The following is a 171,961-nucleotide window of genomic DNA, read 5'->3' as shown; positions in this document are numbered from 1 at the left end:
TACTTATTTCTCTGATATTGATTTTGCCTCGTTAAATTCCTTGTTTTTGAAGGGGACTATAAAAAGTTTTTTTTAGACGACTTGGGATATATGTATCTGAAAATAAGAATTATAGGCTTTGTTTACTAAATACTCCTTTTTTTAATCTATTGATCTAATATTTGTAAACGATAACATTTTAACAGTATATTTAAATCCAAATTAAATAATATTACTATATTTGACCGCGAAATAACAAGAGTTCTATAGAGACTATGGCATTACATAAAAAAAGAACAAAACTAAATTCTAGTTTCGATAAACTTTTGGTATGGTCAAAATATTCAATGTGACAATGTTTAAATGCATTTGATAAATACTATTTGAAGTGTATTTTTCTTGTGGTTAGAAAGACTTAATTATTTAATTGTAAAATTTAGCTTATGTTGACAAATTCGAAACTGGTTAAGACCTTAGTGCTGGCTACTGTATTTGGTACAGTGGGGACTATTGAGGCATCAGTGATTCCGACCTCACTAGGTGCTACGATCACACAACAGAAGAGCAAAGTTGCAGGTTTTGTTGAAGACGAAATGGGACCGGTAGCAGGTGCTTCTATCTCTATCAAGGGGACTTCCAACGGTACTATTACCGATATGGATGGTAAATTTGAGTTGGACGGTGTACAAAAAGGGAATGTTCTTGTCATTTCATTTGTCGGATTACAGACACAGGAAATTACATGGAACGGACAAAGTTCGATAAAAGTAAAATTGCTTAGCGACACACAGGATCTTGATGAGGTTGTAGTTGTTGCGTATGGTACGACGAAGAAGTCTTCTTTTACAGGTTCTGCATCTGTTGTTAAGTCTGATCAATTGGAAAAGATTTCTGCAACTAGTTTTACAGAAGCTTTGCAAGGTATGAGTGCCGGTGTAAATGTTTCTAATAATGAAGGTAACCCGGGTGGCGAAACTCGTATCCAAATCCGTGGTATCAGTTCTATGTCAGGTAAGACAACTCCGTTATATGTGGTGGATGGTATGCCTTATGACGGTAGTATAAATTCTATTTCACCTTCAGACATTGAGTCAATGACTGTTTTGAAGGATGCTGCTGCTTCTTCACTGTACGGTTCACGTGCAGCAAACGGAGTCGTGGTTATTACAACTAAAAAGGGTAAAGTCGGTAAGCCGGTTATAAATTTCCGTGGTGCCTGGGGTACTTCCGACAATGCGGTAGCCAATCCTAAAAAGGCAGATCCCTACCAGCAATTAACCAATTTGTGGCGTGGTATTTATAATGACAAACACTATGTAGAAGGTCTGGATGCAAAGACGGCCGGTGATTATGCTTCTGCTAATCTATTGGCACGTGCTGTCAATCCGCGTGTAAACTCAAAGGGAGAAACTGTATATGTCACTCCGTTTAAATGGACAGGCGATGCTTCCAATTATGTTTTACATGACGGTGAAGGTAATTGCTGGACTAACCCGGACCTGGAAATGGTGTGGGATGAAAGCGATTATGACTGGTATGGTGCTTTGTTCTCACGAAAATTGCGTCAGGATTACGGTATTGATGTCAGCGGTGCTACACAAGATGGCAAAACCAATTATTTCACTTCTTTATCTTATTTGAATGATAAGGGATATGCTAATAACCAATATTATAAACGTTATTCATTCCGTGCCAGTGTCACTACCGAGCTGACAAACTGGTTGAATATGGGTGGAAGCCTGGCTTATAGTTATTCACGTCAGAATATCTCCGGTGCGACTCGTGCTACGGTATATTCTAACACATTAAACTCTCCTTGGTTGCGTAACGAAGATAATACTGCTTGGTATACTTCTCAGAAGACCGGAAAGCGTATCTATGATTTTGGTGAAAATTCAATGAATTTCTTTGGAATCCATTGTTTGGCTAATTCTGGTGACTATTGGAATAATCCCAACGATGATGATTTCAATAATAAAGAAGGTGGCATGTTGACAGCCCACTATTTTGCAGGTCTGAATCTGCCCTTCGATATAAAATTCAAGACGAATGTAAACCTGGATGATATTACGGAAACGCAATATCAATATGGTTCGGCTGTTCACGGACAAGGACAACAGCAGCCGTACGGTGTTACGGTGCTTACAAATGGAGGTTGGGCTTCCCGTACTAATTACAAGACTCAGTCTGTAACCTGGAATAACTTGCTGACCTGGAATAAATCTTTTGGTGAACATAATCTGGATCTTATGTTAGGTCATGAGTTTTATCACTATAACCAACAGTATGACTATAGTTATGGTGAAGGCATCATGCAGATAGGTCAATTTGAAACGGCTTCAACAACTAGCAACTGGGAAATTAACTCCTGGCGCAATCGTTATTCTTTGCTGTCGTTCTTTGGTAAGGCGGATTATAATTTCCAGAACAAATATTACTTGTCGGCTTCTTTTCGTCGTGACGGATCTTCCCGTTTCAGCAAAGAGAGCCGCTGGGGTAACTTCTTCTCTGTAGGTGCATCCTGGAGAATCTCTAAAGAAGAATTTATGGAAAATACAAGCAGTTGGCTGGATAACCTCTCTCTTCGTGGTAGCTATGGTACGTCGGGTAATGATAAGTTATATCCTCGTAATGCAGGTAACGGACAGGCTGGAGATGAAATACTGTATGCTTACCAGGCTTATTATACAAAAGAAAATCTGTTTGGTGCAGCTGGTTACAAGCCGATGACTATTGCCACTCCAAACCTGAAGTGGGAACGAAACGAACAATATAACATTGCAGTAGACTTTTCTTTCCTGAATCGTCTGAGTGGAACAATCGAATATTATTCACGCAGTTCAAAAGATTTGTTGTATTATCGTGACCTGCCGTTGTCGGCACAGGTTGGGGATGCTGCCGGTTACAATACGAACTTAGGTAATGTCCGTAACAGTGGTTTTGAAATTACTTTAAGTGCTGCCGCTATTAAGAATAAGGAGTTCCAGTGGAATATCGACTTAAACTTCTCTACTTTGGACAATGAAGTAACTTATTTGCCTGGTGGTGCTTACACTTATGCAAACCGTGGTGCAACCTATAAACTGGAAGAAGGACATTCATTGTATGAATTCTACATGCCGAAACATGCCGGCGTAAATCCGGACAATGGTAATCGTCTTTATCTGATCAAGGATGGTAATGGCGGATGGAAAACAACTGAAAACTATTCGGATGTGACCATGAATGATTACCAATGGTGCGGATCAGCTATCCCGACTGCTTTCGGATCTATTACCAATACATTTAATTATAAAGGATTTGACTTGTCATTCATGTTCTATGCTTCGTTTGGAGCTACTATGTACGATTATACCTGGTTGGAACGTACAGCAGGTTTGGATGGCGTAGGTATGATTCAGGACCTGGTGGAAGGAAAACGTTGGGAAAAACCGGGTGATCAGGCTGAGTTCTCCCGTCTGTCTTCCGCAAATGCCAGCTTGAATGTGAAACGTACGGATTTCTTCTTGTTCAATAACGACTTCCTGCGTTTGAGAAACGTTACATTGGGCTATACGATTCCGAAAATGTTGACTCAGAAACTGGGTATTGCCAATGCCCGTGTTTACCTGACAGGTGACAATCTGTGTACATTCGGACCGGCTGCTAAACGTCACAGCGAACCGGAAACCGGTGTGTTAGGTAACAACTACAATGGTAATACCGAAACCGATAATGGTGTTCAGGGATCAAGAAGAGTTTATATGGCAGGTATTCAGGTAACATTTTAATTAAGTCGAAGTATGAAAAGATTATATAGAACATTTAAATTTACAGCAATTGCTTTATTGGCGATCTCTCTGAGCAATTGTACGGGGGAGTTGACTACCAATTCATCAACGGATGTAGATGAATCGACCATCCTGTCCAGTACGACGGGATTGAATATGTCGTTGACCGGTACTTATAAATATTTATTATTAGGTGAATCCGGTGCCGGCAGTCAGAACGATGCTTGTTATGCCGGTGTTACCGGGCTGTGCATGGGATATGATTTGCTGGGTGCAGATATCCTGAGTACAAAAAATTACGGTGGTTCGGTAGAAGATCACTATCGTTTTAGCGAAGGTCGTACGCAATCTGCGGGTGACTATGCAAAACGTATCTGGACAAATATGTATAAGATTATCAACCAGGTAAATGTCATTATAGATGCACTTCCCGAAGCAACAGGTACTGAAGAGGAGAAAGCTGAATTGAAAGGACAGTGCCTGGCCATGCGTGGTATCGCTTATTTCAATCTGCTTTTGAATTACCAGCAGACTTATGCTATTGCTAAAGATAAACGTGGTGTTATTCTTCGTTTGTCTTCTGAGGATCCTGATTCCATGCCTTTTTCTACTGTAGAGCAAGGTTATCAGCAGGTGATCAAGGATCTTAAAGAAGCAGAATCTTTGTTGGCTTCTTTTGAACGTATTGAAGAATGGCGTGTGAATGCTGAAGTTGCTGCCGGTTATCTGGCTCGTGTATATCAGGTGATGGGTGACTGGAATAATGCACTGACGGAAGCAAAGAAGTTGTATGACAATCATTCTTCATTGATGACCAAAACGGAATGGTGCAGTGGATTTGATAATCTAATCTCAGACGGATGTAAGGAAGTTATCTGGGGAATTAAGTTTACAAACTTATCTAATATTAGTTCCAATACAGAGTTTAACTATTGGTATAATCAGGATCCGAGTTATGGTGAAGGTATGACCGATGGTCCGATTTATAGCTTCATCAACTTATTTGTTGATTCCAGGTATGTACAATTGTTTGACGATACTGATTTCCGTGGCAGTAAATGTACTAAAACAGAAGGTGTGACAGATGCAGATGTGAAACCCGTTATGTTCTGGCATCGTACTGCTAATGGTAATGAGGAAACAAGAGCTAAATGGGCATATAACAAATTCAAATATTATGGTGATGCCAATGGTTCTCCTCAGGGACATACCTATCCTGAATTTTGCTACATGCGTAGTGCTGAAATGTTATTGATCATGGCGGAAGCTGAAGCTAACCTGAACAACCTGGGAGCAGCTTTGTCTCATCTGAATACGTTGCAAAACGCTCGTGAAGTGGCTAAACCGACCACGGCAGCTGATAAAGATGCACTTTTGGAAGCTATTTATGTAGAACGTCGTAAGGAATTATTAGGAGAAGGTGTTACAGGTATGTATGATTTGATGCGTTTGCAGAAACCGCTTTATCGTTATGCTGCAACCACGGAAGATCCGGCAGGCCATTTCTCTTTGGGCTTGAATTTCCTGGATAACTATAATCCGACCGATAAAGCTCCTTACGGTTATTTGCCGTCTAATGATTACCGCTTCCTGTATCAGATTCCACAATTGGAATTTACACAGAATACTGTTATCAGTGAATCTGAACAGAATCCGTTCAAGGGAAATTAATTTGTAAATTATAGTAAGTAAAGACGAGAGGCGTGTCCGCGATGGATATGCCTCTTTTTTTATACTACTTATTTTCTTGTAAAGGAGCGATGAACTGAATATCTTTGTAAAATTCAAATCATTAATAACTTAAAATAATACCATGAACAAGATCAATCTTTTCTTTCTCTTTTTATTATTGGCTACTCTTCCGGTCTTTTCACAGGATGACATCCAAATCACCCATGCCCCTTATCTGCAAAATTTGGGTGAGAATGAAGTGACAATCGTCTGGACGGTCAATAAACCATCGGTAGGTTGGGTGGAACTGGCACCGGATGACGGGACACATTTTTATCAGACGGAGCGTCCGAAGTTCTTCAATGCAAAGAACGGAATAAAGCAGACATCTACCGTTCATGCGGTTCATCTGAAAGGATTGAAGGCGGGTACACGTTATCGGTATCGGGTATATTCACAGGAAGTCCTGAGCCATGTCGGTTGGCGGGTGATATATGGGAATGTGGCTGCCACCTCTGTTTACGGGAAACAACCATTAGAGTTTCAAACCAGTGATCATAGCAGGCAAACGGTGAACTTTGCGATGGTCAATGATATTCACGGCAAGAGTGATCTTTTGGAAAAGCTTGTATCACATTGTGACCTGAAAACAACCGATATGTTCCTGTTCAATGGAGATATGGTATCTATCTTCAATAGTGAAAAAGAAATATTCGAAGGCTTTATGGATAAGGCAACAGAACTTTTTGCTTCTGAAATACCGATGTATTATACCCGTGGTAATCATGAAACACGCGGATCTTTCGCTACGGCTTTCCAGGATTATTTTTCTCCCAAGCAGGAACATATCTATTATATGTTTCGCCAGGGACCTGTCTGTTTCGTTATTTTGGATAGTGGTGAAGATAAGCCGGATTCGGACTTGGAGTATGCCGGAATAACTGTCTATGACCAATATCGTACGGAACAGGCTGAATGGTTGAAAGGCGTACTTGAAAGCAAAGAATATAAGGAAGCACCATTCAAAGTGGTTGTTTGTCATATTCCTCCTTTTGGCGGATGGCATGGCAATGAGGAAGTGGCTGAAAAGTTTATGCCATTACTGAATAATGCAGGTGTCGATATTATGCTTTGTGCTCATCTTCACCGTTATATACGGAATGACGCGAAAGAGGGCGTTCGGTTTCCAATTATTGTAAATTCCAATAATACCATATTGAAGGCTGAAGCTGATTCCAGGGCGTTGAACATAAAAATACTGGATACGGAAGGAAAGGAGATCGACAAGCTGACGATAACCAAATGACGGTACATTTTATCATTCTTGAACTAATGAATTATAGATTCAATTGTATTTCCTCTTTCAGTTTATAAGAAAAAGCGTATAAAAAATATCGTTTTATATTTGGTGGTTTGGAAAAAGGCTGTATCTTTGCAGCGTTAAATAAGAAAAGACAATGAAACAGAACATAGCAAATAGTCTCATTATTTCTCTAAACATTATTCTACTCTGGGAACGGGATAGGAAGTGAGACTGTACGTGCTTTTCTGATGCATGAAGATATTAAAGAGCCTTTCTCACTTCCTTGTGAGAAGGGCTTTTTTTATGGATACAAACAAGAATATAAACAAATTTAAGAGTATAAGATTATGTCAGACAGATTATTTATTTTCGACACCACGTTGAGAGATGGTGAACAAGTTCCGGGTTGCCAGTTAAACAGTATTGAAAAGATTCAGGTAGCTAGAGCACTCGAAGAGCTGGGCGTGGATGTGATTGAAGCCGGTTTCCCTGTATCGAGCCCGGGCGACTTCAATAGTGTGGTTGAGATATCGAAAGCTGTCACCTGGCCAACTATCTGTGCGTTGACCCGTGCTGTCGAGAAAGATATCGATGTTGCCGCCGAAGCATTGAAGTTCGCTAAACGCGGACGTATCCATACAGGTATCGGAACTTCCGATTATCATATCCGTTATAAATTTAACTCTAATCAAGACGAGATCCTGGAGCGTGCCATCGCTGCTACTAAATATGCAAAGAGATATGTAGAAGATATCGAGTTTTATTGTGAAGATGCCGGACGTACTGATAACGCCTATTTGGCGCGTGTGGTTGAAGCCGTAATCAAAGCCGGAGCGACAGTGGTCAATATCCCTGATACAACCGGTTATTGCCTGCCGGACGAATACGGAGCGAAGATCAAATATCTGATGGAACATGTGGACGGCATACAGAATGCGATTATCTCTACACACTGTCATAATGACCTGGGTATGGCAACAGCCAATACCGTGCAAGGTGTCCTGAATGGAGCACGCCAGGTGGAAGTAACTATCAATGGTATCGGTGAACGTGCCGGTAACACTTCACTGGAAGAAGTAGCCATGATCTTCCGCAGCCACAAAGAACGTGGAATCGAAACCAATATCAATACCACAAAAATCTACGGTATCAGCCGTACGGTTTCCAGCCTGATGAATATGCCGATCCAGCCGAATAAAGCCATTGTCGGACGCAATGCGTTCGCTCACTCTTCCGGTATCCACCAGGACGGTGTATTGAAGAATCGTGAAAGCTATGAGATCATCGACCCGAAAGATGTAGGTATCGACGATAACGCCATCGTGCTGACTGCCCGTAGCGGACGTGCTGCCCTGAAACATCGTCTGAGTGTATTAGGTGTGGAACTGAGCCAGGAAAAGCTGGATAAGGTATATGGAGAGTTCCTGAAACTGGCCGACCGTAAGAAAGATATCAACGACGATGATGTATTGATGCTGGCAGGAAAAGACCGTACAGCTACACATCGCATCAAACTGGATTACCTGCAAGTGACTTCCGGTGTCGGTTTACAGTCTGTTGCCAGCGTGTGTCTGGACATCGCAGGCGAAAAATTCGAGGCAGCCGCTTCCGGTAACGGTCCGGTAGACGCTGCTATCAAAGCGGTCAAATCTATTATCCATCGCACGATGACCATCCAGGAGTTTCTCATTCAGGCTATTAATAAAGGTAGCGACGACATGGGTAAGGTACACATGCAGGTGGAATACGATGGAAATAACTATTACGGTTTTGCAGCCAACACCGATATTATCGCAGCTTCGGTAGAAGCCTTTATCGATGCAATCAATAAGTTCGTAAAATAACATAATACATAATTAGCAATGAGCAAGACATTATTTGAGAAGATTTGGGAGAAACATGTGGTGGACACACTGCCCGACGGAACGATCCAGTTTTATATCGACCGTCTGTTCTGCCATGAAGTAACCAGTCCGCAGGCATTTGCGGGGTTACGTGCCCGTGGTCTGAAACCATTCCGTCCGGAACAGATTACTTGTATGCCGGACCATAATATTCCGACATTGCATCAGGAGAAACCGATCGAAGACCCTGTGTCTAAGAACCAGGTAGATACGTTAGAAAAGAATGCCAAGGATTTCAATCTGACTTATTACGGATTACAACATCCGAAGAACGGTATCATCCATGTGGTAGGTCCGGAAACAGGTCTGACACAGCCGGGCATGACGATTGTTTGTGGCGACTCCCACACTTCTACCCACGGCGCTATGGGTGCCATCGCTTTCGGTATCGGTACCAGCGAGGTGGAAATGACATTGGCTACTCAGTGTATTATGCAGCGTAAGCCGAAAACGATGCGCATCACCATCGACGGAAAACGTAAACCGGGCGTGACGGCAAAGGATTTTGCTCTTTATATCATCAGTAAAATGACAACAGGAGGTGCAACGGGTTATTTCGTTGAATATGCCGGCGAAGCCATCCGCAATACAACGATGGAAGAGCGTCTTACCATCTGTAACCTGTCTATTGAAATGGGTGCCCGTGGCGGTATGATTGCTCCGGATCAGGTGACTTTCGATTATCTGAAAGACCGTGAATTTGCACCCCGTGCCGAAGCGTGGGAAAAGAAACTGGCTGAATGGCGTGAATTATACAGCGATCCGGATGCTCAGTTCGATAAAGAGATCGTGTTCCATGCGGAAGACATCGATCCGATGGTGACTTACGGAACCAACCCGGGCATGGGCATGGGCATCCGTGAAAGCATCCCGACTATGGAAAGCGTAGACGAGGCTGGTCGCATCTCTTATAAAAAATCGCTTGACTATATGGGCTTTACTGCCGGTGAACCGGTATTAGGCAAGAAAATAGATTACGTATTCCTGGGAAGTTGTACGAATGGACGTATCGAGGATTTCCGTGCTTTCGCCTCTTTGGTGAAAGGGAAGAAGAAGGCCGACGATGTGATTGTATGGCTGGTTCCCGGTAGCTGGCAGGTAGAACGTCAGATTCGTGCGGAAGGTATCGATAAGGTTCTGACAGAAGCCGGTTTTGAATTGCGTCAGCCGGGCTGTTCGGCTTGTCTGGCCATGAATGAAGACAAGGTACCGGCCGGTAAATATGCCGTATCTACCTCAAACCGTAACTTCGAAGGTCGTCAGGGACCCGGTGCACGTACCATCCTGGCCGGTCCGTTGGTGGCAGCAGCAGCAGCAGTAACGGGAAAGATCACCGATCCGAGAGATTTAATGTAATAAGATTACGAACTGAAAAATCAAAAGAACGAAATGAAAGAAAAATTCACGATAGTAACATCCACCTGTGTACCTCTTCCTCTGGAAAATGTAGACACAGACCAGATCATCCCGGCCCGCTTCCTGAAAGCTACCACACGCGAGGGCTTCGGCGATAATCTTTTCCGCGACTGGCGTTATGACAAGGCGGGCAACCCTAATCCGGACTTTGTACTGAATCAGAATACGTATAAAGGCGAGATCCTGGTAGCCGGAAAGAACTTCGGTAGCGGTTCGAGCCGCGAGCACGCTGCCTGGGCGATTGCGGGATATGGTTTCCGTGCGGTTGTCAGCAGTTTCTTCGCCGATATTTTCAAGAACAACTCGATGAACAACGGGCTTGTTCCGGTTGTTGTTTCTCCTGAGTTCCTGGCAGAGATATTCGCATCTGTCGAGGCTGATCCGAAGGCGACGCTGACGATCGATCTCCCTTCGCAGACGATAACCAACAACGCAACCGGTAAAAGCGAATCCTTTGACATCAACGCATATAAGAAAGACTGTCTGGTAAACGGTCTTGACGATATCGATTACCTCTTGGCTAATAAAGAAAAAATAGAAACATTTGAAGCTAATCGATTGTAAATGGCACACAGATGACACAGATTAAACAGATGGGCACAGATTATTTATTTAAAGAAGAAACGGAAGGGATTATACGTGCGTTTTATGACGTATATAACTCGTTAGGATTCGGCTTTCTGGAGCGAGTGTATCAGAATGCACTTTATTTCGAGTTATGTCATCGTGGATATACTTGTGCGGTTCAACAGCGTATAAATGTGTATTACCGAGGTAATCTTGTCGGAGAATATTTTGCCGATATAATAGTAAATGGGCATATCATTTTGGAACTGAAAGCTACTGAAAGTTTAAATGATGAGCATGAGCTACAACTACTTAATTATTTGAAAGCAACAGAGATTGAAGTCGGTTTATTATTAAACTTTGGTAAACACCCTCAAGTAAAGCGTAAGATTTTTACAAACAATAATAAAGAAAATCTGTGCTCATCTGTTCAATCTGTGTCATCTGCGTGCCATAATGAAGCAAATAATAAATAAACAGAATATGGTAGAAATAATGGATACAACCCTTCGGGACGGGGAACAGACATCGGGTGTCTCCTTTGCGGCTCATGAAAAACTCAGCATCGCACAAATGTTGTTGAGCGATTTGGGAGTGAACCGTGTAGAGGTAGCCTCGGCACGTGTATCGGACGGAGAGTTCGAAGCCGTGAAGCGTGTGGCTGCCTGGGCCGAACGTACCGGAAATCTGCATAAGCTCGAAGTCTTGGGTTTTGTAGATGGCGACGCCTCGCTCAACTGGATCGAATCGGCCGGTTGTCGCGTGGTAAACCTACTCTGTAAAGGTTCGTATAAACACGTAACCGAACAACTCCGCAAATTGCCTGAACAGCATATTGCAGATATCCGTTCTGTTGTATCGCTGGCTACCGAAAAAGGTATTGATGTAAATATTTATCTGGAAGACTGGTCGAACGGGATCAAGAATTCTCCCGATTATGTATTCCTCTTGGTCGATGCGTTGAAAGACCTTCCCATCCGCCGTTTTATGCTGCCTGATACATTGGGTATTCTGAATCCCGGAAATACATACGATTTCTGTAAGCAGATGGTGGATCGTTATCCTGACCTGCATTTTGATTTCCATGCCCATAACGATTACGACCTGGCTGTGGCTAATGTCTACTCGGCTGTGCGGGCGGGAATACACGGTATACATACCACTATCAACGGCTTGGGGGAACGGGCAGGAAACGCACCGCTCAGCAGTGTGATCGCTGTAATAAAAGATCAACTGGGAGGGGATACTCCTGTCAGAGAAGAAAAAATCAATGCCGCGAGCCGTCTGGTAGAAACCTATTCCGGCATTCATATTGCCCCGAACCGTCCGATCATCGGAGAGCATGTCTTTACACAATGCGCCGGTGTACATGCGGATGGCGACAGCAAAAATAATCTGTATTGCAACGACCTGATCCCCGAACGTTTCGGACGTGTACGCGAATATGCACTCGGAAAAACATCCGGTAAAGCCAATATCCGTATGAACCTGGAATCGCTCGGAATAGACGTCGACGATGAATCCATGCGTAAGATCACCGAGCGCATCATCGAGTTAGGTGATAAGAAAGAAATGGTAACAACAGAAGATCTGCCTTATATCATCAGTGATGTCCTTCACCATGATACGATGACAGACCAACGTATCCGTATATTAAATTATTCATTATCTTTGGCACAGGGACTGAGGCCTGTAGCTACGCTGAAAATAGAGATCGACGGTGAAGCCTACGAAGAATCAGCTTCCGGCGACGGACAGTACGACGCTTTTGTACGTGCCCTTCGCCGAATCTATTCAGACCTCGGCCGTCCGTTCCCGATGTTGACGAACTATTCCGTATCCATTCCCCCCGGCGGTCGTACCGACGCATTCGTGCAGACGATCATCAGCTGGAATTATGCCGGAGTAGATTTCAAGACCCGCGGCCTCGATGCCGACCAGACGGAAGCCGCTATCAAGGCAACGCTGAAGATGCTGAATAAGATCGAACAATAAAAATAGGAGGTATTAGTTATGAACAAAAGATTGACCATTGCGCTGGTAGCGCACGATAACCGTAAAGCAGACATGGTAGAATGGGCTGTACACAATGCAGAATTCCTTTCTCATCATCATTTGGTATGTACCGGAACGACCGGTGGACTGATACGCAACGCTTTCGACGAGAAAGGCGTAGGTGCTGAAATTACTTGTATGCATTCCGGTCCGTTGGGCGGAGATGCCGAAATAGCAGCAATGGTAGTACGCAAGGAAGTGGATCTGGCGATCTTTCTGATCGACGACCTAAATCCGCAGCCTCACGAAGCCGACATCCAGATGTTGCTTCGCCAGTGCCGTGTTCATAACGTGCCCATCGCTTGTAACCGTTACAGTGCCGACCTGATGATTACGAGCACTCTGTGGGATGACGACAGTTATGTCCCCACGGAACCCAAATATGTGCTATTTAAAAGAGACTAAAAGAACAATTATTTATATGAAATTAAACATCGCAGTCCTTCCCGGCGACGGTATCGGTCCCGAGATTGTAGAACAAGGCATGAAAGCCGTAAAAGCTATATGTGAGAAATATGGCCATGAATTAAGTTACAAACATGCTTTAGTGGGAGCCGTTGCCATCGATGAAACAGGCAACCCGTATCCGGACGAAACGCACGAACTCTGTATGCAGAGCGACGCCGTTTATTTTGGTGCGATCGGTTCTCCGAAATACGATAATAACCCGTCTGCCAAGGTTCGTCCCGAACAGGGATTGCTGGGTATGCGTAAGAAACTGGGACTTTTTGCCAATATCCGTCCGGTGACGACATTCCCTTCGTTATTGCATAAGTCGCCACTTCGTGCCGAATTGATCGAAGGAGCAGACTTTATGTGTATCCGCGAATTGACAGGAGGTATGTATTTCGGTCGTCCGCAAGGTAGAAGCGAAGATGGAAATACGGCTTACGATACTTGCGTGTATACCCGCGAAGAGATCGAACGTATTGTCCGTCTGGCTTACCAGTATGCACAAAAACGCCGTAAGAAAGTAACCGTTGTCGATAAGGCGAACGTATTGGCAACTTCCCGACTATGGCGTCAGGTTGCACAGGAAATTGAAAAAGAATATCCGGATGTGGAAACCGAATATATGTTCGTGGACAATGCGGCGATGCGCCTGGTTCAGTGGCCGAAGAGCTTCGATGTGATGGTGACGGAAAACATGTTCGGTGATATCCTGACAGATGAAGCGTCTGTGATTACAGGTTCACTCGGAATGTTGCCTTCGGCCTCTATCGGTGTACATACTTCTGTATTCGAACCGATCCACGGTTCTTATCCGCAAGCTGCCGGAAAGAATATCGCAAACCCGTTGGCTACTATCCTGAGTGCCGCCCTGATGTTCGAATATGCTTTCAACCTGATGGAAGAAGGTGCTTTGATCCGCGAAGCAGTTGCCGCCTCTATGGAAGCAAACGTGGTAACGGAAGATATCGCAGAAAACGGCAAGGCTTACAAGACCAGCGAAGTAGGGGATTGGATTGCTGAATATATTGCAAAGAAATAACTGATTACAACATCCGGTGGGGCAAAACATCTTTCGTTCCATCGGATGTTTCGTTTGGTATGCTTTTATTGCTCCAGGTTTCAGTTACCTTATGCCGCATCTTTATTTATCTCCATAATGATTTTTTGCTGAAACAACTGTAACAGTTATTTTCTCTTCTTCTATGGTATAGATCAAACGATTAAATTTGTCAATCCTTCTGCTCCAAAAACCGGACAGATTACCTTTTAGAGCTTCAACCTGTCCCGTTCCTGTGGTGGGGTGTTCTCTTAATTCTAGGAGCAATCTTTCAATTTTGGTTATTACAGCCTTATTCCCTGATTTTTTAAGTTCAGCTATGTCTTGTATGGCTTTTGGTTCAAATACGATAATATATGCCATTTCATAGACTGTTTATGAAGTTTGTAATATCTTCTGTAGATTGTAAAACTACGGTAGATTTAACTTTTCCCTCTTTGTGCGCTTTTACCCGTTTTTCCACTTCGGCCATATTCTCTGGATCATCAAACCACGGGTCACCGCTTGGACTCGGATTGGTTGAAACTTCTACACTCAGGGAATTTGCTTTGGTTTCCAAAATGTTTTCTATGAAAGCCTTTACGCTTTTACCCTGTGAAGCAGCCATAATGGACAGCTTTTTCAAAGTGTCCACAGATAAATCTATATTTTTCCTTTTCTTTTCAATTGCCATTGTTGCTATAATCTTTCGTATTTTCCACAAAGGTATAAAATATACATCATATACACAATGTATATATATTGGGTGGCTGAATATATCGTGAAGATATAGGTCGTAACCAATTGGAGCTGATATAAAAAGCCGGAATTAAGGAATGCAGGTTACGCGTTCTTTAATTCCGGCTTTTGACTTTTCCGGGTGATGATCATTCAATCACCGGGCGATCGTCTTCCCTTTCTTCTCCGGGAAGATATGCGGTTTCAGCACTGACTTGTTGGAGGAAGCCAAAGTCTTCTTCGGTGTGGAGTTGTTTTACATTAAGCGTGTTTATTTTCTTCATGATATTGGTTTGTCTGCGTTACACCTTTAGCAAGCCAATTACTTTCTACTATAAACAGGCTCTTAGTAAAACGGCATTTAACCGTTCATCGTTCACCTTTTGTGCAATTTCCTTTGATAATTAAAGGATGATGGGTGAATGGTCGGGGTGAACGGTTTCGTAAAAAGGTGAACGGTTGGCATAAACCATTCACCTCTGCCTTTTTAAGGCTCTTTATGTTTAGCATGTATGTTATTGATCACTACGTGGAAAGTCCGGACTGACTAAGCCGGATGTCATAATCTTATAGCTTAGCGACCTCCGTCGTTAAGCTTGTTGAGCGACGTCGCAAACCTTAACGACCTTGGTCACAAAGCTTGACGATGGTGGTGTACGGATTTGTAAGTCGTAACTACCGGGTTAGTTGGTAGTAGGTTTGATGGTAAAAGATACCGTGTGCAAAGATAGTTTTGGGCTGCCGGATAGGACAACTATTTTATAAGAAGGTGAACGGTTTAGAGGCAACCGTTCACCCTTTTACGAAACCGTTCACCCAACTGTTCACCTGTAAGCCGGTAATAATCAAAGGGCGACTGTGAAAGGTGAATGGTTGAAAGGTATATTGCTCAAATTTGCTAGTATGGGATAATTATAGCAACCAGGAGCCCCGTCGGGGCGAGCCGATGTTGAAGGAGTACACCCCTCTTCAAATATCGTTTAAAGAGGGGGGAAACTTTAGTGATAAATTCAAAACAGTTTCTTAAGAAACGGTTTGTTTATTTCGTCATCTTCATCAACTCGTCGACAACAGCCTGGTCGTATCCCATCTCCTGTGCTTTCAGGAAATCCTGTGCGGCAGATTCCTTTTCATATTGGGCGAGCTTCACTTTGCCGCGCAATATATATAAGGAAGCACTGGGCGTACTTTCTACAAAAACCTTGTTGATATCCGCCATAGCGCGGGCATTCTTACCCATCATAAAGTAAACGTCGGCACGGCCTTCGTACAAAACCCAGTCGCGCGGCATCTGGCTGATCAGGTAATTGAAAATCTTTTCGCTTTCTTCGTAGTTGCCACGCATCTTTTCCAGGATGGCATGTCCCAGACGGGCGCGTACCGACTTTTCGTTGATCTCCATGATCTTGTCGAAATCCTGTTCCGCCCACATATAGTTCTTTTTTTGGATATAGATCAGTCCGCGGCAGTAAAGAGCCTCTTCGTTTGTCGGTTCAACGATCAGCAACGCATTGTAGTCGTTCAGTGCTTTCTCCGTTTCACCCAGTTCGGAATAGAGGGAAGCCCGGTTTTCCAGGATCGTCGGGTTGTTGGGGCGCCCGCTAAGTGCAGCCGTATAAGACAGCAGGGCATCTTCCAGTTTCCCCTGGCGGCGTTGTATGCTGCCCAGGTTGGTGAGCAACGCATAATTCATCGGGTTACCCGGCTCCTTGCGCATGGCTGACCGCAAACTTTCTTCGGCCGACACCAGGTCTTTCTTTTCCAGGAAATCGTAACTTTTGTCGATCAATTCTTCATATGACTGAGCGAAAACATGGGCTGTTGCCAGCATGAAAGTGATGAATATCAGTAGTAATCTCATTCTGTTGTTTTTATCTGTTATTTGATCGCCGCAAAGCTACGCAAATATCTTCTTTCGCCGACGGATTAAAAAAACTTTATACCTTTGCCACACTTTATAATACTTTTAGCGGCTTTGGTTGTTATAAGATAAAAGTGTTTAACTTAAAATGATAGATTTATGATATTATTAGATGTGTTGGCTTCCAGTCCGCGACTGGAAAAAATGATCAATTCCCTGGTCGAGCAGGGGAGCCATTTAGGCTGGACGATTATTAAGGCGATCCTTGTATTTATTGTGGGACGGTTCGTTATCCAAATGATTAACAAGCTGGTTCGCCGTATATTGACAAAGCGTGATTTTGATCCTTCGGTGAAAACATTTGTGGGAAGTCTGGTGAATGTCACTTTGATGATCCTGTTGATCATCTCCGTTGTGGGAGCACTGGGCGTACAGACCACATCGTTTGCAGCCTTGCTTGCCTCTGCCGGTGTGGCTGTCGGTATGGCATTGAGCGGAAACCTGTCGAACTTCGCCGGTGGTCTGATCATCCTGTTGTTCAAGCCTTATAAAGTAGGCGACTATATCGAGTCGCAGGGTGTCGGTGGTACGGTACGGGAAATTCAGATATTCCATACTATCCTGCTTACGGCTGACAATAAAAATATTTATATCCCGAACGGTTCCCTGAGCAGCGGAGTCGTTACGAATATCGGGAGAGAACCGACACGCCGTGTGGAGTGGACGTTCGGTGTGGAATACGGCAGCGATTACGAGCTAGTGAAACGTGTTATCGAATCCGTTTTGGCACAGGATGCACGCATTCTGAATGAACCGGCTCCTTTCATAGCCCTGAGCGCTTTGGCAGACAGCAGTGTCAATGTTGTCGTTCGTGCATGGGTGAAAAGTCCGGACTACTGGGGCGTTTACTTCGATACGAATAAGGCTATCTATGCCACATTCAATGCCCAGGGGATTGGATTCCCGTTTCCGCAACTTACGGTGCATCAGGCTAAAGACTGATTTTGTCCTTAAAAGAAATCTTTTTGTTCAATAACCGACAGGGTTCGTCTGCCGGATGATAAACAGTTAAAAAGTTGGATAAAAAGATTTATCTTTGTCTATCAATTTGAAAAAAAGAAACAACAGAGAATGTTTTTAAGGTAAAAATAGTAAGAACTTTATTTCATTACTTTAGTATTAATTTATTGATTATAAACAATGAAAAAGGCTCGTCGTTAATGGCGAGCCTTTTTTCTTATGAATTGAGACGGTCTACCGTCTTGACACCTTTTACAGCCTTGATCTTTTTGACCAGCTGGTTCAGTGAATTGGTATCCCTGACGAGTACCGCAAAATTACCCTGGAATATCCCGTCCACCGAATCGATATTCAAGGAGCGAAGCGTCACGTTGCTTTCTTTCCCGATAACGGACGTAATATTGGTAACGATCGTAATATCGTCGCGCCCGATCACCCGCAGGGTAACGACATAGCCGTTATCTCCCTTTCCGCTCCATTTGGCACGGATGATGCGGTAACCGAAGCGGCTGAACATCTCCTGCGCGTTCGGACAATCCAGACGGTGTATCTTGATTCCTTGCGTGGATACAAAACCGAACACATCGTCTCCGTAGATCGGGTTACAGCATTTCGCCAGTTTATATTCTATACCGGTCAGGTTTTTATCGATAACGAGCACGTCCTTGTTGGTAGAGATTTCTTCTACTTCGGTCGTCGTGATATATTCCCCCGCACTGCGTACTTCCGAACGCTCGTTGGCTTCGGTCTCTTTCCGGACATATTCCTGATATTCGTCGATTACGTTGTTCGGGTCGAGACGCTCTTCCGCCAGCTCTATGTAGAAGTCGGTAACGGTTTTGAATCCTTTCTTTTTGATGTAACGCATCAGGTGCGCTTCCTCCATCTCGATCTTCCGGTTTTTGAAGCGGCGCTGGAGCATCTCTTTGGCAAAGTCGACAGCCTTTGCCGTCTCTTCGCGCAATGCCTGCTTGATCTTTACACGGGCCTTGGAAGTAACGACAATATTCAGCCAGTCACGCTTGGGGCTCTGTGAAGGAGAGGTGACGATCGAAACAGTGTCTCCGTTATGAAGTACATATTTAATAGGTACGTTCTTCTCGTTTACTTTGGCCGACACACATTTGCTGCCCAGCTTCGAGTGGATGGCAAAGGCAAAGTCGAGCACAGTAGCTCCTTTGGCTAGTTTGATCAGTTCGCCGGTAGGGGTGAAGACATATATCTCATCTTTATACAGGTCCATCTTGAAGTCCTGCATCAGGTCCATCGGATTCTTTTCCTTCTCTTCGAGGGCGGCACGGACGGTATTCAGAAATTCGTCCAGTCCGCTTTCTGCCTTTACGCCTTTGTATTTCCAGTGGGCGGCGAGACCGCGTTCGGCTATCTCGTCCATCCGGCGGGTACGGATCTGCACTTCTACCCATTTGTTCTGCGGCCCCATGACCGTGATATGCAGACTCTCGTATCCGTTCGTTTTCGGAATGGATATCCAGTCTTTCATACGGTTGGGATTCGGCTGGTACATATCGGTGATGATCGAGTAGACCTGCCAGCATTCCGAGCGTTCTTTTTCCAGCGGCGTATCCAGTACGACACGGATGGCGAACAAGTCGTATATGCCTTCGAACTCGATCTTCTGCTTCTTCAGCTTATTATTAATGGAATGGATCGACTTGGTACGTCCTTTGATATCGAAATGCAGCCCGGCTTCCTTCAGCTTCTTTTCGATAGGCGCAATAAATTGGGCGATATAAAGGTCGCGCGAACGTTTTGTCTCGTTCAGCTTCCGCTTGATGAAATCATATTGTTTTCGGTCAGTATATTTCAAGGACAAGTCTTCCAGTTCGCTCTTGATCTTATACAAACCGAGCCGATGGGCGAGCGGTGCATACAGGTAAGAGGCTTCCGTCGCCAACCGCAGGCGGTCGTCTTCCTTCAGTTGTTTACCCAGGCGCATCAGACAGAGACGATCGGCAATCATGATCAGGATGACTCTTACATCTTCTGCGAACGAAAAGAGCAGATGGTGGAAGTTTTCGGAATTGACAGCCGTATTGCGTGCATAGAGGTCGGACGTTTTCAGCAGGCGGTGGATGATCAGGGTTACGTCTGCGTCGAATGTCTTTTCCACCTCTTCCATGGTGATCGCTTTTTTCAGAACCGGACGATAGAGCAGGAGGGCAATGACGGAAGTCCGTTTCAAGCCGATTTCCGTGGTAGCTATCAGAGCGGTGTTTATATTACGGATCAGTCCGTTGATGCCATTCTTGTCTCTCCCGTAACAGTCGAGTGCGACAACGCGTTGCATCAATTCTCTCATTTTCCGTATGTCCTCTTTCTGCAAAAAGGAGTAGAGGCTGCGTACTAATTGTCTGTATTTCGAAAAGAAATCTTTTCTCTCTTCTTCTGTAAAGAAAGGTTGTATATCCATAGTTGCGTCTTCTTTTTACTGCCCATTTTAGGACAGGCCGTAAAACTTACCGTAAAAGTATCTTTTTTCTTGGAATATCAATACGATTCTAATGGTATTTTTATACATTTGCGAGAAGCATACGCAGAAAGCACTATGTTACAAGACAAAGAATACTAATTTTAAAAGATATACTATGTTAAACGCAAACGATTTAAAGCAACTGGCTGACAAAGGCATCAGCGAACAGCAGATTGAAGAACAACTGGCTTGTTTCGTCAAAGGTTTCCCTTATTTGGAAATAGCAGCTTCAGCATCAGTAGAAAAAGGAATCAGGGTTATATCGCAGGAAGACCAGGCAACCTATATGGGTGCATGGCATACTTACCTGGCTAAAAATAAACGGATCTTGAAGTTCGTTCCCGCCTCGGGGGCTGCCAGCCGTATGTTTAAGAATCTCTACGAGTTCTTGTCGGCTCCGTACGATGTGCCGGCCAACGATTTTGAAAAGAAGTTTTTCAATGAGATAACGCACTTCGCCTTTTATGATGCATTGAATGCTGTTTGCCTGGCAAACGAAGACAAAGACATCCCTGCTTTGGTCGCTGCCGGCAATTACAAGGCTGTCGTTGCCAACCTGCTGGAAGAAAAAGGCTTGAACTACGGGCAATTGCCTAAAGGCTTGCTGCAGTTCCACCGTGCCGGCGATTGTGTACGTACGGCGATGGAAGAACATTTGGCTGAAGGTGCCATGTATGCCAAGAACAATGCCGGCGAGGTCAATATTCATTTTACTGTCTCTCCGGAGCACAAGGCTTTGTTTGAAAAGCTGGTATTGGAAAAGAAACCGGCGTATGAAGAGAAATTCTCTGTCGGCTACGATATCTCTTTCAGTGTTCAGAAACCGAGTACCGATACGGTTGCTGCCGATATGGAGAATAATCCTTTCCGTGACAAGAACGATAAACTGTTGTTCCGTCCCGGCGGTCATGGTGCGTTGATCGAGAACCTGAATGATGTGGATGCCGATGTGGTATTCGTGAAGAATATCGACAATGTCGTTCCCGACAGTTTCAAATGTTCGACGGTTATTTTCAAAAAGGTGATAGCCGGTGTATTGGTTACTTTACAGGATCGTATCTTTAATTATCTGAATCTGATCGAAACTGGCAAGTATACACACGATCAGGTAGAAGAAATGATTCATTTCCTGCAGGACGACCTGTGCATCAAGAATCCGGACACCAAGCTGTTGGAAGATGCCGAACTGATCCTTTATATTAAGAATAAATTGCTGCGCCCGTTGCGCGTATGCGGTATGGTGAAGAATGTCGGTGAACCGGGCGGCGGTCCGTTCCTGGCTCAGAATCCGGACGGAACGGTCTCTTTGCAGATCCTGGAAAGCTCACAGATCGACCTGAAAGATCCGGCAAAGAAAGCGATGTTCGAACAGGGTACACACTTCAATCCGGTTGATTTGGTTTGTGCATTGAAGAACCATAAAGGCGAAAAATATAATCTGCCTGATTATGTGGATAAAAATACTGGCTTTATCTCTTACAAGAGTAAGGACGGACGCGAACTAAAAGCCTTGGAGCTTCCCGGTTTGTGGAATGGCGCAATGAGCGATTGGAATACGGTGTTTGTAGAAGTTCCTATCGAGACTTTCAACCCGGTAAAGACTGTTAACGACCTCTTACGTTCTGAACATCAGTAACGACACAGGTCGATAAGTAAATGAACGTATAGAAGAGGCAGGTCCGGTTTTTGGACCTGCCTTTTTTGTTATAAAAATATAATATTGAGCACTATTCCAAAAAAGGAAAGTAAATTTGCATCTGTTTTTGAGTATGAGAAAAGTAAAGATTATTCACCCAAAAAGGAACAAAATGAAACTGACGCGTTTATTAAGCTGTCTATTTTTATGTATAATAGGGATGTCATGTATCCAGGATGAAGCGCAGAATGCGGAAGCGGATATTGAAGATTGCATAGTCCCTGCCGATATATTACGTCGCGATCCTATTATTACAAATGATAAGGTAACATTAATGGTTAAGGCAGATACCGATTTGTCCAAACAATCCCCTGAGTTTACATTGACACCGGGTGCAACGATCTCGCCTGCCAGTGGAACAACCCGTGATTTCAGCGAACCACAATATTATACGGTCACATCAGAAGATGGAAACTGGAAGAAGCGTTACGAAGTAACTTATATCGTGACAGGTATCGGTACTGAATATAATTTTGAAAATGTAAAACATGCAGGTACTGCCGGTTATGATGTCTTTTATGAAACGGACAAGAACGGTAATACCATCATGGACTGGGCAAGCGGTAATCCGGGGTTTGCTCTGACAGATATGAATGCCAAACGTGATACCTTCCCGACACTTTCATCCTCTAATGGATATAAAGGTAATTGTGTGAAGTTGGTAACTCGTTCGACAGGTGATTTTGGATCACGATTGGGAATGCCTATTGCTGCCGGTAACTTGTTTATGGGAACATTCGATATCCTTAGTGCTGTGACAAATGCCTTGAAGGCTACCAAGTTCGGTATGCCGTTCGAGTATGTTCCGACTTATCTGACCGGCTATTATAAATATAAGGCAGGTCCGGAGTTCTCCGAATCGGGAAAGATCGTTTCCGGTAAAAAGGATATGTTCGATATCTATGCCATCTTCTACGAAACAACTGATAATGTGAAGATGCTGGACGGAACCAATAAGTTCACCCATCCGAACCTGATCTCCATCGCACGTATCGAAGACCCGAAAGAGACGGATGAATGGACACAGTTCTATCTGCCGTTCAAGACCCAGCCGGGTAAAACGATCGACAGAGATAAACTGAAAGCCGGAAAGTATAACGTGGCTATTGTATTTTCTTCCAGCGTGGAAGGCGACTTGTTTAATGGAGCAGTCGGCAGTACATTATATATAGATGAAGTTGAACTGATCCATTCTTTGGAAGAATAAATAGAAAGCAGTATGAAAAAACAATTAATCATAAGTATCCTGGGTTTATTACTCCTGACTTCGAACAGTCTGTTTGCCCAGAAAGACCGGAATGCCGGGATCGTTAATTCTTATTTGGTTGGATTGGAATATGAAGTAAAGGCAGGCTTGGGTATCGGTGGTACAGCCCCGCTGCCATTGCCGAAGGAGATACGTTCAATCGACAGTTACAAACCGGGATTGCAGATCGCTATCGAGGGGAATGTGACGAAATGGCTTAACCCGGCGCGTACCTGGGGGCTGATGCTTGCCTTGCGTTTGGAAACCAAAGGTATGAAAACGGATGCCCGCGTAAAGAATTACAGCATGGAGATCATCGGTGATGCCGGCGAGCGTATGAAAGGATTTTGGACGGGACAGGTGAAGACGAAAGTGAATAACTCTTATCTGACTGTTCCTGTTCTGGCTGCCTGGAAAGTTTCCCCGCGTTGGAAATTAAATGTAGGGCCGTACGTGTCTTACCGTATGGAGGGGGATTTCACGGGTGATGTATACGACGGTTATCTGCGTGAACTCGATCCGACGGGCAACAAGGTTATATTCGATAATGGTAAAAGTGCTCCTTACGATTTTTCCAAAGACCTGCGCCGTTTCCAGTGGGGTATGCAGTTGGGAGGGGAGTGGAAAGCATTCAAGCATCTGAATGTATATGCCGATCTGACCTGGGGTATAAATGATATTTTCAAGAAAGATTTCGATACGATTACTTTTGCCATGTATCCTATCTATTTGAATGTAGGTTTTGGTTATGCATTCTAATAGAATACACCATCATAGAGGCGGGAATATTTGATCGAATATTCCCGCTTTTTTTTATGATTTATAATAAATTCCATACATTTGCGGTATTAGATTTTAAGACCAATTTAATTTAATACCATGAAAGAAAATGAGAAGAAAGGAATCTCCCGTAGAGAGTTCCTCGGTTTGTCCGCATTGGGACTAGCCAGTTTTACAATCCTTCCCAGCTGGTCGATCAACGGCATTCGTATTGCGCCAAGCGACCGTGTAGTACTCGGTTTTATCGGATTGGGTCAGCAGGGACTATCCGATTTTACCAGTTTTTCCAATTGTCCGGGCGTGCAGGTGGCTGCCGGTTGCGATGTAGATTCCATGAAGCGTGAACGTTTTGCCCGCAGGATCATGGCATGGCAGAAGAAACAGGGCGTAGCGCAGCGTTGCGATAGTTATGAATTTTATGAAGATATGCTGGAACGCAAGGATATCGATGCTATCGAGGTGGCAACCCCCGACCACTGGCATGCGCTGACAACGATCCATGCCTGCCAGGCAGGAAAAGATGTGTATTGCCAAAAGCCGTTGGCTTATACCATTGCGGAAGGACTGGCGATGGTGAAAGCCGTTCGTGACAACAAACGGGTGTTGCAGGTGGGCAGCCAGCAGCGTTCGAGTGAAGAATTTCAGAAAGCGATCGAACTGGTCCGCAATGGCGCAATCGGTCATATCGAGAGAATATACGCCCGTGTCGGTGCGCCTCCCAAACCATTGGATTTGCCGGAAATGCCTGTTCCCGGCAATCTGAATTTCAATCAGTGGATGGGACCGTTGAACGATCCGAAAGTTCATTATCATCCCGACCTTTGTCCTCCTATCTCGCTTGATCCGGAACAGAACGAACAGTTATGGGGTGCGTGGCGCTGGTATCAGGAGACGGGTAACGGCTATACGGCGGACTGGGGTGCCCATATGTTCGATATTGCCCAGGCGGCTATCGGTATGGATGGTTCCGGGCCGGTTGAGTTCGCGCCGGCTGGCTATAACGGACAGAAGTATGCTTCAATGAAATATGCGAATGGCATTGTAATGACCGAACAGCCTTATCGCGAGGATAACGAGAACGCGCAAGGATTGCAATTTATCGGTGATAAGGGTTGGCTGAAAGTGGCACGCGGTTATATCGAATGCTCTGATCCGTCGCTGTTGAAGACTAAAAAGAAAGAAGTGGGCAAGGGGGAATATGAAGTGAGCTCTCCTCATATGCAGAACTTTATCGATTGCGTCCGTTCGCGTGAGAATCCGATTGCACCGGTGGAAGTGGGCTGTAGTACCAATACCTTGTGCTGTCTGGCGAATATTTCCCGCGAACTGAATCGTCCGGTGAAATGGAATCCTGCCACATTAAGCTTCGTCGACGATAAAGAAGCTGCAGCACACCGTTTATACTGGTACCAGTATCGCAATCCTTATACGTTGCCGTATTGGAAATGAATTTAGCAAGATATGAACTATCTATCCAGTTTGTATTAAGGAACACAGATGACGCAGACGAGCGCAGATAAACGCAGATAATATATTGTTTTAAAGAAAATAAAAAGTCTGCGAGCATCTGCGTATTCTGTGTCATCTGCGTTCCCTAATACGATCTGAATAGGTTCAAATTTGATAAATATTGAATCTACCCTTTTCCTGCCTCTGCATTATTTCGGTATTGCGATGGGGGCATTCCTTTGATCTGTTTGAACATCGTGCTGAAATGACGGGGGTATTCAAATCCTACGGCTTCGGATATTTCTGTGATATTCATCGTTGAATGGAGCAATAACAGTGAAGCCTTTTCAATACGGATCATATTGATATAATCATTTACTCCCATATTGGTCAGCGCCTTTAGTTTGGCATAAAGCGGCGTGCGGCTCATTCCCATTTGAGTAGTCAGGAACTTGACATCCAGTTCACGGGAAGATATATTGTCATGGATCAGCTTATTCAGTTTCAGCATGAATTCTTCATCCAGGTTATTGGTCTGTGCCGGGATCGCTTCCGCCAGATGCAGATGGCTCTCTTTGTATTTCTGTTTGATCGCCTCCCTGTTCTTTAGCTGGTTGACGATAATAGCCAGCAACAGTTCCATATCGAACGGCTTGGCAAGGTAAGCATCAGCCCCGAGTTTGTATCCCAGCGTCGTACTGTCGAGGTCACCTCTTGCCGTGAGCAGTATCACCGGAATATGGCTGGTCGCCATGTCTTCCTTGATCCTTTTGCATAACTCATATCCGTTCATCTTCGGCATCATGATGTCGCTGACGATGATATCCGGATGCTTTTGGTTGATTATTTCGAGCGCTTCCTCTCCATCGCCGGCTACATAGATGTTTTTGAAAGAATCGAGCAATGCTTCTTTCAGGAAAGAACTTAATTCCTTTTTGTCCTCTACGATGATGATGGAATAATTATTGGTAGAGAACGTTTCGGACTCGGATGATGTTTCAGCGGGGGACCATATATCCTGAAGGCTCTCTTCGTCTGTCTGTTCCTCGCTAGTTCCGTCTATCGGAAGTTCAAAGAAGAAAGTCGCACCTCCGTCGGCATTGTTCATTGCTCCGATGCTTCCGTTATGCTTCTCTATCAATAGCTTGGCAAAAGAGAGACCGATACCGCTTCCTGATTGCTCATGATTCCCCTGATAGTAGCGTGTGAAAAGTTTGTTCGCATCCAGATTACCCAGACCGATACCCTGGTCGGCCACACTGATACGGGCTTTGCCGTCTTCCAGTTTGCTGGTAATCGTGATTGTCGTATCGGGCGAACTGAACTTCAAGGCATTCATCAGAAGATTGGATAAGACGGTGGTACATTTGGCTCCGTCGAATGTGACCTGATGAATATTCTCGTCCAGTCGGTATTCTATCCGGATATGGCGTGCTTCCAGTTCACTTTCAAAATCTTTCGCAACGGAAATGATCCATTCGTTGAGCTGGTGAGGTGTCTTGTGCAAAGCCGTCTTTGTCTCTTTCAGGCTATTCATGTCCAGTACCATATTGATGGTATTTCGCATATCCAGCACCTGTTTGTATATGCCGGACAATTGTCCTTTCATGTTTTCCGGATCGTTCCACCCTTTTTTGTCGAGTATTCTTTTCAACGGGGCATAGATCAGCGTGAGCGGCGTGCGAAGTTCATGGCTTATATTAATAAGGAAGTGCACTTTCTCTTCATTGATCCTGCTGGCATGTTCTTTCATTTGCCACTGCATTTTTCTGTTTCTGCGCCGGCGTGATACGTGGTCGAACCAAAAGAGCATCAGGGTCAGCAGAATAATAAAAAGGACAAAAACATAAGGACGCTGATACCAGGGTGGAGTGACTGTGATATGAAGCACTTCGGTCGGTTCACTCCATTCCCCGCTTTTTGAGTTACAGGAAACCAGGATGGAGTAATCACCGGGTGCCAGCATGCGTAGGGAAAGGATATGATTGTATGTTTCAGTATATTGATTATCCGTACCGTTGATCATGTAACGGTATAGTTTGTTCCTGAACACATCTTTCTCCATAGAGATTACTTTTATTTCTATCGAGCTGTGTGTATGAGGAATGGTTATCCGGTTATTTCCACTGGATTCCAACTGGTCGATACATGAATTACCGTTCAGCAGGACATCCATCAGCCTTATTTCCGGTAAAGGTTCTTCTTTGGTAGATATGTTTTTATTGATACGAAGCAATCCGGAAGCTCCTCCCAGATAGATGTAGTCGGAAATGGAAGAGACTTGATATTTATAAATAAACTCATTCGTGGTATAGCCGTCCGACTCTCCCCAGGATGCAAACCGTTTCTTTTTCAGGTCGTACGAGAATAACATATTACGCGCACCGATCCAAAGTCTGTCCTGATCGTCCAACAGCAAGGTAGAGACACTGTTGAAGAGTTTGGTCTCGATCTTGGTGAATACCCTGGTCTTTGAATCGAAATAGCCGAAGCCATATTCCGTCCCGATCCAAAAGATACCGTTTTTATCGCGGGCAACCGCCTTGATGGCTTCATGTTCCCCTATGCTGAGAAGCGTATATAAGGTATCGTTGCCATGGTGAGCCTCATACAGTTTATTGCTTTGAATGATAAAAGCCGATTGGTCGTCGGTACAAACCATCTTCATCGGCCCGGTGGCTAACCTGCCTCCGTCGATTTTGAGGAACGAGTATTTGCCTGTCCGGTGATTATGGGTGATGGCGTTTTTACCGAGGTAATAAGACCACTCGTCTGTGATCCGGTAAGCCATCGAAGCATTGCCGCTATGGAACTGGTCGATTGTGGTAGCTTCGTTGATGACATAGAAAGGACGGCTATAGCGTCCTGTTTCTTTGTTGAATAGGTAAAGACCTTTTGTATAGAGTGATACAAGTAATTCGGAATCGGAATAATCGGTAATGGATACGATTTTATCCCCGTAAGTAGCCGGATAGTGTTTGAACGTATCGGTGTAGGGATTGTACTGGTTAATACCGCCTCCGTCCGTGCCCAGCCATAAACGTCCTTTCTTGTCTTCGTGGATACTGCTGACCGATATATCACTCAGTCCGTTGGTGTTGTTACGGGGTACATCTTTATATGTTTTCATGAAAACCTCCTTGATGCCGATCATGCCGCCCCGTACGGTACCTACCCAGATATTTTCCTGTTTGTCTTTATAAATACATTTGACGGAGTTTACCGGCAGAGTACTCATGTCTCCCGGCGTATGCATGATAGCGGTAATATCGGAAGGATGATCCATATCCATGATATTGATGCCTCCTCCGTCGGTCGTGATCCAAAGTTTATTGTTTATCTCCATGAAATCGAGGACCAGGTTCGTGTTTAGTTTGGAGTTTTCCGCATGGATATCGTAAAGTTTTTTTCCGTTTGGGGCGTAGCAGACAAAACCTTTGTTATAGGTAGAGAGATAAAGTCTTTTCTTGCTGTCCAGGTAAGCCGCGTTCAAATTTTTCTGAACCGGATAGTTTGTGTCGGATATCTGTCCGGAAACCGGATTATATCTGAGGACTCCTTTACTAATGGAAATAAGGAGTAATTCTTCTTTATCCCAGCGTTTTATATAATGGGGAGAAAAATTGGAGGAATCTTTCGATAGAATCTGTCTTTTACTGAATGTCTTCTTTTTATAATCATAAGAGAATAGTCCGTCGTTGGTTGTAAACAGGATGGAGCCGGAAAGCGGATAAAATGAGTTCGACAGGATTGGTTTGCCTTCGAATAATAGGGGGCGAAACGAGTCACTGCTTTTATCGTATAGGGTCAATCCGTTATTGGTCGAAATCCATATATTGTTGACAGAATCTTCTGCAATGAAATAGATGGTATTTCCGGGTAGAGAGTTTGGATTGTCCTTTTCATGGTAATAACTTTTCATATCATACCGGTCGAAACAGTTCAGACCGGAAGCAGTGCCGATCCATATTAATCCTTTGTTATCAGCCAGGATACAATGGACGGTAGTTTGCGACAGTCCTTTGTCGAGACCCAACTGCTGGAAATAGTAGCTGGGATTGGCCCCCCGTCCATAACCGATGCAGGTGAAAAACAAGAACAAAATGTATAATATCCTAAAAATAGAGTTGTTTCCCATCGTATTCCATTCTAATATCCGCAAATGTACTAAAACATGTCCAAAGATGAAAGTATTCGGCATAATCAGAACTTTAGGATGGTTTTTGACATGAAAAGTACATTTGTTGACACCGGAGCAGGACGGAAAATGCAACTTTGCCTTTGCAATTATTAACTAATGAAGGCCGCTAATGGAGTGAGTTATGAGTTGAGTTATTTTTGGAGTGGAATGACCACTATTCTTTATTTGTCTTGAGAACTTTATTTTATTATCATTTAAAATTAGATTTTATGAAAAAATCCCTTGTAACATTGTTACTGATGTTATTCTGTTGTGCAGTTTATGCGCAGCAAAATGTGAGTGGTGTTGTTATCGAAGAGGCAACATCGGAACCCTTGGCCGGGGCCGCCATTCAGGTGAAAGATTCACAGAGTGGTACGATTGCAGATGCGGAAGGTCGCTTCACGCTTTCTGTATCGCCCGGACAAACGTTACTGATATCCTATATCGGTATGATTCCCCAGGAAATTCTGGTGAAAGGAAATATGACTAGTTTAACTATTAAAATGCTTAGTGACGCAGTGGATATAAACGAAGTAGTAGTGGTAGGCTATGGTGTACAGAAGAAAGTGAATCTGACCGGTTCGGTTTCTTCGGTGAAAGGCGAGGCGCTGGAGCTTCGTCCGGTAGCTGATGCTGTGCAGAGTCTGCAGGGAATGGTGCCGGGGTTGCTGGTTAGCAATTCCAGTGGCGGTCGTCCCGGAGGTACCGGTACTTTGACATTGCGTGGACAAGGAAACCTTGACAATAACGCTGCACCTTATATCTTGGTGGACGGTGTGGAAATGAGCCTTTCGGATGTGAACCCCAGCGATATTGAAAACATATCGGTATTGAAGGATGCGGCGGCTTGTGCTATCTACGGTGCGCGTGCAGCTTACGGGGTGATCCTGGTGACTACCAAGAAAGGGGAAGAAGGTAAAATGCGTATCAATTACCAGGGAACGGTAGGTTGGAGTTCGCCGACAGTATTGCCGGATATGGTTAATTCGTACGATTTTGCTCAATACTGGAATGCGGGTGTTACAAATGCAGGTTCACCACGTTTGTACAGTGACGAGAAACTAGGTCTGCTGCAACAGTATATTAATGATCCGAGCAGCGTAAATCCATGGTTCGAACTGCCTGCCAACGCTAATATGAACCCGGCTTTCGAAAACTCGGAGTCAGGAGTAGGTAATGTGAACTATTTTGATCTGCATTATAAGAACTGGGCTTTCAAGCAGAATCATAACATCAGCCTGAGCGGTGGCGGTAAAGCGGCACAATATTATATCTCAGGAGGATATTATTCGGAAGACGGTATCCTTCGTTATGCCGACATGGATTATAAACGTTATAACTTTGCGGCTAATATCACTTCACAGCTGACCAGCTGGATGAAGTTGAAAGTAAATTCCAAATTCATGCACTCCGACCAGAATACCCCGTTCGGTGACGGCGGTATTAGCGAAGGTTTCTATCATTCGCTGGCACGTTTCCGCCCGACGGTTTCGCCGATCGACCCGAACGGAAACTTTACGGAGCTGACAATGATCCCGTACCTGCAGAGCGGTACTTATACGAATACACAGCGTGATAATATGAACCTTACCGCCGGTCTGGAAATCCAGCCGATGAAGAACTGGTTTATCTTCTTCGACTATACGTATAAAATGGGTAACAAGGAATATGAAGCCCTGAACGTCAGCCCGCTTATTTATGGAGCCGACGGTGTGAGTACTTCTAAAGGGGTACGCTCGGAGTTAGGTATGTCGCCTGATGGTAAATTTACCCGCAGCTATGACCGCTCACGTTATCAGTCGATCAATTTGTACACAAATTACCTTTTCAGCATTGCTGAAAAGCATAACTTTACTGTAATGGCTGGTTTCCAGGAAGAAGATTATGACTATAGCCTGATGAAGAACTCCATTACAGGATTATATTCAACCAGCAACCCGAACGTGGGAATGGGAACAGGCGACAAGACCGTTGTCGATACTCGTAACGGCTGGGCTACCCGTGGTTTCTTCGGACGTATCAATTATGATTACGATGGTCGTTACCTGGTTGAAGTGAACGGTCGTTACGACGGTTCTTCCCGTTTCGCTTCCGGCAACCGCTGGGGATTCTTCCCTTCCGTATCGCTGGGATGGAATATCACGCGTGAAGAGTTTATGAGCTCTGTTACAGATGTGTTGTCTAACCTGAAACTACGTGGTTCTTATGGTTTGCTGGGTAATCAGGCAGGTGCTGCCCTCTATACTTTTGCGGCAACCATGTCTTTGAACAACGGTTTAGGTAATTATATCTTCTCCGACGGACGCCATATCTTTACAAAAGCGCCGGGTGTAGTAAATCCGAATACAACCTGGGAGAAAGTGGAAAGTAAGAATATCGGTATCGATTTCGGTTTCTTAGGAAACTCTTTGACCGGTACGTTCGACATTTTCCAGCGCGATACGAAAGATATGTTAGGCCCTGGTGTCGACTTCCCTGATTTCTTCGGAGCCGATGCTCCTAAAACAAATAATGCACGTATGCGTAACCGGGGGTGGGAGTTGGCTTTGAATTATCGCGGACAAATCAACGGTGATATTCTATATACTATCGGCGGTTCAATCTCCGATGCCACTTCAGAAGTGACCGAATATGCTAACCCGACCGGAACGAACCCGAATGACAATTGGTATACAGGTAAGAAAGTGGGTGAAATCTGGGGTTATCGTGCCGACGGTCTGATACAGACACAGGAAGAAGCCGACGCTTATAATGAGAAATATGATATGTCGTTTATCAGCGGACGTCCCTGGACACCGGGCGATGTGAAGTATCGCGACCTGAATGGCGACAATAAAGTTAACAAAGGAACCAACACATTGGATGATATGGGCGATATGACGGTGATCGGTAATACGACCCCGCGTTATCAATATACAGTGAACGGTTCTATCAGTTGGAAGGGCATAAGCCTGAGCATGATGTTCCAGGGTGTAGGCAAACGTGACTGGAATCCGGGAACAGGTGCTTATTTCTGGGGAAGCGGTCCGTATGCACAGGTAACTGTGTTCAAGGAACATCTGGATTACTGGAGTGAATCGAATCCGGGTGCTTACTATCCGAAGCCCTATATCCATACGGCAGGTGGCGTTGTACCGTTCCGTGATAAAACGATGACGACCAGCGATCGGTATATTCAGAGCGGTGCGTATTGCCGTCTGAAAAACCTGACAGTAAGCTATGACCTTCCTGCAATCTGGACGAACAAAGTCGGTTTGCAGAAGGCGCAGGTATTCTTCTCCGGTGAGAACTTATTGACTTTTACAAAGTTGAAAGGCATGTATGATCCGGAAGCGATCTATACAAAGAATGATTATACCAGTGAAGGTGGTAAGAACTATCCGATGAACCGGGTAATATCTGTGGGTTTAGTTGTTAACTTATAATTTAGAGATCTTATGAAAAAAAGAAATATATTTTTAGGCTTGATCCTGGCTTTCAGCCTTACATCTTGCTTTGATTTAGATAAAATGCCGGAAGGTGTGCTTTCTACTGCACAGCCTTTCAACAGTACCGGCGAAATGAGAAACTACCTGGATCAGTTCTACCAGACAGGTGCAGCTTATGGTAGCGGCCTGCGTGCGCAGGATTTCGGTGCCGGTGGAGGTGGTAATATTGCCGGGTATGATACACACAGTGATAATATGTCGTCCAGCTCGGTAAGTTCCCGTCTGGCCGGGGAGACCACATTGAGCGGAGCTTCCAAGTTGTCGAACTATACAGGTATCCGTAATCTGAACTTTTTACTTAATAACTTAGGTAACTGCGCAGAAGAGGGAACCTCGGAGTATAACCAGTATGTAGGTGAAGCCTACTATTTCCGTGCCTGGTATTATTATCAGATGTTTGTGAATTATGGTCCCCTGACATGGGTCAGCACGCCGCTCGATCCGGACGAAGGTGCCATGCAACTTCCCCGCGACAGTCGTACGGTCGTAGCCGACAGTATCCTGGCGGATCTGGATAAGGCGATCTTTTATCTGAACGAACAGAATAACAGTGGCTCGATGCGTGTGCACAGAGACGTAGCCCGTGCCCTGAAGAGCGAAGTCGCCTTGTTTGAAGGAACCTGGGAGAAATATCACAAAGCAAAGGGGGATAAGTTTTATGATCCTTCGGTAACGGACGAAAAGATAAAGAGTTATTTCACACAAGCCATAGCTGCTGCCAAAGAGGTGATGGATCGTGGTGTATGGAAGATTTATACAACCGGAAATACGACGAACGATTACCGTCAGATGTTCCAGACAACAGATTTATCCGGTAACCCGGAAGTCCTCTGGTTTAAGATGTATGACGGCGACCAGATCGGAAACAACGTGAACCGTTACCTGAACCAGGGTGGCGGAGGTGTCGGCGTGACAGCTTCATTGGTAGACGATTACCTGACTATCGACGGAAAGCCTTTTGTGGGTAATGCACTGATAGAATCTAAGAAGGTATTCGGAAACGAACTATTGCCAACCGTTCGCGACCCGCGTCTGGTACAAACCATTTGTGCACCGGGACAGCAACTTCGTCCGGACGATGCACCTCCATATTACGTGGTTCCGCCGCTGATCGGTTCCTCTGCCTATAACCAGAACATGACCGGTTATTCTTTATTGAAGCATGTGCAGATCGATTATACCGGTAGTCTGGATGCAGAATTTAAGGGGGCAACGCCTGCTATTCAGTTCCGTTATGCCGATATCCTGTTAAATTACGCAGAAGCGATGGCTGAATTGGATGGAGCTGCCAATTCTCAAAATATTATCGTAGCTTTGCAACCGTTGCGTGACCGTGTTGGTATGCCTGCCGTTGACTTTGATCGGGAATATAATCAGGAATCCGATTATCCTTTCCGTCATTTGAATAAATATATTCAGGCTGTGCGCCGTGAACGCCGTATTGAAAAAGCTTGTGAAGGCCGTCGTCTGGAAGATATCCTGCGTTGGGCTGCTGCCGATGAACTGATTGTCGGTAAGTGGGCGAAAGGTGCTCTTTTTGTAGGAAGCAACTTGCAGAATCATCCGGAGTTTGATGGTAAGCTGGTGTATGACCAGCCTTCCGGAAATAATCTTTATCTGACAGGAAAGCCGGGTGATGCTTTACGTTATGTAGTGCCCAGCAATCCGGCCGGTTACGAGCAAGGATGGAAGTTTAATGTCGGTCGCGACTATCTGTTACCTATTCAACCTCGTATGCTGTCGCTGACAGGAGGTAAATGGGAACAGAACCCAGGGTGGTAAACTCATTTATATAAGCAAGATATATGAAAAACGTTAGATCTACAGTATTATTTTCTTTAACAGGAGCAGCGATGTTGGCATCGCTGCCCTCCTGCAAGGAGAAAGAGGAGAACAAAAAGCCGATGAACATCCTCTACATCATGTGTGATGACCATTCGTACCAAACGATTAGTGCGTACGATAACCGGTTCATCGAGACACCTAATATTGACCGTATCGCCAAAGAAGGGGTCCGTTTTACCAACAGCTTTGTTGCCAACTCGTTAAGCGGCCCGAGCCGTGCTTGTTTGCTGACCGGTAAGCATAGCCATAAAAATGGCTTTACCGACAACACACATACTTTCGACGGTGCACAGCAGACGTTCCCTAAACTGTTGAAACAAGCTGGTTACCAGACTGCTGTCGTAGGTAAATGGCACCTTACTTCCGATCCGACCGGATTTGACTATTGGAATATCCTGACCGGACAGGGAGACTATTACAATCCGTATTTCATCGACAACGGTGAGAAGAAACAAATTGAAGGATACGCCACCAATATAACGACCGATCTGGCAATCGACTGGCTGGATCAAAAGAGGGATAAGGAGAAACCGTTCTGCCTGCTCCTGCATCACAAGGCTCCGCACCGTACCTGGATGCCCGATACTTGCGACCTGGAGTTGTATAAGGACGTTGTTTTTCCTATTCCGGAAACATTCTATGACAAGTATGAAGGCAGAATCGCTGCTTCCCAACAGGAAATGAGCATCATCAAGGATATGGATCTTGTCTATGACCTGAAGCTGGCCGACAAAGAGAATGAGATCCATTCTAATCCGGGACTGGAAAAGGCCGGCCGTGCAATGTACAACAAGCTCAATGCTGAACAAAAGGCTGCCTGGGATAAACATTACGATCCTATCATCAAGGAGTTCAAGGAAAAGAAACTTTCCGGTAAAGCGTTGGCAGAGTGGAAATACCAGCAGTATATGCTCGACTATATTCGTGTGATCCATTCTGTAGATCGCAATGTGGGCCGCGTACTGGATTACCTGGAAAAGAACGACATGCTGGATAATACGATCATTGTTTATACTTCAGATCAGGGCTTCTATATGGGTGAACATGGCTGGTTCGACAAACGTTTCATGTATGAAGAATCTTTCCGTACACCGATGCTGGTTCGCTATCCGGGTGGAATAAAGGGTGATATACCTGAAATGGTTCAGAATATCGACCATGCTGCTACTTTCCTGGAACTGGCCGGTGCTCCGATACCGGAAGATATCCAGGGCGATTCTTATCTGCCGTTGCTGAAAGGCGAACATCCGAAAGACTGGCGTACCTCTTTGTATTACCATTATTACGAATTCCCTGCGGAACATATGGTAAAACGTCATTACGGAGTACGTACGGATCGTTATAAGTTAATGCATTTCTACGACGATATCGATGTATGGGAATTGTATGATCTGCAAAACGACCCGATGGAGATGAATAACCTCTATAACAAACCGGGTACGGAAGAAGTAACCAAGCAGTTGATGGACGAACTTCACAAGCTGCAGAAACAATACGACGACCCGATCGAATCGGAACTGGCAAAGAAGAGCTGATTTTATAACTGTAAAATAAATGTGAGAGGATGTCCCTGAGTGGGCATCCTCTTTTTGTTTTCTTATCTATTATCGGATTAAATACAAAAAAAGAGGCTCACTTTATCAGTGAACCTCTGCATGTGTGCTTTTCCGTGGAGCATATCGGACTCGAACCGATCACCTTCAGACTGCCAGTCTGACGCTCTAGCCAGATGAGCTAATGCCCCGGGTTTGGTTTTCGAGTGCAAATATAGAGGTTTTCCTGATATATTCGCTATCTTTGTGTAAGAAATTTGGAGAAAAAGAATATGATCGTTTATAATACAACATTCAATATAGAGAATGATATCCTTACCGAGTGCATAGAATATCTGAAAAAGAGTTATATACCTCGTGCTGCAGCCAGCGGATTTTTAAGAACACCTTACTTACGCCGTATCTTACAGGATGAGACTGAGGATGCGAGCAGTTACTCGGTGCAGTTCCATGTAAAGAATCCGGAGACACTGGAATACTGGATGCAATCGGAAGGCCGTGCCCTGCAACAGGAGTTGATTACACGTTTCGGAACCAAGATCGTTGGGTTCAGTACCTTACTGGAAGAAATAGACTGGGAGAATGATTAAAGACCGTGTTATATTAGGTATAGACCCCGGAACGATCGTGATGGGATACGGTGTCCTGAAGATCGAAGGGAATAAACCTAAACTTGAGGCTATGGGCGTACTGCAACTGAACAAGTACGAAGATCATTACCTGCGCTTAAAGAAGATATTCGAACGTGTACTGGCGCTTATCGACCAATATCATCCTGACGAATTGGCAATCGAGGCGCCGTTCTTCGGAAAGAATGTGCAGAGTATGCTGAAGCTGGGAAGAGCACAAGGCGTTGCCATGGCGGCAGCTTTGGAACGGGAAATCCCGATCTTCGAATACGCACCGTTGAAGATCAAAATGTCTATTACCGGTAACGGGAATGCAGCGAAAGAACAGGTGGCAGGAATGCTACAACGTTTCCTGCATATTCCCGAAGAGTCGATGTTACCCCAATTGGATGCGACCGACGGATTGGCAGCCGCTGTATGTCATTATTTCCAGACGAATAATCCTATCTCGGAGAAGAAGTATACCGGCTGGAAAGACTTTATGGCAAAAAATCCCGGTAAGGTGAGGAAATAAAAAACTCCGGTCCCTGTTAAACCAAGGATCGGAGTTTCTTTATTATGGAAAGAAATTATCTTTTGCCAAGCTTATGATCCAAAAGAATTGCATGATGTTCTCCATACATTTTCAGTTGGTCTACAATTGCCTTTGCCGATGATTCTTCTTCTACCTGTTCGCGAACGAAACCATATAAGAAGTCTTTGGCAGCATGATCGTTGTCGGCTTCGGCGATGTCAACCATCTTGTCGATCAACTCTGATACATGCACTTCGTGTTTGTAGACATGTTCGAATACTTCCAGCGGAGTACCCCATGCAGTCGGAACGACATTAATCTGATTTATAGTGATGTCACCCCCGCGGTCGATAGCGAAATCGATCATCTTGTGGGCATGTTCCATTTCTTCTTCTGCCTGTTTTCTCATCCAGTGCGCACAGCCGTTCAAGCCTGCTTTCTGGAAATAGATTGACATTGACAGGTACAGGTTTGAAGACCACATTTCTGCTTCTACCTGTTCATTGAAAGCTTTTGATAAGTTCCTACTTAAGATCATAATGTTTACTTTTATTGAGTTGTATTTGTATAAAAGTAATTACAAAAAGTGTGCCATACTTTATTATACAATACCTTGCGCCATCATAGCTTTGGCAACTTTCATGAAGCCGGCAATGTTGGCACCTTTCACATAGTTCACATAATTGCCGTCCTTACCGTGAGCAAGGCATTGCTCGTGGATAGCACCCATGATCTGATGCAGTCTGGCATCCACTTCTTCGGCAGTCCAGGAGATATGCATGGCATTCTGCGTCATTTCAAGTCCGGAAGTAGCTACACCGCCAGCGTTAACGGCTTTACCCGGAGCAAACAACTGTTTGTGTTCGATGAACAGATCGACTGCTTCCGCTGTACATCCCATATTGGAGACTTCAGCAACGCATAAGGTCTTGTTCTCGATCAGCTTGCGGGCATCGTCGGCATCCAGCTCATTCTGGGTAGCGCAAGGAAGGGCAATATCCACTTTCTGTTCCCAAGGCTTCTTGCCGGGATAGAAAGTGGCGTTAGGATATTCGTCGGCATAAGGTGCCACGATATCGTTGCCGCTGTTACGCAATTCCAGCATGTACTCGATCTTATCGCCCGAGATACCGTCCGGATCATACACATATCCGTCCGGACCGGAGATCGTTACGACTTTAGCACCCAGTTCGGTAGCTTTCTTTGTCGCTCCCCAAGCCACATTTCCAAAACCGGAAACGGCTACTGTTTTTCCTTTTATATCGATTCCATGTGTTTCGAGCATCTGATGTACGAAATAGAGAGCACCATAGCCGGTAGCTTCCGGACGAAGGATAGAACCTCCGAACTCCATGCCTTTGCCGGTGAAAGTACCAGTATTTTCACGAGCCAGTTTCTTGTACATTCCATACATATAACCTACCTCGCGTCCACCTACGCCGATATCACCTGCCGGAACGTCACGATCCGGACCCAGGTTACGCCACAGTTCCATAATGAAAGCCTGGCAGAAACGCATGATCTCTGCATCGCTCTTTCCACGGGGAGCAAAGTCTGAACCGCCTTTACCGCCACCCATCGGCAGGGTTGTCAGTGCATTTTTGAATGTTTGTTCAAATCCCAGGAACTTAAGGATAGAAAGGTTTACAGACGGATGGAAACGGATTCCTCCTTTATACGGGCCGATCGCATTATTAAATTGTACGCGGTATCCTAAATTGACTTGTACTTCACCTTTGTCGTCTACCCAGGGTACACGGAAAGTAAAAATACGTTCCGGTTCTACCAGCCGTTCGATGATCTTGGCTTTCTCGAATTCTGGATGCTGGTTATAAACTTCTTCTATTGATAAAAGAACTTCTTTCACGGCTTGCAAGTACTCTTTTTCGCCCGGGTGCTTTGCTTCCAGTGCAGATAAAATAACTTCTGTCTTCATAGCGTTTCTTGCTTTTTTAGGAATAACAATGTGTAGGCAAATGTAGCGAATTCTATGGACTGACCAAGGGTTTTGCTTTCTTTTTGATAGTGAATTATATGTTTTTGATGCATGTATTCGGACTGGTATTTCTTTTGTGCTTTCCGACTAATGTTCATGTGCTTACATTCTAGTGTGCGGATAAGCATATTTTAATATTCGAATCATGACTTTTTTTACTTTTGAGCATGCTCGAATTTAATTTTTAGCATGGACGAAATTAATTTTGAGCTAGCCTCAAATTAATTTCAAGCTTGCCGGAAAGTATAAAAGTAAGGGAGTTAAATATTAAAATGTAAGCAGGAAAATGATAGAATATAGGGAGAAAAATGCCAATAGGCGGCATCCCAAGTGATTTTTTCCTTACATTTGGGCGCAATAATTCTATGAAATCGTTATGAGCGGAATACCGGACTTTCAGAACCTTGTGTTTAAAGACACATCATTCGCCAATCTAATGAATAAGCGTATATATAATGTACTGCTTATTGCCACGAAATACGATGCCTTCATGTTGGAGGACGACGGACGGGTGGATGAACAGATATTTAATGAATATACTTCACTCAGTCTTCGTTATCCTCCCCGTTTTACCCAGGTGACGACGGAAGAGGAGGCGCTTGCCGAATTGAAAGATCGTAATTTTGAATTGATCATCTGTATGCCGAATATGGATAACCGTGATATTTTTGCGGCGGCAAAGGAAATCAAGATACATTATCCGAATATCCCTATCGTGGTGCTGACTCCTTTTTCGAAGGAGGTTTCCAAGCGTATCGCCAATGAAGATTTGAGCGCGATCGACTACGTGTTCAGCTGGCTGGGCAATGCCGAACTGTTGCTGGCTATTATTAAACTGATTGAAGACAAGTGGAATGCACCGGATGATACGGCAAGTGTCGGCGTACAGATTATCTTGCTGGTGGAAGACTCCATACGCTTCTATTCTTCTGCTTTGCCACATTTATATAAGTTTGTACTGGAGCAGAGCCAGATGTTTGCTAAAGAGGCGTTGAACGGTCACCAGCAGACGCTCCGTATGCGCGGTCGTCCAAAAATCAAGCTGGCGCGAACTTATGAAGAGGCCGTTCGTATTTTTGACCAGTATCGGGACAATATGCTCGGTATTGTGTCGGATATGAGTTTTATGCACAATGGGGTGAAAGATCCTTATGCCGGGTATAAGTTCGGGCAGTATGTTCGTAAGACAGGGCTGATTATTCCTTTCGTGCTTGAGTCTTCTGAATCGAGTAATAAGGTATATGCGAAGGAGCTGGGAGCGTCGTTTATCGACAAGAACTCCAAGAGTTACCCACAGGACCTGCGTAAGAAGATTATGCAGCGTTTTGGTTTCGGCGATTTCGTGATACTTAATCCGCAGACGAAGGAAGAGATTATGCGTATCAAGGATTTGAAGGACTTGCAGAGGAAAGTGTATCAGATTCCGGACGATTCACTGGTTTATCATCTTTCGCGTAATCATTTCTCCCGTTTCTTCTATTCGCGTGCCATGTTCCCGCCGGCTGAGATTCTGAAGCGAGTCGATGTGAGCGATTATAAAGATATGGATGAGGCGCGCAAGCTGATTTTCGACCTGATCGTGCAGTATCGCCGGATGAAGAACTCCGGAGTGGTGGCTATCTATCAGAAGGATCGTTTCGACGAGTACAGTAACTTTGCCCGTATCGGCGACGGTTCGCTGGGAGGAAAGGGTAGAGGTCTTGCCTTTATGGGGGCGATGGTCAAACGCTATCCGAAGTTGGAGACGGAGAACTTCAATACGAATATCCCGAAGACAGTGGTGATCTGTACCGATATCTTCGATGAGTTTATGGAGACGAACGAGCTTCTGCCTGTTGCGCTGGGCGATGCGGATGACGATACGATTCTGAAATACTTCCTTCGTGCCAGTCTGCCCGCCAGTCTGATCGATGACCTGATGGCTTTCTTCGATGTGGTGAAAAGCCCGATAGCCGTCCGTTCGTCCAGTCTGCTGGAGGATTCGCATTACCAGCCGTTCGCCGGAATTTATTCTACCTATATGGTTCCGCGGCTGGAAGATAAATATGAAATGCTTCGCCTGCTGAGCGATGCGATCAAGGCGGTGTATGCTTCTGTCTTTTACAGGGACAGCAAGGCGTATATGACTGCCACGTCCAACCTGATCGACCAGGAGAAGATGGCGATCGTTCTGCAGGAAGTAGTCGGCAACCGTTACAACGATCATTTCTATCCGACCATTTCCGGTGTGGCGCGTTCACTTAATTTCTATCCGATCGGCAACGAGACGGCGGAAGACGGTATTGCCAATATCGCTTTGGGCTTGGGTAAATATATTGTGGACGGCGGTCAGACATTGCGTTTCTCTCCGCGCCATCCGCACAGTATCCTGCAGATGAGTTCGATGGATTTCGCGCTTCGTGAGACGCAAACCCGCTTCTATGCGCTCGATCTGGAGAACCTGGCACAGCAGTTCTCTATCGATGATTCTTTTAACCTCCTGCGTCTGAGCCTGAAAGATGCGGATGCGGACGGCTCTTTAAAATATATCGTATCAACCTACGACCCGTATGATCAGATTATCCGTGACGGTTATTATCCCGGAGGACGGAAGATATTGTCTTTTGTCAATATCCTGCAGCACGATGTATTCCCGCTGGCTAGGACGCTGGATGAGTTGCTTCGTATCGGTCAGGAAGAGATGGGTCGTCCGGTCGAGATAGAGTTTGCCGTAAATGTCGATCCTGCCAATCACGACAAGGCTACTTTCTATCTGCTTCAGATCCGCCCGATCGTCGATAACAAAGAGATCATGGATGAGGACTTGACGGAGGTTGAAAATGAGGAAACGATTCTTTCTTCAACCAGCGTGTTGGGGCATGGCATCGTGACGGATGTACAGGATATTATCTATGTGAAGAGCGGTGCATTCAATTCTTCAAACAATCAGTTGATTGCTTATGAGATAGAGAAGCTGAACCGTCGTTTCACGGAAGAGGAGAAGAACTATGTCTTGGTTGGTCCCGGACGTTGGGGCAGCAGCGACTCCTGGCTGGGTATTCCGGTAAAATGGCCGCATATCAGCAATGCTCGTGTGATAGTGGAATGTGGCCTGGAGAACTATCGTGTCGACCCGAGCCAGGGAACGCATTTCTTTCAGAACCTGACCTCCTTCGGTGTCGGTTACTTCACAATCAATCCGTTCAAAGGCGACGGCTGGTTCGATGAGGCGTATCTGAATGCTTTACCGGCTGTTGAGGATACGGAATATCTGCGCCATGTTCGTTTCGACAAACCGATCGTCATAAAGATGGATGGAAAGAAGAGTTTGGGAGTGGTGCTGAAGCCGGAATAAGATAGTATATAACAAAAAAAGTCCTCTCATGCATCAAGCAGAGAGGACTTTTTTGTTTTATGACGCAATGGCGTATCAGTCTTTCTTCTTGATAAAGTCCGAAGGATAATTCACCTTGTTGATGATCTCGTTATCTTTCAGCCGGATCCAGGTCTTGAAACCTTTTTCTCCTTCTGTCATTTCGATCACACGGGCACCGTTGGTCAGATTGTTATAAACCGTGTCGCCACCGGTATAACGGCCGTAAGCCAATAAGATACCTTTCCAGTAAACGGCATAATCGTCATCATGGTCGTGACCGACAAATACGCCTTCGATGTCTCCCATTTCTTTCATGGAAGCAAACAGGCCGGAGTTCAGTTGTGGTGCACAAGCCTTTTCCTTACGTGTTCCTACCATTATAGCAGTTTCGTCAGATGCAGCCTGATTGTATTCCGGTAAAGCGATGTGGAAGAATGCCAATGAAGGAACCGGCGTTCCACCGTTTTGCTTTGTGAATTTAGTGCTGTTGTCGCGATACCATTGAATCTGGTCGAACTTGATGTAATCGTATCCGCCGATCCCTTCGATCTGTGAATACGAATGAGAGTCCATACAATAAAGTACGGCTGCATCTTTATTTCCATTCGACGATTTGATCGGCAGGATGTAGTTGCTGGCTCCGGATACACCTTTTACTGAGTCGGTCAGGTTATAAGGGATTGTCCGGATAATATCGAACAGCTGCGCACGTGTCAGTCCTTGCTCGTTATCATGGTTACCGAATGTCATACCGAAAGGTATTTTGCGTTGGGCTGCCAGGTTGAGTATGGTGCGCATACCTTCTTCGGCAGGTTTTCCGTAGATAACATCACCGGTGAAGAGTACTAGATCCGGCTTTTCTGCATCCAATACCTCATTAATCCTTTCAACAGAGATTGCCGATTTCGGATTGTTATGGATATAATGTACGTCCGTAAATTGTACGATCTTGAATTTTCCGTCTTTATTGAATTTCAGTGACGGTTGCTGGGCGTTACCGTTCAGTAAGCCGCCCAACAGGAATAACATGCTAAATAATATCTGTTTCATCATTTATTTATTTAAATACCGGCATCGGACGTCCGATCCAAACTTGCGGTTGTTTCAGGTTGAAGATTTCAGCAACGGTAGAAGCGCAGTCGAACTGCATCATGCTGATGTCATCGAAGCAATATTCTTTTTTGATATTTTTACCGGCGATGATAAAAGGAGTCTCCATTTCCTGCATAGTCTTGCCGCCATGTCCTTTGTTGATGCCACCGTGATCGGCTGTGATGATGAAAATCGTATCATCGTACATGCCGGCTTTCTTTACTGCGTCGACAATCTGGCCGATATAACCGTCCAACTCTTTGATTTTAGCATAGTAAGCGGGAGTGTCGTGTCCGTCGGCATGTCCTACATGGTCCGGATTATCAAAAGCGATCATTGTAAGGGTCGGCTTTTTCTCGGTGATGTATTTAACGGCCATTTCGCATAATACGGTCGGTTGTTTGTTATAGTCGGGACCTTGTGCATGATAGCTCATAGACAGGGTATCGACAAGATATTTGATACCGTCCCAGTCGTAAAGACAACCGATCTCCGCATCCGGCTGAGCGTCGCGAAGCAATTGGAAAACTGTCGGGAAAATGCCGTGTTTATTTAGTTCGCGTGAAGGCAGTTCTGGTGTTTTTGATCCCCATTCTGTGTATCCGTGGATCTCTGGGCCCGCACCCATGAACATAGAGGCCCAGTTCACAGCACTGGAAGATGGCAGTACGGAACGTTTCTTCAACGTATAAGAACCGTCTTTCATAAATTGTTTAGTGACGGGCATCTCCGCTTTTTCTACACTGTAAGCTCCCCAGCCGTCAAGGCCGATCCAGACTACGTGTTTTGCTTTTGGTTTGGCGGCAAAAGCCGAACTAACGGTGAAAATGGTTAAAACCAGAAAAAGTAATAAGTTTCTTTTTTTCATGATATGTGTTTAATTTTGTATTAGTACATCAAAGGTATGTAAAATAGGTACGAATATCTAATTATCATAGCTTCTTTTATCATTATTTTATAGTAATATCGAATTGGTCGTACGACTCGGTTCTCCAGGATTTATCGGCTGTTGTCGGCGAAATAGCGAAAAGTGGGGAGAACGTTTTTATCTTAATTGTCTGACCATCCGGCATAAATTCCATGATACGCAACCAGCCGTCGCCACCGTTGCCATGCCAGAAACCGTCGGCCGTCTGGGCGTTGAACATCATCTGTGGAATCTCTTTGCCGGCAGCATTTTTATCCACACGGAAAGAAACATTGTCCTTGAAAGGAGCTATCTCGCATTCATGGCCGCAGATCACCATACAGATGTTGGAAGAGGGATATACGAGTTTCTGCCAAATGGCTTCCCCGTAATTAGCCGGAGATACTTTGTAGTTCTCTTTTATGTGGCGTTTGCCGTTCCAGGCGAGATAAGAGTGGGTTAGGAGAATAACTTTGTGATCTTTATACCTCGGCTTTTCGGTGATAGTCTTTGCCCATTCGATGGCTTCGTCGCGTGGTGCGAACTCCAGGGAGATAACCAGTATTTTGCCCCAGGTCTTCGTGTCGAATTCGTATGCTGCATTTTCAAGCGTAGGGATATCCTGATAGTTGTTTCCCACTTCTACCAGTGATTTTCTCCAGCAGGAGTTTCTTTCCGATGGGAAATAGGCTGGGAAACGGCATAAGCGGTTTTCCGACTTTTCGTATCCGTAGTCATGATTGCCGGTACAGATGACGTAAGGCAATTTATTATCCAACCGGGCAAAAGCCTGCGAGGCCGCTTTCCATTGTTCTTCGCTGGTCTGGTTGCCGTTCACGCCGTCCGGTATACGGATTTCGTTCTGTTCAACCAGGTCGCCGGTACATAGGACGGCTTCGATATTTAATCTTTCTTTGTTGTTGGCTGTCCATGCGGTCATCAGTTCGAACAACGGCTGGTTGACATCGAACTTGATGTAGCTTTGGGGATCGGGCAACAAGATCATGGAGAATGACTGGTCGTCCGTTAATTTAGGTTGTACAGGCTGTACCTGTGCATTCATTGTCATCAGATTCAGTAAGGCGATGACGGATAAGAATAATCTTTTTTTCATGTGTATTTAGTTTAATGTATTATTTGTCGGAAGGAGGCGTCAGTTCAAATGTAGTCAGGACTGCTGCATGGTCGGAAGCCCATACGTCGTCTATCTCCGGTGTTGTTTTTATGATTTTGGAAGAGACAGCGCGGATATTGTTCCCTTTATAATAAAGGAAGTCGATCCGACTAACTTGCAGATGACCGTAAATAACAGCAAAGGTTCCTTCCGGACGAGTCACTTCATCCGGGTTTATTTCTCTGAAGCTGTCCTTATACCCTTCTTCCTGCATATATAAGGAGATAGGAAAAGGAACAGGACCGTAGCCAAAATGGATAGGGGCTGCCTTTTGGGTCCAGTCCAGATGGCTGCAGGAATTGAAATCGCCTCCTATGATAATAGGCATATCATCTTCTGTCAGGTAGGGCTTTGTATCTTTTTCCAGAATGTATTTCATGTCCTCCAATCCCCGGGCGGCATCTTCTGCAACCCATGTTGAGGTATTATGTCCGATACAAGGATAGTTACAGGAATATTCCGGTTGATAAGCATAACGCAGCCAGCAGGCATTGACTAACAATGGACGGTTTCCGGGCAGTGTTAATTTAACAGGATTGGAATTGAATGTTTTTTTTGTCGGTATCTCTGTTATAGGATATCGGCTGAAAAGAACGAGATTGTCTTGTAGTGACGGTGTCTGCATATAATATCCCAATGAATCCTGAATACGTTTCTGACTGCCATACCCCTCTTGCATAGTGATAATATCAGCATTTGTCGCTTTCACAAGATCGATGATGCGTGCCTGACCGTCATCTCCGACATGATTGCCTCCATGCCAGATATTCCATTGCAGGACTTTTATAATACCGGGGTTGTTTTTACTACTTTCACTGATCCTTTTATCAATGTTTCTTTCGCCTGTTTCCGGTATATAAGTTGTTTCTCCCAGCTTGAAAGAAGGAACGGATATTTTGATCTTATTGCCGACATGGGCCTTTTCCGTTATGTCTGCTGTAACTAACAGGTAATTGATGCCGGGTGTTAATGTCAAAGCACCTTGCTCATCTTTGAATACCATTCTTTTTTTAGGGGTTTCTCCCTGGCCGAATAGCTCTGTTTTAATACCTGACCGGGCTGTTTTCCCCGTATGATAAATATGTATCTGAGATAAGTCCGATAATGCGGTTACATCGGACAAATCAAGTTCTAGCTCAGTTAAGCGTAATGGTTTTTGATCTCCGGTTACGGCAATTCTAAGTTTAAGAATCTGGTCATCAAAACTTCCCTGATCCACATCCCATTCGCTGTCTATCACAACAGCATTGAATAATTCTTGTTGCTTAACGGGTTGAATGAATTTAGGATTGTCATTGACCATCGTATATGCCATGGGACTGGATCCTTTATATTGATTTCTTCCGTTTCGGATATGGTATGCCTGGTCTCCTTTACCCACCCAGTTGGTTGAAACATCTTTTATACCATCGTCAAAGTTGTAATATGCAACCAGTGTTTTAAATTGAGGATGATTAGGTTCTAAGGGTTTGCCCATCCATTCTTTCAGTGTTTCTGTCGGTATGGCTGAGTTCCAGATACGAACTTCATCCAGTAGTCCTCCGAAAGTGGTCGGTTCACCTTCATTTACTCCCAATGCTCCGGGTAGAACCGACATGGCTGTTGTTTTACTGTCGACAATTTTTCCGTCCAGAAAAAGGCGGGTGGTAACGCCATCGCAGCTTACTGCTACATGGTGCCATTGATCATCCAATATCTCTTCCGACCATAGATCGGGCCAAGTGCTATGAAGCCTTCCTTTTTCAATGACCAACGGCAGATAATCCGCCCTGTTTGTCAGGCTATATTCGCCACCTCCAAAAATGACTTCCAGGTCTTTCCATGAATTATCATCACCTTTGATCCACGCTTCAAGGGTCCATGAGCCAGTCAGGAAACCGATGCCGGTACGGACGTTATTGTCTTTTCCATCCAGGTGAAGGGCTAGATTACGGGGAGTAGATTGTGCAACAGATGTGATCCATGTAGAATAAAGGAAGAATAGGATAAATAAATATTTCATGATACTTAGAATAATGTGTTTTATACCCTCAAAGGTAACTGTTTTGTGTGAAAAAGGGATGGGATTTCTCCCATCCCTTAATAATATTTTATAATATAAGGTTAATATAGTTCGTGTCGTTTATTTTAAGTCGAATGTGACCAGTACCGCTTTGTGGTCAGTAGGCCATATTCCTGCCGGGAGGATGAATTTGTCTTTACTATCCTCTTCCACACGTTTTCCCCGCAAAATAGATTTGGAGGGACCGACGATCGAAGCACCTTTCACTTTTAATCGTTTGTCAGGAATGAAATAGATGAAATCGATCCTGTCCCTTTCGTCGGCATCCGGAGCCCACGATAATTTCTCAGTTCCAACTCCTGTATTGTCAGAGGGAAATGTGAATCCCGGATGGGTGACAGGGTCGGGATAAATCTCACGGAAAGCATCTTTAAAACCGTTCTCTGTTAATAGAACGGAACAATCCCAACGGATCACAGTTCCGTTATGGTCCCGTATATCCTTTGTGTTTTCCATCCAGTCCAGGTGCGACGGTTCATTGAAGTCACCTCCTAAAAGAACGAGGTTGCCTTTCGCCTTTTCTTTCATCGCATCAACGATTACCCCTTCGATTGCCTCATCTCGCAACGATTCTTTATTCGCTTTTTGAATTTCATCGTTATTAAGAATAGGTTTGTCGAGTTTCTTCCAGGTTGTTCCGCTATAACCTCTCGGCAGGTAACAGGCATAATGGGTATAATCCAGATGGGCCGAATAGACGACAACTGTCTTATTTCCGATCTGTATTGTCGCTTTCAGTACCGAACCGGCATCGTTCTTTAACGGATAATTCGGATGTTGGTCTGTAATCTTATATTTAGAAAGTATGCCGACATCCAGTGTGCTGCTTTCTCCATAATATTCTTCACCTCTTTCCTTGATCGCTTGAAGGATGCGGGGGATAAATTGTTTCCCGTCATAGTTTCTCACTTCACTGAGTAGTACAATATCGGGTTTAAGGCGGACCACCTCGTTGGCGATGGCATCGAATCCGCCCTGTACCATGGTCCCTTCCTGCCAGATATTCATTTGCAGGACAGAGATCTGTCTCCCTTTACCATAAGAGCTTATGGTAAAGGTGAACAGGATCAATGTTAATAAATAGTATCTTATATTCATTCCGTTTCTTCAATTATTGTAGAATCCACATCGCTTTATTTATATCGTCCACACCGTTAAACTGACGCTTTACGGCTTCATCAACATTCTCTTTGTTAAAGCTGTATTCTGTCATCGGATACATCCAACGCAAAGGAATCGTGTTCTTGTTTGTATTCAGATTCGTATTCGGATCTATCGGTAATACCGGATAACCGGTACGGCGGTAGTCGTAGTACGCATCATACGGATGCTGGAGGAAGGAAGCCAGGTATTTCTGGGTCAATACTTTTTTGATGTTATCCTCTTTATCACTTCCTAGCTGAATAGCAGGCGATTGCAGATAGTCGCTTATTACTTCAGGAGTCAGCTTTCTGCCATAATGGTATTTTACATCGTCCGGAGTTTTGTCGACTATGAAGTTCATGCTGGCTTCAATACCTTTTTTATAATAAACAGAGGCATCTCCGGAAATCCATCCGCGTAAAGCAGCTTCTGCCAGATTGAAATTTTGTTCCGCGTATCCGATCCTGATGAGAGGTTCTCCACTAGGAAGGTCGGTATAGCGGGCATTTAATCCGGAGAATTTACCTTTGGAATAATCGCTTTTAATGTTTTCGAACGGCAGGGCGGGATTGATACCGATGTAAGCATCCCACTCGGAAGCATCGATACCCTCGTCTGTTTTTACTTTGGCTGGTTTTGCATAATAGAACAGGCGGTAATCTTTATATTCTTTAAACACATCGATGATTGTGCTGGACATAATGGAATAGCCGGCATGTTTGGTTTGTGTGTTATGGAATGGATATACTTGATTTGCTTTATCGGCATAAACCAACTGGAAATTGTCATCATTCGACTCCATCAATGTAGCTGATGAAACAAGGCGGGCAAAGCGTTCTTTCACTTTCAGGTCGGGATCAGATTCCTTTTTGGATAAATTGATCAGTACTTTCAGGCGGAAAGCGGTGATCGTTTTTTTCCACTTGTCTGTGTTCCCTTTCAGGATAGGATCTCCCTCGAAATTATTTGCCAGGGAGAACGATTCGTAGGCTTTATCCAAGTCGTCAAGGATAGATAGCATCACCTCTTTCTGAGTGTCATATTTGGGTTTGATGTTATCTACTTCGCCCTGCAATGCTTCCGAGTAAGGAATATCTCCTACTTCCAGTGAGAAGTAAAACAGCTTGTATGCTTTCATGAAATAGGCAAGTCCCTGATAAGCATCTTTTTGATCATCGGATGCCTGTTCGACCATTTTAGCGCAGTTTGTCAGCACTTTGTAATCGGTAAAATCAGTGCGTTCGAACCAGTTATACTGATAACTTTCCATCCCTTCGCCCCAAGCCAGTTGTTTGCTGAGGAAATTATCGTATACAAAGTTTTTACTTCCTCCTGTTTTAGTGATATTGAGCAATAACTTGGTTGCCAACAGTGCCGGTGTCGCATTATTTGCAGCATTCGGATTGGTGTTGATATCGTCAAAATTGTTACAGGATGTCAGAAAGACATGGAGTAAAAATAAACAGATAATATATTGATTTAATTTTTTCATCTTCAATCTTTTTTAAAAGTCTAATTTAACATTGAATCCAAGATAACGCATAGAGGGGGAGTTCAGTTTTTCTTCTCCTCTGTCGGGGTCAGAGTATTTAAACTCTTTCGTCCAAAGGAAGAGGTTCTGTCCTACGAATCCGATAGTAGCTCCTTTCATTCCGGCTTTTCCGCAGATATTTTTGGGTAAAGTGTATGAAAGCGATAAGTTACGCAGTTTAAAGAATGTCTGATCAAAGATATTCTGAGTTCTTAGCGAACCGATATACGGGTTATAATTTAATGTATAGGTTTCGTAGGAAACCTCTTTGTTATTAGGGGCAAATACGCGGTCGTCGCGGGTGATGTTACCATTAGAGTCATAATCAACACTTCCGGATACGATCATTACACCAGGACCGATATAATTTTTCTTACCGTTTACCACCTCGTCGTAACGCCATTTGTTGTCAGACTTAATATGTGCTCCCGAATTCCAAAGTGCCTGGTCGGTAACAGAGTGAGCCTTGCCGCCGACACGTCCGTCGAAGGTCACATTCAGCGTGAATCCTTTGTAGTGTACTGTATTGGAAAAGCCCCATATCCAGTCTGGATTTGAATAGCCTACAACTGATTTGTATTTGCTCAGTACCGGGTATCCGGCTTCGTGAATGATATTTCCCTGCGGATCGCGTTCATAATCGTATACATCATCTATCCAGTCCCAGCGTTCTCCGGCTTTTACCCACGGGTACTGAGAAGAATATACCGGATCCACTTTGGCATAATAGTATCGGTCCATAGACCAGTTGAATGTTGAGTTCCATTCAAAATCTTTTGTTTTGATGATGTCACCCGATAGAGTGATTTCCCCGCCTTTTCTGACTTGCTCTTCTTCAATATTGATCAATGTTTTTTCAAATCCGCTGGTCGGACTGATCTTGGCTTCGCTTGTCAGGTTATAGTATAATGTATTATAATAGGTTGCATCTACTCTTAACCTGTTCTGGAATAAGCTGAAAGCTGTACCGATTTCGTAAGAACGGGAAGCAGAGGGTTTCACTGTTGTTCCTCTCAACATTTCCGGATAATAAGCGGAATTTAATCCGTCCCATACATTTGTTTCGACAGTGTAGGTATTGTTTGTATCATAAATATCCAGGTCCTTTTTGGTTTGTGTCCACGATCCTCTTACTTTCCAGAAATTGATCTGTTCCGGCATAGGAATGAATTGTGATAATACGACACTTCCTGATACGGACGGATAGAAATAAGAACGTGTATCTTTATTCAGGGTCGACGACCAGTCGTTACGGGCTGTCACGTCGACGAATACCGTACTTTTCCAGGATGCAGATGCTTTTCCATAAATACTGTTTACTTGTTTTCTCTTATATTCGCTACTCACCTTGATCGGATCTACACTTGCCTTTAATGAGTAAAAACCTGGAATTGTCAGTCCGTTCTGTGTTTCATTCAATACATTATCATTTTGAAGATAATAGATTGTTCCACCGACGAAACCATCTACAGCAAAATCTCCGAAAGTATGATTGGCTGATAATATAGCGTCATTGTTTATACTGAAACCTCCCAATCTTTTTAATCCGTAATATCCTTTCTTGCTCCATCCTCCTAGAGCGCTGATTGGATTTTGCCACTCTTTCTTTTCTGAATAAGAGTCGATACCGGACCGAATAGATAATTTTAACCAGGAGGTGAAATCGTATGTGGCAGACATAAAGCCATTAACAATGTCATAGTAACTGGATTGCGTGATTTCGTTGGCGATAAAATAAGGATTGTCATACCAATTCTTATCCATCCAGTTTTGTTGTACATCTTTTTTTACCCAATAGTTCTTATAATCCCGGATGTCGTATTCTGCCCCCGACCAAACCAATAGATTATAAAGAAAGCCACCTCCGCCATAGCCGGCACCCATATCTGTCGGAACCAGACGTTTGTTATAGGTAATTCCTCCTTCGAATGAAAAATCATTCCATTTCATATCTCCTGCAACGGAATAAGTGATCTTATTCATTTTAGAGTTCGGATACTGACCTTTGTTGTATACATGGGTAAAAGAGGCTCTGACACTTCCGTATTTTCCTTTTTGGGTAATGCTGATATTGTTGTTTGTCACTAAACTCAATTCGGTGAAGTTCTTCAGATTATTTTTCCCTTTTGAGACAAGCGGCTGCTCTTCCCATTGGTAAGTATAAGGATTATATTGTTCTGCCGTACGTCCTATATCCAGTTTATCTCCCCATACGTAATCGCCTACACCATAGGTACTACCACCTCCGGAGCTATAAGATGTCTGTACTTTCGGTAATTTTAAATAACCGGCATTGAACATTGTGTTACTGTTGACACTGATATTTAATCCTTCTTCTTTTCCTCTTTTAGTTGTGACCATCACTGCACCGTGTCCGCCTCTGGCTCCATAGAGGGCTGAAGCTGTGGCCCCTTTCAATACGTCCACCGATTCAATATCGTCAGAAGCGATATCACTTAATTCCATATTGTTATAAGGCACTCCATCGATTACTAATAAAGGCTCTTCACCTCTTAAAAGAAGTTTGGGTGCTTGATTGAATTCTGTACTGTTTTGTACATTCAGACCTGCGATCCTTCCGGTTAAAGCAGTTCCTACATCAACTGATTTTACTGTATTCAGACTTTCTCCGCTGACTTTCTGCACGGCATATCCTAATGCCTTTTCTTCTCGTTTGATGCCTAAAGCCGTAACAACTATTTCCTGTAGGTTCTGTGAATCTTCTTCAAGCTGAATATTGAAAACAGAGTTACTTCCTACCTGTATATCTTTGGTGACGTATCCGATATAGGAAATGACTAATATCGCTTTATTGGGTACAGACAAACTGAATTTTCCGTCTATATCCGTGATAGTTCCGTTGGTAGACCCTTTCTCTATCACATTAGCCCCGATGATCGGTTCTCCTTTAGAATCAGTTATTGTCCCTGAGATATTTTTAATCGATTGTTGTATGGTTGCTTCACTAAGCACTTCTTTGTGAGATAGGATAATACTTTTCTCCAAAACTTTATAACTGATATCCGTTCCGTTGAATAATTGTTCCAATACATTGAAGACATTCTTCTTGTTGCTTTTAATGGAAACGACACGGTTGGTATTTACCTGTTTGTTGTTGTAGAAGAAATGGAATTCAGATTGTTTTTCAATTTCGTCCAAGACCTCTTGTACTGTCTTGTTATTAACGTTCAGAGTTAATGTTGCAGATTGACTGTAACTGTCGGAGGCATATGCCAGTCCGATGCATACAAATAACATTATTGCGGTGAGTCTCATACATAATGGTATTTTTTTCAGGATAATAAACGATGAATTCACCATCCTGAAGTGTTGGATGCTAAAATAATTTGTCATAGATTTGTAAGTGATTTTAGAGTTAAAAAAATTCATTTGCTGGCAGCTTGTCGCCAAACAAGCTAACAGTAGGTTTTCATACGGGGAAATACGCCAATATTTTCCCGTATGTTTTGTTTAGGGAGGTTCGAATGTTTTCATTTTAGTACTTGAATTTAGGTTGTTCATACTTCTGTGATTTTAATAGAGTTCAACAATAGTTTTTTCTGATATTTTATCTGTTCCTGTTTCAGGGTCGACAAACTTATATTGAATACCCGATGATAAACGGAAATGTTCAAGTATAAGATGAAGATGTTGTCCGTCAAAAGTTCCGGTAAACGAGTTTTCATACAGTAGGTCATTCTTTACGATGAACTCGGTATTAAATCGTTTATTCAATATTTTCAACGCTTCTTCAAAAGTCGTGTTCCTGAAGATAACCAAGCCGTCTTTCCAGGCTGTTAGTGTGGGAAGATAAGGTTTGTTCTGGCTAATGCCTTTTGTTTTCGAATTATAGGAGATTTCTTCATTGGGTTTCATGATCAGCGTCTCTTCCGTGTTATCCTTATTGGGGAATGAGAGTCTGACGGAACCGGAGACTAAAGTAGTGATCACCTTGTTGCTTTCTTTGTAAGCCTCCATATTGAACTCAGTACCTAAAACCTCGGCTTTCAGGTTAAATGGTGTGTTGACGATGAATCGCTTCGACTTATCTTTTTGTATGGAGAAATAAGCTTCTCCTTCCAGTTCAACGCTCCGTGTATCTCCTGTGAACTTTTGCGGATGCTTCAGATAAGAGCGGGAGTTAAGCCACACTTTACTTCCGTCAGGAAGATTAACGGCTGCGACCATACCCGGATTCGTTCTGATTTCGATGAATTCGACCGGATCTTGTTTAGTTGCAAAGTAGAGCGTGCTGATCAATAAAGGTATAACGAGAATAGCGGCGATCCGTTGCAGCCAGAAAATGAACGAATGCTTATTATTCCCTTTTCTGTTAATCCTCTCCTTCACTTCTCCCAATGCCAGGGTAGAGTCTACCGATTTAATAGTATTGAGCGTATCCGTGGCAAAATAGATATACTCGATATCTCGTGCCATCTTTTTATTTTCCTCTGATTCTTGTATCCAGGACTCGACTTCTTGCTTTTGGGCAGGTGCGAGTGTTCCGGAAAAATAGTCCAGAAGATGTTGTTCATCTATATGTTTTTGTGTATCCATTTTGTCTCTTTTATAATTAAGACTAACGAGCGGAGAAACCTCCTAAACGAAAATGCACTTTTTTATAATAAATTTTTCTATTTGTTTGGTTTTGCTAAAAACTTAATCGGGTTGTAATAGGTCAATAGGTTTAAAAATACTATTTTTGCACGGATACATACATAAGTCTTACAGGAATTAACATACCATTATATGCTTTCGACAACACTCACGGATAATACAAATGACGAGGTTCTTTTTCAAAGAATCCAGGCGGGTGATGTGAAGGCTTTTGATGTATTGTTTATGCGTTACTATCCTTTATTATGTGCGTATGCCAAACGGTTTGTCGATTTTAATGACGGGCAGGAGATCGTGCAGGATGTCATGGTTTGGTTTTGGGAGAACAGCTCTATGCAGGTGATAGAAACGTCACCCAAAAACTATTTGTTCAAAGCTGTAAAGAACAGATGCCTGACATTGATCAACCGGAACGAACTGAAACAGCGGATAGTCGAAACCCTGTCCGTGAATATGCAGGCTCAGTATGAAGATCCCGATTTTTACGTAGTGGAAGAACTCGCGAGGAATATTGAAGCAGCTTTGTCCCGTTTGCCGGAAAGCTATCGGGAAGCGTTTGAAATGAACCGATTTCAGAATCTGACGTATAATGAGATTTCAGAAAAACTGAATGTCTCTTCTAAAACAGTCGATTACCGCATTCAGCAAGCCCTGAAACTTCTCCGTGTCGAACTGAAAGACTATCTGCCGTTATTGATGGCCTTAGTCAGAATTGTCTGACAACTTTTCCGTCTAAAGCCACCCTTTCCTTATAAATTTTTCATCCATTCTTCCGCTTTAGCCAGCGCATCAGGTTTCCCTATGTCCAATAACCGCAGGTTCTCAGCTGCATATGCATGGATATTGGTCTTGGCACAGATCGAAAGATAGAAATTAATGATCGGAAATTTACCTGTCCATTCTTCCATCCAGTCGAATATCTGAGGCGATAGCACGTGGATACCGCTGAAAGCATATTCATTATATTGATTAGGATCGAAATCGGGATAGTAAGATTTAACTTCGCCGGTTTCGTGGTTACGCCAGCCGCATAATCGGTTCTCTTTATTGAACAGGAGATAACGCGATGTATTGCGCTTGCTGACCAGCAGGGTGGCAAGCGGGTTGGTTTCCAGATGGCAATCGTATAACTTTTTCAAGTCGACGTTCGACATTATATCCACGTTGTGTACCAGGAAAGGTTCATTTCCCTGAAGGAATTTGGCTGCCTTTTTTATTCCGCCTCCGGTGTCGAGCAGATAATCCCGTTCATCAGAAATATGGATCTGAACGCCGAAATTATTATTTGCGGCGAGGAAGTCGATGATCTGGTCTCCCAGGTGGTGGACGTTGATAACGATTTGATGAAACCCTGCATCCTTCAGTCTCAGGATCACATGCTCCAACATTGGTCTTCCATTTATTGGTATCAATGCTTTTGGTGTATTGTCAGTCATCGGTTTGAGGCGGGACCCCATACCGGCTGCAAAAATCATAGCTTTCATAATATTGCGTCAAAGATTTGTTCTATATTTTGTTCCCTGTGGGTCAGGTCTACTTTTACTCCGAACTGGGCATGCAGATGCTCTGCCAGGTGTTGTGCCGAATAGACGGAACGGTGCTGTCCGCCGGTACAACCAAAGGCGATCATCAGGTTCGTGAAACCACGGTCCAGATAACGCTTCACCGAAGCATCGACAATGGTGTATACGTGTTCGAGGAACTGCGTGATCTCTCCGTCTTCTTCCAGAAAACGGATCACCGGCTCGTCCAGTCCTGTAAAATGATTATATCGTTCATATTTACCGGGGTTATTGATCGCCCGGCAGTCGAATACGAAGCCACCGCCGTTTCCGCTCGGATCGTTCGGTATACCTTTTTTATAGGCGAAGCTGACGATCTTGACTTCCAGCATCCGCTTTTGTATATCGTCCCTGAATTGTGTCAGTCCGGTCAGTTCTCTCAGGACGGAGCACAGATATGGATATTCCGGATAGTCGTTCTTCAGCAACTGCCGCAGGTTGTTGATGGCAAACGGTACACTTTGGATAAAATGCGGTTTCTTTTCAAAGTATCCTCTGAAGCCGTAAGCACCCAAAACCTGCAAGGTACGGAATAACACAAAATGACGTAGCTGACGGAAGAAATGTTCTTCGTCCACGTCGGTATATTTTTGTAATGCCTGCAAATAATCGGCAAGCAGTTCGTTTCTCAAATCTTCCGGATAATTGGCTTTGGCCTGCCAGAGGAAAGAGGCGACATCGTAGTAAACGGGCCCTTTCCGTCCTCCCTGGAAATCGATAAACCAGGGTTCACCGTCTTTGATCATGACGTTACGCGACTGGAAATCCCGGTAAAGGAAAGTGGGAGAGGTGTCCTGCAATAAGACATCGCTCATTTTCAGAAAATCATCTTCCAGGCGGTCTTCCTGAAACTCCATGCCTGTCGCTTTCAGGAAACAGTATTTAAAGTAATTCAAATCCCAGAGGATGGAACGCTCGTTGAATTCCGGTTGCGGGTAACAAATGCTGTAGTCGAATCCATCGGCTCCGGCATACTGGATAGAAGGAAGCTGCGTGATTGTCTTATGCAGCAAACGACGTTCTTCTTCATCAAATACACAGCTTTTGCGACCTTTTTCTATGGCGTTGAAAAGCATGGTGTCACCCAGATCTTCTTGCAGGTAGAAGGAATAATCGTCCGAATGGAAATGAACTTCCGGTACGTTAATGCCTTTTCCTTTGAAAAATCCCGACATATAAATAAAAGCCTTGTTCTCTTCCTGAGAAGAGCCACTGACTCCGATCAATGTTTTCGGACCTGATATTCTGAAATACCGGCGGTTAGAGCCGGATGAAGGAAGTTCGGTAATATCTTCGGCCTGCGAACCGGTGTATTCGTAGTAGAGTCTGTTTAATTCTTCTGTTACCATATTTTTTGAATTACGGCACTAAGGTAAGCCTTTTTATTGGGGAAAGGAAACCTTTGTTAGCTTTTTAAGGTAGTTAAAAGTGTTTCACCCTAATGAAACAAATGTTTCTTCCTGATGAAACAAGTGTTTCTCCTAGGTGAAACACTTTTGAGTTAACCATGTCTACGAAAGACAGTTTTGGGTTGACTGTTGGGAGTCTATTATATAAAGGTGGTTGACTAAGTTTATGCTTTAGCCATAAAAAGGTTGTCTTTTCTCTTTGTGTTCGTATAAACGGCGCTTTAATAGCGATTGAAACATGTTGGCATTAAAACAGGTAGTTTTGTACAATATACGTGAATATAAGTATCTTTAGTGTTTGTTATAACTCTTACAAATTGAAAAAAACATATCTTTGTAGCTAGTATTAATTATATGTATAAACCAAAAAGGAATAATATATGAATAAAAAATCTACTCTATTAGCCGCTGCTTTGATGGCGGTAAGTTCGTTGACGGTAAGTGCGGCAGAAGGAGACCAAGTCGATTCTAAGGGTTGGACTTCAGGTAATTACTATCGCTTGACGACAAGTGATGCAAACAAAGAATACTATCTGTCTTTATGTGGATATAAGGCAGACTCTGTTGTATTTATCAAAAAAGAAGATTTGGGAACTTCCAAACTTGCTATTGACTCTGCTCTGTGGGAGATTACAAAAGTAAGAACAGAAACAAGTGGTGATATCATATATCAGTTTAAAAACAAAAAGACAAAGGCTCTTTTATCTTTTGCTAAATCAAGCGAAGCTAAGCCGGTATTGGCAGAAGGTGTTTCTGAATGGAGCTTCAAAGATGGTAAAATCAGTGCTCATTGGGACGACCAGTCAATGGTTTTGCAAAAAGGTGACGAAGGTATTGTTTTTAATGAAACAAAGGAAACTACATTGGTTGTTAAAGCTCCAGCGACTGCGTATGCATTGAAGGCTGCAGAACTTGGCGAAAGCTTTAGCACCTTCCGTCTTTCTTTCGGAAGCGAATATGAAGGAGATATTTTCTCCGGAAAAGATTTGATTGCGAAGGATGTGACGGATAAGGATAAAAACACTTTTGTTACATTACAGGTGAAAGGCGACGAGTCTTTCGAAGGCGGTATCGCAAAGTATTTAGGTGTTGATACGCTTAAAACTGATATAACCAGTGCTACAGGTGCATATGGTGCTCAGTTTAAACTGGATTCAACCTACGCAAAGTCAGCTTTGCATACAGTGGGTAATGCAGAATTTCAACAGTTTAAGTTCTTGGTGGACTTAAAGAATGATTCTTTGGCAATGTTTGTTTATCGTGCACCAGAGGTTAATAAGAAGCCTTTAGTGTCTTCTAATGATTTAGCGCGTGTTGTATTCGCTCAGGTGGGTAATAAGAAGGTATTGACTGTGTCTGAAAGGAAATCAACAAATGATAATGATCCGAAAAACGGCGAAGCTCCTTTTATCTCTGTAGCAAAAGGAACTCCTGCTCAAATCGCATCAGGTACAGGAGTTTACTTCCTGAAGAGTGCAAGTGAAGGTGTTAATGGTGGTAAATATCTTACAGGAGATGGCCAAGATTTGGTAGCGATGACCGGCACTCCGTCTGTCAACCATCCGGAAGGACAGTGGTATATTAAAGAAGACAATGGTATGTATAGCATTGTAGACCGTAAGAGTAATACATCTTTATTGCTGAAAGGTGAAGTTTTCGCCGTTCAGGGAATGGAAAATACTTATACATTCGGTGGTAATGCAGACTCTATTATTGTGATACCGCAGGAAGTGGATTTCGACAACAAGTTCCTGGGGTCTGCTAACTTCACAAAAGATGATATTGCCAATAAGGGTTATGTATTGAATTTGACTCCTGCCGGTGCTGAAACAAGCAATACGTATGCTATGACTGCCGATTCAATTCTCCAGATTAAAGCGGGTGATGCGAAAGAAGCTGTTATCTTCAAACTGGTTGCTGTTGATACTACAGACGCAGGAGGTGCTAAGGCATTAGGTGATGAAATTAATATCGTTACCTATAAACTGAAATCACAATTCAGCGATAAATATATGGCTTATGACACAAAGGCAAAGAGCATGAAGATTTCTGATTTCACGAAGGCTACTGAATTCCATTTCAATACAGATGTTGATGGTGGTAAGTATAATTTGGAAGTCGTGGAAGGTGATGCTAAAGGTAAGTTTGTAACAGCTGATTATTCTTCTTCTAATATAGTATTGACGGAAACTCCGGCATACTTCAATTTTGTCGAAGTAGATGCTCCTGAATACGGTACGTTTGAAACAGGTCATAAACGTTTTACTTCAGATGCAAAATCGTTGACGATGAATACGTTAAACCTGTTTGCTGAGTTGAAGTCGGAAGGGCAAGAAATCTTGAAATCAACGTATGAAAAAGATAATTTCAGTTTGAAGTTGATCAAATCGGAGGCATCAACAGCTGAAATGCCGTTGTATTTCATTACAACTGTAATGGCTAACGAGGCTGCTAAGGCAGAAGCAGTACAGACACGCTACTACATGGTTCCCGGTCGTGATTCTTCATTGGTTGATACAAAGGATAATTATCGTGTACATTTCATTGCAAATGATACGATTGAGACGATGAAGGAAAGCAAGAAGAATCCAGCTCTGTGGGCTTTGAAAGTAACAGAAAGCGGAAATTATCGTTTGGAAAGTTATCAAGAAATGAACCGTGACATTACACAAGAAGTGAAACCAATGTATTTGGGAGTGGCTGATAATGTAGTTGTTATGTCAACGACAGGTGTGGAGTTCTCTTTAGCAGATGCTCCATCTCCTGTAGCCAACGAATCTATCGAAGCTCCGACTACTATCAAAGTGATCGGTGGTAATGGTGAATTCCAGATCCGTAATGCTGGTGGCAAGAAAGTTACCTTGTCTAACATTTTGGGACAGACAATCGGTTCTCGCTTTATCTCATCTGATAATGAATCTGTTCAGACAGCTAGAGGCGTTGTGATCGTTTCAGTAGAAGGTGACAAAGCTTATAAAGTGATTGTGAAGTAAAAAAATCGAAAGATAGATATCAAATAAAAAACCGGTTCTCATGATTGTGGGAACCGGTTTTTTTATGGTACAAAGAAAAAGATTTTTATTCTTCCGTCTTACTCTCCAGTTTGCTTTTCAAATAAGCGATCCGTTTGGTTGACTTCTCTTTTTCTTTCTGAAGATTTTCCAGGTCGCTTAACACCGTAGCCAGTTCGAAAGTAGCGGCAATAGCCTTTTTGTCTCCGTCTGCAATATAGATTGTATAGGGCTTGCCTCCTGTGTAGTCAACTTTAATACGTTCTTTTATATTAGTTGAAATAAACTTGGCGGCATCAATACCTTTTTCACCTTTGTAAGTCACAACCTCTGTTGTTTTCCCCAGGTCTTTAAAGCGATAATTCACTCCGCCGTCATACGAGATAGAAGCAGTTTCGGCAAACTGACCGTCTTTGGTACTGACTTTGATGCCGGTATGATTGATCGGTGCACCGCCATAGAAAACGCTGGCAAGATAAATCTCACCTTTTTCATTCACCCCGCTACGGATATAACAACGCTGTACGTTCCGTTCCACCGTTTGTTGTTTCCAGATATAATTACCTATCTCTTCATAGACACTGTCTTTTTCAAAAACGAATCCTTTTTTCAGACCTTCTGCCTCTTCCGCTTTGATAGGGATCAGACTGTCGCAAAAAGCGATATTCCTTTCCGCTTCTTTTACCTCCACAAGCCGCATAAGTGAAAGCCCCTCTTTTAAGACTTTGAATTCTTTCGGATAGAGTGCGCGGATACTGTCTATTTCACTCTTTGCCGCGAAGAGCTCATTCCGTTCATACATGCTTTGAGCATTGCTCAACCGAGCCCGTGCTTCCTTTTCCGCATTGTTGCAGGCTGCCAGTGTTACGGCGGCAAGTGCAATACATATTGCTGACTTCTTCATGTTGTTTATCTTATTCGTTCTGTCTGCAAAGATATATTTTTTATCTTTGCAGTCTCAACGAGCGAGATAAATAAAGCGAATGTATATAGATCAGGAAGATATTTTAAATCATATATCGGCAAAGCCGTTCCGCATCATATCTGAGGCTGCAGACGAATTAGGTGTTGAAGCTTACGTGATTGGCGGTTACGTCAGGGATATTTTTTTATACCGTCCTTCAAAAGATATTGATGTCGTTGCAGTAGGCTGCGGAATAGAATTAGCAAAAGCAGTAGCTAACAAGTTAGGCAAAAAGACACATCTGTCCGTGTTTAAGAACTTCGGGACGGCACAGGTAAAATCCGGTGACCTGGAGATTGAGTTTGTCGGTGCACGGAAAGAATCGTACAGCCATGACAGCCGGAAACCGATCGTGGAAGACGGTACGCTGGAAGACGATCAGAACCGGCGCGACTTTACGATCAATGCCTTGGCTTTGTGTCTGAACAAGGACCGTTACGGAGAATTGGTCGATCCTTTCGGAGGTTTGGACGATATGGATAATCTGATTATCCGTACGCCTCTCGATCCGGATATAACCTTCAGCGACGATCCGTTGCGTATGATGCGTGCAGTCCGTTTTGCATCTCAACTAGGCTTCTTTATCCATCCCGACACGTTCGATGCGATCGAGCGTAACAAGGAGCGGATCTCCATCATTTCTAAGGAGCGGATTGTGGATGAACTGAATAAGATTGTCCTTTCCCCAAAACCTTCCATCGGTTTTGAGTTGTTGGATAAAAGCGGTTTACTGCCTCTTATTTTCCCGGAACTCTGTGCATTGAAAGGTGCTGAGACAAAAGAAGGCATCGGTCATAAGGATAACTTTGCCCATACATTGATGGTATTGGACCGTCTGAGTAAGACGACGGATAATCTGTGGCTCCGTTGGAGTGCCATTTTCCATGATATCGGCAAACCCGCAACCAAGCGTTTCGACCCTCGTCTAGGTTGGATATTCCACAACCATAACTTTATCGGTGAGCGTATGCTGCCGGGAATTTTTCGCCGCATGAAGTTGCCGATGAACGAAAAGATGAAGTACGTACAGAAGATGGTGACACTCCACATGCGTCCGATCGCCCTGGCAGACGACGAAGTGACCGACTCGGCCATCCGTCGTTTACTATTCGATGCCGGTGACGATATCGACGATCTGATGAAGCTCTGTGAGGCAGATATCACTAGTAAGAATCCGGAAAAAGTCCGCCGCTTCCTGAATAACTTCCGTCTGGTCCGTGAAAAGTTGGCTGATATCGAGGAGAAAGACCGGGTTCGTAATTTCCAACCCCCTGTTTCCGGTGAGGAAATCATGGAGACATTTGCCCTTCCTCCTTCACAACCCGTAGGAGTGTTGAAAGAAGCCATAAAGAATGCCATCCTGGATGGAGTGATTCCTAATGAGCACGAAGCCGCCTATCAGTTTATGTTGCAGCGGGCAGAAAAGATGGGACTAAAGCCTGTGAAGTAACGAAATAAATCCTATCTTTAGGGTCTCAATTCGTAATTGTAAAATTAATATTATCATGAAAAACAGAAAATTAAGAATGGGCATGGTAGGCGGCGGAAGTGACGCTTTTATCGGTGCGATCCATCGTCGTGCTGCCTTTATGGACAATCAGATTGAATTAGTTTGCGGATGTTTCAGCGTAGACCCTGAAATATCTAAAAGTTCCGGACTTTCTTATTTCTTGCCGGAAGACCGTATTTACAGTACTTATCAGGAAATGTTCGAACACGAAATGACTTTGCCGGAAGGCGAACGGATGGATTTTGTGACCATCGTAACACCTAACCGCTGGCATTTCGAACCCGCTATGATGGCTTTGGAAAGAGGATTCCATGTGGTAGTGGATAAACCGATGACCTTCTCATTGGAAGAAGCCAAACAACTTCAGAAAAAGGTGGAAGAGACTGGGCTGATCCTGGCGCTTACGCATGTGTACTCCGCTTATCCGGCAGTAAAAGAAGCGAAAGCCCGTATTGCCCGAGGGGATCTGGGTACGCTTCGCCGTGTATATGTGGAATATCTGCAGGGGTGGCTTTCCGACCGTATCGAACTGCAGGGCGGAAATAATGCCGGATGGCGTACAGACCCGAAACGCTCAGGGAAAGCAGGCTGTATCGGTGATATAGGTACGCACGCCTGGCATCTGAGTGAATATATAACCGGTCTGAAAGTACAGGAAGTTTGTGCCGACCTGAATGCGTTTGTTCCCGGTCGTCCGATCGATGACGACGGTGCCGCTTTCCTTCGTTATGAAAACGGGGTAGTCGGAACGCTTACCGCCTCACAGATTGCTGCCGGAGAAGAAAACAACATCCGTATCCGCATTTACGGTGATAAAGGCGGTTTGGAATGGCAGCAGCAGGAACCGAATACTTTATATGCAAAATGGTCGAATAAACCGACCGAAGTGATTCGTATGGGAAACAACGGTTTCATCGGTGATACGGCTAAGATGAATACCCGTACTCCGGGAGGTCATCCGGAAGGCTTTATCGAAGCTTTTGCCAATATTTACCGGAATTTTGCCCATACCGTAATGAGTGTCAAGAAAGGTGAAACTCCCTGTGAGGAATGCCTGGACTTTCCGACTGTTTATGACGGCGTGAGAGGAATGCAATTCATTGAAACGATGGTGGAAGCCGGATACAATGAAAATGTGAAATGGCAGAAGTGGGTAGATTGATTACCGCACATTAGTAAATCAAAGATAGAAATGAAATTAAAAATGTTAGTTTGCTGTTGTTCCTTGATCGGAATGACAGCATTCGCTCAAAAGAATGAGTGGAGAGATCCGAACGTGAATGCGGTGAACCGTGCCCCGATGCATGCGAACTACTTTGCGTTCGAAACAGCAGATGCAGCGTTAAAGGGATGTAAAGAATCATCAGCCAATTTTATGACTTTGAACGGAACCTGGAAATTTAACTGGGTGAAAGATGCCGATGCACGTCCTACTGATTTTTACCAGGTCGGTTTCAATGACAAAGGATGGGCGAATATGCCTGTACCCGGTATTTGGGAACTGAATGGTTTCGGCGATCCTATTTATGTGAATGTAGGATATGCCTGGCGGAACCAGTTCAAGAATAACCCACCTGAAATACCTGTAGAAAACAATCATGTCGGTTCTTATCGTAAAGAAATAGTTATTCCGGCAGACTGGAAAGGTAAGGAGATTTTTGCTCATTTCGGTTCGGTGACTTCCAATATGTATCTTTGGGTGAACGGCCAGTATGTCGGTTACAGCGAAGACAGCAAACTCGAAGCTGAGTTCGATTTGACAAAATACCTGAAACCGGGCAAGAACCTGATCGCGTTCCAGACTTTCCGCTGGTGTGACGGCACGTATCTGGAAGACCAGGATTTCCTGCGTCTGTCAGGTGTCGGTCGCGACTGCTATCTGTATGCACGCAATCCCAAATATATTCAGGATATCCGTGTGACTCCGGATTTGGATGCCCAGTATAAGGATGCGACATTGAATGTGAGCCTGAACCTGAAAGGTAGCGGGACGGTAGACTTGAAATTGTTGGACAAACAAGGCAATCCGGTTGCTACGGCTTCCTTAAAGGGATCGGGTAAAGTATCGACAGACATCGCTGTTGCCAATCCGTTAAAATGGACGGCTGAAACACCGAACCTCTATACATTGGTGGCCACTTTGAAAGATGGTAATAAGGAACTGGAAGTTATTCCGGTAAAGGTCGGTTTCCGTAAGATCGAACTGAAGAACAGTCAGATACTGGTAAACGGTCAGCCGGTATTGTTCAAAGGAGCAGACCGTCATGAAATGGATCCGGACGGAGGTTATGTCGTATCCCGCGAACGTATGCTGCAGGATATCAGAATAATGAAAGAGTACAACCTCAATGCGGTTCGTACCTGTCACTATCCGGATGCGAATTTGTGGTATGACCTGTGCAACGAATACGGTATCTATGTCGTTGCCGAAGCGAATGTGGAATCTCACGGTATGGGATATGGCGAAGAAACACTGGCTAAGAATCCGTTATATGCAAAAGCACATATGGAGCGTAACCAGCGTAATGTACAGCGTGGTTTCAACCATCCGTCCATCATCTTTTGGTCGTTAGGTAATGAAGCTGGTTTCGGACCGAACTTCGAAGCATGCTACACCTGGATCAAAAATGAAGACAAGAGCCGTGCCGTTCAGTACGAACAGGCCGGAACGAATGAATTTACCGATATCTACTGCCCGATGTATTTGGATTATAAAAGATGTGAAGACTATTGCAACGGTAATGTCGATAAACCGCTTATCCAGTGTGAATATGCACATGCAATGGGTAATTCACAGGGTGGATTTAAAGAATATTGGGATCTTGTCCGTAAGTATCCGAAGTATCAGGGTGGTTTCATTTGGGACTTTGTGGATCAGTCTTTGCGTTGGAAGAATGACAAAGGTGTTGAATTTTATGGCTATGGCGGTGACTTTAACCGTTATGATGCAACCGATAACAACTTCCTCGATAATGGTTTGATCAGTCCGGATCGTAAACCGAATCCGCATATGCATGAAGTAGGCTATATCTATCAGTCTATTTGGGTAACTCCTTCCGACCTGGCAAACGGTGTCGTGAATGTGTATAATGAGAACTTCTTCCGTAATCTCGACGGTTATTATGCTGAATGGGAACTGTTGGCTGAGGGTGAAGTGATACAGACCGGTATGATCAAGGATCTGGATGTCGCTCCGCAGCAGACTAAATCTGTAAAGTTGAATTATAGTACGGAAGGTATATGTAAATGTAAGGAATTACTGCTGAATGTGGCTTTCAAACTGAAGAAAGCGGAAACGATGCTTCCTGCCGGACATACGGTTGCCAAGAATCAGCTGGTGGTTCGTCCGTACAAAGCTCCTGAATTGAAACTGGCTAATGTGGAGAAGACCAATATTGCTACTGTCATTCCGACAATCAAAGAGAACGATTATAATTACCTGATCGTTTCCGGCGAGAACTTCCTGATCGAATTTAATAAGCATGACGGATTCCTTTGCAAATACGATGTGAAAGGACTGGCTTTGATCGATGAAGGCGGAAAGCTGACACCGAACTTCTGGCGTGCACCGACCGATAACGATATGGGTGCCGGTTTGCAGAAAAAATATGCTGCCTGGAAAGAACCGGGTCTGAAGCTGACTTCACTGACGAATAAGATCGAGAACGGTCAGGCTGTAGTAAATGCTGAATATACGATGGAAGCCGTATCGGCTAAATTGTCTATATCCTATACTATAAATAATGAAGGTGCGGTAAAAGTATCACAGAAGATGGTGGCCGACAAGTCAGCCAAGGTTTCCGATATGTTCCGTTTCGGTATGCAGATGCAGATGCCGGAAGAGATGTCGCTGATCAAGTACTATGGACGTGGTCCGTGGGAGAATTATTCAGACCGTAACAACGTAACTGACCTGGGTAAATTCTGCCAGACAGTCGATGAACAGTTCTATTCTTATATCCGTCCGCAGGAAACCGGTACAAAGACAGATATCCGCTGGTGGAAACAGACGAATAAGGGAGGTAATGGTTTGATGTTCGTCGCCGAGGCTCCGTTCTCTGCTTCCGCATTGAATTATTCGATCGAATCGCTGGACGACGGTGTACAGAAAGATCAGAGACATTCAGAGCTGGTCCCGAAAGTAGACTATACAAATCTTTGTATAGATAAAGCGCAAATGGGATTAGGTTGTGTGAACAGTTGGGGTACATTGCCACTGGAGAAATATCGTTTACCTTATGGTGATTATGAATTTACTTTCATTATGACACCTGTTCAATCCAATCTCTAGGAGTCTGAAAATAATTAAAAAAAGCATAATCAGTTTACTTATTACGTTAAATCAACTGGTTATGCTTTCTTTATATTAAGTAAAATGCTACTTTTATTGCCGATTTTTAAATCTAATTCTTAGACTAAGTGTAATTTAGAATACCATAAAAACAGATGGCTACTAACAAAAATTCTAATCGATATTCATCAGACCAAAAGAAGAAGAGTTTTTTTAAAGGAAAGACCTTTATGCTTCTTCTAGGGGGGATATGTGGTGCCGGGGTAATGATCCTGGCTTATAATACGTCCGTCTATTTCTCTTCAGACGAGTCGTGTATGATGTGCCATGTGCATCCGCATGTGGAAAGTAGTTGGAAATTATCCAAGCACGTAAATAACGGAAGCGGTGTGAAAGTTCATTGTGTGGACTGCCACCTTCCGCCTAAACACGATACCTGGAACCATTATACGGCAAAAGCTAAGCTGGGCCTGAAAGATGTCTGGTCTTTTATGACGAAAGACAGCGCCGATTTTGACTGGAACGTAAAGTCGGAATTGGAACATGCCGTTAAGTATATCCCGAACGAATCATGTAAAGAGTGTCACCAGAACTTGTTTCCGGAAGGAATCACAAACGATGGTATCACTGCACACCTTTATTATGATGAGAATGAAAAGAAACTGGACCTGCAGTGTATCAGCTGTCATCTGGATGCCGGACACTACAACCCGAATTACAACCATTCGAAGTTGACGGGTATACCTGGACTGGCCGGCTCTGCTGCTATCGATACCAGTCTGTATTTTAAAGAACCGACACAGGTTACAAGCTTCACGGACTATGTAGAACAGATACCCGGAACTCCGGTATCATTCAAGATGGTTGCTGTTCCGGGCGGTTCGTTCAAAATGGGTAGTACCAGCAAGGAACCGTTCCATGAACCGGACGAGGCTCCTGTCCGTACGGTGACAGTCAGCCCGTTCTTTATGGCTGAGGTGGAAGTTACCTGGGACCAGTACTGGTCGTTCTATGGTAATACGATGAGTGAAGGACGTACTCCTCCCGAAACTGTATATGCAAACAACAGCAATCCGGATGTAGATGCTATTTCCGGTCCTACACCACCGTTCGGATTCCCCGATCAGGGATGGGGTGGTGGCGACCGTCCGGCTATTACGATGACACATTATGCAGCAGAAACATTCTGCCAGTGGTTGTCGAAGAAGACCGGCAAGAAATATCGTCTGCCGACCGAAGCTGAGTGGGAATATGCAGCCCGTGGCGGTACGGAAACTCCTTACTTCTTCAGCGGTAGCCCGAAGGACTTCTCCGACCAGGGATTCTGGCGTAAGTTCTTTGACGCAAAGACCGACAGCATCAGCTCGTTCGTTATCTACAGTAAGAACAGTAAGAACAAGACACAGGAACCGGAACTGGTGAAAGCCAATCCGTTCGGATTAAAGAATATGTTGGGTAATGTCATGGAATATTGTGCAGACAAGTATGATCCTGAAGCTTATGGCAAAGGGGGCGAATCTGTAACAGATCCGTTGGTAACCGAAGGAACAGAGTGGGTAGTACGCGGAGGTAACTATACATCCGATGCTGCAGACTTGCGTTCGGCAGCCCGCGACTATACCAAACATGAAGCGTGGTTAAAGACCGACCCGCAGCAACCTAAAAGTATCTGGTGGTACTCTGATATACGTGGTATTGGTTTCCGCGTGGTTTGCGAGCCGGATTCATCAATGAAGTAGACTAGTGTAAATAATATCAATTCTTTAAATTTTGCTATATCATGAAAAAGGAAAACAGTATCAGTAGAAGATCATTTTTAAAGAGCTCCGCTATGGCCGGTGCACTGGGTGCAATTGGAACAGGTGGCGCAGCAGGTGTGGTTTTAACCTCATGTAGCAGTGGAGAAAAAGCAAATGCTTTGAAACCGCTGAAAGAACCGGGTACTTATTATATCCCGGAACTGCCCGACCTGGCAACAGACGGACAAGAACTGAAAGCTGGTGTTATCGGTTGCGGCGGACGTGGTTCCGGTGCTGCTTTCAATTTCCTGAATGCTGCGAATGGCGTAACTATCGTTGCGTTGGGCGATACATTCAAAGAAAGAATCGACGGACTGGCTGATAAACTGAAAAAAGATAAGAATATAGATATTCCGGAAGACAAGCGTTTTGTCGGTCTGGATGCTTATAAGCAGGTAATAGACAGTGGGGTAGATGTGGTGATCATTGCAACTCCTCCTGTATTCCGCCCGGTACATTTCCAGTATGCGACAGAAAAGGGAAAACATTCATTCCTGGAAAAACCGATCTGTGTGGATCCGGTTGGTTATCGTACGATCATGGCTACTGCCAAACAGGCGGAAGCTAAGAATCTTCGCGTGATCACTGGTACACAGCGTCATCACCAGCGTCCTTATGTAGAGTCTTACAAGAAGATCATGGAAGGTATGATCGGTGAGATCACAGGCGGTACGGTTTACTGGAATCAGAATATGTTGTGGTTCCGCGAGCGTCAAAAAGAATGGAACGATTGCGAATATATGATCAAAGACTGGGTGAACTGGAAATGGTTATCCGGTGACCATATCGTAGAACAGCATGTACATAATATCGATGTATTTACCTGGTTCAGTGGCTTGAAGCCGGTAAAAGCTGTCGGCTTCGGTTCTCGTCAGCGTCGTATTACCGGTGATCAGTATGATAACTTCAGCATCGATTTCACGATGGAGAACGGTATCCATTTGCATAGTATGTGTCGCCAAGTAGACGGTTGTGCCAACAATGTCAGCGAATTTATCCAAGGAACGAAAGGCTCATGGAACAGTGCAACGATGGAGATCAAAGACCTTGCCGGCAATGTGATTTGGAAATATGACTACGAAGCAGAGAAAGCCAACTTCAAGCAGAACGACCCGTATACACTGGAACACGTAAACTGGATCAACAGCATCCGTGGCAACAAACCGCTTCAGCAGGCTACTGAAACAGCCGTATCGAACATGGCTGCTATCATGGGACGTGAATCTGCTTATACGGGAGCTGAAACGACATGGGATGCCATGACTGCTTCTCCGCTGGATTATACTCCGAAAGACCTCAATCTGGGTAAGATGGATATGAGTTCATTCACAGTTCCGGTACCGGGTAAACCTCGTGATACAAAATAAGTAACGATATGTCATTGAATAGAAGAAACTTTTTAAAAACAACATTATCCGGTGCTGCAGTAGCTGCTGTCAGTACCGGTGCGTTGGCTTCTTGTGCCGGTAAGGCTTCTTCGGATGAACAATGTCCGGAGACAAAGTCCTGCTGCAACACAAAAGCAAAACTGAACATCTCTTTCCAGGAAGGTATTGCGCCGGGTGAAAACCTGAACCAGAAGCTGGACTATATGGAGAAGCTGGGTGTGGTCGGTTTCGAACCGGGCGGACGCGGACTGAAAGACCGGGTGAAAGAGATCAAAGAGGCTCTGAACGGTCGTGATATCAAGGTCAGTGCTATTTGTGCCGGCTTTGAAGGATTTATCCTTTCTACCGATCCTGCTATTCGTAAGAAATGTATGGATACAATGAAGGAGATCATCACCGCAGCCGGCGAGCTGGGGTCGACAGGTGTTATCATCGTTCCGGCGTTCAACGGGCAGGTCCCCGCGCTTCCTCATAACCAGGAAACCCGTGACTTCCTGTGCGAACAGTTTACGGAGATGGGTAATCATGCTGCACAGAACGGAACGACCGTGATTTTTGAACCTCTGAACCGCAAAGAATGTTTCTATATGCGTCAGGTGGCCGATGCAGCTTCCATATGCCGTGATATCAACAATCCGGGTGTACGTTGCATGGGGGACTTCTGGCATATGACCTGGGAGGAAACGTCCGATATGGGAGCGTTCCTTTCAGCGGGTGACTATCTGCAGCACGTGCACGTGGCAAGCCGTAAACGTCGCAGCATGCCGGGTGAAGACGGTGAGGCGGATAATTATGTAGACGGCTTCAAAGGTTTGAAGATGTTAGGTTATGATAAATACGTAAGTTTCGAATGCGGATGCCAGGGTGATCGCAACATTGTTGTCCCTGCCGCAGTAGAACTCTTGCGCAAACAATGGGAAGAAGCATAAACTATGCCTTTAGTATATCCAAATATGCAAATGAGTGAGGTGGTGGAGGAACATCCCTCACTCATTCCTGTAATCAACCGGTTTGGTATCCGCCTCGGATTGGGGGATAAATCGGTGAAAACGATCTGTGAAGAATATCAGCTGGATACGGATTTCCTGCTGACGGTAATAAACACGTTCCTGAACGAGGAATATTTCCCGGAAAGGAAGTTGCAGACCTTCCATACTTCGCAGATCATCGATTACCTGACCAAGACCAACCAATATTATTTACGTTATCAACTGCCGAACATAGAGCGGCATCTGACTTCTTTTATCTCTATGAGTACCCCGGGAAACAATACGTTGAATCTGATCGGCAAATTCTTCTCTTCTTTTAAGGAAGAGTTGACGGCGCGTATCGAGAAAGACGACACGGTTTGGTTCCCTTATTGCCAGGCATTAAGTGAGAAGATCAACGGTTGTCAGGCTTCCGGCGAAACGGGAGTGCTTCAACTTGGCGGTGAGCAGCGGCTGGAAGATCCTATCGAGGCGTTGTTGTCCGATCTGAAAGGCATAATGGTTAAACACCTGTCGGGTGATTACAATGAGAATTTATGTTATGCCGTGATCTTCGGCATCAGCAGCCTTGAAAAAGACATCAAACAACATAATCGTATCCGTTACCGTATTCTGACTCCGATGGTATCAGCCATGGAGAAACTGTGTAAATAATCCGTATTGATGCATAGAACCAAGCAAATAGCAATCATTTTATCCGATACTTTGCAGAGCATTGGTCTTCAGAGCTTGCTTACCGACTATTTCCCTCCTGTGGAAGTGTGTTGGTTTCCTACGTTCGATGCTTTCAATGTTGACGGTTGCAACGATACGTTCGATTACTATTTTACCTCACCTGAAACACAGGTAATGAATGGTGATTTTTTCCTGCCTCGCCGTAGTAAAACGGTTGTGTTAATCAATGGGGGAGAAGGTGACGGTGGTATCTCTACCACGAACCATATCACGGTAAAAGCCTCCCAGGAGATAATCATCGAGCAGTTACAGCAATTGCTAGCCAACGATAACTCCGCCAATCTATCTGGAGATACGAACAAAGACCTTTCTACCCGTGAAACCGATGTCCTCCAATTGATCGTAAAAGGTATCACCAACAAGGAAATAGCGGATAAATTAAGCATCAGCTTGAACACGGTCCTCACTCACCGAAAGAATATCACTACTAAATTAGGTATCAAAACCGTTTCCGGCCTGACTTTTTATGCCATCATGAATGGGATCATCTCAGGGGATGATATAGAATTGTAGAATAGCATTATAGTGCTGAATTGTTTGGCATGGTAGTGTTAAAATCACTACATGTAGTGATTGATTGTCTTCTATCTTTCCTGTTTCTTTGCAATTGAAAAATACTAATAGTTCGAGTACAATGAAACAACGCTGTCTGTGTGTGCTGGTTGTCAGCTCTCTTTTTGGTTTACAAGCTATGAAGGCTGATGAAATAAAAGTGAATGTCAATGAAAACGATACCATCAAAACGTATAATATCGATGAGGTGGTGGTGACTTCTTCCACGAAAGAAACGAATGATTTACGCTTATTGCCCAGTTCTGTTTCCATCATTTCCCCCCAGGCTATTTCCGGACGGCAGATCGATGCGTTGAAAGATATCAGTTCCTTTGTCCCTAACCTGTATATGCCGGATTACGGTTCGAAGATGACTTCGGCTATTTATATCCGTGGTATCGGTGCACGAAGCAGCGGACAATCGATCGGACTTTATGTGGATAATGTGCCGTATCTCGATAAGAGCACATTTGATTTCGAACTGAACGATATCCAGCGTATGGAGGTGTTGCGTGGTCCGCAGGGAACATTGTACGGACGTAATGCGATGGGAGGAATCGTGAATATCTATACGCTTTCACCTTTAAATTACCAGGGGACGAAACTGTCCTTGTCCGGTGGAAATTATGGCGCATTCAAGGCAAAGGGAGCCCATTACCGGAAGTTGAGCGACAATGTAGGCATTTCCCTTAGTGGTTATTACGATCGGAATGACGGATTCTTCGTCAATGAATATAGTGATACACGGGCCGATAAAGAAGAATCGGCAGGCGGTCGTTTCAAGCTGGACTGGTTGATCAAACCGAACCTGAAAGCGCAATATACATTCAATTACGACTATGTCAATCAGCGGGCGTTTCCTTACGGATTATATGATAAGGCAACGGGGACGGTTGCTCCGATCCGCATCAACGATCCCAGTTCTTATGAACGGAATATGCTGAATAATAGTCTTTATCTGGAATGGAAAACGGATAATATCCTACTTTCTTCTACTACTGCCTACCAGTATCTGAAGGATGATATGAAGATGGACCAGGACTATACAGAGAAGTCGGTCTTCACACTGAACCAAAAGCAGAAACAATATGCCTGGAGTGAAGAAGTGGCGATCCGTTCCAACCATAAGAAGAACTATCAGTGGAGTTTCGGGGCGTATGGCTTTTATAATAGTCTGAATACGGACGGGCCGGTTATCTTTAAGGAGGATGGCTTAAAGGATATCTTGCAGGATGCATTTGACAAGATGATCGGTAATAACCCGAATGCTCCTAAATTGACTGTGTATGGAGACGATAAGAATCAAATCTATTTCCCCGGTTATTTTAAAACGCCTACATTCGGCTTTGCCGCTTTTCATCAGTCTACTTATAATAACTTGTTCGTAGACGGACTTTCTATTACAGCTGGTATCCGTTTGGATTATGAAAAAGCGAAGCTGGATTATGATTCGGCTGTCGACAGTATGAAGATTGGGGTGTCGATGATGGGGAGGCCGCTGGGGACTTATCCGATGGAAGCACATTTGAAAGATAAGACATCACAGGACTTTTTACAGGTTTTGCCGAAGGTCTCCTTGCGTTACCAGTGCAGCCCGGGAACTTTTACTTACGTGTCTGTAGCAAAAGGGTACAAAACGGGCGGCTATAATGTGCAAATGTTCGGTGACCTGGTGCAGGAATATGCAAAATATGACCTGATGAAGAAGTTCATGCCTGCTGAAGCAGAAAAAAATAAACCGTCGGATGTAGAGTCGGTAGCTTCCTATAAACCTGAACATAGCTGGAACTACGAATTAGGCGTCCGCAGCGAATTGATTAAAAACCGGCTGAATGCAGAGTTGACATTTTTCTATATGGATATACAGGATATCCAGTTGACAACCTTTGCGGAGAATGGCAGTGGCCGTATGATCACCAACGGAGGAAAAGCGGACAGCTATGGTGTGGAAGTAAGCCTTCGCAGCCTGATTGCCGAGGGATTGACTGCCGATCTGAATTATGGTTTTACCCGTGCTACATTCCGTGATTATCTGGCTATCGACAGGGAAAGCAAGCTGGAGGTAAATTACAAGGATAACTTTGTCCCTTATACTCCGCGTCATACCGTAAGCCTGGGATTACAATATACGAAGTTGCTACGTAATTGCTGGTTGGATCAGTTTACTGTTTCTGCACAGTGCGCCGGAGCCGGGAAGATTTTTTGGACGGAAAAGAATGATATCAGCCAGGACTTTTATGCCGTGTTGAACGCCAAGGCTGGTGTACGTAAAGGGGCAGTCAATCTGAATGTATGGAGTCGTAATATAACAAATACGGATTATCAAGCATTTTATTTCGAATCATTCAACAATTCATTCATACAAAAAGGCAAACCGTTCCAGATCGGGGCAGAGGTTGCAGTAACTTTCTAAATGGATACTATGATTCAAAATTTATCAGAATTGAACCTATTCAGATCGTATTAGGGAACGCAGATGACGCAGAATACGCAGATGCTCGCAGACTTTTTATTTTCTTTAAAACAATATATTATCTGCGTTTATCTGCGCTCGTCTGCGCCATCTGTGTTCCTTAATACAAACTGGATATATAGTTCAACTTTTATACTGGATCGTTGTTAATTTATTTATTATCAATAACTTGTATAATGTGGTCGACCAGAGAGCCCAAATCTCGTTTAAAACGAGTGAAAACTTGTTTAAAACGAGCTTACAGTCCGTTTAAAACGAAAAAAATCTCGTTTTAAACGAAGTGAGGGTTCGTTTTAAATGAGTTTTTGGGGAATCTAAAAATAATTTATATGAAGATATTACTTTTATTCTGTTGTTTGTCTCTTTCTGTTCTATCTGTACAAGCAGACGACCAGGATACAACGAAAGTCCGTCAGGTCGATCTGAACGAGGTGGTAGTCCGGTCATTTAAACAAAACAGAGACTTACGTTTGGAGCCGCTATCGGCCTCGTCTGTTACCGGTACGGCTATACAGAATAAGAATATCACAGGTATCAAGGAGTTCAGCTCATTCATTCCCAACCTGTTTATGCCTGATTACGGTTCAAAATTGACTTCTCCTGTTTATATTCGGGGGATCGGTTCGAAGATTAATGCGCCTTCCGTCGGACTTTATGTGGATGGTATCCCTTATTTTGAAAAGTCGGCATTCGATTTTGACTTTGCTGAAATAGACCGCGTAGAAGTATTGCGCGGCCCGCAGGGAACCCTGTACGGACGTAATACCATGGGAGGAATTATTAATGTATATACCAAATCTCCCTTGAAATATCAGGGGATGAATGCCTCTGTCTCTAACGGTACGTACGGTGCCCGCGATTATGCTCTTTCCCGTTATGCGAAGATAGGGGAGAAATTCGGTTATTCCCTTTCTGCCAATTATAACAGGAGTGACGGCTATTTCACGAATTTGTTTACCGACAAAAGAGCAGACGACCAGAAAAGCGGTTCCGGACGTATCCGGCTGGAATGGCAACCGACGGAGCAGTGGTCGCTCGGCTTGATGAGTTCTTACGATTATTCCAAGCAGGGAGGGTATCCGTATGCTGTCTGCGATTCGCTGACACATCGGCCCGGTGATGTGAATTATAATGACTATAGCTTTTATAAACGGGCCATGTCGACAACCGGTCTGACTGCTGAGTATAAAGGAACCGGCTATAGCCTGAGCAGCAAAACTGCCTTTCAGTATCTGTCGGACCATCAGGGTATCGACCAGGACTTCTCTCCGGCAAGCGTTTATTTTGCTAAGCAGGACCAGAAGCAGAAGATGTTTTCAGAGGAATTCAATCTGAAATCGACAACGACCCACCGGTATAAGTGGTTGTTTGGAGCTTTCGGTTTTTGGCAGGGTATTGACAATACCGTGATACTGGATTATCTGGCACAGAAATACACGACCCGCAAAATCTATGATACGCCGACTTACGGCTTTGCCCTGTACCATCAGTCCACTTTCGATGATCTCCTGTTCGACGGTCTCTCTGCTACTTTCGGTATACGGTATGATTACGAACGTGCATCTACCGATTTTATCGGTTTTAAAGAAACTGAAGAGAAAACAGAACAATTGGATGCCTTTTACAGTAAACTGAAATTCAGCCAGGTGACACCTAAGTTTGCGTTACAGTACCTGTTCCCGTCTTCGGGGATCCTCTATGCCACAGTGACGAAAGGGTATAAAACCGGTGGGTTCAATACCTCTTTCGAGCGTGAGGAGGATCGTTCTTTCCGACCGGAAACGAGCTGGAACTATGAGGTGGGCGGCAAGCATCCTTTTTTGGATAACCGGCTGCGTGCCGATATCGCCTTCTTTTGGATCGACTGGAAGAATCAACAGATCAGTCAGACACTTCCTTCCGGTCGCGGTTCCATGTTGACCAATGCCGGTCGGAGTGAGAGCAAAGGGGTAGAGGTCAGCCTGCAGGGGAATCCGGTGAACGGGTTGATGGTGCAGGTGAATTATGGTTTTACCCATGCTACTTTTAAAGACTATGTCGACGAGAAGAAGAAGATCGATTATTCGGGCAACTATCTCCCGATGGTGCCGTCGCATACATTTGCAGTCGGTGCCGATTATACGATTCCGACACCTTGTTCCCATATCGACCGTATCATGATCAGTACAAATTTTACCGGTGTGGGAGAGATCCATTGGAAAGAAGATAATAAAGTTACTCAATCTTTTTACGGACAATTGAACGGAAAGGTGTCAATAACCAAAGGATTCGCTACCTTTGCAATTTGGGCTAAGAATATCACCAATACACAATATACCGCCTTTTATTTTGAATCGGGAGGAAAAGGACTGGCACAGTCGGGACGTCCGTTTACGATTGGCGGTAGTGTGGCAATAGCACTTTGATATGATACAAAAAAATAAAGCGTTCAACCTCGGAACCTTTTTCTGCCTGTATATTGCGCAGACCATTCCGATGAGTTTCTTCTCCACCGTCATCCCGGTCATGATGCGGCAGGAGAATTTTTCCTTGTCCGCCATCGGGCTATTACAACTGATCAAGCTGCCCTGGATATTGAAATTCCTGTGGTCGCCGATGGTAGACCGTCATGCCCGGACAACGGGCGATTATAAACGGTGGATTTTCTCTTCCGAACTGATCTATGCCGTCCTGATCTTTGCTGTTGCCTTTCTTGATTTCAAGACAGACTTTTATACGATTATCGCCTTGATTATCGTGTCGTTTATCGCTTCAGCCACACAGGATATAGCGACCGATGCGCTGGCGGTTCTTTCTTTTAGCCGGAAGGATAAAAGCCTGGTGAACAGTATGCAGTCGATGGGCAGTTTTGGTGGTTCGATGATCGGTGGCGGTGTGTTACTGCTCTTGTTCAAACAATTGGGATGGAATAGTCTGTTGCCGTGTGTGGCCCTGTTCGTGATAGTTGCTTTGCTCCCGTTGCTGTTCAATCGAGGTCTGGAGATTGCCCCCAAAGATACACACGAACGGGCGAAGAAAGCGGATGTCTTCTATTTCTTCGCCCAAAAGAATATATGGAAACAGATCGGTTTCCTGTTCCTTTATTATTCAGGACTGATCGGCACGCTGGCGATGTTGAAGCCTTATTTGGTCGACCTGGGATATTCGATGAAAGAGATCGGGGTGATGAGCGGGGTGATCGGTACCTCCTTCGGTTTTGTATTTTCTTTTATCGGAGGTTTTATTGTACGCCGGATCGGACGGCATTGGGCGCGTATCCTGTTTTCCGTCTTTGTATTGCTTGCCACACTCTACTTCCTGGGGCTTTCTTATGTGACTCCGACGCTCGGAATGTTGTACATGGGGATTGCCTTGCTTTGGGGAAGCTACGGGATGGCTACCATTGTGGTATATACTACCGCTATGGATTGCGTGCGCCCCGGACGGGAAGGTACTGACTTTACGGTACAGACTGTGATCACCCATCTGAGCGGAATGCTGATGGCCATCTTGAGCGGGAAAATAGCCGATCATACCGGCTATCACGGACTGTTTTTCTTTGAAGTCAGCCTGGCCCTCTTGTCACTTGTTTATATATTGATCGTGTTTAGAAAAGAGAAAGAAACAGCATAGTTATGATACAAAACTTATTACAAAAATACAATGTGCCGGTTCCGAGGTATACCAGCTATCCGCCGGCCAATTATTTTACGGATACATTTACAAATACAGATTATGAAGCTGCCATAGAAGCCTCCAATACTGCCAGTCCCGGACATATCTCTTTCTATGTACATATTCCTTTCTGCCGTCATCTTTGTCATTATTGCGGATGCAATTCGTTTGCGATGATGAACCGGAGTGTGGTGGAACGTTATATAGAAGCCCTACATGTGGAGATCGATAAAGTGAAAGAACGGCTGGCTCCGGGACGAAAAATATCCCAGATACATTATGGCGGAGGAAGCCCTACGGCCATACCGGTATATGTTTTGAAAGAACTGAACGACCATCTGTTGGCCGGTTTTGAAACGATCGATCAGCCGGAAATAGCCGTGGAATGCCATCCCGGATACCTGGATGAAGAATATTGGCAGTACCTGACCGAAGCCGGTTTCAACCGCTTTAGCCTGGGTGTTCAGGATTTCAATGAAAAGGTATTGAAGACAGTAAACCGTCGTCCGGCTTTACTGCCGGTTGAAATGATCTTCCGGATCCTTCGCAGCAAAGGAGCACGTATCAATATGGATTTTATTTACGGATTGCCTTTCCAGACAGCCGAAAGCTTTTCCGAAACCATTACCCGGGCAGCCGTTTTACAGCCGGATCGTTTGGTTACTTTTTCTTATGCGCATGTCCCCTGGGTCAACCGGCAACAGCTGATCCTGGAAAAAGCCGGCCTTCCCGCCAGTGAGGAAAAGAGCCGTATGTTTGAAGCTGCGAAAGAAATATTGGGCGGTACCGGTTATAAAACCATCGGTCTGGATCATTTTGTACTTGAAAACGACGAATTGTATACCGCCCGGCAAAACGGACAGCTGCACCGTAACTTTCAGGGCTATTGTACCCGTCGTACGACAGGGCAGGTGTATGCTTTCGGTGTGACGGGCATAAGCCAACTGAGTTCCGCTTATACGCAGAACAGTAAAGATATTCACCGATATATCGAACAGATCGAAGACGGTTCGTTTGCCATAGCAAAAGGATATACATTAAGCCGCGACGAACAGATCACCCGCGAAGCGATCGAAACGCTGATGTGTAACTATACATTGAACTGGCAGGATGTGGCTACCCGCCTGTCTTGCCCTGTTGATGAGGTAAAAGCGGCAACAGCTTATGATGAAAAACGTATGCGGGAGTTTGCCGGGGACGGTTTGATCGAATATGACGATGATCATATCCGCATGACTTCCGAAGGCGCTCTTTTTGTTCGTAACGTGGCGGCATCGCTGGATAAACTGATGCTTCATTCTAATAAATCATTTTCTAAACCAGTCTGATATGGAACAGCATACTACGGATATTCTGATCATCGGAGCCGGCCTGACCGGTCTGACTACTGCCTTTCATCTGGTACGGGGTGGAAAACAAGTACATATTTTGGAGTGCAACGACCGGATAGGAGGACAGATACATACGTTTCGGGAAGACGGTTTTATCTTTGAAAGCGGTCCTAATACGGGAGTCGTTTCTTATCCGGAGGTGGCGGAGTTGTTTTCTGCTCTGTCTCCGGCCTGTGAGCTGGAGACGGCACACGAGGAAGCCAAGCGTCGCTTGATCTGGAAAGGAGATTCTTTTCGTGCTTTACCTTCAGGCTTGTTCAGTGCCGTGACGACTCCTTTATTTACGTTGGGCGACAAGTTCCGTATCCTGGGAGAACCGTTTCGTGCCAAAGGTACGAATCCGGACGAGTCGGTAGGGGAGTTGGCTGCCCGGCGTTTGGGGAAGTCTTTCCTGAACTATGCGGTCGATCCGTTCTTATCCGGAGTGTATGCCGGGGATCCGCTGAAGCTGGTAACCCGTTATGCTTTGCCTAAATTATACAATCTGGAACAACAATACGGAGGATTTATCAAAGGAACGATTGCCAAAGCCCGGCAACCTAAAACGGACCGCGCCCGGTTGGCTACGAAAAAGGTCTTTTCGGCAGTCGGTGGTTTGGAGAATCTGGTAAAGGCAATGGAAGAATCCATCGACCGCCGGAATATCACGGTATCGGCTTCCGGTGTTACGATTCGTCCGTCGGAGAATGGCTGGCAGGCTACTTACAGGACTTCGGAAGGAGAGCAGACCCTCCATGCCAATAAGGTGGTAACGACCTGTGGTGCTTATACATTACCAGAGCTATTGCCGTTTGTTCCCCGGGAAGATATGGATAAGATCAGTAACCTGCAGTATGCTCCGGTTGTACAGGTCAGTGTCGGTGTTCGCAATACGGGACAGTTGCATTTTAATGCTTTCGGAGGGCTGGTTCCCTCCTGTGAGAAGCGGGATGTGCTGGGGATTCTTTTCCCGGCAGCTTGTTTTGATAACCGTGCACCGAAAGAAGGGGCTCTCTTTTCTTTCTTTATCGGCGGTGTTAAACGATCAGAACTGACCGGTTTGACTGATGACGAGTTGAAAGGGCTCGTTACACACGAATTTCATGCCATGTTGAAGTTTCCGATCGGGATGCAACCGGATATGATCCGTATTTTCCGTCATGCACATGCCATTCCGCAATATGAATTAAGTAGTGGTGAACGTTTTGCCACGATCGATAAGTTGCAAACACGCTATCCCGGCTTGATCCTGGCAGGCAATATCAAAGGCGGTATCGGTATGGCGGATCGCATCCGGCAGGCAACAGGTATCGCGGAAAACTTGCTCATGTAAGTCAAATTCACTTTCTTTGCAAAAAGACAAGCTCATGGATGATATGGAAAAGATGGTCGAGATTGCACGGTTTCAATACCCGGCCGAGGCACAAACGTTGATAGCGTTGCTCAAATCGGAAGGGATCGAGTGTTATCTGCGAAACGAATACACGAGTCAGTTATATGCCTGCTATGTGGATGTCGGTGGTGCCCGTGTGGAGATACTGGAAAGCGATGTGCCTGAAGCTTTGGAGGTTATGAAAGCCGGTGGGTATGATATCCCGGAGGAAGATGAAGAAGCAGAGCAGATACAGGTCGTCGCCGGTTGGGCTCGTCATATCCCTTTTCTACGTAATTATACGCTGGAAAAGCAAATTGTCATCTTATTTGGTATTATAGCTGTATTTTTGGTATTATTGATCTTTTTGGGATCACAACTTTCGTCTAACTAAACAAATGTAACCAATGGCCCGTAGAAAGATAACAAATAGTCAGGCGGTATGTCTCACCCTTTTATGGGGTGTTTTGGCCTACATGCTGCTAGTTTACAGTGAAGAGATCACATTTGATGTGATTTTTGCTTTGGTAGCATCCGCTATCATTGTGTTCGTTCCTGTCTATAAAAATATAAAACGTAGAAATGAATGACATTTCGTCGTAATTGCTTCTTTAAAATGTCTAAATGATATTTTTTTATCATTTTTTCTTTCAAATATTTGCTGGTTTGAAAAAATGGCTTACCTTTGCGACGTTCTTGAATGAAGGACGTTAAATAGCAAATTGGTATAACATTCTAAATAAACAGTTCTTATGAAGGCAAATGAAGTTTTAGACAACTTAAAAAGAAGATTTCCTAACGAACCCGAGTATCATCAGGCAGTTGCTGAAGTTTTAGGCACCATTGAAGAGGCCTATAACGAACATCCTGAATTTGAAAAAAGCAACCTGATCGAGCGTCTCTGTATTCCTGATCGTATTTTCTCATTCCGTGTAACATGGGTGGACGATAAAGGACAGGTACAGACAAACATGGGGTATCGTATCCAGCATAACAACGTGATCGGTCCGTACAAAGGCGGTATCCGTTTCCATGCTTCGGTAAATCAGTCTATCCTTAAGTTTCTGGCTTTCGAACAGACTTTCAAGAACTCTCTGACTACACTGCCGATGGGTGGTGGTAAAGGTGGTGCCGACTTCAGCCCGCGCGGCAAGTCAAACGCTGAGATCATGCGTTTCTGCCAGGCATTCGTAATGGAATTGTGGCGCCATATTGGTCCTGACACAGATGTTCCTGCCGGTGATATCGGTGTTGGTGGACGTGAAGTGGCTTATATGTATGGTATGTACAAAAAGCTGGCTCGCGAAAACACAGGTACATTCACTGGTAAAGGTATCGAATTTGGTGGTTCACTGATCCGTCCGGAAGCAACTGGTTACGGTAACGTTTACTTCCTGCTGGAAATGCTGAATACTCGTAATATCGATATCAAAGGTAAAGTGGTAGCCGTGTCTGGTTCAGGTAATGTTGCTCAGTATACAGTTGAAAAGCTGATCGAACTGGGAGCTAAGCCGGTTACAATGTCTGACTCCGACGGTTACATCTATGATCCGGACGGCATCGACCGTGAAAAACTGGATTATATCATGGAACTGAAGAATCTGTACCGCGGACGTATTCGTGAATATGCAGAAAAATATGGTTGTAAATATGTACAGGGTGGCCGTCCTTGGGGTGAAAAATGCGATATTGCCATGCCGAGTGCTACTCAGAACGAATTGAATGGCGATGATGCCAAGACTTTACTGGCAAACGGATGTTTTGCTGTATCGGAAGGTGCAAACATGCCTTCTACTCCGGAAGCGATCGATGCATTCCTGGAATCTAAGATCCTGTATGCTCCGGGTAAGGCAGCTAACGCTGGTGGGGTTTCTGTATCGGGTCTGGAAATGACTCAGAATGCCATGAAGCTGAGCTGGACAAGAGAAGAAGTAGACGAAAAACTGAAAGGTATCATGAAGTCTATCCACGAACAGTGTGTGAAATACGGAACACAGGCCGACGGTACTGTAAACTATGTGAAGGGTGCAAACGTTGCCGGCTTCATGAAGGTTGCAAAAGCAATGATGGCTCAAGGTATCCTATAAAACCGATATTTGGAATTTATTAATAAGGAGTTGTTTGCCAAATAAACATTCTGTGGTTATTTGGTCATGTAAAAAAGGGAACCGGAAGGTTCCCTTTTTTGTTTGTATTGCCTGCTGGTTACTGATTACTTTTTAAATGCAGCAGGTAGATTGAGTACATTGTTAACCTTGCGTGTCGAAGGACTGACATCGACCATCACATCGCCGCGTGGGTCGCGTGACGAGGCAGCTACGACAAACTTATATCTACCGCCATCGGTTACCCAGGCGCAGGCATCTTCGTCGAACGAAGCCAGGTCGTCTGTATGAACAGCGAGTGTTATTACCTGACTTTCTCCGGGTTGTAACATCTTGGTTTTACCGAATGCTTTGAGCTCGTGAACAGGTTTGTCCAATTTCCCGGCAGGAGCCTCTACATAGAGTTGAACCGCTTCTTTTCCGGCAACTTTCCCCGTGTTCTTTATCGTTACTTCAACGATTACTTTTCCATTGTCCTGTTTCACCGAAGGCTTACCATATTCAAAAGTCGTGTAGCTCAAACCGTAGCCGAAAGGATAGCTCACCTGCAGGTTCCGGGTGTCGAACCAGCGGTAACCGACATAGATACCTTCGTCATAGATGGTATAGTCTACATTTTTGGTTTCGTGGGTTAGTCCCGTCTTAACCGACCAGCGGCGGTCGATCTTCTGGTCGATCGGGAAATTCAACGAGCTCCAGTGGTCACTCAAAGTTACCGGAAAGGTCATAGGAAGCTTGCCGGAAGGATTGGCGTGGCCGGTAAGGATATCGGCAACGGAGTTTCCTCCTTCTTGCCCGGCTTGCCATGACAGCAGGATCGCGTCGGGCATCTCTTTCCAGCTTTGAGTCTCGATCACACCGCCAACATTGAGTACGACAACGACCTTCTTATTGGCCTCGTGGAAGATACGGGTAACGTTTTTCACTAATTCCCGTTCAGTGTCCGACAAGAAGAAGTCGGAAGAAACACGATCGATATATTCGCCGGAGATACGGCCGAACGTGATGATAGCCATGTCATTGTTCTTTGCGGCATACTTGATGATAGCTGTATCCATCGGCATCTCGTTGATACGCATTTGTTCCCCTTGCTCTTGAGGTCTGTTGTAAGCCTGATAGATCGCTTTGATATTATCGTCGACAACGATCTGTTGATTTTTCAATCCGTCCAGCAGCGACACTACATAAGGACGATTGATATCGCCCGAACCCGTACCGCCCGAGAAAAAATTATAAGAAACAGCGCCGAACAATGCAATGTTCTTATCTTTCGGAGACAAGGGAAGAGCCTGCTTTTCATTCTTCAAAAGAACCATACCCTCGGTGGCCGACTGCCGGGTAACGGTGGCATGAGCTTTCATGTCGGGATTATTGGAATATTTATAACCTTTGAAACGGGGAGTTCTGACCACCAACTCCAGGATGCGCCTGACATTGCGGTCGACTACGGCTTCATCGAGCGTACCGTTTTTTACTCCTTCTATGATGTGGGCTGCCTGTTCTTTTGTGCCCGGTTCGATCATATCGTTTCCGGCAATCATTTGGGCTGCTCCGTCGGCTCCTCCCCACCAGTCGGTCATCACCGTACCTTTATATCCCCATTCGTCACGAAGTATAGTTGTGATCAACTCCGGGCTTTCCGAGGCATATACATCGTTGATACGATTATACGAACTCATGATGGTCCAGGGCTGGCTCTCCTTGACTACGATCTCGAAGGCTTTCAGGTAGATCTCACGCAGTGCCCGGGGCGAGACGATAGCATTGTTGTTCATACGGTTGGTCTCCTGGTTGTTGACAGCAAAATGTTTTACAGAAGTTCCTATGTCGTTGCTTTGTACCCCGTCTACATAGGCTACAGCCATCTTTCCCGCCAGCAATGGATCTTCACTGAAATATTCGAAGTTACGACCGCACAACGGATGGCGATGAATGTTGATGGCAGGAGCCAACAGCACGTCTACCCCATATTCCTTCGCTTCGTTGCCGATCACTTCCCCTACATTCCTGACCAGGTCGACATCCCAGGTTGAAGACAGTAAAGTCTCGATAGGGAAGTGGGTACAGAAATAATTTTCCTCCCCTTCGACCGGCAAAATGCCACAACCGGCAGGTCCGTCCGAAAGAACCACACAAGGGATTCCGACACGGGGAACCGGGTTAATGCGTCCGGCAGCACCGGGAACAACTTTCCAGGACTCTTTAATATGAGGTGCCGCATTTTCATCCTGATGATACATACGGGCTCCGACGATCAGGTCTGCTTTCTCTTCGATGGTCATCGCTTTGATAACCGCGTCGATATTGTTTACTTTCAATTTGGGAACCTTGGCACTAACGGAAACAGAAGCAACCATAGCTGCTGCCGTAAAACCTATTAGTTTCATTTTTATTTTCGTCATACGATATAGTTATGATTATTTTTATCTCTGATTGATCATTCTCTCTTGTCAATGGCATTGAAACCACTCGCCCCAACCCATGACCAGATAATCTTTGCTGATCTGTTCCATTTTTTGGAAGGTCAGCCAAAAAGCTTCCCGATGGTCGATCGTATGTCCCATCTCATTTTCATGTCCGGTAACGACCAACCTGGGATTGAATCCGTCGACCAGATCGCTCATCCGATGCGTCCAGCAGTTTACGATCAATATATCCGGTTGAGGAATATCCTTTTTAATGTTGACAATCCATTCCATATCCTCCTTATTATATTGATCCCCGATATGGGCGACTGTCTTCTTTTCATCCGTCGTTACCACATAAATATTGTTCATCAACTTATCCTGGTAACCGGGGAATATTTTCACCCGGATATTTTTGTTTTTATCCAGTTTCATCTTCTTATCGATCATTTTGTCGGAACGTTCATGTTGTATACCCTTTTTATCCGGTAATATATTTGTCGGTGCGACAACCGGCTTTCCTGCTTTCAGGAACATTTCGACGACTACCGGGTCGACATGATCGCCATGATTATGAGTAAGGAACAAAACATCGCAATGGTCGACAATTTGTTGAATCAATGCGTCAGAGATCAGATTCTTTCCTTTGCAGGCTCCCCTGACAACATCAAATGCCAGGGTGACCGAACCGGTACGGGCAACAAAGCCGTCATTATAGATTTTATAAACTTTCATCCCTTGCTTTACCGGATTGGAAAGATCAGCAATGACCTTATTAATCCGTGAGTCGATGAAACCATAGAGTGGTTCGCTATCGTCATATCTGGTCTCATGAAGCATGGCATCCAGATTATAAAGAGCCAGTTTCCTGATCATCGGCGCACCCGGCACCGGAGGATTTTCCGTTAATGCCTGATCGATCAGACCGAACATCCGGAAGGCCTGTTTATTCAGATATACTTCCGAATTACCCCAAAAGGCACTCTTTTCTATGGCGTTCTTTTCCTGAGCGTTCAGACCTTCGGGTATTAATAGAGAGGCACAGAAACCTCCCATGCATAATAGTGTACAGAATATCTTTTTCATATCGTAATTAGTTATTAAGTAAAACGTTATTCTTGCTTGTGACTGAGTGTATCGGATTTTGTCAATACAGCAAACCTGCCGATTCCTACCGACATATCCGACTGCGATTGATTGAGGCAGCGAATATAACGGATGCGTGGCTCATGGATAGGAATAGTATCCATCCGGTCAGCCCCTGCTTTCAGGAATGTGAACCACACCTTTCCATCGATAGAACCCTGGAAAGCACGTCCTTTGGATTTACTTTTACGTAAATCATAGACCAATGCAACCGGTTGCTTGCTTTTCTCTACCCGGAAGCCGAAGTATTCCCCGGGAGCTATTGTCACCAATGGAAAATGAGGGGTTAAACCCACTACATCGTCTTCGCAATAACAGGATAATTCGCCCATCTCTTTTGAACCGGCCAGAACTTCAGGCACCTCTTTCGGTTTTTCGTCTGTCAGCAATGAGTTTTCTACATATTGCAGCATCTGACGGATAAAAGGTAATAAAACCTGTGAACCGCTTCTGATGCCATCCTGCTCTCCCCGGCGATAAGGCCGGCTGAATACAGCAATCGTATTCAAGGCTTCTTTTACCTCTTTATACGCTTTCCGGCATCCTTCCGTATCGTGCTTGTCTGCTAAATCCAACATTTTCATTGTCGCTATGCCGGCCACTCCGACATTGCCGGTTTGTGTCAGCCAGGGATCGATTTCTTTTATCAGTTGCTTATTCGTTGCACTGCTTTTGATGATACCCGGTGCTTTTTTTATCTGCATAAACAAGTCTGTAATCTCGAAAGCCTCTTTTTTCAGATACTTTCCGGCAGATAACGATTGTTCGAACCGGTTGATCAGATCGCTCGAATTGAAAGATTCTTCCCTGCAAAACATCCATGTGTTGGGACCGATATCCGCATTGTGCTCACAGAAAAGACGGAATGCATCGGGTGCTTCAGGTACGAGAGACTCACACGCCGTATTCCAGCTCTGTTTCGGATCGAACCGATCCATATTCCAGGTAAATTGAGAAACGCTCCAAAGAGCGACTTTGCTTGCTTCGGCAAACTCCATCGGGTTCGATACGAATGCATACATGTCGGAAGCCGTGTTTTTATCCAGTCCATACACCGGTCCCATCAATAAATGAGCCAGGCAATAATCATTTACCGGGAAGTTCCACCAGACATAGCAAGGCCGTTTGATCCGCTTGTTTACCCATTCGAGTCCTTCATGCGTAATATCGCTTACCACTTTGTCGCCAGTCCACATGATATGGATAAAAGGGTCTAGCTGTTCGCCCAGTATATCCAGGTAATCCGTCTTTGCCCAGTCTTTATTATATTCGGTCGGGCAGAGTATCAGTTGCCGGATATCTCCTTTCCTGTCGACAAATTCCTGTTTCAGATAATTCATAAAGGCGGCCTGCCTGGCTGCATCCGTTCCGTCGCCTTCGATATCATCGAAAAAGACGGCAAATGCCCGGACTCCTAGATCGTACATACTCTCCAGCTTCTTTATCGCAGCTTGCCGGTCCGTATCATTCCATCGGATATCTATGCCGGGATGCAATGCCCAAACAAAATCGACCTTATTCCTTTTAGCTTCAGCCAATAACTCGCGGATATTCTTTGCCTGATCTTCCGGATAGGGGATACGCCAATAGGGTGAACGATGGTAGGGATCGTCCTTAGGTCCGAAAATGTAAGTATTCATCTTCATCCGTCCATAAAAACGCAACTGTTCCACCCGGTTCTCAAAAGACCACGGAGTACCATAAAAGCCTTCGACAACACCTCTGAAAACAATGTCCGGATAATCCCATATCGTACAAACAGGGAGTTTCTTTTCGTCTTTGATTAACTGGGACAATGTTTGTGCGGCATAAAAGAGAGAACGGTCGTCACAGATTCCGATCCGTATCCCTTTTTCAGTCACATTCAGCGTATAAGCGCCCGAACGTTGCATTTCACTCTCTGCCTTTTCCAACTGCCGAATGGTAATTGTCTGTTTCGCCTGCTCTGTTATCAGGAAGGATTGTTTCAGTAGACTCACGGCATCCGTATCCGGAAGGTTGATCCCTTCCAGCCGATAACCGGTCTTGGGTATCTTTATCCAATCGCCCGACAGCTCCAACTTCTGGGGAATCGGATAGATATTTACTTTTTCTTGTCCACTTCTTCCGGTACATCCGCCAAACAATAAACCGCTTAGCAAAGTGACAAGTAACTTTGTTCTTATTATTCCATCCATATTTCTCAAATTAGAAAGTAAAACAGGCCTGGTTTTTATTACACAGGCCTGTTTCATCATGTGCCTATGATCCAATTACCAATCCGTGTTTTGAGTCAGGTTCGGGTTACGTTCCATTTCAACAAACGGTATCGGCCAGATTTCGTGACGCGATTGATAAGCTCGTTCATACATCAGGTCGCCGAGAATATCGGTTGCATTCCTTACTGTCGATTGAAGGATACCCCAGCGTCGGAGATCCCAGTAACGTTGACCTTCGCCAGCCAGTTCGCGGGCCCGTTCATCGCGAATACGTTGTGTCATCTCGTCTTTGCTGTTGACTGCCATCCAGGTAGGACCGGAGTTCAATCCCGGCATATCGACACGGGCACGTATTTTATTGACTTCAGCGATGGCTTTTGCTGTCTCGCCATTTTCGTTGTAAGCTTCGGCAAGCATCAGAATAACATCGCCGAGACGGAGCAACGGAAACTCGTAAGGAGTACGGCTGTATTCCCCCCAGTAGCCATCCAGGTTACCCGTAGGAATCCATTTACGCCAGAAGTAAGAGTTCCAACCTTCGGAGTTACGGATGAAAGATTGTGCTTCCATGGGGGCACCGCCTTTTGTCGGGTCTACGATTACAAACTGCTTATCCCTGGGATTGGAACCGGCATCCGTACCCAAGTAATGGGAGAACGGAGTGATCACATTCCAGCACAGGCGTGGATCACGGTTGTTGTAGGCGGCGGAAACCTTTGCCGTATCGCAGTCCAGAGTGCTGGTAATCTCCGTACTGGCATCGTTTATAGCTACAGCCAGGCATTTACGGCGAAATTCCGAATTGCCGTTATTGAAACCGGGAAATACTTCATCCCAGTTGAATTTCTGACCATCAGGCTTTTCATACAAATCGACCAGTTTGGTTGAAGGTACGACGCAGTTGCTGGCAATCAAACGCATGGTTGCTTTGTTCCCAAAATAACCGACTATATTCAATGCATATCCGGCAACGTTACCGTCGATAGACTGTATAGCGAAAATCATCTCATTGCTGCGTGCGCCATTATAGAGACGGAACAGGTTCTCGTAATTAGAATGCAAAGCATAGCCGTAGTTATTGCTTTTGTTGTACACGATCTCTTCAAAGTCTGTAATGGCTTTAGCCCATTCTTTGTTGAAAAGGTACACCTTGCCACGAAGTGCATAGGCGGCCCCTTTGGTGACACGTCCGTAATCGCTGCTTGCCCAACTGACAGGCAGTTTTGCGATGGCATCGGTCAAATCGTCGATCACATGTTGACGAATTTCTTCCGCAGAACTGCGCGGGCTGGTTACAGTCGCAAATTCTTCTTCGATAATACAGCTCTCATCGTAGTAAGGAACTCCTCCCCAGCAGTTAAGCATACGGAAGTAAGCCATGGCACGGAAGAATTTGGCTTCGCCGACTATCTGGTCGATCATGGTTTTATCGATGTCCATTGTGGAGACATTGCGAATTACCGTATTCGAACGGTGAACCAATTCATACAGATATTGCCAGTGGTTTTGTACGGCACCGCTGGTCGATGCAAACGATGTCCCGCGCGAAATATCGGCAAAAGGACTGGTTCCGTCAGCCAGGTCGGTACACATATCGAATGCGAACTCCAGGCCGAAACACCAGGTCTGCATCATTGCCTGATATAGGCCGACAGCAGCTTGCTTGGCATGAGCTTCTGTTTTCCAGAATGTGACGCTCGACAACTGATCCGGACGAGTATAGTCCAGGCTTTCACAACTGCTGAGCAAAAGGGCTGAACCTAAAAAAACGGAAATTATATTTTTAGCTTTCATCGTTTTCTGATTTTAGAATGAAACATTAAGACCGATAGAATATTGGCGAATTGCCGGATAACCAACTGTCGCTGCAATTTCAGGATCCAGACCAGGAAAACTGGTTATGGTGAACAGATTGTCTATACTAGTGTAAATCTTCAAATTATTAACAAAGAACTTCTGAGAAATATTTTGAGGTATAGTATAGCCTAACTGAATATTTTTACAACGAAGATAGGCTGCATTGTGAATGAATGCATCACTGGCTGTATTATTTTTATTGTTCGCACTATTACGTAATATCGGATATTTGGAGTTATAAGGATTTTCTGTAGTCCAAGCATTGTCTGTTATGTCTTTAATGAGAGATTGTCCCATAACAGTAGTGAAACGGAAAGCTTGATTGTTGTAATAAGCTTTATAATCTCCTACCCCTTGAAGAAGCATACTGAAATCGAAATTATTCCAGCTTAGACTCAGATTTGCACCGTAGGTTAGTCTCGGGCTATCGCCGTGACCGAATTCAACACGATCGTCTGCATTTAGGTTCCCATCGCCATTAGCATCGGCAAATAAGAAGTCGCCTAGCTCAGGACGTTGATAAGTAGCAAAATAGTTTGGATTTTTGTCAACTAGTGATTGTACGTAGTCCAAGTCGGATTGGTCACGGACAATACGGTCTACTTTAAGTACATAGTATTGATTTATAGGTTTACCCTCTTGAATTTTATTAACACCACTGATAGAAGCAACATCTCCTTGGAATTTTGTAACTTTATTGCTGACAAATCCCATGTTAAAACCAACTGAGTAGGCTACTTTATCTATTTGATCAGTCCAGTTAATTTCAAAATCAATACCACGGTTATTTACCTCACCGGCATTTTGGTTAGGAACGGCTGCCGTTCCATGTTCTAAAGGCACTGGTAGTGAAATCAGAATACCTTTCGTATCTCTATTAAACCATTCAAAAGAGCCGTTTAATCTGTTTTTGAAGAAACCATAGTCGATACCAACATTTGTTACATAGGTACTTTCCCAGGTTAGTAAGTTGTTAGATAATGTAGTTTGTGAAAGACCGCCTGTAACGGCATTTCCCAATACATAATTCGTTGCTGCATATAGGGACTGATACATATAATTGTTAGATGCAGCATTGTTTCCTAACGAACCATAGGAAAGACGAAGTTTTAAAGAACTCAGCCAATCCTGATAATCTTCCATGAATTTTTCTTGAGAGATACGCCAACCGGCAGAGACGGACGGGAAGTATCCCCAACGTTTGTTAGGTGCGAATCGGGAAGAACCGTCGGCACGTAAATTGGCTTCCAGCATATATTTGTCGTCCCATACAAGATTTATACGACCGAAATAAGATCTCATAGCCCATTCGTTGTAATTCCCTGTGATACGTCCAAGGGTAGAGGCAGCATCAAGAGCTGTCAGTGATTCGTCGACAAGGTCATATTTCAAATAGTAGTCGTTATCGTATTTATTATATTCTTGACTGGCTCCTGCCATAACGGATGCATCGAGTTTATCTACCTTAAATTCGTAACGAGCAGTTATATCTGATGCCCGGAAATCATTACGATAGTTGTATCTTCTAATGTAGGTACGAACAACTCCGGCACGTAATAAAACTGGTCCGTCTGCTGTAAAACGATATAGGTCACGATCTGTCAAATGATGTTCTATTCGACGGTCCCAAGCATTATAGGTATATGAAGCGTCAATAGTTAAACCTTTAACGGGTGTAATGCGACCATACATTTTGGCTACAGTACGACGAGATATCGTAGGAAAGTCATCTTTGTAGAACCACATACGGCGATAAGGATTGTTGTTGCTGACATTTTCTTCCTCTGGGTTCTGAATACCCCCATACAAACCTGTTTCAGGATCGTAAAGAGTCATTCCTGGTACGGTAGCAAAAGCGCCACCTCCCCAAATAACATCACCACCACTGCCTGCTGTATCGGCGGAAGGATTATTATAGTCTACATAGCCGTATGCGTTAGCTCCCACTGTTAACCATGGTTTAATATTGACATCTACGTTGGCACGCATTTGGTAACGTTTATAGTTCGAGTGATAAATCATACCAGGATTGTTGATATATCCGAAAGAAAGGTTATAACGAACTGTTTGAGTTCCTCCATTTGCTGTGATGTTGTGATTTTGAACTATAGAAGGATTACTGTAGATGTGATCTTGCCAATCAGTGTTAGGGTATATGGTAGGATTTTTACCTCCATCATTGCGCCATTCATCAATTTTACCCTGTGAGAAACGAGGTGCCTGTCCATTAGCTATTAAACCTGCATTTTGAATTTCCATGAAATCGGCATAATCGGTAACAAGATTTAATCGTTTAGCCACTTTTTCAAAGGAAACATTACCACTGTAAGTGATTCTGGCAGAACCTTCTGTTCCTTTTTTTGTGGTAATCAGAATAACTCCATTTGCAGCACGAGATCCGTAAATTGCAGAAGATGCAGCATCTTTCAGAATGGATATAGATTCAATATCTTGTGGGTTAATATCACTGATATTAGCTCCTGCCATACCATCGATAACAACGAGAGGATCTGAGTTATTTAAAGTCCCTTGGCCACGAATACGAATAGTTGGACTTTCCAACCCAGGTATACTGCCTCCAGTGTTGGAAACGGACAGGCCTGCTGCCAAACCAGCTAATGCGTTAGTCGCATTTGTGATAGGACGACTGTCGAAAGCATCCACTTTGACTGAAGAAACGGCACCGGTCATATTGACTTTCTTTTGTGTACCGTAGCCGACAACGACTACTTCATCCAGCAATTCGTTATCCTCACTTAAAGTAATTGTCAGTTTTTCAAGCGCTTTCACTTCCTGACTTTTGTAACCTATGTATGAGAACAGGAGAGTAGCTCCTTTCGGAACATTCGGCAGGTCGAAGTGACCGTCGATATCCGTTACGGTTCCGATCGTTGCTCCTTTTACGACCACGTTCACTCCGACAAGCGGCATGCCTGTGTGATCTGTCACAGTGCCTCGCACGACAATGGCGTCTTGCGCAGTAACAGGTGACGACATCAGACCTGTCGACTTTTCATTTTTTACAATTACTTGCCTGCCTTTGATAACATAAGAAAAACCATTTGAAGAGAAGACTTCTTTTATAATATCTTCAATGGATTTGTCCGAAATATTGACATTGACCCTTTTCCCAAGATCTACGGCTTCTTCATATATAAACACGTAGTTACTATTTTTCTCTAAATATGAAAAAACTTCTTTCAATGTTTTGTTCTGCATCTGAACAGTCAATATTTCCCCGGAGATTTCTGAGGGATTTGATGCATGGGTAATTAACGCAGGAAATGATATTAAAGATATCAATAAACATGCTAATTTTATGTAATTAATCTTTTTTCGATTAATTGCTGTGATATTTTCCATACCTTTGTATATTAATCTTTTAAACAACTAAGGATTATTTCTCAAAATAGATCGGATAATTGCGCCAACAGTGTCCGATCTTTTTTTATTTATACTTTTTACTTCTTCATAGGCAAATCTGTTATTCGTTAATACTCTTTTTCTTTCTTCTCCCTATTCGTGAAAATGATATCCTCCGCCATTTATTTTTTCGACGTTCAATGAGGCTGAAACTTTTACGATTTCCAGTACTTCATCGATGGATTCACAGAGGTCGAGTTTACCGGAAAGTTTCCGGTCGGCTATATTCTTATCATACCAAACAGGCACTCCATAATAGCGGGATAGATTGTCCAAAACCTTTGAAACGGTTTCCAGTTCTAAAAGCATGACATTATCTTTCCAGCAGATATATTTTGTTACATTCACTTTCTCTTTTTTCATTATACCATCTTTCCAGTTAGCCATCTGGGAAGGATTTAAAATCATTTTCTCTTTTGCAGATGAGTTTACCTCTACGCGTCCGTTTACTAATACGACTGAAATATCATCTGCTTCATAGGCTGTTACATTAAAAACAGTACCCAGCACCTTTACATCCAATCCTTTTGTTTTCACTATAAAAGGTACTTTCGGATTATGTGCCACTTCCAGAAACACTTCTCCCTCTACTGCTATTTCCCGTTTGTCATCATTGAAAACCGATGGATAAATGACATGACTGGCTGCATTTACATACATTTTTGTTCCGTCCGATAGCGTTATGTGGGTGCGTTTTCCTTTGGGAACAATTATGTGGTTCAGATTATTTGCTCCGGTTGCCTGATCTTCTGCAATTTCCGGGGATTGGTTATTTACGGTTACGCCACCTTCCTTGTCATAATTGACATAGGCTTCGTTCTCTAACGTAACTTGTTGATTCTTGGAAAGGACCAGGTATATCTGATTTAAACTATCGATAGGTGCAACTTTTTCCAGCTCAGTAAGAAAAGAGGGCTCTTCCTGTGGTTGGTTATTATATGGAATGGAAATAAAGAAAAGAATGGCTATCGATGCAGCAACAGATAATCCGGCAAGAACATATCGAAGGGTTTTCTTTTTATCCTTTTCTATGGACCCGGCAGATGACAATTCTTTCACGTTTGCCCACGCTTCCTCTATTTCCATATCGGGAACCTGTTCGTGTTTCTTGACCAGTGAAATGAATTGCTTCATCTCGTTGTCGAACTCTGTCTTTGGTATTTTGTTTTTAGCCATACGAGCAGTGCTTTTTATATTAATTACAATTAGCCTGCTCCGATGGTACTCAATCAAACTGCGATTTAACACTTAAGTGGCTGTGTTTAACGTTTATTGTTGAATAGCCGTTAATATGGAGTGTGTTATTTATCATTCAAGGAAGGATCGGAGAGAAGTAAATCTCTTAATTTAGCAATCGATCTGAAAAGAAGATTTTTGCTGGACTGATAATTGATATTCAGCAGGTTGGCTATTTCATCATGAGTTAACTCCCTGATATAATAGAGGTACAGGATCTCCTGTTGTTTGGAAGACAGCTTTCTGAAGGCTGCACTTATAAGTTCATTCCGGGGTGACAGATCTTCTTCATCTAAAAATTGATCTGATCTGACGGTTAGGATCTCATCGGGACAACAGACCAGTTTGCCGTTACGGATTTGTTCGGATTTCAATTCGTTATACAAGGCATACCGGAAAGCTTTCAGCAAATAACAACGTACGGAAGCTGTTTCTGATAAGCTTGAGTAGTTGCACATTAGTTTAACGAAGAAATTTTGCAGGCAATTCTTTACGAGATCGGTATCTTTCGAATATATCTTCCCGTAATTATATAATATGGGATAATATCTCCTGTATAAAACTTCAAAAGCTTTACGATCTCCTTTAAGACAAAGGTTCCATATTATTTCATCCGTTTTTTGATACATTCTCCTGGGTTATTTCAATTACACTCGCTGTAAAATGCCGCAAATATAGCTATTACTCCTTTTCCTGGATATTACATTCCGATTAACTATTAACTACAAAATACTACAAATGTAATCATATATTTGATATATTTTCTTTCATGTTTAGATTATAATAAAGTCACTGTATATCACTTTACAATGACGACGTTATTAATATTTTGAATACAAAAAGAAGCGGGTCACTGTCTACACTTCGTTAGGTATCGCCAGAAACCCATAGCACACGTAGACAAGCAACCCGCTAGATATAGCAGGGACTTGTGCCTTGTGTGCTGTCAAAACTGGCGATTTTAACGAAAGTAAGGCACTTCCTAATTTTCTAAGATGTATTTGTTCTATCGAACATTACAAAAATAGGCATATTTCTTCACTTTAGATAAAAATGGGCATTAATATTATGTCATGAAAGACAAGGAAGATAAGATAATCATAAAAAATACCCAGGAATACGTTGAGTACCGTAAACCTGGGTAATATATTTTGAATAGAAAAAATCAGTCTCTTTTTTATTCTACGTATAAGACCAATCCTTTCAGATATTCTCCTTCCGGATGGTAGATATTGACCGGATGATCGGCCGGCTGCGTCAATTGATGCAGGATACGTACGCTACGTCCTGATTGTGCGGCAGCGCTGAACACTGCCAGGCGGAAATTCTCTTTGCTGACTACCTGTGAACAAGAGAAGGTAAACAGGATACCTCCCGGTTTGATCTTTTCAAAAGCGATCGCATTCAGTTTGCGATATCCTTGCAAAGCGTTGCGCAATACATTCTTATGTTTGGCAAATGCAGGAGGATCGAGAATGATGAGGTCGTAATTGCTTCCCATCTTTTCCAGGTATTTGAAGGCATCTTCAGCAAATGCTTTATGACGCAGATCTCCCGGGAAATTCAGTTCCACATTTTTATTCGTCAGCGAAATCGCTTTGGCTGAACTATCAACCGAGTGAACCACTTCGGCACCGCCACGCATGGCATAGAAAGAAAAACCACCCGTGTAGCAAAACATATTCAATACCGAATGACCTTTTGCATACTTTTCCAGTAACGAACGATTTTCACGCTGGTCTACAAAGAAACCTGTCTTTTGTCCTTTCTGCCAGTCTACGCAGAATTTCAAACCGTTCTCTGTGGCAATATCTTCTACCTCTCCGCCATATAAATAGCCATCTTCACTTCCGAGATTGGCTTTGTAGGGAAGAGTTGCTTCCGATTTGTAATAGATATTTTGTAAATTTTCTCCCAGCACAGTTTTTAATGCTTCGGCAATATCATGACGTGCATAATGCATACCAACCGAATGAGCCTGCATAACGGCTGTATGAGCATATATGTCGATCACCAGACCGGGAAGGTTGTCTCCTTCACCATGAATCAGACGATAGGTATCATTGTTTTCCACTTCTGCCAGTTCCAGTTCTTTACGGAGCGTGTAGGCAACACGAATACGTTCTTCCCAGAAATTCGCGTCGATCGAGATCTGCTTAAATGATAAAACACGCACGGCAATACTGCCGATCTGATAGTGGCCGATAGCCAGGAAGCGCTGATTTGTTCCATACACTTCTACCAGGTCACCCTCTTCCGGGTTACCTTCAATGCTTTGGATAGCTCCGGAGAATACCCACGGATGAAAGCGAAGCAACGACTCTTCCTTTTTCGGTTTGAGAAAAACTTTACAGTAACTCATTTATTTATCTTGATTCAATTGGTTGTATATTTTCAGGCAGGCCCAGGCGTCGAGGGCTGCATATTTCTTTTGTTGTTCGGTCAGAACATCGGCTTCCCAGTTGCTCAGGCGTTGCCCTTTCGATATTTTTTTATCAAAAAGGATGGCATATATCTTTTGGAGACTGGCATCCTCAATACCGAACTGTCCGACATAATTTTGTAAATCCAGGAAGTTGGCCGGTTTGATATCCGTTCTTTTGCGCATGGCTCCAAAGTCATCGCGCAGGGAAAGACCGATTTTCAGTATTTTGTCATTCACAAGAAAATCTTCCAGCGACTGTGGAATACCGATCCGGTTCAGCCGGAAAAGGAAGCAGGCCTCATCTGTAGAGATCTGCATCAATGAAATTTTATAGCGTGTCCCTTTTTTAAAACTGGGACGTGTTTCCGTATCGAAACCTACCGCTTCGAATCCGGATAAATAGCTGACAGCCTTATCCGTGTCTTTCTCTGTGTCGATCACGATAATCCGTCCTAAAAATTCTTCTATTTCAAGAAGAGATATTTCTTCTTTTGTTATTGTGTGTGTATATTGTGTCATCATTCCTCGTTCGTTTCAAAAATTTCATCATCACTGTAACGGGCAGCGTGGAGTGCCTTCAATGCGTTAAGGAGTTGTTGTCCCCAGAACTCCTGGAAGTTAGTACGGCATAAGGCAATAGACTGAAGCATGACTTCTTCGTTTCCTTGACGGAAAAGTGAAACGAAATTTCCGGTATCCTGATAGACATCGGCGATATTTTCGGAGATAAAAGCGGCGATAGGCGTATCACTGTACTGCATGTCCGGATGAAAGGTTTCCAGATAAGAATCCTTTTCTCCCAGCAATCCAGCAATCCGGGTACGGACAGACTCGTACATGTCTTCCGTAACGGTCAGTTCCGGTTCATCATCTTCGTCCGGCTCGACATCCGGCAAAAGTGTTGCTTTCAGATAAAGTAACGGCAATAGTTTGACAGCTTTGTCCACAAAGTCGAAAAGGCCTTTTTCTCCGGCTGTTTCAACAAATGTACAAAACTCCAATGCTACAGTTACAAACTCCAGCGTATTACGTTCGTATATGGGGTTGTTTTCTTTTTCCATGTTACTTCTTATGGTGTACCTAAGATTTCTAACCTGCAAAAGTAACAAATATATTGCGATAATTAGAATTATTAATTCTTAATTAAGGTCTTTCCGCTTACTTTACAAAAGTTTCAAATATATCGTAAACCGATCTTATTTAGAATAGAGTTGAAAAAATAACGGATGACGGGAATAATTCAAGCCTTTCTATTGTATATTTGTAACGAATCAAATCAGCGGCTGATAATTATGAACCGTATGGTTGATGATTATGAGCCAATCGGTCGATAATTATGAACCATACGGTCGACGGTTATCAACCGCTGATTACCTGCCGTACTAATTCGAATTAGTATGGCATATAAGTAACACTAGTACGTAATCTAATAAATAATACTATGTCAATAAAATTCAAAGTTTATTCTACCCCCAAGCCAAACAGCCGTTCAGGAGCTAAATTAACCCATGCCCGTGCGATCAGCCGGGGAACTTATGATCTGAAAAGAGTTTGCGATCTGATAAGCGAACGTTCTGCCGTATCGTCTGCCGAAGTGAAAAGTGTCCTGGATTCGTTTGCCTGGGTGATCGAGCTGGCTTTGGAGGATGGTTGTCATGTAGAGCTGGATGATCTGGGGTATTTCTCACCGTCGTTGAAAACTGTGCCGAGTAAGAAGGATGCAGACAAAAATACGGCTTACGTAGACGGGATCAACTACCGCTGTTCCACATCTTTGCGTAAGAAGTTACGACAGATCGATCTGGAGCTGGTAAAAGAAAAAAAGAAGCCGGGTGACTGGAGTACAAGAAAAACAGAACTGGTGAAATACATGGAACGTTGGGAAAGTATCACGCCCCGAACCTATGCTGAGGCATTCGGATGCAGTCGTTATCGTGCCAATCTCGACTTGCAACGATTCGTGGAAGAAGGTGTGTTGGCAAAGGTCGGCTACCGGAATAAGGTGATGTATTTGCTGGCAGCGGATGAAACAGGGGGCTGTAATAATAAGTAATTTTTGATATCCTCAAGGTGTGAATATTAAGAAGTTTAGATAGAGTATTATATTTAACTAGTATGGAATATCCTCAATCTTATTCGTTAGGAAATGGTAGCTTGTGGCAGAATGTGAAATCTAAATGGAATAACATGCCTGTACCGATATCCTGCAGCTTGTATTTGTTGAAAGAAAATCGTTTTTATATTGATATTAGTGTTAATGAGCTAATTGATGTTGTGTTTACTATGTTTCCGGCTTATGGCTATTTTTCAAAAAAAGGTAAGTTGTATTATCTGAAAGACATTTCAAGTGGAGCAGAGCTTGTGTTAGAAGAAATAAAACATTCGAATTTGTTAGTGAAGAAGGGTTTTTGCTTTATGGAAAATGAGCTTTTTCATAAAGATGAATATATTTACGATTCGGATGAAGGTGCCCTAAATTTTGATGAAGATGTAGTGAAGAGTAAAAATAGAGAAATTGATTTTAAAGAAAATAAGAAGCCGGAACCTGTACCTTTACAATTGGGTGTGTATAGGAATGGAGATATTTCTTTATTTTTAGAAGTCGGTTTTCATTATAAGATTCTTTTTTCTAGTGAGAGTCCTTTATGTTTGCTTTCAGAAGGAAAATGGGAAAAAGAGGGAAATGTGCTGAAGTTATATACGCCTTCGTTGGATTATACGTTTTTAGCCTTGATCAGTAGTTCTGGAAAATTGAAAATGATTCGTTTCCCCAATTGTGGTTATCCGGACTGGGTATATGAATTAACAATGGAATATCCTTTTATTATGAGGTAAAAAAGAGGTATCTGGTAATCTCTGATTTTAAATGTTTGATCTATTGAAAAATAAAAGATGTGGATGTTGTTTTAATGTTTTTCTTTATGTAGTTTTACGATTGAAAGAAATTCCGGATTAAACACCTTAAAAAGATCAGCTTATGAAAATCCCTATTTTTGTTTATTGCCTAATTCCATTGATGTCGCTGTTATCCTGTACGAAGCAAAAGGAGACTATTTATACGGTTGATTTCTCTTCCCGAGACTTTCCTCAAAAGAGTGTTGATCTCGATGAATATGTCGATTCCTGGAGAAAAGTGATTCTGGAAACAGATTCGCTTTGTTTGGTTGATAAGGCTACTCATTTTTATCCATGTAAAGAATATATCATTGTCTATTCGCCCAATAAAATTATGATGTTTGATTATGATGGTAAGTTTATAAAGAATGTTGCTCAGGGAGGTAACGGTCCGGGTGAAATTAACTATTTATCAGATTGTGTGGTTGATGAAGAAAACCAAATCTTATATTATCTTGAAATATTTGATACAGAGAATATACACTCTATATCATTGAAGGACGGATCAATCGGTGTTGTTCCAATAGCAGTCCGGAAGATGCTAAAATCTTTTGTATTTAATACGAATGGTATAACGTGTTTTCCGTATGTAGGTAATAAAAGCCAGTCTTGTTATACTCAGGATTTGATGGGCAATTTACTTGACACGGCATCTTTAAAGATAGAAGAACCTGATGGCCCTTTTGTTCAATCACCAATCAATCTGTATTTTTTGAATGATGACATACTCTATCAGGGATTATATGAAGATACTGTTTATAATGTGACGACACATCTGCCTGTATTTGTTTTTTCAAAAGGAAAGAAGAGGGTGGACGATGTCAATAAGAAAGATATCCAAGAGAATCAAATTTTCTTTAATACCCTGTTCTCTTCAGGGAATAACTGTATGCTTACAAGAGTTGAATATGTGTTGAAAGCAACGGATGCAGAAGGACAACTTTTGGAAATGATTCCGGATGAATACCGGTATTACCTTTATAATCATGAACTGAAAGATGTGAACGAAATTACCGGATGTACATTTTCTCCAACAAATAAGAAATATATTGGGGATCAGTTGCCCGATCTTTTATCTCATATCTCTTCTTTAAATCCACAAAAAGTAGTATTGACATTTCCTGCGGAAGAATTGGGCGGAGGGTTTGATGATAATCCGATTTTATTTGTCGGTGATTTAAAAAAATGATAAATATATAACTGTGTGGGTAGGGATTGTCTGATTGTAAACAAAAAACGAAGGCTTTATGAAAAAGAATAGATTGTTCCGTGTTTTTCTGCTATGTCTTTTAGTATTGCATACTGTTTCTTTCCGGACTGTAGCCCAGTCTTATGAGCAAATGTGGGAACAGGTAGAGGTGATGGAACAGAAACAACTGCCGAAATCAGCCGTTGGAGAAGTTCAGAAAATCTATGATCGTGCCAGCCGGGAAAAGAATGTTCCTCAATTGATGAAAGCCTGGTTGACGAAAGCCTCTTTACATATCGATGTAACGCCGGACAGTCTACCCGGCGAGTTAGACCGGTTGAAAAAATGGGCTATCGAAGAAACGGATCCGGTACATCAAGCCGTACTGAATAATCTGTTGGGGTATTATATATTGGACACAGGAAAAAGAGATGAATCGGCAATCGACAGTGCTATTTCTTATTTTCGTCTTTCTCTCCAAAATCCGGAGATACTGGCAACGCAACCGGCCGGGAACTATCGTCCTATGACGGTAAGTGCGAAACTGAGTGAAACATATTATAACGATAACATGTTTCAATTGCTTGCCAGTCAGGCTATCACACGGTTGAAAGGATATTGGATCGTTGATCCGGCGTTGAGGACAAAAATAGAAACAGAAGTTCTTGCCATCCATGACCGTTTAATATCCTATTATAAGCAACAGGGAATGAGAGATGCCCTGTTGTTGTCGTTACTGGATAAGTTATATATGGAAGGGTATGATGTCGGTCGGGGAGGAGTGGGTGAAAAGCTGAGATTGACACAGGAGCGTGTTGTCGATTTGCTGAAACAGTGGACTGTCGAGTTTGCGGATTCTCCGGTTTGTGGTGAAGTGTATAACCAGTTGGCTGTACGCTATGATGCGATGGGTGATTATGTAGCCAAACTACAAGCGGCGCAAACAGGGTTAGAGAAATATCCCCAATCGCCTTCCTGTCGTGACTTAAAAGAGCAGGTTGCTGAGGTACTGACACCTCGTTTCAATGCAGATATTCCTTTTGCCTATCCCGGAATGGATGTTGATTTTAAGATTCATTATCGGAATCTGTCGGGTTTTACTGTTGAACTCTACCGGATGGATTTGACGCCGACAAGTAGTGTATTGGCAGGTGGAGAAATTCATTCTTCAGTTGTAAAAAAGTATGGCAGGTTAGTGGATAGCCGTCATTATCAGTTAGCCGAAACTCCTGATTACAAGGAAACGGATACATTGGTACATTACAGGTTTCCGACGGAAGGTATTTATGTCGTTAAGTCTATCCCGGACGGTAATCCGGCATATACTGCTTACGGAAGAGCTTATGTTTCCACCCTCCAGGCGGTTTTATTGGATTTGCCCGATGGGAAACAGGAAATAACAGTCGTCGATAAACTGACCGGGCATCCGGTGGTTGGTACGGAAGTTGCTTATTATCGTGTGGATCAGGGAGGAGGTTTCCGGTTGATTGAAACACATCCGACCAATAATAAAGGGTGCGTGACACTGGTTCCTCCAAAAGAAGAGAACTGGTTGGGTATCAATGTGCGCAAACCGGAAGCCGATTATATGGAAATTACTTATGCGGAACGTTCTGTTCATAGATATAATGGAAATACCAAGCCGGGAGAACAGAAAAAGATATCTCTTTTTACGGATCGTGCTCTTTATCGTCCCGGTCAGATAGTCTATGTGGCAGGATGGGTCTACGGACAACAAGGAGACTCGACCTATGTGCTTCCGGCAACGGAAAGTGAAGTTATTCTGCGTGATGCGAACAGACAGGAAATAGGCAAACTGAATTTGACAACGGACAGTCTAGGTTCATTTTCCGGAAACTTTGTATTACCGGAAACCGCTCGGCCTGGGGAGTTTGAACTGGCGGTGAAAGATGGAGACAGCCGTTATATTCGGGTGGATGAATATAAACGCCCCACTTTTGATGTAATTTTTCATCCGTATCGCTCCTCTTATCAAATGGGGGATACATTATTAGTAACGGGGGAGGTTAAAACCTTTGCCGGTGTGCCAGTAGGAGAATGTGAGCTGAGCTACAAAACGGTTCGTTCACAAAATGAGTTTTGGCGTATTTCCGGTAGTGAGACGATATTGGAGACCGGAAAACTTTTGACAAATGCTGATGGAAGTTTTGAATTACCTGTTTTTCTGCGTAAACCGGATGATTTCAATACGAATGATCCCGGACGTTATTATACTTTTAACGTGACGGCCCAGGTGATTAATAAAGTCGGTGAAATGGAAAGTAATTCTCTCTCTTTGCCTGTAGGCTTACAATCGTTGGCTTTGCGTATCCGTGGATTACGTTCCAAAGTGGCACGGGAGAAGCGTGACTCCATGGAAATCCTTGCTACGAATCTGAGTGGCCAGCTTGTAAAAAGCCAGACGGTCTGTGTGGTTTATTCTTTGGATGAGGCTGGGAGAAAAAGAGATGAAGTTTGGCGAGATACCATTGAAACCCAGCGAATGTTTGTCCCCCACGAGCTATTGAAACTTCCTGCTGCTAATTACCGAATGGAAGTTGCTGCAATGGATGAACAGGGTAGATTGTGCTCGGCGAGTCAGGACTTTGTCCTCTTTTCACTGTCTGATCGTCGACTTCCGATCGCTTCGCCGGAATGGTTTTATCAAGATGGGACAACATTCTATGGAGAACAACCTGTAAACTTGTATGTTGGAACCAGTGAGAAAGATGTCTGTCTGTTTTACGATGTATTTTGTGGAAAAAAACGTATCCATTCGGAAAGGATGACACTGTCTGATGAAATCCGTCCGTTTTCTTATGTGTATAAGCCTGAGTATGGTGATGGTATTACTGTTAATTTCGCTTTTATGCGTAAGGGTGTTTTTTATTCCAAGCAAGTAAAAATAACCCGGCCTTGTCCGAAGAAGGAACTCAAACTGCAATGGAAAACATTTCGTGATAAGTTGCTGCCGGGAGGAAAAGAAACCTGGGAACTCCGGATAATGTCACCGGCCAAGAAAGCAGCGGATGCCTGTTTGCTGGCGACTCTTTATGATGCATCGCTCGATAAGCTGTATCTCAATGACTGGGACTTCAGATTGAATTATCCTCGTTTTACGCCTGACATACGGCATAATATGATTGTTCATGGCCATTCGATCTGGATGTATAGCAGTTTCCCTTATTCTGCCAGTTCTGCACATGGTTTTAGCTGGAATGACTTTAGTTATATGCGTGTTCCTCTATGGCGTGTTCCGTATGCCGGTCTTAGTTTCAAGGAAAAAGTAACAAGCCGGATGAAGAAGGCTACAAACGTTGAGATTGCAGATGAAATCTCGGTGGATAATGGTTTTGATTTTGGGGACGGAACTTCTGTGATGGCTATAGCTGAATCTTCATCTCCTCTTGAATTGGACGATGGTTCTCCGTATGTTCCCCTCCGTGAGAACTTTGTAGAAACTGCATTTTTCTATCCTTCTCTTCGGACGGATACGAATGGAGTTGTCAGTATCGCGTTTACGCTTCCGGAAACGCTGACTGAATGGAAATTTATGGGGCTTGCTCATACATCTACTATGGATTATGGTTTTATAACCGCTAAAGCGAAAGCTGTTAAGTCATTTATGGTGGAAACAAATATGCCGCGTTTTATCCGGGTGAATGATGAGGCGGTTATCAGTACGACAATTACCAATATCTCGGAAAAAACGGCTCAGGGGATTATCCGGATGGAATTGATAGTTCCGGAGACCCGCGAAGTCATATCGACTCAAAAGCGGACGTTCAATGTTGATGCCCATCGTACAATGGCAGTTTCGTTCGATGTGAAAGGGGATGATAAATATTCGGCTTATATTTGTCGGATTGTTGCCGAGACTGATGGGTTCAGTGATGGAGAGCAACATCTTCTTCCGGTTTTGTCAGATAAACAGTGGATGACAGATGCTATATCCGTCCAGTTGAATGGAACGGATAATAAAACGGTTGCATTGGACGGTTTGTATAACGACGATAGTAAAACGGCAATTCGTAAGCAACTGACAGTCGAGTTGACAGCTAATCCGGAATGGTATGCCGTACAAGCTCTTCCGGTGATTGCTGAGGCGGATAACGATGATGCTTTATCGTGGGCAACCGCTTTTTATGCCAATTCTTTGTCTGATGTGATTCTCAATACCAATGCTGATAATAAGACGGCTGTTTCCCGTTTACGTGAATTGCAGTTACCTGACGGATCATGGAGCTGGTATAAAGGTATGCGAGGAAATGATCATGTTACCTACCAAATAGCGGAGATGTTTGCCCGACTGCAAGCGATGAATATATCTGTAGAACCTGTGAAAGATATGTATGATAAAGCTTTGGACTATTTAGCTGATCGCTGGATGACTACTTACAGGCAAATGATAGCAGAGGAAAAGAAAGGAAAAAAGGATTTGATGCCGGACGGACAATCCATCAATTATTTATACATCTGTGCACTGGATAAACAAGCTGCTTCCCAAATTGAAAAAAAGGCCTGTTCGTACATGATCGATAAACTTGAATCCGGGAAATCTGATTATACGATTTACGAGAAAGCCCGTGTAGCTCTCATACTATATGAGGCTGATAAACAAGCAAAGGCAAAAGAACTGGTACGCTCTATAAAAGAATATACTGTGACTACAGATGAAATGGGACGTTATTTCGATACATCTAAAGCAACCTATTCCTGGAACAGTTACCGTATTCCTACACAGGTCGCTGCAATCGAGGCCATATCCCGCATAGACTATGATTCCGTCATGATAAATGAAATGAAGCAATGGCTGTTGAAACAGAAACAGGTGCAAGTATGGGAGACATCTGTTGCTACTGCCGATGCGGTGTATGCTTTTCTTTCCGGCAGTAAAAAAAGCATATCCGGAAACAGTCGTGTAAAAGCAAAAATAGCAGAGAAGGAAGTGGTGACTCCTAACGATACGTTGGGGTATGCCAGTCATACGTTTTTCGGAAAAGAAGCAGAAGTTCGGGAGATAGAGATCTGTCGTTCCGGTGCAGGTATGGGATGGGCCGCTGTATATGCACAATATATGGAAGATATGGGAAAGGTTCGGAAGGCAAAAGGAAATGGTTTAAAAATAACCCGCACTTATAGTAAGAATGGAAAGACTGTTTCTCCGAAAACAGAGTTGCATGTAGGAGATGAATTAACGGTACAGCTTACGGTGAAGGCTGACCGAGACATGGATTTTATACATATCACGGATTCCCGTGCCGCCTCTATGGAGCCTAAAGAGAAATTATCCGGTTATGTTTTTTCCGATAATATCAGTTATTATCAAGTGATAAAAGATTCTTCTATCGAGTTTTTTATAGATAAGTTTCGTAAAGGCACTGTTCAGTTAGAATATAAGATCTATCTGGATCGTCCGGGAGTTTATCAGACCGGAATAACGACTGTACGATCTGTGTATGCTCCTGAGTTTACAGGGTATTCAGGAAGCACGGTTATTGATGTACAAGAATAGTTTAATACAAAATTTGACTGCTATATGATGAAAAACAAACTTTTTTATTATTTAATAGCAATTGCATGCTTGGGGTGCCAGCATAAGGAAGGGAATAAGGAGCAGATATCTTATTTACTCAAACAGGATACTGTAAATAAGTCCTCTGTCGCAATGGTTCCGGATGAGAGTTCCTTTGAAATGAGATTATATGCAGAAGTTCTCCCTGTAACAGAGGATAGAGTGTATTTTACAATATATAATCATTCGGACAGAGAAGCTGTCTTCGGTGATGATGTGAAGATTGAGTATTATGATACAATCACTTCTACTTGGGTGAATACTTATCCGGAGAATGCTGTTTACACCTTGATGGCTCATCCTGTACCTTCTCATGGATATTGTGATGGCAACGCTTTTCTATATAAGCATGAACCAGGAAAGTATCGGATTGTAAAGACAATAGATAAGGCAAACCAATCTTATTTGGTTATCGGTAATTTTTCTCTTTCCAATACGCATGAGATTGCTCAAATATATAAGGAGCCGGATTGGGGCCCCGTTCAATATAAGGATGGTTATGAGGCATTGGATATGTTTATTAAAAGAAATACATATTATCCTGCTGCATTAAAAGGATCCGGCTTGAAAGCGGTAGTGGTTTGTGAATTAACTATTGACACATTGGGACGAATACAAAAAACTAAAATATTGAGTAAAAAAACGAACCTTCTCTTTGAAGAACAAGCAATAAAGTTAGTTGGAAAAATTCCGGGAAAATGGCAGCCCGCTTGTGATAGTCATGGTCGTTACCTGGACAAATATGGAGTTTTTGTGAGATTTGATGAAGGCAGTAAGTAGATTTTAATTCGTGATCTTATTTTGTTTTATCCATCAAATGAGTACTTTTACGCATATTATTGAGCAAACCTGTACAGTATAAGGGAGATTGAGGAATGGATTTCGAGAACTTTTATATAACATGGTATTCACGTGTCAAGCACTTTGCACGTGACTATGTCCTTTCTGAAGAAGAAGCGGAGAACATTACACAAGATGTTTTTCTGGATTTCTATCAAAAGAGAGAATCGCTTGATTTCCATATAAATGTGATTGCCTATTTGTTTACATCAGTGAAGAACAGGTGTATTGATTATTTGCGGCGTAAACTTTTGGAACAGGAAGCCACCTCAAAGATGCAGGAGGATTTTGATTTGTCTTTCCGCATGAAGTTCGATTCTTTGGAAGCTTTCGATGTAGAGGGACTTTCGGAGGACAATATAAAGGATATAATAGAAAAAGCACTTAATACACTGCCTGAACGATGTCGGGAAATATTTATATTGAGTAAATTGGAAGGGAAAAAGCAGAAAGAGATAGCAGAAGAATTGAATGTATCTGTCAAAACCATTGAAGCACAGATGACTATTGCCTATAAAAAGTTAAGAGAAGAATTGAAAAACCATTTACCCCTGTTGCTGTTTATTTTATTTTCTTGTGAAAATTGAGAAAATAGAAAAATAATCAGATTTCTTTAGGGGAATTATTTTTTCTGTTCGTTTACTATATAAAGAACGTAAAGAATGGATGAAAGAATCATAAAATATTGTCAGGGACTATTGTCGAAACAGGAACAGGACCTGCTTTTGAAGGAAGCCTATGATAATCCGGAACTGAAAGCTCAGATAATAGATTATCAGCACTTACATAGTTTGTTGGAATTGGTTCCCGAAAAAGCCGATGTCCGGCAGGGATATAAGGAATATGGCAACTTTAAAAGACTTGTGAATTCTCAGAAGAGAAAAGTTTGGCTGGTTTCATTGAGCCGTTATGCTGCCGTTATAGTGATTGCCTTTGTATCTGCATGGATGCTGGCATCTTACTATTTGTCGGGAAAGATATCAGATGAACAGGAGCTGATTGCTTTTCAACAGGAACTGCTAGTCCCTGCCGGACAACGTGCAGAACTGACATTGCCTGACGGAACGAGAGTCTGGTTGAATGCAGGCTCCAAATTATCCTATCCTTCATTTTTTGAGAAAGAGCGAAAGGTCTTTTTATCGGGAGAAGGATTCTTTAATGTAGCCAAAAATGAAAAAGTCCCTTTCATCGTATCAACCCGAACAATTGATGTAAAAGCTTTGGGAACCCAGTTTAATGTGTTCAGTTATCCTACAAGCGATTATACCAGTGTTTATCTTCAAGAAGGAAAAGTAAAAGCCTACTTCCCGTCTTCAGAAACGGAAGGTGTTGTGTTGTCTCCGGAACAATATTTGATACAAGAGGGCAAACAATTCAAACTTTCCACAATGGATCCGGACGATTTGTTATGGCGTGAAGGTATCTATACTTTCAAAAGACAGAAGCTGGGAAGTATAATAGAAAAGCTGGAATTGTATTACGATGTGAAGATAATTGTGAAAGATCCGGAAATATTGAATTATGAATATGTCGGGAAATTCCGTCAACGGGATGGGGTGATGGAGATTCTCTCTCTGATTCAACGAATACATAAGTTTAAGATTAAAAAGAATGATGATTTGAATCAGATAGTATTGAGCAAGTAAAAACAGATTATTAACCTTTAAATGTAGTATGTATGGGGCCATGAAAGATTAAAAAAAATCGGCAGATATTGGCGTATCCACCGATTTTGTGAAAAGTAAAACCATTTGTGTTCAGAAAATTAGTATTTACTTAACAAAACAAAGATATGAAAATAAATCCTTTGTTAACGCATCTCTTGTGTCTAAAAAAATATCAAAAGGCATTCAGAATTATGAAACTATCTTTTTTTATCCTGTTTGTATTTGTGTGCCAGCTGTTTGCTTTGAATACTGATGCACAGAATGTTACCATCGAGTTGAAATCGAATAAGCTTTCGATAGAAGAACTGTTTAAGGAAATAGAGAAACAGACAGATTATCTTGTCGTATATAGTACGAGCGGTGTCCGTTCGAATTTCGATTTGTCATTAACGAAAAAGAAAGCACAGGTTGCTGATTTACTGAATGAGGCATTGAACGGACATGGCTTGAAATATGAGTTTGTCAATAATTACATTATATTGTCAAAGCAGGAAGAGTCTATTGTACAGCAAAATAAAGTGAAGATCGAAGGCGTTGTTTTTGATCCTACGGGAGAACCTATCATTGGTGCCAATGTAGTGGAAAAGGGAACAATGAATGGTATTATTACAGATATAGACGGAAAATTCTTTTTGGAAGTTACTCCCAATGCAATTTTAGTGGTTTCTTATATTGGTTATAAGACTGAGGAAGTAGTTGTTGCTAATAAACAAAACTTGTCAATAACATTGAAAGAAGATTCAGAAACCTTGGAGGAAGTTGTGGTTGTCGGTTATGGAACACAAAAGAAGGTGAACCTGACAGGGGCTGTTTCACAGGTAACTTCCAAGGTGTTGGAAAATCGGCCGATTACGAATTTGGGACAGGGCCTTCAAGGTGTAGTTCCTAATTTGAATATATCTTTTAATGGAGGTGATCCTAATGCGGAAGCAACTATGAACATTCGTGGTTTGGCTTCAATCAGTGGAGAGGGAAGTTCTCCGTTGGTGATGGTTGATGGAGTTCAGATGAATATGAATATGGTCAATCCGGAGGATGTGGAAAGCGTATCGGTTTTGAAGGATGCTTCTTCTGCGGCGATTTATGGTGCACGTGGTGCGTTTGGTGTCATTTTGATTACAACTAAAAAAGGGAAGACTGATCGTAAGCCGGTTATTGAGTATTCTGGTAGTATTCAATTAAATACACATACCTATTTACCAGATATGTTGAGCGCTCCTGATTATATGGATGCAATGAATGAATCTTCATTTAACAATACAGGAAAAGATAAATACTCAGCAGAACAGGTTCAGTGGGTGAAAGATTATTATAATGACCCTGTTAATAATCCTGTTTACCATATGATGGAGAATGGTAAAATATTTTGGAACTCGAATAATAATAACTATAAGCAGATGCTTCAAAAATGGGCTCCTACTCATAAACATACTGTAAATATTAGTGGAGGAAGTAAGGCTATTCGTTTTTATGCTTCTGCTGGTTATATGAATCAAGAAGGGATGTTTAAGGATGCGACTGATATATTCAAAAGATATAATTTTCTAAGTAATATTTCTGCTGATTTAACTCCGACAGTTCGTGTTGGTTTCAAGGCAGCTTATACACATACTGTTTATGATGCTCCTCATGCGTATTCCACAAAAGGTACTAATTGGTGGGAGCAAATGACTCGTGGTGAACCGCAGATATTATTCCCTATTACAACACCTGAAGATTCTCCTGTTGGGGGAGGTGTTCCGACTGAGCACTTTTATAATTTCTTGACTAGCGGTTCTAGAAATGTAACTAACAATGATTTAACTCTATTAATGGGTAATGTGGAATGGGATGTTGTGAAAGGTTTGAAATTAAAGGGAGACTTTAGTTATAGAGCAACTAATGACAGAAAAAAAGATATACAAAAGGAATTTGATTATATACGTGATTCCTGGACTACACAGAATAGCGCAACTTTCCCTTCTTCTATTCTTGCTCAAAACGCACGAAGCAATTATTTTGCAGCAAATATATATGGAGAATATATGACTTCGATTAATGATAAACACAATATTACAGTATTGGCTGGTTTTAATCAGGAGTGGGAAACTTATCGAAAGGATTATACTCAAAAAGAAGAACTGGTTTCCAGTGATATTCCTTCTGTCAGTTTAGGTACAGGCAAAGTTACGACAAAAGATGAAGAATATAGTTGGGCTATTCGTGGTGTGTTTATGCGTCTGAAATATGATTATATGAATAAATATTTGTTTGAGATGAATGGTCGTTATGATGGTACTTCTAAATTTCCTCATAATTCTCGCTACGGTTTCTTCCCTTCATTTTCTGTAGGATGGCGTATTTCTTCAGAAGCCTTTATGGAATCTACGCACTCTTGGCTGAATGATTTGAAAGTGAGAGCTAATTATGGTAGTTTGGGAAACCAGAATGTTAATGGCTATTATCCTTATATCTCAACTTTTGGGGTAACACAGCAAACTTCTTTTATAATCAATGGCTCTTTACCTATTTCTGTGGCTGCTCCTGGATTGGTTTCTCCGGATTTGACTTGGGAAACTGTAAAGTCCTTAAACTTGGGTGTTGATGTAACTGTATTAAATCGTTTGAGTGCAAGTTTTGATTGGTTTAATAGAAAAACGATTAATATGTTGACTGAGGGAGATAAGCTTCCTTCCATTTTGGGAACGGATGTTCCTAGACGAAATAATGCAGATATGAAAACTTATGGTTGGGAACTGTCTGTTAATTGGCGTGATCAGTTGGCTAATGGTTTTTCTTATGATTTGGGTTTAATTTTGTCTGATTATCAAAGTGAAATCACGAAATTTGATAATAACCCAAGTAAGTTGTATGATAATTACTATGTAGGAAAAAAGATCGGTGAGATTTGGGGATATGAAACTGTCGGAATCTTTCAGTCGAAAGAAGAGGTGGCAGCAGCTGCCAACCAAAGTAAATTGGGAAATGGAGATAAGTGGGGGCCTGGTGATACACACTATGCGGATCTGAATGGTGATAAGGTAATAGACTGGGGTGATAAAACGGTAGATAATCCGGGTGATACAAAGGTGATTGGAAATACGACACCACGTTATCAATTTGGTATAACAGCTAATCTTGCGTGGAAAGGTTTTGATTGTAATATTTTTATTCAAGGTATTGGAAAACGTGATTTTTTCCCGATAGGTAATTATTTTTGGGGACATATTAATAATGCGAATGCAGTTGGTACCTATGAAGTATATAAAAATGCATGGAGAGAAGATAATCCGGGAGCATTTTATCCTATGTGGAAAGCTTCTTCGATGAGTTATAATGTGAGAACACAGACTCGTTATTTGCAAAGTGGTGCTTACGCTCGTTTGAAAAACTTTACAATTGGATATACAATTCCTTCATCGATTACTCAAAAAATCAGATTGAATAAAGTTCGTGTTTACTTTTCAGGTCAGAACTTGTTTGAAATTACTAATATGAGAGGAAATTTTGATCCGGAACTTATTGGTAATGTAGATGATAAAAATTCAAGTTCAGAAGTGGGTAAAGTGGGTGAGTTCTATCCACTACAACGTTCAATGTTATTCGGTTTACAGTTATCATTATAATTTAGAGCAATATGAAATCAATTAAAATATTACTGGCAGGTAGCATCATGTTAGCAACATTGGTTGCTTGTAATGATGATTTTATGGATCGTTTTCCTACAACTGATATTAGTGATCAGAACTTTTGGCATTCGGCACGGGATATGGAGTTGTATTGTAATGGCTTATATACATATATAAAAGGACACGGCACGGGACATGAAAGAAGTCCATTGTTATCAGGCGATAATCAGAGTGATAATATGGCTCCTCAAGACTATGACAAAGTCGCTGCCGGAGAACATATAGTACCGGAGAGTTCTAATGAAACTGAGTGGAATTGGACCTTTATTCGGAAATGTAATTATTTTTTGGCTCGCTATCAACAAGCTGAGATTAGCCAGGAGGAAAAAGATCGTTATGCAGCTGAGGTTTATTTCTTTAAAGCTTGGGATTATTTTGAAAAAGTGAAGCGATATGGAGATGTGCCTTGGTTGATGAAAGATTTGACAACGGAGTCGGAAGAGTTGTTTGGGACAAGGACCCCGCGGGTGGAAGTCGTGGATTCGGTATTGGCATGTATTGACTGGGCAATAGATAAATTACCTACTAAGAAAAATGCAGTTTCTGGCCGTATTAATCGGGATGTTGCATTGATATTGAAAGCAAGAATTTGCTTACATGAAGGTACATTTCGTAAATATCATCAAATAGATAATCCGAATAAATTTTTGAAAGAAGCAGTCAATGCAAGTCAGATATTAATGCAAGATGGAAATTATCGGATTTATAATACTGGAAATCCGGAATTGGATTATCGAACACTTTTCTGTACCTTAGACTTGAAAGATAATCAGGAAATGATTTATTATAAGGTGTATGAAGAAGGGTTATTAGGTAATAGAACAAGTAACCTACTGGAAGGTGGGGAATCTACTTTAGGTTTTAGTGTGGCCAAATCGTTGGTTGATGCTTATCTTTGTGAATGCGGGAAACCCATATCTCTTTGTAAAGAACATTTTCTAGGACATGATAGTATTCAAGCAGAAATGTTGCATCGTGATCCTCGTTTGTGTCAGACTATTTGTTATCCAGGGCAAGATTTACAGCGTGATACGAAAATTCCTGCTATTCCTGGGTCGAATATTTCTACTTCAAATATTCCTACCGGTTATCAAATAATAAAATACTGGGTAGACGATCCTGCAGAATATCTGCGCTATCAGAATGGTATTTTGGATGCTCCTATATTCCGTTATGCAGAGGCTTTATTGATTTATGCGGAGGCAAAGGCTGAATTAGGTGAATGTACACAATCAGATTTGGATATTTCAGTGAATTTGTTGCGTAAACGTGCGGGAATGCCGGATATGGTTATTGATCAATTGGTGAAAGACCCGATGTCTGATTTTCCTTCTTTGCCGGTACTGATAGACGAGATTAGAAGGGAGAGGCGTGTAGAATTTGCTTTGGAAAATATGCGATATGATGATTTGATGAGATGGAAAGCGGGTAAATTGTTGGAAAAGACGGTTCGTGGAATGAAATTTGTTCAGTCTCAGTATCCCTCAGTCGTCATTGGTAAACATATTGATGTGGATAGTGAAGGATTTATTCTGCCATATTGGAATATTTTGCCGAATGGACGTAAATTTGATGAATCTAAACATTACTACTTCCCGCTTCCGACAGAAGAACTGGTTATTAATGAAAATTTAAAACAAAATCCAGGTTGGTAATCAATTATGAGAAAGATTCTTTATTCTGTAGCCGCTTTGGCTACATTGAGTTGCTCGGCGTGGGCAAAGGGAAAAGAGGCAAAGAATGTGCTGTTTATCCTTGTCGATGATATGCAGAAGACCTGCATTCATGCCTATGGCAATAGTCAGGTCGTATCACCTAATATTGACAATATAGTCAATCAAGGTATTTCCTTTACGCATACCTATACGAACGGTTCGTTGGGAGGAGCCTTATCTATGCCTAGTCGTGCCATGATTATGACAGGTCGAGGCGTCTATGAAGTGAGTGGTGATGGAGCTGTGATTCCGGAACAACATGTCACATTGCCGGAGTTATTGCGTTCGAATGGATACGAAACATTTGCTACCGGAAAATGGCATGCTGACCGATTGGCTTTTAATCGTTCATTCGCCCAGGGAGAAAACATCTTTTTCGGAGGAATGCATTCATATAAAACGAATGGGCATGTCGCTCCCCGTTTGAACCATTATGACCCGGAAGGAAAATACGACAAACCTTTTGTTGGAGATAAATTCTCTTCCGAGATGTTTGCCGATGCCGCTGTTGATTTTCTGAATAAAAGAAAGAAGAATGACAAACCATTCTTTGCCTTTGTCGCTTTTACTTCGCCGCACGATCCGCGTATGAAGCATCCGGAATATGGACATCACTATAATCCGGAAGACGTGGAATTGCCCGTTAATTTCCTGCCACAGCATCCGTTTGATAATGGAGAATTAAAAATCCGTGATGAGGTCTTATTACCTTTCCCCCGGACAGAAGCTATGATGAAGAAGGATTTGGCTGACTATTATGGCATGATTAGCGAAGTCGATACACAAATCGGTCGTATTATGAATACCTTGCGGGAAAAAGGAGAGTTGGAAAATACGATTATTGTCTTTGCTTCCGATAATGGTTTGGCTGTCGGTCGTCATGGGCTTTTGGGTAAGCAGAATTTATATGAACATAGTATCAGTGTCCCCATGGCAATGATTATCCCTGGTATGGAGAAAGGAACGAGTAAGGACGTCGATTGTTATTTGTATGATATTTATCCTACGCTTTGCGATTTGCTGCATATTCAGCCAGCACCATCTGTTACAGGAAAATCGCTGCTTCCGGTTCTGCATGGAGCAACCAAGCATAGAGATCAGTTGTTCCTTGCCTATAATAGTTTCCAGAGAGCTTTGGTGAAGGATGGCTGGAAATATATCATTTATAACGTGGATGGTGTCATTACGGAACAGTTGTTCAACCTGCAGACTGACCCGGACGAGATGGTAAACCTGGCTACAGATGCAAAGTACGATTTCAAAAAACAGGCTTATAAGCGTATTTTGAAAGAAGAGATGAAAAAGAATAACGACTTCTGTAATCTGGATTTGCATTACTGGATGGGAAGACCGGGAAAGATGTCCTGGGATGAAGCTTCTAAATTGTATGTTTATTGAACTGATCCCTGATTAGAAGTTGAGAAAATAAGAGGTTGCGTCATTTTTTTGGGCGTAACCTCTCTTTTTTATTTTAAGGTTGCCCGAAAGAAACCAATCGGGAATAAAATATTTTTTACGTGGCAGTTTGGAGATAATCTTGTATATTTGCAAGTTATAAAAAAGATATACCGGATATATTCGGATATCGGTTAACGAGGATTTTATATGGCAAAGAAAGCAACTACAACAAAACAAAATAGTAACAACGGACCGGGTAAATTCGCGATGATGAAAATGTTTTTCACCAATGAACGTACCCGCTTCATCACCGGATTGGTAATCGCAATTATAACTATTTATATCGGATTAGCATTGATTTCCTTCTTCTTTACAGGAGGTGCCGATCAGAGTAAAATAGAAAACGTCCCGTTAACGGATCTGCTGACGAACAGAGGGTCGGTCGAGAACTGGACCGGAGTGAGGGGGGCCGTCCTGGCGGACCTGCTGATGAACCGCTGGTTCGGGATCTCTTCTTTTATGATCCTGTTCTTTTTGGGATCGGTTGGAGCTAAACTCATGAACTTGCGCCGCGTATCGCTGTTAAAGCGATTCTTGTTTTGTGCAGCCATGCTGATTTGGGGATCTATGTTTTTTGCTTTTGTGTTTATCTCCGGATATGAAGATACATTCATTTATCTGGGTGGACAGCATGGATATTACCTGTCGGAGATGATGATTACAAATGTCGGTATTCCCGGAACTATATTGCTGTTAGCCGGGGTCTTTCTGATCATCGCTATATTTTCCAGTAAGAGAACGATCCCGTTCCTGCAAAGTGTACTTTCATTCGGGTGGCTGAAGAACCGTTTGAAGAGAGACAAGACGGAAGAACCGGAGGAGACGGACGAAGCTGAAGACAGTGGAGAAGATACCGTTGAAGAAAATATATCCGAACGGGTGACCGGGGAACAACCGGACGAGAAACCGGAAACAGAAGATTTTGTTTTCGATACGGAAAAAGAAATAGAGACAGCCCGTCACGAAGAAAGCAAGCCGAAAACAGAAACTTATTCAAACATCTCCAATGACGAAGCCTTTGAGGTGACAGTGCCCCAGGAGGAAGAAGCATATGAAGCTCCGAATGCAGAAAATCAGCCGGATGATCCGGAAGACCTCCCTGGCGATCTTCGCTTTACAGTCGAGGTTCCGACCGGTGACGACGAAGTGTATGATGCCTCTGCTTTGGGCGATTACGACCCGAAACTGGATTTGTCCAACTTCCGCAATCCGCCGATCGAGCTGTTGAAGAAATATGATGTAAGCGATCATCAGGTCGATATGGACGAACAGATGGCGAACCAGAAACGAATCAAACAGACATTGGAAAGTTTCGGTATCAGTATTGCCTCTATTAAAGCGACTGTTGGTCCGACTATTACGTTGTACGAAGTAATTCCGGATACAGGTGTCCGTATCTCGAAGATCAAGAACTTGGAAGACGATATTGCCCTGAACCTGTCGGCTTTGGGTATCCGTATCATAGCCCCGATGCCGGGTAAAGGAACGATCGGTATCGAGGTGCCGAACAAAGACCCGCAGATCGTATCCATGCAGTCGGTGGTCGCTTCACGTAAATTCCAGGAGTCCAAATATGACCTGCCGGTCGTTTTGGGAAAGACCATTACGAATGAGATTTTCATGTTCGACCTCTGTAAGATGCCTCACCTGCTGGTGGCGGGTGCTACCGGACAGGGTAAATCAGTCGGCTTGAATGCTGTGATCACTTCTTTGTTATATAAAAAGCATCCGTCGGAACTGAAGTTTGTACTGGTCGATCCGAAGATGGTGGAATTTGGTATCTATTCCGATCTGGAACGTCATTATCTGGCGAAACTGCCCGATGCCGACAAAGCCGTTATTACCGATTGTACCAAGGTGATCATGACGCTTAATTCCGTTTGTAAGGAAATGGACGACCGTTATGAATTGCTGATGAAAGCCCATGTGCGTAACATCAAGGAATATAATGCCAAGTTCGTTTCCCGTCATCTGAATCCGGAAAAAGGACATAAGTTCATGCCGTTCATCGTAGTGATCATCGATGAGTTCGGTGACCTGATCATGCAGGCCGGTAAAGAAATCGAAACGCCGATTGCCCGTATCGCACAGAAAGCGCGTGCTGTCGGTATTCATATGATCATTGCCACGCAGCGTCCGTCTACCAATATCATTACCGGTATTATCAAGGCAAACTTCCCGGCTCGTATGGCATTCCGTGTGATGCAGATGGTCGACTCGCGTACGATCCTCGATGCTCCGGGAGCCAACCAGTTGATCGGTCGTGGTGACTTGCTGTTCTCGCAGGGCGGAGATACCAATCGTGTGCAATGTGCCTTTGTCGATACGCCGGAAGTGGAACAGATCGTCAACAATATATCAGCCCAGGCTGGATACGCGACAGCCTTCCTGTTGCCTGAATATGTGGGCGAAGGCGGTGAAGACAAAGCTCCGGGAGCAGTCGATCTGTCCGATCGTGACCCGTTGTTCGATGAGGCAGCCCGTCTGATCGTAATCCAGCAGCAGGGATCGACATCGCTGATCCAGCGTAAGTTCGCTATCGGTTATAACCGTGCAGGCCGTCTGATGGACCAGTTGGAAGCTGCCGGTATCGTCGGACCGTTTGAAGGAAGTAAAGCTCGTCAGGTATTGATCCAGGATGAATATAACCTGGAACAGTTGCTGAATTCGTTGAAATAAGATCTCTATTACCTCTTAATAAAGTAGACTCCTATGAAAAGAGAACAAAAGATAAAGATATGGAGAGCGATTGCTCTTTTCGGATTGTTGGCTTGCCTTCTTTTCGGTATCCGGATAACAAGCCGGGCACAGAATGCCGTTTCCATTTTGAATAAGGCTGCCGGTGCTTACGAGAACTCGAATGGGATTTCTGCCTCCTTTACATTGAATACCCGTTCGGATGTTCAGAAGGTCTCCGAGAGTTTCGAAGGAGCGATCCATATGAAAGGAGACAAATTTACATTGGTTACTCCGGATATGACTACCTGGTTCGACGGAACGACTCAATGGTCTTATGTGGAACGTAACGAAGAAGTCAATGTCAGTACGCCGACGGGCGAAGAACTGCAATTTACCAATCCGGCTCTGTTGTTGCGAATGTATAAGAAAGGTTTTACCCCCAAATATATCGGTGAAAGCACGGCTTCCAGCGGAAAGTCTGCTTATGATATCGAACTGACGCCTAAAAAGAAAGGCGACATCCTGAAGGTCGAACTGCAGATCGAGAAGTCGTCCAATTTTCCGGCGAAGATCAAGGTTGAGGCAAAGAATGGCATCAGTAGTACGATTCATATCAGTAATTTGAAGACGGGGGTAAACCAACCGGATGACTTTTTTGTTTTTAAGGAAAGCGATTATCCGGATGCCGAAGTGATCGACCTGCGTTAAAATATAAGCGATAAAATAAGTTTCTAGTATCTATTCAATTAACATAAAAACTATGAGCGATTCAATAAATGAAAAGGTTCGTTGCCTGATTATAGGTTCCGGTCCTGCTGGATATACAGCAGCTATCTATGCATCACGTGCTAATCTGTCTCCCGTCTTATACGAAGGCATTCAACCGGGCGGCCAGTTGACAACAACTACGGAAGTAGAAAATTTCCCGGGATATCCTGAAGGTATCACTGGTCCGGAGTTAATGGAAGACCTGAAACAGCAGGCTCTGCGTTTCGGTGCCGATATCCGTTTCGGTATTGCTACGGCGACTGATCTTTCCGCAGCTCCTTACAAAATAACGATCGACGGTGAGAAGGTGATCGAAACAGAAACATTGATCATCGCCACTGGTGCAACTGCCAAATACCTGGGTATTCCCGACGAACATAAATATGCCGGAATGGGTGTTTCTGCCTGTGCGACCTGCGACGGTTTCTTCTATCGTAAGAAAGTGGTAGCAGTAGTCGGTGGCGGCGATACAGCTTGTGAAGAAGCTATTTACCTGGCAGGATTGGCTAAACAGGTCTATCTGATCGTGCGTAAATCGTATCTGCGTGCTTCGAAAGTGATGCAGGAACGTGTGTTCAATACGCCGAATATTATGGTGCTGTTTGAACATAATACAATCGGCCTGTTTGGTGAAAACGGTGTGGAAGGTGCCCACCTGGTAAAACGTATGGGTGAACCGGACGAAGAAAAAGTGGATATTGCTATCGACGGCTTTTTCCTGGCTATCGGACACAAACCGAACTCTGATATATTCAAACCGTGGCTGGAAACGGATGAAATCGGTTATATCAAAACAATCCCCGACACACCGCGTACAAAAGTTCCCGGAGTCTTTGCTGCCGGTGATGTGGCAGATCCGCACTATCGTCAGGCGATTACCGCAGCAGGCAGTGGTTGTAAGGCAGCCATTGAAGCTGAACGCTACCTGTCAGAAGTAGGAAAATAAGGTCTGCTATTTAAGCTAATTAGCAGAAAAATAATAGGTAATACATCTATGTATCATGCATAGATGTATTATTTTTGTCCCCCAAATAATATCGTAGAGGGAGTGGTATGAAGAAAGTTTTGTTGTTATTACCTGTATTTTTATTGATAATAGGAGCTGTCCGTGCAGTAGAATCTCCGAAACATGAGATACGTGCGGTTTGGCTGACTACCGTTTATGGACTGGACTGGCCCAAAAGACCGGCGACAACCGAAGCCGGCAGGAAAGCCCAGCAACAGGAACTATGTACTATCCTGGACCGGCTCGCCGATGCGAATTTCAATGCTGTCTTTTTGCAGGTCCGCCTGCGGGGGGACGTTATTTACCGTTCGGCTATTGAACCGGCTTCGAAAACATTCTCAGGTAAATACGGCACAATGCCCGGATACGATCCGCTGGCTTTTGCGATAGAAGAATGTCACAAGCGTGGAATGGAGTGTCATGCCTGGTTTGTCACATTTCCTGTCGGTACGGACAAGACGGTCAAGGAACAGGGAAAACTTTCCGTTGTGAAACGTAAACCGAAACTCTGCAAACGGCATAACGGTGAATGGTATCTCGATCCCGGAGTGCCGGAGACTGCCGATTATATATTATCAATGGTAAAAGAGTTGGTAAACGGATACGATATCGATGGCATCCAGTTCGATTATATCCGTTATCCTGAACAGGCAAAGAGTTTTCCGGACAAAGCAGTCCATAAGAAATATGGGAAATCGGCCCGACTGGCTGATTGGCGGCGTGAGAATATCAATAAGATGGTCTATCGCATTTACGACTGGGTAAAAGCGGCAAAGCCCTGGGTGCAGGTCAGCAGTTCGCCACTGGGTAAATACAATCGTATCGAACGGGTCCCCAATGCCGGATGGACCGCGTATGAAAGTGTTTTCCAAGACCCTAAAATGTGGATGCAGAAAGGAAAACAGGATATGATCGTACCGATGATGTACTATCTGCATGACAACTTTTTCCCTTTTGTCGACAACTGGGTGGAGAATTGCAACGGACGCCTGGTCGTTCCGGGATTGGGGGCTTACCGGATGGATAAGTCGGAAGCGGACTGGACAGTCAATGACATTACCGACCAGATAGACTACAGCCGTTATTACGGAGGTGCGGGAGCTGCTTTTTTCCGTTGCGCGAATGTGCTGGATAATACGAAGGGACTGTATGATGAACTGAAAGATAATTACTATAAATATCCGGCGCAATTAGTACCGCTGACCTGGTTGAATGATCGTATTCCCGCTTCACCTGGTGATATCCGTGTGGAACGGGAGGGAGATGAATTGAAATTATCCTGGCAGAAACCGGCGGAGGAAAAGGAGGATCTTACCTATACTGTTTATTATTCGTTGACGGATTCGATCGATACGGCATCTGCCAAATCCATGCTGGCAACAGGAGTCAGGGATACTGTTTTGTATCTTCCTGTAGGAGCGAATGAGGAGAGAGGTTACAGTTTCAGTGTTTCAGCATCTACCCGCTACCATATAGAAGGGCTGCCTTCTCCGGAAACCTATTATTACTTATCCAAATTTCCTAAATAATATTAACGATTAGGAGTGGATATGTGAAAGCACTATCTTTGCGTTGAATGAAAAATGCTGTCACATATCTGTTTATCGTCTTTTTGGCGTCTCTTATTTTTTATGGAGGTGCCGGGGTGAACCTGATTACCTATTGCTGTGGCGATTGCCGCACGGAAGGGGTAGCCGTATTGCTGAACGATACATGTTGTGATGTGCACGAGCATAACTGTTGCAGCACTGCGGATGAGGTTTCGGCATGCGACTCCGGTTGCTGCGAAGAAGACTGCTGTCACATGGAGCGGATCAGCTTCGATTGGAGCAGTTCCAATAATCCGATAGTAGAATTACAACCGGCAGTGACCGACCTTTTGTCGTTTGCTTCTCCGTTAGCCTCACTGGTTCCGGTTCCTTTCCTGAAAGAATACATTTCACAGGAGCAGGATGGACCGCCTGTGGTCTGTCCGCGTGTCTACCTGTATTTGCTTACTTCACTTTTGATTTAGATCATCCTGATAACCTTTCCGTAATGTCACAACTGTGTCATGCTGTTGGCAATACTCTGCCATGCTCGTGGCAGAACAGTGCCAATACGATGGCAGAACAGTGCCAATATGATGGCAGAACAGTGCCAATATGATGGCAAAGCTCTGCCATGCTTATGGCAAAACCTTTTACTTAGGATCATGTAGTCTTTCATAAGCAGGATTGCAATCTTGGGTATACCTTATTACTGAATCAAAATGTAAAGCAATGTTGAAACAACTCTATATTACTCTATTTATACTATTCTTCGCCCTCTCTGCCCAGGCGAAAGATGTAAAAGGGCATGTATTTGATGATAATGACCAGCCGATAATCGGAGCGAATGTCTATTGGGAAGGAACCCAGCAAGGGACGACGACCGATGTAGACGGTGCTTTCAAACTGAAAACAAGGGAAGGCGCGAATAAACTGGTCGTAAGTTATATCGGTTATGAGACTTTTATCTTATCGGTTACGAATGTAGACGAGCCTTTGAAGATAAAGCTGAAAGGGGAAGTTACCCTGGAAGAGGTCGTGATCAGCGAACGCAAGATGGGTACGATCGCTTCAAGAACCAGTGTCCTGCAGACGCAGAAGATCACGTACGACGAACTGTGCCGTGCAGCCTGTTGTAACCTGGCTGAAAGTTTCGAGACAAACCCGTCCGTCGATGTCTCCTATGCGGATGCGGCAACCGGAGCACGGCAAATCAAATTGTTGGGACTGGCAGGAACTTATGTTCAGATGCTGACCGAGAATTATCCGAATTTCCGCGGGGCTGCTTCTCTTTACGGACTGGATTATGTGCCTGGTGCCTGGATGGAAAGTATCCAGGTTTCTAAAGGGACTTCTTCCGTAAAGAATGGCTATGAGGCATTGGCGGGTCAGATCAATGTGGAATTTAAGAAACCGCCGACGGCAGATATCTTTTCCGTGAACCTGTTCGGTAGTGATGCAGGTCGTTATGAGGGGAATGCGGATGCTTCCTGGCATATCAATGACAAGGTCTCTACCGGTTTGCTGGTGCATTATTCAAATGATAAGAAGCAGCATGACGGCAATGACGACGGTTTCCTGGATACGCCGTTGCGGGAACAGGTCAACCTGATGAACCGCTGGTATCATAAACTGGATAATTACGTCGCCCAGTATGGTGTCCGTTATCTGCACGAAAGCCGTACAGGGGGACAAGCTACCAAACATCATGATTTTACCGATCCTTACAAGGTGCATCTGAATACGAACCGGGCGGAACTGTATACAAAACAAGCCTATATTATCGACAAGGAGAAAGTGGAAAGTGTAGCATTGATCCTCTCGGGTTCCTACCATGAGCAGAAATCCATGTATGACCGTACTCCTTACAATGTGTATCAGAACAATGTGTATGCGAGCCTGCTTTACGAGAAAGAGTTTTCTCCGGCGCATAGCCTGAGTACCGGTCTGAGTATGAATTATGACGGTTTCGATGAAAACCTGTTGCAGAATGGAGTGCGTAATGTTTTTGACCGGACGGAAGTGGTGCCGGGAGCTTATGTGCAATATACGTATAATCTGAATGACAAGTTGATTGTGTTGGGTGGTATCCGGGCTGATTACAGCTCTTTGTATGACTTCTTTGTCACGCCTCGCGTACATGTTAAGTATAACCCGTTCGACTGGTTCCATGTTCGTGCTTCTGCCGGTAAAGGATTCCGTACGGCGAATATACTTGCAGAGAATAACTTCCTGCTGTCGAGTAGCCGTAAAATGAATATTGCCGACAATCTGGATCAGGAAGAAGCCTGGAATACGGGAGTCAATCTGGCTTTCTACATCCCGTTGTTCGGCAAAGAACTGACGCTTAACGGAGAATGGTATTACACTGATTTCCGGAAACAGGTCGTAATCGATATGGACAGCGATCCTCATGCCGTGAGCTTTTATAACCTGGACGGTAAATCTTATTCGAACAGTTTTCAGGTAGAGGCTACCTATCCTTTCTTCCGCGGATTTACCCTGACAGCCGCATACCGTTATACGGATGCAAAAACCGATTACCGGAATGCTGCAGGAGTAACGCAGCGATTGAAGAAGCCGCTGGTCAGCGATTACAAGGGGCTGCTGACCGCTTCCTATCAAACACCGTTGAAGAAATGGCAGTTCGACCTGACCGGCCAGTTCAACGGAGGAGGCCGGATGCCGACACCGGATGTGACAAATCCGCTGTGGGACCCCAACTTTAACGCATATACAGTTGTGAATGCGCAAATTACAAAGTATTTTCGCAGATGGTCTGTTTATCTAGGTGCGGAGAACCTGTTTGATTATAAACAATCCCATCCTATTATAGACGCCGGAAATCCGAGAGGGGAGAACTTCGACGGTTCGATGGTCTGGGGACCGGTTCACGGACGGAAAATATATGCCGGCCTGCGATTCAACATCAGTCGCGATTAAATTACAGATGAATTATTTACCAATTAATACAGATACATTATGAAACAGTTTGTAGTAGCATTAATCTGCGCCGTATTTACTTTTTCTTCGGCCTATGCACAAGATGCAAAAAAGAAAAAGGACACAGTTACTTTCTTCGTGGAAGGGATGGAATGTGCCAATTGCCAGAAAAAGGTAGAAAAGAATATCTCGTTCGAAAAGGGGGTGACCGATATGAAGTGCGACCTGACAACCCGTACGGTAGAGGTCACTTACAAGACGGATAAGACATCGAAAACGAAATTAGCTTCAGCCTTTAAAAAGATAGGCATGGAAGCAGTGCCGGTAGACGACGGTGCCGGTTGTCCGGTCAGTCCTGCGAAAAAAAATTAAGCAGTCTGTATTTCGTTAACACGAAAATTCAGCAGAACATCTTATCTTTGCAAAGCATACCTGTATGGGGCGGATCTATGTGTCCGCCTCTTTTATGAAAAAAAGTTCATGAAACATGCAGCGTTTTGCACGAGAATAACATCATTATATTTGTAATGGACGAGTCACAACTGATAAATGGTTGTAGGAAGGGGGACAGGCTGGCTCAGAAAGAGCTTTACGAGAGGTATTCCCGCAGGATGATGGGAGTTTGTCTGCGTTATGTGAACGACAGGGAGACTGCCCGCGATTTGTTGCAGGATGGATTCGTGAAAGTTTTTACCAGTATGGACTCTTTTTCGGGAACTGGTTCATTTGAGGGATGGATGCGTAAGATCTTTGTAAATTGTGCATTGGAGTATTTGCGTAAATCAGATGTGTTGCGCGAATCGACAGACCTGGATAACACGGCTGAATTGATACAGCCGGCTGGTTCCGTTATCTCGGATATGTCGGCGGCGGAGTTGATGAAGCTGGTGCAGGAGTTACCGGCAGGTTTTCGTACTGTATTCAACTTGTTCGCGATCGAAGGATATTCGCATAAGGAGATCAGTGATATGCTGAATATAACGGAGAGTACGTCACGTTCACAGTTCACGCGCGCCAAACAGATGTTGCAAAAGAGGATTAACGCTTTGTATTAAGAGGAAAGAATGGAAAAGGAAAGAGATACAATAGATGATTTGTTCCGCTCGAAATTGTATGATTTTGAGGAGGAGACAATGCCGGGCGACTGGGAGGCTATAGCCGATCGCTTGCCGGGTAAAGCACCGGTACCTTTCCGCCGGACTTTGCGCTATTGGGCTGCGGCAGCGGTTGTTTCGCTGTTGATGATAACAAGTGGCGTTTATTTGTTCAGATCAGAGAAGGAGCCACCTCCGGTTGCTGACAGGATCGAACAGGAAACAAAGAAAATGGAAACAGAGCTGGCAAAAGAGTCGGAAGTACCGGTTACTGCCATACAGCCTGTAGAAGAGCAAATACCTGCAACACCGATAGCTAAAGTGCAACAACCGGTGGTGCGTGAAACATATAAGGCGCCTGTAAAGGTTGCCGATACTGAACCTGCTGTTATTTCTTCAGATGATGATATGGAGGAGAAAGCAGAAGTAATAATACATTCGGATGAAACTGATGTGGTTGAAACAGAAGATGTTGTACAGGGTCATCCGGAAGTAGGTTCTGCTAATGATACCCGTTCGTTGGTAGCAGACGTTGCTCCGGCAGGTAAGAAAGAGAAGACTGTTTCTCCGCGTCGTTGGGGATTCGGAATGGGAGGCGGTAGTGTTACTACAGGGACAAGTAATTCGTTGAATACATATGTCTTGAAGAATACATCGTTGACAGATCAGGAGTTGTTATTCCTGAATTCTGCTAATTTTGAGAATTCAACTCGAAGAACGAACGTGAAGCATAAGACACCGGTTTCTGTGGGTATGTCGGTAAGTTATTCTTTGAATAATCGGTTTGCTTTAGTTACCGGTCTGAATTATTCTTTATTGTCTTCTTCTTGGGAAACAACCGATACCTATCATAATAAAACGAGTCAAAAGCTCCATTTTATAGGTGTACCGTTGTCTTTGTCTTATAAAATAGCAGAGTGGAAACGTTTCCAGGTGTATGCTGCTGCAGGAGTCATGACAGAAGTGAATGTGTCTGGTAAATTGGTTACGAAAAAGTATATGCATAAGGAATTATACGAAAAAGAATCTGAACATATCCGGATGAAAGAATGGATGTGGTCTGTTAATGCCCGTGCCGGTGTCAGTTATCCGCTGCTCCGTTTCGTAAGCCTTTATGCTGAAGTGGGAGCGGATTATTACTTCGATAACGGAAGTTCCATCGAAACCGTTCGTTCTGAGAAACCATTTAATGTAAATCTGCAGGCCGGCTTCCGGTTAGGTTTTTAATCGAATAAGAAACAAATACTAATAACATAAAAATAAAAAAACAGAAATGAAGAAACTAAAGTTTTTAGGGGTGATGGCTATGGCTGCACTTTTATTCACCTCTTGTTTGGACGGGGGAAATAATGAACAATCGGGAGCGGCAATCGGAGTGGTTGATTTTTCAATGGAAGCCATGAAGAATTTAGCTTATGTGAATGATTATACGGCACTTTATTCTCCTCAATTTGAATCATTGACTACAGGGGATTGTATAGTTTTTCCTTATACTATAAACTATGATGATCCAATGAACAGTGGAACAAATAAATATTTGACAGCAACAGTGGCTGGTTATAATAAGCTGGACGAAGGTTTGTTGGTGACAACTGTTGATACGGCAGATATTAGAAAAAATGAAATTACAACTATGGATGCCTCTGTGATCAGTTCTGATGGTACAGGTTATGGTTGTGGTACAGTAAAAAATTATCTTTTCTTAAGTTCTAGCCATCCCAATATATCGTCGGATCAAAAGAATATGTATGAGTTACAATATGATCCATCTCAAACACCAAAAGAAGTGGAAGGAAAGAGAGTGTACGATTTCTTTTTGCGTGTTGTTAAGCAGGCTGACGGAAAGGGTACTGTAGGTACTAATACTTTGAACTATGTATTTAGAGCAGGAAGTGCTATTGAAATGTTGAAGTCGAAAGAAAAAGCAGATAATCAAGACGTTTTGTATATTCGTCTGAATTATATTAAAGAGTTTAATAAGGATACAACTGCTGCTACTTGGGGAACATCAAAGTTGATGGGTTTTCCTATTTTAAAGGAAACAACGAATTGATAAAATAAACAAATCGGCATGTGTGAAACGAACACCAAAGTATCGTCTACACATGCCGATTTTGTAATATATTTCTGCTATATACTAATTTTTAAACTTCTGTATTTGTTCTAGGAGAACTCTTTTCTCCACAACACCGGAAGTACGCCAGACTATTTCACCTTTCTTGAAAATGATCAATGTCGGAACGGATTGAATCCGATACAGATTGGCTACAGCCTCATTTTTGTCTACATCGATTTTCAGGACACGTGCTTGCCCTGCCACTTCCTTACCCAATGCTTCAACTGTCGGACTCATTACTTTACATGGACCACACCAAGTGGCGAAAAAGTCTACTAATACAGGTTTATCTCCGTTTATAATATCTTTGAAAGTTTCCATATTGTTTTTCTATTTATAACAATTGGAATGTAATGCTTGTTCATCGAACAGATGAAGCCGGTTATTTTATTTCATTAATAACAGTTTCGCTGCTTTCAAAAACGATAAATACACCTTCCCATTTGCCTTCTTTCTCAACAAAACGGATTCGATATGTCGCTTTTATCTTTTTCATTGAATATGCATCAAGATTAGAAAATAATGAGTCAGTATGACAATGTGCCAATTATAGAAAAATATGAAACAAAAATAGGGATAATCGACACATATATTAATAGATCGCAAATACCCTTCACCCTTCACCGCTTGTAAACTCCTGTATACCTGCGTTTTCTGGTGACACGTCTCGGTGAAGGCTAAAATTACAAATCAAAAGTAGGGTCTTTTGAAATGTTAAGACAAGACTTTTGAAATCAAAAGAAGGGACTTTTATCTTCAAAAGAGCTATCTTTTTTCGGAAATACTTACGTCTTTTCTTCAATAGGTAGGCACTCATTAAAGATGAGTAGGCATCCGTTCGTATTGGCTCCGGCAGCTATTCGAAGTAGCTCCGGCAGCCACCGGTATTGGCTCCGGCAGCTAATTGAAAAAAATTACGGGTTCTCTAATGAAAAACAATTTGTTGTCGGTGAAACGTTACCATTCACCGCATCCGCTTGTTTTACAGGATGATATAACGCGGTGACAGGTGAAGGCTATCGCCGGAATTCTCTCTGTAGGTATGAAAAATGGTTCACCTTTTTCAGTTGACTGGTGACAAGTAACAGTTGGGCTTCGCGCCCGAAGATACGAATAATTGAACGAAATTAATTCGACTGATGGGTAAAGAATAGTCTTTCCGCTGATGTTTTGTTAACTTTGTATGAATAAACCGTGTTATAGCCAAATGTCGGGTAAATGTCGGGTGAAAGTTCGCTGCTTTATTTGTTGAATGTTTGAGTTATGCATAATCTTGTCGAAAATTTGAATGAAGATGAAACAGCCGGAATTAGGTAAGTACATTGCAGGGCTTCGGGAAACGAAAGGGTTGACCCAGGAGGAGCTGGTAAGTAAATGTAATATTAGTGTCCGAACTTTGCAACGTATCGAGTCAGGTAAAGTAGTACCAAGAAGTTACACATTGAGGTTAATTGCTACTGCACTGGATTGTGACTTGTTAGCTGTTCCGGAGGTTCAGGAAATTGGTAAAGCTGAACTTCCGGTTCATTTGTCATTCAAATCTGTTTTGAAAGATTTGTTTAACTTAAAAGTACACACAATGGCAAAATTATCAGTTTTAACAACGGCATGTCTGGCTATAGGTTTTAGTTTGTATACAGTCGGTACCAAATGTAATGCACAGCAAATGATGAAAATGAATTTTGTAACAGACAATACCGGAGGATTTGAGGTACAGCTTCCCCGCGGACTCCCCGGTTATGGAAGTTATATAAATAATGATACCGTTTTTATCAGGGCGGGAAAAGATTTGATCAAAGAGCATAAAGGATCTTTGTTTCTGAACAATGCTTTTGTTGGCCATGTACAGGAAAGTGATACGATAATATTTAAAAAGGGAAGCCTGTTTACTAGAAAGTCGCTTATTATTAGGCCATATAGAATGAAAGCGTCTTTGATATACAAAGATATTGTTTTTGTAACTCCTCAATCCATCAGCGGGTTTACCGATGATAATGGAGATACTTTCCGATCGGGGCCTCATACTTTCAAAGAAAGGGATAATCGAATATATCTGAATGATGTTTATCAGGGGGATGCTTTTGCGGGTGATACTGTTGTCATTTCCAAATCGGGAAAGCTGGAAATTAGGTGAAGTGATCCGTATAAATTCATTACATTTACACGTCATAATTTGTCAACAATAATAAAGTGACATAACTACGACCAGCTCCTGTTAATTGATAATATCTAATTTGAAATGAAGATATATATGGATACGGAATTTATAAACTTAACAACAGACAATCTTGCAGATGAGCATTTGTGCTGTATTATCCGTACTAAAAAGCTCCACCCTGGTGTTGAGGCAAAGCGACAATGGCTTTCTGAACGGCTGAATGAAGGTCATGTCTTTAGAAAGTTGAATGCAAAGGCTACGGTTTTTATAGAGTATGCCCCTTTGGAAACAGCCTGGGTTCCTATAACGGGTGATAATTATTATTATATCTATTGCTTATGGACTTTGGGCAGTTACAAAGGGAAAGGGTATGGGAAATCGCTGATGGAATATTGTATAGCCGATGCTAAAGAAAAGGGTAAATCCGGTATTTGTATGCTAGGAGCAAAAAAACAAAAATCCTGGCTTTCCGACCAGTCGTTTGCGAAGAAGTTTGGCTTTGAGGCTGTTGATGTTACCGATAATGGATATGAATTGCTGGCACTCTCTTTTGACGGAATAAAGCCGACGTTTGCACATAATGTAAAGAAACAGGGAATCGAAAACAAAGAACTGACAATTTATTATGATGTGCAGTGTCCTTATATCGATCAAAAAATCGGGATTGTCAGACAGTATTGTGAAACGAATGATGTTCCTGTATCTTTCATCCAAGTGGATACCCTACAAAAAGCTAAGGAGCTACCTTGTGTTTTCAACAACTGGGCAGTGTTTTATAAAGGACATTTTGAGACGGTGAATTTATTACAGGATGCTGCCAGCTTAATGAGAATACTCAAAAAGTAAAATTAGGATTTATATATTTTGTAGAAATAATAAAGCCTGTTAATCATATGATTAACAGGCTTTATTGGCGGTCCGGACGGGACTCGAACCCGCGACCCCATGCGTGACAGGCATGTATTCTAACCAGCTGAACTACCGAACCAAAACAAATTAAGGAAATAATAATTAAAAGAGGCGGTCCGGACGGGACTCGAACCCGCGACCCCATGCGTGACAGGCATGTATTCTAACCAACTGAACTACCGAACCTCTTTTCATTATCAATCTCTCTCGATTGCGGTGCAAAGGTAAGTATTATTTTCAATTCTGCAATACCTTCGGCAAAGAAAATATGTCTTTTTTTTAATCATGGCTGATATGCAGCAGGTTAAGAAATGAAATTTTTTTCACTGTTTTCAAAAGTAACGGAGTTCTCTATCCGGCAATTTAAAACAGGTTTGTCACATTTCTACACTGTTTGGCAACTTTTCATAAACCAAAGGGGAATATGTTATGATAATTTGTTACTTTTGCAACTCAATATAAAAAAGAAAACGGAGAAAGAAAATGGACGTCGCCATTATTAAGTATAATGCCGGAAATATCTACTCAGTGAGTTATGCCTTGAAAAGATTAGGTGTAAGTCCAGTGATTACAGCCGACCCGGAAGTATTAAGTAAAGCAGATAAGGTAATTTTCCCCGGTGTAGGGGAAGCACAGACTACCATGGATTATCTGAAAGAACATAAACTGGATGCTGTTATTAAGGATCTGAAACAACCCGTACTGGGTATTTGTCTGGGTATGCAATTAATGTGTCGTCATTCTGAAGAAGGAGATGCAGAATGCCTGGGGATTTTTGATGCGGAAGTAAAGAAGTTCGTGCCCCATCGCCATGAGGACAAGGTGCCCCATATGGGATGGAATACGATCACACAAGTTAAAGACGGTTTATTTACCGCACAATTGGAGAACAAATTTGTTTACTTCGTACATAGTTATTATGTACCGGTAAATGAATATACGGCTGCAACCACGAATTATATTCAACCGTTCAGTGCTTCGCTGCATAAAGACAATTTTTATGCAACGCAGTTCCATCCGGAGAAGAGCGGTTCAGTCGGTGAAGTGATTCTGAGGAACTTTCTAAAATTGTAAGATATATGATCGAGCTTATCCCTGCTATAGATTTGATTGATGGCAAATGTGTACGCCTTACGCAAGGTGACTATGATACGAAGAAAGTGTATAACGAAGATCCGCTGGAAGTAGCGAAGATGTTCGAAGCGCATGGTATCCGTCGCTTGCATGTGGTTGATCTGGATGGTGCCCGTCAGGGACGGATCATCAACTACCGCGTATTGGAAAGACTGGCTACACGCACCTCTCTGGTGATCGATTTCGGCGGAGGTCTGAAGCAGGAAGATGATTTGGAGATCGCATTCGAAAGCGGTGCCCAGATGGTGACCGGTGGAAGTATAGCGGTAAAGAATCCGGAAGTTTTTACTTCCTGGATCCGGAAGTTCGGAAGCGAAAAGATTATATTGGGAGCTGATGCGAAAGATAAGAAAATTGCCATCAGCGGGTGGGAAGAGACTACTGATAAAGAACTGATCCCTTTCATCCGGGAGTATTACGACAAGGGTATCACGAAAGTGATCTGTACGGATATCAGCCGCGATGGCATGTTACAGGGACCGGCTATCGGATTGTATGAGGAGATACGGGAGGCAATCCCTTTTATATATATCATAGCCAGCGGAGGAGTCAGTTCGATTGAAGATATAGAAAAACTGGCTGAAGCAGGAATACCGGCGGTAATTTTCGGCAAGGCCATCTACGAAGGAAAGATCGAATTAAAGGATCTGCTTCGTTTTACCTGAAAAGAGGAGGAGAAATCAACGTATGCTAGCCAAGAGAATAGTACCCTGTCTGGATATCAAAGATGGAAAAACAGTAAAAGGAATTAATTTTGTGAACTTCCGCGACGCAGGCGATCCGGTCGAACTGGGGTCACAATACAGCCGGGAGGGAGCCGACGAGCTTGTCTACCTGGATATAACCGCTTCGCATGAAGGCCGTAAAACCTTCACTGAACTGGTCAAAAAAGTAGCCGCTAATATCAGTATCCCCTTTACGGTGGGAGGCGGCATTAACGAACTGAAAGACGTAGACCGTCTGTTGAGTGCCGGTGCCGACAAGGTATCGATCAACTCGGCGGCACTGCGCAACCCTTCGCTGATCGAAGAGATCGCGAAGAATTTCGGAAGCCAGGTCTGTGTGGTCGCCATCGATGCGAACTACGAGAACGGCGACTGGCTCTGCTATCTGAACGGAGGCCGTATCCCGACGGAGAAGCATCTTTATCAGTGGGCTTCTGAAGCCGAAAGCCGCGGAGCAGGCGAGATCCTGTTCACCAGTATGACGCACGACGGTGTAAAAGACGGATATGCCAATGAGGCACTCTCGGCTTTGGCTGACAACCTGCATATTCCGGTCATCGCTTCGGGAGGAGCCGGCAAGATGGAACATTTCCGTGATACCTTTGCAGAAGGAAAAGCGGATGCCGCGCTGGCTGCCAGCGTATTCCATTTCGGGGAGATCGGCATAGCCGACCTGAAGCAGTATCTGAATAAAGAAGGAATCAATGTAAGAATATAATTACAAGAATAAGATGAAATTAGATTTTGAAAAAATGGGCGGACTTATCCCGGCAATCGTTCAGGATAACAATACCAACAAAGTATTGATGCTGGGTTTTATGAATGAAGAAGCCTATGAAGAAACAAAGGAAACAGGCAAGGTAACCTTCTTCAGTCGTACGAAGAACCGTTTGTGGATGAAAGGTGAAACCAGCGGTAACACCTTGCAGGTGGTGAGTATGATGGTGGATTGCGATAACGATACCATCCTTATCAAGGCTATTCCGGCCGGTCCGGTTTGCCATACAGGAGCTGATACTTGTTTCGGCGAAAAGAATAAGGAAGACATCATGTTCCTGAAATATCTGCAGGACTTTATCGAACAGCGCCGTCAGGAGATGCCGGAAGGTTCTTATACCACTTCCTTGTTCTTGAAAGGAGTGAACCGTATGGCGCAGAAGGTGGGAGAAGAAGCTGTCGAGACCGTGATTGAAGCAACCAACGGAACAGAAGAAGGCTTTATTTATGAAGCATCCGACCTGGTTTATCATCTGATCGTATTATTGACCAGCAAAGGTCTTCGTCTGGAAGATCTGGCACGCGAATTAAAGAAAAGACATAAAGGATAAATTGCTATGGAAGATACAACACTGCTCAGACTGGAAGGCGTAGAAATCTGCCGCGACGAAAATGTCATACTGCATAATGCCTCTTTTACCTTGCGTAACGGGGAGTTTGTGTATGTAATCGGGAAAGTAGGCTCCGGAAAGAGCAGTCTGTTGAAATCCTTGTATTGCGAAATCCCGATCAGTCAGGGCGATGCCTGGCTGTTGGATTACAATCTCTGTAAGATGAAACGGAAGGACATACCCTATCTTCGCCGTAAGCTGGGGATTGTTTTTCAGGATTTTCAGTTGCTTACCGACCGCTCGGTGATCAAAAACCTGGAGTTCGTCCTGCGGGCGACCGGGTGGAAGAAAAAGAGCGAGATCAAAGAACGCATCGAAGAGGTGCTTCATCAGGTAGGCATGCAGACCAAAGGATATAAGATGCCGCACGAACTGTCGGGCGGCGAACAACAGCGTATCGTGATAGCAAGAGCACTCCTGAATGACCCTGAACTTATATTGGCCGACGAGCCTACAGGTAATCTGGACCCCGAAACAAGCGGACAGATCGTACAGCTTCTGCATGATATTTGTCAGAAAGGTACGGCGGTGATTATGACCACGCATAACTATACACTGGTACATAATTATCCCGCCCGTATAGTAAAATGTGAGAATGCATGCCTCGGTGATGTCGGAGAATGATTTTTTATGTAACTTTGCACACGCAAAATAGCAAGGAACAAACAATTTAATTATAGGAAAAGAAAATGAAAGTTTTAAAGTTTGGCGGTACTTCTGTGGGATCTGCACAGAGAATGAAAGAGGTAGCAAAATTGATTTGCTCAGGCGACCGTAATATTGTCGTATTGTCTGCCATGTCAGGTACAACCAACTCGTTGGTTGAGATATCCGACTACCTGTACAAGAAGAATCCGGATGGTGCAAATGAAATCATCAATAAGCTTGCGCAGAAATATTACGGACATATCGAAGAACTGTACAGCACCGACGAATATAAGCAGAAAGCCAAAGAACTTGTAAAATCTCATTTCGATTATATCCGTACTTTCACGAAAGACCTGTTCACCTTGTTTGAAGAAAAGGTCGTGCTGGCTCAGGGAGAACTGATCTCTACCGGTATGATGAACCTGTATCTGAATGAAACCGGCGTGAACTCCGTCCTGCTTCCTGCTCTGGAATATATGCGTACGGACAAGAATGCTGAACCGGATCCCGTTTATATTAAGGAACGTCTGGTAAAACAGCTGAACGAACATAAAGATGCCGACTTATATATCACTCAGGGATATATCTGCCGGAATGCCTACGGCGAGGTCGATAACCTGCAGCGTGGCGGCAGTGACTATAGCGCTTCCCTGATCGGTGCGGCTGTGAATGCGGAAGAAATCCAGATATGGACGGATATCGACGGTATGCATAATAACGATCCGCGTATCGTTGACAAAACATCACCGGTTCGCAACCTGCATTTCGAAGAAGCAGCAGAACTGGCTTACTTCGGTGCGAAGATCCTGCATCCTACTTGTATTTTGCCTGCCAAGCTGAACAATATCCCGGTTCGTCTGCTGAACACCATGCAGCCGGAAGCTCCCGGAACGTTGATCTCCAACGAAACGGAAAAAGGAAAGATCAAGGCTGTTGCGGCAAAAGATAATATCATCTCCATCAAGGTAAAGAGCGGCCGTATGTTGCTGGCTACCGGTTTCCTGCGTAAGGTATTCGAAATCTTCGAAAACTACCAGACACCGATCGATATGGTTACCACTTCGGAAGTAGGTGTATCGGTAACGATCGACAACCGCAAGCATCTGGAAGAAATCGTAGACGACCTGAAGAAATACGGTACGGTTACGGTGGATGAAGATATGGTGATTGTTTGTGTGGTGGGCGACCTGGAATGGGATAACGTCGGCTTCGAAGCCCGTATCGTCCAGGCGATGAAGGATGTGCCGGTGCGTATGATCTCCTACGGAGGCAGCAACTACAATGTGTCGCTGCTGATCAAGTCGGCAGACAAGAAGAAAGCGCTCCAGGCGTTAAGCGATCACCTATTTAATAATTAAAAATTGAGAATTGAGAATTGAAAATTAATAGATGGTAACTAATTTTCAATTCTCAATTTTCAATTCTCAATTCTCTTATTATGCTCAAAGGAACATTCCCGATAGATAAGCTGAAGGCACTTCCTACGCCTTTTTATTATTATGATGTAAAATTGTTGCAGGATACACTGGATATGGTGAAGAATGAAGCTGGTAAATACGGCTATCATGTACACTATGCAGTCAAGGCAAATGCCAATCCGCGTATCCTGTCCGTTATAGCGGAGAACGGTTTGGGGGCCGACTGCGTGAGCGGTGGTGAGGTGCAGGCTGCCCTGAATGCCGGATTCCCTGCCGGTAAAGTGGTCTTTGCCGGTGTCGGTAAAGCCGATTGGGAAATCAACCTGGGACTGGACAACGATATCTTCTGTTTCAATGTGGAATCGGCTGTCGAGCTGGATATCATCGACGAACTGGCTGCCGCTAAAAACAAAGTGGCTTCGGTTGCCCTGCGTATCAATCCGGAAGTGGATGCCCATACCCATGCGAAGATCACCACCGGAATGAAAGAAAATAAGTTCGGTATCAATTTGAGCCAGCTGGGGCAGGTGCTGGATAACCTGGCGAAACTGAAACATGTGAAACTGATCGGTATCCATTGCCATATCGGTTCGCAGATCACGGATATGTCCGCATTCCGTAACCTGGTTATCCGTGTAAACGAGATACAGGAAGAGTTGGAAGCCCGTGGTATTCAAATAGAGAATCTGAACTTCGGCGGCGGATTGGGTATCGATTATTATCACCCGAACCATCTGCCTATCCCGGCATTCGATAATTACTTTGCCGTATTCAATAAATTGCTGAAAGTACGTCCCGGTCAGCAGGTACATTTCGAACCGGGCCGTTCGGTCGTTGCCCAATGCGGGACACTGATCTCGAAGGTTCTGTATGTTAAAGTCGGTGAGACAAAACAGTTTGCCATTCTGGATGCCGGATTTACCGAACTGATCCGTCCTGCCATGTACGACGCCTATCACCGTATCGAGAATATATCCAGTGACGAAGCGGTCGAACTGTATGATGTAGTAGGGCCTATCTGCGAATCATCCGATGTATTCGGTAAAGATGTCGAGCTGAACAAGGCACACCGCGGTGACCTGATCGCCTTGCGTTCAGCCGGTGCTTACGGCGAGGTGATGGCCTCCCAATATAACTGTCGCCAGCTTCCGAAAGCATACTATTCCGATACGATTTAATTATCTTATAAGAAATCAAAACGGGACTGTATCAAAATAGACTAAATGGCACACAGATGACACTGATTAAACAGATGAATACCGATTATTTATTGATTTTCAATTTATTTATCTGTGTTCATCTGTCCGATCTGCGTAATCAGTGTGCCATAGTGTAACGTTTGATTCATCCTCATTTCTCTTGGTATTACTAAGCTATCCCTTGTAACACAATAGAGCTATCAGTCTGCTTTACCATTGAGGCTCTTTCTCTTTTCCTGTTTTTTTATTTGTAGTGTTTCCTTTTTTACTACCTTTGTACGATCCCGTGATCGTGGGGTGTGATAAATCTTGAATGTTTATAAAAGATAGAATGTGATGAAAAAGAAAGAGTTATATAGCATACTCATGATTTGTTTGCTGATGTTCTCCTCTTGTCTCGGAGATACGAATACCCGGATAACGGTGGGAGAGCAGGAAGCTGTCTATCAGTCACGTCCGACCAAAGGGTTTTATGTGGATGGCGGTCGTTTCCTTTATGGCTCAAACCTGAGTGTAACGGGGGATACCGGCGATTGTTTTCTGATAGAATACTCATTCGATTCTGCAGCTCCGGAGTTGCAAGGCACGGACAGTCTGTCCATCGAGCTGATTGAACAACCGGTCAGTGTACCTTTATGGCCTTTGGACAGCCAGATGACGGATACGACAAAGATATTGAATAACGAAGTCCTGACGGAATCATTACTGGGCCGCAAGGCCTATATCAAAGGACGTCTGTTCTTATGGTCCAATCATACGGAGACGGAATCTCAGCAGGATAGTTTCATGCTCAGCTATAATCCGGAAAAGATGTATACCATAGAGGAGGGGAAGCGGATTTACAATCTCTACCTTCGGGCGATAAAGAAAGTGACGAAGCCGGAAGAAGGCAGCGGTGATGATAATAAAGAAGAAGGTGAAGGAACAACCGAAACTGAAAAGACTGTAAAGGTCTTGATTACAAATGCATTCAATATCGAGGAGTTCTTTGATAAAGCGAAAGTACAGGAAGAGGAAAAGGGAGAAAAAGGACTTTCTATAGCAATAAATTACGCTTCGGCATATAATAAGGATACGACAGCCTGTTTGTGGAGTACGACGGAGCCGATGTTGATTTCGTTTAGTGAAAGAGTTGAATAAGGGAAGATAAAGGGGTATTAAATAGAAAAACGGAGAGATGTATAAGGAGATAATCAAATGGGTAATAGCCATCATATCTCAACCGGGGAAGGCCTGGGATATGTTGTCAAGAAAAGAAGAGAAGGGCGATGAGTTCTTGTCGCGATTCATATATCCGTTAATCGGACTGGTTACAGTGGCAGCTTTTCTAGGCGTGTTGTTTACGCGGAAGGAGTTTGATGTAGAGCTTGCTTTGAAATCGTCGATCAAAACTCTGGTCGCTTCTTTCGGAGGTTTCTATCTGGGAGCCTATTTTCTGAATGAAGCCTGGCAGGGATGGTTCGGAAGAGAAAAGGACATGAAACTCTGCCAGCGTTTTGTCGGTTATTCGTCATCGCTGATGTTTGCATTGAATATCGTGCTGATGCTGCTGCCGGAGTTTTTCTTCCTGCGCATCTTCATTTTATATACATTTTATATTGTATGGGAAGGAGCCGGTCCTTATATGCAGGTGGAAGAAAAGGAACGGCTGAAGTTTGCCGGTATAACGACCGTTATCATTTTGCTGACACCGGCGGTGATCGAGTTTGTGCTGTTCATGCTGATGCCGGGATTACGTTTTTGACAGTTAGAAAAAGATGAAAGAGAAGATTAGTAATAATATACAGATAAAGAACAAGCGGGCAACCTTCGATTATGAATTGCTCGATACGTTTACTGCCGGGATCGTGCTGACCGGGACGGAGATCAAATCCATCCGCCTGGGAAAAGCCAGCCTGGTCGATACGTTCTGTATCATGGAGAAAGGCGAGTTGTGGGTGAAGAACATGTACATCGCCGAGTATTTTTACGGTACCTATAATAATCATGTCGCACGCCGCGACCGTAAATTGTTGCTTACCAAAAAGGAGCTGCGCAAGATAGACAATGCAGCCCGTAACAGTGGTTTTACCATCATCCCGACCCGTATGTTCATCAACGAGAAAGGGTTGGCGAAAGTGGTCGTAGCCATAGCCAAAGGTAAGAAGGAATACGATAAACGAGATTCCATCAAAGCCCGTGACGACAAGAGGGAGATGGACAGAGCATTTAAACGGTAAGAGAAACTCTTGCCGTTTCTTTTTTCAAACGGAAAAGACATATCTATGAATAAGGAAACATTTATACGCTCCCTGCAGGAACGTATCCTGATACTGGACGGTGGTATGGGTACTATGATCCAGGGATTCAAACTGACTGAACAGGATTACAGAGGCGACCGTTTCGTCGATTTTCCCGGACAGCTGAAAGGGAACAACGACCTGTTGTGCATCACCCGTCCGGATGTGATCAAGTCGATCCACCGGCAGTATCTGGATGCCGGGGCAGATATCTTCGCTACCAATACATTCAATGCGAACGCCATTTCGATGGAAGATTACGCCATGCAGGAGTATGTGCGTGAGATTAACTTGGCTGCCGGAAAGCTCGGACGGGAAGTAGCCGACGGGTTTATGGCGGAGCATCCGGACCGGACGATCTTTGTCGCCGGTTCTATCGGCCCGACCAACAAGACGGCATCCATGAGCCCCGATGTGAGTAATCCAGCTTATCGTGCGGTAACCTATAAAGATATATATAAAGCCTACAAAGAACAGGTGGAGGCGCTGGTCGACGGAGGCGTGGACATCATTCTTTTTGAAACGACTTTCGATACGCTGAACGTGAAAGCGGGATTGGAAGCTGCTGAAACTGTTTTGAAAGAAAAAGGGAAAGAGTTGCCGATCATGTTGTCACTGACGCTTTCTGCCCAGGGGGGACGTACCCTTTCCGGTCAGACACTGGGTGCCTGCCTGGCTTCTGTCCAGCATGTCAACCTGGTCAGTATCGGCTTGAATTGTTCCTTCGGAGCAGCGGATATGAAGCCTTTCCTTGCCGACCTGGCCAAACATGCTCCCTATTATATAAGCGCTTATCCGAATGCCGGATTACCCAATACGTTCGGTACCTATGACGAGACTCCGGAAAAGATGGCGGGTCATGTGAAGCCGTTCATCGAAGAGGGGCTGGTGAATATACTGGGAGGTTGTTGTGGTACCACACCCGCCCATATCGCCCAGTATCCGGCGTTGATAAAAGGAGCAAAGCCGCATGTGCCTGCCGCGAAGCCGGATTGCCTGTGGCTGTCCGGTCTTGAGCTGCTGGAAGTAAAGAAAGAAAATAACTTTATCAATATAGGCGAACGTTGTAACGTCGCCGGTTCCCGCAAGTTCCTTCGTCTGATCAAGGAAGGGAACTACGAAGAAGCCTTGACGATTGCCCGCAAGCAGGTGGAAGACGGTGCGCAGGTGATCGACATCAATATGGACGACGGGATGCTGGATGCCGTCAAGGAAATGACGACGTTCCTGAATCTGGTCGCTTCCGAACCGGATATCGCCCGGGTGCCTGTCATGATCGACTCTTCCAAATGGCAGGTGATCGAAGAAGGGCTGATGTGCGTACAGGGAAAAAGTATCGTCAACTCGATTTCCCTGAAAGAAGGGGAAGAAGTATTCCTGGCTCATGCCGCCCGCATCAAACAGTTGGGAGCGGCTGTCGTCGTCATGGCTTTCGATGAGAAAGGGCAGGCGGATACATTCGAACGGAAAGTGGAAGTCTGCGGACGCGCATATCGTTTGCTTCGGGAGAAAATAGATTTTGATCCGAACGGAATTATTTTCGATCCGAATGTACTGGCAATCGCTACCGGTATGGAAGAACATAACGGATACGGTCTGGACTTTATCCGTGCCGTCGAGTGGATCAAGCAGAATCTGCCGGGAGCCAAGGTGAGCGGCGGTATCAGTAACCTATCTTTCTCGTTCCGTGGAAATAATTATGTGCGTGAAGCGATGCACTCCGTATTCCTGTACCATGCTATTAGTAAAGGGCTGGATATGGGTATTGTAAATCCTTCTTCTGCCGTAATCTATGAAGATATCGAACCGGAGTTCCGTAATTTGCTGGAAGATGTGATTCTGTACCGTCGTCCGGAAGCCGCCGAAGAGCTGATTCAATGGACAATTGACAATGGACAATTGACAATGAAGAAAAGTGAAAAGGAACTGTCAATTGTCAATTGTCAATTGTCAATTGAAGAGCGTCTGGAGTATGCCCTGATCAAAGGCATCGGCGACCATCTGGAAGAAGACTTGCAGGAAGCATTGAAAGAATATCCGCGTCCTGTGAATATTATCGACGGTCCGCTGATGAGCGGTATGAATAAGGTCGGCGAACTGTTCGGTGCCGGGAAGATGTTCTTGCCGCAGGTGGTAAAGACAGCTCGTACCATGAAAAAGGCGGTAGCCATCCTTCAGCCAGCCATTGAAGCCGATAAAACGGCATCCGGCTCGGCGAAAGCCGGAAAGGTTCTTTTCGCAACGGTGAAAGGCGACGTACATGACATCGGCAAAAACATCGTTTCGATCGTTCTTGCCTGCAACAATTACGAAGTGATCGACCTGGGTGTGATGGTTCCTGCCGAGGTGATCGTGAAGACTGCCATCGACGAGCAACCCGACCTGGTCTGCCTGTCAGGACTGATCACGCCCTCCCTGGAAGAGATGGTACACGTGACGGACGAGATGCAGAAAGCCGGATTGACTATTCCGATCATGGTCGGTGGCGCAACCACCTCCAAGCTACATACGGCTATAAAGATAGCCCCTCATTATGATTATCCGGTGATCCACGTACTCGATGCGTCGCAGAATCCGCTGATTGCTTCGAAACTGCTGAATCCGGATACCCGCGATGCTTATATTGAAAGCCTGAATAAGGAATACGAAGCATTGCGCGTTTCGATGGATCAGAAAAAGGAGATATTAGTTCCGCTAAGTGAAGCTCGCCTCCATCCGCAGAAAATAGACTGGACCGGCTGGAATCCTACGACCCCGAATCAGTTGGGTGTCCATGTTCTGCCGTATATTCCATTGGAGGAAATCATACCTTATATACACTGGACCTTCTTCTTCTCTGCCTGGAAACTGAGCGGACGTTTTGCCGGAATCGCCCAATTGCACGGATGCGACTCCTGTCGTGCCCAGTGGTTGGCTAGTTTTCCGGAAGGAGACCGTGCGAAGGCAGCCGAAGCCATGCAGTTGCATAAAGATGCCGTCCGTCTGCTGAATCGGCTGGTGGACAGGAAGGCGGAATATTGTAAAGCCATTTACGGATTCTTCCCGGCTAATAGTGACGGGGATAGTATCCGGATGGGCGATATCGTGATCCCTGTATTGCGTCAGCAGGCAAAGAAGGACGAGGGTGTTTATAAATCGCTTGCCGATTATGTCATGCCTGCTTCGGAAGGCCGTACGGATTATGTCGGTGCTTTTGTCGTAACAGCCGGTGTCGGTGCCGAGGCTCTGAAGAACCAGTTCGAGGAGGAGGGCGATACCTACAGTTCGATGTTGCTCCAGACATTAACGGACCGTCTGGCGGAAGCACTTGCCGAATATCTGCATGAGAAGGTGCGTAAGGAATACTGGGGATATGCTCCGGACGAGTCTTTATCCATCCCGGATCTGTATAAGGTGAAATATCAGGGAATCCGTCCGGCGGTAGGCTATCCTTCGCTGCCGGATCAGTTGTTGAATTACACGCTGGATAATCTGCTGGATATGTCGCAGATCGGGGTGAAGCTGACAGAGAACGGCGCCATGTATCCGACAGCAACGGTAAGCGGTATTTACATCGCTCATCCGGATTCGCAGTATTTCATGATCGGTTCGATCGATGAAGAGCAGATGAAAGATTACGCTGCCCGTCGCAATCTGTCGGAAGCGGATGCGAAGAAGCTGCTGAATAAGAATATATCGTAAACAGATAAATGTAAAGAGCATGTGGAGATATATACGCTGGTCGTTACTGGCAGGATTGTTGATCGGGGTGTGGATTGTCATGCGGTTGCCGGTGGCAGCCGAATTTTATGCCCGTCGGATCTATCCGGCTGTTTCCGGTGTGCTGTCCCGCATCTCATCCCCTTTCCCTTTTTCCGTAGGTGATTGTTTCATCTACGGAAGCATTGTCGGTATCCTGGTCTATCTGATCTATGCTTTTGTGAAGAAGCGTTCATGGAAAAAGACAGTCGGGCGTACGGTCGAATATCTGCTATGGGTGTATGTCTGGTTTTATCTGGCCTGGGGACTGAATTATTTCCGGGAGGACTTCTTTACACGGACACAACTCCCTTATGCCGATTATTCGGAAGAGGATTTCCGCTCTTTCCTTTCGGCTTATACCGATTCGCTGAATGCCTCTTTCACTCCGGTTGAAAAGGTGGATCAGGCCGTCATTGCCTCGGAGGTGAAGAACGGTTACCAGGAGATAGCCGGACGTTTCGGGCTGGTGTCTCCCGTCGGTTACCTTCATCCGAAACCGATGCTGCTCCCGTCGTTGATGAGCGGTGTGGGAGTTTTGGGATATATAGGTCCCTTTTTTATCGAATACAATCTGAATCCGGACCTGCTTCCCGTCCAGTATCCTTTTACGTATGCCCATGAAATGGCGCATGTACTGGGCATCTCCAGTGAGGCGGAGGCCAACCTGTATGGCTTTCTGGTCTGCTCACGTTCCGAAGTGCCGGAGATCCGTTTCTCTGCCTGGTTTGCCTTGTTGCCTTATGTGTTGGGTAATGCCTGGCAGTTATTGCCGGAAGAAGACTTCGAGCAGTGGAAGGAAACGATATCGCCTGAAGTAAAAAAGGCATACAACAATAAGGTCGCTTATTGGCAGGGTTTGTATAGTCCGACGATCGGGGATATGCAGGATACGCTTTATAACTGGTTCCTGAAAAGTAACAATATCCCCTCCGGACGTAAAAATTATTCTGAAGTAGTGGCACTTCTGATGGCTGTTAATACAAAATAAACTGCTACATTTGTAACCGTCTGCGTCTCGTGACGTACTCATTTATCATACTTTAAAACTAATAAGATGGAAAATCAAAGACTCGCTTATATGCTGACCGGTATCGTCGCATTCGGACTGGCAGGTTGTTCCTCTCAACCGATAACCATTGAAGGAAAAGTATCCAATCTTTCCGGTAATACGATCGTCTATAATTCTACAATCGACGGTGTATATCAGTTTACTCAGAGAGATACCCTCTTTGTGCAGGCGGACAGCACTTATCGGATAACACTTCCTGGAAAAGAGAATGAGAAAGTCTCGTTTTATGTGTACGGGCAAAAGTATCTGGGTACAGTTTACGTCGAACCCGGTAAGAACGGGCTCGATATCGATGCCTCCCTTGAAAGCAATCTGAATGTGGAGAATAAGCTGGTGAAGGAGAATGAAATCGTGGAAGAACTTGCCCGTTTGCAGAAGGATGTCTTTGGTTTGAGAGCCCGTGAAAAAGATGTGTTCCAGGTAGCAAAAGATACGGTAGCTTCTTCTGTTTACAAGAAACTGACGGACTATGGAGCCGGTATAGAACAGAAGATAACCGGAGTCGACGACCTCTTTAAGAAAAGAGCCGTGCAGGATGTCCGCATGCAGATGTTGCTGGCCTTTATGAATCAGTATTTCGGGATTAATTACCGGGGAACGGAAGAGACAAAGAAAGAGTGGGAGGCCGTTTATCCGGAAATGCTGGAATATGCCGATATTACCCAGCCGGAGAATGTCTTTTCCGACGCATTCTCCGATGTGGTGTCGAACATTGCCGGGATAGAGCTTTATATGAAAACCAAGCAACAGCCGAAAGACCGGAATGAAGGCAAGGTAATGCTTTTCGACTGGTATAAGGAGAACCTGAAAGGACGTGTACAGGAAATCGCCATGGCCAATATTATCCTGGATGATGCTGCGAACGAAAGTTATTCGACGGGCATACCGGAGCTATACGAACAGTTTAAAGTACTGTATCCGGCCAGTATCCTTCAATCATCGCTGGAGGAGGCGATACGGAAGAACATCTCGTTTAACAAGCAGGAGCTTTCCGCAGATATTCATATCCTGAACACCGACAGTGTGCGTTCTTTTAAAGAGATAACCGACCGCTATCCGGGAAAAGTGATCTTTATCGATATCTGGGCAACCTGGTGTGGTCCTTGCCGTCAGTCTTTTGCCCATGTTGAACCCTTGCAGAAGTATGCAAAGGAGAATGATATCGTGCTGCTTTATGTTTCCATCGACCGTCCGACTGAAGCCGATTTATGGAAGAAAATGGCAGGATACTATAATCTGAAAGGGGAGCACGTACTCATCAACGAATCCTTTAAAATGGATATCTACAATACTTTCGGTAACAATGGAGCCTTGTATATCCCTCATTGCGCCATCATCAACAAAAAAGGGGAACTGCAATTCAAAGTCGCATCGAGTCCTGAAAATATGGACAAACTGATAGAACAGTTGCAGGAAGCCGGTGCGGAGTGATTAACGCCCCAGTCGTTAGCACTTAAGAATGCCTATCGTTAACCTCTAAGAATGCCCATTGTTAGAGGTTAACGATAGGCATTCTTAGGATATTATTGTCGGGTTCGGATGAACAGGCATGTATAATTTGATTGTATGTACCTAGTTCATATATTTCGATAACAACAATATCAGCGGCAGGTAATCTTTCAAGGTAACTCGCAGTTGTTTCAAGGCTTGAGTAATCCGGTAATTCACCGTTTGGGTGGAAACCTGCAGGATCTCGGCTATCTCTTTGTAGCTTTTATTTTCGAAGCGGTGCATGATAAATGCTTCCCGGTAGCTGGCGGGTAAGGCATGAATCGCCTGGCTGATCTGTTTTTTCAGTTCTTCCGCCTGGTAGAAATCGCTGTCCTGCAACATCTCCAACATATATTCATAGTAACGTGTCTCTGCCCGCAATTGCGACTGCTGGCGGGTAAGCTGGTTGATACTTCTGTGATAGACTGTTTTGTACAGATACTGGCTGAAAGAGGTATTGAATATTTGTGCTTCCCTGTTTTCCCATAACCATAACATGACATCCTGCACGATCTCTTCGGCATCTTCCTGACTGACAAACCGGTTCGCATACGTGCACAACATCGGGTAGTATCTTCTGAATAAGGTACCATAGGCTTTTTTATCTCCACGTTGCATGGCCGATAACAGGAATGAATCGTCTATTGCTTGTGAGGTCTTTTTCATACTACTGTCTCCCTGTCGGCAAAGTTAGCTTTTTTGTTGAATAAAAAAAATATCAAAAAAAAGTGGACTTCCGTTTAGTAATCCGTCGGAGTTCCCTTGTCTAATATATAAACAGGCATAAAAATGCAAATGGAAACATTCAATATAGATCAGATAGAAGAACTTCTTCCCCGGTATTGTTCCGGCGAGGCGACGGTAGAGGAATGCCGGATGGTGGAGGAATGGATCGGGCAGTCGGAAGATAACTACCGGATTGTCAAACAAATCTATGCCATCGATCAGGTAATGGGTACGGCACAGATGGAATCGAAGGTGGATACCGAAAAGGCTTTGGCATCTGTAAGCCGTAGAATGACTAAGAAACGTCAGCTGGTGAGCTGGTTCACCTGGATGCAGCGGGTGGCTGCGATTCTTTTTATCCCTCTCCTTATCACCTGGGGGATCGAGCATTTTACTCCCCGGAGGGATATAGCCCATATGATCGAGATAAAGACCAATCCGGGAATGACGACCACCGTCGATCTGCCGGACGGCTCCAAAGTATACCTCAATTCGGAATCTTCTTTGACCTATCCTTCTTTTTTCAGTGAAGACAAGAGATGCGTGCAGTTGAAAGGGGAGGCTTTCTTCGAAGTACAAAAAGACCCCGAACATCGTTTCATTGTTTCAGCTCCCAACCATACGCAGATCGAGGTGTTGGGTACATCCTTTAATGTGGAAGCTTTTGAGAGAGACTCATTTGTATCCACTACGCTGGTTGAAGGTAAGGTTTGCTTTGCCTATCAGAAGAACCAGCAGCCTGCCACGGTAGTAATGAAGCCCGGACAAAAATTAATCTACAATACAACTTCTTCTCAGGTCAAACTGATTCAGACAAGCGGTGAAACCGAAACGGCCTGGAAAGACGGAAAAATCGTTTTCTTGGCAACTCCGCTGCCGGAAGCGTTGCGGATGTTGGAGAAGCGGTTTAATGTTGACTTTGTGTTATCCAATAACCGTCTTCGTACAGAGGCATTCAATGGCTCTTTCACCAATCAGCGACTGGAACGTATATTGGAAATATTTAAAATATCATCGAATATAAAATGGCGTTACCTGGATACCCGGAATACGACTAATGAGAGAACTCGAATAGAAATTTATTAACCTAATTGAAAAAATCATGAAAAGCAGATCACCTTAAAGAAAAACATCCGATGAAATATTGGAGTATTTCATCGGATGGAAAGAATTCATTTAAAACGCTTGTTTGGCGACAAGCATAGTAAATCATTTTTTATTAATTAGATCAGTACAAAGTTATGCAAAAACATTTTAATACCCAACAGTATTGGGTAGCAGAGTTTCTGTGGTTTATCTTAAATAAAATACCGAGAGTTATGAAGTTATCAGTCTTCTTACTAATATGTACTATTGGTTTGGCACAAGCAACAGGTAGCTATGCCCAGAATGCTACTGTAAGTCTGGAGATGCGAAACCAAACGGTAAAAGAAGTGTTGGATGAGATCGAGGAACAGTCTGACTTCTCTTTCTTCTTCAATATCAAACATGTCGATTTGCAACGGAAGGTTTCTGTTGTAGTTGATAAAAGCGATATATTTAAAGTGTTAGATACAGTATTTGCTGGAACGAATGTACGTTATACAGTAGTAGACAGTAAGATTATTCTTTCAACAGAAAAACAAGAAATTCAACAGATAAGTAAGAAGAAAAAAATAGAAGGATTTGTCTGTGAACCAAATGGAGTACCTGTTATTGGTGCTAATATAGTGGAAAAAGGAACAACGAATGGGACAATAACTGATTTAGAAGGTAAGTTTGTTTTGGAAGTCGATGATAATGCTTCTGTATTGGTGAGCTTTATTGGTTTTGTGGATCAGGAAGTCTCTGTAAAAGGAAGAAATATATTACAATTAACTTTAGTAGAAGATTCACAAAATTTAGAGGAGGTAGTGGTTACAGCTTTGGGTATCAAGCGCTCAGAAAAAGGATTAGGATATTCTGTCCAAAAAGTGGATGGAGATAAACTGACAAGCGTAAAAAATATTGATGTCACATCCAACCTGATCGGAAAAGTTGCGGGCATGAATGTAAAAAGTAGTACAGAGTTTAATGAAGCTCCAACATTGACATTGCGTGGAGAATCTCCTTTGTTGGTAATAGACGGTGTTCCTTATACAAACATATCTTTACGAGATATAGCAGCAGATGACGTCGAATCAATGAGTGTATTGAAGGGGGCTACAGCTTCTGCCCTTTATGGATCTCGGGGTGGTTCAGGAGCAATTATCATTACCACGAAAAAAGGAAATGAGAAAGGTGGTTTGCAGGTGAATGTTAGTAGTAATACTATGTTTGAGGCTGGTTATGTGGCATTTCCGGAAGTTCAGACTTCTTACAGTTCAGGAGGTGCCGGACAATATCGTACAGGTGATTTTGTTTGGGGAGCTCCTCTAGATGCTGGATATATGGCAACCCAGTACAATCCGTACACCTACGACTGGGAAGAGAAAGAACTTGTTTCAAAAGGAAAAGACAATTTTAAGAATTTTCTGGAAACAGGTTTCATTACCAATAATAATATCAATCTCTCTTATCAGAGTGAAAAAGGAAGTTTCCGAACTTCTCTGACACATGTTTATAATAAAGGACAATACCCTAATACGAAATTGAATAAATTTACTTACTCAGTTGGTGGTGATTTTAAAGTAGATAAATTTAGTTTCGAAGGAAATCTGACTTACAATAAACGTTTTTACCCGAATGATAAAGGTACTAAATATGGTTCCGGCGGTTTTATCTATAATCTTGTGGTTTGGTCTGGTACAGAATATGATATTCGGGATTATAAAGATTATTGGCAGAGGGGTAAAGAAGGAGAAGCGCAGAACTGGATGGAAAACACTTGGTATGACAATCCTTATTTTTTGGCTAATGAGGTACGGCACAACGATGATTATGATGTGACAAATGGATCTTTGTCGATGAAGTATGATGTGCTACCTTGGTTGAGTATGACACTTCGTTCCGGTTTTGATTATTATCAGGATAAAGAAGAGTGGAAATATGCTAAAACTTATACTATGAATAAAAAAGGCTACTACTATGTAGATCAGGAGAATGCCTTTAGTATGAATAACGATTTCCTGGTGACGGCAAATCATCAATTTGGAAAGTTTGGTATTGACGGATTGATAGGTGGAACTATCAATTATAAACAAGGAAGCAATGTATGGGGAGAAACTAATAACGGACTGACTATCCCTGGATTCTATTCTTTAAATGCTTCTGTTGATCCAGCAAAAACCGGACAGAAGGGATTTAAGAAACAAGTGAACAGTATTTTTGGAAAAGCTACTCTATCCTGGGGAAGTCTGTTATTTGTCGATGTTACGGCTCGTAATGACTGGTCAAGTACATTGCCTAGCTCTACTCGTTCTTATTTTTATCCGTCAGTAGCTGCTAGTTTGGTCGTTTCAGAGTTGCTTAAAATGCCGGATTGGATTAGCTTATTAAAAATGAGAGGGTCATGGACACAAAATAAAAATGACTTGGATATTTATGCAATAAACAATACTTATTCAATCACTACTAATATATGGGATGGAAAAACGGCAGCTTATTATCCTAAAGTGATAAGAGGGATTGACTTGCTCCCGGAAAGTTCACGTTCTTATGAATTGGGTGCGAATGCAAACTTTTTGAATAACAGAGTTTGGGTAGATTTGACCTATTATAATAAACGGAGGAAAGATTTTGCCGTGAAAGCCCCGCTAAGTATGAGTTCAGGATATGATCAGACCTACATTAATTCGAAAGAAGAACGGGAGAGAAGAGGTTTTGAACTCTCCATTGGCGCTACTCCGGTAAAAACGAAAGATTTTGAATGGAATACGTTGTTTAACTGGTCATCCGAACGTGATGTTTTTGTGAAACTGGATTCTAAATATTCGACTAAAGCACCATGGGTAAAAGAGGGAATGCGTTGTGACTATCTTACTGCTCCTCTTTGGGATACTGATCCGTATGGGAATATAGTGCATGGAGCAAGCGGATTGCCGGAGAGTATACCTTATAAGGGCTTGATGGGATATTCATCACCCGATTGGATTTGGGGATTCTCAAATACCTTGCGCTACAAAGATTTTACCTTCCATTTTGCTTTTGACGGGTGTGTCGGTGGAGTCGCTTATAACTGGACAGACCAGGTGATGTGGAATTCCGGATCTCATATTGAATCAGATAATCAATGGCGGTATGATGAGGTTGTAAACAAGAATATTAGTTATATTGGTCCTGGTGTGAAAGTTATTTCTGGAACGATTGAGCGGGATGAATATGGACAGGTTATCAGTGATAATCGTGTATATGCTCCGAACGATGCAAGAGTATCGTATGAAAATTATATTCGTCATTATTCTAATGACTATTATGCAGGTAAACCACAATCTTATTACAATCGTACATATTTTAAACTTCGTGAAATTGCATTAAACTATACAGTGCCGAATGCATTGACGAAAAAAATAAAAATGACTGATTTAACGGTAGGTATTACTGGTAATAATTTGTTGTTATGGACAAATGAATTTAAATATTCGGATCCGGATAAAGGGGAGGATAACTTAAATTCACCATCTATGAGATACATTGGATTCAATTTGAAAACTTCATTTTAAAAAGTAAAAGATATTATGAATAAATATATAAGATCATTTATTGTTTTAGGAATTTGTTTAGGGATTTTATCCTCTTGTTCCAATTTCGATGAAATAAATAACGATCCAAATGCGACAAATCAAGTTGCACCGGGATTGCTAGCTACCGGGTTATTAATAGGAATGACCAAGCAAGATTATGAGTACGGATCATTTATCGATCATAATTTCATGAGCAAGCATGCCATTACAGCAGAATTGATTCGAAATGAATTGTATAATAAGATTTCACGTTCAGGCTTCGATTCTTTTTTGGATATAACAAATGCAAATCAGATGGTTGCGTCTGCAACTCCCGAAAACAGGATGCCTTACGAGGCTTTGGCTAGTTTTATTAAGGCTTATAAAGGCTTTTATTTATCACTGACGTTCGGAGATATACCTTATTCGGAAGCGGTGAATCCAGAAACAATAAATTATACACCCAAATACGATACACAGAAAGAAGTGATGCAGGCTATTTTGACCGATTTGGATAAAGCTGCTGAACTATTCGGGAATAGTCAAAGTTTCGAAGGAGATCCAATTTTGAATGGAGATCCTGTGAAATGGGTGAAAGTTGTGAATGGCTTTAAGTTGAAAGTGCTTATTAATTTGTATATGCATGATACGGAAGCTGACTTGAATATTCAGTCTCAGTTTGCTGAATTGGTAAACAGCAAGTCATTAATGGAAAGCAATGATGATAATTTTCAGTTAGTTTATTCCAATAAAGGAGGACAGGTGTATCCTTTCAATGATTTGTGGGCCCGAAGTAATGGATATTGTGTCTTGTCTTCCAATCTGGTTGATTCATTAAAAGTGTTAAAAGATAACCGTCTGTTCTATTTTGCAGAACCTTCAGCAGATGCTGTGTCACAAGGTCTGTCGGAGGGAGATTTTGATGCTTATGTATCTATTGATCCTAGTTTACCTTTTAGCGATATTACAAAATTGTATGGTGATGGTAAATGTTGTAAATTAAATCTACGTTACCGGGATATTAATAATCCAGCCGGCGAGCCTATCATGAGAATTGGTTATGCTGAACAATGTTTTAATATTGCAGAAGGAATTGTAAGAGGATGGATGCCTGGAAATGCCAAGGAGTTTTATGAACGGGGAGTTCGTGCGGCAATGTTGTTTGTAAAAGATCATACTCCTGATATGTATGTAGAAGGAAGACCAGCCATTACTGACGAATACATTACTGATTATTTGTCGAATGGGCGAGCTGCGTTTGCCTCGGATACGGATACTCAGTTAAAACAAATTTTCCAGCAAAAGTATTTTATCTATTTTTTACAAAATCCATGGGATGGATATTATGAATATCGTCGGGTTTTATATCCTGTTTTGCCGATTGATCCGTCGACCAATATGAATGATATCCCTGATCAGTTACCCAAGCGTTGGATGTATCCACAACGAGAATATGATGAAAATGGAGAAAACTTGAAAGTCGCTTTGGATCGTCAGTATAATGGCAAAGATACCAACAACGATTTAATGTGGATATTGAAAAAATGATGATGATAAAAATAAAGTTTTTCTTTTATGTCACTTTCCTTGCCTGTCTTTTGACAGGCTGCGGGGAAGTGCAGACCTCACGGATGGTAGAGAATATTACGGTACAAAATGGAAATGTTTATTATTATATAAAGGGATTAGAAAAGCCGTTTAATGTATTATTTCTTTCTGATACTCATTTTACAGTAGAAGATGAACGTGGAAAAGAGTATTATGCCTATACTCATCGAATGGGAGGAGGTGCAGTGGAGCCTGAAAATTATGGAAAAGGAAATGGACGTGATCTGGCTTTTCGTGCTTCTCTTGATAAAGCTAAAAAGGCAGGTTCGGAACTGGTGATTCTGGGTGGTGATATTATTAACTTCCCTTCTCTGGCTTCGGTTGAATATATCAAATCCATACTTGATGAATCAGGTTTAAACTGGATATATGTTGCGGGTAACCATGATTGGCATTATGAGGGTGAATCTGGAAGTTCTTTCTTGCAAAGAGATAAGTGGACTGCTTCTAATCTGAATGATTTGTACCAAGGGCAGAATCCGATGTTTAATGCTCAAACGGTACATGGTGTAAACTTTGTAACGATTGATAATTCTGCATTTGAAATAACTAAGGAGCAGTTGGATTTCTTTCAGAAGCAGGTCGGTAAAGGCTTGCCAATTGTTTTATCAATGCATATTCCGGTTTATTTGCCTGGGCATAATATTGATTATGGTTGTGGACATCCGGACTGGAACAAAAAGAACGATATATATTATGAAATCGAACGTAGGGAATCTTGGCCGGAAAATGGATTTATGGAAACAACTTATCAATTCTGTGATTTGGTTCTGAATAGTCCGGAGGTGATAGGTGTTTATGCAGGACATACGCATGAAGAAGCTGTTGATTTTGTGAATGGAAAACTCCAATATGTAGCTGCAGCTAATTATAACAATAAAGATATTTTGATACATTTTGTACCGGTAGATTAGGGAGGTTTTTTATACTACTAAATGATAAAAGTCGGAAAATACAAAGTGAAATATTTGTTTTTTTCGATGAAATGCCACTTATTTGAAGACAGGACTATAGTGTTAGCATTATCAGCACTATAGTCCTGCCTGTATTAGCACTACTCTGTGTGACGGAGCCTGTGACTAGTATGCTATGCGATGAAATGGGGCTTTTCATGTGTCAAAACCGGTTTTGTCGTATTTGTTACCAAAAATCTGAACATATCGTAGCATAATACTTCCCAACCTTTATAATAATAGTTTTTCAAAAATAATCCTTCATTCCTTCAGCTGTAATCTTTCTTGTTTTATTATCAGTGATTTACAGCTGAAGGAAATGAATAAACCCTTGTGCTCCTATACCCGTTTTTCTCCAATTTTCCTTCATCTATCAGCTTCTTCAGATCTTCCAGCGCACGATATTTGGAGCAGCCTGTCAGCTCCCGGTAGTCACCGCAAGTGATATAATGATGTGTGTTCAGATATTCCGTCAGTCGGCGTACCCGTTCATCGAAAGAGGGCAGAACGCCTTTTCCTTCCGGCATACGCTCCAGGGAGATCGATTTTAGTTTGCTTTTCAGGTATTTGCCACAGCGGAAATTCACATTGCGGAAATGTACTGACTCGCTGCGGATCTCCTTTCTATCCATGACCGGACGCGAAACAAGCGAGACGCTGAAAAAGCCGAGGCCGTCTAATTCTACGTTATATCCTTCATCCAGCCGGAAAGCCATCGCATCGGCAATTACCCGCAAAGCCCCCTTGATGTCGGCTCCCGAAAATCCGGATCGTCCTTCTATATCCCGCATCAATTCCTCTGTACTGATAGTTCCATAAGGTACCACCCGCGGATGCAACGCCTGTTTTTTCTTGTCTCCTGTAGGGTTCGGATTGCGAACCATTCGATATCTTGCACACATAACTACTATGATTTATGGTTTAACCTACTATCCGGTAATTCCGAAGTGCCTTACTTTTTTTTGTTTATCAATTGCCGTACGCTTGTTTGACAGCTGACAAACGCTTATTCGATAACTGTCTTACAAGCGTTTGTCAGTTGTCAAACAAGAAAGAATAACGGACTAAAGATATAAATAATAATTGATAGAAGCCTTGTTTTGTATGGCTTTTTTTCTTACTTTTAGGCAGAAAGTACACCTTAAATTACAAGCGAATGAATATCACACTGTACAAAGACGGAAATAAATCCGTTAAGACGCTTTCCTTTAATGATTTAATAGAAACGATGAAAGACCCGGTGGCCGGACGAACGGTAAAAGAATTTCGGGAAAAACTGGAGGAATATCCTCCGGGTTATCCTTGTCCGGCGTCAGCCAAGCTGCCCAAAATCGTTTTCGGTGCCGAATTGAATAAGAAAAAAGAGGTTGTGGAAATGAAGGCTTACAACGGGCTTATTCTGTTGGAGATCAATAATCTATCAGGTTATACGGAGGCGGTGGAGATACGGCGGAAGGCGGCCGGTTCACTGCAAACAATGCTTGCATTTATCGGTTCGAGCCGCAAAAGCGTGAAGATTGTTGTCCCTTTTACGCTGCCGGATGGATCTTTGCCTTCCAGCCGTGAGTTGGCGGAGTGGTTTCATGCGCATGCCTATCAGCGGGCACTGAATTATTACCGGATGCAACTGCAACGGGAAATACCCTATGGGCAACCAGCTGTGGTGCAAGCCTGTCGCATATCCTACGATCCGGATCTTTATTTTAATCCGGCGGCTGTACCGGCTACACTTGAACAGCCCTTGCAAATGCCGGGCGAACCGACTTTCCGTGAGCTGAAACAACAGGAACCGCTGCCGCTTCAACGGATGGAGGCGGGGCATGAACGCAGTTGTTCCGTTTACCTGCTTTTTCAGGTAGCCTTGAAAAAGGCGATTGAAGAGGTGGGGAAGGAATCGGACGATACAACGGCGGATGCTTTGCTGGTGCGATTGGCGGAGAATTGCCTTCGTGCAGGCATACCGGAGGAAGATGTGGTGAAATGGGCGTATGTGAACGTACATTTCCAACGGAACGAGACGGAACTGCGGGCGGCGGTACACAATACTTATCTGCTGGATAAATATTTTGGTGCCGGTCCGGTCATGCCGGCTTGCCAGAACCTCGTATTTCGGATGGAAGAGTTTATGAAACGTCGCTATGAGTTGCGGAGGAACGAGTTGAAAGGTGAAGTGGAATATCGCGAACGACGTTCCTATTATTATAGTTTCTTTCCTGTTACCGATGAGGTTCTCAATACGATCTCCCTGCATGCACAGGCGGAAGGGCTCGATTTGTGGGATCGTGATGTGAAACGTTATATCTATTCCAATAAGATTCCGCTGTTCAATCCGCTGGATGATTATCTGGATAATCTGCCGGAATGGGACAGAAAAGATCATATACGTGCCTTGGCGGATACGGTACCGACATCATCGAAGTTGTGGCGCGAGCATTTTTATATCTGGTTCCTGGGGCTTGTCGCCCAATGGAAACAGATGGGTGGGGTGCATGCTAACAGCCTGTTGCCTTTATTGGTGGGGGATCAGGGGTGTGGAAAGTCTACCTGGTGCCGTAATTTAATGCCACCGGTCTTGCGTGAGTTTTATACCGACAGTATCGATTTTGGGAATCGTCGTGATGCTGAACTGATGCTGCACCGTTTTGCCCTTATAAATATCGACGAGTTCGACTCGATAGGAAATTCCCGTCAGTCTTTTCTGAAACACCTGCTTCAAAAGCCCGAGGTGAATGCCCGTCGTGCCTACAAATCGAGTGTGCAGGCTTTGAAACGGTATGCCGGATTTGTCGGGACTTGTAACAATATGGATTTGTTATCCGATCCGACCGGCAGCCGGCGTTTCCTGTGTGTAGAAATAAATGGTGAGATAGACCGCAGGCATTTTATCGATTATGACCAGCTGTATGCTCAGGCGATCCATGCGCTCCGTGCGGGCGAACGGTATTGGCTGACGCGGGAGGAAGAAAAAACGATTACTCGCCAGAATGAAGTGTTCGAACAGGTACCGGTGGAAGAGCAGCTTTTCCTGCAATATTTCAAGCCGTTGTCTGAAGAAGATGGTGAAATCGGCGAATGGCTTCCTGCTGCCGAGATTATGCAACGTATCCGCAAGCGTAGCCACCTGACTTTTAGCAACACAACCATAAATGCTTTCGGCCGCCTATTGCGTCGTAACAATGTCCCAAACCGGCATACAGAACGAGGAAACTTGTATCACGTGAAGGAAATAAATTGATTATCCTTTATTTGGGTGTGTGTCTGTAAAAATCCTTCAGCTGTAATTGGTTTATAATTAGATAAATAAATTACGGCTGAAGGAATGAGGGAATATTTTTAGAAAACTTTTGTGCAAATCGGATTTAGGTATGCCTACAGAACAGAACCTAACGCCATAGTTTCTGCATTTTTGTAATATGTTAGGCTTAAAAATCATCTGTTCTGTTTTGCTTGCGCTCTTTCATTTCGCTTTGAAGTAGTTCCGGATTACGTCTACAATCCCAAAGCATATGAATATATAGATATTTATCGTGGACGGTATAAATTATTTTAATATGACCGGAAACTAATGAGCGATAGGTGAGTTGGTCGATTAATAAAATATAATTTGGTCAAAATCGTTTGAAGCGAATGGATGCCATATTATCTCCATCATATAATATTTTTCATGTGCTGTTCCATTTCATCTCCGCTGATTCCTATTCCGGCAATAGCATCTTTTCCTGTGACGGATAATCGTTGGCGTACCTCTTCAAGCGTATATTCACAGGGGCTTACCTTCTGTTTGTCACTTCGGATTTTACTTAGATATTTACGGAGTTTCCCGATGGTTTCGCTATTGTCGATATTTAATATTTCACGAACCAATTCTGCTTTGCTGGTTTCAAGTTCTATTGTTGTATAATGCAGGTCTTATTTTATAAATCCTATACAAAGATAAATATTATTGCTGATCTTTCTCATATTTAATTTAGGAAAGATTAATTATATCAAGCAAATTAGGACTTTTAGGATTGTTGTTGCTTGTTGCATATTTCTTTGCTATTACATGTCTGTATCACAAAGATATTAATAAAAACGGAAAAGAGAAAAAGGTTTTTTTCTAATTAGAATTAAATCACTAACTTTGCGGCATTTTTAGAAGATTGATAAAAATAACGCGATATGAGTAAGAAATTTACCGAATACTCTAAGTTCGACTTGTCGAACGTCAATAAAGAGGTGTTGAAGAAATGGCAGGATGGCGACATCTTCCATAAGAGTCTTGAAATCCGTGAAGGATACCCCTCGTTTGTATTTTATGAAGGTCCGCCTTCTGCAAACGGAATGCCGGGTATTCACCATGTTATTGCTCGTTCGATTAAAGATATTTTCTGCCGTTACAAGACCATGAAAGGATATCTGGTGAACCGTAAGGCAGGATGGGATACTCACGGCCTGCCGGTTGAGCTGGGCGTAGAGAAATCTATGGGTATAACCAAGGAAGATATCGGTAAGAAGATTTCTGTCGCTGACTATAACGCAGCTTGCCGCCGCGATGTGATGAAGTTTACCAAAGAATGGGAAGACCTCACCGACAAGATGGGCTACTGGGTGGATATGGAAAATCCGTATATCACTTACGATAACCGTTATATCGAAACATTGTGGTATCTGCTGAAAGAATTATATAAGAAAGGTTTACTGTACAAGGGATATACTATCCAGCCGTATTCACCGGCTGCCGGTACAGGTCTTAGCTCACATGAGCTGAACCAGCCGGGTTGCTACCGCGACGTGAAGGATACGACTTGTACGGCACAATTCCGTATACTCGATCCGAAGCCGGAAATGGCGCAGTTCGGCGAACCGTTTTTCCTGGCTTGGACGACGACTCCGTGGACATTACCTTCCAATACGGCACTTTGCGTAGGCCCGAATATCACCTATGTGGCTGTTCAGACTTACAATCCGTACACAGGCATGCCGATGACAGTTGTATTGGCTAAGGATCTGATGGATGCACATTTTAATCCGAAGGCTGCCGAGTTGGAACTGTCTGACTATAAGATCGGCGATAAATTGATCCCGTTCAAGGTGGTAGGTGAATGGAAAGGCCCGGAACTGGCGGGCATGCATTATGAACAACTGATCCCTTGGGTAAATCCGGGTGAAGGTGCTTTCCGTGTGATCACCGGTGATTATGTAACAACGGAAGACGGTACGGGTATCGTTCATATCGCTCCGACATTCGGTGCGGACGACGACCGTGTGGCGAAAGCTAGCGGTGTGCCTCCGTTGATGATGATCGATAAGGACGGTAATAATCGTCCGATGGTGGATATGACCGGTAAGTTCTATCTAATGGAAGATCTTGATCCTGAGTTCGTACAGACTCGTATGAATGCAGCCGATTACGATCCGTTCCAGGGTAAGTTCGTAAAGAATGCCTACGATCCGGAAAAAACGGATAAAGACGAAACATTGGATATCGAGATATGTATGATGCTGAAGGTGCAGAACCGTGCGTTCCGTATCGAAAAGCATGTACACAATTACCCGCACTGCTGGCGTACCGACAAACCGGTATTATACTATCCGTTGGATAGCTGGTTTATCCGTACCACTGCTTGCCGCGACCGCATGATCGAACTGAACAATACGATCAACTGGAAGCCGCAGAGTACAGGTACAGGCCGTTTCGGTAAATGGTTGGAAAACCTGCAGGACTGGAACCTGAGCCGTAGCCGTTACTGGGGTACTCCGCTGCCTATTTGGCGTACGGAAGACGGTACGGAAGAAAAATGTATCGGTTCGGTAGAAGAGCTGTACAACGAAATAGACAAAGCTGTTAAAGCCGGATTTATGGAGTCTAATCCATATAAGGACAGAGGTTTCAATCCGGGCGAATACAATAAGGACAATTACGAAAAGATCGACCTGCACCGTCCGTATGTGGATGAGGTGATCCTTGTTTCTGACAGCGGCAAGCCGATGAAGCGTGAGACTGACCTGATCGACGTTTGGTTCGACTCGGGTGCGATGCCTTATGCCCAGATCCATTATCCGTTCGAGAATAAGGAGTTACTGGATAGTCGCGAGGTATATCCGGCTGACTTTATCGCCGAAGGTGTAGACCAGACGCGTGGCTGGTTCTTTACCCTGCATGCACTGGCAACGATGGTGTTCGACAGTGTGGCTTATAAAGCGGTTGTGTCTAATGGTCTTGTATTGGATAAGAACGGTAACAAGATGTCCAAACGTCTGGGCAATGCCGTCGATCCGTTCTCTACGATCGAACAGTATGGTTCCGACCCGTTGCGCTGGTATATGATCACCAATGCGTCTCCGTGGGATAATATCAAGTTCGATATCGACGGAATGGATGAAGTGCGCCGTAAATTCTTCGGTACATTATATAATACATATTCATTCTTTGCCCTGTATGCAAATGTGGACGGCTTCGATTACTCACAGCCGGATGTTCCTCTGAACGAACGCCCGGAAATCGACCGCTGGATCCTTTCTTTGTTGAATACACTGGTGAAAGATGTAGACGGATACTATGATACCTACGAACCGACCCGTGCGGGACGTGCTATCTCTGAATTTGTAAACGACAACCTGAGTAACTGGTACGTACGCCTGAACCGCCGCCGTTTCTGGGGTGGAGGCATGACAACGGATAAATTGTCTGCTTACCAGACTTTATATACTTGCCTGGAAACAGTAGCCAAGCTGATGTCTCCGATCGCTCCGTTCTATGGTGACCAGCTGTTCTGCGACCTGATTGCCGTTACCGGACGTGAGACAGTAGAATCTGTTCACTTGTCGGATTTCCCGAAATATGATGAAGCATTGATCGACAAAGATCTGGAAGAACGTATGAAGATGGCACAGGATGTGTCTTCTATGGTATTGGCTTTGCGTCGTAAAGTAAATATCAAAGTTCGTCAGCCGCTGCAGACCATCATGGTGCCTGTTGCCGATGCTCACCAGCAGGAAAGCATCGAGGCGGTAAAGAACCTGATCCTGAACGAAGTGAATGTGAAGGAACTGAAGTTTGTCGATAACGCTGCCGGTATCCTGGTGAAACGTATCAAGCCGGACTTTAAGAAGTTAGGCCCGCGTTACGGTAAGATCATGAAGAGCCTGGCTGCCGCTATCCAAAGCATGAGCCAGGAAAATATCCTTGCTTTCGAAGCTGCCGGTACATTCACGCTGAATGTGGAAGGACAGGATGCAACGGTCGAACTGGCTGATGTGGAAATCATCTCTGAAGATATACCGGGATGGCTGGTTGCCAACGAAGGCCGCCTGACGGTTGCCCTCGACATCACCGTGACGGAAAGCCTGCGCAAAGAAGGGCTGGCCCGCGAACTGGTGAACCGTATCCAGAACCTGCGTAAGAGCAACGGATACGATATAACCGATAAGATCAACGTGACCGTTCTTTCTTCCGACGAAATGGACGACGCAATTAAGGAATTTAACGAATACATTGCGAACCAAGTGCTGGCTGTATCTGTTGAGATTACAGAGCATGCGATAAGCGATGCGACCGTCCTTGATTTCGAAGATTTCAACCTGTCGGTGCGTATCGAGAAAGAGTGATTTTTTTCTTAAAAAAGAAAGGCGTCCCTTGCCGCATATAAATATTGTCGTATATTTGGACTGCGACTTTGGATCGCCTGATATATATTATGAATTGTGGAACCTAAAATTAAATGAACCATGGCAGAAAAGACAAGATATTCGGATGCTGAACTCGAGGAGTTCCGCGCCATTATTTTAGAGAAGTTGGAGGTAGCCAGAAAGGATTACGAGTTGTTGAGATCGGGTGTAACCAATTCTGATGGGAACGATGTGGCTGATACGTCACCAACATTCAAGGTGTTGGAAGAAGGTGCCGCAACTTTGTCGAAGGAAGAGGCCGGACGTCTGGCACAGCGCCAGATGAAGTTCATACAGAACTTGCAGGCCGCTTTGATCCGTATTGAAAATAAGACTTATGGCATTTGTCGCGAAACGGGTAAGCTGATCCCGAAGGAGAGACTACGTGCCGTACCTCATGCTACTTTGAGTATCGAAGCAAAACAAGGAGGTAAAAGATAAATGAAATTTTCCAAAGGTTGGGGAGCAGTGTTAATTGTAATGCTGCTCCTTATTCTTGACCAGGCTCTTAAAATCTGGATCAAGACACATATGCAGTTGCACGAAAGTATAGAGATCACTCCGTGGTTTTATCTATACTTTACCGAAAATCCCGGAATGGCTTTCGGTATCGAAGTGATAGGCAAATTGTTCTTATCCGTATTCCGCATCGTGGCGGTCGGCTTTATCGGTTATTACCTGTATAAGCTGGTGAAGGAGAAGTACAACTTCGGCTTTATTGCGTGTGTCTCGCTGATCTTTGCGGGAGCCATCGGTAATATAATCGATTCTATATTTTATGGGGTCATATTTGACCATAGCTTTGGCCAGATCGCCTCTTTCATGCCTGCCGACGGTGGTTATGCTACCTGGCTGCACGGAAAAGTGGTGGATATGTTTTATTTCCCGTTGATCCAGACGGTGTTGCCGGACTGGGTTCCAATCTGGGGGGGAGAGGAGTTCGTCTTCTTCCGTCCGATCTTCAACCTGGCAGATTCGGCTATCTGTGTGGGTGTGTTCCTGTTATTGATATTTTACCGGCATACTTTGTCGGCGAGTCTCTCAAAAGAAAAAGAAAGTAGTAAATAAATGCGGAATAAATTGCGCAGATACGGTGTCGTATTGTTGACGGCGGCTTTGGTGGTTTCCTGTAGTAAGGTGCCTGATGGTATTTTGTCGGAGAAGGAGATGAAGGCTGTCCTGATCGATATGCAGCTGGCGGAAGCCATGATCAGTACCGACTATAAGAAGTATAGCGACGATGCTGAGAAGGAAGTGCTTTATCAGTCCGTATTTCGCAAGCATAATATCGAACAGGCTGTTTACGACAGTTCGCTGGTTTGGTACGGGCGTAACCTGGATGTGTATATGCAGGTATACGACCTGGTGCTGGCAGAACTGAACGAACGACAGAAGGCATTGGGGGATGTGCAGGCTAGTGCCGCTCCCGTATCCAAGCAGGATTCGGTGGATATCTGGCCGCGCCTTACGTATCTTACCTTCGAGCCGAGGGCTGTATTCAACGGGATAACGGTCGATATCAAGCCGGAGACGAATTATCCGTCCGGCAGTATGTTTGTCCTGGGTATGCGTGTCTGGGGATTGAACGACGCGATGAAGGGTCGTCCGGTAATCAGGCTGAGTGCCAACCAGGGAGATACGACCATCGTTGTAAACGAAAAGATTCTGCATGACGGTTATCATGAGACGGTTCTCCGTACGATACCGACCAAGCAGGTCAGAAGCGTATTCGGTTCTATCCGCCTGGAAGGAAAAGGTGATTCCGCCTCTTATTTCAAGATATATGTGGATAGCCTGAACCTGATGCGGTATAACTACGGACGCTATACCGTCGGGACGGACTCTCTAAAAAACGCCAAACAATAATTTGACTGCACCGATGCGCAGGATCGCTTCCCATTATATATACTGGCAGAAATGGTATCGCATGCATTATCTGGAACTGGATGCGGAAGGCTGTCTGGTCGGTGTTTTTCCCCTGGAACAGGAGATAGCGAATACGGAATTTTATGACGGTACATTGATCCTTGTACCTTTGGAGACGGATTATCCGCCTTCCGGAGCTTTCTCTACGGAGTGGCTGACTGTCTCAGGCTCCGTGGTTGTTTCCTCTCCGGTGAATGTCTACCGGTTAGCCGGTGTTTCCCCCGCGACGTCTGAACTCGGCGCAGACCACGGCTGTGGCGATTGCCACGTTCAGAGACTCTGACGTTTCTCTTTCTTGGGGATAATTGGGTATATAGAGTTTTTCATTCACGAGCGTTTCCGTTTCGGGGCGGATGCCGTTCCCTTCATTTCCCATAATGATAATGCCTGTTTCCGACAGTTCTTTGGCGTATATGTTCTCTCCGTCGAGGAATGTTCCGTATAGCGGTACCTGCTGTTCCGCTTGTTTTTGCAGATAAGCGTGCAGGTCTGTGTAATGGACCTTTACGTGGACGAGTGCTCCCATGGTCGCCTGTACTGTCTTGGGACTGAATGCATCGGCTGTATCCTGGCTGCAGACGATATGTTCGATGCCGAACCAGTCGGCAAGCCGTATGATCGTTCCCAGGTTGCCGGGATCCTGTATGCCGTCGAGAGCCAGGATGAGCTGATTTTGGGGATCGGCGTCTTCCAATGACCAGGCGGGACGTTGGAAAACGGCCAGTACGTCTTGCGGGTTCTTCAGGAAGCTGGCTTTGCGTATATCGTCGTCATCGGCTTCCAGCAGTTCTTTGGCGGGAATATCGCCTTGCGTTGCCATCCATGACGGTTTGGCGATCAGCAGGTCGCATTCGAATGCATGCAGCATATCTGCCACCAGTTTATTCCCTTCGGCTACAAACGTGTTTGTCTCGTTGCGAAACTTCTTTAATTCTAATGAACGTATCTGTTTTACTTTCGACTTACTCAGCATCTTTACTCTTTTTACAAAGCAAAAGTAAGGGATTTTATTTAATTTCAGTTACATTTGCGTGCGTAAAAGGTCGAATGATGAAGGGAACCCTCCATATATTATATTTCATATGCCTTGTTTGGATACTGGCCGCCTGCAGTACGACAAAATATGTCGGTGACGGTGAATATCTGCTTGATAAAGTGGAGATCGTCTCTGATAATAAAGCCTATAAAACGAATGATCTGAAGCCTTATCTCCGGCAGCAGCCTAACTTTAAGGTGTTCGGGCTGATGAAGTGGCAGCTTTTTGTCTATGACTGGTCGGGACGGAATGAAAAACGCTGGCTCAGTAAGCAGCTCCGCCGTATCGGTGAGCCGCCTGTTATTTTGGATACCACGCTGGTCGCGCAGTCGACGGATGAGCTGAGGCGCTTTTTCATCAATAAAGGGTATGTCAATGCGGAGGTGGAGGCGGAGGTGGATACTTCGCGGCAGAAGAAAGCGGTCGTTACTTACAAGATCAATTCGAATACGCCTTACCGCATACATAACTATACGATGGAGCTGAACGATCCGAAGATCGACAGCATAGCGCATTTGGATGCACCTAAACGTTCGGCTGTTTCGTCGGCTTTCCGTATTTATCCGGAGGATTATACCTCTTTGGTGAAAGACAGTGCTTTGTTTGACAGGGATGTTTTGGATAAGGAACGGCAGCGGATTACCTCTTTGCTCCGCCGCCGGGGATATTATGCGTTCAACCGTGATTACCTGGCATATCTGGCAGACAGTTCCTATAACAGGAATATTGTCGATTTGGATATGATCCTGAAGCCTTACCGCAAACTGAAACCGGATGGTTCGGTGGTCGATACCCTCCATCGTCCCTATTATATAAAGGATGTGACAATCGTAACGGATTATGATCCGCTGAACCAGGGGGATTTGTCGAATATTGCAGCCGATACGGTGAATGTAGGCAACCTGCAGATCCTGTACGGGAATAACGGCAGGAGTATCCGTCCGAATGTGTTGCGCAGAAGTACTTATATTACACCCGGCAGGTTGTTTAATGAACGGGCGGTCGAGCAGACGTATTCTTCTTTTGCAGCTCTCCGTGCCTTGAGGAATGTGAATATCCGTTTTACGGAGGTGGAGGAACAGGATACGATGAAGCTTAATTGTACGATCCTGACTTCTCCGGCCAAGTTGCAGGGTTTTGGTGTTGACCTGGAAGGGACAAATTCGGCCGGCGATTTCGGGTTTGCTTCCAGTTTGAATTATCAGCACCGGAATCTGTTCAAGGGCTCGGAGGTTTTCTCAGCAAAGGTGCGCGGTGCTTACGAAGCGCTGACTAAAAGTTCGACAGGCGGTAATTACTGGGAGTTGGGAGCGGAGACTTCTGTGTTGTTTCCCCGTTTCCTGTTTCCTTTTGTCAATGAGAATTTCAAACGCAGGGTACGTGCCTCTACGGAACTGAGGGTCAGTTACAGTATTCAGACACGTCCGGAATACAGGCGGGCGATCCTTTCCGGAGGATGGAGTTATATCTGGCAGGAGCGGTCGAACACACAGGCCCGGCATGTGTTTAAATTACTGGATATCGATTATGTGCATTTGCCGAAGATCGATTCGACTTTCGATGCCAATCTACCCAATTCTACACGGATTTATAATTTTACGGACCAGTTTGTTGTAGGGTCCGGTTATACGTATTCATTTACGAACTATAATCCCCAAAATCGTCTCCGGAATACACATTCTCTGCGTGTCTCGTTCGAGATGGCGGGTAACCTGTTGTATGCGTTTTCTAAAATGACGCAGGCTAAAAAGGACAAGGACGGTTTATACAATCTGTTCGGGATCAATTATTCGCAGTTTATAAAAGGGGATGTCGATTTTAGTAAGAGTATCGTTCTGGACGATCGTAATAAAATAGCCTTTCATGTGGGAGTCGGTATCGGTTATCCTTACGGGAACTCGAAGATATTGCCTTTTGAACGGACTTATTTCTCCGGCGGTGCCAATAGCGTCCGTGGATGGTCGGTGCGGACATTGGGACCGGGAGGAATGTTGGCTGATTCCGTGAAGTCGTTTGCTGATCAGGTCGGGGACATCCGTCTGGATTTGAATTTGGAATACCGGACCAAGATGTTTTGGAAATTTGAACTGGCTGCTTATGTCGATGCCGGAAATATATGGACCATGCGGGCGGATAAGGAACGTGAAGACGGGAACTTCGATTTCTCACGTTTCTATAAAGAGATTGCCGTTTCCTATGGTTTGGGATTACGTCTTGATTTCGATTTCTTCCTGATCCGTTTCGATACAGGTATGAAAGCATATAATCCGATGGAGCGCGGAAAGGACCGGTGGGCTATTCTGAAACCGAATCTACGTAATAATTTTGCCTGGCATTTTGCCGTGGGCTATCCCTTCTAATGAAAAAAAAGGCTTTCCTGTTTGCAGATATAAATAATAATATTACCTTTGCACCGCAAATAAGGACGGTCGGGTAGCTCAGCTGGATAGAGCAACAGCCTTCTAAGCTGTGGGTCCTGGGTTCGAATCCCAGCTCGATCACTAAATAAAAAGGAGTTGTCTGTTAAAGGCAACTCCTTTTTATTTTAGTACTATGCCAATCTTTTCAATATGTATTTAAGCATTGTTGAAAAGACGGTAAATGATGTGACAAGATTCTATTATCTGGATTTAGGAAACTCTTATTTTCGAGGCATCATCTCATCCCGCATGGCTGCATTATAGGCAAACCAAGCTACGATAACAGCATTATGGCGTATATCGTCCAGCACCAGGCGATCGGAGAAATCCTGTGTACGATGTGAATGTCGCCCCCATTCCATCGGGTCCTGGATGAACTGGAAAGCGGGGATTCCCGCATTGTCGAACGGTATGTGATCCGTACTTCCTACACTCCGGTTGGAGACGGTGGTAAAACCGGTATCGAGGAAAGGTTGCATCCAGTCGGTGAAGATCGGGTGAGCCATCAGGTTATCCTGTGTAAAGATACCACGGAACTTCCCGGGACCGTAATCCGAATTAAAATAGACGGATATCTTATCATATTCTTTCTTTTTCTCCAGTGTCTTCGGATCTTGTACGAATTGTTCCACATATCCGCTGGAGCCGTGCAATCCTACTTCTTCGCCACCCCAGAAAGCAACGCGAATGGTTCGGCGCGGTTGTACGCCAATCGCTTTGAGGATACGCATAGCTTCAAGCATGGCAATAAAACCGGCACCATCATCGCCGGCTCCCGGACTCATGTGATAGCAGTCAAGATGTCCTCCGATAATGACCAGCTGATCTTTCAGCTTCGGGTCGGTACCGGGTATTTCGGCAATAACATTATATATCTTACGATCGGATTCAAACTTCACTGCAATATCGACTTCCATCTCTACCTTTTCGCCATTCCGGATCAAACGTTCCATCAGACCGTGATTTTCGCAGGAGATATTCAGCTCGCAGGGGACAGGACCGACCTCTTCCAGTTTGTGGAAATTCAATCCCGGCACACTGTAGCTTCCCGATTCGTGGATGATAACAGCCGGTTCTTCTTTATAAACAAAGTGGAGTATTTCTGCATATGTTAGTTCACTTCCTTCCACCGGAGGGGCAGCACGTCGCTGTCGGGGACGCACTTTGGTGATCGGGTATTCCACCGTTTGTTTCAGGGATTCTTCGGTATGGCGGCGTGCCATCGGTTCGAAACTGATCTGGTATTCCATGACGGAAGGCATCAGAACGATTTTGTCTTTTAGAGTTCCTTTTAACGCCTGTAATTCTTGTTGATCTTTGGCTGTGATCAGAACCACTTCGCTTTTGGCTGGTCCGTTGGTTCCGTTGGTCCAGGCTACGGGAGCCGGAAAGATCGGAATATAGTAAGGTACAGTCATGGCTGCGTACGCCTTTTGGATATCCCATCCGCCCCGGGGCCAGTCACGGGCAAACTCGATACGGGGATTGGATAATTTGTATTCTTCCATCATTTCTTTCGCGACCCGGTAGCCTCTTTCCATGCCGTCGGAACCGGTTAGACGGGGACCTGCATAATCAAGTAAACGATAGGACAATCGCTCTATATCCGAGTTCTGTTGTTCTTCCTGCTTGATCTTTTGGGCAACGGACAGGTCGATCTTTTCATTCTGAGCCATAACGGATGATGCTCCGATCATCAGTACAATCAATAAGCTTCTCATTTCTATCTCTTTAAAGTTTCACATAAGTATTATCTGCCGATAAGTCCTTCAAAGGTAGTAAATCTGTATTTTTGAGAAGCTTATTGCCCGAGAATATTGAAATTATTTGTTCAGGGCCTTTAATAGGTCTGATCCGGCACGGAACTTGACAGACATGCGCGGCTTGATCATAACCGGCTCTCCTGTCTGAGGATTCCGGGCAGGACGTTCGGTTTGTTGCCAGGGGAGAAGTGTTCCGAATCCCTGAAATACAACCTGATCGCCTTCCAGGAAAGCTTCGGTCGCGTTTTCTATAAAGGAGTTGATCACCGCTTTTACCACTGTTTTCTTCATGCCGGTATCTGCTGCTATTTGTTCGATCAATTTACTTTTATTCATATATTACTGGTTTAAATCGTTTTTGATCCAAATCTATCGGATACTTGATCGGAAATGATAATCTACGGTAGAAGCAGAGTATCATTATTTCCGAATAATATCCCTCAAATCAATGCAAGCATCTTTAATCAGGACATAATAAACTTGTTCTTGTTGCCTGAAACGAGTTTATTGAATTTAATGGAGTTCGTTAAGAACTTCGTCTTCAATGGTGCAAAGATAACA

At 43.7% G+C, this 171,961-nt stretch carries 120 protein-coding genes and 4 tRNA genes; 86 read left to right on the top strand and 38 right to left on the bottom strand.

Annotated features, from left to right (window positions below):
• The first annotated feature begins 422 nt into the window (after positions 1-422).
• The 10 genes from DXD68_RS06680 (at position 423) to leuB (ending at position 14,157) form a co-directional block, all read left to right on the top strand.
• Complete coding sequence (locus tag DXD68_RS06680; RefSeq protein ID WP_122360862.1) at positions 423-3,749, top strand: SusC/RagA family TonB-linked outer membrane protein; 3,327 nt, start codon at positions 423-425, stop codon at positions 3,747-3,749.
• Positions 3,750-3,761: 12 nt separating this feature from the next.
• A complete protein-coding gene (locus DXD68_RS06675) occupies positions 3,762-5,420 on the top strand; it encodes a RagB/SusD family nutrient uptake outer membrane protein (protein ID WP_122360861.1) in 1,659 nt (552 codons plus the stop codon).
• Positions 5,421-5,562: 142 nt separating this feature from the next.
• Positions 5,563-6,726 (top strand): purple acid phosphatase family protein, encoded by a 1,164-nt coding sequence (locus DXD68_RS06670; RefSeq protein ID WP_122360860.1) that lies wholly within the window; start codon positions 5,563-5,565, stop codon positions 6,724-6,726.
• A gap of 344 nt (positions 6,727-7,070) precedes the next feature.
• Positions 7,071-8,567 carry a 2-isopropylmalate synthase gene (locus DXD68_RS06665; protein ID WP_122360859.1) on the top strand — a complete coding sequence of 499 codons (1,497 nt, stop codon included), beginning with the start codon at positions 7,071-7,073 and terminating at the stop codon, positions 8,565-8,567.
• An 18-nt stretch (positions 8,568-8,585) separates the two neighbouring features.
• Positions 8,586-9,983 (top strand): 3-isopropylmalate dehydratase large subunit, encoded by a 1,398-nt coding sequence (gene leuC, locus DXD68_RS06660; protein WP_122360858.1) that lies wholly within the window; start codon positions 8,586-8,588, stop codon positions 9,981-9,983.
• A 33-nt stretch (positions 9,984-10,016) separates the two neighbouring features.
• Positions 10,017-10,607: a 3-isopropylmalate dehydratase small subunit gene (gene leuD, locus DXD68_RS06655; protein WP_122360857.1), complete on the top strand. Its 591-nt coding sequence runs from the start codon at positions 10,017-10,019 to the stop codon at positions 10,605-10,607.
• Between the two features lie 11 nt (positions 10,608-10,618).
• Positions 10,619-11,086, top strand: coding sequence for a GxxExxY protein (locus DXD68_RS06650; protein ID WP_122360856.1), 468 nt, complete (start codon positions 10,619-10,621; stop codon positions 11,084-11,086).
• Between the two features lie 7 nt (positions 11,087-11,093).
• Entirely contained in the window at positions 11,094-12,605 is a 1,512-nt protein-coding gene (locus DXD68_RS06645) for an alpha-isopropylmalate synthase regulatory domain-containing protein (protein WP_122360855.1), read from the top strand.
• An 18-nt stretch (positions 12,606-12,623) separates the two neighbouring features.
• The gene (locus DXD68_RS06640; protein WP_075556292.1) at positions 12,624-13,070 is read left to right on the top strand and encodes a methylglyoxal synthase; all 447 of its coding nucleotides are present in this window, start codon (positions 12,624-12,626) and stop codon (positions 13,068-13,070) included.
• Positions 13,071-13,086: 16 nt separating this feature from the next.
• The gene (gene leuB / locus DXD68_RS06635; protein WP_122360854.1) at positions 13,087-14,157 is read left to right on the top strand and encodes a 3-isopropylmalate dehydrogenase; all 1,071 of its coding nucleotides are present in this window, start codon (positions 13,087-13,089) and stop codon (positions 14,155-14,157) included.
• Positions 14,158-14,259: 102 nt separating this feature from the next.
• Here leuB and DXD68_RS06630 read toward each other — a convergent pair whose 3' ends face one another.
• From DXD68_RS06630 to DXD68_RS06620, 4 genes are all read right to left on the bottom strand, one after another.
• Positions 14,260-14,538 (bottom strand): Txe/YoeB family addiction module toxin, encoded by a 279-nt coding sequence (locus tag DXD68_RS06630; protein WP_122360853.1) that lies wholly within the window; start codon positions 14,536-14,538, stop codon positions 14,260-14,262.
• 1 nt (position 14,539) lies between these two features.
• Positions 14,540-14,848: a hypothetical protein gene (locus DXD68_RS06625; RefSeq protein WP_233577012.1), complete on the bottom strand. Its 309-nt coding sequence runs from the start codon at positions 14,846-14,848 to the stop codon at positions 14,540-14,542.
• A gap of 193 nt (positions 14,849-15,041) precedes the next feature.
• On the bottom strand, positions 15,042-15,176 hold the full coding sequence (locus DXD68_RS24645; protein ID WP_255419276.1) for a hypothetical protein: 135 nt from the start codon (positions 15,174-15,176) through the stop codon (positions 15,042-15,044).
• Positions 15,177-15,931: 755 nt separating this feature from the next.
• Positions 15,932-16,753 (bottom strand): tetratricopeptide repeat protein, encoded by an 822-nt coding sequence (locus DXD68_RS06620; protein WP_122360852.1) that lies wholly within the window; start codon positions 16,751-16,753, stop codon positions 15,932-15,934.
• Positions 16,754-16,957: 204 nt separating this feature from the next.
• Here DXD68_RS06620 and DXD68_RS06615 point away from each other — a divergent pair, with 204 nt between their 5' ends.
• Positions 16,958-17,755: a mechanosensitive ion channel family protein gene (locus DXD68_RS06615; protein WP_410510712.1), complete on the top strand. Its 798-nt coding sequence runs from the start codon at positions 16,958-16,960 to the stop codon at positions 17,753-17,755.
• A 235-nt stretch (positions 17,756-17,990) separates the two neighbouring features.
• On the opposite strand, the gene DXD68_RS06610 is transcribed toward DXD68_RS06615, so the two are convergent.
• Positions 17,991-20,204, bottom strand: coding sequence for a RelA/SpoT family protein (locus tag DXD68_RS06610; RefSeq protein ID WP_122360850.1), 2,214 nt, complete (start codon positions 20,202-20,204; stop codon positions 17,991-17,993).
• A gap of 175 nt (positions 20,205-20,379) precedes the next feature.
• On the opposite strand from DXD68_RS06610, the gene DXD68_RS06605 reads away from it, so the two are divergent.
• The 4 genes from DXD68_RS06605 to DXD68_RS06590 all read left to right on the top strand — a co-directional run bounded on the left by DXD68_RS06605 (position 20,380) and on the right by DXD68_RS06590 (position 25,435).
• Positions 20,380-21,900 (top strand): DUF4301 family protein, encoded by a 1,521-nt coding sequence (locus tag DXD68_RS06605; RefSeq protein ID WP_122360849.1) that lies wholly within the window; start codon positions 20,380-20,382, stop codon positions 21,898-21,900.
• A 172-nt stretch (positions 21,901-22,072) separates the two neighbouring features.
• Complete coding sequence (locus DXD68_RS06600; protein ID WP_122360848.1) at positions 22,073-23,167, top strand: PCMD domain-containing protein; 1,095 nt, start codon at positions 22,073-22,075, stop codon at positions 23,165-23,167.
• A 12-nt stretch (positions 23,168-23,179) separates the two neighbouring features.
• A complete protein-coding gene (locus DXD68_RS06595) occupies positions 23,180-23,965 on the top strand; it encodes a porin family protein (protein WP_122360847.1) in 786 nt (261 codons plus the stop codon).
• Positions 23,966-24,085: 120 nt separating this feature from the next.
• On the top strand, positions 24,086-25,435 hold the full coding sequence (locus tag DXD68_RS06590) for a Gfo/Idh/MocA family protein (RefSeq protein ID WP_122360846.1): 1,350 nt from the start codon (positions 24,086-24,088) through the stop codon (positions 25,433-25,435).
• 187 nt (positions 25,436-25,622) lie between these two features.
• Here DXD68_RS06590 and DXD68_RS06585 read toward each other — a convergent pair whose 3' ends face one another.
• Positions 25,623-29,573, bottom strand: a complete 3,951-nt coding sequence (locus DXD68_RS06585; protein WP_122361093.1) for a two-component regulator propeller domain-containing protein — start codon at positions 29,571-29,573, stop codon at positions 25,623-25,625.
• A gap of 272 nt (positions 29,574-29,845) precedes the next feature.
• Between DXD68_RS06585 and DXD68_RS06580 the strand changes: the two genes are divergently transcribed.
• From DXD68_RS06580 to DXD68_RS06570, 3 genes are read left to right on the top strand one after another with little or no spacing between them, the layout of a single operon-like run.
• Positions 29,846-33,043 (top strand): SusC/RagA family TonB-linked outer membrane protein, encoded by a 3,198-nt coding sequence (locus DXD68_RS06580; protein ID WP_122360845.1) that lies wholly within the window; start codon positions 29,846-29,848, stop codon positions 33,041-33,043.
• Positions 33,044-33,055: 12 nt separating this feature from the next.
• Positions 33,056-34,888: a RagB/SusD family nutrient uptake outer membrane protein gene (locus DXD68_RS06575; RefSeq protein WP_122360844.1), complete on the top strand. Its 1,833-nt coding sequence runs from the start codon at positions 33,056-33,058 to the stop codon at positions 34,886-34,888.
• 23 nt (positions 34,889-34,911) lie between these two features.
• Complete coding sequence (locus DXD68_RS06570; RefSeq protein WP_075556306.1) at positions 34,912-36,486, top strand: sulfatase; 1,575 nt, start codon at positions 34,912-34,914, stop codon at positions 36,484-36,486.
• A 135-nt stretch (positions 36,487-36,621) separates the two neighbouring features.
• On the opposite strand, the gene DXD68_RS06565 is transcribed toward DXD68_RS06570, so the two are convergent.
• A tRNA-Ala gene (locus DXD68_RS06565) sits at positions 36,622-36,695 on the bottom strand.
• 81 nt (positions 36,696-36,776) lie between these two features.
• On the opposite strand from DXD68_RS06565, the gene DXD68_RS06560 reads away from it, so the two are divergent.
• Positions 36,777-37,094: a DUF4286 family protein gene (locus DXD68_RS06560; protein WP_075556307.1), complete on the top strand. Its 318-nt coding sequence runs from the start codon at positions 36,777-36,779 to the stop codon at positions 37,092-37,094.
• Positions 37,087-37,647, top strand: a complete 561-nt coding sequence (gene ruvC, locus DXD68_RS06555) for a crossover junction endodeoxyribonuclease RuvC (protein ID WP_075556308.1) — start codon at positions 37,087-37,089, stop codon at positions 37,645-37,647. The genes DXD68_RS06560 and ruvC overlap by 8 nt, the downstream gene beginning before the upstream one ends.
• Before the next feature lie 55 nt (positions 37,648-37,702).
• Here the strand turns inward: ruvC and DXD68_RS06550 are convergent, their stop codons facing one another.
• Both DXD68_RS06550 and gdhA read right to left on the bottom strand, forming a co-directional pair.
• Positions 37,703-38,185 (bottom strand): ferritin, encoded by a 483-nt coding sequence (locus DXD68_RS06550; protein WP_075556309.1) that lies wholly within the window; start codon positions 38,183-38,185, stop codon positions 37,703-37,705.
• 63 nt (positions 38,186-38,248) lie between these two features.
• A complete protein-coding gene (gene gdhA / locus DXD68_RS06545) occupies positions 38,249-39,583 on the bottom strand; it encodes an NADP-specific glutamate dehydrogenase (RefSeq protein WP_075556310.1) in 1,335 nt (444 codons plus the stop codon).
• Positions 39,584-40,019: 436 nt separating this feature from the next.
• Between gdhA and DXD68_RS06535 the strand changes: the two genes are divergently transcribed.
• Positions 40,020-42,977, top strand: a complete 2,958-nt coding sequence (locus DXD68_RS06535; protein ID WP_122360842.1) for a PEP/pyruvate-binding domain-containing protein — start codon at positions 40,020-40,022, stop codon at positions 42,975-42,977.
• Between the two features lie 75 nt (positions 42,978-43,052).
• On the opposite strand, the gene DXD68_RS06530 is transcribed toward DXD68_RS06535, so the two are convergent.
• The 8 genes from DXD68_RS06530 to DXD68_RS06495 form a co-directional block, all read right to left on the bottom strand.
• Entirely contained in the window at positions 43,053-44,048 is a 996-nt protein-coding gene (locus DXD68_RS06530; RefSeq protein ID WP_122360841.1) for a metallophosphoesterase family protein, read from the bottom strand.
• 7 nt (positions 44,049-44,055) lie between these two features.
• On the bottom strand, positions 44,056-44,958 hold the full coding sequence (locus DXD68_RS06525) for an alkaline phosphatase (protein WP_122360840.1): 903 nt from the start codon (positions 44,956-44,958) through the stop codon (positions 44,056-44,058).
• A gap of 82 nt (positions 44,959-45,040) precedes the next feature.
• The gene (locus tag DXD68_RS06520; RefSeq protein ID WP_122360839.1) at positions 45,041-46,111 is read right to left on the bottom strand and encodes a metallophosphoesterase; all 1,071 of its coding nucleotides are present in this window, start codon (positions 46,109-46,111) and stop codon (positions 45,041-45,043) included.
• A 19-nt stretch (positions 46,112-46,130) separates the two neighbouring features.
• Positions 46,131-48,173, bottom strand: a complete 2,043-nt coding sequence (locus DXD68_RS06515; protein WP_122360838.1) for a BNR-repeat neuraminidase N-terminal domain-containing protein — start codon at positions 48,171-48,173, stop codon at positions 46,131-46,133.
• Between the two features lie 120 nt (positions 48,174-48,293).
• Entirely contained in the window at positions 48,294-49,331 is a 1,038-nt protein-coding gene (locus tag DXD68_RS06510; RefSeq protein WP_122360837.1) for an endonuclease/exonuclease/phosphatase family protein, read from the bottom strand.
• A 13-nt stretch (positions 49,332-49,344) separates the two neighbouring features.
• The gene (locus DXD68_RS06505; protein ID WP_122360836.1) at positions 49,345-50,868 is read right to left on the bottom strand and encodes a SusD/RagB family nutrient-binding outer membrane lipoprotein; all 1,524 of its coding nucleotides are present in this window, start codon (positions 50,866-50,868) and stop codon (positions 49,345-49,347) included.
• 12 nt (positions 50,869-50,880) lie between these two features.
• Positions 50,881-54,183, bottom strand: a complete 3,303-nt coding sequence (locus DXD68_RS06500) for a SusC/RagA family TonB-linked outer membrane protein (RefSeq protein WP_122360835.1) — start codon at positions 54,181-54,183, stop codon at positions 50,881-50,883.
• A 258-nt stretch (positions 54,184-54,441) separates the two neighbouring features.
• Positions 54,442-55,464 (bottom strand): FecR family protein, encoded by a 1,023-nt coding sequence (locus DXD68_RS06495; RefSeq protein ID WP_122360834.1) that lies wholly within the window; start codon positions 55,462-55,464, stop codon positions 54,442-54,444.
• 192 nt (positions 55,465-55,656) lie between these two features.
• Between DXD68_RS06495 and DXD68_RS06490 the strand changes: the two genes are divergently transcribed.
• Complete coding sequence (locus DXD68_RS06490; RefSeq protein ID WP_122360833.1) at positions 55,657-56,244, top strand: RNA polymerase sigma-70 factor; 588 nt, start codon at positions 55,657-55,659, stop codon at positions 56,242-56,244.
• 29 nt (positions 56,245-56,273) lie between these two features.
• Here DXD68_RS06490 and DXD68_RS06485 read toward each other — a convergent pair whose 3' ends face one another.
• Together DXD68_RS06485 and DXD68_RS06480 are read right to left on the bottom strand one after the other, a co-directional pair.
• The gene (locus DXD68_RS06485; RefSeq protein WP_122360832.1) at positions 56,274-57,008 is read right to left on the bottom strand and encodes a nucleotidyltransferase family protein; all 735 of its coding nucleotides are present in this window, start codon (positions 57,006-57,008) and stop codon (positions 56,274-56,276) included.
• A complete protein-coding gene (locus tag DXD68_RS06480; RefSeq protein WP_122360831.1) occupies positions 57,005-58,435 on the bottom strand; it encodes a phosphotransferase in 1,431 nt (476 codons plus the stop codon). The genes DXD68_RS06485 and DXD68_RS06480 overlap by 4 nt, the downstream gene beginning before the upstream one ends.
• Positions 58,436-58,875: 440 nt before the next feature.
• Here DXD68_RS06480 and DXD68_RS06475 point away from each other — a divergent pair, with 440 nt between their 5' ends.
• Positions 58,876-61,488, top strand: coding sequence for a DUF6383 domain-containing protein (locus DXD68_RS06475; protein ID WP_122360830.1), 2,613 nt, complete (start codon positions 58,876-58,878; stop codon positions 61,486-61,488).
• 85 nt (positions 61,489-61,573) lie between these two features.
• Here the strand turns inward: DXD68_RS06475 and DXD68_RS06470 are convergent, their stop codons facing one another.
• Positions 61,574-62,410: a hypothetical protein gene (locus tag DXD68_RS06470; RefSeq protein WP_122360829.1), complete on the bottom strand. Its 837-nt coding sequence runs from the start codon at positions 62,408-62,410 to the stop codon at positions 61,574-61,576.
• 79 nt (positions 62,411-62,489) lie between these two features.
• Between DXD68_RS06470 and DXD68_RS06465 the strand changes: the two genes are divergently transcribed.
• The 16 genes from DXD68_RS06465 (at position 62,490) to DXD68_RS06390 (ending at position 84,690) form a co-directional block, all read left to right on the top strand.
• Positions 62,490-63,920 carry a CCA tRNA nucleotidyltransferase gene (locus DXD68_RS06465; RefSeq protein WP_122360828.1) on the top strand — a complete coding sequence of 477 codons (1,431 nt, stop codon included), beginning with the start codon at positions 62,490-62,492 and terminating at the stop codon, positions 63,918-63,920.
• A 55-nt stretch (positions 63,921-63,975) separates the two neighbouring features.
• A complete protein-coding gene (locus DXD68_RS06460; protein ID WP_122360827.1) occupies positions 63,976-65,142 on the top strand; it encodes a Gfo/Idh/MocA family protein in 1,167 nt (388 codons plus the stop codon).
• Between the two features lie 30 nt (positions 65,143-65,172).
• Entirely contained in the window at positions 65,173-68,271 is a 3,099-nt protein-coding gene (locus tag DXD68_RS06455; protein WP_122360826.1) for a glycoside hydrolase family 2 TIM barrel-domain containing protein, read from the top strand.
• Positions 68,272-68,426: 155 nt separating this feature from the next.
• Positions 68,427-70,010, top strand: a complete 1,584-nt coding sequence (locus tag DXD68_RS06450) for an SUMF1/EgtB/PvdO family nonheme iron enzyme (protein ID WP_122360825.1) — start codon at positions 68,427-68,429, stop codon at positions 70,008-70,010.
• A gap of 41 nt (positions 70,011-70,051) precedes the next feature.
• Positions 70,052-71,437, top strand: a complete 1,386-nt coding sequence (locus DXD68_RS06445) for a Gfo/Idh/MocA family protein (protein ID WP_122360824.1) — start codon at positions 70,052-70,054, stop codon at positions 71,435-71,437.
• A gap of 8 nt (positions 71,438-71,445) precedes the next feature.
• A complete protein-coding gene (locus DXD68_RS06440) occupies positions 71,446-72,387 on the top strand; it encodes a TIM barrel protein (RefSeq protein WP_122360823.1) in 942 nt (313 codons plus the stop codon).
• A 24-nt stretch (positions 72,388-72,411) separates the two neighbouring features.
• Positions 72,412-73,101: a helix-turn-helix transcriptional regulator gene (locus DXD68_RS06435; RefSeq protein WP_199715431.1), complete on the top strand. Its 690-nt coding sequence runs from the start codon at positions 72,412-72,414 to the stop codon at positions 73,099-73,101.
• Positions 73,102-73,110: 9 nt separating this feature from the next.
• Positions 73,111-73,695 (top strand): helix-turn-helix transcriptional regulator, encoded by a 585-nt coding sequence (locus tag DXD68_RS06430; protein WP_122360821.1) that lies wholly within the window; start codon positions 73,111-73,113, stop codon positions 73,693-73,695.
• 121 nt (positions 73,696-73,816) lie between these two features.
• On the top strand, positions 73,817-76,147 hold the full coding sequence (locus tag DXD68_RS06425) for a TonB-dependent receptor (protein WP_122360820.1): 2,331 nt from the start codon (positions 73,817-73,819) through the stop codon (positions 76,145-76,147).
• Between the two features lie 389 nt (positions 76,148-76,536).
• Complete coding sequence (locus DXD68_RS06420) at positions 76,537-78,612, top strand: TonB-dependent receptor (protein WP_122360819.1); 2,076 nt, start codon at positions 76,537-76,539, stop codon at positions 78,610-78,612.
• A gap of 1 nt (position 78,613) precedes the next feature.
• Positions 78,614-79,819, top strand: a complete 1,206-nt coding sequence (locus tag DXD68_RS06415) for an MFS transporter (RefSeq protein ID WP_122360818.1) — start codon at positions 78,614-78,616, stop codon at positions 79,817-79,819.
• Positions 79,820-79,821: 2 nt separating this feature from the next.
• Positions 79,822-81,189 (top strand): oxygen-independent coproporphyrinogen III oxidase, encoded by a 1,368-nt coding sequence (hemN, locus tag DXD68_RS06410; protein ID WP_122360817.1) that lies wholly within the window; start codon positions 79,822-79,824, stop codon positions 81,187-81,189.
• Between the two features lies 1 nt (position 81,190).
• Positions 81,191-82,564, top strand: coding sequence for a protoporphyrinogen oxidase (gene hemG / locus DXD68_RS06405; protein ID WP_122360816.1), 1,374 nt, complete (start codon positions 81,191-81,193; stop codon positions 82,562-82,564).
• A 43-nt stretch (positions 82,565-82,607) separates the two neighbouring features.
• Positions 82,608-82,997, top strand: a complete 390-nt coding sequence (locus tag DXD68_RS06400; RefSeq protein WP_122361092.1) for a DUF2007 domain-containing protein — start codon at positions 82,608-82,610, stop codon at positions 82,995-82,997.
• Positions 82,998-83,010: 13 nt separating this feature from the next.
• Complete coding sequence (locus DXD68_RS24725) at positions 83,011-83,193, top strand: hypothetical protein (protein ID WP_122355590.1); 183 nt, start codon at positions 83,011-83,013, stop codon at positions 83,191-83,193.
• A 162-nt stretch (positions 83,194-83,355) separates the two neighbouring features.
• On the top strand, positions 83,356-84,690 hold the full coding sequence (locus DXD68_RS06390; protein ID WP_122360815.1) for an NADP-specific glutamate dehydrogenase: 1,335 nt from the start codon (positions 83,356-83,358) through the stop codon (positions 84,688-84,690).
• A gap of 125 nt (positions 84,691-84,815) precedes the next feature.
• On the opposite strand, the gene DXD68_RS06385 is transcribed toward DXD68_RS06390, so the two are convergent.
• The 10 genes from DXD68_RS06385 to DXD68_RS06340 form a co-directional block, all read right to left on the bottom strand.
• A complete protein-coding gene (locus DXD68_RS06385; RefSeq protein WP_410510711.1) occupies positions 84,816-87,101 on the bottom strand; it encodes a beta-glucosidase family protein in 2,286 nt (761 codons plus the stop codon).
• A 57-nt stretch (positions 87,102-87,158) separates the two neighbouring features.
• Positions 87,159-88,199: an MBL fold metallo-hydrolase gene (locus DXD68_RS06380; protein ID WP_147382980.1), complete on the bottom strand. Its 1,041-nt coding sequence runs from the start codon at positions 88,197-88,199 to the stop codon at positions 87,159-87,161.
• 26 nt (positions 88,200-88,225) lie between these two features.
• Complete coding sequence (locus tag DXD68_RS06375) at positions 88,226-90,436, bottom strand: beta-N-acetylhexosaminidase family protein (RefSeq protein ID WP_158585860.1); 2,211 nt, start codon at positions 90,434-90,436, stop codon at positions 88,226-88,228.
• 75 nt (positions 90,437-90,511) lie between these two features.
• Positions 90,512-92,251, bottom strand: coding sequence for a RagB/SusD family nutrient uptake outer membrane protein (locus DXD68_RS06370; protein ID WP_122360812.1), 1,740 nt, complete (start codon positions 92,249-92,251; stop codon positions 90,512-90,514).
• A gap of 12 nt (positions 92,252-92,263) precedes the next feature.
• Positions 92,264-95,677: a SusC/RagA family TonB-linked outer membrane protein gene (locus DXD68_RS06365; RefSeq protein ID WP_122360811.1), complete on the bottom strand. Its 3,414-nt coding sequence runs from the start codon at positions 95,675-95,677 to the stop codon at positions 92,264-92,266.
• Positions 95,678-95,830: 153 nt separating this feature from the next.
• On the bottom strand, positions 95,831-96,913 hold the full coding sequence (locus tag DXD68_RS06360) for a FecR family protein (protein WP_122360810.1): 1,083 nt from the start codon (positions 96,911-96,913) through the stop codon (positions 95,831-95,833).
• A 125-nt stretch (positions 96,914-97,038) separates the two neighbouring features.
• Positions 97,039-97,602 carry an RNA polymerase sigma factor gene (locus DXD68_RS06355; protein WP_122360809.1) on the bottom strand — a complete coding sequence of 188 codons (564 nt, stop codon included), beginning with the start codon at positions 97,600-97,602 and terminating at the stop codon, positions 97,039-97,041.
• 548 nt (positions 97,603-98,150) lie between these two features.
• Entirely contained in the window at positions 98,151-99,335 is a 1,185-nt protein-coding gene (locus DXD68_RS06350; RefSeq protein WP_122360808.1) for a class I SAM-dependent rRNA methyltransferase, read from the bottom strand.
• The gene (locus DXD68_RS06345; RefSeq protein ID WP_122360807.1) at positions 99,336-99,920 is read right to left on the bottom strand and encodes a 3'-5' exonuclease; all 585 of its coding nucleotides are present in this window, start codon (positions 99,918-99,920) and stop codon (positions 99,336-99,338) included. It abuts the gene before it with no gap.
• Positions 99,917-100,459, bottom strand: coding sequence for a DUF5063 domain-containing protein (locus tag DXD68_RS06340; protein WP_075556350.1), 543 nt, complete (start codon positions 100,457-100,459; stop codon positions 99,917-99,919). Before DXD68_RS06340 ends, DXD68_RS06345 begins: the two co-directional genes overlap by 4 nt.
• Before the next feature lie 380 nt (positions 100,460-100,839).
• Between DXD68_RS06340 and DXD68_RS06335 the strand changes: the two genes are divergently transcribed.
• The 20 genes from DXD68_RS06335 to DXD68_RS06240 all read left to right on the top strand — a co-directional run bounded on the left by DXD68_RS06335 (position 100,840) and on the right by DXD68_RS06240 (position 130,477).
• A complete protein-coding gene (locus DXD68_RS06335) occupies positions 100,840-101,451 on the top strand; it encodes an HU family DNA-binding protein (protein ID WP_122360806.1) in 612 nt (203 codons plus the stop codon).
• Positions 101,452-101,513: 62 nt separating this feature from the next.
• Positions 101,514-102,233 carry a hypothetical protein gene (locus DXD68_RS06330; RefSeq protein WP_122360805.1) on the top strand — a complete coding sequence of 240 codons (720 nt, stop codon included), beginning with the start codon at positions 101,514-101,516 and terminating at the stop codon, positions 102,231-102,233.
• Positions 102,234-102,375: 142 nt separating this feature from the next.
• On the top strand, positions 102,376-103,482 hold the full coding sequence (locus DXD68_RS06325; RefSeq protein WP_122360804.1) for a 6-bladed beta-propeller: 1,107 nt from the start codon (positions 102,376-102,378) through the stop codon (positions 103,480-103,482).
• 58 nt (positions 103,483-103,540) lie between these two features.
• Positions 103,541-108,997: an alpha-2-macroglobulin family protein gene (locus tag DXD68_RS06320; protein ID WP_122360803.1), complete on the top strand. Its 5,457-nt coding sequence runs from the start codon at positions 103,541-103,543 to the stop codon at positions 108,995-108,997.
• Positions 108,998-109,021: 24 nt separating this feature from the next.
• Positions 109,022-109,837 (top strand): immunoglobulin-like domain-containing protein, encoded by an 816-nt coding sequence (locus DXD68_RS06315; protein ID WP_122360802.1) that lies wholly within the window; start codon positions 109,022-109,024, stop codon positions 109,835-109,837.
• 95 nt (positions 109,838-109,932) lie between these two features.
• Entirely contained in the window at positions 109,933-110,484 is a 552-nt protein-coding gene (locus tag DXD68_RS06310; RefSeq protein WP_122360801.1) for an RNA polymerase sigma-70 factor, read from the top strand.
• A 75-nt stretch (positions 110,485-110,559) separates the two neighbouring features.
• Entirely contained in the window at positions 110,560-111,543 is a 984-nt protein-coding gene (locus tag DXD68_RS06305; RefSeq protein WP_122360800.1) for a FecR family protein, read from the top strand.
• Positions 111,544-111,689: 146 nt separating this feature from the next.
• Positions 111,690-115,169, top strand: a complete 3,480-nt coding sequence (locus DXD68_RS06300; RefSeq protein ID WP_122360799.1) for a TonB-dependent receptor — start codon at positions 111,690-111,692, stop codon at positions 115,167-115,169.
• 11 nt (positions 115,170-115,180) lie between these two features.
• Positions 115,181-116,887, top strand: coding sequence for a RagB/SusD family nutrient uptake outer membrane protein (locus DXD68_RS06295; RefSeq protein ID WP_122360798.1), 1,707 nt, complete (start codon positions 115,181-115,183; stop codon positions 116,885-116,887).
• 6 nt (positions 116,888-116,893) lie between these two features.
• The gene (locus tag DXD68_RS06290; protein WP_122360797.1) at positions 116,894-118,345 is read left to right on the top strand and encodes a sulfatase-like hydrolase/transferase; all 1,452 of its coding nucleotides are present in this window, start codon (positions 116,894-116,896) and stop codon (positions 118,343-118,345) included.
• 207 nt (positions 118,346-118,552) lie between these two features.
• Positions 118,553-121,084 (top strand): FtsK/SpoIIIE family DNA translocase, encoded by a 2,532-nt coding sequence (locus DXD68_RS06285; RefSeq protein WP_122360796.1) that lies wholly within the window; start codon positions 118,553-118,555, stop codon positions 121,082-121,084.
• Between the two features lie 33 nt (positions 121,085-121,117).
• On the top strand, positions 121,118-121,792 hold the full coding sequence (locus DXD68_RS06280) for a LolA family protein (protein ID WP_122360795.1): 675 nt from the start codon (positions 121,118-121,120) through the stop codon (positions 121,790-121,792).
• A gap of 52 nt (positions 121,793-121,844) precedes the next feature.
• Positions 121,845-122,798: a thioredoxin-disulfide reductase gene (gene trxB, locus DXD68_RS06275; RefSeq protein ID WP_122360794.1), complete on the top strand. Its 954-nt coding sequence runs from the start codon at positions 121,845-121,847 to the stop codon at positions 122,796-122,798.
• A 107-nt stretch (positions 122,799-122,905) separates the two neighbouring features.
• Entirely contained in the window at positions 122,906-124,387 is a 1,482-nt protein-coding gene (locus DXD68_RS06270) for a glycoside hydrolase family 10 protein (protein WP_122360793.1), read from the top strand.
• 47 nt (positions 124,388-124,434) lie between these two features.
• Positions 124,435-124,872, top strand: coding sequence for a hypothetical protein (locus DXD68_RS06265; RefSeq protein WP_122360792.1), 438 nt, complete (start codon positions 124,435-124,437; stop codon positions 124,870-124,872).
• 247 nt (positions 124,873-125,119) lie between these two features.
• Positions 125,120-127,330: a TonB-dependent receptor plug domain-containing protein gene (locus DXD68_RS06260; protein ID WP_122360791.1), complete on the top strand. Its 2,211-nt coding sequence runs from the start codon at positions 125,120-125,122 to the stop codon at positions 127,328-127,330.
• 39 nt (positions 127,331-127,369) lie between these two features.
• Positions 127,370-127,702, top strand: coding sequence for a cation transporter (locus tag DXD68_RS06255; protein ID WP_122360790.1), 333 nt, complete (start codon positions 127,370-127,372; stop codon positions 127,700-127,702).
• Positions 127,703-127,857: 155 nt separating this feature from the next.
• Positions 127,858-128,385 (top strand): RNA polymerase sigma factor, encoded by a 528-nt coding sequence (locus DXD68_RS06250; protein ID WP_122360789.1) that lies wholly within the window; start codon positions 127,858-127,860, stop codon positions 128,383-128,385.
• Positions 128,386-128,394: 9 nt separating this feature from the next.
• Entirely contained in the window at positions 128,395-129,651 is a 1,257-nt protein-coding gene (locus DXD68_RS06245) for a porin family protein (RefSeq protein ID WP_122360788.1), read from the top strand.
• A 46-nt stretch (positions 129,652-129,697) separates the two neighbouring features.
• Positions 129,698-130,477, top strand: a complete 780-nt coding sequence (locus DXD68_RS06240; protein ID WP_122360787.1) for a hypothetical protein — start codon at positions 129,698-129,700, stop codon at positions 130,475-130,477.
• Positions 130,478-130,561: 84 nt separating this feature from the next.
• Here the strand turns inward: DXD68_RS06240 and trxA are convergent, their stop codons facing one another.
• Positions 130,562-130,861, bottom strand: coding sequence for a thioredoxin (gene trxA, locus DXD68_RS06235; protein ID WP_122360786.1), 300 nt, complete (start codon positions 130,859-130,861; stop codon positions 130,562-130,564).
• Positions 130,862-131,834: 973 nt separating this feature from the next.
• On the opposite strand from trxA, the gene DXD68_RS06230 reads away from it, so the two are divergent.
• Positions 131,835-132,674 (top strand): helix-turn-helix domain-containing protein, encoded by an 840-nt coding sequence (locus DXD68_RS06230; RefSeq protein WP_122361090.1) that lies wholly within the window; start codon positions 131,835-131,837, stop codon positions 132,672-132,674.
• Between the two features lie 117 nt (positions 132,675-132,791).
• Positions 132,792-133,544: a GNAT family N-acetyltransferase gene (locus DXD68_RS06225; protein ID WP_122361089.1), complete on the top strand. Its 753-nt coding sequence runs from the start codon at positions 132,792-132,794 to the stop codon at positions 133,542-133,544.
• 65 nt (positions 133,545-133,609) lie between these two features.
• Here the strand turns inward: DXD68_RS06225 and DXD68_RS06220 are convergent.
• Both DXD68_RS06220 and DXD68_RS06215 read right to left on the bottom strand, forming a co-directional pair.
• Positions 133,610-133,686 (bottom strand) — tRNA-Asp (locus DXD68_RS06220).
• Between the two features lie 33 nt (positions 133,687-133,719).
• Positions 133,720-133,793, bottom strand: a tRNA-Asp gene (locus tag DXD68_RS06215).
• A gap of 297 nt (positions 133,794-134,090) precedes the next feature.
• On the opposite strand from DXD68_RS06215, the gene hisH reads away from it, so the two are divergent.
• From hisH to DXD68_RS06150, 13 genes are all read left to right on the top strand, one after another.
• Positions 134,091-134,681 (top strand): imidazole glycerol phosphate synthase subunit HisH, encoded by a 591-nt coding sequence (hisH, locus tag DXD68_RS06210; protein ID WP_122360785.1) that lies wholly within the window; start codon positions 134,091-134,093, stop codon positions 134,679-134,681.
• Between the two features lie 5 nt (positions 134,682-134,686).
• Positions 134,687-135,406 carry a 1-(5-phosphoribosyl)-5-[(5-phosphoribosylamino)methylideneamino]imidazole-4-carboxamide isomerase gene (gene hisA / locus DXD68_RS06205; protein WP_122360784.1) on the top strand — a complete coding sequence of 240 codons (720 nt, stop codon included), beginning with the start codon at positions 134,687-134,689 and terminating at the stop codon, positions 135,404-135,406.
• Positions 135,407-135,428: 22 nt separating this feature from the next.
• On the top strand, positions 135,429-136,184 hold the full coding sequence (gene hisF, locus DXD68_RS06200; RefSeq protein ID WP_122360783.1) for an imidazole glycerol phosphate synthase subunit HisF: 756 nt from the start codon (positions 135,429-135,431) through the stop codon (positions 136,182-136,184).
• 13 nt (positions 136,185-136,197) lie between these two features.
• Positions 136,198-136,794, top strand: a complete 597-nt coding sequence (gene hisIE, locus DXD68_RS06195) for a bifunctional phosphoribosyl-AMP cyclohydrolase/phosphoribosyl-ATP diphosphatase HisIE (protein WP_122360782.1) — start codon at positions 136,198-136,200, stop codon at positions 136,792-136,794.
• 6 nt (positions 136,795-136,800) lie between these two features.
• Positions 136,801-137,478 carry a cell division ATP-binding protein FtsE gene (locus DXD68_RS06190; protein ID WP_122360781.1) on the top strand — a complete coding sequence of 226 codons (678 nt, stop codon included), beginning with the start codon at positions 136,801-136,803 and terminating at the stop codon, positions 137,476-137,478.
• Positions 137,479-137,543: 65 nt separating this feature from the next.
• The gene (locus tag DXD68_RS06185; protein WP_122360780.1) at positions 137,544-138,860 is read left to right on the top strand and encodes an aspartate kinase; all 1,317 of its coding nucleotides are present in this window, start codon (positions 137,544-137,546) and stop codon (positions 138,858-138,860) included.
• An 80-nt stretch (positions 138,861-138,940) separates the two neighbouring features.
• Positions 138,941-140,098, top strand: a complete 1,158-nt coding sequence (gene lysA / locus DXD68_RS06180) for a diaminopimelate decarboxylase (protein ID WP_122360779.1) — start codon at positions 138,941-138,943, stop codon at positions 140,096-140,098.
• Between the two features lie 357 nt (positions 140,099-140,455).
• The gene (locus DXD68_RS06175) at positions 140,456-141,259 is read left to right on the top strand and encodes a hypothetical protein (RefSeq protein WP_122360778.1); all 804 of its coding nucleotides are present in this window, start codon (positions 140,456-140,458) and stop codon (positions 141,257-141,259) included.
• A 37-nt stretch (positions 141,260-141,296) separates the two neighbouring features.
• Positions 141,297-141,863 (top strand): Yip1 family protein, encoded by a 567-nt coding sequence (locus tag DXD68_RS06170; RefSeq protein ID WP_122360777.1) that lies wholly within the window; start codon positions 141,297-141,299, stop codon positions 141,861-141,863.
• 13 nt (positions 141,864-141,876) lie between these two features.
• Positions 141,877-142,338: an SsrA-binding protein SmpB gene (smpB, locus tag DXD68_RS06165; protein WP_122360776.1), complete on the top strand. Its 462-nt coding sequence runs from the start codon at positions 141,877-141,879 to the stop codon at positions 142,336-142,338.
• A gap of 45 nt (positions 142,339-142,383) precedes the next feature.
• Positions 142,384-146,079 (top strand): methionine synthase, encoded by a 3,696-nt coding sequence (gene metH, locus DXD68_RS06160; RefSeq protein ID WP_122360775.1) that lies wholly within the window; start codon positions 142,384-142,386, stop codon positions 146,077-146,079.
• Between the two features lie 19 nt (positions 146,080-146,098).
• Positions 146,099-147,127 carry a DUF3810 domain-containing protein gene (locus DXD68_RS06155; RefSeq protein ID WP_233577008.1) on the top strand — a complete coding sequence of 343 codons (1,029 nt, stop codon included), beginning with the start codon at positions 146,099-146,101 and terminating at the stop codon, positions 147,125-147,127.
• A gap of 66 nt (positions 147,128-147,193) precedes the next feature.
• Positions 147,194-148,639, top strand: coding sequence for a TlpA family protein disulfide reductase (locus tag DXD68_RS06150; protein ID WP_122360774.1), 1,446 nt, complete (start codon positions 147,194-147,196; stop codon positions 148,637-148,639).
• A 141-nt stretch (positions 148,640-148,780) separates the two neighbouring features.
• Here the strand turns inward: DXD68_RS06150 and DXD68_RS06145 are convergent, their stop codons facing one another.
• Complete coding sequence (locus tag DXD68_RS06145) at positions 148,781-149,365, bottom strand: RNA polymerase sigma-70 factor (RefSeq protein ID WP_122360773.1); 585 nt, start codon at positions 149,363-149,365, stop codon at positions 148,781-148,783.
• Between the two features lie 129 nt (positions 149,366-149,494).
• Here DXD68_RS06145 and DXD68_RS06140 point away from each other — a divergent pair, with 129 nt between their 5' ends.
• From DXD68_RS06140 to DXD68_RS06125, 4 genes are all read left to right on the top strand, one after another.
• Positions 149,495-150,511: a FecR family protein gene (locus tag DXD68_RS06140; protein ID WP_122361087.1), complete on the top strand. Its 1,017-nt coding sequence runs from the start codon at positions 149,495-149,497 to the stop codon at positions 150,509-150,511.
• A 233-nt stretch (positions 150,512-150,744) separates the two neighbouring features.
• Positions 150,745-154,044 (top strand): SusC/RagA family TonB-linked outer membrane protein, encoded by a 3,300-nt coding sequence (locus tag DXD68_RS06135; protein WP_122360772.1) that lies wholly within the window; start codon positions 150,745-150,747, stop codon positions 154,042-154,044.
• A gap of 15 nt (positions 154,045-154,059) precedes the next feature.
• Positions 154,060-155,592, top strand: coding sequence for a SusD/RagB family nutrient-binding outer membrane lipoprotein (locus DXD68_RS06130; protein ID WP_122360771.1), 1,533 nt, complete (start codon positions 154,060-154,062; stop codon positions 155,590-155,592).
• Positions 155,574-156,566: a metallophosphoesterase family protein gene (locus tag DXD68_RS06125; RefSeq protein WP_147382979.1), complete on the top strand. Its 993-nt coding sequence runs from the start codon at positions 155,574-155,576 to the stop codon at positions 156,564-156,566. The genes DXD68_RS06130 and DXD68_RS06125 overlap by 19 nt, the downstream gene beginning before the upstream one ends.
• 335 nt (positions 156,567-156,901) lie before the next feature.
• On the opposite strand, the gene DXD68_RS06120 is transcribed toward DXD68_RS06125, so the two are convergent.
• Complete coding sequence (locus tag DXD68_RS06120; protein WP_122360769.1) at positions 156,902-157,507, bottom strand: HU family DNA-binding protein; 606 nt, start codon at positions 157,505-157,507, stop codon at positions 156,902-156,904.
• A 254-nt stretch (positions 157,508-157,761) separates the two neighbouring features.
• Between DXD68_RS06120 and DXD68_RS06115 the strand changes: the two genes are divergently transcribed.
• The 6 genes from DXD68_RS06115 to DXD68_RS06085 all read left to right on the top strand — a co-directional run bounded on the left by DXD68_RS06115 (position 157,762) and on the right by DXD68_RS06085 (position 166,464).
• A complete protein-coding gene (locus DXD68_RS06115; protein ID WP_122360768.1) occupies positions 157,762-159,840 on the top strand; it encodes a BT4734/BF3469 family protein in 2,079 nt (692 codons plus the stop codon).
• Between the two features lie 926 nt (positions 159,841-160,766).
• Positions 160,767-164,195, top strand: coding sequence for an isoleucine--tRNA ligase (gene ileS / locus DXD68_RS06105; protein ID WP_122360766.1), 3,429 nt, complete (start codon positions 160,767-160,769; stop codon positions 164,193-164,195).
• Between the two features lie 120 nt (positions 164,196-164,315).
• Positions 164,316-164,696 carry a TraR/DksA family transcriptional regulator gene (locus DXD68_RS06100; protein ID WP_122360765.1) on the top strand — a complete coding sequence of 127 codons (381 nt, stop codon included), beginning with the start codon at positions 164,316-164,318 and terminating at the stop codon, positions 164,694-164,696.
• Positions 164,697-165,323, top strand: coding sequence for a lipoprotein signal peptidase (locus tag DXD68_RS06095; RefSeq protein ID WP_122360764.1), 627 nt, complete (start codon positions 164,697-164,699; stop codon positions 165,321-165,323).
• Positions 165,324-166,121, top strand: a complete 798-nt coding sequence (locus tag DXD68_RS06090; RefSeq protein ID WP_122360763.1) for a DUF4296 domain-containing protein — start codon at positions 165,324-165,326, stop codon at positions 166,119-166,121.
• Position 166,122: 1 nt separating this feature from the next.
• Positions 166,123-166,464 carry a hypothetical protein gene (locus DXD68_RS06085; RefSeq protein ID WP_233577007.1) on the top strand — a complete coding sequence of 114 codons (342 nt, stop codon included), beginning with the start codon at positions 166,123-166,125 and terminating at the stop codon, positions 166,462-166,464.
• On the opposite strand, the gene DXD68_RS06080 is transcribed toward DXD68_RS06085, so the two are convergent.
• Complete coding sequence (locus tag DXD68_RS06080; RefSeq protein WP_122360761.1) at positions 166,387-167,154, bottom strand: TrmH family RNA methyltransferase; 768 nt, start codon at positions 167,152-167,154, stop codon at positions 166,387-166,389. The genes DXD68_RS06085 and DXD68_RS06080 overlap by 78 nt on opposite strands.
• A 74-nt stretch (positions 167,155-167,228) precedes the next feature.
• On the opposite strand from DXD68_RS06080, the gene DXD68_RS06075 reads away from it, so the two are divergent.
• Both DXD68_RS06075 and DXD68_RS06070 read left to right on the top strand, forming a co-directional pair.
• Positions 167,229-169,577, top strand: a complete 2,349-nt coding sequence (locus tag DXD68_RS06075; RefSeq protein WP_122360760.1) for a BamA/TamA family outer membrane protein — start codon at positions 167,229-167,231, stop codon at positions 169,575-169,577.
• Positions 169,578-169,644: 67 nt separating this feature from the next.
• Positions 169,645-169,718 (top strand) — tRNA-Arg (locus DXD68_RS06070).
• A gap of 140 nt (positions 169,719-169,858) precedes the next feature.
• Here DXD68_RS06070 and DXD68_RS06065 read toward each other — a convergent pair.
• Together DXD68_RS06065 and DXD68_RS06060 are read right to left on the bottom strand one after the other, a co-directional pair.
• Complete coding sequence (locus tag DXD68_RS06065; RefSeq protein ID WP_122360759.1) at positions 169,859-171,358, bottom strand: M20/M25/M40 family metallo-hydrolase; 1,500 nt, start codon at positions 171,356-171,358, stop codon at positions 169,859-169,861.
• Positions 171,359-171,460: 102 nt separating this feature from the next.
• On the bottom strand, positions 171,461-171,736 hold the full coding sequence (locus DXD68_RS06060) for an HU family DNA-binding protein (protein ID WP_122360758.1): 276 nt from the start codon (positions 171,734-171,736) through the stop codon (positions 171,461-171,463).
• Between the last annotated feature and the right edge of the window lie 225 nt (positions 171,737-171,961).

Source organism: Parabacteroides sp. TM07-1AC (assembly GCF_003480915.1).
GTDB lineage: Bacteria > Bacteroidota > Bacteroidia > Bacteroidales > Tannerellaceae > Parabacteroides > Parabacteroides chongii.
The sequence above is the reverse complement of the archived record's forward strand: the minus strand, read 5'-3'. Positions and strand labels throughout refer to the sequence as shown.

Excerpts from the sequence above, each read along its gene's own strand:
- DXD68_RS06680 (WP_122360862.1), top strand. The coding sequence starts at position 423 with ATGTTGACAAATTCGAAACTGGTTAAGACCTTAGTGCTGGCTACTGTA.
- DXD68_RS06675 (WP_122360861.1), top strand. The coding sequence starts at position 3,762 with ATGAAAAGATTATATAGAACATTTAAATTTACAGCAATTGCTTTATTG.
- DXD68_RS06670 (WP_122360860.1), top strand. The coding sequence starts at position 5,563 with ATGAACAAGATCAATCTTTTCTTTCTCTTTTTATTATTGGCTACTCTT.
- DXD68_RS06665 (WP_122360859.1), top strand. The coding sequence starts at position 7,071 with ATGTCAGACAGATTATTTATTTTCGACACCACGTTGAGAGATGGTGAA.
- leuC (WP_122360858.1), top strand. The coding sequence starts at position 8,586 with ATGAGCAAGACATTATTTGAGAAGATTTGGGAGAAACATGTGGTGGAC.
- leuD (WP_122360857.1), top strand. The coding sequence starts at position 10,017 with ATGAAAGAAAAATTCACGATAGTAACATCCACCTGTGTACCTCTTCCT.
- DXD68_RS06650 (WP_122360856.1), top strand. The coding sequence starts at position 10,619 with ATGACACAGATTAAACAGATGGGCACAGATTATTTATTTAAAGAAGAA.
- DXD68_RS06645 (WP_122360855.1), top strand. The coding sequence starts at position 11,094 with ATGGTAGAAATAATGGATACAACCCTTCGGGACGGGGAACAGACATCG.
- DXD68_RS06640 (WP_075556292.1), top strand. The coding sequence starts at position 12,624 with ATGAACAAAAGATTGACCATTGCGCTGGTAGCGCACGATAACCGTAAA.
- leuB (WP_122360854.1), top strand. The coding sequence starts at position 13,087 with ATGAAATTAAACATCGCAGTCCTTCCCGGCGACGGTATCGGTCCCGAG.
- DXD68_RS06630 (WP_122360853.1), bottom strand. The coding sequence starts at position 14,538 with ATGGCATATATTATCGTATTTGAACCAAAAGCCATACAAGACATAGCT.
- DXD68_RS06625 (WP_233577012.1), bottom strand. The coding sequence starts at position 14,848 with ATGGCAATTGAAAAGAAAAGGAAAAATATAGATTTATCTGTGGACACT.
- DXD68_RS24645 (WP_255419276.1), bottom strand. The coding sequence starts at position 15,176 with ATGAAGAAAATAAACACGCTTAATGTAAAACAACTCCACACCGAAGAA.
- DXD68_RS06620 (WP_122360852.1), bottom strand. The coding sequence starts at position 16,753 with ATGAGATTACTACTGATATTCATCACTTTCATGCTGGCAACAGCCCAT.
- DXD68_RS06615 (WP_410510712.1), top strand. The coding sequence starts at position 16,958 with ATGATCAATTCCCTGGTCGAGCAGGGGAGCCATTTAGGCTGGACGATT.
- DXD68_RS06610 (WP_122360850.1), bottom strand. The coding sequence starts at position 20,204 with ATGGATATACAACCTTTCTTTACAGAAGAAGAGAGAAAAGATTTCTTT.
- DXD68_RS06605 (WP_122360849.1), top strand. The coding sequence starts at position 20,380 with ATGTTAAACGCAAACGATTTAAAGCAACTGGCTGACAAAGGCATCAGC.
- DXD68_RS06600 (WP_122360848.1), top strand. The coding sequence starts at position 22,073 with ATGAAACTGACGCGTTTATTAAGCTGTCTATTTTTATGTATAATAGGG.
- DXD68_RS06595 (WP_122360847.1), top strand. The coding sequence starts at position 23,180 with ATGAAAAAACAATTAATCATAAGTATCCTGGGTTTATTACTCCTGACT.
- DXD68_RS06590 (WP_122360846.1), top strand. The coding sequence starts at position 24,086 with ATGAAAGAAAATGAGAAGAAAGGAATCTCCCGTAGAGAGTTCCTCGGT.
- DXD68_RS06585 (WP_122361093.1), bottom strand. The coding sequence starts at position 29,573 with ATGGGAAACAACTCTATTTTTAGGATATTATACATTTTGTTCTTGTTT.
- DXD68_RS06580 (WP_122360845.1), top strand. The coding sequence starts at position 29,846 with ATGAAAAAATCCCTTGTAACATTGTTACTGATGTTATTCTGTTGTGCA.
- DXD68_RS06575 (WP_122360844.1), top strand. The coding sequence starts at position 33,056 with ATGAAAAAAAGAAATATATTTTTAGGCTTGATCCTGGCTTTCAGCCTT.
- DXD68_RS06570 (WP_075556306.1), top strand. The coding sequence starts at position 34,912 with ATGAAAAACGTTAGATCTACAGTATTATTTTCTTTAACAGGAGCAGCG.
- DXD68_RS06560 (WP_075556307.1), top strand. The coding sequence starts at position 36,777 with ATGATCGTTTATAATACAACATTCAATATAGAGAATGATATCCTTACC.
- ruvC (WP_075556308.1), top strand. The coding sequence starts at position 37,087 with ATGATTAAAGACCGTGTTATATTAGGTATAGACCCCGGAACGATCGTG.
- DXD68_RS06550 (WP_075556309.1), bottom strand. The coding sequence starts at position 38,185 with ATGATCTTAAGTAGGAACTTATCAAAAGCTTTCAATGAACAGGTAGAA.
- gdhA (WP_075556310.1), bottom strand. The coding sequence starts at position 39,583 with ATGAAGACAGAAGTTATTTTATCTGCACTGGAAGCAAAGCACCCGGGC.
- DXD68_RS06535 (WP_122360842.1), top strand. The coding sequence starts at position 40,020 with ATGAGCGGAATACCGGACTTTCAGAACCTTGTGTTTAAAGACACATCA.
- DXD68_RS06530 (WP_122360841.1), bottom strand. The coding sequence starts at position 44,048 with ATGAAACAGATATTATTTAGCATGTTATTCCTGTTGGGCGGCTTACTG.
- DXD68_RS06525 (WP_122360840.1), bottom strand. The coding sequence starts at position 44,958 with ATGAAAAAAAGAAACTTATTACTTTTTCTGGTTTTAACCATTTTCACC.
- DXD68_RS06520 (WP_122360839.1), bottom strand. The coding sequence starts at position 46,111 with ATGAAAAAAAGATTATTCTTATCCGTCATCGCCTTACTGAATCTGATG.
- DXD68_RS06515 (WP_122360838.1), bottom strand. The coding sequence starts at position 48,173 with ATGAAATATTTATTTATCCTATTCTTCCTTTATTCTACATGGATCACA.
- DXD68_RS06510 (WP_122360837.1), bottom strand. The coding sequence starts at position 49,331 with ATGAATATAAGATACTATTTATTAACATTGATCCTGTTCACCTTTACC.
- DXD68_RS06505 (WP_122360836.1), bottom strand. The coding sequence starts at position 50,868 with ATGAAAAAATTAAATCAATATATTATCTGTTTATTTTTACTCCATGTC.
- DXD68_RS06500 (WP_122360835.1), bottom strand. The coding sequence starts at position 54,183 with ATGAGACTCACCGCAATAATGTTATTTGTATGCATCGGACTGGCATAT.
- DXD68_RS06495 (WP_122360834.1), bottom strand. The coding sequence starts at position 55,464 with ATGGATACACAAAAACATATAGATGAACAACATCTTCTGGACTATTTT.
- DXD68_RS06490 (WP_122360833.1), top strand. The coding sequence starts at position 55,657 with ATGCTTTCGACAACACTCACGGATAATACAAATGACGAGGTTCTTTTT.
- DXD68_RS06485 (WP_122360832.1), bottom strand. The coding sequence starts at position 57,008 with ATGAAAGCTATGATTTTTGCAGCCGGTATGGGGTCCCGCCTCAAACCG.
- DXD68_RS06480 (WP_122360831.1), bottom strand. The coding sequence starts at position 58,435 with ATGGTAACAGAAGAATTAAACAGACTCTACTACGAATACACCGGTTCG.
- DXD68_RS06475 (WP_122360830.1), top strand. The coding sequence starts at position 58,876 with ATGAATAAAAAATCTACTCTATTAGCCGCTGCTTTGATGGCGGTAAGT.
- DXD68_RS06470 (WP_122360829.1), bottom strand. The coding sequence starts at position 62,410 with ATGAAGAAGTCAGCAATATGTATTGCACTTGCCGCCGTAACACTGGCA.
- DXD68_RS06465 (WP_122360828.1), top strand. The coding sequence starts at position 62,490 with ATGTATATAGATCAGGAAGATATTTTAAATCATATATCGGCAAAGCCG.
- DXD68_RS06460 (WP_122360827.1), top strand. The coding sequence starts at position 63,976 with ATGAAAAACAGAAAATTAAGAATGGGCATGGTAGGCGGCGGAAGTGAC.
- DXD68_RS06455 (WP_122360826.1), top strand. The coding sequence starts at position 65,173 with ATGAAATTAAAAATGTTAGTTTGCTGTTGTTCCTTGATCGGAATGACA.
- DXD68_RS06450 (WP_122360825.1), top strand. The coding sequence starts at position 68,427 with ATGGCTACTAACAAAAATTCTAATCGATATTCATCAGACCAAAAGAAG.
- DXD68_RS06445 (WP_122360824.1), top strand. The coding sequence starts at position 70,052 with ATGAAAAAGGAAAACAGTATCAGTAGAAGATCATTTTTAAAGAGCTCC.
- DXD68_RS06440 (WP_122360823.1), top strand. The coding sequence starts at position 71,446 with ATGTCATTGAATAGAAGAAACTTTTTAAAAACAACATTATCCGGTGCT.
- DXD68_RS06435 (WP_199715431.1), top strand. The coding sequence starts at position 72,412 with ATGCAAATGAGTGAGGTGGTGGAGGAACATCCCTCACTCATTCCTGTA.
- DXD68_RS06430 (WP_122360821.1), top strand. The coding sequence starts at position 73,111 with ATGCATAGAACCAAGCAAATAGCAATCATTTTATCCGATACTTTGCAG.
- DXD68_RS06425 (WP_122360820.1), top strand. The coding sequence starts at position 73,817 with ATGAAACAACGCTGTCTGTGTGTGCTGGTTGTCAGCTCTCTTTTTGGT.
- DXD68_RS06420 (WP_122360819.1), top strand. The coding sequence starts at position 76,537 with ATGAAGATATTACTTTTATTCTGTTGTTTGTCTCTTTCTGTTCTATCT.
- DXD68_RS06415 (WP_122360818.1), top strand. The coding sequence starts at position 78,614 with ATGATACAAAAAAATAAAGCGTTCAACCTCGGAACCTTTTTCTGCCTG.
- hemN (WP_122360817.1), top strand. The coding sequence starts at position 79,822 with ATGATACAAAACTTATTACAAAAATACAATGTGCCGGTTCCGAGGTAT.
- hemG (WP_122360816.1), top strand. The coding sequence starts at position 81,191 with ATGGAACAGCATACTACGGATATTCTGATCATCGGAGCCGGCCTGACC.
- DXD68_RS06400 (WP_122361092.1), top strand. The coding sequence starts at position 82,608 with ATGGAAAAGATGGTCGAGATTGCACGGTTTCAATACCCGGCCGAGGCA.
- DXD68_RS24725 (WP_122355590.1), top strand. The coding sequence starts at position 83,011 with ATGGCCCGTAGAAAGATAACAAATAGTCAGGCGGTATGTCTCACCCTT.
- DXD68_RS06390 (WP_122360815.1), top strand. The coding sequence starts at position 83,356 with ATGAAGGCAAATGAAGTTTTAGACAACTTAAAAAGAAGATTTCCTAAC.
- DXD68_RS06380 (WP_147382980.1), bottom strand. The coding sequence starts at position 88,199 with ATGAAAAAGATATTCTGTACACTATTATGCATGGGAGGTTTCTGTGCC.
- DXD68_RS06375 (WP_158585860.1), bottom strand. The coding sequence starts at position 90,436 with ATGGATGGAATAATAAGAACAAAGTTACTTGTCACTTTGCTAAGCGGT.
- DXD68_RS06370 (WP_122360812.1), bottom strand. The coding sequence starts at position 92,251 with ATGAAAGCTAAAAATATAATTTCCGTTTTTTTAGGTTCAGCCCTTTTG.
- DXD68_RS06365 (WP_122360811.1), bottom strand. The coding sequence starts at position 95,677 with ATGGAAAATATCACAGCAATTAATCGAAAAAAGATTAATTACATAAAA.
- DXD68_RS06360 (WP_122360810.1), bottom strand. The coding sequence starts at position 96,913 with ATGGCTAAAAACAAAATACCAAAGACAGAGTTCGACAACGAGATGAAG.
- DXD68_RS06355 (WP_122360809.1), bottom strand. The coding sequence starts at position 97,602 with ATGTATCAAAAAACGGATGAAATAATATGGAACCTTTGTCTTAAAGGA.
- DXD68_RS06350 (WP_122360808.1), bottom strand. The coding sequence starts at position 99,335 with ATGAGTTACTGTAAAGTTTTTCTCAAACCGAAAAAGGAAGAGTCGTTG.
- DXD68_RS06345 (WP_122360807.1), bottom strand. The coding sequence starts at position 99,920 with ATGATGACACAATATACACACACAATAACAAAAGAAGAAATATCTCTT.
- DXD68_RS06340 (WP_075556350.1), bottom strand. The coding sequence starts at position 100,459 with ATGGAAAAAGAAAACAACCCCATATACGAACGTAATACGCTGGAGTTT.
- DXD68_RS06335 (WP_122360806.1), top strand. The coding sequence starts at position 100,840 with ATGTCAATAAAATTCAAAGTTTATTCTACCCCCAAGCCAAACAGCCGT.
- DXD68_RS06330 (WP_122360805.1), top strand. The coding sequence starts at position 101,514 with ATGGAATATCCTCAATCTTATTCGTTAGGAAATGGTAGCTTGTGGCAG.
- DXD68_RS06325 (WP_122360804.1), top strand. The coding sequence starts at position 102,376 with ATGAAAATCCCTATTTTTGTTTATTGCCTAATTCCATTGATGTCGCTG.
- DXD68_RS06320 (WP_122360803.1), top strand. The coding sequence starts at position 103,541 with ATGAAAAAGAATAGATTGTTCCGTGTTTTTCTGCTATGTCTTTTAGTA.
- DXD68_RS06315 (WP_122360802.1), top strand. The coding sequence starts at position 109,022 with ATGATGAAAAACAAACTTTTTTATTATTTAATAGCAATTGCATGCTTG.
- DXD68_RS06310 (WP_122360801.1), top strand. The coding sequence starts at position 109,933 with ATGGATTTCGAGAACTTTTATATAACATGGTATTCACGTGTCAAGCAC.
- DXD68_RS06305 (WP_122360800.1), top strand. The coding sequence starts at position 110,560 with ATGGATGAAAGAATCATAAAATATTGTCAGGGACTATTGTCGAAACAG.
- DXD68_RS06300 (WP_122360799.1), top strand. The coding sequence starts at position 111,690 with ATGAAAATAAATCCTTTGTTAACGCATCTCTTGTGTCTAAAAAAATAT.
- DXD68_RS06295 (WP_122360798.1), top strand. The coding sequence starts at position 115,181 with ATGAAATCAATTAAAATATTACTGGCAGGTAGCATCATGTTAGCAACA.
- DXD68_RS06290 (WP_122360797.1), top strand. The coding sequence starts at position 116,894 with ATGAGAAAGATTCTTTATTCTGTAGCCGCTTTGGCTACATTGAGTTGC.
- DXD68_RS06285 (WP_122360796.1), top strand. The coding sequence starts at position 118,553 with ATGGCAAAGAAAGCAACTACAACAAAACAAAATAGTAACAACGGACCG.
- DXD68_RS06280 (WP_122360795.1), top strand. The coding sequence starts at position 121,118 with ATGAAAAGAGAACAAAAGATAAAGATATGGAGAGCGATTGCTCTTTTC.
- trxB (WP_122360794.1), top strand. The coding sequence starts at position 121,845 with ATGAGCGATTCAATAAATGAAAAGGTTCGTTGCCTGATTATAGGTTCC.
- DXD68_RS06270 (WP_122360793.1), top strand. The coding sequence starts at position 122,906 with ATGAAGAAAGTTTTGTTGTTATTACCTGTATTTTTATTGATAATAGGA.
- DXD68_RS06265 (WP_122360792.1), top strand. The coding sequence starts at position 124,435 with ATGAAAAATGCTGTCACATATCTGTTTATCGTCTTTTTGGCGTCTCTT.
- DXD68_RS06260 (WP_122360791.1), top strand. The coding sequence starts at position 125,120 with ATGTTGAAACAACTCTATATTACTCTATTTATACTATTCTTCGCCCTC.
- DXD68_RS06255 (WP_122360790.1), top strand. The coding sequence starts at position 127,370 with ATGAAACAGTTTGTAGTAGCATTAATCTGCGCCGTATTTACTTTTTCT.
- DXD68_RS06250 (WP_122360789.1), top strand. The coding sequence starts at position 127,858 with ATGGACGAGTCACAACTGATAAATGGTTGTAGGAAGGGGGACAGGCTG.
- DXD68_RS06245 (WP_122360788.1), top strand. The coding sequence starts at position 128,395 with ATGGAAAAGGAAAGAGATACAATAGATGATTTGTTCCGCTCGAAATTG.
- DXD68_RS06240 (WP_122360787.1), top strand. The coding sequence starts at position 129,698 with ATGAAGAAACTAAAGTTTTTAGGGGTGATGGCTATGGCTGCACTTTTA.
- trxA (WP_122360786.1), bottom strand. The coding sequence starts at position 130,861 with ATGGAAACTTTCAAAGATATTATAAACGGAGATAAACCTGTATTAGTA.
- DXD68_RS06230 (WP_122361090.1), top strand. The coding sequence starts at position 131,835 with ATGAAACAGCCGGAATTAGGTAAGTACATTGCAGGGCTTCGGGAAACG.
- DXD68_RS06225 (WP_122361089.1), top strand. The coding sequence starts at position 132,792 with ATGGATACGGAATTTATAAACTTAACAACAGACAATCTTGCAGATGAG.
- hisH (WP_122360785.1), top strand. The coding sequence starts at position 134,091 with ATGGACGTCGCCATTATTAAGTATAATGCCGGAAATATCTACTCAGTG.
- hisA (WP_122360784.1), top strand. The coding sequence starts at position 134,687 with ATGATCGAGCTTATCCCTGCTATAGATTTGATTGATGGCAAATGTGTA.
- hisF (WP_122360783.1), top strand. The coding sequence starts at position 135,429 with ATGCTAGCCAAGAGAATAGTACCCTGTCTGGATATCAAAGATGGAAAA.
- hisIE (WP_122360782.1), top strand. The coding sequence starts at position 136,198 with ATGAAATTAGATTTTGAAAAAATGGGCGGACTTATCCCGGCAATCGTT.
- DXD68_RS06190 (WP_122360781.1), top strand. The coding sequence starts at position 136,801 with ATGGAAGATACAACACTGCTCAGACTGGAAGGCGTAGAAATCTGCCGC.
- DXD68_RS06185 (WP_122360780.1), top strand. The coding sequence starts at position 137,544 with ATGAAAGTTTTAAAGTTTGGCGGTACTTCTGTGGGATCTGCACAGAGA.
- lysA (WP_122360779.1), top strand. The coding sequence starts at position 138,941 with ATGCTCAAAGGAACATTCCCGATAGATAAGCTGAAGGCACTTCCTACG.
- DXD68_RS06175 (WP_122360778.1), top strand. The coding sequence starts at position 140,456 with ATGAAAAAGAAAGAGTTATATAGCATACTCATGATTTGTTTGCTGATG.
- DXD68_RS06170 (WP_122360777.1), top strand. The coding sequence starts at position 141,297 with ATGTATAAGGAGATAATCAAATGGGTAATAGCCATCATATCTCAACCG.
- smpB (WP_122360776.1), top strand. The coding sequence starts at position 141,877 with ATGAAAGAGAAGATTAGTAATAATATACAGATAAAGAACAAGCGGGCA.
- metH (WP_122360775.1), top strand. The coding sequence starts at position 142,384 with ATGAATAAGGAAACATTTATACGCTCCCTGCAGGAACGTATCCTGATA.
- DXD68_RS06155 (WP_233577008.1), top strand. The coding sequence starts at position 146,099 with ATGTGGAGATATATACGCTGGTCGTTACTGGCAGGATTGTTGATCGGG.
- DXD68_RS06150 (WP_122360774.1), top strand. The coding sequence starts at position 147,194 with ATGGAAAATCAAAGACTCGCTTATATGCTGACCGGTATCGTCGCATTC.
- DXD68_RS06145 (WP_122360773.1), bottom strand. The coding sequence starts at position 149,365 with ATGAAAAAGACCTCACAAGCAATAGACGATTCATTCCTGTTATCGGCC.
- DXD68_RS06140 (WP_122361087.1), top strand. The coding sequence starts at position 149,495 with ATGGAAACATTCAATATAGATCAGATAGAAGAACTTCTTCCCCGGTAT.
- DXD68_RS06135 (WP_122360772.1), top strand. The coding sequence starts at position 150,745 with ATGAAGTTATCAGTCTTCTTACTAATATGTACTATTGGTTTGGCACAA.
- DXD68_RS06130 (WP_122360771.1), top strand. The coding sequence starts at position 154,060 with ATGAATAAATATATAAGATCATTTATTGTTTTAGGAATTTGTTTAGGG.
- DXD68_RS06120 (WP_122360769.1), bottom strand. The coding sequence starts at position 157,507 with ATGTGTGCAAGATATCGAATGGTTCGCAATCCGAACCCTACAGGAGAC.
- DXD68_RS06115 (WP_122360768.1), top strand. The coding sequence starts at position 157,762 with ATGAATATCACACTGTACAAAGACGGAAATAAATCCGTTAAGACGCTT.
- ileS (WP_122360766.1), top strand. The coding sequence starts at position 160,767 with ATGAGTAAGAAATTTACCGAATACTCTAAGTTCGACTTGTCGAACGTC.
- DXD68_RS06100 (WP_122360765.1), top strand. The coding sequence starts at position 164,316 with ATGGCAGAAAAGACAAGATATTCGGATGCTGAACTCGAGGAGTTCCGC.
- DXD68_RS06095 (WP_122360764.1), top strand. The coding sequence starts at position 164,697 with ATGAAATTTTCCAAAGGTTGGGGAGCAGTGTTAATTGTAATGCTGCTC.
- DXD68_RS06090 (WP_122360763.1), top strand. The coding sequence starts at position 165,324 with ATGCGGAATAAATTGCGCAGATACGGTGTCGTATTGTTGACGGCGGCT.
- DXD68_RS06080 (WP_122360761.1), bottom strand. The coding sequence starts at position 167,154 with ATGCTGAGTAAGTCGAAAGTAAAACAGATACGTTCATTAGAATTAAAG.
- DXD68_RS06075 (WP_122360760.1), top strand. The coding sequence starts at position 167,229 with ATGATGAAGGGAACCCTCCATATATTATATTTCATATGCCTTGTTTGG.
- DXD68_RS06065 (WP_122360759.1), bottom strand. The coding sequence starts at position 171,358 with ATGAGAAGCTTATTGATTGTACTGATGATCGGAGCATCATCCGTTATG.
- DXD68_RS06060 (WP_122360758.1), bottom strand. The coding sequence starts at position 171,736 with ATGAATAAAAGTAAATTGATCGAACAAATAGCAGCAGATACCGGCATG.